The sequence below is a fragment of the Granulosicoccus sp. 3-233 genome (assembly GCF_052681095.1).
The window spans coordinates 64,086-294,771 of sequence record NZ_JBQYLE010000001.1 but is presented as its reverse complement, the minus strand read 5'-3'; the positions used below and the strand labels follow the sequence as shown (position 1 = coordinate 294,771).

Genomic DNA, 230,686 nt, shown 5'->3' with positions numbered 1-230,686 from the left:
GCTCACTGGGTGATCGTCTCGTTCAGGCCATGCAGGCAGGCCTGGCGGCCGGTGGCGAGGCAGGACCGATCCATTCCGCCGGGCTGTTGATCGTCGCCGAACAGGATTGGCCTTACGCCGAACTGCGCTGTGACTGGACCGAGGACTGCCCGATAGCCGCCATCGCAACTGCTTGGGAAGTGTACAAGCCGCAGGCCGATGACTATGTCACTCGCGCACTGGATCCGACGGCGGCACCGTCCTATGGCGTACCTGGAGACGAATAACGCTTGTAGTCGACTGGCGGACATCGGCCTGCATTCATCAAGCTGCTCCAGAGGTTTGCCGCGCCGGCTTGCCGGACACCCCGATAACCGTGAACACCGTCAGCACGCTGGCCAGTGCCACCAACCAGAAAACACCATTGGCGGCACCCTGATCCAGAAGAAACCCGAACAGCAGCGGTGCAATGATGCCGCCCAGATTGAAGCCGGTCGAGACGAAGCCGAACACCGTGCCAGCCTGCCCTGCCGGTGTGAGCGAACGTATCAGCATGTCGCGTGAAGGAGCGATGGCTCCACTGGCGAATCCGCACAGGGCAAACAGGATGCCGCTGAGCAGGATTCCCGGTGTCGTCCAGGCCAGAAGTGCAATCCCTGCCCCGATGCCGAGCAGACAGGCCACGATGGTCTTCTGCAAATCGCCCTGTCCATCGGCGATGCGCCCACCCACCAGCACACCCAGTGGTGAAGCAAACAGCCAGGCGGATATCAGCGTTCCCGCCAGGGTCAGACTGAATCCCTGCTGTTCATGCAAGGCCGTGACGCCAAAGCCCGTCACCCCTCGACCGATCAGCGTCAGGCCGATGAAAAAGGCCACCGACATCAGGATCGGACGGGACAGCAGCAATTGACGACGGGTCATCACAGCGTCAGCCGGGTTTGCGACAGGTGTACCTGTCGCCGATTCCGTCACTTCGCGTTCTGCCGGAGCCGACTCTCGCATCGTTGCCACTCCTGCGTTTCCAGAACTCAGCCAGTCACGTCGCAAGTACAAGGCTGCTGCCACACCAACGCCAAGCAGGCCGCAGATGAACAGCGCCTGTTGCCAACCAAACACTGAAGCCAGCAGCAGCACGGTCAATGGCGCCAAAGCCTCACCCAGATGACCTGAAGCCGTGTGATAGGAAAATGCGCGTCCCATCCTCTCGGGACGCGCTACCTCGTTCAGGATGGCGTAATCGGCCGGGTGGTACACCGCGTTTCCCAGCCCGGCAACAGCCATGAAAAGAACGAAGGCCCCATACACCGGCCATACCCCCAACAGGGAGAAAGCCAGTCCCTCCAAAGTCAGTCCGGCGATAAGTACCCAGCCGGCCCCCAGGCGATCTACCAGAATCCCCATCGGCGCCTGGGCCAGCCCTGTCATTAGGCTGAACATGGTGATGCCGAACCCCAGCTGGGTGTAGCTCGTCTGCATGGCATCGGCTATCACCGGCAGCAAAGGCGGTAGCAGCAGCATGTAGAAATGACTGAAGAAGTGAGCAACACAGATCAGTCCAATGGCCCAGCGAGCCGTGCGCTGCATGGGGAAATCCGAAGAGGAAACTGCCAAGGCGCACTCCCGATGCTGGCTGACTCACAGCGGCTGCAAACATATATTGCATCTTGTCAGTTTTTCAGCGTGAGCGCCAGCACGGCAGCCGACGAAAGCCTCAGCCGCTATCGGTACACCATGCCTCATCGACCCTGTGACAGGGGTCAGGCTGACAAAGAACAGTCCCTTGTCGACAACTCGAACCCACTGATGCACCTGTCGTTGCCAAGCTGCCGTCAGAGGCCCGTCTCCAGCAAACTACCGTGCCAACAAGTGAGCAACTAACCTGTCGAGCAAGAAAAGTGAGCGGATCAGGCCCCCGGATACTTGACTTGCTGGCATTCCTCGAAGTGTTTTATGCACATCACCCTCTCATGCGCCAACCAGAGAGTCATGTCATTGACGAATTCCCTTTCACATTTCCAAGTCTTTGTTTTATAACACTATTTTTGTTGATCAAAAAATGTGCAATTTGACACAGCCGTTACTTTCTGCGGGATGCAGCGCTCTATTCAAGCGTCATCCACACACTTATCCACACATTTTGTGGATAAGCGTGGATGGATCACGATACCGTTTCAAAATCGATCCCTTCGAGGGGGGTCGACCGGTAGGTAGTGAATGATTCAGCGACACACCGGGTCGCCAATCTGCACACGGACCGAATCCAGCCCCAACAAGGCACCATCGGCCCCCATCGCAATGACCTCGTACTGAACCAGGTCACCATCGGCTGTCGATGCGTCGTACCAGGACGTACCGCTGGTGGTATCGATGAACTCGCCGTTCTTGCGGATCTCGTATGAACGCACCTCTCCGCTGGTATTGCGATCCCAGAAAAGTTCGACGTCATACCAGTACACCTCGGCGCGGAGTCCCTCCGGTGATGCTGAGCGCTCGTCAACGGGCAGATAGGATCCCGGACCATCCGGCGCGTCGGACGTGTTTCCCGGGCGCAGCGCGTTGGAGAAGTCACCGGTTTGGCCAAAGGCATGAACTGCACGCAGTGTGTACACCGGAGATTCAACGGCGGTGGCCGTTCTGTCCATGTAAGAGCCCATGTTGTCGGTGGTGTCCAGCAGCACCTCATCCCGGAACACCTGCGTATCGTAATTGCGGCGGTAATCATGGATGCTGACACCGCTGACATCGAAGAACAGCTCCGTGCCGGTGGCACTGCCATAGAAGTTCGCAGCCGACAACGTCAGAACAGGCATCGACAATTCACCGTTGATCGTATCGAGCAGGACTTGTCGTGTCTCGTCCTGGCTGCCCAGGACGAGCTCCAGACGACCGGCAGTCGTATAGCCGTACAGACGACTGCCATCGGCGTGAACGTCCGCATAGGTCTGGGGCAGGCGCGTCACCGCCAGTGGTGCCGGATTCCGATCACGACCGACATAGAGTCGCCCGACACAGTCCAGCTCGCCCGCATCAGTCAGTGCACAGGCAACGTTGTCATCCCTTTGCTGCATGGGTATCACCTTGCGATACGGACCATTGCGAAATTGCGCGACTACCAGATTACCGACATTGGCCGACCAGCAATCGGCCGTGCCATCTTCGCGCACAGCGCAATCGATACTGTCACTGCTTTCGAACTGCGTGAATGGGGAGTCGGTGCGTGCCGCATAGGGCACCAGTGTGCTGTGGAAATAGCCCCAGCAGAACAAGTCCTCGGTTCCCTTGATGCCACAGCTACTGTAGTAACTGATGGTCGACACATCCGCGAACTCATCGATATCGGCAGGCACATCCGCCTGACCGTGCACATTCTGGCCCCAGCACTTCGCCGTGCCTTCGCTGTCAACCGCACAGCTGTGGTAAGAACCGACACTGAGCTTCACCACAGGTGCGTCGAATCCGGGCGGGTAGATCTGATCTTCATGGGTATCCAGGCCCCAGCATTGCACATCGCCGCTGTCCGTGATGCCACAGGCATGTCGAAAGCCGAGACCGATCTCGGTGAAGATCGCCTCAGGTGGCTGCAGTGTCGGATTGGTAGGATCGCTGGCGGATGTACAGCTGACACTGCCCGAGTCGGACAGGCCGCAGAAACGATCACCCAGTACCGTGATCTGCTTGTAATCGGCTTGTGCGAGAAGCGGCAATGACAATACAACAGTCAGGAGTGCGGAGATTCGTCTCATGTGGGTTCCACCAGCTTGAACGGGGAAAACAAGCCTATTACAAAGTCGTTAGCAGTTCTGGTAGAAATACCTGCAAGATTCGAAACCGCCTTCCTACATCGCCGAATACCCCCCATCAACCGGATACACCGCACCGGTGATGAAGCTGGCCTCCGCCGACACCAGCCAGGCAACCAGCGCACCCACTTCGGCTGTCTGACCCCAGCGGCGCATCGGTGTTCGTCCGAGTATCGGGGCATTGCGCTCCGGATCGGCGCGCAGGGCACCGGTCATTTCGGTTTCGATCCAGCCCGGAGCGACCGCGTTCACGCGGATACCATCATCGGCCCATCTTCCCGCCAGCGATTTCGTGAGCTGCGCCACCCCACCCTTTGACGCCGAATAGGCGGGCACCAGAGGTCCGCCGAAATAACTGAGCATGGACGCCGTGTTGACGATCGCGCCACCATTGCGTGCCAGCAGGGCTTGTGCGGCCAGACAGCAGCGCATCGTCCCCGTCAGATTGATATCGATCACGCGTTCGAACGTCTCGATCTCGTATTCCGCTTCACGAGCCAGTATACCGGCGCAATTGACCAGGGCATCAAGGCTTTCCAGCCCCTTGAAGAATTCGGTCACGGCCGCGTTGTCGCGTACATCCAGTGTCTGTGCAGAGCCTGTGCCGTCGGCATGGTCACGACGATACGCCTCCACCTCGGCGTCATCCACACCGGTGGCAATGACAGACCAGCCCTTGTCAGCCAATGCCGCGGAGACACCTTCACCGATGCCGCGGGTTCCGCCAATCACAACAACCTTTTTCATAGGGAATTTTCCTCACGATTCACAAGAAGTGATTTGTTGATACAACTCCGAAATACCCCTCAATTCGTGCAATCGATCAGGGTCTTGATGTCGCAGGCAACAGGGGCAACCATGTCGTCGAACACCGTATGGGCGCCACTCAGTGGGACGGTGCGAGTAATCAGCAATGCCAGTTGCCCGGCAAGTTCGGACGCCAGAGGAATACTGCGGCGGAACTGCTCCCGGGTGTAAACACGAGAGCCGACTATCCGCAGCTCCTTGAAGGCCACATCCAGTAACGGCAGCGGGCTCATGCCCTTGTGCAACGACGCCAGGCAGATCGTGCCGCCTGGCCGGGTCGCCGCCAGAGCATCCACGACAGCAGGGGCCACCCCTGCACATTCGAAGGTCACATCAACCCCATCACCGGCGGTATCCCGGCTGACCCGCTCTGCCACATTCTCCTCACTTGCGTCCAGCGGGATGAACCCCAGGGCTTCCGCCAACTGCAGGCGCGCCGGATTGATATCCGACACACAGACCTGCGCCGCGCCGGCATGGCGGGCAACCGTTGCCGTGAGCAAGCCGATAGGACCGGCGCCGAGCACCAGCACGCTATCACCTACCCGCAATGCGGACTGCTCGACGGCACGCACGGCGACTGCCAGAGGCTCGATCAGAGTCGCCGTCTTGTCATCCAGATTGTCCGGCACTGCAAACAGCAGGTTCTCGTCAACCGCCAACTGCTCTGCCATGCCGCCATCACCATCGATACCGATCAGGCGCAGTTGCGTACAGATATGCGGACTGCCGGTTCGGCAAGGGTGACAGCTTCCACAGGAAAACAGCGGGTAGGCGACGACACGAGTACCCGTGGCGAAGCGCGTCGACGTCCCGTCAACCTGGCCGATGAATTCATGCCCCAGGACCAGTGGCGCCGCTGCCCGTGGATGCGTGCCCGACCAGATGCCGATATCCGTGCCACAAACGCCGCAATAGCGCAGGCTGAGCATCGCCTGACCCTCGGCCGCGGTGGGCGATGCAATGTCACGTATAGCGATCTGTCGGGGAGCGGTATAAACCAGTGCCTTCATGCCTTGCTCGACCTACTCATCGAATGAACTGATCGACGAAATCGCCCCCGAGACCGACCTCCTCGTAGTGATTGCGGCATATCTCTATCTTGGTGAAGACATCCTCGAATCCCATGGTCTTGCCCCAGGGATCCACGTACAACATGACACCGTTGACCTGAAAGAAGGTGATCATCTCCGTCACATCGTCTGGCACCACCAGCGTATGCGTCTCACCAGGAGGCTCGTAGACATACCCTCCCTCCTCGGCTACCCAGTCATGCTCCAGATAATGCCAGCGCCCCTTCAACACCCAGCCATGAACCGGCTGAGGATGACGATGACGCGACAGCACACCGGATTTGCGTACGCGCAGCAGATTCATCCAGTACCCCTGCGAGACATTCAGGCACAGCGGTCGGAACGAGACGTTCTCGGCTTGAGGCACCCAGACCCGCTCATCGGTGGGAATACCGTCGGGCACGACAATTTCCTGCGCAGCATTGGGGGGGAATGGCAATTGATAGGGAACGCGATCGTTCTTGCCGTTCTCGGTCTTGTCCTGCTCAACGGGCATGTTCTTTCTCCGTGCCGGGTTATTCGAAAAATCCTGCCTCACCGCACGACCTTCATGGAGGTCGCTGCGCCTCACGAGCATCAGGTTCGCAAAACAAGTATACCGTATACTGTATGCCAGTTCCTACCTCTCATCACAGACTACTTCATGAATGTTCTCGTTTCCAGCCAGAAGCGTCCCAAATCCCTGACCGATCACGTGACGGATGAAATTCGTCGCTGGGTGATTACCGGAAAGCTGGCGTTTGGCGAAAAGCTCTCGGAAGGCAAGATTGCCAAGGCGCTGGATGTCAGCCGCACCCCGGTGCGTGAAGCCATCAATCGGTTGGAAACCGAAAGGCTATTGACGGTCGAACCGCAACGCGGCAGTTTTGTCTTCTCCATCGAGAAGAGCGATCTGGCCAAGCTCTGCGATGCAAGAATCTGCATGGAGGCCTACGCTCTGGAAGCGGGCATTGCGGAGAATCCCGAGCAATTGCACCACAGCCTCACGACCTGCCTCGCAGAAATGAGCTTTGCTCGAGAGGCCGTTGACGACGCCCTCTATCTGGATCTGGACGCAGATTTTCACCAGCGTATTGTCCGTTCGGCGAACAACCCCTTCATCACCGATGCCTATCAGACCATCGCACCCCGTATGGCCGCCTTGCGACATCGCCTGGGTCAGCACCCCGACCACATGGCCAAATCCTATCGGGAACATCAGAGCTTGTGCGCAGCGGTAGGCAACAGGGATCTGACGGGTGCCTTGAAAATCCTTGCCGCCCATATCGACAGGAAGGAAGGCAATTACTGGCGCATTCTGGCCACTGATGTACCTTGAGTCGCGATGCCCTGAAGCCTCAACGCATACCAAGCCTGTATTCCGTCGGCTTCATGCCGGTGTGTTTGCGGAAACTGCGGTTGAAGTGCGACAGCGAGCCAAACCCACTTTCCATGGCAACAGTCAGGATGCTTCCTTCGTCTTCCAGCAGCAGTGCCTGTGCATAGGACAAACGCAGTAGCTGCACATACTGGTTCAGCGTGACCCCGGTGGATTTCCTGAACAGGCTCATCAGATATTTGGGATGCAGGCTGGCGTTGTCGGCGATGGTGTTGGCGTCGATGTTTTCCCGGAAGTGCTCGGCGATGAAGCCCAGTATCTGCCGGATCTTGTCGAAGCTCTTCTGATCAGGCGTTTCCAGTGCGGTATCCCGTTCAGTGCCCAGATCGACCAATTCATAAGACTCCAGCGCAATGCGTTCTATGCGCAACAACAGCTCTTCGGTGGCGTGGCGCTTGCGCTCGGCATCGTCCGAACGGAAATAGCGGCACATGCGTGCAAATGCGCAGCGATCCTCCTCGGCACGCTCGGTAGCAATCAATGCTGCTCCGTGCATGAGCTTTTCGCGAATCTCGTCGGACAGGCGCAGCCGGAAGAACTGCACGAGCGGCAGGTGGATGGCCTCCATTCGGGTGCCTTCCTCGAAATCGGCAAGACGATGCGGCAAGCCACCCCAGAACAGCGCAATGTCGCCAGGGCCGATCCGGAACTCGCGCCCACACATCTCGTAGCTTGTCGCACCGGTCTCCACGTAGTTGATTTCTATCTGCGCGTGCCAGTGCGAAATCGGCATGACACCGGGCTCGCCACGCCCCAGAACGATGTCATTGGGCAGGGCTTCTACCGTGCTGTCACGCGGATTCCAGATGTTTTTTTCCGAAATCTTACTATCGGATGAAGTTGGCTGTCCCATGGGCAAGACGATTCTCCTGATGCTGCAATACTAACAGTCATGACAAACGTTCCAAAGTCTCAAGGCTGATCAGGAGAGAAAGACATGCGACATATAACAGTTTGTGCATCATTGGTGCTGCTTGCCTCAACCGGTATCGCCCGGGCAGAAACCGAGGTCAAGGTCTGGTCCTGGGGGAGCGCCGCACCCGCACTGGAGGCGACTCTGGAAGGGTTCAACGCCCTGCATCCGGACATCAAGGTGACGGTGGACAAGCTGGGCTATTCCGATGTCAAGAGCCGGGTCCTGGCAGCCTGCGCAGCCGGCGGTACCGGGCTGCCGGATCTGTTCCAGTTCCAGAACACCGAGATGGAATTGATCACTGCACAGTTTCCGGATTGTGCAGCCGATCTGGTACCGCTGGGCTTTGATGCGGACCAGCAAGCCGCTTTCCCGGAATTCAAGATGTTTGCCCTGCGTCAGGGAGATCGCGTCGTGGGCATGCCCTGGGACTCCGGCCCCGTGGTGATGTTCTATCGCCGGGACTTCTATGAAAAGGCGGGCGTGGATGTGGCCAGCATAGAGACCTGGGACGATTTTCAGGAAGCCGGCAAGGCAGTGCAGGCAGCCAACCCCGGCGTGACCATGATCAATGACAACCTCAACGGTGGTGCCGAATTCGTGCGCATGATCGGTGAGGAGCAGGGTTGCGGCTATTTCTCGTCGGACGGTGAATCCATTACCGTGTCGCAGCCCGGCTGTGTCGCCGCACTGGAAGTGGTCAAGTCACTCAACGACCAGAAGCTGATGACGGCCGCCGATTTCAACGGAAAGCTGCAGAACAACGGCGCCGGTGTCGTGGCAACCCAGATGAGCGGAGCCTGGTTCGAGGGGCCAGTGCGCAACAACGCACCGGAAGACCAACACGGCAAGTGGGGCATCATGGCCATGCCCAGCGTTACGGCAGGCGGCTCGCGGGCCGCCAATTTCGGTGGTTCGTTGCTGGCAATCAACAACAACAGCCGCGTCAAGGAAGCCGCCTTCGCCTACCTGAGTTATGCACTGGGCTCCAACGAAGGCCAGATCACCATGCTGCGCGAACAGGGCCTGGTGCCCTCGCTGGTCTCGGCGCTGGATGATCCCTATGTGTCCGAACCGAGCGAGTTCTGGGGTGGCCAGAAGATCTGGGAGCTGGTTCTGGGGCGACTGGAAAAGATCGCGCCGATCAATGGGACGGAATACTTCAGCGATGCCGATCAGGTCGTCATCGCGAACCAGACGGCCTATCTGGCCGGTGGCTTTGACAGCGCGCAGGCTGCCATGGACGACGCGGCAAAGCAGATCAGCTTTGCCACCGGTCTGCCCATCGCCGAGTGATTCCGACCAGCCGCGAATCTGACGGCGGGGCCGAGTCCCCGCCACTTCAACAGCCTTCCTGACAGGACCCCATCCAATGCGCCAGCGCACGCAAACTGCCTATGGGTTTTTGAGTCCTTATCTGCTGATATTCGCCATCTTCTGGCTCTGGCCCATTATCCACTCCTTCTACCTGTCGTTTCTATCGACGCGGCGTCAGCCCTGGAGCTTCAACCCCGGCATGACCTGGGGGCGACTCACGCAGGATCCGGCTTTCTACAACGCATTGTGGAACACGCTGAAGATTCTCGCCATTCAGGTGCCGGTCATGCTGACACTGGCCACCTTGCTGGCGGTACTGCTCAATTCGACGCTGCTGCGGGCACGTGGCCTGATCCGCTTTGCCTTTTTCGCGCCCGTGGTGATCGGAGAGGCCGCCTATGCGGCTGTGTTCCGGCTGATGTTCAACGATGAATTCGGGATCGTGAACAAGACGCTGGAGGGTATCGGACTGGACGCCGTCAGCTGGTTTTCCAACCCCACTGCGGCCATGTCACTGATCATCATTGCCGTGACATGGCGCTGGGTCGGCTACAACGCCATCATCATCCTCTCAGGCTTGCAATCCATTCCTCAGGATGTCTATGAAGCTGCAACCCTGGATCGGGTAAGTCCTCACCAGCAGTTTCTGTATATCACGCTCCCCCTGCTCAAACCGGTCATTGTCTTCTGTCTGGTGCTGTCGGTCATTGGCTCCATGCAGCTGTTTGCCGAACCCTATCTGATAACCAATCTCGGGGGGCCCGGCGGGGCAACCGAGACCCTGGGTCTGTATCTCTACAAGCAGGCCTTCCTGAATCTGAACTTCGGCTATGCCTCGGCCATCGCCTACACGATTGCCGCACTGGCTGTATCGATTTCCATACTGAACCTGTGGCTGGGGAGAGAACGTTCATGAAGTCAAGATCAAGAACAGTACTGCTGCGCAGCCTGGCCCTGCATGCGGTCATCGTGCCGTTGGCTCTGTTGTGGCTGTTGCCCATCTGGATGATGGTCGTCTTTGCTTCCATGGAGGACAGCGCCATATTCAGTGCCGAAGTTCAGCTGTGGCCCGGCGACAGATTCATCGAGAACTTCCATGAATTGCAGGCAGAGCTGGATTTCGTGCGCACGATCGTGGTGTCCGTGGTGGTAGCCGTGATCTACACGGCCGCCTCAGTGGTGCTGACCTCCATGGCTGGCTGGGCACTGGCACGTTACCGCTTTCATGGGCGCGGGCTTGTCGTATCGATCATTCTGGGAACGATGACACTACCCTACTTCGTGGTGGTCATCCCGCAGTTCATCATGGTGGCGCGGGACTTCGGACTCTCGAACACCTGGATAGCGCTGATCGTGCCGCCGTTGTTCAATTCGCTGGGCGTGCTGTTCATGCGACAGGCCTTCACGATGATGCCCGCCGATCTGTTCGACGCGGCACGTATCGATGGCGTCAGCGAATGGCAGATCTTCCGGCATGTCGCGCTGCCACTGGCGCGGCCCATGCTCGCCGCATTGTCGATCATTCTCTTTCTGCATTCGTGGAACAACTATCTCTGGCCGCTGCTGATTTCCAATGATCGATCGATGATGACAGCGCCCGTGGCGCTTGGATCGCTGTTCGGGCTGCTCGATGTCAGCTGGGGTGGTGTCATGGTTGGCTCGGTCTTGCTGACCGCTCCCATGCTGGTGGTTTTCATTTTCATGCAACGTTTCTTCATGGCCGGCATTACCGCTGGCGCCGTGAAGTAGGAGTTCGACATGGGTTCAGTTTCTCTGGAAGGTGTCAGCAAGTCCTTTGGCGCCATAAAGGTCATTCACGGTGCTGATCTGGACGTTCAGGACGGCGAATTCGTGGTCTTTGTCGGCCCGTCCGGCTGCGGTAAATCCACCTTGCTGCGGATGATCGCCGGACTGGAATCGATCAGCCATGGCTCCCTGAGGATTGGCGATCGCCTCGTCACCGATGTCGAGCCCGGAGATCGGGGGATCTCCATGGTCTTTCAATCCTATGCACTCTACCCGCACATGGACGTGACCGAAAACCTCTCATTCGGCTTGCGCATGAATGGCAACAAGGCAGCCGACACCTCGGAGCGCGTCAGGGGCGCGGCGAGCGTACTGCAACTTGATTCCCTGTTGGCTCGTCTCCCCAAACAGCTATCCGGCGGACAGCGACAACGGGTCGCCATCGGCCGCTCCATTGTGCGTAAGCCACAGGTCTTCCTGTTTGACGAACCCTTGTCGAACCTGGATGCCGAGCTGCGTGTGCAGATGCGGGTGGAAATCGCCCGCCTGCACCACGAGCTGGGTGCAACCATGATCTATGTCACCCACGACCAGACCGAGGCCATGACCCTGGCTGATCGGATCGTCGTTCTGCGTGCCGGCCATATCGAGCAGGTCGGCACCCCTCTGGCGCTCTACACGGACCCGGACAATCGGTTCGTGGCCGGTTTCATCGGCTCACCCCGAATGAATTTCCTGACCGGTGAGGCACGAGGCCATGTCGATGGACGGCAGGCGGTCGTGCTATCGGGGCAAGGCGATGCCCTGGTCGAGGTTGCACTGTCGCAACCGCTGCCCAGTGGCACGCCGGTATCGCTCGGACTGCGACCCGAACATGCCCAGGTGGGGTCACCCGGCCCTGGCACTTTCACCACCACGATCGACGTGGTCGAGTATCTGGGGGCGACCAGCTATCTCTATAGCGGCACCACCACGAAGGAACCATTGATTGTCGCGCGACAGGGCGTACACACCGATCGCGCAGGCGATCAGGTCGTCGTCGGCGTGCCGCCCGACAAGGCAATCCTGTTTGCGGCCGATGGCACACGACTGCGCTGAGCAACTCCACTTCACACAGACAAAAGACCGAGCAATCATGACTTTCGAACGAGAGGCACGGCAGACCCTTGGCGTCTGCTACTACCCCGAGCACTGGCCTGAGTCGCGCTGGCCCATCGATGCACAGATGATGGCTGCCGCCGGCATCGAGTATGTTCGCATTGCCGAGTTCGCCTGGTCTCTGCTGGAACCGCGGCCCGGCGTGCATGACTGGGGCTGGCTGGACCGGGCAATCGACGAGCTTGCAGCCATGCAACTGAAAGTCGTCCTGTGTACGCCAACGGCGACACCACCCAAGTGGCTGGTTGACCAGATGCCCGACATGCTGCCGGTGGATGCCCAGGGACAGGTGCGCGGTTTCGGCTCGCGCCGACACTATTGCTTCAGCCACGAAGGCTACCGACGCGAATGCGCTCGAATAACCGACGCCATGGCACGTCGCTATGGGGATCACCCGGCCGTTGCGGCCTGGCAGACAGACAACGAATACGGCTGTCATCGCACCACGCTGAGCTACTCCGATGCGGCTCTCTCAGGCTTTCGCCGATGGCTTGCGGATCGCTATCAGGAGATCGGCAATCTGAACCGGGCCTGGGGCAATGTCTTCTGGTCGATGATCTACGACAGTTTCGAACAGATCGAATTTCCTGCCGCTGCCGTCACCCAGACCAATCCGTCACACCAGCTGGATTTTCGCCGCTATGCATCCGAGCAGGTGGCCAGCTTCAACAAGTTGCAGACCGATATCATTCGCCAGCACTCACCCGGCCGCCCGATCAGTCACAATTTCATGGGCAAGTTCTTCGAGTTCGATCATTACGCGGTCAGTCAGGAACTCGATATCGCCGCATGGGATGCCTATCCACTGGGTTTTCTGGATCGGGAAATTGGCGATGAGGCCTTGATGAAGCGCTATATGGGAATCGGTCATCCGGATTTCGACCCCTTTCACCACGACCTGTACCGCTCTTGTGGTGAGCTTCGCAATGGTCAGGACAAGGGTCGCTGGTGGGTCATGGAGCAACAACCCCCTGGCCCACTGAATTGGGGAGCATACAACCCGGCCCCCCTGCCCGGTGCCGGAAGACTGTGGGTCTGGGAAGCTTTCGCAGCCGGCGCAGAGGTGGTCAGCTTCTTCCGCTGGCGTCAGCCATCCTTTGCGCAGGAGCAGATGCACGAGGGCCTGCTGTTGCCCGACGGGGAAGCGAATGATGGTTACCGGCTGTGCTGTGAGATAAACGAGGAACTGCAGCAACTGCTGCCGGAGCCGGGATCCAGTCGCGCCGAGGTGGCCTTGATCTTCGACTACGACAGTCAGTGGATGATGGAGATCCAGCCCACTGCCGCAGATGCATCGCATTTCGACAGCGTGTTGCAAGCCTATGCAGCACTGCGGCGAGCCGGCATCAGCGTGGATATCGTCCCGCCAACCGAGAACGCCATTGCCGGGCGAAAGCTGGTGGTAATGCCGATGTTGACTCATATCACGCCCGAATTTGCCGAAAATCTGGCAGCCAGTGAAGCCGTGGTACTGGCAGGGCCGTGGACAGGCGCCAAATCCGAGAACCTCGGAATCTCCGAAGGTCTGCCACCGGGTGCACTTCGGCAGCTGATCGATATCCGCATCCGCCGGGTTGAAACGCGCCCTGCCTTCGCGCCGTTCAACCTTGCAGAAGGCGGCACGCTTGCCGGTTGGCTGGAAACGGTGGTGGCGGGTGACAAGGTCGAGGTGATGGAAACACTGGAAAACGGCCAGGCCACCGCTCTGCGATCAGGCAGGACCATCTACCTTGCCGGCCGCTATGAGAACGCGGCGCTCGATCGCGTCACGCGGCAGGCACTGGAGCTGGCAGGCCTGCCATGGCTTGACCTGCCGCCGGACATTCGTGTTCGAGACAATGGCAACCGGCGCTATCTGTTCAACTACGGGCGTGACACACAAGACCTGAGTGCACTCTTTCCCGGTGCGCAGGTGGACATGGGCTCCTTGCAACTGGAATCCTGCGGCGTTGCCTGCATCCGACAGCCTGTTCAGCCTGCGACACAGCAACGGGTACCTGCCAGCCGTCAAGTCACCACCTGAGGGCCTTTCTTGCGGTACATTGCCTTCCCGGCTGACGAAATCAGCCGATAATCGATCTACGCAATCGGAAGGCTTGCCCCCATGACATTCACCATCTGGCTGTCACTGTTCACCGTCTGCCTGCTGGGGGCCATGTCCCCCGGCCCCAGTTTGGCCATCGTTGCCAGACACGCCCTGGCGGGTGGGCGCAGCAACGGCTTGGCAACCGCCTGGGCGCATGCCTTCGGCATCGGCATCTATGCCTTCATCACCTTGATCGGGCTGGCGGTGCTGTTGCAGCAAAGCCCCCTGCTGTTCAGGTACATCAGTCTGGCAGGAGCCGCCTACCTGGCTTATCTGGGCTTCAACGCACTGCGCTCGAAGGGTGGCATTGCCGCCAAGCTGGAAGCCGGCGAGCACACGGCCGTGTCGCAATCGGCTCGCGAAGGCTTTCTGATCTCCATCTTGAGCCCCAAGATCGCCCTGTTCTTCATCGCCCTGTTCAGCCAGTTCGTGGCGCTGGGCAATGATCTCGGCAATCAGATGGTGATCGTGGCCACGCCATTTCTGGTGGATGGACTGTGGTACACCTTCATTACCCTGGTGCTGTCCCACTCCCTGGTGGTTGAACGCATCCGCTCGAAGGCCGTGCTGATCGATCGCCTCTCGGGGATCGTGCTGATTCTGCTGGCCATTCGTGTCGCCATGATGGCCTGAGCGGCGCGGTGGCCAGCCAGTGCGTCAGGGCTGCCCGCAACAGCGCGAATCACCTTCGCTCCTTCGGCATCGCCGAATCTGCCTTCGAACAGGGCAATTATACCATCGCGCTGCGAAGGCCGATAGGCGGCAAACCGCCAGTCAGATCTCAATACACATCCTTCTGATAGCGCTTGTCATCCCGCAGTGCTTCCAGATAGGCCTCGGCGTCTTCTGCCGACTGGCCACCGTGAGTCTGCACCACAGACAACAGGGCCTGATGCACGTCCTTGGCCATGTGGTTGCCATCACCGCAGATGTACAGATGCGCACCCTTCTGCAGCCATTCGTACAACTCGGCACCGTTCTCGACGATGCGGTCCTGTACATAGACCTTCTCGGCCTGATCGCGACTGAAGGCAACGCTCAACTTGCTCAGCAGACCGGACTTCAGATAGGACTGCAGTTCCACCTGGTACAGGAAATCCTGGGTGAAATGCGGATTGCCGAAGAACAACCAGCTGTTGCCTTCGACACCATCGGCCTCGCGATCCTGCAGAAAGGAGCGGAATGGTGCGATACCGGTGCCCGGTCCGATCATGATCACCGGCGCCTCGGGATTCTCCGGCAGTCGGAAGCTGTCATTGTGCTCGATGTACACGCGTACCTTGTCACCTTCCTCGACGCGGCGTCCGAGAAAACCGGAGCAGCCACCCAGGTGCGCGTTGTCGTGTGTGTCGAATTCAACTACCGCCACCGTCAGATGCACTTCCTCTTCAACCTCTTTCTGGCTGGAAGCAATGGAGTACAGACGCGGCTGTTGCTTGCGCAGGCTATCGATCAGTGCCTGGGCCGTGATGTCGCCGGGGTTCTGCCGGATGACGTCATAGATCTGCCTGTCCTCCAGATACTCCCGCAGCGCCGCCTTGTCACCGGCGATCTCCACCAGGCCTGCATTGCCAGTGGCCGCAGCGAATTTCTCGACAAACCCCGGGTAGGACTGCGTCAGCTCGAAATCCTCTATCAGCGCCTGGCGAACCGGCTTGTCTTCATCACCTACTCGCACAGCCTCGTCGGCTGAAATCTTCAGCAGTGCCAGCACTTCATCAACAGCCAGACTGTCATTGAGGAAATACACACCGAGAGAATCACCCGCTCGATACTGCAAGCCGGAACCTTCCAGCGAGATCTCGACGTGTCGAACATCCTTGAGTGAATCCCGACCGGTGATTTTCTGTACTTCACCGATTTCTGCGACAAACGGATTCTTCTTGTTGAAAATGGACGTCACGGGCTGAGCCGCGTCACCAAACCCCGCCAGACCGGTCATCGCCGGACTGGCCGCACCGTTGACCGCCTTCAACGCGGGCTCGAAGAGATCAACCGCGCCATCCACCCAGGCAGCCGCCGCGTCATCGTAATCCACATCCAGCAACGCACGCTCGGTGATCACGGAGGCGCCCAGAGCACTCAGGCGCTCTTCGAAATCGGAAGCGGTCTTGCAGAAAAACTCATAGCTGCTGTCACCCAGGCCGATCACGGCTACCTGCACACCTTCGAGCTTCGGCGCCTTCTTCGAACCCAGAAACTTGTACAGCTTCTCGGCCTGTTCCGGTGGTTCGCCCTCACCATAGGTGGAGACGACAATGGTCAGAAACTTCTCGTTCTTCAACTGTGTCGGCTTGTAGTCCGCCATGTTGACCAACTTGACATCCAGCCCGCGAGCCTCGGCCTTGGCAGCCATGTCCGCAGCGATTCCCTTGGCATTACCTGTCTGGGAACCGTAGAGAATGGTCAGCGGAGAGGCATCGACCGCCACCGTCTCCTGCAGGGCAATCGGCGTAGCGGCATTGGCAGCCGCCGCCATATAGCCACTGATCCAGGCCTGTTGCACAGGCGTCAGACCACCCATGAGGTCCTTGACCTGATTGATCTGGTTGGGTGTCAATGGACTAAGCCCTTGGGGAATGTCAGACAGGATCATCGGGAGTTACCAGTCGGGTTCTGTTTGTTGAATACTGAAACGTGTTCTTGTGTATCTGAAAGGCTCAGGCGTGAAAGTCGGTGACAGACACCTTGACTTCCTTCACCACGCCCTGGCGAATGACGAAATCACCAAAGCCTTCATCGTCGTGACGCTCTGTTGCCCAGCGACCGATCAGGGAATCCAGCTCGCTCAGGATGACCTCTTCACCGATGTTCTCGCGGTAGAGTTTGGGAATGCGTGTGCCCACACGATTGCCTCCCAGATACAGGTTGTACTTGCCCGGGCCCTTGCCGACCAGACCGGCTTCCGCCAGCATGGCGCGGCCACAGCCGTTCGGGCAACCGACCACGCGCAGGATGATGTGGTCATCAACCAGACCGTGCTTTTCCAGCAGAACTTCCACCTTTTCTACCAGGCTTGGCAGATAGCGTTCGGATTCAGCCATGGCCAGCGGGCAGGTTGGCAAGGCCACACAGGCCATGGAATTGAGCTTCTGGGCCGAGGTGCCATCATCCAGCAGACCATGCGCTCGGGCAATTTTCTCGATCTCGTCCTTCTGCTCTGCAGGCACACCGGCGATGATCAGGTTCTGATTGGCCGTGATGCGAAAATCGCCCTTGTGTATCTCGGCAATCTTGCGCAGGCCAGTTTTCAGCGGACGATCCGGGTAATCCAGAATGCGGCCATTCATGACGAAAAGCGTCAGGTGCTGCTTGCCATCGATACCTTCGACCCAGCCGAAACGATCGCCACGCGAGGTGAACTCATACGGGCGGCTGTCCTCGAATTTCACGCCGGCACGACGCTCTACCTCGGCCTTGAACACATCAGTGCCCACGCGATCCAGCGTGTACTTGGTCTTGGCGTTCTTGCGGTTGGAGCGATTGCCCCAGTCGCGTTGCACGCTCACGACATGCTCGGCTACCGCGAGCGTATGCTCCAGCGGTATGAAACCGAAGTCATCGGCCTTTCGCGGATAGGTGGCTGTTTCACCATGCGTCATCGCCAGTCCGCCGCCGACCAGCACATTGAAGCCGACCAGTTTGCCATCTTCGGCAATGGCAACGAAGTTCAGATCGTTGGCATGCACATCCACCTCGTTGTTGGGTGGCACTGTCACGGTAGTCTTGAATTTGCGCGGCAGGTAGGTAGACCCCAGAATCGGCTCCTCGGTGGTCTTCTCCTTCTTGCCATCGAGCCAGATCTCCATATAGGCCTTCGTTCTGGGCAGCAGATGTTCGCTGATCTTCTTCGCCCACTCGTAGGCTTCCTGATGCAGCTCGGATTCGACCGGATTGGTGCTGCACAGCACATTTCGATTGACATCACCAGCTGTCGCGATGGAGTCGATACCGGTCGCGTTCAGCACCTGGTGCATGGTCTTGATGTTCGGTTTGAGCACACCGTGGAACTGGAAAGTCTGGCGAGTCGTCAGGCGGATGGAACCGTACAGTGTCTTCTCTGCCGCGAACTGATCGATGACCAGCCATTGCTCCGGCTTGATGATGCCGCCGGGCAATCTGGCTCGCAGCATGACATTGTGCAGTGGCTCGAGCTTCTGTTGGCTACGCTCTGCGCGGATATCGCGATCATCCTGCTGATACATGCCGTGAAAACGAATCAGCTGAAAGTTGTCCGCCGTGAAGCCTCCCGTGATGGGATCCTGCAGGTCTTCGGCAATGGTGCCACGCAGGAAATTGCTCTCCCTCTTCAGGCGCTCATTGTCCGACAGTGGAAGAGATTCCAGCTCCGGCGTGTTTTCGACTTTGTCCAGCATGGCTTGCGTGCTACGTATCTCAGGTGTATTCGATTCAGGCAAGGGCGGCGGCCTTGACAGCCACCGCCCCGCGTCTGTCGATCAGCTTGGCGCTTTGGTCTTGCGCAGGTAAGGGAATACGGTTTCGAATTCGCCGAACTTCGCTGTTGCATCTTCATTGCTGACAGCTGGCGGAATGATCACGTCCTGACCGACTTCCCAGTTGGCAGGCGTGGCAACACCCTTGGTTGACATCTGCAGGCCATCCAGGGCGCGCAGTATCTCGGCGAAGTTGCGGCCGACTGTCATCGGGTAGGTCATGGACAGCTTCAACTGCTTGTCGGGACCGATGATGAAAACCGAACGAACCGTCGCGCTGTCAGCCGGCGTTCGACCGTCTGGCAGATAGGCTTCTGCCGGCAACATGTCGAACTGCTTGGAGACCTCCAGGCCTTCATCGGCGATGATCGGGAAGCCCGCCTTGGCACCACCATAGGACTCGATGTCGTTCTTCCACTTCTTGTGATCTTCAACGCCGTCCACGGATACACCAAGAACCTTGGTGTTGCGCTTGGCCCACTCATCGGCCAACTGTGCGACAGCACTGAATTCGGTGGTGCAAACCGGCGTGAAATCCTTGGGATGACTGAACAGGATTGCCCAGCTGTCACCGATCCAGTCGTGGAAGGTAATCGTTCCCTGGTCGGTCTCGGCTGTGAAATTCGGGACTGTGTCGTTGATACGAAGAGACATGTGATTTTCCTGATGTTTGTTCTGTGATTGGGTAACGTGTACTTCCGAACGAATTGGCAAGGAGATGATTGAAGCATCTGCCCGTGAAGGCTATCTGCGCTGCTCACCTCATGTCCCTCGTCCGTGATTGGCTACACACCTGAAGGATACATTGCCGGACAGTCGCCCGAACCTCGATACCCATGCCGAAACTCGTGTTTCCGCCCTGTATCGGGGCACTCACCGTTACCTTATCGCCCAAGTTGAGGGCATCCTACAGGGCGCGCAAGGCGAAGGTTTAGAACTATTTGTTATCAGGTTATTCCGTTATCGACACAGGCCTCAACCACCACCTGCCCCTGATCGGAGACACGGTTCATCACGGCTGGCACCGGCCTTTTAGGCCGCGCCGCTGGCGATTTGTGTCTGAAACCGTGCCCCGTGTCGAATCCTGAAGAGAGGGCAAAGCCACAGCACCACGAAAAACGGGAATCTGGCGCGAAAAATGGTGATCCGAGACGGTTCCAGCCGGGAATGGCCGTTCAGAAGTATAATCTCCCCTCCTCGTATCCCTCGAAGACAAGTTCATGAGCCTTTATCTCGAATACATAAACGAAATTGACGATCGAAAAGGTCAAGGGTTGCATCCCAAGCCTATCGATAGTGGCGAATTGCTGGCCGAGATAGTGGCTCAGATCAAGGATCCGACGCATGAGCACCGATCCGACTCCCTGAACTTCTTCATCTACAACACCTTGCCGGGCACCACCAGCGCCGCAGCGGTGAAGGCAGCGTTCATCAAGGAAATCATTCTGGGCGAAGCCGTCGTCGAGGAAATTTCAACGGAATTCGCCTTTGAACTGCTGTCACACATGAAAGGCGGTCCCTCTGTCGAGGTACTGCTGGATCTGGCCCTGGGTGATGATGCAACCATCGCCAAACAGGCCATGGAAGTCCTGAAGACCCAGTTCTTCCTGTACGAAGCCGATACCGAGCGCCTGGCAACTGCCTTCAAACAGGGCAATGCGATCGCCAAGGAGCTTCTGGAAAGCTACGCCGCCGCAGAATTCTTCACCAAACTGCCCGAGGTCGACGAAGAAATCGACGTGGTGACCTATATCGCCGCAGAAGGCGATATCTCCACCGATCTGCTCTCCCCCGGCAATCAGGCGCATTCCCGCTCGGACCGCGAGCTGCACGGCAAGTGCATGATCTCGGAAACGGCTCAAACCGAGATCCAGGCCCTGCAGAAGGCGCATCCTGGCAAGCGTGTGATGCTGATTGCCGAAAAAGGCACGATGGGCGTTGGCTCTTCGAGGATGTCAGGCGTCAACAATGTAGCGCTGTGGACCGGCAAGCCTGCCAGCCCCTATGTCCCGTTTGTCAATTACGCCCCGATTGTCGCTGGCACCAACGGCATTTCACCCATCTTTCTGACCACGGTCGGTGTTACCGGCGGAATCGGCCTTGACCTGAAGAACTGGGTCAAGAAGCTCGACGCCGATGGCAAGCCGGTTCTGGATGACAACGGCGATCCGGTTCTCGAGCAGGTGTACTCGGTTGACACGGGCAAGGTGCTCACCATCAACACGAAAACACAGAAACTCTACGATGCCGATGGCAAGGAGCTGGTCGATATCGCCTCGGCACTGACACCACAGAAGATGGAGTTCATCAAGGCCGGCGGATCCTACGCCATCGTCTTCGGCAAGAAGCTGCAGAGCTTTGCCGCAGAAACGCTCGGCACAGAGCCCGTGCCGGTCTTTGCTCCCTCCAGAGAAGTGACGGTTGACGGTCAGGGCCTGACTGCCGTGGAAAAGATCTTCAACAACAACGCGTTGGGCGTCAAGGACGGTGTCGTCCTGCACGCCGGCTCCGATGCGCGCGTCAAGGTCAACATCGTCGGTTCCCAGGACACCACCGGTCTGATGACCGCCCAGGAGCTGGAATCGATGGCCGCAACCGTCATTTCTCCGACGGTGGACGGTGCCTACCAGTCCGGCTGTCACACGGCTTCGGTCTGGGACAAGAAGGCACAGGCCAATATTCCCAAACTCATGAGCTTCATGAACGGCTTCGGGCTGATCACGGCACGAGACCCCAAAGGCGCCTATCACGCCATGACAGACGTCATCCACAAGGTACTGAACGACATCACCGTGGATGAGTGGGCCATCATCATCGGTGGTGATTCCCACACTCGCATGTCCAAGGGCGTAGCCTTTGGTGCGGACTCCGGTACCGTGGCGCTGGCGCTGGCAACCGGTGAAGCCACCATGCCCATCCCCGAATCCGTCAAGGTCACCTTCAAGGGGAATCTGAAGGATTACATGGATTTCCGCGACGTCGTGCATGCCACCCAGTTGCAGATGTTGAAGACATTCGGTGACAACGTCTTCCAGGGCAGAGTCATCGAGGTGCATATCGGTACACTGCTGGCCGACCAGGCCTTCACGTTTACCGACTGGACGGCAGAAATGAAAGCCAAGGCCTCCATCTGCATCTCACAGGACGACACGCTGATCGAGTCTCTGGAGATTGCCAAGAGCCGTATCCAGATCATGATCAAGAAAGGCATGGACAACGATGGCCAGGTTCTGCAGGGACTGGTTGACCGGGCTGACCGGAGAATCGCCGAGATTCGATCCGGTGACAAACCGGCCTTGCGACCGGACGACAATGCCAGCTACTTTGCCGAACTGGTGGTCGATCTGGATCAGATCGTTGAACCCATGATTGCCGACCCGGACGTGAACAATGAGGACATCTCCAAGCGCTACACGCATGATGTCATCCGTGCACTTTCCCACTACGAGGGAGACAAGGCCGTTGACCTCGGCTTCGTCGGATCATGCATGGTGCACAAGGGTGATCTCAAGATCATTTCCAGGGTACTCAGGAACTGGGAAGAGAAGAACGGCCCCATCGAGTTCAAGGCCCCCCTCATTGTTGCCGCCCCGACCTACAACATCATCGATGAACTGAAGTCCGAAGGTGACTGGGATGTTTTGCAGAAGTATTCCGGTTTCGAATTCGATGACAACGCCCCGAAGCAGTCTGCCCGGACCGAATACGAGAACATGATGTATCTCGAGCGCCCCGGCTGCAATCTGTGCATGGGCAACCAGGAAAAGGCAGCCAAGGGCGATACGGTACTGGCCACCTCCACTCGACTGTTCCAGGGTCGAGTCGTGGAAGATTCCGAACGCAAGAAGGGTGAATCTCTGCTGGCTTCCACACCCGTGGTGGTACTCGCCGCCATTCTGGGCCGCACGCCCAGCATCGACGAGTACAAGGTGGCGGTCGATGGCATCAGCCTGACAAAATTCGCCCCCCCTCTTGAAGCCTTGAACACGGCTCAATCCACAGTCACGTTCATGCCACGTCACTGAAGGCAGCGGCATCCGGAGCGATGCACCGGATGCCGGTCTGACCAGACCACGCAGGCTGCGTCCACCCTCCTCGTCTCGTGACGGAGGGCGGGCGTAGCCTGTTTCGTTTCTGCCCTGCCCCTTGCAAACGGCGGCCCAGTTGCCGCTCACGCTCAACAGTAACCCATCACGAATCGAATGTTATTGATAATCATTCTCGTTTGATTACAATAGCCTCAGCAGATTGATGGACACTGGCATGAACAAGACACGAATCCTCGTTTCGACATCGAACAACCCCTGGTTCAACCTCGCTGTCGAGGAAGTCATCTTCGAGAAAATGGACCCGCGTCAACGGGTGCTGTTCATCTGGCGCAATGGCGATACCGTTGTCATCGGCCGTGCGCAGAACCCCTGGCGGGAATGCAATGTAACCCGGATGGAGGAAGACAATGTCAGGCTCGCCCGCAGACGAACCGGGGGCGGAGCTGTATTTCAGGACATGGGCAATACCAATTTCACCTTCATGGCCGGAAAGCCTGAATATGACAAGACGGAATCGACGCACATTGTTCTGGAAGCCCTGAAACATCTGGACATCACTGCGGTGGCCAACGGCCGGAACGATCTGGTTGTGCAGGAAGGTGATTTGCCGAGAAAATTCTCGGGATCGGCCTATCGGGAAACGCAGGACAGGGGATTTCATCATGGCACCCTGCTGCTGCACGCCGACCTGAATCGGCTCGCCGGTTATCTGACCCCCAGCCCGAAGAAACTGGCTGCAAAAGGCATCTCCTCGGTCAGGTCAAGAGTGACCAACCTGGATCAGATCCGCCAGGGCATCAACCACGATCTTGTCAGCGGCGCCTTGATTGAATCCTACCTCGATCATTTCAACGTCGACGTGGATGTCGAGTACCTGTCACCGTACGATCATTGCGATCTGCCGGGACTGGATGAGACCTTCGGACGCTACAGCAGCTGGGAATGGAATTTCGGCAAGACCCCGGAATTCACCCATTTGCTGGATGAGCGTTTCAACTGGGGTGGGGTTGAAGTCTTTCTCAATGTGACAAAAGGTCGCATCCAGGATGCCAGACTGTATACCGACAGCCTGGACCCTTCTCCATTCGAACAACTGGCAGAAAACATCAAGGGCTCGGGATACAACCAGACTGAGCTGGGTGCACACCTGGAGCTACTGATTGCCAACGATCACGCCAACGAGAATCCGCTGAAGGAATTTCGTTCATGGTTCATGGGAGCGATAGCCTGAGAGCGGTGATCGAGTCTTCACGACAGGCGGCCTTGTCGAACCATCAGGTATCCGCCTCCGGATCAGCGGACTCTGATGCACTGGCAAATGCCGCTATCAGATCCTGCCGTGAAAAGGGTTTCTGCAACATGATGACACCCTCATCCAGCCTGCCCTGATGAATGATGGCGTTCTCGGTGTAACCCGACATGTAGATGACTGTCGCCGCCGGATAGAATTTCTGCAAGCCTGACACCACCTCCGGACCCTTCATGCCATGGGGAAGGATGACATCGCACAGAATCAGATCGATGAGCGCAATACCTCGTGCCATGTCGAGCACCTCATGGCCCTCCGATGCACTGTGCACGATGGCGCCCATCTGCTCCAGCTGCATCGTGATGGTCTTGCGCAGATCTTCATTGTCCTCCACCAGAAATACCTGCAGGCCATTGAACCGCGCGGTTGACGGTCCTGCATAACTGGCACGAACCACTTCCTGCCGAGCATGGATGCGTGGCAGATAGAGTTTCACCGTGGTACCACGATCGACTTCCGAATAGATCTTCAGATGCCCGGCTGATTGCTTGACAAAACCGAACGCCATCGGCAAACCGAGTCCCGTGCCCTTGCCAACGTCCTTGGTGGAAAAGAATGGTTCCAGTGCCTGAGAGATCATCGACGCACTCATGCCGCAGCCCGTGTCCGTGATGGCGATACACACGTACTGCCCCGGTTGAACTTCCTCATGTCGCTCCGCATAGTCTCTATCCAACCTTGCATTTCCGACCTCGATGGTGAGCTTCCCGCCATCGGGCATGGCATCACGCGCGTTGATCACCAGATTGAGTACGGCCGCTTCCAGCTGGGTCTTGTCCACCTCTGTCAACCACAACCCACCGTCAGCGATCACCTCCAGATCCACGCTCTCCCCTACCGAGGTACGCAGCAGTGACAGCGAATCACGCAGCATCCGCGACAGATCCAGGATTTCGGGACGTAGCGGCTGTTTTCGGGCAAACGCCAGCAGTTGGTGGGTCAACTCGGCACCGAGCTCCACGGCGTGTTGAGATGTGGCGACATACTGCCGGGCAGACGCATCGTCCATGAGCTCATCGAGCAATTCCAGATTTCCGGCAATGACTGCCAGAATATTGTTGAAATCATGAGCAACCCCGCCGGTCAGATTGCCAATGGCCTTCACCTTCTGCGCATGCACCAACGTGGCCTGCAAGCGGCTGAGCTCCGTGACATCCTGAGCAACAGTACGCACCACGAAGGACGGCCCCTCTTCGACGGGAGATACTTCGAACAGCTGTCTGATGTACCGATACTCGCCCGCGTCACTGGAAATCCTGAAAACACCTTCGGTCGCATTGCCCTGCTGCAGCTGCCTTCGAATCTCCACCCCCTGTTCGACATCTTCCGCATGCAGGCGCTTGCGAAGAATGTCGTCCCTGATGGAAAGTTGCAGCATCTCGTCGACCGTCAGATCGAAAATGCCCGCGAAGTTCTCGTCACATTCGATGATCTGGCCGGAGTCGAACTCGAAAGAGGCGTAGCCGATACCGGCGATGCGCGCGGCACTGAGCAGGCGTTTCTCCTTGGATTCGATGATGCTGTCGGCTTCCAGAATATGGTCCCGCATGCCATGAATCGAACTCACCAGACGGTCCAGCTCGTTCTCTTCACCCGCATCGGACGACTTGCCTCGTCCCAGATCGATCCTGAAGTCGTGCCAGTCACCTTCCCACTTGTCCAGACCCTTGCAGATCCTCAGCACCGGATCGATCAAGCGGGTATACAACAAGTGCTGGATGATGATGGTGGTTGCAATAACCGCCAGTGTCGCTACGACAAGGGCCTGCAGTACGTGCACACGGACGGTCTGCCAGACACCCTCGCGGCTCATCTCCAGCGTGAGCGTACCCAATTGCTGAATCGAATCAGCCTCCCTGTGCAACAAGGTGCGGGAATGGCGATAGACAGAATCATCATCTGCAGTCCGCTCACCCACCTGAAGATCGAATCTCGGACTGCTTGCCGTAATCTGCGCGGCGGTCACTGCGCCAAGACTCACATACCGGTCAAGCAGTACCTCGATGGTTTCATGGTCGGTTTGCCACAACAATTCCTCGAACAGAACCGCACTGCCTTCGGCAAGATCGTTTATCCGCCGCTCCAGCTGAGCATTACCTGTTTCATGGGTGAATATGGCAACGAGCGCAACCGCGACCAGAACCAGGGAAAAGATCGGCAGTATCAGGCTCTTGTTGAGTGTCGAGCGAATGGTCATGTCAGCGTGGTTTCCCCGGATTCAACGCTATCGCCTGATACCGTGCTCGGCCAGTATCGAATCCAGGCTGCCATCGGCTTTCATGTCCAGAAGACTTGCCTCGATGATCGGCAGCAGGCGGGCATGTCGCTTGTTCAGGTGCAGATACACATCGATCGACACATGAAATTCTGACACTTTCAGGTTCATCAGCCCGATCTCATTGGCGAGATACCTGCCCGGATAGGTTGCATAGAAGACCACATCAACCCTGTCATGCAACAACATGCTCATCAGCACACCTGGATTGCGCGCCAGTTCCACGCGCTGATGTTCACTGAAATACTTCTCTGCGGGCTTCCAGCCTCTGATATGAGCCAGTCGATAATCGAAGAAATCCTCAACCGATGAAAGCCGAATGTCGTTCCGGGTATACAGGCCCGCCAGCTCGACCGGCAGGATCGATTCGCTCATGGACAGCAAGCGGGGAAATTCGGCACCCGCGCTTCGAACAGGCGATATCGCGGCATCCAGATTGCCCGAATCCGCCTCACCGAATACCCGTGCTGCCGGTATTGTCACCAGTTCGTGGTGAATTCCGGCACGCGCAAACAACTCTCTCAGTACTGGATCCAGATAACCGCTGTAAGGCTCCCTGCCTGGAGGTGGACTACGCGCGATGGCTATTCTCAAGGCAGGCTGTGAGGAATCGACTGCTGCACCTTCCTGCGAGACTGACTCGGTGGAAAGACACACCAGCAGGGCCATCGCGCAAACGCGAAGACACCCGCCCAGCCATGTGCAATGCCTGATCATGAATCACGAGCCTCACCTGTCCACTGCAAGTTTCTGATCGAGTGCTGCCTGCCCGCCACGGCAGAGATCAGTACATGGAGACGTATGTTATCAGGCATGATAGTAAAGCTGACCGTTACAGTGCTACGCAGCAGTATATCGTTCGAATATTCGACCCGGTGAATTGGCTCCACACCGCCTCATCGCCTGTCGCGCAACGCAGCTTATCGGCGAGACCGTCGCAAGTTGCGCATCAGTACTCAGCCATCAGCACTACACTCTGCCATGGCACTGGTGAAGGCCGTCAGCAGATCTCGACGTGAAAACGGCTTCTGCAGCATGATGACGCCCTCATCCAGCCTCCCCTGATGAATGATGGCATTTTCGGTATAACCCGACATGTAGACTACTGCAGCCTCTGGGTAGATCTCCTGCAAGCCTGACACGACATCCGGCCCCTTCATGCCATTGGGCAGAATGACATCGCAGAGAATGAGGTCGATACAAGGTATTCCAAGCGCCATCGCGAACACCGTGTCGCCATCCGGCGCACCATGTACGACGGCCCCCATCTGCTGCAACTGCGTCGTGAAGGTCTCGCGAAGCTCTGTGCTGTCTTCCACCAGGAACACCTGCAAACCCTCCAGGCTCGCAGCCGAGCGTCCCACCAGTGTTGAACGCGCTGCCTCCTGAGACCCGTTCATGCGTGGTAGATAAAGCTTTACCGTTGTGCCGCGACCAGGCTCGGAATAGATCTTCAGATGCCCGCCAGACTGCTTTGCAAACCCGAAAGCCATCGGCAACCCAAGGCCGGTCCCCCTGCCAACATCCTTGGTCGTGAAGAAGGGCTCCAGTGCCTGGCTGATCGTGGCCTCACTCATGCCAACACCGGTATCACTGATGGCAATGCAGACATATTGTCCCGGCTCAACCTCTTCATGCAGATCAGCGTAATGCCTGTCCAGTCTTGCATTTCCAGCCTCGATGGTCAGCTTGCCCCCGTCTGGCATGGCATCACGTGCATTGATGATCAGATTGAGGATTGCTGCTTCCAGCTGCGTCGGATCGACCTCGGCACGCCATAGCCCGCCATCTGTCACGAAGTCCAGATCCACGCTTTCACCCACCGAGGTGCGCAAGAGCGGCAGAGATTTTCGAATCATTCTTGCAATATCCAGCACCTCGGGACGCAGTGGTTGCTTGCGGGCGAACGCCAGCAGTTGCTGGGTCAACTCGGCACCCAGATTTACAGCGTGTTGCGAGGTGTGCAGATAATCGATAGCCAGCGGGTCATCCACGATGTCTTCCAGCAGTTCCAGATTACCGGATATCACTGCCAGGATATTGTTGAAGTCATGTGCCACCCCGCCCGTCAGATTGCCGATTGCCTTGACTTTCTGCGCCTGGATCAGTGTGGCCTGCAAGTGATGCAGCTCGGTCACATCCTGAGCCACGGTCAGGATTCGCGTTGCCTGCCCCTCCCCGTTGGGAGAAATACTGAACAATTGCCTGACATATCGGTACTCACCGGCAGCTGTGGCGACTCTGAACACACCTTCGGCAGCGAGGCCTTGTCGAAGTTGCTGACGGATAGCCTCTGCCTGTTCGATATCATCAGGATGAACACGTTTGCCCACGATATCCTGCCTGATATTGAAGCGCAGCATGTCATCCACCGTCTGGCCAACGATACTGGCGAATATCTCATCGCATTCGACAATATTCTCGGTCTCGAGCTCGAACGTGGCATAGCCGATACCGGCAATCCGCGCCGCACTGAGCAAGCGACCCTCTTTCGACTCGATGACACGATCGGCCGTCAGAATCTGATCGCGCATGCCGTGAATCGCATCCACCAGACGGTCCAGCTCATCCTGTTGGTGCTTCCCGGGACTCTCTCCTCGGCCCAGATCAATCCGGAAATCCCGCCAGTCCCCAAACCAGCTGTCCAGACCATTGGCGATGGCCAGCACAGGTTCTACCAGCCCCCTGTTCAGAAGGTGCTGAATGATGAATGTCGTCGCCAATGCCGCCAGGATAGCCACAAGCAGGGTTACCGCGACGCTGAATTTCACCAGATCCCAGACACCATCGCGACTCGTTTCCAGTGTCAACCGGCCAATCTGTCGAACCGAATCGCCTGAGCGGTGCAGCAACTCGCGCGAGACCAGATAGCCATCCGGCCCCGTCTGCTCGCTGCCTGCCCAGATTTCTTCCGGGAGCCCCGCATCGATATGCGCTGACGTGATGGCTCCCAACAGGACGTACTCGTCGAGCAGAACCTGGAGCGTGTCGTAGTCCATCTGCCAGAGCAGATCCTCGAAGAGGACGGCACTGCTCTCGGACAATGTCTGAATGCGCCGTTCCAGCTGGGCGTTTCCCGCAAGATAAGTGGCGACCCCCACGACAACCACCGCTATCGCTACCAACGACAGTATCGGCAGCAGCAGACTCCGGTTCAGAGTGGATCGGATGCTCAAATCATTGTGCTCGTGCAGGCGGCAACTGGTGCTCGGTTTCGTAGCCGCGCAGTATCGTGGCCATCGTGCCATCCTCCTTCATCGCCACCAGCTCTTCCTGCAGACGCAATACCAGCTCCGCATGACGTTTGTTGAAGTGCAGATACAGATGTCGATCCAGATGAAATTCCGACACCTTCAGGCCCTGCAAACCGATTTCACTGGCGATATAGCGGCCCGGTGCGGACGGGAAGTACACCACATCCACACGATCATTGGCCAGCATCTGCATCAACAATCGAGGCGTGCGCAGCCGGGTCACATGAGGATGATCCCTGAACAATTCCTCCGGCTTGCTCCACCCTTGCAGAAAACCCAGGCGATAATCGAAGAAATCCTCAACCGATCTGATGGAGATTTCCTCTCGCGTGTAGAGTCCTGCAATATTCGTCGGCAACAGCGATTCGGGCAATGGCAGCAGATCGGGAAAATCTTCCCTCATGTCGGGAAACGGCGCGACGACCGCATCAATCACCCCCGAATCGGCGTCCGCAACGCCCCGAGGTGGTGGCGATATCACCAGTTCGAACGCGATACCACTCCGCGCGAACAGGGTGACCAGAATCCGGTCAAGGTAACCATCGCCGGCGGGCGTCATCACCGGCGGAATTCTGGAGGCTGAAACGCGTATCGACGGCGGTTCAGATTCTGTCAGCGGTTCCTGCTGCGCCCAGCAGACAACGGAAACACACGTGAGAGCCAGCAAGGCGAGCACACGGGTAAATCCAGAAGGCATGGGCACCATTTGCAACATATTTCCGGGGCTTCCAAGACAAACATCCGTTCGAGCACCGCACCTGCCTGTGAAGACAGTTCCACGCGATCATGGTAGTGGGTATCCGGTGATGATGTAAAGCGCGTCGGGGTGGCCAGGAAAGACTGGCCAGCCGTCACTCAACCGGCCCGGGTCACCCCTCAGGGAGAGCAGATTCGATGAATAACGCCGGAAGGCTTTACAGCAAAGGTGTCAACGAACATCATCGGGAGCCTTGAGGCATACGACCGATGCTGGATCAGGCCAAGGCCTGAAAATGTTCGGAATGTGCTGGAAAGAAAAAATGTGGTGGAGCTACGCGGGATCGAACCGCGGACCTCTTGCATGCCATGCAAGCGCTCTCCCAGCTGAGCTATAGCCCCTCAACGGAAGCGCAAAGTTTACGGCTTCTTTCGAGGGTCGTCAAGCATCATGCGCAAAAAAAATCGCATGACGATGCAGAGAAATCATCACGAGCAGATTGACACGCCATCACAAGCAGCCACACTACCGCCACTCATCCCCGTCCCCCTTGTCCGGGAGCCCTTGACAGTCACCATGCACCGATTCCTCACTCCCCTGCTGCTGCGCACCGGCGTGGCTCTCGCCCTGCTGTTCAGTGCCGTTGCCGTGGTCCAGGCTGCCGGCAATACTCCCGCAGCCCCTGCCAACCTGCAAGGCAGTATCACGGACGGCACCGCCTCCCTGAGCTGGGATGTCCCCGACGACGATGACGGTGTCGAGGGCTACAACATCTACATCAACAACGCCTACAGCAACACGGTCCGCACCAATCGCTTCTCCACCGTGGTGCTGCCCGATACCCTGTACTCCTTCAAGGTGGTGGCCTTCGATGCCGAGCCTCGCCGCTTCTCCGCCGCCTCCGAGGCTCTGACCCTGCCGGAATCCCTGGTACCCGATGACCTGACCATTCCGCCGTCCATTCCCACCGGGCTGACCGGTAGCGTTGACGACAGCAGCGTATCCTTGAGCTGGCAGCCTTCCACGGATGACGAAGCCGTGCTGGGCTACAACGTCTACCGGGACAACCAGTATCTGACCACCGTACGCAGTCCGCAGTACACGGGCAATAACGCTGCCGGCGAGTCGCACTCCTGGTATGTGGTCGCCATCGACATCCGTACCAATTTCTCCCCTCGTTCCGAACGCATCATCCTGCCTGATCCCGGTCCGGTCGATACCACCCTGCCACCGAGTGCCCCCACAGGGCTGAATGGTGAGGTCAGTGCCGGCGATTCCGGCGACAACGTGACCGTCACCTGGCAGGCCTCCACCGATGACCAGGCCGTGGCCGGTTACAACATCTATCGCAACCGCCAGTACATCGGAACACGATTCGGTACCACCTACACCGGTCAAGTCGAGGCCGGCAGCAGCAACCGCTTCTCGGTTGTGGCCTTCGATTTCGATGGCAATTTCTCCACCGCCTCCGAGTCACTGACACTGCCCCAGGGCAGTGAGGAAACCAACCCCGGCACACCGCCTTCCGTGCCGACAGGCCTCACGGGCGACACCACGACCGCGAACGGTCAGACGCAGGTGCAGTTGAGCTGGACCCCGTCCACCAGCAGCGTCAAGGTGGCCGGATACAACATCTACCGCAACAATGAATACCGTACCTCGGTCTTCAGCAACAGCTACAGCGATACCGTTGCTGCCGGTACCGCCTTTTCCTACAACGTCGTGGCCTTCGACTCCTTCGGCAACTTCTCGGCAAAATCAGCCCCGCTGAACCTGCTTGGCGATGCCAATCAACCGCCCTTCTTCAGCGATCTGGACGATCAGTACCTGAGCGTTGGCGAGGATTGGGAGCTGGTACTGCGCCCGGTCGATATCGATGGTGGTGCGGCGGGCATCCTGATCAGCAGCCCGCCGGAAGGTGTGCAGTTTGTCGACAACCGCAATGGCAGTCGCTCCCTGAAGTGGCGACCCACGGTCGATGACATCGGCAGCCACGACATCACCATCACCGCCTTCGATCTGCAGGACACCGACCTGCGCACCAGCCAGAGCATCCGGCTGATTGTCTCGGGCGATGAACCGCCCACGGCAGCGCCCTTCTCACTGAGTATCGCCCCGGCTGCCCATGAACTGGTCGAAGGCAGCGACACGGGTGTCAGCGTACCGCTCACTCTCAACCGTGACCCAGGCTTCGAGCAGGCCATCGATCTGAGTGTCAGCGCTGCCAGTGCCGCAGACGAGGCGGGAATCTCGACAGCCTTCGCACCGGAGACCCTGCCCATGGGTGAGACACAAAGCGCCCTGACCCTGAAGCTCGCCGTCGATACGCTACCCATCAGCGCCCAGCAGCGACGCTTCACGATCACCGCCAGTGATGGGCAGCACAGCGTCAGTGCCAGTGTCACGGTGTCCGTCAGACCCGTTGCCCGCGATGATGTCTATCTGATCATCGGTCAGAGCAATGCCGTGGGCTTCAGTGAAGAGGGGGCCAGGCAATCGGCTGCCGGCGGTCTGGACGAACCGAATCTGCGTATCCGTCAGGCCAATGTGCGCAGCAACGACAGCAAGCTCTATCCGGACAGTGCCAGTTACACGGATATCACCGCGGATTTTCACACCCCCGCTTTCGTCACGGCTCTGGACCCACTGCATGAATCGGTGGACCCCGACACTCTGTCCAAGGAAGGTACGCGTATCGGCATGTACCTGAGCTTTGCAAAGACGGCCCTGCCAGATACCTCGCGCAACATCATCCTGGTCCCTGCCGCCTGGGCCGGATCGGGATTCTGCAACACGGAATCACCTGCCGCCCACTGGAACGCGCAGCCCACGGACCAGCCGGAGCTGGGCAATACCCTGCTGTTCGACCGGGCACTGGCACGAATCAATGCAACGCTGGAGGCCAGTGGCGGTATTCTGCGCGGCATTCTCTGGCATCAGGGAGAAACCGATGCCAGGGAGGAATGTGCTCCCTTCTACGAGGAGAATCTCGGCAATCTGATCGCCGAGTTGCGAACCCGTATCGTAGCGGATGCACGCGGCGAGTCCGCACGTGGCCCGCAGGCCAATATCCCCTTCGTGCTGGGCACGATGTCACAAGGCAGTGATGAACGTGGTGATCTGTCGAAGTTCACGCCGGGCAAGCTGACGGTGAATGCCGTACATCGAAACATTGCAAGCCTGGTGCCACACAGCGAGGTCGTACTCAATGATGATCTTGTCCCCGCCAACGGCTATCCTTGTGGCGAAAGCTCTTGTGTTCACTTCGGGGCGAGCGCGCTTCGCGAGATGGGCGCACGCACCCACGACGCGCTGATTCGCGCAGCAGGTAACTGAAGGCATGTTCATACCGATGGGCACCGTGGTAGCGGTCTGCATGATCATCACCCTGGCATTCAGCAACCGGATTCCGGGGCTGAGTCTCAACCGGGTGACTCCGCCCACCGTTCTGCGCATCATTGGCGTGGTCACCGGGGCGGCCGGCTTGTGGAATGTGCTCTGGTATGGCCTGCGTCACCCGACCGAGTTCTGGGGACTGATGGCGCTGGGCTCGGGTCTGCTCATGACCCTGCTCAGCGCCCTGCTGGTTCTGCCTGCAGCGCATCAGCCAGCCTTGCTGAACCGCCTGCGACCTTATGCATTGATCGGTCTGCTGGGCTTCGCCATTACCTATGTCGTGGGCATCTACAGACTGTAGGTTCTCCGAGCCAGCCAGCATCGAGCCACAGAACCCTTCAATCGTGGCTCAGCTGCCGATGTAACGCGTCAGCTCATCGATGGTCTGCTCCTGTGCGGCGATGGTCGCCTTGACCAGGTCGCCGATGGATACGATGCCGATGAGTTGTCCCTGACCCATGACCGGCAGATGCCGTACACGATGTTCGGTCATCAGAGACATGCAATCGTCCACCGACTGATTCGGTTCAACCGGAAACATCTCGGTGGACATGACATCCCGCACCGGGGTATCCACCGACTGTCGCCCTTCCAGTATCACATTGCGTGCATAGTGTCGCTCGGTGAAGATTCCCAGCAGATTGCTGCCCTGTGTGATCAGTATGGCGCCGATGTTGCGCTCCGCCATGACACGAAGTGCGTCCAGCACGGTGGCTTCCGGTTCAATGGTGACCAGACCGCCCCTGGCCTTTGTCAGAATCTGCCCGACTGTGTGCATGATGTTCTCTCCTTGGTGGTTCATCAGGCCGCGGCAGTGAGCGCTGTAGCAGCCATACCCTAAACCTACCCACTTTGATGAGCGAATACCATCGAAATTGCGTCAGACAGAGTGACACTTGTGCCCGAATCCACATCAATGACAGTTCGACGAAGACGAAGTGCAGGCCACGACCGGCTCGCAGACACGACTCTCGCCGCCTGCAAGGGGTAACACGGTTGCGCTCTGCAGCACCCGGGACCGACGACCGGCCTGCAACAGCCGGCGCACCCCTGTGTGACCATTGACCAGGGTGATACCCAACAGCACCAGCACGGCGCCTGCGAGGAAATACGCATCCACGGACTCGTTCAGCAGCCAGATGCCGAACACCACCCCGAACAAGGGTGTCAGGAAGGTGAACACACCCAGTTGCGATGCCAGGTAGCGGCGCAGCAGCCAGAACCAGGTCAGAAAACTGGCAAACGAGACGATCAGCGACTGAAAGGCAAGGTTTCCCAACGCCAACGGTGTGAAGTCGAACTGCATCTGACCAAGAAACAGGGCCGTGCTCAGCAATACCACACAGGCCACCAGCAGCTGATACAGCAACGTATGCGTGGCCGGTGCCGCAGCCAGCGTGCTGGTGCGAATGGTCACGGTCGTCGCTCCCCAGGCAGCACCGGCCAGCAGCCCCAGAAAATCTCCCCACAACATGTTAGCGGCAGCCGCTGTCGATGTACCACCGCCCAGAAAGGCCACCACGATGCCGCAGAAGGCCAGCGCGACGCCCACCCACTGCAGTCGCTGCAGGCGTTCCTCCGGCAGCCTGCGGTGCAGACCGAGAGCCGCAAAGATGGGAGCCGAGTACAGAAACACGGCCATGTGAGAGGCACTGGTGTGTCGCAGGCCTTCGGCCACCAGCACGTATTCCAGCGAAAACAGCAGACCCACAGCAATGCCGGGTTTCCAGCGACCATCGCGCAACGACAATCGGGTACCACGCCACAGAATCAGCATCGATACCAGGCCGGCAGCGATCCCCGAGCGCAAGGCAATCTGCAGGGTCGGTGACACGTCGTCCGCAGAAGCCTTGAGTCCGACCTGCTGCATTCCCCAGATCATGCAGACGACGATCATGATGCCCATGGCTCGTTGATCAAGTATCTTGTGGCTGGACATATCGATTCTCCTGACGCTGGATGGCGGGTACAGGAAAAGTGTAGAGTGGCGAGTAATATTGATATAGCGCGTTTACGACAATCGACACGTCTGCCCCGACAGCCTGCACCGTCGTCGTCGCAGCTCACCGAACAGGATGCCCCACCATGGCTGGCCGTCATCGACCACAGATTCAGGTAGCCCCCTTCGGAGATGCCCTACCCACTCCCATCCACTTCCGCTCTGCTGCCGTGCCGGCGGATGCGACCTACCCGAACCACCAGCATTCATGGGGCGAATTCGTCTATTCGTTTCACGGTGTCATGGAACTCAAGCTGGCAGGCCAGCATTTCCTGGCGCCGCCCGATCACGGGGTGTGGCTACCACCCGATACCGAACATACCGGACTCAACCGCAAGGCGGCCCTGCATGGCTCCCTCTATCTGGATGCCGCGCTCTGTCCAGCGATGCCCGGCAAGGCCTGCGCCCTGACCGTCAGTCCGCTGATGCGTGAACTGTTGCTGAAGCTGCAACTCAATGAAGCCGCGCAGCGCAGCCATGACGAGACCCACCAGCGGCTGCTGCGGGTACTGGTTGATGAGCTGGAAGCCGCGCCCTGCGAAGGCAGCTATCTGCCCGGTTCGGATGATCCCGCACTCTCCGTGGTGCTGCGGATTCTGCAAGACAACCCGGGTGACAACCGCACACTGGCTGAACTGGCACAGGCGACCCACAGCACTGAACGCACACTGCTTCGCCGCTGCCAGCGTGATCTGGGCATCTCCTTTGCCGAATGGCGTCAACGTCTGCGCGTGGTGAATTCCCTGCCTCGTCTGAACGCAGGCGAGAAAGTCGAATCGATTGCTCTGGACCTGGGCTATGGCAGTTCGTCGGCCTTCATCGCCATGTTCCGTCGCCTGATGGGGGTCACCCCTGCCGAATTCGGCAGAGGCATCACACCCGACTGATACCTTCGCAGTCCGGCGCAGTGGTCAAGGGCATCGGATCGAGGCTAATAACCATTGCGCCGTTCACGCAACTCGGCAAAAACCGCCACTTCATCGGCATCCACCAGGCCCAGTGACTGGCGCAGAGCTGCATCATCGGTACGCAGGAAAGGGTTGGTCTCGAGTTCCATCTGCAGGGTAGTGGGCACGGTTGCCTCCTGCCGGTCACGCAGGCGGCTCACTTCCCGGGCGCGTTCCTGCAGGGCCTGGTTATCCGGATTGACATCCAGCGCAAACCGTGCATTGGTGGCGGTGTACTCGTGGGCACAGTACACGAGGGTCTCCGGCGGCAGCACCTTGAGCTTGTTGATACTGTTCAGCATCATCGCCGCGTCACCTTCGAACAGGCGGCCACACCCCATGGAGAACAGCGTATCACCGGTAAACACCAGGGCATCCTCCGGGAAGTGGAAATTGATCATGTCGGTGGTATGACCCGGCGTATGGATAGCCCGCACACGGCGTCCGGCGAAGTCGAATTCGCTACCGTCACCGACAGATTCGTCAATTCCGGCAATCGGCGACGACAGTGGCTCGGGGCCGTAAACCCGACAGCCAGTGGCGGACTTGATCGCCGCCAGTCCTGCCGTATGATCACCATGATGATGAGTGATCAGCAGATGACTCAGTGTCCAGCCATTCTGCGTCAGGGCATCGAGAGCCGCCTGCGCGTCTCCCGCGTCGATGCAGGCCGTCTGCCCGCTATCGGCATCGTGAACCAGCACGCCATAGTTGTCATGACCGTAGGGGAACTGAAAACACTGCAGTTTACTCACGAGACATTCTCCTTGGGTAGAGGACCATAACTGGCCACACTCAGGGCCAGCACTTCATCATAAACGCCCGGACAGGCCGTCACGACCCTGCCGCCCTTGTCCAGCATGTGCTGCATGTCGAAGGGCTCGATCCGGCCACCGGCCTCCTCGATGAACAGCATGGACGCCAGACAATCCCAGGCATTCATGTGCGGCTCGACATAGCCGATGAGACGACCGGCCGCGACATAGGCCAGATCCAGTGCTCCGGAACCTCCACGCCGGAACAGACCCTGACGTTCCAGCAGACCGGCCAGCAGGTCCAGTGTCAGTTTTGCAGGCACCCGGGTGCTGTGCCCCACACCCAGCGTGCCGGCATTCAGCCCGCTGGCCGAATGAACCTTCAGCCGCTTGCCATTGAGCCAGGCTCCCTGACCACGCAGGGCGCTGTAGGTTTCCCGACTGACCGGATCGCAGATGACCGAGCACACGGTCTGTCCATCGCGCACGCAGGCCAGCACGACACACCAACCGGGTGTGCCATTGACGAAATTGGTGGTGCCATCGATCGGATCGATGACCCAGGTGAAACCCGAGCTGCCCGTGACATCTCCATGCTCTTCACCCACGATGGAGTCATCCGGCCAGTGCTCACCGAGCGCCGCACGTATCAGCGTTTCCACCGACTTGTCGGCGTTGGACACCCAGTCCTGTAGCCCCTTGATCTCGATATCCAGATTATCGCGATCCTGAAACAGCTCGAGTGCTGCCTGCGCAGCGTTTGCCACTATGCGGCGGGCAAATTCCAGTCGTGCGTCGATAGCTTCCATGTTCCCTGTCTGTCGTTGTTCCGTGAAGAGTGACGATCATGCCGAGAACATGATCCCATGAGTCTGCAGACCGGATCAGCCCGCTGCCTGGCAACCGGCGGCATCGGGTGTACCCGAGACATACCGCAAGACCTCGACCACCTGCTCTGGCGTCTGCGCCCAGCCCATGGCCGCAGCGTCCACCTCCTTCAGAGGATGTATGATGTCGGCATCGTGCAGTGTGATGTACGGTTTCCCCAGAGCCGCACAGTAGCCGGCATCGAAGGCGGCGTTCCACTGCTTGTATTGACTGCCGAAGCGAATCACCGCCACATCGCATTGCTGTATCTGGGTGCGCGTGCGGATGCTGTTCACCTTGGACGACTGGTGATCGCGCCAGAAACCGGCCTCGGCCTGCCCCAGAACATCGCCTGCAGCATCGCTGGCTTCATGGTTGGTCACCGGCGAATGAAAGCTCAGCGGCAGTCCTGCCGCTTCCGACGCCTGCATGATACGCTCGCGCCAATCGGTATGGATTTCGCCAGACAGATACACTGACCAGATCTTCTTCATGTCGAGACTCCCGCTGTATTTGCTGAATGCAGATGCAATGTTATCCCGACCATATTGCACCAAGTCTTCAAATCATGCTGTCCAACCTGCAGAATTTCCTGTCACTGTCCGGCTCCGAAGTGGTCATCAGCCTGCTGGTCGTGCTGCTGGCCGGGATGGTCAGAGGCTTTGCCGGCTTCGGCATGTCGGCCCTGATCATGGCCGGACTGGCCCTGATCATTCCGCCGGTGACACTGATTCCGGTGTGTTTCATGATGGAAACCGTGGCCAGCTTCATGATGTTTCGGGGTGGGTTTCGCATGGCCGATCGCAAGGTGGTATGGGGGTTGGTCATCGGTACGGTCGTCGGCACTCCCATCGGCCTGATGGCGACCAAGGCCGTCTCGCCAGACATCTCCCGCACCATCGCTCTGGTACTGATTCTGGTGCTGGCCCTGCTGCAGCTACTGCGTAGTCCGCCGGCCATTCTGGCAACGCGCAAGGGCTTGTATGGCGCCGGCCTGACAGCCGGTATCGCCTCGGGACTTGCCAGCGTCGGCGGTATGGTCGTGGCGCTCTATGTGCTCGCCCAGCAGGCACCGGCCGCCCGCATGCGCGCCTCACTGGTCATGTATCTGGCCCTGGCCATGATGGCAACCGGTGTGTGGTTGTATCTCTCCGGCATGCTGAACATGCTGGTGCTGCAGCGCTCTCTGGTGTTCGCACCGGTTGTGATACTCGGTGTTCTGTTGGGTACCCTGTTGTTCAGGCCTTCCCTGGAACAGTTCTACAAGCGTTTCTGCCTCGCCCTGCTGATGACGGTTGCGATGAGCGGCCTGATCCGTCTGGCGGTAAGCTGAGCGACGCCTTGAAGCTCTGCGCGTCAGCTCAGCCAGATCAACAGTCCGTCGGATACCAGCTTCAGCGACACCAGAAACAGCACGATCTGCACGCCCAGAAAGAACCACTTCTCCGACAGTCGCTGCACGAAGGACTTGCCGGCGACCGTCCCGATGGCCGCGATCGGCACCAGCGCAGCGGACAACCACAGGGTCGACCCCGAGTAGGGATGTAGCGCTGAATACGGAACCACCTTGGCCAGATTGATGCAGGCAAACAGAATGGTGGTGGTGCCGGCAAATACCATCTTTGGCAGTTGTTGCGGCAGCATGAATATCTGATAAGGCGGCGCTCCGGCATGCGACACGAAACTGGTGAAACCCGACAGGGTTCCCCAGAACAGTCCGCGTGGCAACTCCACCGGCCGGGCCACGATCGTGTCTGCACGTCGCATCCAGCGAGACAGACAGAACGACACGCCCAGCACACCGATGAGGAAAGAGACCACCTGATCAGACACATGAGCAGCTGTTGCCCAGCCGACCAGGACACCGGCAATTCCGGCCGGTATCAGTATCTTCAGATTGTCCGCGCTGTACTCGCGACGATAGAGCCAGACACCGACCACATCCGACAGGATGTAGATCGGCAGCAGCAGCACCGCTGCCAGCACGGGCGATATCAGCAGTGACAGTATCGGTACAGCCAGCATGCCGATCCCCGGCAGGCCGCCTTTCGACATGCCCACCAACAGGGAGGCCAGACACAGAAGCCACAACAGAGGCTCCGCCAGAGACAGGGATGCAAGAGTAGGCATGGCCGGATTCTGCCACAATGCACCCAATCACCGCATGGCAGACAAGAACATGGGTTTACTGGTTGACGGACAATGGCAGGACAAGTGGTACGACACCGACAGTACCGGCGGTCGCTTCGAACGCAGTGAGGCGGTATTCAGGCACTGGATTACCGCAGATGGCGAAGCCGGCCCTTCCGGTGACAGTGGCTTTCGGGCCGAGGCCGGGCGATATCATCTGTATGCCAGCTACGCCTGCCCCTGGGCTCACCGGGTGCTCATCTATCGGGCGCTGAAGGGTCTGGAGTCGATGATCGATGTCTCCTTCGTACACTGGTTCATGGGTGATCGCGGCTGGAGCTTCAAGCCTGATGAGCAGAACATCGTCGCTGATCGCCTGATGAACAAGGAGTACCTGTACGAAATCTATCAGCAGGCCGATCCGCAATTCACGGGGCGTGTCACCGTGCCACTGATCTGGGACAAGCAGCAACAGACCATCGTCTCGAACGAGTCCTCGGAAATCATCCGCATGCTCAACAGCGCTTTCGATGAACTGGGTGCCGATGAGGGAGACTACTATCCTGAAGCACACCGGGAAGAGATCGATGCACTCAATGCGCGTATCTACGAGACGCTGAACAACGGTGTCTATCGCAGCGGCTTCGCCACCTCGCAGGCAGCCTACGACGAGGCTGTGGTACCGCTGTTCGACACGCTCGACTGGCTGGAATGCCGACTGTCCCGGCAACGCTTCCTCTGTGGTGATGCGCCACTCGAAGCCGACTGGCGACTCCTGCCCACCCTGTTGCGTTTCGATCTGGTCTACAACGGACACTTCAAATGCAATCTGCGGCGGCTGGTGGACTACCCGCATCTGTGGGCCTACACGCGCGATCTGTATCAATGGCCGGGCATCCGCGACACCTGCAACTTCACCCATGCCAAGCGCCACTACCTGGAGAGTCACGAGACAATCAACCCGCATCGCATCGTTCCGCTCGGTCCTGCGATAGACTTTGATGAACCCCATGGTCGCGAACAACTGACAGACTGAATCCCATGAAAGAACTGCAAGGCAAGACAGCACTGATCACCGGTGCCAGCCGTGGCATCGGTGCTGCCGCCGCCCGGCACATGGCCGGACTGGGCATGCAGGTGGTACTGGCCGCCCGCACCCGGAAGGACTGTGAATCCATCGCCGAGGACATTCGCCAATCCGGTGCGCAGGCGCTGGCCGTGGAATGCGATGTGGCCAGCTACGCCTCGGTGGAGACGGCAGTGTCCAGCGCTGTCGAGGCCTTCGGCGCCGTCGATGTCCTGGTCAACAATGCCGGCATCATCGACCCCATTGCGCGACTCGGCGAATCCGACCCGGATGGCTGGGACCAGGTCGTCGACGTCAATCTCAAGGGGGTGTATCACGGTGTGCGATGCGTATTGCCGGGCATGGAACAGCGCGGTAGCGGCGTCATCATCAACATCAGCTCCGGTGCTGCCGTCAACGCCATCGAAGGCTGGAGTCACTACTGCGCAACCAAGGCGGGCGTCCTGGCCCTGACGCGTTGCATACACAAGGAATACGCGGAACACGGCATCCGTTGCATCGGCCTGAGCCCCGGCACCGTGGCCACGGACATGCAGCGTGCCATCAAGGCCTCCGGCATCAACCCGGTGAGTCAGATGGACTTCAGCGATCACATCCCGCCGGAATGGCCGGCCCGGGCCATCGCCTGGCTGTGTACCAACGCTGCTGCCGAGTGGTCAGGCAGCGACTTCTCCATCAAGACCGAGGAAGGCAGAAAACTGGTCGGCCTGATCTAGCGACCAACGGCGTGGCTGGACTCAGGCTGACTGCTCGCGACACACAGCGATGGCCTGCTCCAGTCGCGCCAATACATCATCTCTGGCTATCAGCGCCAGCGTGTCATTCATGGACGGTGACTGAGTGCCGCCGGTTACTGCAAGGCGCAAAGGCTGGCCCAGCTTGCCAAAGCCGATTCCCAGGGCCTCGACAGCGGCTTCCATGGCTGCCTGGATGCTCCCGGCGTCCCAACTCTCCAGCGCGGCGAAGCGACTGGCCGCGTCCTGCAGCACATCGGCCGCTGCCGGCTTGAACTGTTTGGCTTTCGCCTTTTCATCGTAACTCGCTGGCGCTTCGTAGAAGTAGCGCGCCGACTCGGCCATCTGTACCAGGGTACTGGCACGGTCACGCAGCAGATCGGCCACGGCTGACAGTGGCGCTCCGGCCGCGGTATCGATATTCAGCGATGCCATGTAGGGCTGCAGGGCTGCTCCCAGATAGTCGGCATCGGCCTTCTGCAGATACTGCTGATTGACCCAGTCCAGCTTCTTGACGTCGAATACCGAGCCGGATCGGTTGACCGCTTCGAGGCTGAACAGATCGCGCATTTCGTCAGCGGTGAACAGTTCCTGATCCTGATGAGACCATCCCAGGCGCACCAGATAGTTCAGCAACGCTTCCGGCAGGTAACCGTCGGCCTGGTACTGCATGACGCTGACCGCTCCGTGGCGTTTGGACATGCGCTTGCCGTCTTCACCCAGAATCATCGGCAGGTGTGCATACACCGGCCGGGCCGCACCCAGCGCTTCGAGTATGTTGATCTGCCGAGGTGTGTTGTTCACATGATCATCACCACGAATGACATGGGTGATTTCCATGTCCATGTCGTCGACCACGACCGTCAGATTGTAGGTGGGTGTACCGTCGGATCGCATGATGACCAGATCATCCAGCTCGCGGTTATCGATGACGATCTGCCCTTTCACCGCATCATCGATCGTGACCTTGCCATCGAGCGGGTTGCGAAATCGCACCACTGGCTTGACACCCTCGGGGGGCGTTTCTGTCCGGTCACGCCAGAATCCGTTGTAGCGCGGCTTTTCCTTTCTGGCGGTTGCCTCTTCACGCATGGCATCCAGCTCTTCCGGCGTGCAATAGCAATGATAGGCATGGCCACTGTCCATCAACTGCCGGATCACTTCCCGATAGCGATCGAATCGCTGAGTCTGGTAGAACGGCCCCTCATCGTGCTCCAGTCCCAGCCAGCTCATGCCGTCGAGAATGGCCTGCACCGATTCCTCGGATGAACGCTCCCGATCGGTATCCTCGATGCGCAGAATGAAGTCGCCACCGTGTTTGCGGGCGAACAGATAGCTGAACAGCGCGGTCCGGGCGCCACCAATATGCAGGTAACCAGTCGGACTTGGTGCAAATCGGGTGCGGACCTTCATGAGACGTTTCACAGCGGGTAAATGAGAGGTGCGTAGTCTAACAAAGCACCACGGTAATAATTCCCCTTCATTAGTGGTATTGGGCACACATGGTCATGGCCGCCGTGAGCGCTATACTGATCGCCTGTTAAAGGTTGTAACATTCAGATGCCCATTCGCTTCCCAGACCTGCACCCTCCGGCCGCGCCTGCCGGCCGAACCCGCTCCAGGGACACCCTGACGTCCGCCACGCGCGACGCTGGTGACGGCGATCGATCATCGCGAAGCCGTACTTCCCGCCCACCAAGCGCAGCAGGTAAACCCTCGGCCGGACCCGTCAGCGAAACCGCCGGCCGCCAGAGTGGCACATCGTCTCCGTCCATGGAACCCCGCTGGTACTCCTGTGCGCTGAGTGAACTGGGTCATGTGCGCAAGATCAACGAGGACGCCTTTCTGGACGCACAGGAAGAAGCCCTGTGGGTGGTGGCCGATGGCATGGGGGGCCATAGTCGCGGAGATCGCGCCAGTCAGGCCATCATCGAGGCCATGCACACCTTCAAGTCGAAGGATAATGCACTGGAAAGCGTCGATGACCTGCTCGAACGGCTGAACCATGCCAACGATGTCTGCCGCAATGCTGCCCAGGGGCAAGTCATGGGCAGCACCGTTGCGGCCTTGCACATCAACGGCGACAACGCCTATGTACTGTGGGCCGGCGACAGCCGGATCTATCGATACCGACAGGGCAAGTTCCTGCAGTTGACCGATGATCACAGCCTGGTGCAGGAACTGCACCGGCTGGGAGAACTGACGGCCGATGAAGCGGAAAATCACCCCTCATCGAATGTCATCACTCGTGCCATCGGAGTTGCCGACGATATCGATATTCAGGTACGCCAGCTGGATGTGCAAGCCGGTGACCGTTTTCTGCTGTGCAGCGATGGCCTGTTCAAGGATGTCAAACCTGCAGAAGTCGAAGCAAATCTGGCCCTGCCATCGCCCCGACAGGCACTCGATGAACTGGTCAGACTGGCCTTGCGCCGTGGCGGAACCGACAATGTCACGGCCATCGTCGTGCAGATGGCCAGCAGTGGCGCTAGCGAAAGCTCTCACGGATGACGTAAAGAAAGGTACTGTCCACCTGAACGGGATTGACCACAATCCGTGACATCAGCGGCGCGCTACCGGCAAAATCGTTGCCCAGTTCGGCGCGTACGTCAGCTGGAAAGCTGAACGAGCCGGTATCCGGGGTGACACAGGTCACGGTAACCCCGTCCTCCAGAAAGAATCCACCGGCCGTACTGGAGAATATGCGGATCATTGCACCCGGATCGTCCGAGGCATCCCAGGTGAACGTTGTCGAGCCGGAGATGCCATCGCCACCACCGAACTCGGCATTCTCCAGTGTCGTGATGTCGGGCACTGCGGCACCGGCGAACGCCGGAATCTCGCTGCTGCCCGGCACATCGACCTGCAGACCCGCTGGCACCGAGCCAGCCATCAGCATGGTCATATCAGGCAGATCGTAGAACAGGAAACCTGCCGCTGGTTGCTCCTCCAGAGTGGCATAGGTGCCATCCGGGCTTGTCAACACAATGGCCGAACCGGCACTGACACCACTCTTGCCGATTCCCGGGACTGTGGGAACAAAGGCTGCGCTGATCTCCTCGAAATCGATCACGCCGTCATCCTGCACCTGACACATCGCTGTATCACCGGAGAGCATGGTTCTCATGAAGTCTTCCGAGACGCCACTGGACAAGCGATGGAAACTGCCGACCAGATCGGACGCCTGGCCGGCATCATCAGCGACCGTGACGGCTCCGTAGTGCGTGATATCCCCTGCTGGCGCCATGACCACATCGGAAACCGTCGGCGGCCCACCATTGTCACCCGGAGCCGCCGAGTCGTTGGAATCACCACCACTGGAGCAGGCAGCCAATGTTGTCAGTGACAGCAGTATCGCGGTACGTCTGGTTGTAAGCATCATGTCCATCCTGTTGAAACCGAAAGGCGCCTAACGCGACTCATGAGAAAGAAGATCCGGATGGTGCCTGCCTCCTGCAGGCCCATCCGGGCAAGACGGCAGCCGTCAGGAGCCTGTTACCGGCGTTGTCAGGTAAGGAAAGGCATTGTCGAACTGACCGGCATTCTGCGGCGCACCATCGGTGAAGGCAGCATTACCCACCGGTGCATCCTCCGGCATGCACAAGCCAAGATTGTCACCACTGTCGCCAGCGGTACCACTGCTGTCCAGATCCACGGCGATGGGATGACACAGAGCGCCCATCATCACGCGCAGTGCGATGTCGGTGACATCATCCCCCGGTCGACGACCATTGGGAAAGCCCGCCAGATCACCACCGGCCACACCGAGGTTGACCTGCGCATCCTTTGCCGTGGGCGGTATTGCCGTATTGAGCCTGATCATCTCCGAGGGTGTGACAGTGGACAACTGGTTCACATCCGGAAAGCCGGTCAGAAACGCCGTGACCAGATCGGTTCTGGGCAGATTGGACGGAGCGATGTTCGAGCTGGCACCCACCGCATCGCGAAACAGGATATCCAGAATCGCCGGCAGTGTGGGTGAGGTCACATAGGTGGCAAACTGCGCATCATCCATGGGCTCACTGACATTGAACCGGTCCTTGTCCGGCAAACCGATAACCACTTCGTTGACCAGAGGATTGCTCAGCCTGGAGAGCTGACGATACTCGCCACTGTACTCGATGGGCCGACGGTAAGTCGGGTCAAGGCTGATTGTCTGGGTGCTGCGAACGCTGGCCGTTGTCCAGCCGCCGATGACACCATTGCCACTACCGGTCAGGCAATCCTTGTGGATCTCCAAAGCCAGAGTAGTAATATTCTTGTTGGCCAGATCGTTACGCGCGGGATCGTCCGGCAATGCCGAGACCAGCGGCACGAAATTCACCAGATCGAAGATTTCTGCCAAAGCAACAGAGAAGCTCTCCTTGCGCTGACCGACGAACACGCGAGCGTCCTGCGCACCGGCCGGACACTGCTCGAACTGCACGTCATAGTACACTTCGCCAGTGTTGCTCAGACTGCGTACATAGTTGTCATAACCTTCCGGAAACGTCTTGTTACCCACGTTGTCGTAGGGTTTGGAAAACAGCCGCAAGCCGGAATCGGGACGCACTGCCCAAGCAGGTGATGCCGACCGCCGATCGCCTTCGACCATGCCAACGAAATAGGTCTCGTTGACATTGAGGACCGACTGGTTGTCTCGAGCGCCCAGCTGGCCGATGTTCTTCAGCGATACCGGCACGGTGTCATTGCCGATCTGCAGTGCAAAACCCTGATCGCCATTCGCCAGACCGTTGTCGAAATCGAACAGGAATGTGATGTCTTCCTGAGCATCCCCATCATTGTCCACATGAATCTCGTAAATGGCATCCGGATTCATTGAAAAATAGTTGGGCCCGCCATAGACATCCTGTAGAGGCTGGTAATTCGCGATCAATGTCACAAAGTCTTCGCGCCCCGGCTCATAGCTGGAGAACATGTAGAAGTCGGTCGCGTCCACCTTCGGACGTGATTTGATGAAGGGGGCTTCTGCGTGTGACGAGGCCACGGCATGGCCTGCCAGCACCGTGCCGACAGCGGCAGTCAGTGTCAGAACACGGGATAATCCGGATCGAGCTTTCATTGTCAAACTCCTGTTGCAGTGGGACAGGCGGTAGAAACCGTACCGGCATCTTTGCCGCTGAATGTCGTGAACGGCATTGAACAAGTCGTCTCGAACCGCTCGATACAACTCCGCCCTCACTGACAGATACGCAGGGAGCCCGTCAAAAAGATGCAGCATTGGAAACTTTTTTTCTCATGCTCCTGAAGACAGACGCCGGTTATTCTTCTTTGTGACGAGAATCACCTGCACGTCTCGCCCCTCTCCCGAGCCGCGGCAGGGAGCGGTGTAATCATTACCCATGCCTGTTAACCTGAGAACTGCGCAGCTCACTTGATCTACAGAAGAGCAGCATGTACAAATTACAATCGTGCTCCGCGCACGCAGGCCCGGGAGGGATCATGCCATTCAGTCTGAAACAATCTGTACAGGGCTGCCTCTTTTCATGACATCACTGCGTAGATATCACTATGACCCACGGCACCTCTACAGTCGACGAGCCCCGATCACCACGCACCGCCGGTATCGATGCGGCTGATCAACGTCTGGACGGCCTGATCAGCGCCTGCGCCGACGGCATCGAGAGTGCATTCGAACAACTCTACAAGGCGACGTCCAGCCAGCTGTACGGGGTACTGCTTCGCATTCTGAAAACCGAGGCGCTGGCCGAAGAAGCCCTGCAGGATACCTATATCAAGGTCTGGAACAATGCCGATCGGTACCGTAATGACAAGAGTGCACCGCGCACCTGGCTGGTCAGCATCGCACGCAATCATGCCATCGATGTGCTGCGCAAGCGTAGCAGCCGCGAAGACGTCGAACTGAATCTGGACAAGGCCCACCTGGAAGTCATGCCGGATCGGGCGCAGGCATTCGATCAACAGCACGAGTCATCCCAGCTTCTGGACTTGTGCCTGGAGCGACTCTCCGAACCGGCACGTGAGTGTGTGGTTCGTGCCTATTGCGAGGGGTTTTCCCAGGAGGAATTGAGTGAACGTCTGCAACGACCCATCGGCACGGTCAAGAGCTGGATTCGCCGCAGTCTTGTTTCATTGAAGGAGTGTCTTGATGGCCACGCCTGACGAGCAATGGTGGGAAGCACAGGCAGGCGAGTATGTACTCGGCTCTCTGCGAGGCACCGAAAGGGATGTATTCGAGAAGATTCTGGCGGCCGATGAAGAGACCAGAGCCAGAGTGCGATGGTGGCAGCATCAGCTTGCCGCTCTGGACTCCCGGGTGGCTCCGGTCACCCCACCGCCTCATCTGCTTCCCCTGATCATGAGCCGAATCGGGACCGAGAAACACGCCCCCGGAGATACCGAACAGGAAGAACTGACAGAACAGCTCACTACCGATGCTGTTCGCCAGGATACGTCCGACAACGTCGTGTCCTGGCGCCGACGACCTTCACGTCGCAGCAATACTTTGTGGAAAACCATCGCAGGACTTGCCACGGCAGCCTCGATTGCCATGGCAGCCCTGCTGCTGCAGAGCACGACACACGATGAGACAGTTGCACCGGGCCCCGAGCTGAACATGATCAGTATCGTGCAGGATGACTCACAGGAATCCCTGTGGATTCTCTCAACCCGGGATGGCAGCAATCAGTTGCAGGTAGTCGCCCTGGCACCACCACCACTGGAGGCAGATCGCTCGTTCGAACTGTGGATGGTCAAACCCGATGACGGCGGCGTCAGCTCGGTCGGTCTGTTACCGACCAACGAAGGCGAATCACTGCTGTTGACTCTGCCACTCGGTACCGCCGAGGCCCAGCAGTTCGCCGTCAGTCTGGAACCCAGCGGCGGCTCACCGGAAGCCGGGCCTACCGGGCCAGTTCTGTTCAGCGGTGCCATTCGAACCATTTCAGGTACGCGCCTCTGATGCGATCAGACCGGCAGACATCAATCCTCGGTGCCGCAGTCGCGGCGCTGTGGCTTTTCTTCCACACGCTGCCGGCGATGGCGCATGAGTACTGGCTGGAACCGGTGGGCCAGCGCTGGTCTGCCGGCGAGCAGTTGCAGGCAGACGTGCGCAATGGCGAGGAGTTCGTGGGGGCACCGCTACCCTTCGATCCCGCTGGTCTCTCCCGCGCCGGCCTGATTTCAGACAGCAACAGACAGGCACTGACGGGCCGCCTTGGCGATTATCCGGCGTTCCAGATGTCGCTGAAAGAGCCGGGACTTAACCTGCTGCTGCTGGAGACCACGCAGCGTGAACTGCGCTATGCCGACTTCGAAGACTTCGAGACATTTCTGAACTACCACGGGCTGCAAGGCATCGTGGCTCGTCATCAGGCCAGGGGGCTGCCCCGGGAGAACATCGTCGAGCACTACTATCGATACTGCAAGGCCTTGATCGATGTTTCCGATCCAACAGGCCAGGCATCCGACTCGACTGACAACGCAACCCCGACCCGAACAGCACCAGCCTTGGCCCCCCAGGACCAGCGGCTGGAACTGATTGCCGAGCGTAATCCGATGCAAGCAGACAGCGTACGCCTGCAATTGTGGTTCGAAGGGCGGGTGCAAGCGGGGCGTCAGGTCGAGATGCTGTATCGCAGCTCCGATCAGAGCGTCACACGTACCGTGGCCGATACAAACGACGAAGGCCACGTCGAATTCACCCTGAGCGCCACGGGCGACTATCTGTTCAACAGTGTCAAGCTCGTGGAACCCGCTGACACCTCTGCCCACTGGGAGTCCCACTGGGCTTCCCTGTTCTTCCGAAAAAACTGAATCCCCCACGCATGACTTTCAAACCGTCCCTGACTGGTCGGCTGCTGCTATTGGCAGTGCTGCTCTCCAGTATCGCCAGTCTGCAAGCCCACGAATTGCGTCCCGCTGTTGCCGATATCAGTCAGTCGGATGCGACGGTACAGATTGCCATTCGCGCCAACCTGGAAGCGCTGATCAGCGAGATCGGACCCGAGCATGATGATTCGGACGATGCACCGCAGGCCGAGCGCTACCAGCAATTGCGTGACATGCCTCCGGCAGCTCTGGAACGAGAAACCCGACAATACCTGCCCACGCTGTTGCAGTCGATAAATCTGTCTTCATCCACGGACCCGGAATCGACACTGCCACTGGACATGGCTTCCGTAACCATTCCGCCGGTGGGAGACGTGCGCCTGCCACGCGATTCCGTGCTGATTCTGCAAGCGCCCCTGGAAGAATCCATGGAGACCATCGATTGGCAGTGGGATGCGCGTTACGGACCGATCATCCTGCGGGCCGATGCGGTCACGGATGTGCCCGATGCGAGCGCATTCAGCCAGTACTTGCAGCCCGGCGAACGCAGCGACCCGATATCCATCGAGGCAGGAGTGTCTCAGACTGGCGGCAGCGGCTTTCTGGATTACATCGTCATCGGATTCGAGCACATCATTCCGAAGGGACTGGATCACATCCTGTTCGTCATCGGGCTGTTTCTGCTGGCACCGAAACTCAGGCCGATCGTCTGGCAAGTGAGCATGTTCACCATTGCCCACACGGTGACGCTGGCACTGGGCATTACCGGGATCATCACCTTGCCAGCCAGTATCGTCGAACCCCTGATTGCCCTGTCCATCACCGCGGTCTGCGCCGAGAACCTGTTCGCCGGTCGATCCGGCCAGGCCCGCCTGTCCTCGACTCGTCTTGTCATGGTTTTCGCCTTCGGCCTGCTGCACGGTCTGGGTTTTGCCGGTGTCCTGAGCGACATCGGACTGTCAAGCGGTCACTTTGCCAGCTCCTTGCTGGCCTTCAATATCGGGGTCGAGCTGGGTCAGCTCAGCGTTGTACTGTTGTGCTTTGCTCTGGTGGGCTGGCGCTTCGGCAAGCGCCCCTGGTACCGACAGCGAATCACCCTGCCGGCGTCCCTGATCATCGGCGCAATCGGTCTCTACTGGTTCCTGCAACGCGTTCAGATCATCGGATGACTTTGACGATAACCATCGGCCACGACGGCCGATGGACGATTGCCTAGCGCAACCAGATCTCGATCAGGCCTTCTGACGGCACGGGCTGGTAGTCGGCAAAATCGCGTACCGCCACATCATCGAATACCAGCCCCAGTGCATCACCCACCGCCTGTCCGGCCTGACGATCGGCCGAATGGTAGTAACGCACCTGGTTGCGATCGGGCACGGCATCGACCAGACGCCGCTCCACCTGCGAAACACCCAGCGCCTGCAGCAGGGAACTCAGCTGACCGGCAAGATGATCTGCAGGCTCCAGCGCATGCACGACAACTCTCACAGTACCGATGTCCTGCATCTTTCCCAGCAGATCCTGCTCGGGTGTCACCGATTCACGAACAATTTCTCCAGCCTGATCACGCCGCTCTTCGCCGGTATCTGCAGCGATGGCAGGCATCAACGGGACCGTTATCAGCATGGCTCCGACAGCGAGAGCACTTCCCACACAGCGTGATACGAAGCTCTTCCGATTTTCCGTACTGCCTTGTGCAGGACAGCCGGATCCACGAATATCGAACGATGCCATTTTCCTTCCTCCCATCAATCAACCCATGGTGAACAAACGCCAGGCAGAGTCTGCAGGACCCTGCCCGGCTGTTCGAGAACTGACGCAATCAACCCTCTAGCGTGCCAGAACAACCGACTCGGGCTTCAGCACAGCCACTGACTCGTCAGCCGCTACATCCATCTCGCCCTCCAGAGACAGCACATCGCGATAGATCAGCACCTGATCATTGGACTTCTCTGCAATGTAGGCATGCGCACCATCAAACGCCAGGTCGACCGGATTTCCCAGTGCCGTTGCCGCGCCGGCAATCATCGCCCTGGGGGTGATCTCACCGGAAGCGGTGGACGCATCATCGATGACATACAGTGCACCATCGCTGGCACTGGCAGCATCGCCGACATCGGTCACGATCAGTGTATCGCTATCGAGATCGTGCACGATACCGTGGATGTTGCTGACAGCACCTGCAGCGGCTGCTCGAATGCTGCGTGTCGGTACGGCACTGGCTCCCATGGCGAAGAAGTCATCATAAACCAGCACATCACCAGCGGTACCGGCCGCGTACAGTCGGTCGTTTTGCGGATCATAATCGGTATCCCAGATTGCGGCACTGCCTGTATCCATGACCGTGAACAGCGGCATGGCGTTGCTGCCAGCTGATGTAGACAACACCACCAGACTGGCGGCAACCGAATCGTTGCCGATATCCGAGACGATCAAGGCTCCCTGTTCACCGGCAATCTCGACGCCCTTGGGGCTGGTCAGCCCGGCGCTTGCACCGCCCAGCAGGCGATCTCTTGTCATGGTATCCACGGCTGTCCCCTCACGGCTGTCAAGCCTGTCGATGACCAGTAAACCGCGATCGGAGACCGAAGAGCCGTCAGTGGTATCGAATACGGCATAGCCGTTTCCGGCAGCATCAAGCTGGATGCTCTCCAGCGTACGAAACATTTCCTGACCGGGATCTCCGGACACCATGCCCGCCATGACAGACTGTTCGCCTTGTGCAGCGTCAAGCGGCAGATCCAGTACCCGAATACTGCCAACCGATGAATTGTCCACAGCCTCGCCACCTTGCTGCATGACGGTCGGATTCTGGCTTACCAGCAACCTCGAGACAGCACTGTCCGCGGTCAGATCCGATGCATCCACGACCCCGTCATCGTCGCCAAACTGCACCAGAGATTCCGGTTTGGTAAACGCACGCATGTAATCAGGCGCGACATCCCCCGCCCGTGTCGCCACGTCATTGAACACCAGAATGGCGTCATTGGACTTCTCGGCAACGATGGCCGAACCCTCAACCAGCAATACATCCACCGGGTTGCCCAGCAGGGTCGCCGGCCCTTCGATGGCATCGACGCTCTGCTCTCCGTTCAGCTCACCATCGTCTGCAAAGACATACAGCGCACCATCGGTCGCTGAATCGGCACTACCCACATCCGAGACGAGCACCATACCGTCTTCAACCGCGACACCATGAAAATTGACAGAGCGTTGCATGCCGTCGGCATCGACCACGCTGACCATCCGATCAATGATATCTGCCCCGAGACTGACCTGTGAATCTCCCTCCGCCGGCATCAGCAATCCCAGCTCGGCGACTGCATCGACGATTCCCAGCGTGCCGTCCGTCATGGCCAGATAGAGACGATCGGCCTGCGCATCGTAGGTACTGTCCCAGCAGCTGGCTGGCAGATCCACCTGTGCCACGGGCGACGCCTGCTCGCCGGCCGATGTGGAATACAACTTCAGGTCAGCGGCCTGATCACTGACATCACAGGAGGCCAGCAGCCCCATGCCTGACAGTGTTGCCAATCCCTTGCCGGGGCTGTTGCCGACAAGCCGATCAAGCGCTCCGAATTCATCCATGTCCGTACGGTCGACGGCACGATTGAAGGCACGCATGCCCACGCTGCCTTCTGCATCGGAGTTCTGGTACAAGGTGCCGTCAGCGCCGATCGTCAGCCCCTGATTGGCTCCAGTGGCAAGGGTGCTTCGCTCAGTGGCAATATCCGGTGCGAGAATCGACACACTGCCCGGACCCTGCCCGTCATTCATGGCGACGGCGAAGCGCCCCTCGGGGATGACGGGATCCGACCCGCCCATGTCATTCGAATCATCGTCGTCACTGCAGGCACCGAGTGTCATCGCCGCCAGAGCCATGGCCACCACCAGGCGCCGCCGCGGAAATCGGTTGCCCTCATCAGTCCCGAGCTGTGGCGCCGGACTGGTACTGCCGGCCGATATTGAACTGCGTTTGCTGCACATCATGATCGCACTCTCCATTGAAGGCCTTTTCAGGCCGGATACCAACAGCAACGTACGAGAGGGCAGAAAAGATGCAGCGACCGGAAAATACCTTGAATTCCGGTAAAAATGACAGATACGTCCCCGAGCACAGGGAAAGATGCTACGGACCAAAACGCAGACAGCCCGGAAGTTGCCTTCCGGGGCGTCTGCTCATTCAGTCCTGCCAGCGTTGTCGATCAGTGCACGACAGCCACATTGGGTTTGGCCTCACGGTTGCTGAAGACCAGCTCACCGCCCTCTGCATCGATGAACACCGTATCGCCCGGCATGAAATCTCCCGAGAGAATGGACTGTGCCAGCGGGTTTTCCACCCGTTGCTGGATCTCGCGACGCAATGGCCTTGCCCCGTAAACCGGATCGAATCCCGCCGCACCGATCATGTCCAGCGCAGCATCGGTGATCACCAGCTCCAGCTGACGATCTGCCAGGCGACGCGCCAGGTGCTGTACCTGGAACCCGGCAATCATGCGGATGTTCTCACTGGACAACGGTTTGAAGACCACGGTCTCATCCACCCGGTTGATGAACTCGGGACGGAAATGCTGTCCGACGATTTCCATCACGGCTGCCTTCATCTCGGCATAATTGTCGCCGCCCGCCAGCTCCTGGATGATCTGACTGCCCAGGTTGGACGTCATGACGATGACCGTATTGCGAAAATCCACCGTCCGCCCCTGACCATCGGTCAGGCGACCATCATCAAGCACCTGCAACAGGATATTGAACACGTCACCGTGCGCTTTCTCCACTTCGTCGAGCAGGATGACCGAATACGGCTTGCGACGTACGGCTTCGGTCAGATAGCCACCCTCTTCATAGCCGACATACCCGGGAGGCGCACCGATCAATCGCGCCACGGAATGTTTCTCCATGAACTCCGACATGTCGATACGCACCATGGCGTCATCGGCATCGAACATGAAGTCGGCCAGCGCCTTGGTCAGTTCCGTCTTGCCCACACCGGTTGGTCCGAGAAACAGGAAGGAACCGATGGGACGACCCGGATCCGACAAGCCCGCCCGTGAGCGCCGGATGGCATCGGATACCGCTTCCACCGCTTCCAGCTGACCCACCACGCGCTTGCCCAGCTCGGCTTCCATACGCAGCAGCTTGTCCTTCTCGCCTTCCATCATCTTGCTGACCGGGATACCGGTCCACTTGGCTACCACCTCGGCAATCTCGTCGGCCGTGACATTGGTTCGCAGCAGGGTCATTTCCTGATCGTCGGTACTCTCGATGGCCTCTGCCAACGATTTCTCGAGAGCCGGTATCTGCCCATACTGCAATTCCGACATGCGTGCCAGATCGCCAGCGCGCCTTGCGGTTTCCAGCTCCAGCCGCACACGCTCCAGCTCTTCCTTGATGCCTGCGGCATTCTGTACGGTTGCTTTCTCGGAATTCCAGATCTCTTCCAGATCGGCAAATTCCTTCTCCAGTGCATCGACATCCTCGTCCAGAGTCGCCAGACGCTGTACTGATGCATCATCGGTCTCCTTGACCAGTGCCTCACGCTCGATCTTCATCTGGATGATGCGGCGTTCGAGTCGATCCAGCTCTTCCGGCTTGGAATCGATTTCCATGCGGATATGCGAAGCTGCCTCGTCAATCAGATCGATGGCCTTGTCCGGCAGCTGGCGATCACTGATATAGCGATGCGACAGCGTGGCTGCGGCCACGATGGCAGGATCGGTGATATCCACCCCATGATGCACTTCGTAGCGCTCCTTCAGGCCACGCAGAATGGCGATGGTGTCTTCCACCGATGGCTCATCGACGATGATTTTCTGGAAGCGTCGCTCCAGCGCTGCATCCTTTTCGATGTACTGACGATACTCATCCAGTGTGGTCGCGCCGATGCAATGCAGTTCGCCGCGGGCCAGCGCAGGCTTGAGCATGTTCCCGGCATCCATCGAGCCCTCGGCCTTGCCGGCACCCACCATGGTGTGGATCTCGTCGATGAACAGGATCACCTGACCTTCCTGCTTGGCCAGATCACTCAATACCGCCTTCAGGCGTTCTTCGAATTCACCACGGAACTTGGCACCGGCAATGAGAGCGCCCATGTCCAGCGACAGCACACGCTTGTTGCGAATGCCATCCGGTACCTGACCATCGACGATGCGCTGCGCCAGACCTTCCACCAGAGCAGTCTTGCCCACACCCGGTTCACCAATGATGACCGGGTTGTTCTTGGTACGACGCTGCAGCACCTGGATGGCACGACGGATCTCATCATCACGACCGATCACGGGGTCAATCTTGCCTTGCTCGGCACGCTCGGTCAGGTCGATGGTGTACTTCTCCAGCGCCTTGCGATTGTCCTCGGCATTCGGATCGTTGACCGGCCCGCCCTGCACGTCTTCTATGGTTTTCTGGATCGCGCTCAGGTTTGCACCGTGGCCAAGCATGACCTCGGCCAGTGAGTTCTTCTTGTCTTCCAGCGCCGCCAGCACGAAGACTTCGGAAGAGATGTACTGATCTCCCCGCTTCTGTGCCGCCTTGTCTGTCAGATTGAGCAGTCGTCCCAGTTCATTGGACACATGCAGCTGCCCGCTGCCCCCTTCCACCTTGGCCAGACGATCAAGCGCCTGATCCAGACCGACGCGCAGACCGTTCACGTTGACGCCGGATTGTGCAAGCAATGGACTGACGCCACTTCCATCCTGATCAAGCATGGCCACCATCAGATGGGCCGGCTCGATGAATTGATGATCGCGACCCAGAGCCAATGACTGTGCGTCTTGCAATGCCAGCTGAAACTTGCTGGTCAGTTTGTCCATTCTCATCAGATTTACCTCATGGCAATCGTTTCATTCAGATGGCCTTAAGGTGGTGCTGCCGTGATTCAATTCAACATCTTTTGTAGGGTTATCATGAGAAAGATCAAACAGTCTCAGCTCCGCGATGCGTCCATCCAGGCCATCGTGGCCAGTCGTCCACTGCGCAGTCCATCGCGTCGATGCGAATGAAACCACTGCGGCTGACTGACGGTGCAATAGTCGCCGCCGGTCACCACCACGGAGCGACAGGCCTGCAACTCGGTGCGTGCCAGCGCGTAGATATCCGCCCAGAATCTGACACCCGAGGCTGCGGCAGGGTCTGTCCGACCTGGCAGGAATGACTCACCGTGGGCCGCCTTGCGATCAATGAAGGCCTGACGCACCTCCTCCCCGATCTCGAAGGCATCGGGACCGATGGCCGGTCCGAGCCAGGCATGCAGTTCGACAGCGGGGCTGAACCTTGCCAGGGCATTTTCCAGAATACCCGCCGCCAGGCCGCGCCAGCCGGCATGCACCACGGCCAGCTGACTTCCCTGTGCATCGCTGATCACGACCGGCAGGCAGTCGGCGGTCAGCACCGCCAGCACCACGTTCGGCTGATCGGTCCAGGAGCCGTCTGCACAGAATGCCTGTTCCGTCGATGGCGCACTGGTGGAAACAGGCTCCTTCTCGGAACCGATGGCCAGAACCTTCTCGCTGTGCGTCTGATGCAGCCAGCACGGTTCTCCGGGAAGCGCAAAGGATTCCACCACACGCCGACGATTCTCCTCTACGGCCGGCAGTTCGTCTCCGACATGCAGGCCCAGATTCAGCGAATCATACGGTGCCTGGCTGACACCGCCCAGCCGGGTCGTCGCGAACGCCGTAACCCGGGAAGACACCTGCCACTGCGGAGTCAGCCCGGTTATCACGCCAAAGCCGCGACCGGAGGCCAGATCGTGCCTCATATCAGCCTCACCTTCCTCCGTCCTGCCTTCGAACCCGGAATCAACCATTGTTTCTGTCACTCTCTGCGCGTAGCGCTGCATCGGCGATATCGCGCAATTCGGCACATAAATGCAGCATGTCCTGCGGCATCGGGGCATCAAAGCTCATTTCTTCCTCGTTACCCGGATTGATCAGCGTCAGACGGGTAGCATGCAGGGCCTGGCGCTTGAAGCCTGCCACGGCCGGCACTTCGGCCACCTGTCGCGGCAGGACGGCCAGACGCCTGCCGTAGGCCGGGTCGCCGATCAGCGCATGGCCGATATGGGTCATGTGAACCCTTATCTGATGAGTACGTCCGGTTTCGAGCTTGACCATGACGCGGGCACAGCCCAGATAGCGCTCCACACATTCGAAATGGGTAACCGCGGGTTTGCCGCCGTCGGTCACCGCCATGCGCTTGCGATCTCGCGGGTGACGACCGATTGGCGCATCGATTGTCCCGTTGATGGGTACCGCACCCACCACTACTGCGGTGTAGGTGCGCCCCATCTCGCGGGCCTGCAGCTGCCTCACCAGATGCGTATGGGCCTCCAGGGTGCGCGCCACGACACACAGACCGGAGGTTTCCTTGTCGAGTCGATGCACGATGCCCGCACGCGGCACGCCGGCCTGAGCGGCGCTGTAGTGCAGCAGCCCATTGAGCAAGGTACCACGGCGATTGCCGGGGGCCGGATGCATGACCAGCCCGGCAGGCTTGTTGATGACCAGTATGTGTTCATCCTCGTGAACGATATCCAGATCCATCGGTTCGGGCACGAAGCTGGACATGCCGTCGCCATCCGCCTCGGAGAGCATGTCCGCCAGCAGATCAGGCGGCAATTGCAGACTCAGCAGCTCGCCACCGAGTACCTTGTCACGCGTTCGCCGTTGCTCGCCATCCACCGTCAGGTAACCATCGGCAATCCAGCTCTGCAGCCGGCTGCGTGAATAGGTGTCGAATACCATGGCAGCCACGGCATCCAGCCGCTTGCCGGCCCACTCCGAACTGACCCGGATCGTGTCGGATTCCTCGGTGCTGGAGGATGGGGAAGGTTTGTCAGTCTGACCGGTAATGTGAATTCTCCTGGAGCAGAGCGCACACAGGCGCTGTCATTCGCTGTCGACCGGGGAACCTTGGCAGCGTGAAGGTACACAAACTGCAAATCCGCCCGGTCGCAGCTACGCTATACTTTACCGATGATACTCAAGTTCTCACGCTTCGCCGCTCTCGCCGTACTCGGATTGTGCCTTTCGGGCTCGATTCTGAGCGGCTGTGCCAGCCAATCAGCCCCGCTCGCCCAGGCAGGCAGTGCCGAAGAGCTTTATCGAATGGCCAAGCGCTCACTGAATCAGGGCGATTTTCTGACAGCCATCGGCACCTTCGAGGTTCTAGGCGCCCGCTACCCCTTCGGCAGCTACACACAACAGGCTCAGCTGGACATCGCCTACGCCTACCTGAAACAGGATGAATTCGACAATGCGATCAATGCCGCCGATCGCTTCATCAAGCTCTACCCGCGTAACGAGAACATCGATTACGCCTATTACATCAAAGGTGTCAGCCACTTCTCCAGAGGCGGCTCCACCATGGAACGCATCTTTCCCAGAGACATGTCGAAGGTCAATCAGCAATGGTTGCGCGCGGCCTTTGCCGATTTCGATACCCTGGTCAGGCGCTTCCCCGAAAGCCGCTATGCCGAGGATTCCCTGGCCCGCATGGCCTATCTGAAAGACGAAATGGCCCGACACGAACTGAACACCGCGCAGTTCTATTACCAGCGCGGTGCCATGGTCGCCGTCGTCAACCGCATCAGCTATCTGCTGGAGCACTATGACGGTTCCCGCCACATACCCAATTCACTGGCACTGATGGCCGCCGCTTACGAGGCCATGGGTCAGACCGATCTGCAGCAGGATACGCTCAGGGTGCTGGCTGCCACCGCACCTGAACATCCTGCTCTGGATAAGGGTTGATCCACTGGTGCTGGGCAAGCAACTCCGCTGGCAATGGCACCTTCCGATATTCGCTGACTTACCGTAATACCCCGTCGCCAAACCGGCGTTTCTGACGAACAGGCCCGCAAACACACTCACGAGGCCGTGGCTGGCAAAACCGAGTGGTCTGGAACTTGCGTTTGACGCTTCCAGAATGATTGAACATATCCCCTCATCGTGAGTGCCCGTACAACGGCGGAAGGCTATTCCTCCGCCAAGTCAACGGTACACGTGCCCGACTGGCAAGTACTCAACCTCTTCAACCAGTATCGCTTTCTGCTGCTGCTGGCATCCGGCAGTGTGTATTACCTGTCAGAGGATCAACTCACCCTTGGTACTCGCAACGGTCCGCTGTTCGAGGTAGCGCATCTGGGCTATCTGGTCACGACGCTGAGCTTTGCCCTGTTGATTCGCCTCCGACGACCGGCAGTCGAAACCCAGTTCTACCTGCAGAACTACATGGATATCCTGCTGGTTTGTGTACTGATGTACGCCAGCGGCGGCATACAGAGTGGCCTGGGCCCCTTGCTGTTGATCAATCTGGCCCTGTTCAGCCAGGTATCCACCGCACGTCACGCTCTGCTGTTTGCCGCCATTGGCAGCATCGTGGTCATCGTCGAGGAATTGCTGTCCAATGTGCTGATCGGGAAACAGGCCGCCAATTTCGAGGCCACCGCAGTGCTGGGCTCCCTGCTGTTCGCCATCGCCTGGGTCATGACGGTACCTGTCAGAAAGGCCATGAATCGCCAGTTGGTCAGGTCCTCGCATTCGAGAGTCGTTCTGGATGTCGAAGAGATCTCTCAACTCAATGAGGAAATCATTCGAGAACTGGATTCCGGAGTCGTGGTCATAGACCCATCCGGTCAGGTGCAACTGATCAACGACACGGCGCGCAGCCTGCTTGCCGCAGAGTTCACACCCATGCCCGTGCATCTTCGACAGTTGTGTGTCGAGCTGATGGAAAGCCTGCAGGCCTCTGAACGCTCACCCACCCGTGAAACCCGCCCATTCGACATTGCCAGTACCGGCCAATCGCTATTGCCCAAGTTCATACCACTCTCACGTGGAGGAGTCCTGATCAAGCTGGACGACCACACGCACATCCTGCAACAGTTTCAGCAACTGAAACTGGCCTCTCTGGGACGCATGTCCGCCAGCATTGCCCACGAGATCCGCAATCCACTGGGTGCCATCTCGCATGCCGTTCAGCTGATCGAAGAATCACCGCAACTGGCGGCCAATGATGCGGACCTGTTGCAGATCGCCAAACGGCATACACTGCGCATCAACCGCATCATCGAAGACGTGCTGCAGTTGTCAAACCGGCAACAGGTCCGCAGCAGTGAAGTGAGTGTGGACGAGCAGGTTCAGGATTTCGCGCAGCGCTTCATTGCCGAGAACGAACTGAGCAGCGAGCAGCTGACGGTGGTGACCGAGCCGTGCCGTGCTCTGGTGGACCCCGGACACCTGGATCAGGTGCTGTGGAATCTGTGCACCAACGCCCAACTGCACAATGACTCCCGGAGCATCACCATCAGGATCAGCTGCTGGCAGTCCGATCGAGGCACGACTCTGATCGATGTGATGGACAACGGCTGCGGCATCTCCGACATGGACAAGGAAAACCTGTTCGAGCCCTTCTATTCCACCCACCATGCCGGAACCGGACTGGGCTTATTCATCATCCGCGAGCTTTGCGAGATCAACAAGGCCAGTATCGAATGCGTTCCGGGAGACACTGGCGCACACTTTCGAATCACACTTTCCGCAGCACAGGACATGGCAGCCTGATCATGACCCACACCGCATTGATCATCGATGATGAGGCCGATATACGGGAACTGATTGCCCTGTCTCTCGACCGCATCGGTCTGGACACGCATACCGCAGGCAATCTGGAAGAGGCCGAGAATCTGCTGCATTCCTACCGCTTCGATGTCTGTTTGACCGACATGAAGCTGCCCGATGGCAATGGCGTCGAATTCGTGACTCGGATCCACGAGATTCAGCCCGACTTGCCGGTGGCTGTCATCACGGCGCATGGCAACATGACAGCCGCCGTCGAGGCCATGAAGAACGGTGCCTTTGATTTTGTGTCGAAACCGGTGGACATCCGATTATTGAGAAGTCTGGTGACACAGGCCCTGAAGGTTGCCGAGACTACCGCAAATGCCAGTGCTTCAGTATCCGCTCTTCCACGGCAAACGACCGACCACAAGCAGGAAATCACTCAGCCCAATCAGTCAGCAGACAGTGAGCAGGAAACAGGAAGCCCGGCGGCAACCTCGGACAAGCCCGAGCTGCCTGCCGCTAGACCTGCAGAAAATGCAGAGACCAGTCAGCAGATCGGTCGCGAACGCCTCATCGGTCAGTCCGAACCCATGCAGGCCCTGCGCCGACTGATCGGAAAAGTTGCCAAGACCAATGCTCCTGTCTGGATAACCGGAGAATCGGGAACCGGAAAGGAACTGATTGCCCGTCTGGTCCATGAAAACGGACCTCGAGCAGACTCCCCGTTCATCGCCATCAACTGCGGCGCCATTCCTTCCGAACTGATGGAAAGCGAATTATTCGGGCATCGCAAGGGGAGCTTCACCGGCGCCCACTCGGACCACGATGGTCTGTTCAAGCGCGCCGAAGGAGGCACCCTGTTTCTCGATGAAGTCGCCGAGCTGCCATTGCACATGCAGGTGAAACTGCTGCGCGCCATACAGGAACGCAGCGTTCGCCCCGTGGGAAGCTCCGAGGAAATCAACGTGGATGCACGCATTCTCAGTGCCAGCCACAAGGACCTGGCCCTGGAAGTGGAACAGGGAAATTTTCGACACGACTTGTATTACAGACTGAACGTCATCTGCATCGAATCACCCAGCTTGAGAAAACGACCGGATGATGTCGTATCCATTGCACACCACATTCTCCACTCGATAGCGAAATCCAGCATTCCAGGGTCACCGGCTCGTCTCACGCCTGATGCCGAAAACCTGCTCGCAGCCTATGCATTTCCGGGCAATGTCCGGGAGCTGGAGAATATCCTCGAACGCTCGGTGGCCTTGAGCGATGATGGTGTCATCGATGCCCCGGACCTTGGCATTCAGGTGGCCGGTCACCGGCACGGAAAGACCGGGTCGGCGTTGAACGCGGCACATGTCAGCGGTGGCCGCGGCGAACATGACGAGCGAAAGGCAATACTGGAGATGCTGGAAAGCACTCGCTGGAACCGCAAGGCGGCAGCACGAGAGTTGGGAATGACCTACCGCCAGCTACGCTACCGAATACAGCAGTACGGTATCGACACCGACGACACCGGCACCGGTACCTGAAAAACGAGCAGCAGCACAAGGTATTCGTTTACGACAGCTTGCCAGCGACTGTTCGAGCGGCCGCCCTGTCCCGGCTTTGTCATGGATGTAACACGGTTACTGTCATCTGTTGACAGGAATGTCACTCCATTGTGCCAAACAGTTCAACCCTGACACAGTTCATGTTACTTGCAAGTGACTGTTTCTTCGATATTTATTATCGAGCTGCCACATTCATGGCAAATGGCACAGCCCCTGCACTTAACCATTTGTCCTCAAGGACGATACATCGTTCGTAGGTTCGGCTTGACACCAGCCTATCAATATCAAATCTCTGGAGATAGACCCTAAAATGGTTAAGACACAAAAAGGTTTTACACTGATCGAACTCATGATCGTTATCGCGATCATCGGCATTCTGGCTGCGGTCGCTGTGCCTCAGTACGGTCAGTACACGAAGCGCGCGAAGTTTTCTGAAGTGATCACGGCTACTGCCTCTGCCAAGACTGCAGTTACGTTGTGCTATCAGGAACAGAATGACATCGACCTGTGCGATGGCGGCGTTGCTGGTACAGGTGTACCTGCTGATATCGCAGCAGCACAGGGTGTTATCGCGACTCTGGCAACAGTAGATGGAACCATTACAGCTACTGGAACAGCAGAAGTTGACGGCACTACCTACATACTGACGCCAGTTGGCACTGATGACATGGCTACAAAACCTGCTGGCGGAGAACCTATGGGTTGGCTGGTCAGTGGCTCATGTGTGGATGCAAACCTCTGCAAACCATAATCTAGTCTACGGACCCTCATCAGGAGGAGCCGATGCACAGCCCGGGGCAGTTCGACCGGGCTGTTTCTGATTTCAGACCATTTTGTCGCAAGCCATGAAAACAGGCCAAACCGGATTTACGCTCATCGAGTTAATGGTTGTCATTGCCATTATTGGCGTGCTGGCTGGAATCGCCATACCGCAGTATGGAAACTACACAAAACGCGCGAAATTCTCGGAAGTAATAAGCTTCACTGCCGATCGGAAAAGCGCTGTAAACCTCTGTGCCCAGGAAACCAATTTCCTCACCGGCTGCTCCGGTGACAATGCCAATGGCAGCTACCCCGGAATACCCGACGACGTAACGACAGGCTTGGGCAAATACATTTCGTCCATCATCACCAAGGATGGGGTCATCTCGGTAGTGACCACTGATGAACTTGACGGTGTCGACTACGTTCTCATTCCGTCCAAGACCGATGAAATTGTCTCTTGGAGATCAGAGGGATCTTGTGATGTACTGAAGCTCTGCAAACACAACTGACCATTGCCGCTCTACTCGCAGGACCTCGGATTCGACCTTTGCAGTACAGTACCAGAGGGGTTAACAGGGCAGCGTCACGCGTCAATACGCAACTCGCTCGTCTCTCGAACGCGATCTGTACGCGCAAGCCGCCAGTTCCACTGTGACCCTTTCTCAGACTGGCGATTGCCGTCCCTGCTCCGAATCGCTTAAACGCTAAAGCAGCGTCAAGATTTGCCGATTCACTGTTAAGCATCCTCCCTGCATGGGCGGCGACGAAGCAATACTCAGGAAAGCTTAATGACACCCAACAACACGTTGAACGGCATCGCCAGGCAACTTGTCAGCCAGGGATTGGCGAGCGAGGAATCCGCTCTGGATGCTCTCGCGAAGAGCAAGGAAGGCAAGAAGGCTTTCCTGACAACACTTATCGAACACGGTGAAGTGGATTCGCGTGCCATCGCGCATTACATCGCGGGCGATTTTGGTCTTCCATTGTTTGATCTGCAGGCACTGTCTCCTGAGAGCATCCCCACCGAATACATCAAGGAAGAGCTGATATCCAGCCAGAATGCGGTGCCGATTGCGAAGCGAGGCTCACGTCTCTTCATTGCGATTTCCGACCCTACCAACAATGAACCTCTGGAAAAATACAAGTTTGCCTCCGGACTGAGTGTCGAGGCGATCATTGTCGATGAAGCCGCACTGGCGGACCTGCGCTCCCGAGTGCTGGATCAGAATTCGACGCTCGACGAAGGCCTGGACGACAGCTTCGATCTCGAGGTCGACACTGCCGATGATGCCGATCTGGAGGCCGATGTGTCAGGCGTTGACGAGACACCTGTGGTGCGCTTCGTCAACAAGGTCCTGCTCGATGCCATCAAACGCGGTGCATCGGATATTCACATCGAACCCTATGAGAAGATCTTTCGTATTCGGTTTCGTGTCGACGGTGTTCTGGAAGAAGTCGTGCATCCTCCTTTGGCAATGGCCGGCCGACTGACTGCGCGCATAAAGGTCATGTCGCGCATGGACATTTCCGAAAGGCGCGTGCCTCAGGATGGACGGATCAAGCTCAAGATCTCCAAGACCAAGGCGATCGATTTTCGTGTCAACACCTGCCCTACCCTGTTCGGCGAGAAAACGGTTCTGCGTATTCTTGACCCGAGCAGCGCTCAGCTGGGAATCGATGCACTGGGTTACGAGCCAGAACAGAAGAAACTGTACATGGAGGCACTGGCCAATCCGTACGGAATGATACTGGTTACGGGCCCGACCGGTAGTGGCAAGACCGTGTCACTGTATACCGGGCTGAACATACTGAACGAACCGGGCACCAACATATCAACCGCCGAGGATCCCGCCGAAATCAATCTGGCCGGTATCAATCAGGTCAACGTCAATGCCAAGGCGGGTCTGACGTTTGCCGAAGCATTGAAGTCCTTCCTGCGGCAGGATCCGGATGTGATCATGGTGGGTGAGATTCGTGATCTGGAAACGGCCAGCATCGCGGTCAAGGCGGCACAGACGGGTCACCTTGTGCTGTCCACCCTGCATACCAACGATGCCCCGCAGACGCTGTCACGACTGATCAACATGGGCGTGCCTCCATTCAATATTGCAACCGCAGTATCACTGATCATTGCTCAGCGACTGGGCAGGCGACTTTGCGAGGCCTGCAAGCAGCCTGAAGATGAATTGCCTCGCGATCTGCTGCTGGAAGAAGGCTTCAAGGAGGAGCAGCTGGACGGATTGCAACTCTACAAGGCTGTTGGCTGCAAGAAGTGCAACAAGGGATACAAGGGCCGTGTCGGCATCTACCAGGTCATGAAAATCAGTGAGGATATCGGCAAGATCATCATGGCGGGAGGCAATGCCATCGAGATCGCAGCTCAAGCCAGAAAAGAACGGATTCCCGATCTTCGAGAGTCTGCGTTGATGAAGGTCGCCCAGGGTGTCATGAGCCTTGAGGAAGCGAACCGAGTGACCAAGGACTAGAGCATGGCAAAGTCATCCGTGAAGGCCCCCATCATGTTCGAATGGGAAGGAAAGAACGCTTCCGGCCACAAGCAGAAAGGCATGATTTCCAGCCCCAGCGCTGACCTGGTCAAGGCCAAGCTGCGCCGGCAAGGCATCATTCCCTCGAAGATAAAAAAGAAGCGCAAGGAATTTGGCGGCAAGCAGAAGATCGAAGCAGGCGATATTGCACTCTTCGCTCGACAATTGACTACCATGATGGGTGCCGGTGTGCCCATGGTGCAATCATTCGAGATTGTTGCCAATGGTATGGAAAACAAGTCCATGCGGGACATGGTCAACGGCATCAAGGCGGAAGTCGAATCGGGCAGCAACCTGACCAACGCTCTGCGCAAGTACCCGGAACAATTCGACGAGCTGTTCTGCAGTCTGACGGAAGCTGGTGAACAGTCCGGAACCCTGGAAACCCTGCTTGGCGAAATTGCCACTTACAAGGAAAAATCGGAGTCGCTGAAGAAGAAGATCAAGAAAGCACTGTTCTACCCGGTGGCCGTACTCATCGTTGCTTTCATCGTAACCGCCATTCTGCTGGTATTCGTTGTACCTCAATTCGAGTCCCTGTTTGTTGGCATGGGTGGCGACCTACCGGCGTTTACCAAGATGATCGTCAGCGCATCCGAATTCATGCAGAGCTGGTGGTATGTTCTTTTCGGAGGTGTCGGATTGACCGTCTGGGTATTCATCCAGGCAAAAAAGCGCTCGAAACCCTTTGCAGAAGCCCTCGACAAACTCGCTCTGAAGGCACCGGTCTTCGGTGACATTGTCGTCAAGGCCGCAACCGCCCGTTTCGCTCGAACACTGGCGACAATGTCAAAGGCCGGTGTGCCCCTGGTGGAAGCCATGGAATCGGTGGCAGGTGTAGCTGGTAATTCGGTGTTCGAAAAAGCCATTCACAAGATGAAGGACGAAGCTGCAACCGGGCAGCGACTGACAGCCTCGATCGAAAGCTCCGGCTTGTTCTCGAACATGGTTGTTCAGATGGTATCGATCGGTGAAGAATCAGGCTCCATCGACGACATGCTGGGCAAGGTCGCCGACTATTACGAGGAAGAAGTGGATAACGCGGTGGATGCCATGACATCTCTGATGGAACCGATGATCATGGCCTTTCTCGGTGTGGTCATCGGTGGGTTGGTGGTCGGCATGTACCTGCCGATATTCAAGATGGGTGATGCGTTCTGATCAGTGTCACCTTGCACTGAACCGGTAGCGGGTAATCCCGTTACGCAAGGCATACGCTTTGCGTGACGGCCTCAATCCATCCATAATCCACTCATGTCGATCTTCGAACTGTTCCAATACAATGCCTTTGTCTTCTACGGCGTTGTAGCACTCGTCAGCCTCATGGTTGGCAGTTTCCTGAATGTGGTCATTCACCGTTTGCCCATCATGATGGAGCGTGCCTGGCGCGAAAACATGGCAGAATACGCGACGGCGGAAGCCGAAGCGTCTGCTATATCTGCAGATGATTCCGGGTCCGCGATTACAAGCGCTGCCGAGTCCGAGCCATTCAACCTCGCTGTCCCGCGTTCGCGCTGCCCGGCCTGCGGTTCGGAGATCAAGGCCTGGCAGAATATACCGGTCATCAGCTATCTGCTGCTCGCTGGCAGATGCGGTAACTGCCGCAATCCCATTTCAATTCGTTACCCCATCGTCGAATTCACGACCATGCTGCTATCACTGGTCGTAGCATGGCAGTTCGGACCAACGCCGCAAGCGGTGTTGGGCATTGTCGTGACCTGGTTTTTTGTATCCATGACCATGATCGATATCGATCATCAACTGCTGCCCGATTCGCTGACGCTGCCGCTCATGTGGATAGGCTTGCTCGCGGCTCTGCTGCCGGTCTTTACTGACCTGCAGTCCTCGGTCATTGGCGCAGCCGCCGGTTACATGGTGCTCTGGCTTGTCTATCAACTGTTTCGCATCGTCACTGGCAAGGAAGGCATGGGCTACGGCGATTTCAAGCTTCTGGCCGCAATAGGTGCGCTTCTCGGCTGGCAGGCATTGCCGGTCGTCATACTGCTCTCCTCTCTGGTTGGCGCAGTGGTGGGCCTGGCCTTGATAGCGATAACCGGTAGAGACAAGAACATACCCATTCCCTTCGGCCCCTATCTGGCAGCCGCAGGCTGGATAGCCATGCTCTGGGGAGAGTCATTGAGCCAGTGGTATTACGGTCTGCTTGCTTGACTGTCCTTGGTGTGCTGCCTGATGAATCAGCGTCGATCCGTTTCTGCGCGGTCGTCTCCTGTTCAGTCGTCTAAACAGATATCCGCATTCGCTCGAACCTTCAGGCTGAAATCACTTCAACGCTCGTTCGTCTGAACAGTTTGTGTATTCTCCTGCCGACATACCATCCAACGTTCAGTCGTCTAAACAATCGGCACCTGCTCGCCTCGTATCTGACTCTCCGTCCCGGTTTTCATGGCGGCACTGGCCCAGCCAACATCGTTGCAGGATTCCCGATCGCTCCGACTGACCTCCCGTGTCTCTGCATTTGAGTGGAATTGTTGTACGTGATCCGGAGCTGGACCGTGCATTCCGTCGAGCCCGACGTGCGAATACATTCTGGCCCGCGCAGCGTTCACGCTATCGTACTCGGTTCCATCCGGACCATACAGGCGGTATCGTCTGATCCTGGATACCTTGGCCTGAGCGCGCTGTCGGGAAGCAGCGTCCGCATTTGTCGCATGAGCATGACCACCCAGATCCGCACCATTCGGCCCTATACGTTCCAATCGAAAACCGCCTTCATGCAGTAGACGATGACAGGCACCGCAGACATGAACAGCGTTTTCCATGGTAGAACGGCCGCCATTTTCCCGATGAACGATGTGATGCCCTTCGACATGACGGGTAGATCCGCAACCCGGCATCTGGCAACGTCGATCTCGTGCACGAAGTTCTTTCAACTGACGCCGAGTAAAGGGTGGAGCCTTGCTGGCCGTGGCAAAGGCTTCTCCTGTCTCGTCTCTGACAACAAGCGTGAATCCGGCAATTTCAGCCAAACGCTGGGTAGTGGCGCGTGATACGGGGCCGGCACCGTGCAACCAGGGACGCTCGACAACAGCATTGGCGCGATGATCATCTGTCCGTTGAGATGCGGCGTCTTCCACGCATCCGTCGAGCAACTGATCAAGGTCAACATTGACATGAACGCGGTACCGATCAGCCATTGCTACAGCTTCTCCCGCATGTGCCAACGAACGGCGGCTCATCAGCAAGGCGGCATCGGCCCGGAGTTGCGTTGCCGTTGTTCTGGTCGGCATCTCGGCCGACGTCTTCTGCATACTGCCCGGTAAATCGGTTTTCTGGTGCGCAATATCCGAGGCATCGTTCGGACTCGCATCTTCCCCGCCCTCTCTGATCCAGTCTTCGCAATGCTCGAGTGAACGTCGAAATTCCTCTCCCAGCTCGCGAGGCAGCTCGATGACAATACGCGTGGTATGCACATCAGGCTCACTGATTCTCAATGAACGACGATCGTAGGCTCGCATTGCGGCATGGGAATCGCTGACATCCTGTCCGTGCTGCATGGCAAGCCGCGCGTCCTCATCACGATCGATATCATGGCGAAAACGAAGACAGTATTCGCGGGTTTCCGACACGGACAATGCGAGCGTTGCCAGCGCAAATTCCGCATCGGTTTGTGGTGTGGCCACACGCGTCACTTCACGCAGCTGCGAAAAGGAAATCTGCCCCAGAGTGAACAGGGATTCGAGAATCGGCAGGTCCTGCAGGGCTCGCCCAACTCGCAGTTGTTCCGATGCATTGGTCTTGGCAATTCCCAGATGGACATCCATCCAGACAATCATGCTGCGACAACCATCTTCCTTGTAGCGTTCCGCCTCATCAAACCGGACTTGCAATTTCAGTTGCTCGGCGAGGTTCCTGTCATTGGTACGGGAAAGCGACCTCAGTCGCTTGCCGATGTCCGTGTCGGAATCATCCTGCGGTTCGGACGGCTGACCACTGATCTGCCGAATGCGCTCACGCAGCTGCTCCACTTTCTCCGCTCTGTCCGATGATGCCTGACGAGCTCCTTCTATCAACGCCATGGCCAGACGGATGGCCTCTGCCTGCGTCACTCGTCCTTCCAGCTCTTTGTCGAAAGGCGTTGCCCTGGGGGGATGAGCTTCCGGTTGGCTGGCTGGTTCGCTGAATGCCTGTTCTACTTGCGCCTTGCGGGCTTTACGGGCCTCACCCTGCACCTCACCCTGCGCCTCACCCTGCGCCTCCGGTACCGACCCAGACCACCCTCTCGGCCCTCCTCCCATCACGCCAACACTCGAATCGTATTCCGAGGACTCTTCAGCAATGGCATTGTCATTCCAGAGCCATGACCATCCGGGATTACGCGTCTCTGACAAACCGCCCTCACCTTGCCTGGCGTGATATCGACTATTCATCGTGACTCCTTGTCTGACTGGGCATGTCGATAGTTTACGGTCAGGTATCGGCATCAAGATGTGATTCACACACAAAAACTGTAAATATAATCAGTCATCAGCATTCGTCAACACGGCAACGCAATATCGCCATCTGATCGCCATCAGATCGCCATCAGATCGCCATCAGATCGCCATCTGATCGCCCACTGCCGCCCACTGCCGCCCGCTGCCATCCGACTTCGCTACCCGCAATGCGAAGCAGATGCGTATCCTGATCGTTATCGCCACAAGCGGACTCAGATTCGCTGATCAGCAAACTCCCAAATCAGGTCAAACAGCGCTACCATGAGTGCTCGCAAGCTGATGAAGCCACTTTCCCATGCAACTTGTCGGATTGACTGGCGGCATCGCCAGTGGCAAATCCCTGGTATCCAGTACCTTCGAGCAGTTGGGTATTCCGGTCATCGACGCTGACTTGCTGGCTCGAGAGGTGGTTGAGCCAGGTAGCCGAGGATTGCAGGCTCTGGCGGCGCATTTCGGCCCGGACATCCTGACTTCCGGTGGTGAACTGAACCGCGCTGTGCTCCGTAGTCTCGTGTTTGCCGACGAATCCGAACGGAAGTTCCTTGACGACACGCTGCACCCATTGATCCGCCAACTGTCTGATCAACGCGTGACTGCGTTGTCACAGGAGGCGCATCCCTACATCATCTTTGCAGTGCCATTGCTGCTTGAAACCGGTCAACAGGACCGTTTCGATCGCATCGTTGTGGTGGATGTCCCGGAGTCGGTGCAGATGGCCCGACTGCTGGCACGTGACGGCTCTTCCGAGAAGGAGGCGCGTGCCATTCTGGCTTCGCAGGCAACACGCGAGGACAGGTTGTCCATTGCCGACGATGTCATCAACAATGCTGGCAGTATCGATGACACCCGCAAGCAGGTGTCTGCGCTGCATGAGAAATACATCGCTGCGGATCTGCACCCAGACTGAGAGGCAGCGCTGGCGTCGACTGCAAGGGACGATCCTGCAACGGCCCACGCCCTACGCGAAACGTCCCACGCATAACGCACAACGCCCCACACCGACCAGTACCAACCGCCTATAAGCCCGACCCGCCGATCTACACCTCGGCCAGCAACTGATCCACGATCACCTGATTGGCTTCCGGAAATTCCAGATCAGCCAGGCCCCGCAGTGGCACCCATTCCAGGCGCTGTCCTTCCATCCCTTGCGGAGTACCCTCGAAGGCCAACACGTCCCAGAAATGCAGTCGCACCTGCTTGTCGGGGTAGCTGTGCTCGATCACCACACGTTCCGTACAGCGCGTCGCCGTGATGGCGATCTCCTCGACCAGTTCCCGCACCAAACCGGCCTGCAGAGTCTCACCGGGTTCCAGCTTGCCCCCGGGAAATTCCCAGCGATTGCCCTGATGCTGTTCGGGTTTGCGCAAGGCCAGCAACACCTGGTCACCGGAGTCGTTGAAAATGACGCCGGCAACGACGTCGATAACCTTCATTGACCGAGACTCAGGCGGATGTGCAGGAATCTGACAGAGGCAGGCCGATCAGCCTCACGAGCGATAATCGGCATTGATGCTGACATAGTCGTGAGACAGGTCGCTGGTGTAGATGGTCGCCTGCGCAGACCCTCGAGCCAGGTCGACCGTGACGTCGATCTCCTCACGAGCCATGACAGCCGCCCCTCTCTCTTCCGTATAACCTGCGGCGATACCCGCATTCTCGAAAGCCACGACATCACCGAGTGACACGGTCACTTTCGAGGCATCCAGAGAGTCGACACCGGCCTTGCCGATGGCCGCCAGCAGTCGCCCGACGTTGGCATCGCTGGCGAACATGGCCGTCTTGACCAATGGTGAATTGGCAATGGCGTAACCGACCAGCTTGCACTCCGCAGTATCGCGTCCGCCGGTCACCTTGACCGTGATGAACTTGGTAGCACCTTCGGCATCCCGGATGATGGCCTGTGCCAGATCACTGCAGACTCGGGTCAGGGCGGACATGAACTCGGCCCATTGCGGATGATCGGCATGCAATGCCTCGCCGACACCGGTGGCCACCAGCACACAGGCATCGTTGGTGGATGTATCACTGTCCACCGTTATCGAATTGAAGGACACATCAACCGATTCCCGCAATGCCCGATTCAGGTCGTCCTGACCGATGGTGGCATCGGTGAAGACATAACTCAGCATGGTTGCCATGTTCGGCTGGATCATGCCGGCGCCCTTGGCCATCCCGGTAATCGTCACGTCCTGCCCATTGATGGTGACACTCTGTGAGGTCAGCTTGGGCTGGGTGTCGGTTGTCATGATGCCGCGGGCGGCGTTCTCCCATTGGGGCAAGGCCAGCTCTTCTGCACCTTCAAGCATGGTGGCTGCTCGTGCGATACCGGACCGCATGATGTCATCGGGCAGCAACTGACCGATGACACCCGTCGAGAATGGCAATACCGAGCCGGAATCCACACCCAGGGCTGCAGCCAAGGCCTGGCAGTGCCCATTGGCCATGTCGATCCCGGGCTGCCCGGTGCCGGCATTGGCATTTCCGGAGTTGATCAACAGTGCCCGCACCCGTCCATCGCAGGCTTGCAATTGCTCACGAGCCACCGACACCGGCGCGGCGCAGAAGGCGCTCTGCGTGAACACCGCAGCCGTGACGGCAGTTTCCGTCAGACTGGCCACCACCATATCGGCACTGCCGTTGGATTTGAGACCGGCCACCAGTGTGGCCAACGTGACGCCCCGAACCGGAGTAGCCGGGGCCAGATTCAGATTGACAGGCATGGCTCAGCCCAACTTCCCGTGGCAATTCTTGTACTTCTTGCCTGAACCACAGGGACAGGGCTCGTTGCGGCCGACCTTGGGCATGTCCCGTCTGACCGGCTGACTGGGAGCCGCAACCTCGCCACCGGCGGATTCGGCAGCGGCCTCTCTGGCGGCGGCTGCCGATGCCACGGCGGCATCACCCACTGCGTCCGCATCGCCTGCCAGGGCGCTGGATACTTCCCGGTGCTCATAGCTGACCTGCGTCGACTGCGAAGGGGCCTGGCGAGCAGCGGCCTGAGCCTGCGCCTCTTCCACCTGCTCGGCACTACGCACCTGCACCTTGCTCAGAACCGAGACCACCTGGCTCTTGTACTCGCCCAGCATGGTGGTAAACAGTTCGAAGGCCTCACGCTTGTATTCCTGCTTCGGGTTCTTCTGCGCATAACCCCGCAGACCAACGCTCTGCCGCAGGTAGTCCATACCCGCCAGATGCTCCTTCCAGCTGTCATCGAGCGCCTGCAGGGCAACGTAGCGTTCGAAGTTGCGCAGCCCCTCCGCACCCGCAGTGGCTTCCTTCTGGTCATAGTCTTCCACCAGCGTGCTCATGATGCGAGTGGTGATGTCTTCCTCGGGCAGGTTCGGCTCGGCATCCAGCCAGGCTTGCACATCGATATCCTGATTGGTCATGGTCTTGAGTTCATCACGCAGACCATCCAGATTCCACGCTTCCGCCAGCGATCCCGGTGGCACATAACGCGTGACCAGTTCGGGAATGATCTCCTCTCGAAGCTCATCCACCAGATCCCGCATGTTCTCGGTTTCCATGAGCTCGTTGCGCTGCTCGTAAACCACCTTGCGCTGATCGTTGGCGACGTCATCATATTCGAGCAGGTTCTTGCGCATGTCGAAGTTGTGACCTTCCACCTTGCGCTGTGCATTCTCGATGGCCTTGGTCACCCAGGGATGCTCGATGGCCTCGCCTTCCTCCATGCCCAGCTTCTGCATCAGATTGCTGACCCGTTCGCTGGCAAAGATACGCATCAGGCTGTCTTCCAGCGACAGGTAAAAGCGTGTGGAACCCGGATCCCCCTGACGGCCGGAACGACCACGAAGCTGATTGTCGATGCGGCGGGATTCGTGTCGCTCGGTACCGATGATATGCAGTCCACCGGACTTCAGGACTGCATCATGCCGTTCCTGCCATCCACTCTTGACGGCCACGGCATCCTTGTCACCTTCGGCGGCCGTCAGCATCGCTGCCAGTTCCGCCTCGAGACTGCCACCGAGCACGATATCGGTACCACGACCCGCCATGTTGGTGGCAATGGTGACCGCACCGGGCCGGCCGGCGTTTTCAATGATATTGGCTTCGCGCTCATGCTGCTTGGCGTTGAGCACTTCGTGCTTGATGCCTTTCTGCTTCAACAGACCGGACAGGTATTCAGAGGTCTCGATGGAAGTCGTACCGACCAGCACCGGTTGCTCACGTTTGGCGCAGTCCTCGATATCCTCGATGATGGCATCGTATTTCTCCCGCTGCGTCAGGAACACCAGATCGGCCTTGTCGTCTCGCACCATGGGACGATGGGTAGGGATGACGACCACTTCCAGACCATAGATGGACTGGAATTCGAAGGCTTCGGTGTCTGCCGTTCCGGTCATACCGGCCAGCTTGTTGTACAGACGGAAGTAGTTCTGGAAGGTGATGGATGCCAGCGTCTGATTTTCACGCTGAATGGTGACGCCTTCCTTCGCTTCGATGGCCTGGTGCAAGCCTTCCGACCAGCGTCTTCCAGGCATGGTGCGACCCGTGAATTCGTCCACGATCACGATGTGGTCGTTGTTGACGATGTAGTCGATATCCTTCTGGTAGATGGCATGTGCCCGCAAGGCGGCATTCAGGTGGTGCAGTACCGCAATGTTCGATGGGTCGTAGAGACTGGCGTCTTCCTGCAGAATGCCTTCTTCGATCAGAATCTCTTCGATTCTTTCCATGCCGGATTCGGTCAGGTGGACCTGCTTGCCCTTTTCATCCACCGAATAATCGCCTTCGCTTTCTTCATCGGCAGCCCTGTTCAGCTTGGGGACCACGGCATTGAGCTTGCCATAGAGCTCACTATCGCCATCTGCCGGGCCGGAGATGATCAGCGGTGTACGCGCCTCATCGATCAGGATGGAATCCACTTCATCGATGATGGCGAAGTTCAGGCCGCGCTGTACCCGCTGCTCTGGCGTGTGAGCCATGTTGTCACGCAGGTAATCGAAGCCGAATTCGTTGTTGGTACCGTAGGTGATGTCGCAGGCATAGGCCGCTCGACGATCGTCAGTTGACAGTCCGCCGACGATGACACCAGTCGACAACCCCAGAAAGCCGTACAGTTTTGCCATCCACTCCGAGTCACGTTGGGCCAGGTAATCGTTGACGGTAATGACATGAACCCCTTTGCCGCTCAGTGCATTGAGATAGACGGCAGTGGTCGCGACCAGGGTCTTGCCCTCACCGGTGCGCATCTCGGCAATCTTGTTGTTGTTCAGGACCATGCCGCCGATGAGCTGAACATCGAAATGACGCATGCCCAGTGCCCGCTTTCCCGCCTCTCGGGTGACGGCAAAGGCCTCCGGCAGCAGTTGGTCGAGAGTCTCCCCCTTTTCGAGGCGCTCACGGAACTCGACGGTCTTGGCGGCCAGCTCTTCATCGGACAGAGACTGCAGGCCAGGCTCCAGATCGTTGATTGCCGCCACGTTCTTGCTCAGACGTTTGACGGTGCGATCATTACTGCTGCCGACGAGTTTCTTGACCAGATTAGCTAACATGAATACCGACCTTAGATGGCAGCGCTAGGCTGCAGTTGCGCACCGCAATGGCTGTGGGTGCTCTAATACGTGCCATGCCTCCCGTGGCATGAACTCTTATTATTACATTTAACCTGTGCTGCTCGTCAGCTTCATCGAATGTAAAGCTGTGGGTCAAGCGACCGACCGTTGCGCCTGACTTCGACGTGCAGATGCGTTCCGGTGGAACGCCCGGTAGAGCCCATGGTGGCGATGGTCTGGCCCTTGCTCACGCGCGCACCCAATGGCACCAGATTGGCGTGGTTATGCGCATAGCGTGTCCGATACCCGCCCGGATGCTCCAGTTCCACCAGATTGCCATAACCTCCGTTCTTGCCCGAATACGTCACGATACCGTCCGCCAGTGCCATGATGCGACTACCTGGCTTGCCCCCCAGGTCCAGCCCCTGATGCAGCTGACGTCGTCCCGTGAACGGATTGACACGATAGCCGTAGCGCGAGCTGACATGCGCTTCGACCACTGGTAAACCGGATACCCTGAAATCATGCGCCAGGCGTCGCTCGCGATACACGCTTTCCAACCTGGCAGCCTGTTCGGAAATATGGACGAGGTTCCGTTTTACAAGCGGCAATGAAGCTTCCAGCGACGATATCGCCGAGCTCGATTGCCTGTGTCCGGCAAGCGGTCGCAGCGAATCGCGCCGGAATCCGGAAGTTTCGGACTCGTTCTGGCGGGAGTCCTCGTCGATGAAGAACTCCGATGCTTCTGCCGGTTCGAACTCGTCACTCGATTCCTGCTGCAGCGGCTTGAAGTCCATGTCCAGATCGAACTCGCCATCCTCCAGCTGCGCAACATCGGCAAGCCGCAGGAAGAGCACTCGCAGATTGACGATTTCCGCCTGCAGTCTGCCCAGCTCGGCGGCCAGCAACGATTGAGACCGCGCTGCAGCCATGGCCTCTCCGGTTTCGGCAGCGGCCAGCTGCGGCAGGTCACTTTCCGCATGCACGTCGCTGACCGACCACGGCTGCTGCATCGCCAGGGCGTATCCCAACGCGCCACTGCCGGCGACCAGACACAGCAGCATCAGAGTTGGAGCAATGCTCGAGCCGTGTTTTAATCTCCACAGCGCGAACCTGGCCAGCCTCAGACGCAATGCCATCGGCAGAAGCCTGATTCTTCTGCGCTCAGAGAATGTTTTCATGAAATCATTGCACAACCTGATCAACAAGACGACGCGTGCTGCCATGCAGCAGGACAGTCAGATGAAACAGGTGATTTCACGGATTGTGCCATCCACCTCCATGGCCCATATCAATTTCTGCAGGCTGGAAGCTGGACGACTGCGCATCACCGTGGATAATGCGAGCTGGATCGCAAAACTGCGATTCAGTGAGCGCCAGATTGTTGGCGCGCTGCGTGAGGCCAGAATGGACGTGGTCACACTCAGCTTTCACGTCGCCCCGGCTGAAACGCCGGTCAGCTGCGCCACGCCGCCAGCCATGGATCGCAGTTCCAACAAGGCAGCTCTTGCCCTGCTGGCGCTGGCTGAGAGCACGGCTCGGGCGCACAACGAAGAGGCAGGCATTGCTGATCCTCCGCCCCTTCCCGACGCTGGCGATCAACCGTCGACCGCGGGAGACAATGCGGAGAGTGACGACACGGTGAAGGATGGCGGCAATACGGCGCAGCCCGATGCTCGGACAACACACTCGGTGGTGCGTCCGGCGGATGACAGCCTGCGCCAGGAATTGCTGAAACTGGCTGCCAGACTCAGGGAAGAACCCTGACGGAACGCCCGGAAGTTCTGTCCTGAAACGCTATCTTGACTAGCCGACAGCTTCAGACGGCTGTACGTAGGAGATGGGCGACACTTCGGTGTTCTTGCCTTCGAACACGACTTCTTCCCAGCTCTGCGGCTGATTCAGGAGCTCTCGCACCAGCAGGTTGTTCAATGCATGACCCGACTTGTAACCATCGAAGGAGCCGATGATGCTGCGTCCCAGCAGATACAGGTCGCCAATGGCGTCGAGAATCTTGTGACGAACGAATTCGTTCTTGTAGCGCAGGCCGTCTTCATTGAGCACGCGATAATCGTCGATGACGATAGCATTGTCCATGCTGCCCCCGAGTACCAGATCACGCTTGCGCAGTTCCTCGATATCGCGCATGAAACCGAAGGTACGAGCACGACTGATTTCCTTCACGAATGACGTGGTGGAGAAGTCCACCTCGGCAGTACGGCTGTCACTCTCGAACACCGGATGATCGAAATCGATGGTGAACTTCACCTTGAAACCATTGAAGGGCTCGAAGCGTGCCCACTTGTCATCCACTCGAACTTCAACAGGCTTCTTGATGCGAATGAAACGCTTGGGCGCGCCCTGCTCGAGAATACCGGCTGATTGCACCAGAAACACGAATGGAGCTGCACTGCCATCCATGATGGGAATCTCGTCGGCACTGACATCGACATGGCAATTGTCAACTCCCAGACCGGCCAAGGCCGCCATCAGGTGTTCGATGGTGGACACACGAATGCCGTCACTGTTGTACAAGGAGGTGGCGAGTTCGGTGCTCTTGACGCCCAGGGCGTCGTTGCGAATGACAGCAGCCGGGCTCAGATCGGTACGACGAAATACAATGCCTGCATTGATGGGGGCCGGACTCAGAGTCAGGTAGATTTTCTTGCCCGTGTGCAGGCCTACGCCAGTTGCACGAATCGAATTCTTTAACGTTCTTTGTCGTATCACGATGTAATCCTGCTGCAACCGGGAAAGCTTGCCTATCTTGTATATAGCACCTCTGGCCAGTTTTTCAGGGCCAATGGATACATCAGGACAATGACAAACAGTTTACCGGTACAACCGCTACGCCGGCTTCCAGGAATCAGGAGCCCGGCTTGGTAGCGTCCGCTGTGGAGTCAAGTTTAATCCACTCCGGGAAGTACCCTTGTGGGGTACTCCCCAGAACCTCGGGAATGTTACTGGATAATACGACTGCCTGCTCAAACCTTGACCAGGTGTAATGCTGTACTAATCTGCCTGACGACGCAAAAATGCCGGAATATCAAGGTATTCCACGTCATGACCGCCGTTCGCAGGACCTGTTCCCTGAGCGCCGCGAGGATTCTTGCGAATCACGGTTGGTTTGTCATATCCGGCATAGGCCGCCTGGGCAGCGCTACCCTGATGGTTGGCATTCCCACCTTGTGAGTAGGCTGCCGCTGCACCACCAGCTGCAGCACGAGGCTGTTGCACAGAGCGTAACTGTTGTGCCTGAGCCTGATGACCCAGTCCGGTGGCCACAACCGTGACTCGCAGCTCGCCTTCGAGCGACTCGTCAATGGCAGTACCCACAACCACGGTTGCATCATCGGCAGCGAAGGAGCGAACCACATTGCCCACTTCCTCGAACTCACCGATGGCCATGTCCAGACCGCAAGTGATGTTGACCAGGATGCCGCGAGCACCTGCCAGATCGATGTCTTCGAGCAGCGGGCTGGAGATGGCCATCTCGGCCGCTTCAGTCGCACGCTCATCGCCACGGCCGACGCCGGAGCCCATCATCGCCAGACCCATTTCGCTCATGACCGTACGCACGTCGGCAAAATCGACGTTGATCAGGCCGGGGTTGGTGATCAGTTCGGCAATACCCTGCACCGCGCCTCGCAGAACGTCATTGGCAGCACGGAAGGCGTCCAGCAGGCTGATGTTCTTGCCCAGAACGGACAACAGCTTTTCGTTGGGAATGGTAATCAGAGAATCGACGTGGCCTCGCAGCTCTTCGATACCGGCTTCCGCCGTACGCATGCGCTTGTTGCCTTCGAAGGGAAACGGCTTGGTGACAACAGCTACTGTCAGTACGCCCATTTCGCGAGCAATCTGCGCAACCACGGGAATGGCTCCGGTGCCGGTTCCGCCGCCCATGCCAGCGGTGATGAACAGCATGTCGGTCCCTTCGATCAGGTCCTGGATGCGATCACGATCTTCCATCGCGGCCTGACGTCCGATCTCGGGGTTGGCGCCGGCGCCCAGGCCCTTGGTGATGCTCTGACCGATATGCAGGACAGTCTGTGCATGCATGCCCTTGAGTGCCTGTGCATCGGTATTGGCGCAGATGAAGTCCACACCTTCAATACCGGACTGCACCATGTGCTGAACCGCGTTGCTGCCGCCTCCACCGACACCGACGAGCTTGATTACGGGGGAGTCATTGATTGAGTCAACAAGTTCAAACATCTTTAATTCTCCTAATCTTAGTTATATGAGTCGTACGTTCTCTATCGCGATCGGAATCTTGCGTTCCGTTTCGCTCCCGGGGTCTGCAAATGAACTACTGAACTTCGAACTGCAAGAAACTGCCTCTAGAAATTTCGCCGAATCCAACCCAGCAACTGCTTGATCAAGCCTTCTTTAGCAGTGGCAGGTTCAACCGGTTTGCTGCGTGGCGCCTTGCGGCTGCGCTGCCCGTAGAGCAGCAAACCCACGCCTGTGGCATGAATCGGGTTCCGAGTGATATCGGTCAGACCTTCGACATGCTGCGGCACTCCCAACCTCACTGGCATGTGGAAAATCTCCTCAGCCAGTTCCACAACGCCTTCCATCTTCGACGTACCACCGGTCAGAACCACTCCGGCGGCACAGGCATCTTCAAATCCGCTGCGTCTCAGTTCGCTCTGAACCAGACCCAGCAGCTCTTCGTAACGCGGCTCGACCACTTCGGCCAGCGTCTGTCGGGCCAGGCGGCGCGCATTGCGATCGCCAACACCCGGCACCTCGATCATGTCGTCCGGACTGGCCAGCTGGCGCAGTGCACAGGCGTACTTGACCTTGATTTCCTCGGCGAACTGCGTGGGTGTACGAAACGCCACTGCGATGTCATTGGTCACCTGATCACCTGCCACCGGAATGACTGCGGTGTGACGGATGGCGCCTTCGGTGAAAATGGCGATATCGGTCGTGCCACCACCCATGTCGACCAGCAGCACGCCCAGATCGCGCTCATCATCCGTGAGTACGGCATGGCTGGAGGCCAGTTGCTCGAGAATGATGTCCTCGACTTCCAGATCGCAGCGCTGGATGCACTTGGCGATGTTCTGCGAGGCGCTGATCGAACCGGTCACCAGATGCACCTTGGCTTCCAGTCGAACACCTGACATGCCGACGGGTTGATGGATACCGTCCTGGTTGTCGATGATGAACTCCTGGGGCAGGACATGCAGTACTCGCTGGTCAGCCGGAATGGCTACCGCCTTGGCCGCGTCCACGACACGCTCGACATCGTCCTGCTGCACCTCGGAGTTCTTGATGGCCACGATGCCGTGGGAATTGAGGCTCTTGATGTGCGAGCCGGCAATCCCCGCGAAGACGGACTGGATCTTGACCCCTGCCATGCGCTCGGCTTCCTCGACGGCCTTGCTGATCGCATTGACGGTGCTTTCGATGTTGATGACGACGCCCTTCTTCATTCCCTGCGACGGGTGAGACCCGAGGGCAATGAGTTCGACATTGCCGTCATCGTCTATCTCGGCGACCAGTGCGACTATCTTCGACGTGCCTATGTCCAGGCCGACGATCATCTGCTTGTCTGCTGTTGGATCCATTACGATATCTTGCTCATTGCAAAGCCCCTTGTGACGGGCGAGTCGGCTTTCCGTTCACATCGCTGCGCAGGTCCGCGACGATGCCTCCAAGGGCAAAACCATTGCTGTAACGCATGTCGAAGGTTGCCGATGACACATCCGTCTGCCGTTCGATCTTCGCCTTCATTCTTTCGTAAACGTCCACGAAACGCTGCATCCTGAGCGCCTGCTCTTCATAGCCAAGACGCACAGTGACGTGGTTGGACAGTACCAGGGTCCTGGATCCGCGCTCGTCCTCTTCCAGCTCCCTCAATGACAGACCGAACGCTGCCAGACTGGCTTCATAGCTGCGATAGGCATCCAGCAGCTCACTGTGCCTGCCATCGACACCGCGAATCTGTGGCAGGTCCTCGAACACTTCACGCCATTGATGGTATCGCGGGTTGTCCAGTTGCAGTTGTGGAGGTGCAAACAATTCAAGACGCTTGCTGAGCAGCTGATCATCGTTCCAGCGCGCACCGGGCTCATGCTCTTCCACATGCACTTCGATGCGACCCGGCCAGACGCGTCTTACCCGGGCGTGCGCAACCCAGGGCAGTTGCTCCACCGAGTGTCGAACATCGTCGATGTCCAGCCCATAGAAGCCCTTGTCGATGTACTGACCCACGGCGTCCTTCAACTTGTCTCGATCAACGTAATCCACGGTGCCCAGTATATCGACATTACTGACAGGAAATTGCTTTGGATCCTGCGCCAAGCCTACAACGCCAACTCCGACCCCAAGCAGGATCGCAAGACCCAGCGCACTGATTGTCCAGCGCATTCGGGGAGACTGGCGCAGCTGCGCCTTCGGCAGCACGGGGCCATTGCCCAGCAATTGTGCTACCGGCGCACTCATGCAGCCAACTCCTCGGTGCTCAGTGTGTCCGCGAGGATATGCAGACACAGCGAGGGAAAGTCCAGACCGGCTTCACGAGCGGCAATCGGTACCAGTGAATGACTGGTCATTCCGGGGGCCGTGTTGCATTCGATGAAGTTCGGCTGCCCTTCGGCATCGAGCATGAAATCGACTCGTCCCCAACCGCGACAATCCAGTGCGGAAAAAGCGGTAAGCGCCATCTCCTGAATGGCCGCTACCACGTCTGCCGGCAGATCGACCGGGCATTCATACACCGTGTCGTCAGCCAGGTATTTCGCCTTGTAGTCGTAGAACTCATCGGCGCCCTTCATGCTGACCAGCGGCAATGCCACACCACCGATGATGCCGGCAGTGACTTCGATACCGGTCATGCGCTGTTCGATGAGAACGGGGCCATAGCGCCGCGCCGCCTTGAATGCCTCGGCCAGCTGCTCAGCCTTGTTCACCATGCTGACGCCGATGCTGGAACCCTCATTGGTCGGTTTGACCACGAGCGGATAGCCGATGACGCTGGCCGCCTGCTCGGCTTGCTCGAGTGAAAAGACTTCCTGCGCCGCCGGTGTCACCACCCCTTTCAGCGAAACCAGCCCCTTGGCACGCCACTTGTCCATGCACAGGGCGGAAGCCAGAACACCGCTGCCGGTATAGGGAATGCCGGCCAGCTCCAGCGACCCCTGGACGATGCCGTCTTCTCCGCCTCTGCCATGCAGGATCAGGAAGGCGCGATCGAAGCGACCGTCATTCAATACGGCAGCTATGTCCCTGCCGGCATCCACGGCATGGGCATCGACGCCGGCTGATGTCAGCGAATCGAACACTTGCTGACCACTCATCAGGGAGACTTCGCGCTCCGCCGACCAACCGCCCATGACCACGGCAACCTTGCCGAACTGCTCTGGCCTGATGGTCAGTTTCTGCAGGATGTGCTCAACCACGAGTTGTTCCCTCCTGGCCGGCACCGGCATCGACAGCGAAATACTCGGGCAGAGTCTGCGCAAGCGCACCGACATTGCCGGCTCCCAGGGTCAGGACAATGTCACCGTCACGGATGATTCGCTCCAGAGCGACCGGGGCATCATTGATGTTCTCGATGAAGATCGGCTCGACCGCACCGCGGTTGCGAATGGCTCGTGCCAGAGCTCGGCCATCGGCACCATTGATATGTTCCTCACCCGCCGCATAGACTTCGCTGAGCAGCAGAACATCGGTCAGCGACAGGGCTTCGGCAAAGTCCTCGAACAGATCGCGGGTGCGGGTGAAACGGTGCGGCTGGAAGATCACCACCATGCGCCGATCCGGCCAGCCACCCCGAATGGCCTTGAGTGTGGCTGCCACTTCTGTCGGATGATGACCGTAGTCATCCAGCAGCTCGGCAGTGCCTCCGGCAAAATGCAACTGACCGTGTGACTGGGCGCGTCGCCCTACGCCCGCAAAACGAGACAGCGCACGCTTGCTCGACTTCACCGGCACACCGAGTTCGAGCGCCACGGTGATGGCAGCCAGGGCATTCAGTACATTGTGCCTGCCCGGCATGTTCAATGCGATGTCGCGAATCTCGCTACTGACGTCGCCACCATCATCGATGCGTACATCGAAGTACATGCGCAAGCCTTCCTGCCGCACATTGGTCGCCCGCACATCGGCTGACTCATCGAAACCATAGGTGCGTACCGGCCGACCGATGCGCGGCAGTACATCCCGGATGTGCTCATCATCGATGCAGAGTATGGCCAGGCCGTAGAACGGCAGATGCATCAGGAAGTCGACGAAGGTCTGCTTGAGCTTCTCGAAGTCACCGCCATAGGTCGTCAGATGATCGGCGTCGATATTCGTCACGATGGACATTACCGGCTGCAGATACAGGAAGGAAGCGTCACTTTCGTCAGCTTCGGCCACCAGCCATTCGGACTGGCCCAGATAGGCATTGGTGGATGAGCTGTTGAGTCGCCCACCGATGACATAGGTAGGATCCATGCCACCTTCGGTCAGCAGGCTGGCTACCAGGCTGGTGGTGGTGGTCTTGCCATGGGTGCCGGCCACGGCAATACCCTGCTGGAACCGCATCAGTTCCGCCAGCATCTCTGCGCGGCGAACCACGGGAATGCGCATTTCGCGCGCCCTGAGCAGCTCCGGGTTGTCTTCCGGTACGGCCGTAGAAATGACCACGACATCGGCATCCTCGACATGCTCTGCGGCATGCCCCTGCATGACCTGCACCCCCAGACCCCGCAATCGCTGCGTCAGCGCATTGCTACCCAGGTCCGACCCGCTGACGCGAAACCCCAGGTGGTGCATGACTTCGGCAATACCGCCCATGCCCACGCCGCCGATACCGATGAAGTGCATGGCACGAACGCGACGCATCTGACTTTTCACGATTGGCGCGATATCAACGACCATCAGCCTGCCACCTCCAGTAGCGCATCGGCGACCACTTCGGCGGCCTTGGGTACGAAACAGCGTCGTGCCGCATCACTCATTGCCTGCAGACGTGAGCGATCGGCGGCCAGCTGAGTCAGCTCGCTTGCCAGTGTGTCTGCCGTGAGTGATGTCTGTGGCATCAGCACCGCTGCACCATGACTCGCCAGATGCTCGGCATTGCGGGTCTGGTGATCATCCACGGCATGCGGAAAGGGCACCAGAATGCTGGGCATGCCCAGCGCCCCCAGTTCGGTTACCGTCATGGCCCCACTGCGACAGATCACGATGTCCGCATCACGATAGGCTGCCGCCATGTCATCGATGAACTCGGTCACCTCGATGTGGGCTGCACTGTTGCCAGCCGTCACTGCCTGATAGCCGTCCCGCACCAGATCGCCATCGATCACACCGGACTGATGGACGACCTTCACCGGCGTGGCCAGGCTTGCAATGGCCGCCGGGACGGTCTCGTTGAGTGCCCGGGCACCGCGGCTGCCACCCACCACCAGAATCCGCAATGGGCGGCTGCTGTCACTTTCGGTGTGATGTGGCATGTCAGCCAGCCGGGCGATATCTGCCCGCACCGGATTGCCGACGACCTGCAAGGCCTGTCGCTCGTCGAAAGCACCGGGAAAGGCTGCGAAAACCCGTCGAGCCCGCCCGCTGAGCCAGCGATTGGTCATGCCGGCGACCGCGTTCTGTTCGTGCAGCACCAGAGGGGTCCTCATCAACAGCGCGGCGATACCAACCGGGCCGGAGACGAAGCCGCCCATGCCCAGAACCGCACGCGGCTTGAGAGAATGGACCAGTCGCAGACTCTGCGCACAGGAGCGCAGCAGTTTCAGCGGCCCGATCAAGGTCTGCAGCAGATTCTTGCCGCGCAGCCCCGCCACGGAAATCCAGCGAATATCGATGCCGGCAGCAGGCACCAGACGGGCTTCAAGCCCTTCGCGGGTGCCCAGCCAGATGACCGGAACATCGCGTTGCCGCAGCACTTCGGCCACGGCCAGCGCCGGGATGACATGCCCACCGGTACCACCTGCCGCCACCAGAACCGGACGGTTCATGAGCCACCTCCGCCGGGAAGTTTCTGACGGGCGCGCAAGCTCAGATTCGCCTCATCGCGCAGTTCCTTCTCGACACGCAGCAGCAGGCTGAAGGTAATGACGAATACCACGGCACTACTGCCGCCGTAGCTCATCAATGGCAAGGTGATGCCCTTGGTGGGCAACAGGCCCAGATTCACTCCGATGTTGATGAACGACTGCAGTCCTATCCAGGAACCGATCCCCATGGCGAGGAATCCGGCAAAACGGTTGCCCTGCCGATCGGCAATCCTTGCCAGACGGAAACTGCGCCAGACGATGAAGCTGTAGAGCAGTATCAAGGCCACGGCACCGATCAGCCCGAGCTCTTCGCTCAGCACTGCAAACAGGAAATCGGTGTGGGGTTCCGGCAGGTAGTCGAGCTTCTGTATGCTGTTGCCGAAGCCGACGCCGGTCAGACCGCCGGTACCGATGGCTATCAGGGCCTGGCTCAACTGGTAGCCATTGCCGTAGACCATGTCGGGGGCAAAGGGCTCGGTGAAGCTCATGAGGCGAGCCATGCGATAGGGGGTGCTCAGGATGAGTGCGGAGCCCACCACACCCAGCACGGCCACGATGGCCAGAAACTGGCTGAAGCGCACACCGGCCACCAGAATCATGATGATGGAGGTCGCCACGATGACCACGGCAGCCCCGAAATCCGGTTCCCACAGCAGCAGCCCGCCTGCCAGGCAGATCAGCAGCAAGGGCCTGAAGAAGCCACCGAAGGTGGTCTGCACCAGATAGCCGCGACGCACGAGGTAGCCGGCCAGATAGACAATCACGAACAGCTTGACCGTTTCGGACACCTGAACAGTGAACAGGCCCAGATCGATCCAGCGCCTGGCACCGTTGACCGATTTGCCGATACCGGGCACCAGTACCAGCACCAGAAAGAACAGCGATACGATGATCATGTGCGGACCATACCTTTCCCATACCGACAGTGGCAGACGGAAGGTGATCAGGGCAGCCATGCAGCCTGCGGCGAGAAAGAACAGCTGGCGCATCACGAAATAGAACGGTGTGCCATAGGTCTTTTCGGCGATGGACATGGAAGCCGAGGCGATCATCAGGGCACCGAACATGGCCAGCGTCAGGATCGCGATCAGCAATGCATGATCGGCCAGCCGGAAACCACTGCCTTGTGACGGAGCCTGTCTCATGGGCCCACCAGTCAGGGTACGACCTGTCGCAACATTGGAAATCAGTGCGCTCATGCCGCCAGCACCTCTTCGACTGCGGCGGCAAACTGCACGCCTCGATCCTCGAAGTTGCGGAACATGTCGAAACTGGAGCAGGCCGGCGACAACAGGACGGCATCACCCGCCTGTGCCTGCTGCCGGCACAGCTTGACCGCCTCCAGCATACTGTCGGCGTCGAGAATGGTGGTCGTCCCTTCGAGTTGATGGGCGATGCGATCGCGGTCGCGACCGATCAGCACCAGTGCTCTGACATGCTCTTCGATGACAGCCCGCAATGGCGTGAAATCCGCATCTTTCGAGATACCGCCGGCAATCAGTATCACCGGTCCGGGCATCGCGCGAATGGCCTTGATGCAGGCATCCACATTGGTCCCCTTGGAGTCGTTGTACCAGCGGATACCCTCGTCTTCCCCGACAAACTGGGTGCGATGTGGCAGCCCGGCAAATCCCGTCAGGCCACTGCTCAGGGCGGTAAAGGGAATGGCCAGCGGTTCGATCAGTGCCAGCACGGCCAGTGCATTGGCGGCATTGTGATCGCCGGGCACGGACAATTCCGACTGCGGCAGCAAGGCGTAATGATCATCGCACAGCCAGATGGTCTCGTTCCTGAGGGTGCGATGCCAGCGGGCGGTATCGCTGTTCGCGCCGCCCATGTCCAGCGTGAAGTAATCACAGGACATCTCGGAAGCGTCAGGCCAGGTTCGCTGGTCATCCAGATTGGCCACGCAATGATCGGCCCCCTGGTAGATCGTGCGCTTGACAGCCGCGTAGTGATCGATGTCCGTATAGCGATCCATGTGATCATCACTGATGTTGAGTACAGCGGCTGCCAGAGGCTTCAGCGACCGGGTGGACTCCAGCTGATAGCTCGACAGTTCCAGAATGATGACATCCGGTTGCTCATTGAGACTGTCCAGAGCGGGCTGCCCGATATTGCCGCAGGCCATTGCATTGATGCCGGCACTCTGCAGTACATGAGCAATCCAGGACACCACACTGCTCTTGCCATTGGACCCTGTCACGGCAATGACCGGCACTTCGACCGCACCGGCAAACAGCTCGATATCACCAATGACATCGATGCCTGCCGCCAGCGCTGCGGACACCGCCGGATTCGCGCGAGGCACCCCGGGGCTGAGAACCAGAAGCTCATAGGTACTGAACAGGGACAGATCGAAGGTGGTATGCACCTCACAACCGAGGCTGACGGCCAGAGTCTGTGCCACCTCTTCCCCGCACTCATCGGCCACATCGAAGCCGATTCCCCGAGCACTGAGGAAGCGGGCAACCGATGCGCCGGTCACGCCATAGCCGACGATCAGCACGCGCTTGTCTTGTAGTTCGCGCGGATCCATCAGCGTATCTTCAGGGTGGACAGACCCACCAGTACAAGAATGACGGTAATGATCCAGAAGCGCACGATGATGCGTGGCTCGGGCCAGCCCTGGAGCTCGAAATGATGGTGAATCGGTGCCATGCGGAAGATGCGCTTGCCTCTGAGCTTGAAGGAGGCAACTTGCAGGATGACCGAGACCGCTTCCAGCACGAATATTCCGCCCATGATGAACAGCACCAGCTCCTGTCGCACCATGATGGCCACAGCCCCCAGGGATGCACCGATGCTCAGTGCTCCGACATCTCCCATGAAGACCTGGGCCGGATAGGTGTTGAACCACAGAAATCCAAGACCGGCCCCAACCATGGCACTGCAGAAGACGGTCAGCTCGCCCGCTCCCTTGATATTGGGTATGCCGAGGTAGCCGGCAAAGATGGCATGTCCGGCCAGGTAGGCAATCAGGCCGAGACCGGCGGCAACCATCACGGACGGCAGGATCGCCAGCCCATCCAGACCGTCGGTCAGGTTCACGGCATTGCTGCTGCCCACGATGACCAGGAAGGTGAATGGAATGAACATCCAGCCCAGATAGACGGCAGCATCCTTGAAGAACGGCACGATCAGTTCCAGCTCGGCACGCTCGCCGGCGGTGACATACAGCACGACGACGGCAGCACCGGCGACCAGTGTCTGCCAGACCAGTTTTTCGCGCGCCGTCAGACCGACAGAGTTGGACAACACCACCTTGCGGTAGTCATCAACCCAGCCGATGGCACCGAAGCCGATGGTGACGAACAGGATGATCCAGACCTGACGCACGCTCAGGTCCGACCACAACAGGGTGCTCAGGGACACGGCCAGGATGATCATGGCACCACCCATGGTGGGTGTTCCCGCCTTGACCAGGTGCGACTGTGGCCCATCGTTGCGTACCGACTGCCCGATCTTCGCGGCGGTCAGCCAGCGAATCAGTCCTGGTCCCACCAGCAGACAGATGACCAGTGCCGTCAATGCCGCAAAGATGGCCCGCAGCGTGATGTACTGCAGCACACCAAAGCCGGGATCCAGCTCCGTCAGCCATTGTCCGATCAGCAGCATCATGAGGATGGCTCCTCGGCCACACCGCTGACCCGCGCGCCAGCAGCGGTCGGCATCAGAGCCTTGATGACGCGCTCCATGCGAGCACTGCGAGACCCCTTGACCAGTACCGTCGTGTCCGCCCCCAGGCGCTCGCTCAGATCGCTGATCAAGGCCTCCTGGTCAGCGAAATGTCCGCCTGCAGGCGCCTCGTCGCCGGCGAAGGCCTTCCAGGTAGCCGACGACAGGGGACCGGTGGCCCACAGGCCGTCGATACCACTTTCCCGGGCATAGGCACCGAGCTGGGTGTGCAAGGCTTCAGCGTTCGCGCCCAGCTCGGCCATGTCGCCCATCACCAGGTAGCGGGTGCCGTCATAGCGCGCCAGCACATCCACGGCCTGACGGGCTGAGTCAGGGTTGGCGTTGTAGCTGTCATCGATCAGTTTGGCCCCACGCAGTCCCGGCTTCTTCTCCAGCCTGCCGGGAACCGGGCGAACGTTTTCGAGTCCTCGCAGAATGTTCTCGGGCTGCACGTCAAGGCACTGTACCGCAGCAACGGCGGCCAGCGCATTGAGCCGATTATGGTCACCACTGAGCTGGAAATTCGGCTTGAGGATCTGCCCCATCGTCCTGATCGCCAGTCCGGGTTCGGCTACCGCCTGAACATCAGCGCTCCGTGCAAGGCCGAATTCGCGCACATGGCAATGCGAGGCAGCCTGACGCATCACATCGGCAAAGGCATCATCGGCATTGATGATGGCATAGCCTTCGGGTTTGAGCCCACCGAAGATCTCCGACTTCGCCGCAGCAATCCCCTCCACGCTGCCAAAGCCTTCCAGATGGGCTTCACCGATCTTGGTGATCAGCGCCACATCGGGTTCGGCAATACGCACGAGATGAGCGATCTCGCCGGCATGATTGGCCCCCATTTCGATGACCGCATAGTCGTGCTCTGCACGCATCTCGAGCAGCGTCAGTGGTACGCCGATATCGTTGTTCAGGTTGCCTCGCGTGGCCAGCACCGGACCCAGCTGTCGCAGAATGGTGGCAATGATTTCCTTGACCGTGGTCTTGCCGTTGCTGCCGGTAACGGCAATCAGCGGTGTTTCGAAGCCGCGCACCCAATAGCGCGCCAGTCGACCAAGCGCGTCGCGAGTATCGGCAACGCGCAGCTGTGGCACCGTGGTGTCGAGGTCTTCGTGCACCAGAACGGCAACCGCTCCGGCCTCCACCGCCGCCTCGACAAACTCATGACCATTGAAACGATCACCCTGAATGGCCACATACAGGTCGCCGGGCTTCAGCGTGCGCGTGTCGATGCTGACGCCGCTGAAGTCATCGGCAACAGCAGTGCCGCTGGCTGGCGCTACCAGTCTTGCCTGCAGAGGTGCCAGGCACTCCTTGATTTCCAGACGGAAACTCACGATGCCTGCTCCAGCGCGGCCAGCGCTTCAACACGATCACTGAATGAATGACGGGTGGTACCGATGATCTGGTAATCCTCGTGGCCCTTGCCGGCGATCAGTACCAGGTCGTCACTCGCGGCATGCGCGATGGCGTAGGCTATGGCCTGTGCCCTGTCGGCGATCACCTGTACGGCCTCCGGCTGGCGAAAGCCCTGCAGGGCATCGGCGATGATGTCTTCGGAACGCTCGGTTCGAGGATTGTCATCGGTCAGCACGACATGATCGGCCGCTTCGGCGGCGGCGGCCATCGGCGCCCGCTTGCCGGGATCGCGATCGCCACCGCAGCCGAAGACAACCCACAAGCTGCCGCGGCAGTGCACTCTGACCGCATCGATGGCCACGGCAAGCGCCTGCGGCGTGTGCGAGAAATCGATGACAACCGTCGGCTGATTATCGTGGCCGAGACGCTCCATGCGGCCGCAAACCGGAGTCACGGAGGCCAGTGCGTGACGCGCCTGATTGGCAGCGACACCGCAGGCACGCAGACAGCCGTAGCAGGCCAGCAGATTGTCGACATTGAAGCGCCCCAGCAAGGAGGTATCGACATCACCGACAGCATCGCCTTCGGCCAGTGAGAAATGCAGACCACTGTCGCTGGCCCGGATGTTCGTTGCGCGGATGATGCAGGCTCTGCCGGCAGACTCGGAAACTTCCGTCGAGGCGTCGCCATGAAATGCGAACTGTGCGAGTCCTTCGCCCTGCGTCAGCAATTCCCGGCCCAATGAGTCACGACCATTGACCACCATCGCCTCCAGCCCGGGCCAACTGAACAGACGTGCCTTGGCCGCTCGATAAGCCTCGAGGCTCTGGTGATAATCCAGATGATCACGCCCGAAGTTGGTCAGCACGGCCACATCCAGCGCCAGCCCATCGAGGCGCCCCTCGGCCAGGCCGTGAGATGAGGCTTCCAGGGCAACCGCCCGGGCCCCCTGATCCCTCATGACAGCCAGCATGCGATGCAGACTCACTGCGTCAGGTGTCGTCAGTTCGGTCGACTGCAGTTGCTCTCCCAGCCCCCACCCCAGAGTGCCGATATATCCGCAAGGCTGATCGATGGCCGTGAGAGCCTGCGCAATGAAGCGGCACACCGACGTCTTGCCATCGGTGCCCGTGACGGCGATGAGCTTCAGGGCACGATCCGGCTGTCTGTAGAAGCGCGACGCCAGACGCACGTAATGGCTGTCCAGGTCCTCGATGGCGACCAGCGGCACCTGCTCTGCACGCAGACTATCGACTGTGGAGGCATGCGCTGACATGACATCCCGGGAACACAGCACAGCAACGGCACCGGCGGCAACGGCCGCTTCGGCGAAACACATGCCATGGGTGGTGCCTCCGGCCAGGGCCAGATACAGATCACCGGACTGGACAAGACGGCTGTCCTGACTGAGACCCTGCAGTTGCAATTTCGGCAAGCTCTCGCAGGTGTAGTCGGTCAACAGTGAATCCAGCGTCCATATCGGGGAAGTGGCCATCATCAGGAGCGACCACCATTGTCGATCTGCTGAGGAATGAACTGAACGGATACCTGGTCGCGCGAGCCGTCGATATCATCCGGCTCGACCCCTTCAAGACGCAAGCCGTGCGACATGACTTCCGCGAATACCGGCGCGGCCACGGCGCCCCCGAAATGTTTGCCATTCTTCGGATCATGCACAACCACCACGGCGGCAAGCTGAGGATTCGTCGCCGGCGCAAAGCCTGCGAAAACCGACACATAGCGGTCTTCGGCATAGCCGCCGGATTGTGATCTGTGTGACGTACCAGTCTTGCCGGCCACACGATAGCCGGGAATCCTGGCCTGCTTGCCGGAGCCTTCGATGACAACCGATTCCAGCATGCGCTTCACATCGTGGGCGATATCTTCATCGATGACTGAATGGCCGGCCGGCACAGTGTCCGAATCCTGAGCCAGGAAGGACACAGGCATCATCACACCGTCATTGGCCAGTGCTGCATAGGCATGGACCAACTGCAAGGCTGACACCGAGATGCCATAGCCATACGACACACTGGCCTGCTCGATGTGGTGCCACACGGCCGGCGGATTGAAGTAGCCATCGACCTCGCCCGGAAACTCGCTACCGGGCGGTCGGCCGAAACCGAAGGAGTCGAACACCGACCACATCTGCTCGGCTTCCAGCTGGCGAGCCACCTTGCTGATACCCACATTGCTGGACTTGGTGACGATACCGGTCAGGTCCAGCCAGCCGTGATCCTTGCCATCGTCACTGATGACGTACTTGCCGATGCTGTAGTAGCCCGGTGAGGTGTAGACGATATCCTCGGGCTTGAACTTCCCGGAATCCAGCGCCGCAGCAATGGTGAAAGGCTTCATGGTCGAACCCGGTTCGAACACATCGGTCAGTGAGCGGTTGCGCTGACGCCCGCCAACACGATCTGCCACGTCGTTGGGGTTGTAGGTGGGATAGTTCACCATGGCCATGACTTCACCGGTCTTCACATCCATGATCACGATGGAACCCGATTCGGCTGCATTTTCACTGACCGCTTCCTGCAGTGCGCGGTTGGCAAAGTACTGCAACTGCCGATCGATGCTCAGTCGCAGATCCTTGCCGGGAACAGCCGGATCGATGACATTCATGCCGGCGATTTCACGCCCCTTGCGATCCTTCAGGATTCGGCGCAGTCCGGGTTTGCCGGAAAGCCAGCTGTCGTAGGCCAGCTCCAGACCTTCACGTCCGGTTTCATCGATGCCGGTAAAACCCACGACATGGGATGCAGCTCCGGCGCTGGGATAGTAGCGACGGTACTCGGATTGAACGCCGAGACTCTTCAGATCCAGCGCCATCACCCGGTCGACCAGTTCGGGAGCAACCTGTCGCTTGATGTAGGCAAACACCCGACCCTGGCTGGCAGCCCTGGCCATGCGCTGCTCCAGCTTGTCGGGATTCTCACCCAGCAGCGAGGCGGCCTGACGAAGCTTTGCCGGTTGCGCAGACAACTCGGCCGGATTGCCGAACAGCGACGGAATCGGCGCACTGATGGCCAGTGGATCACCGTGTCGGTCCAGCAGATCACCGCGACTGGCGGGAATGGCCACCGTACGGATCTGCCGCTGCTGACCTTCGTTGCGATAGAACTTGTCATTGATGATCTGCACCTGCACCGCGCGGCCAATCAGCGCCAGTGCCAGACAGGCGAAACCGAACAGCACCAGACCTCGACGTCTTGACCAGTCCGAGGCGGGTGATTCCTGTATGTCTGTGTATTGTCTGCTCATGGTCAGCGCACGATCATGACCGTACCGTCCAGAGCCGGATAGGTCATGTCCAGTCGATCGCGAGCGGCTCGTTCAACTCGCCCGTGTTCCGAAAAGGTGCTCTCCTCGATCTGCAGCTGACTCCATTGCACGTCGAGAGCGTCGATGATCTTCTGGCTCTGGCTGACCTGCATGTAGGCGCGCGTACTCAGATATTTCGAATACAGCACCATCATGGCCGAGCAGAAGCACAGCGCCGTGAGCAATACCAGTGTCAGTGCCATTCGGTTCATGCCACACGCTCCGCCACCCGCAGGACTGCGCTGCGCGCCCGCGGGTTGTCTGCCAGTTCATCCTTGCCGGCCTTGATGGCCTTGCCGACCAGCTTCCAGGGGTGCGTATCAACCGCCGGTTGTGGCAGATGCCGCGGTATGCGTGCATCCGGTACCGGGCTGCGCAGAGCCCGCTTGACCAGCCGATCTTCCAGCGAGTGGAAACTGATGACCGCCAGACGACCACCGATCCTGAGTACGTCAACAGCCGTGCTCAAGGCCTGCGATACGGCATCCAGCTCGCCATTGATACGAATGCGGATCGCCTGAAAACTGCGCGTCGCCGGATGATGATGCCTTTCCCAGCGCGGATGAGCAGCCTTCACGATCTCCGCCAGCTGCCCCGTGCGAAGAATGGGCTCGACAGCACGCGCGGCAATGATCGCACCGGCTATGCGCCGTGCGTATCGCTCTTCTCCGTACTCTCTCAGCACCTGCACCAGCTCACCCTCGTCTACGCCTGCCAGCCACTGCGCGGCTGACACTCCACTTGTCGGATCCATGCGCATGTCAAGTTCCCCGTCGCGTGAAAAGCCGAAACCACGCTCTGCCACATCCAGCTGCGGCGATGACACACCCAGGTCCATCAGCAACCCGTCCACTTCCCCCAACCAACCCTGCTTCTGCAGCACGTCCCGCATGTCAGCGAAGTTGGCCTGACAGATCGAGAACCTCGACTCGCCGGCAAACCGCTCATGCGCATCTGCAACGGCTTCCGGATCCCGATCCAGAGCCAGCAACTGACCGGCTTCTCCGAGCCGTGACAGCAGGTACCCACTGTGACCACCACGCCCATAAGTGGCGTCCACATACTTGCCTTGTGCGATCGGCGCCAGAAAATCGACGGCCTCGTGCATCAGCACGGGGACGTGACTTGCCACTGCCTTGTTGTCGCTGGCAACCATCAGAAGGAGATATTCAGCAGTTCAGCCGGCGCGTCGGCGGAATTCGGATCAGATTCTTCCTGCTTCCATTTTTCACACTCGTGCTCCCAAGCCTGCTCATCCCACAACTCGAATTTGTTGCCCTGACCAATCAGGAAAGCCTTGCGACCTATTCCCGCGTATTCCCTGAGCTCGGCCGGGAGCAACATCCGCCCCGTGGCATCCAGTTCCAGCTCGGTTGCATAACCGATGAACAGTCTCTGGACTTTTCGCGCTTCCGCCGAATGATTCGGCAGTTCCATGAGCTTGCGCTCGATTTCCTCGTATATGGCCATCGGGTAAATCAGGAGACAGGCTGCGGAGCGGTTGTCCACCGTGACGACCAGATCACTGATGGCGTTCTTTTCCAGATTGTCCCGGTGGTTCTTGGGCATTGCGAGGCGTCCCTTGGCGTCAACACTCAATTTTGTTATGCCCCGAAATCGCATGTTGTGTTGCCAAAAAACCCACTTTTCACCACCAAATGGCACTGGGCCCCACTATACGACCCCTGCACTGCACGGTCAATGAAAAACAGGCGCTAAGTCCATGTTTTTACTTGCAAAGCGGTATATTTATGTTACGCGAAAGGCATATAGCAATATCAATGACTTACAAGTGTTTCACAGAATTGAGGTGAGAAGAAGGGAGAATTGGTCCACATTTACTCGCACCCCTAGACGAACGTTGCAGAAAGTTTGCAATTGCCTGTCTGCCGCCACGAGCACAGCTCCAAACTCCCGTTGATCGCACGCTGCAGAGCCGAAAAACCTGCCCTTGACGACCAACGCTATCCACGAAACGGCAAGGACCAGAGAGCCGGTTCAGCGTCACCTGACACGTTTCCAAAATCGGAATCGCGTCACAAATCACCCGAACAAAACCCTGTTTCATTTCGATTCAGGAATCAGCCATACCGCCGTACTGACGGATACGGAACCAAGAAAACTGGCGAGAATGGACTGTGAAGGAAATAGAATTAGAGAACGTCAAGCGATGGATCACGACGAGCAATAACAAGGTGTCCCACCCGGTCTCGATCAACACGACCTGCCCGGGATGTCACATGAACGTTGCATTCGCCACCCGGCGCCGACACTTCGATGCGCAGCGCGACACACTGGCATTTTCGTCGGAATGTCCCTCCTGCAATCTGGTCACGCATTTCTGGATGACTCACATGAGCTCCCTGACCGATGGCAATGTGGAGGATGAACCCGCCTCCCTGTACATGCTGCCGACCTCGGAATCTCGCCTGAACCTGTCTGCCATCAGCGAGTTGCTGCCGGACAATGCCCTGCAGTACTGCGCCTCGACTCAGGATGTCTTCCAATCCGGGAATCACACGGCCACCCGGGTCATGGTCAAGTCGACCCTGGACTCGATATTCACCAGCTTTCTGCCCAAGGGCAACAGCCACTCCAGCCTGTTCAAGACCGTGCAGGACTCACTGCCTGCCGTGGGGCTGGACGAACCACTGATGAAGCTGGCAGCATCACTGAGAAAGGGAGAGCCTCTGGATCGGCTGCTCGCCAACTCCGACCCGGCCTCGCCGGAGACCGCTGAAGCCCTGATGAAACTGGTGGAGAAGCTGGTCCACTACCTGTACGTCATCCCCAGAGAGTTCCAGGAGCTGGACCAGCAACTGACCGAACTGAGCCAGCAACTGCCGGCATCCAGCGAGGCTGCCGGGGAGGATGTCGACCAAAGTGACAGCGAGGGCGCGACGGCGGAGACAGATCCCGACCAGCCGGAGGTGCAGGCCGGCGAACAGCAGCACGCGGCCTAGGGGCGCTGCAGGCGACTGCCAGCAAGCGCAGCCAATGAGGCATGATTCGTCAGAAAAAGGAGTTGGCCATAAGCCGGGTTCTGTCGAGGATCATCATTCATCTAGACGTCATGTCACCATGACGCTCAAGCGACCTACCCGGGAACAGCGCGGACCACGCCAACGTTCCCCTATTTGGTCTTGCTCCAGACGGGGTTTACCATGCCGTCGAATGTTGCCACCGACGCGGTGCGCTCTTACCGCACCCTTTCACCCTTACCGGTAACCAGCATGCCTTGCGGCAGTCTCGTTACTTAGGCGGTTTGCTCTCTGCTGCACTTTCCGTAGGCTCACGCCCCCCAGGGATTACCTGGCGCCTTGTCCTGTGGAGCCCGGACTTTCCTCCATCATCCGACCTGCTTGCGCAGACGTCTGACAGCGATGACCTGGCCAACTCCAGCGCGGATGGTATCACCGTCCCTGCAGCTTGAGGGCGCGATCGTAGGCTTGTTTCTTGGTAATGGCACACAACTCTGCAGCACACTTGGCCGCAGTCTTTACCGGCAGATGTGGCAACAGCACTGACAACGTCTTGTCCAGATCAACAGCCAGGGCCTGAGAGCCTTGCGCAGCACCATCCTCAGTCTGCCCGGCGACGACCAGAACGAATTCGCCGCGCTGCTGGTTGGCATCGTGCTCGACACGTTCCAGTACCTGCGACAAACTGCCGTGAATCAGCGTCTCGAAGCGCTTGGTCAGCTCCCGCCCAAGAGTCGCCAGCCGCTGCTCGCCGAACTGGGCGACCATGTCACGCAAACTGTCCACGATGCGGTGCGGGGACTCATAGATGACCAGCGTATGCGGCACCGCTTGCAATGCCTGCAACCAGCTCTGCCGGGCAGCACTGCGAGCAGGCGGGAAACCGACAAACTGAAAGCGGTCGGTAGGCAGGCCGGAGACGCTGAGTGCGGCGGTCACGGCACAGGCGCCCGGTATCGGCGATACCCGAATACCTGCCGCCTGACAGGCTCTGACCAGCTTGAAACCCGGATCACTGATCAACGGCGTACCGGCATCGGTGATCAGTGCCGCGGACGCCCCGGCTGTCAGATGCTCGATGACCGTGGCAGATCGAGCCTCTTCATTATGTTCATGCAGCGTCCAGACGCGGGTTTCGATGCCATGATGGCGCAGCAGGGGTAAACTATGCCGAGTATCTTCCGCGTAAATCCGATCCACCTGCTGCAAGATCCGGATCGCGCGGGCCGACATATCGTCACGATGCCCGATGGGCGTTGCCACAATGTAAAGAGTACTCTCCGACGACATGATTGACCTGACAAGCCTGCGACACCCTGTGCGAAGCCGTGTCCGACTGACGCTGGTGCTGTTGTTGACCAGCGCTCTGGCCGGCATTCTGACCGGCTGCGTCACCCCTGCCGGAGCACCGCTGGCTGACAGCCCGATGAATGCGAGAATAACAGACCCTGCCGCACGGCGGCAGCTGCAACTGGGACAACCGGTTGCCGCCGCCGACATCTACAGCAAACGGGCCGCCCGTAGCCGCAATGCCGAGCAACAGCAGGACTACCTGCTGCTGGCGGCCGAAATCCTGTTCGATCGCAATCTGGGCACCGAAGGCGCGTTGCGACTGGCCCAGGTACCGACCGATCTGGCGACGGCCGAACTGATGCAGCGGCGCGACATACTCGTTGCCAAGAATCACGTCTTCAATGGCGAAGCCGAAGCGGCGCTGGCAGCATTGCCGGACCCTGAGTTCATGGATAGCCCCTTCCAGCGGGCTCGCCTGTACGAAACACGCGCCCAGGCCTACAACCTGCTGGACGATCCGGACAACGAATTGATAGCCAGAATCGAGCTGGAAAACCAGATAGACAATCCAGACATCATCCAGCGAGGTCATGAGCAGATCTGGCAGCTTCTCACCGCTCAGCCGCAGGACACATTGCGCAGCATGACCACCAACGTGCGGGGCGATGTCTATCAGGGCTGGATCGAACTGGCCCTGATGCATGCCTCCGCCGGCGCCGATACCGGAAAACAACGCGACGGCGTCGAGCTGTGGCAGGAACGTTTCCCCGTTCATCCCGCCAACCCCGAATTCGTGAACGCCCTGTTCATACCCAACGGCTTCGACATGCAGACCGATGGCCAGCCGGTCTCGCAGGTGGCGGTATTGCTGCCTCTGTCAGGCAGCAATACCGCGACGGTCGCCGCTGCCATTCGCGATGGCATCGTCGCCGCCTACGAGCAGTCCGGCCAATCCAGGCCGACTCCGATACTGCGTTTCTACGATGTCGGTGACAACACCGGTTATGTTCGCACCGCCTACGACAATGCGATCAAGGACGGCGCTGATGCTGTTATCGGACCACTACGCAAGGAGGCAGTGGCGGCCATCGTGTCGCAACGCGAAGTGCCGGTTCCGACCATCACACTCAATACCGTGGAATCCTCGGGTCTGCGCGGGAACACCAGCAACATCATCCAGTTCGGACTGGCACCGGAAGACGAGGCCCGGGCAGCGGCCTCTCGAGCCATCGGCCTGGGCCTGAAAAATGCCATCGTGCTGCAGACCGGTGACTCACGCGGCGATCGTGAAACCCGCGCCTTTCAGGATGCCATGTTCCTGTATGGCGGCGACGTCGTGCATGTCGCCGTGCTGCCGGACGACAGCTACGACTACTCGACACAGATCAGGGAGGCACTGTCCATCGACAAGAGTGACAACCGCTTCCGCCAGCTCAGCAGCACCATAGGAGAAAAACTGTTCTTCGAGCCCTCCATCCGCAACGATGTCGATGTCGTCTTTCTTGCGATCACCTCCGAACAGGCTCGTTCCGTGCGACCGCAGCTGGACTTTTTCCACGCCCGCGACATCACCCGGCTGGGCACCTCTCGCGTAGCCTCCCTGAGTGATGACCAGAAGAACAATCAGGATCTGAACTCCATCTTCTATCCGGATGCCCCCTGGGTTCTGAGAGAATCCATGCAACAGGACCCCTTGTACCAGAGCATTCAGCAGAACTTCCCGTCTGCCGATGGAGCCTATGCCAAACTCTATGCATTGGGCGCGGACGCCTGGACACTGGTTTCGAACCTTGACAGCCTGACGCGCGGTGAGCGCCTGCAGGGCTACACAGGGGCACTGGAACTCAGCCCGGAAGGCCATATCCGGCGTTATCTGGACTGGGCCCAGTACATGGACGGCATCAGCACACCGGTGGAGAGCGTCGACGCACCGCCACTGCCATCCATTCGGGCTGGCAGCATCAGGAACTGATCGAGACCTGCCATCGCTGGCAGGAAGCCGCAGACACAGCCGGGACAACAGACAGGACTGACGGGGCTGGACGCCCCATCCGTTCAAGCGGACTTACAAGGCAGGGAGGCCTTGCAATGCAGACACGGGATCAGGGAAACATTGCCGAGAATCTGGCACGCTCATGGCTGCAACACCATGGCTATCGATTCATCGAGGCGAATTATCATCGGCGGGTCGGCGAAATCGACCTGATCATGCAGCATCCGGACGAACGTACCGTCGTGTTCGTGGAAGTGCGATTCCGATCCCGGCAGCAATTCGGTGGCGCTCTGGAGAGCGTCGATTTTCGCAAGCAGAGAAAGCTGCGGCGAACCGCCAATGCCTGGTTGCAGCAACATGCCGACGACATGACGCCAGCCCGAATAGACGTACTGGCACTATCCCCTGCCGATGAAAACACGCCCTTGCAGCAGTGCTGGCATTCTCATCAGGTGCTCTGGGTCATCAATGCCGTAGAAGAATGATCCTGCCATCCAGCTTGGCCGAGCAGCACCGCGTGACACTCAGAAGCTGGAGGCGGCTTTCCTTGACTTCGTCGTCTTGCCAGACTTTTTCGACTTGCCCGGCCGCTCGCGCAAAGGTGGAACCCGCTTCAGGACGTCATCGCGCAACAGATGCAGCAAACCGGCGGTGTACATGATCTGGTTGCGATTCACCGAGGCAGAATCGAACTCGCTGACACCCGACAACTTGCGCCGCAGCTTGAGCATGGATTGCTCCAGATAACCCACCGAGGTGCCCAGGGAATAGGCGATATCCTCTGTCGACAAACCGGAAGCCAGACCCAGCACATACCCCAACTGCTTGGTGTTGAATGTATCGAGAAGCGGTTTCGAGAAGGTGCTGGAAAAATCCGGTGTGGTCATTACCCGGTTGTGAAACAAAGTGGTCCGAGTCTCGAGTGCCGGCAAGGCAGCCTGCTTGAGCGCTTCGAACCCACTGCTTTCGCGACTGACGATGGACGCCGCAGCCACACCGCGCTCATCCGACATCAGAGGAATGGTCAGACCGTGTCTGAGACCGTAACTGCGGGCCACTTCCATGATCTCGCGACTGACAGCATTACGCAGGATATAGTCGCTGGCTATCTCACCGTCCCAGTCGAGCGTCTGCCGAGTCCCTTCCTGCAAGGCCACGATGAGTGGGTCGTACTTGAAGAATTGTGCTTGCTGGTAGTGATCCAGGAACGCCGACTCATAGCCACTGGATACGATATAGACCGGATTGATCTGGAATTCGGTCTGGATGATGGCCTGCGGAATGATGCTGTACAGAACGCCATCAAAACCCAGGCGAACGACTTCCTGTTGATAGATATCAAAGGCCGTCTCGAAGGAATCTGCCTTGAGCAAGGCCTCAACGTAATCGTGCAGACTGGCTTGCATGAGAATCATCCTGATGGTCGCAAGTTGTGCCCCGGCACATCAGAACCGCAATGAGATCATTGCCAACCCTGTCTGCCGAACTAACGAAAAATCATATCACCTGTGAACATGAATACCATGTAACACGCACGGTTTTGAGACTTTCTTCTCAGAGGCAGAATAGTTCCTCTCCAGCGTTTCGCCAGATTCCGATCCTACTTGACGATCTTCAGACTCGGCCTTTTGGCCTCCGCCGGTGGCTTGGGCGCCGTGTCAATGTCCGGCTTGCCGGGACCGTCGGGATTCGGGTCTGGTGGCGTTGTATCATCCTGTTCTCCAAACATCATGCCCTGTCCGTTTTCGCGCGCGTAGATGGCCAATACACTGACTACAGGCACATGGACATCCATGGCAGTGCCACTGAAGCGGGCGTTGAAGGTCACCGCCTCATTGCCGAGCACAAGACTGTGGGTGGCTTCGGGACTGATGTTGAGAATGATGCGACCATTCTCGACAAAGGCGCGGGGCACTTCCACCATCTCCAGGGAAGTATCCACCAGCATGTAGGGTGTGAATCCGTTATCCACAATCCACTCGTACAGAGCGCGGATAAGGTACGGTCGGCTGGACGTCATGAGTGCTCCATTTCGCGTTCTACAACGCTCAAACTGGCCTGAAAACCCGGGCGCGCAAACATGCGCCTGGCATACTGCATGACCGGTGCAGCTGCTTCAGGCAATACGATGCCATAAGCCGGAAGACGCCACAACAGCGGCGCCAGCGTTGCATCCAGTATCGAATATTCTTCACTGAAAAAATACGGCATGGCAGCGAACACGTCGCTGGCAGCCACCAGAGACTCTGCCAGCATGGCTGCCGCCTCGTCTGGATTTTTGTCCTGCCGAACGGCATCCGGCCGTAAAGAGTACCAGTCTACGCCAATGCGGTACAAGGCAAGACGGGTTCTGGCCCGGGAAACCGGATCGACCGGCATCATCGGCGGATGCGGATAACGCTCGTCCAGGTAGTCGATGATGACCCGGGCATCGTACAGCAGCAGCTCACGATCGATGAGTGTCGGCAGATGGCCCGATGGATTCAATCGGGAAAATTCCTCATCGGGCTTGCCGGGATCGAGATGTCGTACATCGGTAACGAGATCCTTTTCCGCCAGAACCAGCCTGACCCGATGACTGTGAATACTCGATGCATCCGAATACAACACCATGGCGGAATGTCGGTTAGCGCTCGCAGTCAATGGAAATCCTCTTCGTGAACACGATGGGCCATCCAGCGATGGCCCATGCGTATCGGATCACAATGCCAGTGCAGCATTGCCATCGCTGTCAACGCCTTACCGCAATGGCTATACGACGTCTTTCCAGTACTCTTTCTTGAGAATGTAGGCTATGCCGAGCAACAGGAACAGGAACAACATGACGTACATGCCAACACGGTGGCGAGTTTCCTTGATCGGGTCACTCATGTAGGCCATGAAGTTCGTGATATCGGCAATCAGATCATCATACTCATCCGGTGACATGGAGCCTTCCTGAGCAAGCTCAAGCCCGGTGATGGGCCGTGCACCATGGACTTCTTCGCCATAGACAGGTGTCTGCAGACCTTGCAGGTCCCACAGCACATGAGGCATGGCAGTACCCGGATACACCAGGTTGTTGACGCCAGTGGTGGCAATTCCCGGGTCCACGTAGTACGACTTCAGGTAGGTGTAGATCCAGTCCACGCCACGAGAACGAGCAGTCAGCGCCAGGTTCGGCGGTGCAACACCGAACGCCTGCTTGCCGTATTCGCTGGTCATGTTGTTGACCATCAAGGAACCCACCTTCGTGCGCTCACCGGCCTCATCGGTAGTGAAGATCAGATTCTCCATGACGTCTTCTTCGGACAGTCCGGCATCCTGCGCAAACCGGCTGTAACGCTGGTAGTCAGCCGTGTGGCAGCCCATGCAGTAGTTCACGAATGCCTGGGCACCGCGCTGCAGAGACTTGTCATTGCTCTGGTCGATCCGGGGTGATTCGAGTTGCACCCCCACCGATGCCGCCCGTGACTGGCCCACATACAGCAGCGAACCGGCAGCCAGAACCGCAGCCGTGGTCAGAACCAGCAGACGCTGGTATTTGCCGGTTTGCAAATCTGTTCTGCTGAGCACCTTCACACGTCCTCTTTTCGTCTGTAAACGAGCGGCTTCCAACTGCGCCTGCCGCCTTGTCTGTTGCTGCGAACCGTTGTGTCCGATCACGATGTAACCCTCTCAGGTACCGGCTTGTTCTTCTCGTTTCGACTGATGAAGAACAGGGCGATGAAATAACCAAAGTAGATCAAGGCACAGATACGAGCAATCAGGGTACCTACCGGTGTAGGCGTCTGCATGCCCATGTAACCGAGAATGACGAACGCAGTGGCAAAGGTGAACAGCAGGACCTTGTAGGTCGTGGAGCGGTAGCGAATCGACTTGACCGGGTTGCGATCGATCCAGGGCAACAGGAACAGCACGAAGATGGCGCCGCCCATGGCAATGACACCACCGAGCTTGTCGGGTACGGCCCGCAGGATGGCGTAGAACGGCGTGAAGTACCAGACCGGTGCGATGTGCTCAGGGGTCTTCAATGGGTCTGCCGGTACGAAGTTGGCGTGTTCGAGGAAGTAGCCGCCCATCTCCGGGGCAAAGAACACGATGGCAAAGAACACGATCAGAAAGACCACGGCACCCAGAAAATCCTTGACGGTGTAATACGGGTGGAAAGGAATGCCGTCTTTCGGAATGCCTTCTGCGTTCTTGTTCTTCTTGATCTCGACACCGTCGGGATTGTTCGAGCCCACTTCGTGCAGTGCCATGATATGCGCGGCCACCAGGAAGACCAGCACCAGGGGCACGGCGATGACGTGCAGGGCGAAGAAGCGGTTCAGCGTGGCATCGGACACGATGTAATCACCCTTGAGCCAGATGGTCAGTGCATCACCGATGCCAAAGGGAATGGCGCCGAACAGGGAAATGATGACCTGTGCGCCCCAGTAACTCATCTGTCCCCATGGCAGCAGATAGCCCATGAAGGCCTCGGCCATCAGAGCGACATAGATCAGCATGCCGAACACCCACAGCAGTTCCCGCGGTTTCTTGTAGGAGCCGTACAGCAAGGCCCGGAACATGTGCAGGTAGATCACCACGAAGAACATGGACGCGCCGGTGGAGTGCATGTAGCGGATCAGCCAGCCGAAGTTGACATCACGCATGATGTATTCGACCGAGGTGAATGCCAGATTGCCATCCGGCTTGTAGTTCATGGTCAGGAAGATACCGGTCACGATCTGGATGATCAGCACCAGCAGCGCCAGAGAACCGAAGTAGTACCAGAAATTGAAATTCTTCGGGGCGTAGTACTTGGTGATGTGCTCTTCGAGCATCTTGGTGAGCGGAAATCGCTCATCGATCCAGCCCAGTACACCGCCGCCCTGCTTGTCGAGGTTCGCACTCATGCCGCTACTCCTGAATCTTCACCCACGATGATCGTGTTGTCATCGACAAACCTGTACGGAGGAATTTCAAGATTGGTTGGCGCCGGTACACCCTTGTAGACACGACCCGCCATGTCGAACTTGGAACCATGACAGGGACAGAAGAAACCGCCGTCCCAGTCGGCGCCCAGATCGGCTGGTGCGATCTCGGGGCGATAGCTGGGCGAGCAGCCCAGATGTGTGCAGATACCGATGACGACCAGGGTTTCCGGGCGGATGGAACGCGCGGCGTTCTGTGCATAGGCAGGCTGCTGTTCGACCTCCGAGGCCGGATCCGACAGTCTTTCGGTGTCCGCTTCCAGATGCTTCAGCGTTTCTTCGGTGCGGCTGACAATCCAGACCGGCTTGCCGCGCCACTCTACCGTCACCAGTTGCCCCGGAACCAGCTTGCTGATGTCAGCCTGAACCGGCGCACCCGCCGCCTTGGCTCTGGCACTCGGCGACATTGACCCAATCAGCGGTACGGCCAGAGCAACGGCACCCAGTCCACCAACGGCAGACGCACATTGCACCAACAGGCGCCGACGCTTCGGATCAGCCACATGCTCGGCGACAGACGAGTCCACAGCGGCCGGATTACTAGTAGAAGAGCCATCCGCCGTCACGTGCGTGGCAGAGCTCTTCCGGTCATTCGCACTCATGCGATATCTCCAGGTAAATCGAATTCGTGGCAGTCTGCAACGCCCGGGCAGCATGCAGCTGAAAGTGAACTTTTTCGCGGTCCGCGCAACAACAACCCTGGCAAGGAGCATTTTGCGGGCCACTGACAACCCCTGATTTTATCACAAGGATATGATTGTGCTGGCGGTATACGAGCGCTGAGCGTACCAAGTTGAGTCCGGGAAGACAAAGCCCTCGGCAACAGCTGCTTCCAGACGCAGCAAGGCGGCCTCTTTGCCGCTAACATACCGTCCGTGAAAGCAAACAATCTGCCAGTAAACCGCCTGCCCGACCGGAGTGATCTCCGTTGAGGGGCAAGGCTCAGTTCTTTCTGCTCTGCGCCGTCCTTGGCGTCGTCATCGGCTGGTGGTGGACCACTGGCAGACCCTGGCCGGATATCGATCTGCCGGTCGTTGTCACCGAATCCGGGCAGTACCCCGACGAGGTGAGCAAGGTCGGGGACAGCATTCCCGGCTCCGGCCCGACGAGCGGCAATGCCGTGGCGACCGACGACTCCAGTATTCCCGGCAACGCTGCAACCCCCTACAACGGCATGCCCAGCACGGGTGTGGTCAGCTATCACGACGGCATCATGAAGGTGGCCCCCTCGGTGGTGAGCCTGTATGCCACGTCCTCCAGCGACGATGCGACGACAGGTACTCGCAATCCCATCAGTCAGGGATCGGGGGTCATTGTCAATGCCGACGGCGTGGTGCTGACCAATCTTCACCTGGTCGAGGGGCACGATCGGATCAGCGTCGTGCTCAGTGATGGACGCAATTATCCGGCGCTGCTGATTGGCAGCGATCGCGAAACCGACTTGGCTGTGGTACGCGTCGCTGCCAGCAATCTGCCCTATGTGCCTCTGGATGATGCCCCGCCCCTGCGGGTCGGCGATGTGGTGCTTGCCATCGGCAATCCTTTCGGCGTGGGTCAGACCGTTACACAGGGTATCGTCAGCGCCACTCACCGCCGCGTGGCTGGCGGCAGCGTCTGGCAACACTTCGTACAGATCGATGCCGCCATCAACCCGGGCAATTCCGGCGGCGCACTGATCAACCCCTATGGTCAGCTGGTCGGTGTCAATACGGCGGTATTCAGGGGAGATACCGGAGCGGTCGGTATCGGCTTCTCGATTCCGGCCGACCTGCTCGCCCAGGTGGTACCGCAAATCATCGAACACGGGTCGGTCGCACGCGGCTGGCTGGGCGTCGCTGTCGAAGAGCTGAGCCTGTTCCCGAAACTGGCCCGTGATATCGGTCCGGGCGCCATGATCAAGCAGGTACTGCCAGACAGCCCGGCCAGTCGTGGCGGACTGCAGGACATGGATATCGTTACCGCCATCAACGGGCAGCCGGTATTCAACGCCACTCAATTGCTGCTTGCCATATCGATAGAGCCGCCAGGCACACCGGTCTCGCTGACGATCCTGCGAGGTGAGTTCATCAGCAGCACCATGGACCCCGCTCAGACAACCGAATTCGAGACCCGGGAACTGACGCTGGAGCTCGGCATCCGACCCGAGGATCCGAGCGCGGTCATCAAGCCACGTTGAACCCGCCATCCGAACAGACACAGCAACAGCCAGACAGTGAGGCTGCCACCGCCGGCATTGGCAGCCCCCTGCCCGGGGTTGTTCGCTGACACCTCGGCGCCCTCCGGGACCGAGGCCAGATCGACGGCCGGGTTCGACACGTTCAGATGCGCCTGGCTGACACCACCTGCCGGCGACACGGTGGCCGTATTGTCGGCGTCCTGCAGCTCCAGCACACCCAGCGGCAGCAACTGCCCCGTCACGGGTGCATCGCTGCCGTGGAAATCATCACTGACGGCAAGACTCAGGCTCCGCGACTCCTGGGGAAGAAGCCCGCTGATGTGGCACATGGCACTCGTTGGTGTCTGCACCTGACAACCGGCAGGCCACAGCAACTGATCCGGCGCACTGGTCTCGATGATCAGTTGCGCGTCCAGCGTCAGACCAGTGTCGGGATTGCGGATTTCGAACAACAGACTGCTGCCCGCCGAGCTTGCTGCCAGCTGCAGATCAACACTGTTCAACAGGCAATTGCGCGTACGTGACTGCAGCACATCGCTGCGACTGCAGCTGGAGAACTCGGCATCGGTCCGTTCCGAGATGTTGGGCCACATCAGAGACCGGGCATTGTCATCGCACGCCGTGTCCGTATCGTGCAGCGCACCCAGCGAATGACCCAGCTCATGGCTCAGCAGCACATCGCCGAATGTACTGGGAGTGGTCACCCCCACATCATAGCCGTCCAGCCGGCAGGCGGTACCGATCCAGGCCAATCCCAGCGTCACATCGGTCTTCGGGTTGCCGGTGAACAGATAGGTCAGCGCACTGTCCTCGAACAGCGTCTTGTACTGCAGTCGGTAGTCACGAAAGGAGCGCAATATGCTCTCGAGGGTCACCGCCCCCAGATCCAGCGGATCCGCCTCCGCAGTCAGTGTCATGGCTTCGTCAAGCGACAGTGCCAGACCCAGTTCGCGATAGACCCCATCGGCCACATTGAGGTTGTTGAGCGCATTCGACATGCCCCGTCCACCGTAGTAGCGGTCGTACTGGCTATCCACCACGATCGATACGGGTACGGCACGCATGTCAGTCTGGATGCTGCGGGATCTGCTGCCCAGATTCGCCAGCCCCTGGGCCGGAGGCGCATGCAGGGCATCCAGCCCCTGCAGTGATTCTGCCAGATCGGAATGCAGCCCCGGTTCGGGTTCGCGCTTGCGCGACCTTGGCTGGTAATAGTCGAGCGTACCGATCAGATTGCCTGGCTGCAGCCGATACTGGCGCCCGCCCATGTTGACGACCCCGCTGATGGAGTCCTGCTCCAGCACCACCCGAACCCAGCTGCCTTCAACGCCCTCGACAGTGCCATCGAAGACTCCGATGGACGGCGGCAGATCACTGGTCAGATGGCTGTCGAGCCATTGTGTCTCGCGTGTCAAGGGACTGGGCAACAGCAGCAACTGCAAGTCCATCCCCTCGACACTGACGGCGATTCGCAGCTTGCCATCATCCTGTTCCTGCCGCACATCCACTCGACTGGCACTGGCCAGACGCTGCTCGACAATGGCCAGACGTCGGTCCGCTCGATCGAACCAGTAACGCGACAGAACACTGCCTCGCGGCCAGCGAAAGTCCAGAGGCAGATCCAGCGCCGTGTGTCTGGCACGCAGCTCCAGCAATCGATCACGCGCCAGCTGTGTCTCCCCCAGTTGCTCCAGGGCGATGGCATCCAGATAATGGGCCGAGTCCGAATAGGCCGACTCGGGAAAGCGCGCCTCGAGTGTCTGCAGGGCGATGCGCGCTGCCTGAAAATCGTAGCGATCCATGATCTGCAGATAGGCCGTGACATACAGGGCATCATCGGTCAGTGTCCCGGCCGGATCGGCCGAGGCGATCACGTTCAGAGCCTGCAGTGCGGCCACGATGTCGCCGGATTCACGCAGTGTCAGGGCGCGCAGGAACACCGGCAGTGATTGTCCGGCATCGGCCGATTCCTGCAGGACAGCGATTCGCGTCTGCACGGCGGCCATCTGCTCGAAACCCGGGAAGCGCCGTTGCAGCTGACGCAAACCGGCCAGTGCTGCCGGGTATTGCTCCTGTTCGATCTGCTGCAGGGCTCTCGAATAGGCACTTTGTGCCGCCATCTCCATGACCGACATTGGTTCGGCCGCCTGCACCGGCAGGGCCAATGGGCACACGACGAGCCACAGCAGCCCCCGGGCGCGCCAGCCGGCGCAGCCCTGCGCAATTTGGCGCAATGTATCGAATATGCTCACGCTGCAGACTCTCTAGCGCGGCTGCTGTCCGGCTTGCTCACGCCCCATGGAGTCGTCGTTGCCGGCGGCATTCGCCTCATCGAAATAGCTCAGAACATCCCGACACTCACGCATCGCCTTGCGCAACTGCACATCCTCGGGAACCGGCTGATTCTCCAGTGTATCCAGCACCCGGGTCAGTGCGCGCGCCTCGCTGATCTTGCCCTGCACCTGCTCCAGCGCCCGATTGAGCGCTTCGCTCAGTTCACTGAATTCGCGGGAATCGTTGCTGCGCAGGCGGACATTCAGGTTGCCATCACCAATCTCGTTCAGCGCGCGGCGAATGGCCAGTATCGGATTGCCAAGCCTGCGCATGATGTAGACCGCAATGGCGCCGGTGACCAGGCCATTGATCAGCAACATGATCAGAACCCATTTGCCCAGCACGCTACCCAGATCGGGAACCGACTCCGACAACAGGCCCATGTCCTCGGAAGCGAACAGCAAGGGCGCATTTCCGGCCACCAGATTGCCGAGAAAGGTATGGTAGAAGATCCCCAGCAGCAGCGTCGACTGGACGATGAAGAACACCGTCAACAGCAACACTCTGCGAATCTGACGCATCTGGAAGTTCTTGTCGCGAATCAGCGACATCGGAAACCGTGCGTCAGAAGAACGCGCCATGACTAACCCCTGTAATGCTCGGTGTGTCGAGTGATACAGGGCAAATCGGCTTGCCAGAATCTTTCTTGACAGTGCAGGACCGGGCTGCGGCTCTTTCGAGCATCCCGCCCGCCGGGACTGTGGAGGGCTTAACAGAACCGGTCAGCGCTCACGGCACTGACCGGCTGATCCTGATCAGCCCTGGCGGCGAGCTCGCACCGCTTCGGCCAGTTGCTCCAGCAACGGCTGGGTGTCATCCCAGGACAGGCAGGCATCGGTCACGCTCTGGCCACGGACCAGCGGTTTGCTGCTGGGGTTCTGACTGCCTTCCACCAGATTGCTTTCGATCATCACACCCATGATGCGCTGATCGCCATCGCTGACCTGAGCGCAGATATCCCGACAGACATAGCGCTGGCGCCGGTGCATCTTGCGCGAGTTGGCATGACTGCAGTCGATCATGACGCGCTCCGGCAGACCGGCCTTGGCCAGCAGCGCACTGGCATCATCGACACTGGCCGCATCGTAGTTGGTGTGCGACTTGCCACCACGCAGAATCAGATGGCAGTCGTTGTTGCCGGAAGTCTGCACGATCGCCGAATTGCCTTCCTTGGTGACGGACAGGAAATTGTGTGCACCACGGGCAGCGCCAATGGCATCCACGGCAATCTGCACACTGCCAGCCGTGCCGTTCTTGAACCCGACAGGACAGGACAGACCGGACGCCAGTTCGCGATGCCCCTGGCTTTCCGTGGTGCGTGCGCCGATCGCACCCCAGCCGACGAAGTCCGCGATGTACTGCGGGCTGATCAGATCCAGGTATTCGACGCCGGCCGGCAGGCCCTTGTCGTTGATATCGGACAGCAGGCGGCGGGCGATTTCCAGACCTTCATTGATCTGGAAGGTGTTGTCCATGGTGGGGTCATTGATCAGGCCTTTCCAGCCAACGGTGGTTCGGGGCTTCTCGAAATACACTCGCATGACGATGCACAGGTCCTCGCTGAGCGATTTCTTCACGGCAGAGAGCTTTTCCGCATATTCCAGCGCGGCATCCGGATCGTGAATGGAACAGGGGCCAACCACCACGACCATGCGATCGTCACGCCCTTCCAGAATGTCGTGCACATCGTTGCGGCAGCGGGTGACCGTATCGGCAGCCACATCGCTGACCGGCACCAGTTGCAACAACTCCTGCGGTGCGCGCAGCTGGCGCATGCCGGTAATGCGAAGATCGTCGGTATTTGTACTCATGAGGGGATTACCACCTGAATTGGATACAGCCTTGCCACCCCAGATGTGGCAAGGGCAATGAATGGACTAGCCTGTGACCGGCTCTACCGCACTGGATATGCGTTCGATTATCTCACTGATACGGGCATGGCGTATTTTCATGGACGCCCGGTTGACGATCAGTCGGGAACTGATGTCGCTGATATGCTCCAGTGGCACCAGGCCATTGGCGCGCAGGGTCGAACCGGTGTCCACGACATCCACGATCAGTTCGCTCAGACCAACCAGCGGCGCCAGCTCCATGGAACCGTACAGCTTGATGATCTCCACCTGACGGCCCTTGCTGGCAAAATGCCGGCGAGCACATTCGGTGAACTTGGTGGCTACCCGGAAACGCCGGCTGGAATCCAGATCGGTGTCGGGAAAGCCGGCCACCATGAGCTTGCAGCGGGCAATCCGCAGATCGAGAGGCTCCAGCACACCTTCGGCACCGTGCTCCATCAACACATCCTTGCCGACCACCCCCAGATCCGCACCGCCATGCTGGACATAGGTGGGCACATCGCTGGCACGCACGATCAGGAATTCGACATCCGGCTCACTGCTGGGCAATATCAGCTTGCGCGACTTTTCCGGATCTTCCGACGGGCGGATGCCGGCCGCCTCGAACAGCGGCAGGGTTTCATCGAATATGCGCCCCTTTGACAGGGCAATTCGCAGGCGTCTGCCAGTATCTAGTGTCATTTGTCTGGTACTCGCCGGATTTCGGCACCCAGCTGGTGAAATTTCTCTTCGATGCGCTCGTATCCGCGATCGATATGATAGACGCGGCGCACGGTGGTCTCTCCATCGGCCATCAGCGCCGCCAGGATGAGACTGGCTGAGGCCCGCAGGTCGGTGGCCATGACCGGTGCACCGGTGAGGCGTTCCACGCCGCGAATGGTCACCGAGTTGCCATCGATGGTCATGTCCGCGCCCATGCGCTGCAGCTCGTTGATGTGCATGAAGCGATTCTCGAACACGGTTTCGGTGATCCTTGCCGTGCCTTCGGCCAGCGCATTCAGGACACAGAACTGCGCCTGCATGTCAGTCGGAAAATCCGGATAGGGCGCGGTGGTGATGCTCACGGAGCGTGGCCGCTGACCATGCATGTCCAGTTCGATCCAGTCTTCACCGGTCGTGATGTCGGCGCCGCATTCGCTCAGCTTGTCCAGTACTGCGGTCAGGATGCCGGGCACGGTATTGCGTACGCGAATCTTGCCACGGGTGACGGCAGCCCCTACCAGAAAGGTGCCGGTTTCGATGCGATCGGGCACCACGCTGTATTCGCAGCCCTGCAACTCGTCAACCCCTTCGATGGTGATGGTGCTGGTACCGGCCCCACTGATCTTCGCCCCCATGGCAATGAGGTAGTTGGCCAGATCGACCACCTCCGGTTCGCGGGCTGCGTTTTCCAGCACCGTGGTGCCACGCGCCAGCGTTGCCGCCATCAGCAGATTTTCGGTACCGGTGACCGTGACCATGTCGAATGCGATCCGTGCGCCTTGCAGTCGACCGGCACGCGCACGAATGTAGCCGCCATCGATCGAGATCTCGGCGCCCAGCGCCCGCAGACCCTCGATATGCAGATTGACCGGTCGAGCCCCGATGGCACAACCACCCGGCAGTGACACTTCCGCCTGACCATAGCGCGCCACCAGCGGTCCGAGCACCAGAATGGACGCTCGCATGGTGCGCACCAGCTCGTAGGCTGCCGTGTAGTCGTTGATGGAAGTCGGGTCGACATCGACCCGCATGTTGTCACCCATGGTGATCTGACAGCCCATGCGTGCCAGCAACGACATGGTGGTGGTGACGTCGTTCAGATGTGGCACATTGCTCAGGCTGGAGGTACTGCTGCCCAGCAGAGTAGCCGCCAGTATCGGCAGCACCGCATTCTTGGCGCCGGAAATACGCACTTCGCCCGATAATGGCGGGCTGCTTTCTATCAGTAATTTGTCCATCAATCTTGCCGGTGCAGGGAGGAAACTTGCCTGCACGAAGACAGGGCTGTTCGACAGCCTGCCCCGGAAGACACCGTCGGCAGACTACAGACCCGAAATTATATCAGGCCCACGTTGCCGGATTGACCCGGAGTCGGGACAAAGGGTGTACCGATACTGATCAATCATGACCTTTGATGGTGGCAAGACAAGGTTCGCGCAGCACTCGGGGCTCAAACCTGCTGGCGCAGGGACTCCATCCCTTCCTGCGACTGAAAGCGTGCCAGCGTATCCTCCAGAGATACCGCCAGAGCGCGCAACTGCTGAGCCGCCGAGTTGATTTCCATGGCCGACGTCTGATCGGCTCTGGACTGATCCGACACATTGACGATCACATCGCTGATCTCCACATTCCCCAACGTGGCCTCCTGGATCTTGTGACTGATCTCGCGCGTGGCCGACGTCTGCTCCTCTACCGAGGTCGCAATGTCGCCTTGGGTTTCGCTGATCTGCCTGACTATCACACTGATGCCGCCAATCGCTTCGACAGCCTGACCGGCATCAGCCTGAATCGAGGCGATGCGCTGCTCGATTTCCTCCGTGGCCTTGGCCGTCTCCTTGGCCAGCTCCTTGACCTCGGTGGCCACCACGGCAAACCCCTTGCCGGCCTCGCCGGCGCGGGCAGCTTCGATCGTGGCATTGAGTGCCAGCAGATTCGTCTGTTCGGCAATCGAGGTGATGACCTTGATCACACTGCCGATTCCGGCTGATGAATCAGCCAGCTGGCGCATGCTGCCGTCGGTGTTTTCTGCCAGCTGCACCGCCCGGGACGCCACGGTGGCCGCATCGCTGGCGTGCGCCGCGATCTGCCGAATGGACGCACTGACCTGCTCGGTCGCCGACGCGACCGACTCCATCGAAGAGCTGACTTGCAGCGTGACTTCACTGGCACTGCTGACCTGCATGGCGTTCTCACCGGCATTCGCCATGATCGACTCACTCAGGGACGTCAGCATGCCGGAGGCGCAACTGAGCTCATGGACATTGCGATTGATATCGAGAAAGCTGGAGTTCAGGTCATCGAACAGGTGCTTGATCGCCCTGGCGATACGCGCCAGATCATCATCGACGGGACCGATGTCGATCTCCCCGGTGAAGTCGCCCTGTGCCGCGCGATCGACCGCTGCCAGCAGATGCTCGATGCGACCTCGCAACTGGCTTGCCTGCCGGCCTTCTTCCTCGGCACGCTGGTTGTCCGCTTCCAGCTGCCTGAGCTTCTCGGCCTGTGCCTCGAGCTCGGCCTGGCGAAGCCGCTCTTTCTGCACCGCAGCTTCCCTTTCTGCAAGGCGCTGCCCTTCCTGCAATTGTGCGGCAGCCAGCGCGTCTCTCCTGAAGATGTTCACGGCCGAGGCGATCGAGCCGATTTCGTCCCGTCGGGCCAGACCGGCGATGTTGACCGAGGTATCCCCCGCGGCAAGCCTGAGCATCTGCCCGGTGATGATGCGCAAGGGCTTCACCACACTGGCGGCATTGACACGCCACAGTACCAGCAGCAACACCATCAGGGTGAACGCTGCGAGCAGCGACTGCTTGATCAGCACGGCTTGAATATCGGCGGCAATCCCCCTGAAATCCCAGACCAGCATCAGGGTGCCAACGCGATCATGGTTCCTGCCCATCGTGACCGGCACTGCCACCTGGTAGAAGCTGTTGTCCAGCTCGTTCTCCATCGTGTTCGAGGCCAGGGCATGCCTCTCGAACTCTGCAGACAGCGGAACCGCCCCGGGGCTGCCCGTCGCCGCTACGCTTCGTTCATTGGCAAGGTCGGAAACCTGCCCGTCACCGGACAGGGAGTCGTACCAGGTGCCGCCCAGGGAATCCAGCACGCGGACACGCATCAGGACCTCCCTGTCAGAGGCTGTGGACAACGATGCCAGCAGATTCTCCAGGACCGCAACCTTGTCCCAGCGCAGTGCCCCTGCAATCTGCCCGCTCAGCAAGCGGCTGATGGTGTCATGACTGGCCATCGCGCTCTGCAGACTGTGAGCGTGATTGCTGCGTGCGGAAAACCCCAGAACCAGTGCAAAGCCCAGAATGCTGCACACAGCCGTGGTGATCAGCAGAAAGCGACTGACCGAGCTGCGAGCCCTGCGCAGGGAGATCTGTTCAGGCGCCTCGGCATCGGCAGGCTCTGTCATGTCCATATTCATGGTGTCTGCATTACTCATTACTGCCCCGATCGGATAGTGCCCCATGGTCGTCAGGGACTTGCATCGCTAGCTGCCCTGCAACAACAACAGACCTTCGGCATCGATACCTACGGTAACGGCACCGATCACGTTTCCTGTGGCCGGATCGACCACAGGCAGGCTGACCTGGGTCTGGTAGCGCTGTGACGATTCATCCAGATCCACCTCATCAATGAAGATCGCCTCGGGTCCGACCAGAAAGGTCTTGCGCCACTTGTCCTCATCGCCCTGCCAGTAGTCCGATGTCAGGTTACTCAGCCCGACATTCAGTCCCAGCTTGTCCATCACGAGTATCTCGGTCACCAGCCCATTGGTCCGCCGCTCTATCCGCCGCAGATGCATCGACAGGGAGTTGCCAAGGACTTCATCTATCAGCGGACCGCCTCGCGCTGACTGCTTGCTCCACAACTTGTCCAGCGCATCCACGCGTTGCTGGTCCAGATCGGCGTGCCGCAGATTCTGAGCGAGAACAGACTCGATGATGATCCGCTCAGTCAGCCAGTGGCGGACATGATCGTCGACGTAACGGCGGGCAGCAGCATCGATTTCCGGGTCGAACCGTGCCTGAAGTGGTGACAGGCTACTGACCACGCCCAGAAAGACCGCAAGGGCGGTACGTCTAACACGGGTAGGGATCATGCGAATTTCCTGCGCTTGCCGGTGACAGACGGACAATCGATGAAACGAGTGGCCGCAACCGCATATCGGCAGGAAGTCGAACTGACTTGATGTCAGTGTGACCTGCCCCGATGGGCAGGCCGAGCGGGATCGCTTACAGCGATCTCAGATAAAATCGTCTACCTGACACACCTTTGCCAGTTGACGAATGCCGTCGGGCACATCGGTGAAACTCACCTGATGACCCTGCTGGCGGGCAATCGCCCTGAGTTCTATCAGCAGCGCCAGGGCAGCGCTGTTGCACCGGCCCACCTGCGAAAAATCCAGTTGCAGCTGCGCATTGGATGCAACGAGCTCTCCCAGATTGTCCAGCGCCTGTGAGGCGGTGGTGAAATCGAGCACACCGGTGATCAGACAGCGTTCGCCGGTCTGCTCGATTGCAAACGAGTCACTCATGAGCTGGCATTTCGCTCCTTGAGCGTGGCCAGCAGTCCATCGATGCCGCCCTTGTCGATCTCGTTGGTAAAGGCCGTCCGGTAGCTGGTCACCAGGCTGATGGCATTGACTTCGATATCGTAGATGGTCCAGCCGTTCTTTTCCCGCAACTTGTAGATCACCGGCACATCGCTACCGCCAGACTGGCTGAAGGTAGAGCGTACCACGGCCCGATCTTCCCTCTCTTCCGGGCGGAAGGGCTCGAAAGTGATGGTTTCTCCACTGTATTCGGTCAGCGCACCGGTATAGGTGTTGAGCAACAGTGTCTTGAATTCCTTGACCAGTTCGGTCTGCTGTGCGGCATCCGCCCGCCGCCAGAACTTGCCGACAGCCAGCTTCGTCATGGTATCGAAATCCAGATGAGGCACGATCAGCTCGTCCACCTTGGCTTGCAGGTAGTCGGGATCGGCCTTCATCCTGTCGCCGTCGTTCTTGAGCACATCCAGCATCGCAGTAATGGCATTGACAACCATTTTCTGGGCCGGGTGATCGGCAGCCTGAGCCTGGGTGATGCCACCGGCAACTGTCAGTGCAATTGCTGCCAGAAAAATCCTGATTCTTTTGATCATGCCTTGCGTCTTCCCTTGTCTGTGTAGTGCGAATGCCGGCCGGTCGAGTACCTGGAAGAATGATGACACCCGGGTAACAGGACCACGGGGCCTAGCTTCCTCCTGAACGACTGAACAGTACCTGACCAATGAGCCTTTCCAGCACGATTGCGGATTGCGTGAGTGTAATCTCGTCGGAATCCTGCAACATGTCTATCTCGGCTCCCGGATCCAATCCGATGTACTGCTCACCCAGCAGACCTGCGGTGTAGATGCTGGCTGTGGTATCAGTCGGAAAGGTATCGCTGAAGGTCTCGTCGATGCTCAGAGTCACACTGGCCTCAAAGGTTTCAGGGTCGTAGCTGATCGCTTCCACCTCGCCCACCTTTACGCCACTGGCGGCCACGGAGGCCCGGGGCTTGAGCCCGCCCACGTTCTCGAACTTCGCCACCAGGGTGTAACCCTCACTGCTGGTCAGGCTGGTCAGGTTACTCACCTTCATGGCCAGTATGAACATGGCACCGAAAAACAGGAGCATGAACACTCCTACCAGCACTTCGATTGCACGTGAATTCATTGGAGATCTCTTGATATTTGACTAGAACATGACCGCTGTGAGCAGGAAGTCCAGACCCAGTATGGCCAGGGACGAATACACCACCGTGCGGGTGGTGGCACTGCTCACACCTTCGGACGTGGGGATGCAATCCGCCCCTTCGAAGATGGCAATCCAGGAAACGACAAATCCGAACACCAGCCCCTTGACCAGTCCGTTGCCGACGTCGCTGTAGAAACTGGTGGCATTCTGCATCTGGGACCAGTAGGCGCTCGCATCCACACCGAGCACCTCGACGCCAATCAGGTGACCACCGATGACTCCGACAGCGCTGAACATGGCCGCCAGCATGGGCAAGGCCAGAAAACCCGCCAGAAATCGTGGCGCAAACACCCGCTTGTAGGGGTCCACCGCCATCATTTCGAGACCGGACAGCTGTTCGGTGGCTTTCATCAGACCGATTTCGGCGGTCATCGCCGATCCTGCCCGACCGGCAAACAGCAAGCCCGTGACCACGGGACCCAGCTCTCGAACCAGCGTCAGCGCCACCAGGGTGCCGACACGATTTTCCTGACCGAAGTCGATCAGTGTGTTGTAGGCCTGCAGTGCCAGCACCATGCCGACGAACAGTCCCGAGACCAGCACGATGGACAGCGTCATGACACCGGAGGCATGAAGCTGCCTGACCAGCAGAGAGGGTCGCGTGAACAGAGAGCCCAGTGCTCCCAGCATGTTGAGCAGGAACAGCGTGGCGCGCCCGAGGCGCTCCACCATGTTGATCCAGGTGCGCCCGAAGCGTTGCAGGAAATCGATCATCGGGACACCTCGGCTTGCGAGCCGGCACCGGGCTTGCCCATCAGATCGGTCTCATAATCGGGTGCGGCCACCTGAAACGGCACCGGGCCATCCGGCTGACCTTGCAGGAACTGCTGTACCCAGTCGGATTCGGACGACTCCAGCTGCTCCGGCGAGCCGGCCTCGACCACAACCCCTTCGGAAATGATGACGGCATAGTCCGAGATGGACAGCGCCTCCTTCAGATCGTGCGATACCATCAGACTGGTCAGTCCCAAGGCTTCGTTGACGGTCTTTATCAGTTCCAGCAAGACCCCCATGGAAATGGGGTCCTGCCCGGTAAAGGGTTCGTCATACATGATCATCATGGGGTCGAACACCAGAGCTCTGGCCAGCGCAGCACGCCTCGCCATTCCTCCTGACAGTTCCGAGGGTGACAGATCCCGCGCACCGCGCAGACCCACGGCATGCAGCCGCATCAGCACCAGGTGAGAGATCAGCGACTCGGGCAGATCGGTATGTTCGCGTAGCGGGTAGGCCACATTTTCGAATACGCTCAGATCGGTCAGCAGAGCACCTGACTGGAACAGCATGCCCAGCCGTTTGCGCAACTCGTACAATTCGGCGCGCCGCAGCTTGCCCACGTGCTGCCCATCGACGTGAATGCTGCCCTGCGAAGGCTTCAGCTGGCCGCCGATCATCTTCAGCAGGGTTGTCTTGCCGGTGCCACTGGGACCGATGATGGTCGTTACCTTGCCGCGCGGAATGTCGATATCCAGTCCCCGGAAGATCGGCTTGCTACCTCTGGAAAAGTGCAAGTCGCGGATCTGGACCAGCGTGGTTCCATCATCTGACATCTTTTCGGGGGAACTCATCGGAAATCGGATCGGTCAGATTGTAACAGTTTGCTTGACATACTCAGGTCTGCTTCTTGAATTGCAAGATTGGTCAAACGGTTAGTTCTCGAAACACTGAACGCGCCGCTTTTCGATCGAAATCTCAGCGTCGGCTACAATACCGTGGTCACGCCCTTCCCATCTCTTGATACTCTGACACTTCAGCAATGCCGACAATCATCCGCCCTCTTGTGACCCTGCTGGCCATGCTGACCCTCTCCGCTTGCGCCAGCAATCCGCCAACCGGACCGGTGTACGACCCCTACGAAGACATCAACCGCAAGATCTATCGCTTCAACACGACCCTGGACAACGCCATACTCAAGCCGGTGGCCAGAGGCTACAGATATGTAGTGCCTGACCCGGTTGAAGTGGGTATCGGCAACTTCTTCAGTAACCTTGACGACATCACGGTCATCGCCAATGACCTGCTGCAGGGCAAGTTCCGTCAGGCCGGCAGCGATACCGGCCGGTTTCTGTACAACTCCACCGCCGGTGTACTGGGCATCATGGATTTTGCCACCCCGGCGGGCATGGTGAAGCACAATGAATCGTTCGGACAGACCTTTGGCGTCTGGGGCCTGGGTGAAGGCCCGTTCGTGATGCTGCCGCTGCTTGGCCCCAACAACGCCCGCTCCAGCGCCGGCCTGGTCTCCGAGTTCTACACCACCGACATACAGCGTCATGTCGTCGATGACAACGCCACCAGCTACAGTCTGACGGCACTGGAAGTCGTTGCCCTGCGGGCTCGCCTGCTGTCGGCCGGCAATCTGCTTGACACGGCCGCGCTGGACCCCTACCTGTTGTTGCGTGATTTCTGGGTGCAACAACATCGCACGGCCACCTGGGATGGCAAGCGTGAGGTGCGAATCGGCACCGCCGACGATGGCCTTGACGATCTGGATGAACTGGACGAGCTGGACCAACTGGATGCGCTGGACAACGCCGACGAACTGGACGAACTCGATGAACTGGATCGCCTCGATGCGCTGGACAACGCCGACGAACTGGACGAACTCGATGAACTGGATCGCCTCGATGCGCTGGACAAGGCTGACGAGGCTACCGACGCCGGGTCGCTGACCGACTGAACGATGGCCGCGCAAGACTCAGCGCCGCCCCGGCGCCCCGACCCCGCATCCCTGCTCGATCTCGGCCGCTCGGTCATCCGCATCGAGGCGCAGGCCGTGGCGCGGCTCGAAGAACGCCTCGATGATCGCTTCGTGCAGGCCTGCGAGTTGCTGATTGCCTGTCGCGGACGGATCGTGGTCTGCGGCATCGGAAAATCGGGACATATCGGGGCCAAACTGGCTGCCACATTCGCCAGCACCGGCAGCCCTGCCTTCTTCGTGCACGCCGCCGAGGCCAGCCATGGCGATCTGGGCATGCTGCGTGACGACGATGTGCTCGTGGCGCTGTCCTATTCCGGCAGCTCCAGCGAGTTGCTGACACTGATTCCCGGCATTCGCCAGATGGGCGTGCCCCTGATCAGCCTCTGCGGCGAACCGGAGTCCCCCCTGGCCAGGGCCTCGACCGTCGTTCTGGACACCCGCGTCGAACGCGAAGCCTGTCCTCTGGGGCTGGCCCCCACGGCCAGCACCACCGCAGCCCTGGCCTTCGGCGACGCGCTGGCCATCGCCCTGCTGGGAGAACGAGGCTTTACCGAACAGGACTTCGCCCGCTCACACCCGGGCGGGCGTCTGGGCAGGCGTCTGCTGTTGCGGGTCAGCGATGTCATGGTGGGCAGGGATGTCAGTCCAAGCATCCGGCAAGGCGAAACACTGATGACGGCACTGATGGAAATCAGCTCCAGAGGACTGGGCATGGTCACCGTTCTCGACGAGCTCGATCGGCTTTGCGGCATCTTCACCGATGGTGATCTGCGACGCGCACTCGAGCGCGGCGTGGACATTCACAGCGCGAGCATCGGTACGGTCATGACTGCCGACCCGGCCACCATCAGCGACACATCACTGGCAGTCGACGCCGTGGCGCTGATGCAGAGGCTGCGTATCACCTCGTTGCCGGTGGTCGATGGGCGACGACTGCAGGGTGTCGTGACCATGCATGCCTTGCTGGCCGCAGGAGTTGTCTGAGCCGATGCTTGCACGTCTACTGTCCCGATACTGGCTGTTGCTGCCTTTGCTGATCATCGTCGTCGTTGTGGTCGATCATGTCGAGGAACCGGAAATCTTCGTCGTGGAAGAGACCATCGACATGCGCGAGACGCGATCGGACTACTACATGGCCGATTTCCAGTCGCGTAAATACGATGCCAACGGTCAGATCGAGTACACGGTAAGAGGCGACACCCTGGCGCACTATCCCCATGATGATCGCTCCGAAATCACCTCACCACGGGTCGAATTGCACCGGGAAGGCGCGCAGTGGCAGATCGAATCGGACAGTGGCCTGTTCGATACCGATCCTGACCTGTTCACCCTGCAAGGCAATGTCATCGTCAAACGACAGGCAGAGACTGCAGACCCGCTGACGATTCGTACCAGCACCCTGACGGTTGCCACCGAATCCAATGAAGTGAGCACCGAGGCAAGAATCGAGATCAGTGCTCCCACCTGGCGACTGCAGGCCAATGGCCTGAAATCCGCCATTGATCAGGGTAAGCTCACCCTGCTTTCCGACGTCATCGGACGCTACGAGGTACCGGGCCCGTGAACACTGACAATCAATCCGACAAGCGCCGCCAGTCGGGCAAGCACTGGCAGCAGGCAGTGGCCATGTGCCTGCTGTTGGGCACGCTGTGGCAGGCGACACCGAGTCTTGCGCGCGAATCCGACCTGGAACAGCCCATCGATGTGCGCGCCGACAAGTCCGAGTTCGATGAGAAGGCCGGCACACAGATTCTCACCGGTAATGTCGAGATCAGCCAGGGCACCATGCGCATTGCCGCCGACCGGATTGCCATAGAACTGAAAAACAACGCATTGAGTGCCATCACCGGCACCGGCTCGCCGATCCGTTTCGAGCAACAGAACGAGGCTGGTGAGCTGATGAGCGGCGAGGCGCAGAAGATTACCTATGATGCGCTGGCAGGCACGCTGATTCTCGAAGGCACGGCCACTCTGAGCCAACCGCGTCAGGAACTGGTCAGTGAACGCATCACCTTCAATGCCAGAACCCAGAAAGTCAGTGCCGAAGGCGGCCCCAGTGAAGGCCGTGTGAGCATCCAGATCCAACCACCCACAGGCGCTGATCAGTGACCCGGCAAGACGCGCTCGACAAGCCTCCCGCCCTCCGGACCCTCGAAGCCAGAGACCTGCACAAGGCCTACAAGAAACGCCGCATTCTCGAGGGCGTCTCCCTGTCCGTGAACAGTGGCGATGTGGTCGGTCTGCTGGGCCCCAACGGCGCGGGCAAGACCACCTGCTTCTACATGGTGGTGGGCCTGGTCAGACCTGACCAGGGACAGATCATGCTCGATGGCGAGGACATCACGCGTTTTCCGATGCATGCCCGGGCCCGCAAGGGTGTCGGTTATCTGCCGCAGGAAGCCTCCGTGTTCCGGCAACTGACCGTCTCGCAGAACATCATGGCCATTCTGGAAACCCGTCCGGAGCTGAACCGTGAAACCCGCCATGACCGGCTCGAAGCCCTGCTCGAGGAACTGCAGATATCGCATATCAGGGACAGCCTCGGCATCAGCCTTTCCGGTGGTGAACGACGCCGCGTCGAAATAGCCCGGGCCCTGTCTGCCGACCCCGGTTTCATTCTGCTCGATGAACCGTTTGCCGGTGTTGATCCCATTTCCATTCTCGACATCCAGCGCATCATCACCCACCTGAAGGAACGCAATATCGGCGTGCTGATCACGGATCACAATGTGCGCGAAACACTGGGCATCTGCGATCGAGCGTACATTCTCAGCCACGGCAAGCTGATCGCCGAAGGCACGCCGGACACCGTGCTGGCAAACCGGGAAGTGCGATCGGTGTATCTGGGTGACAACTTCCAGATCTGAGCGCGATTGGCTTCACAACACCGCAGCCGGTTGTCATGACTCATGCCGCTTTTCCATCAGTTGAGGTGGTGCGCCGCCGCTATCTACCTGTAATAACAGCAGAATACGTCTTGAAAATGAAACATTACCAATTTGTCATTTAAGTTTTCCCTGCCGGTATCGCAACCGGCGGGAAAATTGCGTTAATTGCTATCCAGCTGGTAGTTTTTCACTACAGACACCTTTTACCGGACGCGTATTCGATGAAACAGTCACTGCAAATAAAGATGGGCCAGTCCCTGGCCATGACTCCTCAATTGCAGCAGGCAATCAAACTGTTACAACTGTCCACGCTCGAACTGCAGACGGAAATCCAGACGGCTCTGGAAAGCAATCCCATGCTGGAGATGCAGGAAGACGAAGGCTCCGAACCCCGTGAAGCGGATCTCGCCAATGAATCACGCGAGACACGCGAAGCCAACCGTGAGGCGGAAACCGCGGCCGCCGAACAGAAGCAGGCTGCCGGTGAAACCGAGCTGGTGGGCGAGAACATGCAGAGCTCCGATGATGTTCTGCCAGAAGACCTTCCGGTGGACAGCGCCTGGGATGATATCTACGATTCCGCGGTGCCTTCCAGCAGTGGCACGTCCGGCAGCGATGGTGAATCCCGCGATTTCACCGAGTTTCACAACGCCGGCGTGGCCAGCATTCAGGATCATCTGAACGAACAGATACGCTTCGCCCCGCTGTCCGAACGGGATCAGGAAATTGCCGAAACCATCATCGATGCCGTGGACAACAACGGTTACCTGATCGATGACGTCGAGGTCCTGCTCGACGGTCTGAACCGCGACATCACCGATGTCGACCAAATGTATGTACTCGACGAATTCGAGACCGTACTGCATCTGGTTCAGCACCTGGACCCACCCGGCTGTGCGGCTCGTGACGCCAGCGAATGCATGGGCATCCAGCTCAGCCAGCTACCCGTATCCGAGCTGCGCACCCTCGCCATGGGCATCGTCAAGGATCACCTCGACCTGCTCGCCGCCCACGATTTCGCCCGTCTGCGTCGTCTGTTCAAGATCAACGACGACGTGCTGCAGGAAGCCATCACACTGATCCGCAGTCTGAACCCGCGCCCGGGTCGGCAGCTGGTGAATGATCATGACCAGTACATCGTGCCGGATGTGTTCGTGAAGAAGATCAAGGGCGTCTGGCGCGTCGAGCTGAACCCCGACATCGCTCCCCGGCTGGGCATCAATGCCCTGTATGCCGGCATGGTCAAACGTGCCGACAAGAGCGAAGACAACAACTTCATGCGCAACCATCTGCAGGAGGCTCGCTGGTTCATCAAGAGCCTGCAGAGCCGCAACGAAACCCTGTTACGCGTCGCCACGGCCATCGTCGAACGCCAGCGCAGCTTTCTGGAATATGGCGATGAAGCCATGAAGCCGCTGGTGCTGCGCGACATCGCCGAGCAACTGAGCCTGCACGAATCCACCATCTCGCGAGTCACCACGCACAAGTACATCCATACCCCGCGCGGCATTTTCGAGTTCAAGTACTTCTTCTCCAGCCATGTATCCACAGCCAATGGCGGTGAATGCTCGGCCACGGCCATTCGCGCCATGATCAAGAAATTCATAGCCGCCGAGGATTGCACGAAGCCACTTTCCGACAGCAAGATAGCCAGTACGTTAGTCGAGGAAGGAATACAGGTTGCGCGACGCACCGTTGCCAAGTATCGTGAATCCATGGCCATTCCGCCATCGAACTAACGCAAGCGATTGAACTGAAACGATTTATGCAGAAAAAGCACACCCTGACATGGCCTCAAGCCCTCTGCGAAGAAACATTCGCAACAGAGCGTGGCCAGCTATTGGGTCTGCCCCCCATCGACCATAGAACAGATATGGGACGCGCAATGTGTCCCTACTTGCCGCGAGGTCCTTCGCGGACCCTCGCTCTTCATCGTTGAACCTTTTGTTGAACATCAGGAGATGCCCATGAACTTAACCGTAACCGGTCACCACGTCGACGTTACCGCTTCGATGCGAAACTATGTGACTGACAAGATGGAACGCCTCCAGAGACACTCCGACAACGTTTTCGGAGTCCACGTGATTCTTACCGTGGAAGAAAAATCACGCCAGAAGGCCGAGGCAACCATCAAGGTTTCCGGTACGCAGCTGTATGCAGACACCACCGAGCCCGACATGTACGCGGCCATCGATCTGCTGACAGACAAACTGGATCGTCAACTGATCCGGCACAAGGAAAAGCTCAAGGCGCACCGCCGCACAGGCGACCCTGTTCCCGAATAGTGGCCTGACACTTTTAATCCTGACAGCGAGAGCGCACAATAGCGCTTTCGCAGCCCTCGAAGACTCTGTCCGACATCATCGGCAGGGTCTTCGAGCATTGAAAGTGTGGCCAAATCTTCTACACCCATGGATTTATCCGATCTGCTCGATCCCGAGCGCATACGCTGTCATTGCAGCATTCAGAGCAAGAAACGCACATTGCAGACGCTGGCCGAACTGCTGGGCGAGTCTCTCCGGGCAAGAAATGCCACAGACGATGTCAATGACGACGACGCCGAAGGCGGCGAGGAAAAGAGCAGCCCCCGCAAGGTCAGGAAGTCACGCAAACAGAGCGACAAGGCCGCGGAGTCGGCGGATACCCTCAGCGACATGCAGATACTGGACGCGCTGATCAGCCGCGAACGACTGGGCAGTACCGGACTGGGACACGGTGTCGGCCTGCCCCACAGCCGTCTGGCCAGTATCGAGGAGCCCATTGCGGCCTTCGTGACGCTGGAAAAAGGCGTCGACTACGAATCGGTCGATGGTCAACCCGTCGATCTCGTGTTCGGTCTGCTGGTTCCCGAACATTGCAATGATGAACACCTGCAGATCCTGGCGCAGATGGCGCGACGTTTCAGTGACGCCGAACTGCGTGACACGCTGCGCGGTTTCGACGATCCAGACGCACTCTACGAACACCTGACGTCCCTGCAGCCCGTCTCCACCTGATGTCTTACCGGCAGCTGACCGTTGGCGAGGCGGTACAGGCACTGAACAAGGATCTGGATCTGACCTGGACCGCCGGACATGCCGCCCATTCGCGCATGCTGACGCGTGACGCCGGCCCGGTAGACCGCCCTCGCCTGCTCGGCCCACTCAATTTCAACAGCCCCAACCGTATCCAGTTGCTGGGCGCTGCCGAAGTCCGCCTGTTCAGCGAGGCCTCGGTGCTCGACGCCAGCCGTTTCGAGTATTCCCTGCCCAACACCTGCGACGTGATCGTGGTCTCCAACTCGCTGCAGGCGCCCGAAAGCATCATCGAACTGGCTGAACGCGAGAACATCGCCCTGCTGAGCTCGGCGGCAGACTACAGCCAGTTGCACAGCCGCATGCGCTTTCTGCTGACTCAACTGCTGGCCGAACGCGAGATCATTCACGGGGTGATGATGGATGTGCATGGTACCGGGGTACTGATCACCGGGGATGCCAGTGTCGGCAAGAGCGAACTGGCTCTGGAGCTGATCAGTCGAGGTCACATCCTGGTGGCGGACGACGCCCCGGAGTTCACCCGCATAGCGCCCGGGACGCTCGAATGCCAGTGCCCGCCCCTGCTGCAGGATTTTCTGGAAGTACGCGGTCTCGGTGTGCTCAACATCGCCCTGATGTACGGGGATGCACATACGCGCTCGCGCAAGATCCTGCGCTGTATCGTGCACCTGAAGCCGGTCAGTGGCGAGGATTTCAACAAGGATCTGGCGGCCATTGCCGGTGATCGCATCAGCGAGCCGTCCGGCACTCGCGTCGTCCTGGGCGTCAAGGTACCCAAACGCACGATACCGGTAGCTCCCGGACGCAACATGGCCGTGCTGGTCGAAGCCGCGATACGCGACCAGATATTGCGCGCCGGCGGTTACAGCGCCTCCAGGGATCTGGTCAGCAAACAGGAACGAGCGCTGGCAATCGCCGCCCATCAGAGCAAGCGCCGTCCCAGCCCACGCCCCAAGTCGGGCACCGACGTCAGTACCGATACGGAGAACTGAACCATGACACGCCTGACCATAGTCACTGGTCTGTCAGGATCCGGCAAGAGTGTGGCTCTGCACACCCTGGAAGACGAAGGCTTCTACTGCATCGACAATCTGCCCTCCTACCTGCTGTCCGAATTCATCGACAAACTGCTGGCCAGCGGCTCGCAGCTGTATGCCAAGCTGGCCATCGGCATCGACATGCGCAGCGAACGCGCCTCGGCAGACAATCTGCTGAGACTGTTGACCGAGCTGCGGGCCCGCAAGGACATGCAGGTCGAGGTGCTGTTTCTGGACACCGACCGCACCCGCCTGGTGACGCGCTTTTCCGAAACCCGCCGCAAGCATCCACTCAGCAGTCAGGACCTGCCGCTGATCAGTGCCATCGACGAAGAGGCGCGCCTGCTGGATCCGGTCAAGGCCGACGCCGAACTGGTCGTGGATACCTCTGCACTGAACCTGCATGAACTGCGCGACATCATCCGCACCTATGTGCTGGGCAAGACCCAGGTCGGTCTTGCACTGATCTTCCAGTCTTTCGGCTTCAAGCACGGCACCCCGGCCAGCACCGACTTCATGTTCGACGTACGCTGCCTGCCCAATCCGCACTGGGAGCCGGAACTGCGACGATTCACCGGACGCGAGAAACCGATCATCCGCTTCCTGCAGGACCAGCCGGACGTCGAAGCCATGTTCGAGCACATCCGGGATTTTCTGCAACGCTGGCTGCCGCTGTTCGAAGCAGAGAATCGCGCCTATCTGACCGTCTCGGTAGGTTGTACCGGCGGTCGCCATCGGTCGGTCTATCTGATCGATCGACTTGCCGACCATTTCGCCGAGGCGCGCGACAACGTCTCCAGACGACATCGAGAACTATGATCCAGCAAGAACTCGAAATCATCAACAAACTGGGCCTGCACGCACGCGCAGCAGCCAAGCTTGTCAAGCTCTCGTCATCCTTTGCTGCCAGTATCGATATCGAGAAGGATGGCCAGCGTGTCAACAGCAAGAGCATCATGGGCGTCATGATGCTGGCTGCCAGCATGGGCTCGAAGGTCACCGTGTCCGCCGACGGGGAAGACGAGGAAGATGCACTGGCCGCCGTTGTCGATCTGATCAACCGCCGGTTCGACGAAGAGGAGTAGCCATGAGTCTGATGTTCAGCGGCATTGGCGTCTCCCGCGGTATTGCCATCGGCAACGCCTATCTGCTGCGACGCAATCAGATCGATGTCACTTCTCGCACGCTGCTGAAGAAAGGCATTCCGGCAGAAGTGCGGCGCTTCAAGCGCGCTGTCAAGGACGCGCGGGCGCAACTGCTCATGGCCCGCGACAATATCCCCAAGGATGCGCCGAGCGATGTCAGCTCGTTCATCGAAACCCACATTCTGATGCTCGATGACGCCGTGCTGTCACAGCGCCCCGTGGAAATCATCAAGGGCGAGATGATCAACGCCGAGGCCGCCCTGCAACAGCAGCGCGAGGAGCTGATCAAGGCATTCGGCTCGATGGATGACAGCTACCTGGCCACTCGCATCGACGATGTCAATCACGTCATCGATTCGGTGCTGCGCGCCCTGGACGATGGCGCCGAGAATGTGGTCGCCTCCGAACAATGGAAAGGCCAGATCATCGTGGCCGACGACCTGACACCGGCCGATACCGTCAGCATGCAGCACCACGGCGTGGCAGGATTCGTCACCGAGACCGGTGGCCAGTTGTCGCATACCGCCATCCTGGCCCGAAGTCTGGGCATTCCCGCCATCGTTGGTGTCAGCAATATCCGCCGGTATATCAAGCCGGGTGAAGTGATCACCCTGGATGGTCGCCTGGGCATGGTACTGGCCGAACCCACCGAGGAGATGCTGAGCGACTTCAGGCGCCAGCAGAAGGAAACCCGACTGCGCCAGCGCGAGCTGGCCAAGCTCATCGATACCGAAGCCGTGACGGCCGATGGCGTCCAGCTCAAGCTGATGGCCAATATCGAGATCGAAGAGGATCTGAAGGCACTGAAACGGGTCAGCGCCAAGGGCGTCGGCCTCTACCGTACCGAATTCCTGTACATGAACCGTGAGACGGTGCCGACCGAGCAGGAGCATTTCAAGGTCTACACCAAGGTGCTGCGCGCACTCAAGGGCGAGACTCTGACCATCCGCACCGCCGACCTCGGTGCAGACAAGCAGGTGGATGGGCAGATGGCCAGCCGGACGCGGCCGCAGGCGCACAATCCGGCCATGGGTCTGCGAGGCATCCGTCTGTGCCTGAGTGACACCTCGTTGTTCCTGCCGCAGTTGCGCGCCATTCTGCGAGCCTCTGCGCGCGGTCCCATCCACATGCTGCTGCCCATGCTGACGAATGTGGCCGAGGTTGCCCAGTGCCTGGAAATGGTCAGTCAGGTGAAGCAATCACTGCGCGACGAGAACATCGAGTTCGACGAGAACATGCTGGTCGGCGGCATGATCGAGGTACCGGCAGCGGCCATAGCTGCCGAACAATTTGCCCGCCAGCTGGACTTCCTGTCAATCGGTACCAATGACCTGATCCAGTACACGCTGGCCATCGACCGTATCGATGACCAGGTGGACTACCTGTACGATCCCATGCACCCGGCGGTCTTGTCGCTGATCAAGAACACCATCGATGCGGGTCAGAAGGCGGGCATTCCGGTTGCCATGTGCGGCGAAATGGCGGGAGATGCCCGCTATGTGCGCCTGTTGCTGGGATTGGGACTGACCGAATTCAGCATGCCACCAAACCTGATTCTGGAAACCAAGAAGAATCTCATCACCTGCCGGCGGGCAACGCTGAAGAAACAGGTCAGCACGCTGCTGGCAGCCCGCAGCAGCGAAGAGATGCTCGCCCAGCTCGACAAGATAAACGCCTCCGCCCCCAGCAACTGAGCATGACGTATTCTTGCTCCCCAGACACCATCCGGACCCGATCGGACAGGACAGCCACTGATGGAACCTGAAGTCGAACAGCAGCAGCAGTCCAGCACGCTGGCTGAAAACATCAGCGAAGGCTCCGTCTCGGCCGCTCGCAAGATCATGCTGGCCATGCACCCGGCCGAGATCGCCGATGCCCTGGAATCACTGCCACCGGTACGTCGTCGCCTGCTGTGGGATGTCATCGATCCCGAGCTGGAAGGTGAAATCCTCATGGAAGTGGGCGATGAGGTTCGCGAGAGCCTGGTTCGCGACATGGACATGGACGAGCTGGTGGCGGCGACCGAGCAGCTGGATCTTGACGATCTGGCCGACTTTGTCCAGTCGCTGCCCGAACAGCTCACCTCCGAGATGCTGGCCGGCATGGGCCGTCAGGATCGTGAGCGCCTCGACCAGGTACTGGCCTACCCGGAGGACAGCGCCGGCGGCCTGATGAACCTGGACGTGATCACGGTGCGCGGTGATGTGACCCTGGATGTGGTGCTGCGCTATCTGCGGCGTCGTGGGTCCATGCCGCGCCAGACAGACCGACTCTGGGTGACCGACCGCTATGGCCGTTACCTGGGTGAGCTGTCACTGCGACTGTTGCTGACCAACAGCAGTGACACCCTGGTCAGCGATATCTCGCTGCGCAAGATCGAACCCCTGCACGTACTGACCACCCAGCGTGAAGTCGCCCGGGTGTTCGAGGATTTCGATCTGGTCTCGGCACCGGTGGTGGATGACAACAACCGACTCATCGGTCGTGTCACGATCGATGACGTGGTTGACGTCATTCGTGAAGAGGCCGAGCAGACCGTACTGAGCATGGCAGGTCTGAATCAGGAAGACGATATCTTCGCGCCGATCTTTCGCAGTACCCGCAAGCGCGCGCTGTGGCTGGGCGTGAACCTGCTGACGGCACTGCTGGCCTCCTGGGTCATCGCCCAGTTCGAAGGCACCCTGGAGCGCATCGTCACCCTGGCGGTGTTGATGAGTGTGGTGCCGAGCATGGGCGGTATCGCCGGCAGCCAGACGCTGACCCTGGTCATTCGCGGCCAGGCGCTCAACCAGATCAACAAGAGCAATCTGCGAGACCTGCTGACGCGCGAGGTCGCCATCGGCCTGCTCAACGGGGTGTTGTGGGCACTGATCATTGCCGGACTGGTGTGGCTGTGGTTCGGCGACCGGCAGATCGGCATGATCATCGGTGCCGCACTGGTCGTGAACCTGGTAACGGCAGCCTATGCCGGGGCCATGCTGCCGATGCTGATGCGCCGGCTCGGTATCGACCCGGCGCTGGCCGGTGGTGTTGCCCTGACCACGGTCACCGACGTGGTCGGACTGGTGGCCTTTCTGGGGCTGGCGACGCTGATACTGTAGGCTCGGGCATCTGGCGCATTCGAGCGCCAATCACCCTTGATCATGCGGCGGGCGACAGGACTGGCCCTATGCATCGAGAATCTTCCGCTGCAAGCCCGCCTGCCCTGTCGGCCTGAGCGCCCTCAGTGATCGCGAACCACCGACACATGACGTCGGGTACCAACCCAGGACACCCGGGCCAGCTTCTCTGTCTGGACGAAGGCGTACTCACAGGACTCGCGAACCTTTTCCAGGGTTTCCGGGGAGTCGATCTCGAAGCCCTGGAACATGAAACTGGTATCCGTCCAGGGGCGATCCAGTTCGTTGACGTACATGCCGATTTGCAGCTGCGAGCGGTGGACCCAGCGGGACTCCTTGACGATACGAGTGAAGGCGCGATGAGTGGCTCGGCCGGCTGAAGTCTGATTCGAATGTCTCATGTTCTGCTCCCGTGTCAGGCTGTTGCCCGATCTCGTTGTGGGGATACCGTTGTCGTACCGGTGTTGGCAGGAAAGATAATCTGCCGGAAGCCTCTCCGCCACTGTCTTGACAAGAGTTCGTGTGGCGTTTCACGCTTCCGCCTGCGTTGTTCCATGCACTGTGATGCAGCCAACAGACGAGAGCGTTGAGCGCCATTTCATTGGCGCAATCGATCCGTGAATCGACGGTTTCGCGAGCTGCGCGTAACCTGCAACAGCTGGCATTCCGTCAGCAGCAGGTTAGCTGACGGTATTCCGTCAATGCCCATGAATCACTGGCATGAATTGAACTATATTGCATATTTTGACGGTGTCATGCGGGTTCCCGGGAGTTGTCCACAGCTTGTCAACCGCTTTGTCCCCAAAATTCGCCGCTCAACCACAAGATGTAGTGGCGTGAATCCCGGGCAACCCCAGATATAGTGGTTTTCGACGTTGACCGGGCTGCACAGCGGCGATACACTGCGCCGCCCCCGCACTGATGTATCCGGCAACGTGCTGCCGACAGATTGACAGCGGGCATTACAAGCACTACATGTTGCGTATGGACACGCTTCAGCACACTATATATTGTGTGACACAGGGAATCCGAGTGACTACAGATTACATTGCCTGAGCCCCGCACAAGCACGGGCCTGGCACCGACAAGGAGATTCCGAACGCCCATGAGCACAGTTGACGTCCTGGCAATGAAAGACACCCCTGCAAAGCCGGCCCTGGCTCGTTTGCCGCTGCAGGAAACTTCCGTGGATATCTGGGACAAGAAATACCGTCTCAAGACCAAGGAAGGCCAGAATGTCGACGAAACCGTCATCGACACCTTCAAGCGCGTGGCACGCGCGCTGGCCGATGTCGAAACCTCCGAGGAAAACCGCAAGCACTGGTACGGCGAGTTCCTGTGGGCGCTGGAGCAGGGAGCCATTCCGGCGGGCCGCATCACTTCCAACGCCGGCGCTCTGGCCCACAAGCCGGCGACCTCCACCATCAATTGCACGGTCAGCGGCACCATCGTCGACTCCATGGACGACATCCTCGGCAAGGTGCATGAAGCGGGTCTGACACTCAAGGCCGGGTGTGGCATCGGCTACGACTTCTCGACACTGCGACCTCGCGGCGCCTATGTCTCCGGTGCCGGTGCCTACACCTCCGGTCCGCTGTCCTTCATGGATATCTTCGACAAGATGTGCTTTACCGTGTCCTCTGCCGGTGGTCGCCGTGGTGCACAGATGGGCACCTTCGATGTACGCCACCCCGACGTACTCGAATTCATCAAGGCCAAACGCGAAGATGCTCGCCTGCGGCAGTTCAATCTGTCGTTGCTGATCACCGAGGATTTCATTCAGGCCGTCAAGGCCGACGAGCCCTGGCAGCTGGCCTTCCCCATCCGCCAGAAGGAACTGGACGATGGCGATATCCAGCTCGATGATCCCGATCAGATCGTGTGGCGTGACTGGCCCTCGCATGAGGATGTGGTCGCCAACGAAGAAGGCCTGGTGGCCTGCCGTATCTACAAGACCATGCCGGCCCGTCGTCTGTGGGACCTCATCATGGCCTCCACCTACGATTTTGCCGAGCCCGGTTTCATCCTGATCGACAAGGTCAACGAGATGAACAACAACTGGTTCGACGAATCCATCCGCGCCACCAACCCCTGCGGCGAGCAGCCCCTGCCACCCTACGGTGCCTGCCTGCTCGGATCGATCAACCTGACGCGATTCGTGCTCGACCCCTTCACCGACAAGGCTCGCTTCGACTGGGAACGCTACAATCGTACCGTCGAGATCTTCACCCGCATGCTCGACAATGTCGTCGAGATCAACGGCCTGCCACTGGAACAGCAACGCCGCGAGATCCAGCGCAAGCGTCGCCACGGCATGGGCTATCTGGGGCTGGGCTCCTGCATGACATTGATGGGCATGAAGTACGGCAGCCCGGAATCACTGGCGTTCACCGAAAAGGTGACTCGAGAACTGGCTGTCACCGGCTGGCGCACGGCACTGGAGCTGTCCAGGGAAAAGGGTCCGGCTCCGATCATGGACGAGCTCTTTACCGTCACTGGCGAGATGCTGCGCAAGCGTCCCGAAATGAAGGATGATGGCTATGCAGTGGGCGACCAGCTGCCGGGGCGCATTCTGCATGCCCGCTACAGCCGCTACATGCAACGCATTGCCGAGGTTGATCCGCAACTGGTCGAGGCACTGGCCGATCACGGCGCACGCTTCACGCATCACAGCTCCATAGCCCCCACCGGCACCATCTCCCTGTCACTGGCCAACAATGCCAGTAATGGCATCGAGCCCAGTTTTGCCCACCACTATGCGCGCAACGTGATCCGTGAAGGCCGCAAGAGCAAGGAGAAGGTCGATGTCTTCTCGTTCGAGTTGCTGGCCTATCAGGCACTGGTCAATGACAAGGCCATGCCGTACAGCGACGAGGCCGAGGCACAACTGCCCGACTATTTCATGTCGGCCGATGACATCACACCGAAGGATCACGTCTCGGTGCAGGCCGCCTCACAGCGCTGGATCGATTCGTCCATTTCCAAGACCGCCAATGTACCCACCGATTTCCCGTTCGACGATTTCAAGGACATCTACATGTACGCCTACGATCAGGGTCTGAAGGGATGTACCACCTTCCGTTTCAACCCCGAGAACTTCCAGGGCGTGCTGGTCAAGGAGAACGATCTGGAGAATACCGAATACCAGTTCACCCTCGAAGACGGTTCTGTCGTGACAGCCAAGGGCAACGAGCAGATCGAATATGACGGGGAAATGCACACCGCCGCCAACCTGTACGATGCCTTGAAAGAAGGCTATTACGGCAAGTTCTAAAGGAATCGACCTGAATGAAGATCAACAAGAAAATCGTCGGCTATGCGGTTGCCAAGCCAGCCGACAGCGGTGAGAAAACTGTACAGGACACAAAGTCCGCCGAGGCATCAAAGACGGATGGGCATCTGGCCGATGTCATCCAGATGCACGAAACCCTTGCCCGCCCACAGAAGCTGATCGGCTCGACGTACAAGCTGAAGACACCCGAACACGTGTCGGCGCATGCCATGTACATCACGATCAACGACATCGTGCTCAATGAAGGTACCGAGCACGAGATGCGGCGTCCGTTCGAAGTGTTCATCAACTCGAAGAACCTCGAACACTACCAGTGGATCGTCGCCCTGACATTGATCATGTCTGCCGTCTTCCGCAAGGGTGGCGATATCACCTTTCTGGTGGAAGAGCTGCGTTCGGTCTTCGATCCGCGTGGTGGCTACTGGAACAAGGGCAAGTACATGCCGTCCATCATCGCCGAGATAGGTGAGGTGATCGAACATCACCTGATCGATATCGGCATGCTCAAGAGCAACGAGCCCGATGAAGTTCAGGCAAGACTGATCGAGGAGAAGAAAGCCGAATTGCGGGCAGAACAGCAGAGCACTGCCGATTCAGCCAACGATTCTGCCGAGGAGCCCTGGATGGCCAATGCCACGCTGTGCAGCAAATGCAACAACAAGGCGGTCGTCCTGCGTGACGGTTGTCAGACTTGCATGAACTGTGGAGATTCCAAGTGCGGCTAGATCTTGAGGTACAATAGCCGCCTCTTTTCGCGAGTCAGAGAACGCTGGCAACAGCTTTCAAGACCCGTTTTCCCGACGAATGCGAAGATACCCATGTCAACAATCAAATGCAGAAGTTGCCAGTCGCCGATGATCCTCGATCGCTGCGAATCCAGTGAACATGCGATCACTTGCTGGCACCAGTGTCCGGTCTGCAAACAGGTGCGTATGACCAGCGATCCGAAAGTCGGAAAAGCCTCGCTGTCCATGTCGACCCGCAAGGATGATGACAGCGGATACTCCGCCGAGCCGGACATGTTCCAGCCCGAGTCCAACCATGGCTTTGCCGCTTACCTGATGACATGAGTGAACTACAACTTTCCGCCAAGCTTGTCGGTGACATCCAGAACCTGCTGCAGGAACACGATCCGGCTGCAGGCGACCCGGGTGTCACCTCTCAGTACCTGTGCGCGGTAGTCGGTTTTCTGCTGGGTCAGCAGGACATGCCGGCCGGACAGAAGGATGAAGTGCTGGATCAGCTGGCCGCGTTCATGAAACACGTATCGGATGATGTCGAGAGCCAGAAACAACGGGCTGCGGCACCTCCTCCTCCTCCCACACAAGAAGCCTTCGGCATCTGGAAACCTTCAAAATGACTCAAGCAACAGCACGCCATATCCTCGTTGACAGCGAAGAGAAGTGCCAGACCCTGATTGACGACATCAAGGGCGGCGCCGATTTCGCGGCAGTCGCCAGAGAACACTCAAGCTGCCCTTCCAAGCGTGACGGTGGCAACCTGGGCACTTTCGGCAAGGGCCAGATGGTTCCCGAATTCGAAACAGCCTGCTTCGAAGGCGAAGTCGGTGAAGTACAGGGCCCCATCAAGACGCAGTTCGGCTTCCACGCCGTCGAAGTCACTGCTCGCAGCTAGATCGCCGTTCGCCGTGTGGCAACCAGAGCCGGTTGCCGCACGGCCCGAGTACCGCCTGCCCCCGGTGTCGTCTCCCGGGCTGTGCCACCGATACCGGCCCACATCCGCCCCGCAGTGCCCCGCTATCCAGCGAATAGCCCCCCGGCTTCTAACCGTAACCAAACACGCTACACGACAGACGAATTCGTCGATCTCTCGCGTTTCTGCTATTTTACGTGACGCGGGTCTAAGTTTTCTCCCTTGTAAGGTGAAACCTTCCGCTCCTGTTACAGGGATTTACGCGCAGTAAAGAGGCAAGGCAGCACTCGCGCAGAATGGGACAGACACTCGTGTCACTTATGAGCGTGAGGGCAGATCGACCATCCGATGAGTTCATTGACCCAAGCTGACGGATTGCCGGGAGATTGGAAGACAGCGTGGCCATGGTCGGATGAGGGCATCATCGGCCCGGCCGTTCGCGTCTCCACGGACATGATCTCGTGGGCCATCAATGCCATGCCCCAACTGCTGCGCGAGTCTCCCTGGTTGAGCGGTGCCTGCGTGCTGACGCTCATCCTGACCGCAGAGGCCATCCGCCGATACCGAGCCCGCAGCCCTCAGGCTCGTCAACAGCTGGTCCAGAACACGCTGGACGCCCTGCCCGACGCCGTTGCCCTGTTCAACGCCGACGGTCGGCTGACGGCCGTCAACCGCAAGCTCTCCGGACTGATGCCCCTGGGCATCGAACCGGCACAGTTTCCCGACATCGGCACCACCGAACTCTATGCACAGATTTCTCCCGACAACGAAGCGGTGGCGCGCGCCCATCAGCGAGCCCTGGATTCCGCTCCCGGTCTCGACTCCACCCTGACCTTCGAACTGCCCAGTTACGGTCGACGCTCACTCCTGATCCGAGAGCGCAATACCAGTGACGGCGGCAAGAGCATTTCCGTGTATGGCTCCAACCATCTGATCAACCAGCGCCTTGAGGACCCACTGACCTGTCTGGCCAACCGGACTCGCCTGGTACACGAGCTGAGCAGGCTTTGCAGCCGTACACGCAGCCAGTTGTCGCTGATCATCGTCGACCTGCGCAGTTTTCGGCAGATCAATGATACCTATGGCCGCTGCGCCGGCGACGAACTGCTCAGGCAGACGGCCTGCTGTCTGCAACAGGCAATGCCGGCAGATGCCCTGATTGCCCGTACCGCAGGTGATGAATTCGCGATTCTGCTGGAGGCCGATCACGATCATGGAACCATCGAAGCCACGCTGGCCGAATTGCTGCAGACCCTGCGCAGCGGCTTGAATGTCAACGCCATGAACGTCCCGGTCAGAGCCAGCATCGGCATCGCCTACGCCCCCGAGCATGGCAATACCGTGTCGACACTGCTCAAGTCCGCCGACAGTGCCTGCGCCCATGCCAAGTACCTGAAAGGCAATTCCATCGTGGTCTACAACTCGGCGCAACAGCAGCAGGCAAAGCGTCGCCATCAGCTGGAAATCGGCTTGCAGCAGGCCATCGAACGCGATGAACTCGCCTTGCAATATCAGCCGCAGATCGATATTCGCAGCAAGATGACCTGCGGCATGGAAGCCCTGCTGCGCTGGCACAGCAGTGAATTCGGTCGCGTACCTCCCGACGACTTCATTCCGGTGGCCGAGGAGACCGGCATCATCCATCGGCTCGGAGAATGGGTGCTGAACCGTGCCGTGGCCGACTATCAACGACTTTCCCATTACGGCATGTCCCCCTCCATGCTGTCGGTGAATCTGTCACGCAAACAGTTCGAGGGCAGCCATATCGTGCCGCAGATCGATCGACTGCTGAGCCAGACCGGCTTCGACCCCGACAGACTCTGTCTGGAGATCACCGAAACCGCTCTGGCCCGAGACACACAGCGCCTGCAACGGCAATTGCTGGAACTCACCTCGATGGGTGTCCACCTTGCCATTGACGATTTCGGTGTCGGCTATTCCTCCTTGCTGGAGTTGCGCGATTATCCCATCAGTGAAGTCAAGATCGATCGCGCGTTCGTCGCCAATATCGCCAGCGATGCCCACAGCCAGGACATCGTCGCGGCCATCGTCGACATCTCGCGCAGTATCGGTGCCGAGGTTGTCGCGGAAGGCATCGAGAACCAGCAGCAGTTCGACATGGTGGATCAGCTCGGTTGTGACAGGGCACAAGGCTACTTCCTGTGCGAACCGATGGCGGCAACCACCTTTCCGGATGTCGTGCTTGGCCACTAGGCGTGTCGCCGACAGCCCACCGACTCAATCATCCGGCCACTGCATCTCCAGCTGTACCGGCCTTTCCTCACCAGCGGCAATCAGGCCACTGAAAGCCACCCCGAGCAAGCGCACTCCCGTATGCCGCGCAGGCCTGGACCCGCTGTCGGAGTTACGTCCGTGCGCCTGCGCCGCCCCGCGATCCGAGGTCTGTCGCAGACTCAAGGCTCGATCCAGCAGGAATGGCAGAGCCCGCAAGGAAGAGGCCGCATCGAGCACCCCCTGTGACAGGGAATGGGCACGTGTATAGGTGGAGAAATCGGCAAACCGCACCTTGACCGTGATGGTCCGACCTGCCAGCTCTCTCTCCTGCATCTGAACGTGCAATTCCTCGCACAGCCCACCGAGAATCTCCAGCATGCCTGCCCTGTCATGCAGATTGTCGGCAAAGGTTCTCTCCGAACCGATGGACTTGCGGGTACGACTGACCCTGACCGGCCGATGATCGATACCGCGCGCCACCCGGTAGAAATAGCTGCTGCTCTTGCCGAATTCGCGTGCCAGTTCCTCTTCACTCCACTGCCGCAGATCGGCCCCGGTCAGGATCCCGAGGTCGTGCATGCGAGCCTCGGTGACCTTGCCGACACCGTGAAAGCGGCCAACCTCGAGGCTGGCAACAAAGCTCTCACCCTGCTCCGGCAGAATGCAGAACAGACCATCCGGCTTGCGGTAATCCGATGCAATCTTGGCCAGGAACTTGTTGTAGCTGACGCCTGCGGAGGCCACCAGACCGGTCCTCTCCCGAATCAGGGCCTTGATCTCGCGCGCCAGGCGATAGGCAGAGCCACCGAACAGGGTGTTGTTCGTCACGTCCAGATAGGCTTCATCCAGAGACAGAGGCTCGATCACCTCGGTGAACTCGCGAAATATCGCCTGAATCTGTTGCGATACCTGCTTGTAGGCCTGAAAACGCGGCTTGACGAACACGGCATCCGGGCAGCGCCGCCCGGCCTCGGCGCTGGGCATGGCCGAGTGCACCCCGAACACGCGTGCCTCGTAACTGCAGGCAGCCACCACGCCACGACCATTGGGACGCCCTCCGACAATCACCGGCAACCCGCGCAAGGCCGGATCATCGCGCTGTTCGACCGACGCGTAGAAGGCATCCATGTCGACATGGATGATCTTGCGCAATGCGGGAGCGTCAGCGTTCGCCCCCGCTGCACCGTTCTCCACGCTGCCATCGGCTGACATTCCGCTACCCGTCTTTTTACCCGTCGAATTGGACGACATGGTCATGTCATGTGCGTAATTGCTTTAGAATCGGACCTGTGGAAAGACTCGATCCCCTTGCCGGCTGCGTGGCAATACAGCAGAGGCGGCAGCAGGGAAATTTCCGAGTTCAACAATCTGCTGTGTCTTGCAGCCTTTACAACACGGAGCTGAATTGTGTCGAGCACTATCGGAGTCGAACTGAAAGGTGGAATGTACACCTTCATGTCGCTCAAGCTCCACACCAATGACATGGCAGTCATTGATGAAAAGCTCGCTGACAAGGTGCTGCAGGCCCCCGGTTTTTTCAAGGATACGCCCGTCGTCATCGACCTCAGTGTACTTGAAGAACAGGCGGTGAGCATCGACGGCAAGGCACTGCTGGAGTGCGTTCGCCGTCACAAACTGGTCCCCATTGTCGCCAGCATCGGTGATCGCGCTTCCGAACTGGCCAGGTCGATCTCGCTACCGCTGATCGAAAGCGGTGCACGCCGTAGCGCCCTGGCCCCGCAAGAGTCTTCACAAAGCGCTGATTCCGCTGGCGAAGAAGCGCCAAGTAACACTCAGAACCCCGTTCCGGATGTGGACTTGTCCGTATCGCGGGAGGTAGAGTATGTGGTCAAAGCTCCCCTGCTGATAGACAAGCCGGTCAGATCCGGACAGCAGATTTATGCCAGAGACACTGACCTGATCGTCATGGGTCAGGTAGGTCCGGGGGCCGAGATCATTGCAGACAACAATATCCATATCTATGGCCCGCTGAGAGGCAGGGCCTTGTGCGGAGTGTCAGGGAACGCATCGACACGAATTTTCTGTCAATCGCTGGAAGCGGAACTGGTATCGGTCGCGGGCAACTATCGCATGCTCGAGACCATTCCGGAAGAATTGCGCGGCAAACCTGCGCAGATATGGCTCGATAAAGACAGGCTCACGATAGAGCCGCTCTAATGCAGACATTTTTGGGAGTTGGAGCTTGACCAAGACAATCGTCGTAACTTCAGGCAAGGGTGGGGTCGGCAAGACCACAACCAGTGCATCCATAGCCACGGGCCTGGCCAAACGTGGTTTCAAGACCGTCGTCATCGATTTCGATGTCGGCCTGCGTAATCTCGACCTCGTCATGGGCTGCGAGCGACGCGTCGTCTATGACCTCGTGAACCTGGTCAACCAGGAGGCCAGCCTCCATCAGACCCTGATCAAGGACAAGCGCATCGAGAATCTCTACATTCTCCCTGCGTCGCAAACGCGCGACAAGGATGCCCTGACCATCGAAGGCATCGCGCGCGTCATGCACAAGCTCAAGAAGAGTGACTTCGACTACATCATCTGCGACTCCCCGGCCGGTATCGAGAAAGGCGCCAAGATGGCCCTGTATTTTGCCGATGAAGCCATCGTCACCACCAACCCGGAAGTCTCCTCCGTCCGGGACTCCGATCGCATCCTGGGTATCCTGCAGAGCGAATCCAAGCGTTCCAAGATGAACGAGGAGCCGGTCAAGGAGCACCTGCTGATCACACGCTACAACCCAACCCGAGTCAAGGACGGGCAAATGCTCAGCGTCGACGACATCGTTGATCTGCTGGCCATTCCCTTGCTCGGCATCATCCCTGAATCCCCGTCTGTGCTGGATTGTTCGAACGCAGGGAAGCCCGTCATCCTCGACGACGAGAGCGAAGCCGGACAGGCTTATTCCGATGCCATCGATCGGCTGCTCGGCGAGGCCAAGCCACATCGCTTCATGGAAGCCCCGAAGAAAGGGTTTCTCGCGCGCTTATTCGGGTAGATTGACATGGGAATCTTCAGTTTTTTCAAGACCGGCAAAGAGGACCAGTCGGCCAGGGTGGCCAAAGACCGCCTGCAGGTTCTGATTGCTCACGAACGCACCGGACGCAATGGCCCTGACTACCTGCCCATGCTGAAGCAGGATATTCTGGACGTCATCAAGAAATACGTGGCAGTCGGTGATGACGCATTATCGGTACAGCTGGAATCACAGGACAATTGTGACGTGCTCGAGCTGAACATCACCTTGCCGGAAGATTCGGCATCGGATGAAGAACCTTCCGAGAGTGCCAGACGTCGTGCCATGGAACGTCGCCAGGAAGCCAACGCAACCTGAGTTCGAGAATACGCCTGATGGCCGTCGCGAACTGCGCGACACCATCAGGCCTGTAGTGCAGACGGACTCGGGCGCCGGGCCGCCTGGGAATTCGTTCACGGTCTTCTTCCCGGGGACTGCGGGTTTTCCTGCTCCCCCGATGAAACCGACCACCACGGGGCCACGCATGTGCTGGCCGGTACTCGGATGATTGCATGACGATGAAATACGTGGTGATCGGTGGTTCCTGGGGCTCACTGGACCCCATCATTGAAATCGTGTCGTCGCTGCATCCTGCCATTGACGCAGCGTTTCTGATTGTGCGTCATATCTCGCCGAACGCCCCTTCCCTGCTTCCGGGAATTCTGCAGTCTCACTCGGCTCTTCCGGTCGTTGATGCCGAAGACGGGGCGAAAATCCTGGCCGGCACCATTCATATCGCTCCAGCAGGCATGACCACCGAAGTCATGCGCGACTCGCAAGGCATCAACCGTTTTCGTCTTGGCCCTATCGAACCCGGCCAGAAGCCCACCCCCAGTATCAACGACTCCCTGAATTCCGGCGCGCAGCTTTTCGATCAGGATTGCATTGCCGTGATCCTCAGTGGCTACCTCGATGATGGTACCGAGGGCGCCCAGACCCTCGCCTCTCATCATGGCTTCACCATTGTTCAATCGCCGAGTGATGCCGACGCGGACTCGATGCCCTGGAACGTGATTCATCGTGACTCGCCTGACTTCATCCTGCGCGCTGGCCAGATCGGAGATATTCTCGGAGAACTCTGCAGAAGCCCTGTGTCGGGTGATTTTGCACGCGTTCTGCAAACCGGCTGAATCACTCGACCTGCCTGCGTGTGGTCGCCGGATCCGCTGCTTGCCTGCGGTCTCGGCAGCAGTACTTGCTCACGAGATCGGCTCACGACGGTAGAACAAGCCCGACCAGGACCCGTGACGATCCGTTGCAATTCGGAAAGTCGACCTGCTGTTTTAGCCGCACTGATTAGCCGGAACCTTGCTGAAATCGCATTATTCGTCATTTGCTGACGACTTGCTGACGCGGTGGCAACAATCATTGTTGCAAAAAAACCACGCAATGAAATTTCTCGGTTATTCTTCGCATTCTTGCTGGTCAAGTGTTGTTTCTGTTCTACACTAACAGTCAAGCGGCGCCACTGCTTCTGTCACTGCCTTGCAAAAACGCAAACTGTTGTTGCATTATTCAGACACGCTGACTAAAGTTGCTTCGCTGAAACATTAAACGTATTTCGTTGTACTTAGCTCACAGCAAATATCTGATTGGAGAAAACATATGAAATTCACTAAGACAGCTGTCGCGGTAGCAATCGCAGGTATTGCTGCAGCTCCCATGATTGCTTCCGCTGACACCACTCTGTCCGGTGTTGTTGAAATCGCTCTGCAAGGCACTGACATCGACGACGATGATCTGGAAATCGGCACTGGCGACGTCCTGTTCGGTATCACTTCCGAGCACGAAATGGACAGCGGCCTGACTGGCTACGGTAGCTTGCGCGTCGATCTGGACCGCCTGTCGAACCAGGGCAGCGTTTTCGTTGAAAATGGCCCGGGCGAAGATGACGACCTGAACATCGGTAGCGTTGGTACTGCTGATGCTGTTTACGTCGGTATCAAGGGTGGATTCGGTGACTTCCGAATGGGTGAAATCCCATTGGCTGTCGAGTATGGCCAGGTTGCCAACGACATCTATGACGTCGGTTCTGAAATCAGCGGCGGCATGAGCTACACCGGCACATTCGGTCCAGTCGGTCTGGTTGCCAACTTCTCACCAGAAGGAAACCAGGATGCACTCGGCCTGGGCGCAAAATTCGGCATCGGCGGATTCAGCATCGGCCTGGGTGGTGAGCAACGTGGCGAAGACGACCTCGTCAACGGTGCAGTCGGCGTATCCTTCGCCTTCGCTGGTGCGTCCATCGCAGCTCACTTCTGGAGCCAGGAAGTTGCTGAAACAGCCGGTACTGGTGATCTGGAATCAGCCTCTGTCAAGATCGGTTACGGTTTCGGTGGCGTCAGCGCTGCTCTGACTGTCTCTACTCTGGAAGACGACGGTGCTACTGACCAGAATGCTGTTCGACTCGACCTGGGCTACGCTCTGGGCGGCGGCACTCAGCTGAGCTCACGTATCACTCAGTTCAACGATGACAACGACGCCGATGCAGAATTCCTCGAGTATCGCGTCATGCTGGCTAAATCTTTCTAAGATTACCCACGCAGAAGTAAAAAAGCCCTTCTCTTGAAGGGCTTTTTTTTGCCTGCAATTCGGTAAGTCAGCTCAGGAAGGCTCAGCCAGCTGAAGCAAGCTTCAACGAAAGACAGTCAGTGAATTCACCACGAATCTGACACCTGGCACCTGCCCGGCCACGCGCTCGGCCTCATAGACAGTGGCTTCATCAGTCACGTAGCCTGACAACTTGACGCTGTCCTCGCTGACGCTGGTCACCATGATATTGCTGACAGCCGTTTGAGGCGCTCTCTTCAACGCCTGCTTGACCCGGACTGACAACTCGGCGTTGTCATCCACCGTCGTTACGATATCTTCCGTAATCAGTGGTCGTCCATCAAAACCACAGCTTCCCAGCACCAGTGCACAGCCCACCATCACGGCTGATACCTGCAACTTCACACATTTTCTCAAGATTTTCTCCAACGGAAAGGGTCAGACCGGGAGCGGTCTGCGCAGATTTTCAGATACCAAAACTCTATCCGAGCGCATTCTACCGCATGCACTCATTGCCTCCCGTCACTTCCGAGACCAGGCAATACGGACGCTCTAGTCGAGCTTCAGGTCCAGCAACTGCAATTCGCTGTACAGGAAGTCGATATCCCGTGGCTCTACGCTCTGGCTCAGGAAATGCCGCTCGACCGGCAGGAGCTCACAAATCGTATCTGCCGGTGGCGTCCTGATCAAGCGGCTGTCTGCGGCCAGCACCGATGGCGTATCCGGCAGCAGACTGTTGGCCAGCAGCGGCGCGCAGTCGGTGAACAGATCGGCATCGCTGGTGTACAGCAGGTCATACCACTGCACGTCCTCACCCTTGGATTTGATGGACAGGAACAGCAGGGCCTCACGACCATCAATCTCCAGAAAGATCGGCGTCACCGGCATGATCTGCATGTCATCCAGTATCTGCCGTTGAACAGCCGTGGCCCGTTCACGAATGCCGTCGATATCCCGTGTCAACACCAGTGCCGAGGAAGCCGCCCCCGATCTGTGCCAGTGATACCGCCGGTCATCCAGCACCTGATAGCCCAGGGCTTTCACGATACCGATGGGCTTGCTGGAATTGGTGAAGATGGTATAGGTCAGCGAAGTATCTTCCATGGTCGCCAGCAGCATGCCCTTGCCCAGCCCCCTGCCGCGCAAGGATTTGTCCAGGTACCAGGAACTCATGCTGGCAAAGCGCTCCTTGCGAAATCCTCGTTGCTCATCACCGATCATGCGCTCGCTGTAGATAAGCCCGGTATAACCGAGAATCCGTCCATCGGACTCCACCACCACACCGTAATCCGGCTTGTCCTCCAGCCATGGATAGCTCATCAGCCGGCGCCAGCGCTCGACCGGAAACTTCGAATTCATCTTGCTGTGCAGCAGCGTGCAGATGGCGTCGACATCGGCCGGTCCTGCTGCGCGAATGACTGTGCTCATGCCTTCTCCGCAAACAATTCGCTCGGCATCACCCAGACTGCCCCCGGGTGAGCCTTGATCGTGGTAGCCAGCCTTTCACTGAATACCCAGCCGGCTTCATCCAGATCGCGATGATGCGTCACGAATCCGGTTGGTTCATCACTGTCCACCACAGCCAGGCGGCGCTGCCGCAGGTGCTCGACCAGACTTGTCAGTGTCTTTTGCTCACCGGCGAACCGGGCACCGGATTTCCAGCGTATGGGGTCGCAGTGACCGTTGATACTCAGCAGTCCCGGCACCAGTTCGCGGGCCGTTCTGGCACCCTCGGTAGAGAGGGCGCGATAGCCACGCGCCGCCAGGGCTGCATGCAATTCAGGGGCGACATGGTTCCATGGTGGCACCAGCACGGGCAGGAAGGTCTCGCCGAATACGGTTTCCAGAATCCGACGCCCCGCATCCAGATCCGCCAGCACCGCCTGCTCGCCACGGTGCATGCCCAGTTCCCAGGCACCCAAGCCTCTGCCCCGAGGCGCATGATTGATGTGGGCATATCCATGCTGTGCCACCCGGACGAAGGGCTTGTCTTCCGCCAGCGCCTCGACCAGCGAGGCCTGCAGAGGCTCCGGGATCACGGCAAGCAGCAGACCCGTATCGCGGCACAGGCTCATCAGGCGATCGAGCAAGGGTCCTGCGGCAACGGCGTCGTCATCCCGCCACCACAAGGTTGCGCAGCGGCCGCTTCGCTGCCAGGCATGGAGTTCCTCATCGAGCAATAACCAGGGGTCCTGCGGGGAGTCAGTCGTCACGATCTTGTCCGAGTGTCGGGAGGAAACGGAAACTAGCTGGCGCGGCTCAATTGCTCGCCCAGTTCACTGAGGATGTTTGACAGTGTATTCGGACAACTGCTCATGAGTTTCTGGAAACTCTCCTTGGATATCAGCAGAGCTTCCACGGTAATGCTGGCAGTGACCGTGACTTGCCTGGGCCGATCGCAGAACAGGGCCAATTCGCCAATCATGGAATTCGCGGCGATGGTACCGATGGTTTCCCGCTGACCGTCCACCTCGTGGTGAATGGTTACCGCGCCGGATAGCAGGATGCAGGCGCTCGATGCCTTATCCCCCTGCTGGAACAGATCCTGCCCCGACTGGTAGATCATGCGACTGGATGTAAAGGCCAGCAGTCTGAGCGCCTCCGGCCGGATCGCAGAGAACATCGGGATACGGCGCAGAACAGTCAGTTCGTCGTTCAGAGTCATTGCACATCCACCGTCTACCATTCTGACAGTCTCGACAGCCCGATCAAAGCATCTGTTCGAGCAGACTATCAGGCGAGAACTCAAAAGTCTCCAGCATTCGATCCTCCACGATGCCCTTGTCACGGAATGTGATGCAACGATCAAAATACCGCGCGTTGGCTTGCGACGCCAGCACCCAGACTATACCGGCACCCTCTGTCATTCTTGACAGATAATACAAGGTGTTGCGAAGAATCTGCTCCTGCTGAGCCTGGTCCACACCCGTGATGGGACGGTTGAAGATGTAATAATCCGAACGCCGCAGCAAGGCTCTGGCAAAATTGAACTTCTGCCGCTGGGCGGTGCTCAGACGGCGGCCGGCGGACCCTACATCGAAGGCGAGCCCGAGCCTGAATATGCGCTCGTACAGCGCCGGCTGTCTCAGCAGCAGCCGTTCGATGATGCCACGTACCTGGCGCTCGGCATCCTTGAAACGGTGATCGACCTTGCCGAACACGATATTGTCGATCAGATTGGCAGGCTTCAGGTACTGCTCCGGGTCATAGACATCGATCAGCACCTTGAGACTCTCCGGTGCCGTGTCGAGCAGCATTTTCCGGGTTTCAATGACCTTGTCCATCAATGCCTCGTCCAGCAGGCCGAAGCGGTAACGCGGTTCCGAATACTGGAAGGCCAGCTCGATCCAGGCATAGCGATCCTCCTCGCTGATGCGGGAAAACTCCGTGTGCCGGGTCCGCTGGTACAGGGCTCTGTATTTCGGGATATCGGCAGGCTCCATGATGTCCAGCCGATCGAAGAAGGGATGGTCCTCGGCCAGTCCACCGAACAGCTCGCGGGCGGATTCGGCAATGGACATCCCCATGTCGAACAGCAGACGATCAAGCCCCGTCAGCGCCATCGTGTAGCGCAGGAAATCCGTTCCAGCCTGCGACCGTTGATCGTCGGGTGCCTCTACCAGAATGCCGAACACCAGATTGTCCTGCAGTTCTGCCTGCGAATTGTAGCTGTCGATGTCGAACGGAATGATCAGATCCGTCAGTTCGGTCGATTCGAGTTCGTCACGAACCTGCTTGCGCAGAGCCACCACCTGCTCGGTCAGATCCTCACACAAGTGCGCATCGAGCGTGGTATGCAGCGCGAAGTCGAAGACATCATCGATCAGCCGTGTCACGGTCAGCACCTGTTTGAGTGCCCCCAGCATGCCCCCGCTCTCGGTGTACCCGTTCACCAGATCGACGTCGATCCAGTTGCTCTTCAGGTCGAAATCCGGGTTACCGGTGCGCATGGCCTCCTGTTGTTCCCAGAGACGCTGCAAGGATTCCCTGGCGTTGTATTCCACTTCATCGAGCGGACCATGCTTGAGTCCGTACAACAGGTTTTCTTCCAGCGTGCCGGCAAAATAGTAGGTATCCGTCGAAATGTAGGTGATTCTGCGCCCCGTGACCGATTCGGGCAGGGTGGACAGATTCTCCTTGCCGGCCATGATCTTGCCACGGGCCGGCTTCACCACGCCACCGAACGCCTCTGCCAGCACATTTGCCCCACTGTAGGCATCGCCAACGACCGCAATACGCTGACCGCCCTCCACGCTCACCGAGACACTGTCCAGTGTCACGGCGCCCCCCTCGTCCTCGATGACCAGATTGACCGCACTCAATGGCTTGTCCAGCGTTGTCATCGTCGCCGCACCACCCCGCTCGAGCGCCTGTACCTCCGGCGGCAGCATCTGCTCGGCATCGAACTGTTCGACGATCTGCTCGTACTTGACCTGCACGTCCTGCCTGGCCATGTCCCAGTCGATCAGTTCCTTGAGCGGGCCCGGCAGTTCCTTGTAGGCTGCGATCACCGCCACCAGCTGGCCGACATCCAGGCGACCGGTGATCGCCAGATAGCCACCGATCAGATAGAACAGGAACGGTGTCAGCTGGGCCAGAAAGTTGTTGAGAAACTTGACCTTGAACTTGCGCTGGTAGATCTCGTAACGAATCCTGAACAACACGCCCAGACGCGATGCCACATCGGCCCGTTCGTAGTTGGAGGTATCGTTGGTGTGAATGGTGTCGATACCCTCGACGATTTCCGTGACACGACCTGCCAGCTGCCGCGCCCTGATCTGCCGCTCCCTGCCCAGTACCAGCAGTCGCCTGCGCAGGCGCGGGATGACCAGCATCTGAATCGATGCCATGAACAGCGCCACACCGCCAAGCCAGAAGTGCTGAACGAAGATGAACGCCAGTGCCGTCAGCGCCTGCCCCCCCAGCAAGACTGGCTGCACGAAGGCCTCGGCCGTGAATCCGCCCAGCGGTTCGACCTCATCCTTGATCATGCTGGAGATCTCACCGCCCTTGATGCGTTTGAACTCGACCGGCAGAAAACGCAGAACACGATCGATCAGATCGAATCGCACCCGCCTGAGCAGACGCTCACCGAGCAGTCCCTTGTAGGTGTTGATGTAGTACTTGAACACACCGTTGATGATGACCAGCGACAGGAAGCCCAGACTCAGCACCAGCAAGGCATCCACACGATCCAGCTGCAGACCGGCGAAGAACGGATTGGCAAGGAAGGTTTGCGTGTCGTTGACCGATTCGAAGCCACTGCCCTGAATCGGCCCGTTGATGATCATCTTCGGCAGATCGAACGCCAGGTAATACGGGATCATGGATACCATGACGACACACAGGATCCAGATCTGCTGGCGCGATGTGTGAGTCCAGATATAGCGGGTAAAGCTGTGTTCCATGAATACGTGTGATGACCGCCTGCGAAAGAACCGGTACGCGAGCCTAGGCCTGCCGCGCCCCCGTCGTGATCAGACTCTGCACGATCTCTGCCGTTTGCGCCGCTCCCCGGGTATCAAGTCCGGGGCGAGCAGCTGCAGCGGCATCGTCGCCTGACAGAACCTGCCGGATCAGGGCCGCAAGCGTGGCGCTCGAGAGCTGATCCTCGGCCAGCACCTCGGCCAGACCCAGTTCCTGCAGTCGTGCCGCTCTGTCAGCCTGTTCGGTTTCCCCACCCACACTGTAGGGAACGAGAATGGCGCGACAGCCTGCCTGCAGGATGTCGCCCATCGTATTGTAGCCGGCCTGCGACACCGAGACCCGGGCATTGCGCAACAGACCTGGAAAATCTGCACGAAAACGTTCCAGCAGCACGTTGTCCGGCAGTTCACGGGCCATGGACGCATAGTGAGCCTGTTGCAGATTCGGCCCGCCGATGATGCACCAGCTGAGTTCCGAGGGCAGTTCCCCGGCCGCCTGCAACGCCGCTTTTACAAGTCGGTCCCCAACGGCTCCGCCACCGGCAGATACCACGATATCGACCTGCAGAGGGGATGGCTCTGCCAGCGGCGCGCACACCAGTCCGGTGTAGCTGATCCTGTCGGCGATGGTTGCAGCGCAGGAGAAGCTCTCATCCAGTGTCGCGAACTGCGGGTCGCCATGTACCAGCACGCCGTCGAAATGCCGTGTGATCAAAGACGCTGTCTCTTCATCGCGCCCGGGCTTGGTCCGTCGTTGCAGAATATCGCGTACGGATGTCAGCAGAACCGGCCTGTTCTGACGCGACTCGATCGCCTCGATCAGTGGCAGCAGTTCGAAGCGCAGCTGTCGCCTGCCGAACGGGAAGGCTTCGAGAATCACGCAATCCGGTTCGATATCGTGGAACATCTGCAGCAGCAATGCCGATCGCCGCTGCCGGTAGGCATCGTCGAGCACCTGGCCATCGGCATCGACCAGCTCCCCGAAATTCTTCGTGCCCACGGCCATCGCCGGCAGCTCGAGTCGACGCACGCCCACCGGACTGAAGCCCTTGACCGGCAGCCCGCCACTGACCAGCGTGACGTCCATGCCGCGTCCTGCCAGCGCCTCGGCAATTCTGCCGGCTCGCATCAGATGTCCGATACCCAGCAGGTGCTGGACATGGAACAGGATGCGCGAGGCCCGCGGCCGCCTGCTCACGCCTGCGGCTGCCACTGTTCCTCGAACAGGCCAACCAGCTGCCTGATGCTGACGTGGTAATCCAGCGTACTCCTGACCTTCTGCTGCGCCGCCGAACCGAGGCGATCCCGCAGCTGCGGACTCGACAGTGCGCGGTTCAGCGCGGCGCTCAACGCCTGCACATCCTCGGACTCGACCAGCAGCGCATTCTCGTCATCGGCAAACAGTTCGGGAATCGCCGACACCCGGGTAGTCACACAGGGCAGGCCCTGACTGGCCGCCTCCACCAGCACATTGGGCAGGCCATCCCGATCACCGTCATCCGTCACCCGGCAGGCCAGTGCGAACAGATCGCTGGACTGGTAGTTGAGCAGGACCTCCTTCTGCGCGATCGCCCCCAGCCAGCGGATACGCGATTCAATGCCCAGCTCACGTGCCAGAGCCTGCAGGCTGGCGCGCTCGGTACCGTCACCGATATGCACGAAACGCCAGTGCAGAGTCTGCGGCAACTCAGCCAGCGCCCGCAGCAGCGTGTCATAGCCCTTCTTGCCCACTGCCCGCCCTACGCTGAGGATGATCACCGGATCGTCCGGGGACGAGCCATCCCGACTGGCCGGCTGACGTACCGTTGCCGGAAAACGATCCAGATCGATACCGTGGTAACTCAGATGCACGGAGGCGGGACGTGGAGACAGGGATTGCAGATGGCGATGTCCGACGGCGGTACAGGTCACCGCCCAGCGTGCACTGGCAAGCTTGCGGGACAATTCCCGATCCGACGATGTCCAGATATCCTTGGCATGGGCCGAGACGCTCCACGGCAGCTCCAGCAGACGAGCCGCATAGGCGGCCACCGACGCAGGGGTGTGGATGAAATGCGCGTGCACCCAATGGGCATCCGCCGGCCATTCCGCAGCCAGCACCAGTGCCTGAGCAAAGCGCCGGACGCGATTGCGGCTGCGATCGTGCAACAGGTCACCAAGAAAGTCCCGTAGCGTGGTGCGGAATCCGGGCAGTCGCATGGCCCGCCACAGGCTGCGCAGCACCCGACCCGGTTCATCATGCAGATACTCCGGCAGGTAGTTGACCGGCGCTGTTATCTCATCGTGCACCGCGTGCCGCTCAGGGTCCGTCGGGTGCCGCAGGGATACCAGCTGCAAGGCAATACCGGCCTGTTCCAGACCGAGAAGTTCCTGCGCGATGAAGGTTTCCGACAAGCGGGGGTAGCCCTTGAGCACCACCACCAGCCGCGACGAACTGTGATTGTTCATGCCTTGCTTTTCTGACTGATCCTGTTTGCGTGACGATTCTGCAGCAGGTCCCCGACAATCTGCGAAATACTGCCCAGACCGTCCATCTTGATGGCGGAGGTCCGTTGCGAAGGACGCAGCCGATCCGGCAGCGCCCGCAGTGCCGCTGCCATCTTCATCGGATCATTGGATTCCTCGGGCAGCAGCATGTCGACCATGCCCAGTTCGGCCGCGCGCTGTGTGCGAATCAGCTGCTCCTCACGTGGTACGGTTCGCGGCACGATCAGTGCCGGCTTGTCGAAGGACAGGATCTCGCAGAAGGTGTTGTAGCCACCCATCGACACCACGGCCTTGGCACTGAAGATCAGCTCTTCCATGCGTGAATCGAAATTGATGATCTCCAGATTGTCCAGGCGGTTGCCACGTTCGACGAATTCATCCCGCTCCTTGCCCGGCATGTAGGGGCCCAGCACCACCAGCGTCTTGTAACTCAGGGTCTCGTCCTGTTCGTAGGCGGCCAGCACATCCCGGATCAGGGTCACGCCATCACCACCGCCTCCGGTGGTGACCAGAATGTAGTCACCCTCCTGCTTGTTGGTCGACAGCTCGGCATGCAGTGCCTGACGTTTCAGGAAACCGACGAAGCGCATGCGATCGCGCATCCGCTGCGGTATGTCCATTCCGACCATCGGATCGTGGAAGTTCTCCGGGCCATACACCCAGATCTGATCGTAGAAGGCGTCTATCTTGCTGACCAGCCCCTTGCGTTCCCATTCCGCCGCCAGCAGATGGGGCGCATCCATGACGTCGCGCATGCCGAGTATCAACTGCGTATCGCGGGACTTCAGATAGGCCAGAGTCTCGCTGACCTCGCCCTGCAGTCCCATGGGTTCCTTGTCCACCAGAAAGATGTCCGGCTGGAAGGTTTCCGCGGCATGGCGGATGATCGATTCGCGCATACGGATGGTATCGCCAAGATCGATATGCTGATCCATCGAGGTGTACTCGCCATTGCGCAGCTTGATGACGCTGGGAATCTTGACGAAGTCCACGCGTGCCCGGAAATCGAAGGCACCGGCAATCGCCGACCCGGAGATGATCAAAACGCTCAGCCCACTGAAATTCTCCACCAGCGAATGGGCGATGGTTCGACAGCGACGCAGGTGTCCCAGCCCGAAAGTATCGTGGCTGTACATGAGTATGCGGGCACCCTCAGGGAAACTCACCGTGTCAGACCTCCCGGGCAGGTGAACCCGATGCCGGAATCCTGCGATTCAGATGTTTTCATCACGAGTCCCTGCGCTGGCTCACTTGTAGGGGTCGGCTGCATCACGCAGCCCGTCACCGAGGAAATTGAAGGCAAGAATCACCAGAATCACGGGCAATACCGGAAAAAGCAACCAGGGATACAGGGCGATGATGTTGATGCTGCGCGCCTCGGTCAACAGAATCCCCCAACTGGTGATCGGTGGTCGCAGTCCGATCCCCAGAAAGCTCAGAGCCGTTTCACCGAGAATCATTCCCGGAATGGTCAAGGTGGCACTGGCTATCAGGTGTGACATGAATCCGGGGATCAGGTGCCGTCCGATGATTCGGGTGCTGCTGGCGCCCAGCAGCTGGGCGGCCACCACATAGTCTTCTTCACGCAAGGACAGCAGCTTCGAGCGTACCGCCCGAGCCAGGCCAGTCCAGTCCAGCAGACCCAGTATCACCGTGATGCCGACATAGACCAGAATCGGGCTCCAGGTCAGCGGGATGATGGTCGCCAGCGCCATCCACAGCGGAATGCTGGGAATCGACTGCAGCACCTCGGTGATGCGCTGCACCAGCATGTCGAACACACCGCCACGATAACCGGCGATGCCACCGATGATGATACCCAGGATGAAACTCATCATGACCCCGAAGATGCCGATGGTCAGGGAGATCCTGGCCCCGTAGATGGTGCGCGACAGCACGTCGCGACCCAGGCGGTCGGTCCCCAGCAGAAACAGTTGTCCTCCCTCGGGCGGGCAGATCAGATGCAGGTCGGCTTCGAACAGGTTCCAGAAACGATACGAGTCGCCATGACAGAAGAACTGCAGCTCCTGCACATCGTCCTTGTTGTCGGAGTAGTTGCGCCGCAGGGTGGTCATGTCCAGCTCCATCACCTGCCCGTAGGTGTAGGGCCTGACCAGTTCGCCATCACGGAAGAAATGCACGGAGGCTGGCGGTGCGTAGATGAACTCGGTGTTGCGCGTATGCAGATTGTAGGGTGCCAGGAATTCACTGATCAGGATGGACAGATAGATCAGCACCAGAAAGATGCCGGAAAACAGGGCGACACGATGCTGGCGGAAATACCACCACATCAGTCTCAGCTGGGAAGCGTGTGCCGCCGGGCCACCATGGTCCCTGTCCTGTTCAACGGCATTGGGATCATAGGGCGCATCGGACACATAATGCGCCAGTGGGGCCCCCGGTTCGGTCAGGGGGGACTTGCTCAGCGGTGTGTTCGGCGGCTTCATCGGTGGCGCCCCGCCCCGAAGCGGATGCGTGGATCCAGCAGGGCCAGTGCAATATCCGACACCAGCACGCCCACCACCGTCAGAAAGGCCAGAAACATCAGAAAGGAGCCAGCCAGGTACATGTCCTGACTCTGCAGCGCCTTGATCAGCATCGGCCCCGTGGTCTCCAGTGACAGCACGATGGCCGTCACTTCCGCACCGGAAATGACGGCTGGCAGAATCGAGCCGATATCCGAGATGAAGAAGTTCAGTGCCATGCGCAGAGGGTATTTCGTCAACACCTTGACCGGGTGCAAGCCCTTGGAGCGCGCTGTCACCACATACTGCTTCTTCAGTTCGTCCAGCAGATTGGCTCGCAGTCGGCGGATCATGGCCGCGGTTCCGGCGGTGCCGATGATCAGTACCGGAATCCACAGATGTTCGAGAATGGAGAAAAACTTGTCCCAGGACATCGGCTGGTTCAGATAAGCCTGATCCATCAGATGACCGATGGAGGTACCGAACCAGATATTGGCCAGATACATCATGACCAGTGCCAGAATGAAGTTCGGCACTGCGATCCCGATCATGCCCATGAAGGTCAGACCATAGTCACCCCAGCTGTATTGATGAGTGGCGGAATACAGACCGATGGGAAAGGCAATCAGCCAGGTGAAGGTGATGGTCACCACCGACACGAGAATCGTCAGCCACAGACGATCACCCACCACCTCGCTGACCGGCAGGCGATATTCGAAGGAGTAACCGAAGTCACCGACCAGCATGCCTCCCACCCAGTGGAAGTAGCGCACGATCATCGGTTCGTCGAAACCATAGCGTTCCTTGAGCAACTCGATCTCGGCCAGATCCGCTGCCTCCCCCATCGCACGCAGCTCCGAGACATAGCTCTCGAAGTAATCCCCTGGCGGCAGCTCGATGATGGTGAACACCAGCGCCGAGATCAGCAGCAGGGTCGGGATCATGGTGATGATCCGCCAGAGTATGTAGCGCAGCATGCCTAGATCTCCTTGTCCAGCCAGAAGGTATCGGGCATGTAGGCACCGAAGTAACTGGTCGGCTGGAACCCGAAGAGTCCTTTCTCAGGCAGATTGTGCAGACGTGCCGAGCGGACCACAGGCTGCAGGGTGCCGTTGATGGTACCGATGGTGAAGACCTGATCGGCGTGGATCGCCAGCATGCGCTCCCAGATGCGGCGCCGATCCTCCTGGCGCCTGGAGAGCATCCATTCGTCACGCAGATTGCTCAGCAGCTGTACATGGAAGAGATCGGACGGTTTGCCCTGGGAGTGGCCGGACATGTAGTGCAGGCCCCAGAGCGGCCATTGCAGCTGATCATCACTGCTGGGTGCCAGTTCTTCAGGCGACATGTCCGGTGCCGGCAGTCCGTTGTCCAGCCCCTGCCAGACCGACATCATGACCTCCCCTCCGCGAATGCGGCTGCGGAAGATGTCGCGCTGCGAGGTGCGTACGAACAATGCAATGCCGATCTCGCGGAAGTGATCCCGTATCAGCTCCAGCACATCGGTCTCCAGGGTGCTTTCACCGGAGGACTCGACCGTGATATTGGCCAGTCGCCCATCCGGCAACAGCCGCATGCCATTGGCATGACGCTTGTCCATGCCGAGGATATCCAGCAGACGATTCGCATGCTCGGGTTCATGGCTGGCCCAGGCATTGGCATATTCAGGCTTGTACAAGGGGCTTTCGGGCAGCACGGTGTTGGCACTTTCATTCGCCAGCCCGTAGTAGATCACCTGATTGATCTCACGCCGGTTGATGGCAAGCGACAGGGCCCGGCGCATGCGCACATCCTGGAACAGCTTGCGCCAGCCGCGGTCCTTGCAGTTGAGATTGGGGAACAGCACGACACTGGATCCCCGGGTACGCTTCCACAGCGATACCTTGATGGGAAAGCGTTGTTCCGCCTCCTTGATCAGGGTGTAATCCGGCAGGTCCACGGCCGAGGCCTGCAGATCGCTTTCTCCGGTCGCAGCCTTGGCGGCGATGATATCGGACGTACTGACATTCAGGACCATGCGATCGATATACGGAAGTTGCCTACCGAATTCATCGACCCGATGAAAATAGGGGTTGCGTTCGAACACGAACTGCTCGGCCGGCGGCCGGGTTCTGGGACGCCAGGGCTCCAGTGTCGGCAGATCCGGGTTCTCCGGGCGATTCTGCCGCGACATCTTGCGGTGCAGACCCACCCAGTCATCCACCCGGTACTGCTCCACCAGCGCCGCCAGCTTCTCCGGTGTCTGGTATCGCGCATGGAACTGGCGCATGTACGAGGACGGCAGCGCCAGCGTCAACGGTATCGGCGATGCCAGATTGGGCAGGAACTGCGGCATGGGCAGGTCCCAGGTATAGCGCACGGTGAGCGGATCCAGCACTTCGAAACGGGCCACATTGCCATTGACCTTGAGACTGACAGGCGGGCCGCCCCGCAGATACTCCTCGTTGAGAATGACATCGTGCCAGTAGTAGTTGAAATCCTCGGCCGTGAAATCGCTGCCATCGGACCATTTGTGCCCTTCGCGCAGATGGAAGGTGAAGCGCCGCCCGTCCTCGACCGTGAAGGACTCCAGAATATCCGGCACCATGTCCAGTTGCAGGTTGTAGCCGACCAGCCTTGAATACCCGTTGATGGGAACATAGCGAATGTCCCGCTGGCCGCCGATCAGCATGCGCAGACTGCCACCATGCTGACCCGGCTCGCGCCCCATGGCGCCCAGATCGATGACACGCGGGTTGCGTGGCAGGCGCTCAGACAATGCCGGCAACTTGCCGGCTGCAACCCGCCTGGCCAACAGCTCGGATTCCAGCGAAACCGCTTGTTCACCGCTTGCCGCCGGCAGACGCGTCGGCAGCGCCGCGGTAGCCAGCAGACCCAGAAGACGTCGCCGAGTGATCATGCTTGCAGCTCCCTGAAGTCTGCAGACGCATTGGCCAGGACGTAATGCTCCTCACCCACATCGACGGCGGTCAGAGGTTCGCCACCGATATCGTTTCGAAAGGCTGCCGGCCAGGCATGCTGCGAAATGGAACCGGTCTCCTCGACACTGTCGAAATCCAGTGGTCGATCCAGATCGGGAAACGGCACGGCGTTCATCAGTGAACGAGTGTACGGATGAATCGGCGACTGCATGATGATTTCCCGCGGAGCCATCTCGACGATCTTGCCCGCCCACATGACGGCCACCCGATCCGCCATGTAATCGATGACCGCCAGATTGTGCGAGATGAACAGATAGGTCAGTCCCATGTCCTGCTGCAGATCCTTCAGCAGGTTCAGAATCTGCGCCTGCACCGACACGTCCAGCGCCGAGACCGGCTCATCGCAGATGATGAAACTGGGTGCTACCGCCAGTGATCGGGAAATGCCGATACGCTGTCGCTGGCCACCGGAAAAACTGTGTGGATAACGCTGCAGGGCATTCTTGCCAAGCCCCACCGCGTCAAGCAGTGAGCTGGTGGCCACATTGCGTTGTTCACGGGTGCCACGCTTGTGGATCTCGAAGGGTTCCCGAAGAATATTGCCTATCGTCATGCGTGGTGACAGCGAGGATATGGGGTCCTGAAAGACCATCTGCATCTTCGCCCGCAAGCGCTGCAGTTCCTCTCCGGTGGCTGCCAGCACATCCACCGGACCATCACCATCATTGAAGATGACACTGCCGGTATCGGGTGAGACGGCATGCATCAGGATCTTGCTGAGTGTGGTCTTGCCGCAACCGCTCTCGCCCACCAGACCCAGACACTCGCCACGACGAATATCGAAACTGACGCCGTCGACGGCCGGCACCGCCTTGCTCTCACCTCCCACCTGCCAGTCCTGCTTCTTGGTGAAGTAGGTCTTGCTGAGATCCCTGACCGACAGAATGACATCCGGTGCCGCACTCTCATCGCGTGGAGGTGCAGCCAGCTTGTCCAGCAGATGCTCGACGTGTGTGTCGATATCACGCAGAGGCTGCAGACGCACCTCCCGCGGCATGTCGAAGGTGGGGATCGCGGACATCAGACCTTTGAGATAGGGATGACCCGGTGAGCGAAAGATCGCGTCAACCGGTCCTGCTTCCATGATTTCCCCACGATAGATGACCGATACTTCATCGGCCATGTTGGCGACCACGCCCAGATCATGGGTGATCAGCAGAATGGCCATATGCAATCGCGATTGCAATTCACGCAGCAGCTTCAGGATCTGCGCCTGGATGGTGACATCCAGGGCGGTGGTTGGCTCGTCGGCAATCAGCAGCGCCGGTTCGCAGATCAGCGCCATGGCAATCATGGTGCGCTGGCGCATGCCCCCGGAGAGCTCGAAGGAATACATGTCGAAGACCTTGCCCGGATTGGAAAAGCCGACCAGGCCCAGCATGTCTTCGCACCGTTCACGCTGCTCCTTCGGCGACAGGTTGGTATGAATGTGAAGCACTTCGCAAATCTGGTTGCCCACCGTGTGCAGCGGCGAGAACGAGGTCATCGGTTCCTGAAAGATCATGCTGATGCGATTGCCACGCAGGGCACGGATCCGTCGCCCGTCACGTGGCAGTTCGAGTATGTCCCGGGGCGTAGCCGGTGAATGAGGGTCAGTGAACAGGACCTTGCCGGTGACGTTCGCCATTTCGGGCTCGAGTCCCATGATCACCTGGCTGATGATCGATTTGCCGGAGCCCGATTCGCCCACCAGAGCTGTGACCTTGCCGGGCAGGATGCGCAGACTGGCCCCCTTGACTGCCTCGACACTACCGCCCAGCAGTGGAATGGACACGTGCAGATCTTCGATACGCAGCAAATCCGTGCCGGTGTTCGGCTGGTCCGACATAGTGTTACTGGCCTTTCATCAAAAGGGAACATCCGATCCGAGCCAGCTTGCCGGGCCACGGTACCTTACTGCCTGCACAGACAGATCCTGCCACAGTCGTCATGTCCATGCACCATGGCCTTCATGCGGGCTTGCGGTTACCCTGCGCTGATCGGCCTCGCCTGCCACGGGGTCAGGACTGACCATGGACTGTCTGCATTGGTACATGTCTATCACGATAACCCATATCCGGCTCATAAATGTTGCTGTCACTCAACTCAACGGCGAGCAGCCGGCAAGATTGAATGACAAACCACCGAGCGCCGTTCTTGTACGCCTTCGACACTCGGACTCGACCATAGCTTCATCGAGGGGATGCAAGACTGCGCCACGGTCCGCCGCGGGCACCTTCGGGCCGGCGCGCTGTCCCACGTGTATGCTCCGACCTTCAGTCAGTGTAGCGAGAACTCATGTCAAGCAGGCGTCAATTGAAGGAAGCTCTGAAAGCCGCAGCGAGCCTGCGTGTCGCCGGGGAACTGCAGGCAGCCCGGGAAGCACTGGCGCAACTGCAGTCCGATCCGGATATTCGTGAACTGGGACAGATGACCTCTCTGGGCCTGCCACGCACACTGGTATCGGCGCAGCTGAAGCTTGCCAAGGCTGAACGCGATATCGTGCGTCGTGTCGGCTATCAGTATCATCTGGTCCCCGAAACCGGCACGCTGGAGCGCTACACGCAGTTCGACAGCGACGAGCGTCGCCGGTTCTGCCAGGCACAGAGCGAGGCCGTACCGCGCTGCATTCATCAGATCTGGATCGGCGATCAGGCACCACCGCTGGCAACCGAGGCCTGGCGCGCGCATGCACGGCAACAGGGTTATGACTACAGGCTGTGGCGGGAAGACGATCTGCAGCACATCGGCCTTGAGCAGCTGCCGTTGTATCGGCATCTGGTCGAACTCGGCAACCTGCCGGGTGCAGTGGATGTAGCCCGTTATTTTCTGCTGCAACAGCGCGGTGGCATCTATCTCGACTGTGACTGGTACCCGGCCCGCAACGACCTCGGCTTCCATGATCTGTCACCGATGACAGGTCTGGCAGCACTGGCCGAGGACATTCCCAGAAACACCGGCAAGGGCGGTGTACTGTTGTCCAATGCCGTATTGCTGTCCCCGCCCGGACATCCGGTATTCAGCCGTCTGCTGAGCGTGCTCGATGAGGTGGTCGCCGAGATGCCCGGCGCCCCCGTCTGGTGGACCACCGGCCCTCTGATCTTCACGCTGATGGCACGCGGGGGGCCCGTGACACTGGCCGATGCCGGGCTGGTTGCCGGTTCCCTGCCGCAAGACACGGCCATTGACGAGGTTCAGCGCTGGTGCCGCGAGTCACAGGCCAGGGACGGTGGCCTGTTGCTGGCCTGGAAATCCTGGATCTGGGAACTCGGCTGAGAGCAGATGACTGGCAGCTGTCCACTGCACGATGGGGTGCCGCGAGGTCAGTTCGAACAACTGTTCGAGAAAGTGCCAGGCCGGCGGCTCATGCACCAGATGGTGGGTCAACAGCCCGGTGATGTCGCAACCGGCAAGCAGGCGGGCCGTCAGTTCGGCAAACAGTTCATCCGCGTCTCGGGTGCTGCGAGCCTGCGTGCGTGCGGCGGCCTCATCAGCGGCGACGCGGCGCCCGTCGCGCTCTTCCTGAGGCTTTGCACGACTGCCTTTCCAGTCGATGATATCCACATGGGTATTGAGCATCGGCATCGACTCGAAACGGATATCGGCGAAGGTGGATACCGCCCGAAAACCGATCGACGACAGCCTGGGTATCAGTGAGGCCGCTATCCGGTTCCAGGGCGGCACCAGCAATGGCAGGCATTGCGCCCCGTGCCATTGCTGCAGATGCTGCAGGCCACGCTGCAATTCCGCGCAGGTCTGCTCCAGGGGGCGTTGCCTGCCCAGTTCCTGTTTCTTCTCGGTGGCAGCGGCATGATTCATATGAGCCCAGCCATGTACCGCAACCTCCACCGTTGGCAAGGGCTGCAGGCGCTGCGCCAGCGCTGCCCCGGAGAAGGCGGGTATGACGGCCAGGGTCAGCGGAATACCCTGCGCCTGCGTCATGTTCAACAGGCGATCGAGTGCCTCACCGGGCTGCACGGCATCATCATCGCGCAGCCACAGGCGTACCGGTCTGCCGCTGTCCTGACGCCATTGCAGGGCATCATTCAACGCCTGGCAGGCCGCGCGACTCACTCGTCCCTCTGCCAGACCGTTCACAGCCGGAGCGGAAGGCCGGATCGTAGCCGAACCCTCTCTGTCAGCATCGCATCCTTCACTCACAGGGCGTGGTACTCCGGTTCGTGCATCGCTCATGATCTTGCGTCCGCTTGATGGTCATCCCACAGATGACCTTGCAACAGGGTCTGCAGGGTTCTGACAGCCGCCTGAGTGCTGTGTTCACGCTGCACACGCTCGGTTGCCGCGACGGCCATGCGCTGTTGCAGGGCCGTATCCGACAGCAGCCTCCCGATCGCCGCTGCGTAGGCCGTAGCGTCGGCCGGAGGCGTCAGAACGCCACCCTGCCGATCGCACACCACTTCCGGCACACCGGCAGTCCGATAGGCAACCACCGGCAGACCTGCCGCCTGAGCCTCCAGATACGCCAGTCCATAGGCCTCACCGCAGCCGGGCCATACATACAGACCGCAGCGGGCAAACAGCTGCGCAATGGCGGCCGGTTCCAACTGACCGTGCCAGTGAATGCGCGTGTCCGGTATGGCGCTGAACAGCTGGCGGACATCGGCCTGCAGGGGTCCGTCGCCGACAATGGACAGCTGCCACGGCAGATGCAGCAGGCTCTGCAGTGCCGAGGCCAGATGCTGATAGCTGTGCAGCTTGTCACCGCCGCGCATCATGGCAACTGCAACCAGATGATGCGGATCATGCCCGTTGAGCTCTGTGGTGAATGCTTGTGTATCGATGAAGGGCTGCAGGTCCGCCAGTCGAGCCTTCGGGGCTGCCGCCTGCAGGCCCAGCCTGTCTCTGCGGGTGAAACACAGATTGACCGCGGCCAGCTCGATGGCCTCCCGCACCCGCTCCTGCATGTCTGCCCAGAGACCTTCGTTGCGCCGTGCCGACAGACTGGCCTCGGCCGTGACGTAGGGCACATCAAAGGCCTGGCACAGAACCGGTCCGATGAGATCCGGCGACTTGTAATAGGGGTGGTAACAGAACCAGGCATCCGGCGCACCGTGTTCCTGCCACTGCCGCGTCAACCGCTGCACTTCCCGCTCACACGACTGTTGCAGCGCCTGCAATGCTGCCTGGTCATGCGCATCTCGCAGGAAAGCGCGCTGTTCCGAGGCCACGTCCACTTCACACGCTGCCTGTTCAAGCAGTCCGATCAGTTGTCGCGCCATCAATCGATCGCCGGACGGCACGGGGTGCCCGGCTGGCTTCAGCGGTGCATAAAAGGCAATCTTCTTCATGCGGCTTTGCGGCTGGGTTTCCTGAAGGGCGGCGTTGAAAAGTGGGATTGAGAAACGGGGTTGACTGGCGGGATTGAGCGGCGGATTGGAGAGACCAGTGGAACGGCACCGGTCCCGGTATCCATACTACCGAAGGAATGCCGTACACTGCGATGTCGTGCAATACCGTCGATGCTGCAACCCTGCCACGATACCGGCATGCCTCCTGTCCGACCTGCCCCGCCCGATATCCCCATGAACAGTTCCGAGCAGATGGCCATTGCTGTCATCGCCGATGCCCACTGTCACGATATGGACAGTGATTACGGTCTCAAGAGCCGCGCGCTGGCGGGACGGTCCGCTACGCTGAGAAGCTGGCACGATTCACGCCGCTCCTCACGGGTCTTCAATGAAAGCAAGTCTGCCCTGATCACGGCGCTGGAAGACATCCGGCAACGCGGAATCCGGCATGTGATCTTGCTGGGCGACTACACCGATGATGGCCAGGCCGAGGCCAACCGACGCTTGCGCAGCCTGCTGCTTGCCTATCGGCAGGAACATGGCATGGCCTTCTACGCCATACCGGGAAATCATGATTGCTACGGCCCCCATGGCAAGCATCAGTCCACCCGCTTCGTCAGAACACCGGCAGAGACGGTACTGGTCAGCAGCGATCCGGCGATCGCAGCCACGGAAGCCGATGCCGTTCTGACACCGGCCATGTATTGTCAGGGCACACCCGAAGCCTTGGAGACCATGGCTGACTTCGCTCTGTTTCCGCGCGATGAGCATCTGCACTGGGAAACGCCGTTCGGCGCCCGTGGCGAGGTGGAAGCGCGGCAGTACACGGCCTGGTCCGCTGATGGCCAGGTGCAACGCCAGCTGATCGACGCCTCCTACCTGATCGAACCCGTCCCCGGCTTGTGGCTGTTGATGATCGATGCCAATGTCTTCGAACCACGCAACGGTCAACGGGACGTCACCCGAAAGAAGGCCTTTCACGACAGCAGCGATGCCGGCTGGAATGCCGTATTGCGCAACCGCCCGCATCTGCTGCCCTGGATCAAGGATGTCTGCCAGCGCGCCGCGGCACAGGACAAGCAGTTGCTGGGATTCTCGCATTATCCCCTGATGGACCCCTTCGACGATCACAGTGACCTGGAAGGGCGCTTGTTCGGGCAGACCGACATGCGCCGACGTCGCCCGTCTGCCGATGTTGCCAGCGCACTGCTCGACGCGGGGCTGCAGTTGCATTTCGGCGGGCATCTGCATGTCAATGGCCATCGCAGCCTGCAGCGTGAAGATCGGCATCTGACTGATGTGGCGGTGCCCTCGAGTGCAAGCTTTCCGGCAGCCTATCAGGTCATCCATACCGGTCCGGACTCCCTGCTACTGGAAACCGTGCCGCTGAACGACATGCCGTTGAACCCGGATCTGCTCGATTATTATCGCGCTGAATGCCGGGCCACGGGGATGGCGCCGGACCGGGCCCTGTCGGCAAGCCGTTACGGTGAGTTTCTGCATCAACGGATGAGCTGCCGGGTCGTGGCGCATTATCTGCCGAAGCACTGGCCAACCGAGCTGGCTGAGGCGGTGCAGACCAGCCATGCCGCAGAGCTAGCCACTTTTCTGCTGGCACAGCGACACGCATCCCGACCATTGCATTACGGCACACTGACGACAGTGCAATCGACGGCGGCACAGGAGGCCTTGCAGCGCCTGTGCGAACAGCAAGGACTGGCCCTGACAGAGCTGCAGGACTGCCGGCTTCTTGATCTGATCAGCGACTGGTACTGCCTGCGTCAGGCGGGCTACCAGGCTTGCAGTTTCTTCCGGATCGAGCATCTGCAAATCTACCGCTTTCTGATCGACCGGTTTGCCGACCTCGGCGCTGCGGGTCGCACGACACAGGCTGACTTCCTGCAGGTGTTTCTTGGTGGTCTGGGGCAGTTTCTGGCGCGTTCGATTCCCGGTCAGCCGACAACCATCACACTGGACTACCGGCAACCGCGCCAGCGATTTTCCCTGTGAATAACCGCTGCGCGGTATTCAGGTAGCCGGATTCACTGCGCGAAATCGACTGCGTGAGATTTGCTGCGTGAGATTCAGCGTAATTGACGATTGACGATCAGGCTACTGCTCGTTCTCCCTTGCCTTGCCACCCAGGCAGGGCGGTGAGTCCGGCACCTGTCCACCTCTGGCATCCCATTCCTCCGGCGTATGCGTATGCATGCTCAGCGCATGAATGCCGTTCTGCAGCTGTTCGGCCAGCAACTTGTTGACCATCCGGTGCCTGGCCACCAGATTGCGCCCGTCGAACTCCCGGCTGACGATCACCAGCTTGAAATGACTTTCCGAGCCCGGTGGTACATTGTGCATATGGCTTTCGTTCAGAATATCGAGCCTGACGGGGGCGAGGGCCTCCACCAGGATGTCGTTGATCTTGTCAGCCGTGCTCATGGTCTGAATTCCCCTCGGAAAGCTCGCCATCATAGCTGCAATGACAGATCATGGGGGCAACCATGCCCGGGACCTCAGACACCCGAGGCCGCCGGAACCGGCAGCAGCTTGCTGCTCAGACGCTGGGGTCTGCCATTGAGCTGGTGTTCATAGATGGCCGCATAGGCCAGCACCGCCCGCACATAACGTCGGGTTTCGGTAAACGGAATCGTGTCTATCCAGATATCCGCATCCATGCTGCCCTCCTGCAGCCATTGGCCTACCCGGCTCGGTCCCGCGTTGTAGCTGGCGGTTGCCAGTACCTGATGATCATTGAACCGATCCATGACATGGCGCAGATAGAAGGTACCGAACTCGATGTTGGTGCCCGACTCGGTCAGATCGCCTCGCCAGTTCTTCTTGCCCTGCAAACCTGCCACGTAACGCGCCGTTCGCGGCATCAGCTGCATCAGTCCGATCGCACCGGCACTGGAGCGCACATCCCGGATATAGGCGCTTTCGCGTCGCATCACCCCGAAGATCCAGGCAGGGTCTATTGCATTGTCCATCGATGCCCTGGCCACTTCACTGCGATACAGCAACGGAAACCGCAGCGATATGGCTCGCCGATGATTGCTGAGACCGGCTGCGTAGATGGCTCGGTCATGCAGTCCCCACCGGCTGCCCAGCACGGCAGCTGCTGCCAGCTCGGACTCGCTGCGACCACGCACCCAGTTGTTCCATTCGCGACGACTCTCCGATGTCAGCCCTACATGATGGAATTCTCGTGCACGGACCAGAGCCGACTCATCAGCCAGTTGACGAAGCAGATCTGCGTCAGGCACGATCGGCTCATCACGGATTGAATAGTCCAGCTGCAGGCGATCGGCAGCCAGAAATCCATGATAGGACTGCAAGCCGGCCAGCTCGCTGTAGATTGTCCGGGCGTCCGATTCACGCCCCGTCTGCTCCAGCGCCCTCGCCTGCCAGTAGGCCCAGTGATCCTCTTCCTGTTCCTCGAGCGGCAGTTGTGCAATGCTGTTGATCACCGCCTGCCAGTCTTCCGCCAGCAGAGCCGTGCGAATCCGCCATTCCTGCAATTCCAGGTCGTCGGCGCGTGCGGTGAAGGTTTGCAACCACTGATGCGCTTCAGGCATGCGCCGATAGGCGGCGCGCATGGCCAGTGCCCGACTTGTATCGTAATGGCGATCGGCACTGAACCCGAAGCGCTCGCGAATGCGCAGCCATTGCCCGATGGCCGCTCGGGTATCCTTGCGCGACCAGTCCAGCAACAGATCGGCGATGATGCGCCGATTCAGCTGTGTGTCTCGGTCAAGCTTGCCGCTGAGCAGGAACGACTGGGGTGATTCGGCCGCATCGATCCAGCCTCTGACCAGATTGCGATCCCGACTCCCCAGGTACTGGAGCATGGCTTCGGCATACTCCGGCTTGTTGGATTCCATCGATTGATAGATGCGTTCCCAGATGGCCGGCACCGGCGGCGTATGCCGCGCCTCGATGTCCCTGAGGATCGACTTGCACGGTTCCCGGTGTGTACGCGGCTGGACCCACAGCTCGATGATTCGCTCGTCAAAGCCATCGAGTTGCCCGGTTTCGCGCAGCGCCTTGAGGGTCTCACAGTTCATCGTGCTTGCCAGGCGAGACTTGCCCAGGGCAAGGAAGGTCTTCCACTGCTCGGTGTCTGCAAAACGCTTCTGCAGAACCCGTGTCAGACGACGAGTCAGCGAGCTGTCACCGGTGCGTTGCTCGAAGTCATTGAGCTGATCGATCTCGGTACCACCGGGAACCACCTCGCGCCACTGCCGCTGCAGTTGTTCGTAGTCCAGATAGCTGGCCAGCGGATAATCCGCCAGAGCGACCCGCAGGGCATCGAAACGTGCCTGATTGCCACTGGCCAGGGCGTCCAGTGCGTCGTTGAACTGCAGACGCCGTTGCACCCGGGCTTCGTCATCGCCGGCTGCCTCGGTGTCCGAGCTGGCGCCGGCACCGGATTCGATGACAGGCGCGCTGGAGGATGGCGCCGCATGGACCACGGCTGCCCACGGTGCCGCGGCAACAGACAGCAACAGCGCACTGCGGACCAGCGGCCAGCCTCTTGCGTGTCGTTTGTGTTTCAACATCATCACCCACACCCTGAAACGCTTGTGCCAGTCATTCGCGACAGGCACGGCTGAAGAAAGTTTAGAATCACTCATTGAACCCGAAGCAGTACCCAGGCAAAGCCATGCAAGCGATCGACACACTCAACTCTGGCGACATTTCCGCTTCACCCTCCGGGGAACCCTACATTAACCTGTCAGGCTACCGATTCATACAGCTTGATTACCTACCCGTCCTGCAGGCAGATCTGCATCAGGCACTGGCCGAAACCGGCGTGCTGGGCACCATTCTGCTCGCGGACGAGGGCATCAATGTCGCTCTTGCAGGAACCCGTCCAGAATGTGATGCGGCGCGTGCCGTGCTTGATGCCGATGAACGATTTCGTGACCTGTGGCTCAAGGAAAGCACCTCTGAGCTGAGACCCTTCTCCAAGCTCAAGGTTCGCATCCGGCACGAAATCATTGCCTTCGATGGCGCCGAGGCGCGCACGCGACAGCTGCAACGTCCCGAAGCCCCGGCTCTGCCACCGGAAACCGTGGCGCAATGGCTTGACGAGGAACGTGACTTCACCCTGCTGGACACGCGCAATGTCTACGAAGTCGAATCCGGCACCTTCGAACAGGCGGAACACCTGGACATCGCCCATTTTCGTGACTATCAGCGCGCCGTCACCCAGGCACTGGAAGACGGCAGCCTGGACCCCAGCAAGCCCATCGTGACCTTCTGCACGGGTGGCATACGCTGTGAAAAGGCGGCACCATGGATGATCGAACAGGGTTTCAGCGAGGTCTACCAGATCGAAGGAGGCATTCTCAACTACTTCGAACGCACGGGAGGCAAGCACTGGAACGGTGACTGCTTTGTCTTCGACGATCGTGTGGAGGTGGACAGGCAATTGCAGCCCACCGGTGCCACCTGGTGTACCAGCTGCCAGCTCACCATCCAGCCGGGACAGCACTGTGTCTGCCAGAGCCCCGTGCAGTCAGAAGCCTGAGTCGGCAGACTCCCTTCAGTCTTCCAGTACGGCCATCGAAATGGTGTAGCTCTTGCCCTGCTTCAGCTTCTTGTAGTTGCCGAAGTTCTCCTTGAAGGAGCGCTTGATGAAGTCACGCAAGCCATTGATGGTCACGACCACGATGCGCGCACCGGGCTTCATGTGACGACGTGCATCGTCGAACAGGATCTGGAAGAATTCGTTTCCGACCTTGGCCGGCAGATTGGACACCACCAGACTCAGCTTGAGCTCCTCCGGCACATGACTGAAGCCGTTGCTCAGATAGGCCTGAGCGTTCGACAGACCATTGCGCCTGGCATTCGCCTGGGTGTATTCCACGGCAAGGAAGTCCTTGTCGACCAGGTGCACGGCACCCTGCGGTGATCGCTGGGCAATCGACAGGCCCAGGGGACCGTAGCCACAGCCCATGTCAAGGGTTACATCGTCGTCCAGAACCTCGAGATGATCGAGCAGCAGCAAGCTGCCTTCATCGATGGCTCGTGGGGAAAACAGCCCCCAGGTAGTATGAAAACACAAGGGCTGGCCTGCCAGCTCTGTGTTGATGACGAGATCTTTTCTCAGGTGATCGATAGACATCGCAGCAGTATGGCACCATGGGACCAGTTTTCGTGCATTCCGGCGTGTATTTCGCTACCCTGATGCCTGCTAGCAGAAGCCACGAGGAGCATTGCATGCGGTTGATCTTGTTGGGCGGGCCGGGAGCCGGGAAAGGCACTCAGGCCAGCTATCTCACTGAACGATATGGAATTCCACAGATTTCCACGGGCGACATGCTCCGGGCGGCGGTCAAGGCGCAAACTCCGCTGGGCATCGAAGCCAAGAAGGTCATGGATGCCGGCGATCTGGTGTCCGATGACATCATCATCGGACTGGTCAAGGAACGCATCACGCAATCCGACTGCGAAAAGGGTTTTCTGTTCGACGGCTTTCCGCGAACCCTGGCGCAAGCCGATGCCTTGAAAGAGGCCAACATCGATCTGGACGCCGTGGTCGAGATCGATGTCGATGGCGACGAAATCATCAAGCGCATGGGTGGACGGCGTATTCATGAAGCCTCTGGCAGAAGCTATCACGTCATCTACAACCCGCCGAAGGTCGCCGAACAGGACGATGTCACCGGTGAGCCGCTGATTCAGCGTGAGGATGACAAGGAAGAGACCGTCCGCTACCGACTCAGCGTTTACGAAGAGCAGACGGCACCGCTGAAGAGCTATTACCGCGACTGGGCCGACACCGGTGATGACGCGGCTCCGGCCTATGTGCACATTCCGGGCATTGGCAGCGTGGACGATATCAAGCAGCGCATCTTCGATGCGCTGGATGAGGCGACAGCCCCGGCCTGATCCGGCGCGTCACCCTGGCAGGAATCGAACGGGACCCCTTGAGGGTCCCTTTTTCGTCATGACAGTGCACGCCTGGCGGCCTGCAGCGTCTGCTCCGGCTGTTCGCTCATCACCATGTGACCGCAATCGGCCAGCACGACCAGTTCACCACCCAGTTGCTCCACCAGATTGCGGCTCATCTTCATCGGGGTCATGCGATCCTCGGCACCGGCAATCAATGTCGCCTTGCCCTGACCGAAGGCCGCCGCCGCCGCATCCAGGCCTTGATAGGCGTTGCAGGCAGACAGGTCCGCATGCAGCACACCCGGCGCACAGCCCTCCAGCATCGCCATCGCCGTATTCTGCACACTGATGCCGGCCACGGGATTGTGCCCGAGTTGCGACTTCAGACAATGGCCGTAGATGGTGATCATGTCCACCGCTGTCTGCTCATTCGCTGCTGCCGCATCCAGTAACGGCTGCGCGACCGGCATCGGAAAGCCGGAACCGAACAGCAGCAATTGCTCCACACGCTGCGGCTGCTGCCCAGCGGCCTCGGTCGCGATGAGGGCCCCCATGCTGTGACCTCCCAGTATCACCGGTTCTGCCGGCAGAGCGTGGTTGGCCTGCAACTCGTCCAGCAACTGCCAGATGAAGTCAGCCTGCGATTCGATGCTGGTCAGAGCCTCGCCTCCCGAGGCACCATGGGCGGGAAGATCGGCGCACACCAGATTGAAGCCGTGCCGGGCCAGATAGCGGGCCAGCAGCACCCAGACCGTGCGATTCATGCCCGCACCGTGTTGCAGCAGCAGTGTGCGGCGTCCCGCTTCCCAGGCTACACCGCCCTGACCGACAAAGACATCGGCATCATTCATCCGGATCTTCATGCGGCACCTCCTTCCCGAACAGACGGTGTCACTGTGGCGGCAGCTCGCGCGGCACGGCGCAGCGCCTGCGACAGATCGGCCAGCAGATCATCGATGTTCTCCAGACCGACGGAGAGCCTGACCAGCCCCGGTGATATGCCGGCAGCCTGCAGATCCGCATCGTCCATGCGCGAGTGCGTCGTACTGGCCGGGTGAATGACCAGGGATTTGGCATCACCGACATTGGCCAGGTGCGAAAACAGTTGCAGGGCTTCGATGAAGGCCGAGCCGGCAGCTCGCCCGCCGCTCAGTTCGAAGCTGAAGACCGCTCCGGCACCACGCGGCAACAGCCTCTGCGCCAGCGCATGATCCGGGTGACTGGCCACGGCCGGATGGTGCACCACCGACACGGCCTCGTGCTCCGACAGGAACTGCACGATGGACGAGGTATTGGCCACGTGTCGCTCCATGCGCATCGACAGCGTCTCCAGTCCCTGCAGCAGATGAAAGGCATTGCCGGGCGACAGACTGGCACCGAAGTCGCGCAGCCCTTCCTTGCGGGCCCGCATGATGTAGGCATAGGGGCCGAACTCCTCCACGAAGTTCATCCCATGAAATCCGTCATAGGCTTCGGTGAGCTCCGGGAATCGTCCCGAGGCTTCCCAGTCGAAGCGTCCGCCATCGACCAGCACCCCGCCCACGGCAATGCCGTGGCCACCCATGAACTTGGTCAGCGAGTGCATGACGATATCTGCCCCCAGACGCAATACCTGCATCAGGCAGGGGGTGGTCAGGGTAGCGTCGATCATCAGCGGCAAACCGGCCTCATGGGCAATGGCCGCCACTCGGGGAATATCCAGCACCTCACAGCGAGGGTTGGCCACGGTTTCGGCAAACAGTACCCGCGTCTCCGGACGAATGGCCGCAGCAAAGGCCTCCGGGTCCTGCGGATCGACGAAGGTGGTTTCGATACCGAAACGCGGCAGCGTGTAACTGAGCAGATTGTGAGTACCGCCATAGAGCGAACGTGATGCCACGATATGCCCGCCGGCACCGGTGATGGTGGTCAGTCCCAGATGAATCGCCGCCATGCCACTGGCGGTACAGACCGCCCCGACACCGCCTTCGAGCGCGGCGACCCGCTCTTCCAGCACCGCCACGGTCGGATTGGAAATCCGCGAATACACGTGACCGGCACGCGCCACATCGAACAGGGACGAGGCCTTGTCACTGTCATCGAAGACAAACGAGGTGCTCTGGTAGATGGGCGTTGCCCGCGCACCGGTTTCGCGGTCCGGCTGCTGCCCGGCGTGCAGCGCCAGGGTGTCAAAGCCAGGAAACTTGGGTCCACTCATGTGTCAATCCCGAAAAATTGCTGTGTCGTGAATGATGACATGTCGAGGCCTCCTGTCGGGCATTTCTGCGGCAGGCGTCGTGCGAGCCCCGCCGCCGACTCACTGCCGACTCACTGCCGACTCACTGCCGACCGGCCGCATGTCCGATCGGTCCCGCCTGCACCGCGCCATCGTCCATGACGCAGCGGCGATCGTTCAGGTGATCCCGAATTCCTCGGCGCGCGCACGCTTGATGACATCGTAGTGTTCCGCCAGCAGGTCGCTCTTGCTGACGATGCCGAGCAGTTCAGGTTGTCTGGGGTTACTGCGATCGATCACCGGCACGAACTCCTGCTCCTGTTCGGCCATGCTCTGTACCGCTGTCACGATATTGGTCATGGCCGTGATCGCATAATCGGCACTCAGCGCACCGTCGATGGCCTTCGAATCGAGCCCCTGCTCGATGGCATGCGAGATCAGCAGCGACAGATTGGTGCTGCCCTTGAAGCAGCCCTCCTCGTCCACGAAGATGGCAATACGCTGGCGTTCCTGCCCCATGCGCGACTCCAGCTCACCGGTGGTGATGTCGATCGGCACGCTCAGAAAGCCGGTACGCACCAGGTCTTCCACCCGGTGTGTCATCAGCAGACTGATATCCCGACCACTGGACAGATTGATATTGCGTCGTGCCAGTTGCCAGCGGAAGAACGAGCCATGTGTGCCGGTCTGCATGACCGTGCTGGCAAAGGCCGCAGCGGTCATGACACCCAGCGTGACACCGTAATCCCGCGTCAGTTCGAACACGATCAGCACCGTGGAGATCGGCGCACCCAGCAATGCCGAGCCCATCGCGGCCATGCCGATGGTGGCATAGACCCCCTGTTCGCTCAACGGCAGTCCGGTAAAACCCAGCAGTACCCAGAACAGCCCGCCGAGCATGCTGCCCATGAACACCGCCGGTCCGAACACCCCACCCGGAAATCCGCTGCTGAAGGCCAGGCACACCACGACGAACTTCGCCAGCAGCAACCACGCGATCACCGGATTGGTCAGGACGCCACTCAGTGCGAGAAAGGTGCCCTCGAAACCGATTCCCAGAATGAGTGGCATCGGCAGGGCAATGACGCCGATGACCACGCCGGCCAGAGCCGGTTGACACCAGCGCGGCAGACCCGACCATTTCCAGCCCTGTTCGATCTGTCCGGTCATGCTCAGCATGGCCTTGGCCAGCAGCGCGCCGAGAATGCCCAGCAGCGCGAACAGCGGCAACTCCCAGGTAGAGATCACGGAATGGGCTGGTACCGGAAACTGGACCTGATGACCGATGAACTGCTCCCGCACCAGCATCGCGGCCATGGCTGCAATCACGATTGGCGCAAACACACGCAGGGTGAAGTAGCCGACGATCACTTCCAGGGCGAAGATGACGGCGGCAATCGGCGTGCTGAAGGACACCGCCACCGCCGCCGCCGCACCACAGCCCAACAAGGCCAGAGACTGCTTGTGCGGCAGACCCAGTCGCTCCGCCAGCCAGGCGCTGATGGAGGCCCCGATGTGTACCGCCGGTCCTTCTCGCCCCAGCGGCGCACCGATACCCAGCGACAGAGCCGCCGCCAGACCCGCACCGACGCCGGAACGCACTGGCATGCGAGCACTGTTCAGCGCACAGGCTTCCATCACATCGGCAATGCCGTGGTAACGACGCCCCGGCAGAAACTGCATCAGAACGCCCAGCACCAGTCCGCCCAGGCCCATGACCAGCAGGACCTGCCAGGCGGGTCGCGCCGCCACGATCTGCGCATAGCGTATCTCGGAGGCATCGCCATAACCGACCCACTGGAAAAACAGGATCAGCTGGATGAGCAGCAGCGTCGCCAGGCCCACCATCGCGCCAGTCAGTGCGGCCACCAGAAAGAACACCAGACGCTGTCTCAGTCCGGCTTCCAGATGAGCGCCGATGCGAATCAGGAGGACAGTCCCATGGTGCGTCCGGCAAAACGACGTCGCAGTGGCGTCAGGGTATCCAGCCCCAGCAATGCTGCCGAGCGCAGATGAGCCGGCAAGGATGCCCTGCCCCGGAAACTGCGTGCCAGCGTATCGGTGAAGCGTACCACCTGCTGTTGATCGGCCTGCCGGGCAGCCACGAAAGCCGAGAGCAGGCGCGCGTCACCGGGATCGGCATCACGCTGTTGTGACAGCAGTTGTACCAGACACTCGACATCGCGCATGGCCAGGTTGAACCCCTGCCCACCCACCGGATGCAACAGACGCATGGCATTGCCCAGCAGCAAGGCGCGCGGCGCGCTCTGCGCTGTCGCCTCGATTCGCAGCAGTGGCAACACCAGCCGCGGCCCGACTGCGGCAAAGCGCCCCAGACGGTAGCCGAAGCGATCCTGCAGACGAGCCAGATACTCGGCGTCATCCAGCGAGCTCATCTCTGCCTGCTGTCCGCTGTCGATACAGTCCACCACATTCATGTAGGGCCCGGTGCGTGGCAACAGCGCCAGCGGCCCACTGTCGGTGAAACGCTCATGCGCCACATCCTCATGACCGTCGACCAGCTGCAGCATGCTCAATACCGCCGCCTGCTGGTAATCGACCTGCCGAGTCGTGATGCCGACGGACTCGCGAACCACCGAACTCACGCCATCGGCGGCGATCAGCAGGCGGGCCGACAGCGTCTCGCCACCGTCGAGTCGGACCTCGACAGACTCCTCCTGCTGACGCACGGCCACGACACGGGCTGCACGGCGATGATCGACCGTCGACTCGGCCATCAGCGGTTGCAGGGAATCGACCAGATGCTGGTTGTTGAGCACATGCCCCAGCGCCTCGACGCCCATCTCCTCAGCCTGCAGTCGGGTGGTGCCGAAGTAGCCTCTGTGCGTGACAACCACCTGCCGGATGGGCGCGGCATCATCAGCCAGGACAGACCAGAGCCCATGCCGGGCGAACCAGCGCTGCGTACCGAGACTCACGGCGGTGCAACGCTGCTGCAGATGCCGCAGGCTGGTATCGGCAGGCACAGGCGAGGCTGCGGCCGGGCCCTGGGCATCCAGCAGGACCACCTGCCAACCCTGCGCCGCCAGCACCTGCGCCAGCGGCAGACCGACCAGGCCGGCTCCGACGATGACGATATCCGCCATGGCGTCGTGTCCGGACATCAGTGCTCGCCGCGCATGAAGGACTCGATGTCCTCGACGCTCTTGACCACATCGGCGGTGATCACCTCATGGCCGTCACGCGTCACCACGATATCGTCTTCGATGCGAATACCGATGTTGCGGTACTCCTTCGGTATGCGTCGATCAGTGCCAAGATACAAGCCTGGCTCCACGGTAAGCACCATCCCCGGTTCCAGCGCACGCCAGTCGCCATTGATCTTGTATTCGCCAACATCATGCACATCGATGCCCAGCCAGTGGCCGGTGCGGTGCATGTAGTATGGCTTGTAGGCCTCCTGCTTGATCAGGCTCGGCAACTTGCCCTTGAGCACACCGATATCACGCAGCCCGCGAGTCAGCACCTTGACCGCGGCTTCATGCGGCTCGTTCCAGTGATTGCCTGGCTGCACCGCCTCGATGGCCGCCAGCTGTGCTTCCAGCACGATGTTGTAGACGGTCTTCTGCGCGTCGCTGAAGCGACCGTTGACCGGGAAGGTGCGAGTGATGTCACCGGCATAGCCGGCCAGCTCGGCACCGGAGTCGATCAGGACCAGTTCCCCGTCCTGCAGGACATCCTGATTTTCCGTGTAATGCAGAATGCAACCGTTCTCCCCACCGCCGACAATCGGCAGAAAGGAATGCTCGGCACCGTGTGAACGGTACTCGGCGATCAGCTCGGCTTCCAGTTCGTACTCATGCATGCCGGGTCGGGCCGAGCGCATCGCGCGGGCATGACCGGCGGCGCTGAGCCTGGCAGCCTGGCGCATCAGCGACAGTTCGGTACGGCTCTTGATGACGCGCATCTCATCGACATGGAAATCCAGTGAGATGAAGGAATCCGGATCGCCACCTTCGCGCCGCCGACTGGAGCGCGCCTTGTTCAGCCAGCCGAGCAGCTGCGCATCGAAGGCCAGATCCTTGCCCAGGGTATGAAACACCGATTGCTTGTTCTCCAGCAGACCGGGCAGGATATCGTCGATATCACCGATGGGAAATGCATCATCGGCCCCCAGCACCTCGGGGGCATCCTCCACCCCCAGACGACGCCCGTTCCAGGTCTCCTTTTCCGGATCGCGCTCGCGGCAGAACATCAGATACTGTCCGGCACGCCGATTGGGAATCAGCACCATGAGGGCCTCCGGCTCGTCAAAGCCACTGAGGTACAGCATGTTGCTGTCGGCGCGATACGGGTACTCGGTATCCCGACTGCGAATACTGGCACGCGCTGCCGGAATCACGGCAATGGAGTTCTCCCCCATGGTGCGCATCAATGCGCGACGTCGGCGCTTGAGTTCTGCGTCCAGGCTCTTGCTGAATCGCTGTGTGCGGCGGCTGCCTTTGCTCATGAGGGTTTCTGCTGGGTGACAGGGGTGATGGGACGAAGCTCTTCGAGCACCAGCAATACACCGACGCGGACGTACTCCAGCAACTCGGTATAGACCGCTTCATCGGCGCTGCCATCGTCCACGTCGACGGCGTCTATTTCCTGAAAATCGGCAATGATCTCGCGACTGTCTTCGGGCAAGGGTTTCTGTCCGCGCTGACCCAGGGCGATACCCACGCCATAGGTGAAGCCGCCACAGAAGTCGGCCAGGGCACGGGTACGCAGCTCGACCGGCACGTCGTCGTCAGGCACGACCGGGGAAAATTCGAGATCACTGTCGTTGAGCGAGCCCAGTGTCTGCGCAAACCATTCGTCCAGGGTCTTCAGTTCGGCGGCCCTGGAGGCAACCGAATCCGGCGACAGGGACGCGGCATCCAGCAGTTCGGTGAACCAGCGCGTCTTGGCCGCAGCGCTGGGCATGGAGCACAGCAGACCGCAACACAGTCCATGTATCTCGGCCAGTGGCAAGGGTAGATCGAGTCGCTCGATGGCGGTCGATAGCGTCTGATTGGAGAGCGTCACGGATAAACGAGGTCATTGCCAGCGGGACAGCACCCAAGTATACAATGCCATCAACCCAACCAGACGAGGCCGTCGCATGAGTCGTCCAGCACTAGAAGAGCAGTTCGAGCTACTCGAGACTCGGCTGCAGGCCCTGATTGCGTTATGCACTCGCTTGCGTCAGGAAAATCAGGTCCTGCACCAGCAGCAGGAGTCCCTGGTCGAGGAAAGGGCTCGACTGATCGACAAGAACGAAACCGCGCGCAACAAGGTGGAACAGATGATCGTGCGCCTGAAATCACTGGAGGTCAGCCAATGAGCAACAAACCGATCGAGCGCAAGCAGGAATCCGGTGGCAATCGGCCGGCACGCTTGCGCATTCTGGACAAGGAAGTGCAGATTTCCTGCAAACCCGGTGAAGAGGATGATCTGCTGCAGGCAGCCGCCTACATCGATCGATCCATGCGGGATCTGCGCAAGCGCAATACCACATCCAGCATCGAGAAGATTGCCATTGTCACGGCCATCAACACCGCCAACGCCCTGCTCAAGTCACGCTCGCTGGAGAGTGCCAGCCCACAATCCGACGACCGGGACAGCGACATTGCCGAGCGATTGTCGGAACTGAACCGCAAACTGGAAGCGCTGCTGGATGAAAATGTCGCAAATTCGACAAACCCTGCAGAGTAACCAGTGTTTCACGTTCAATGACGCGCGATCATGATAGTCTGTGAGTCGTATCTTCTGCGGTGCTCGTTATCTGGTTGGGTATATCCCTTGAGCCTAATTTCTCACCCCGGGGACGATCTGGTCGCTGTTGTTGTGCATGTCCGTTACGGCGGAAAGCCTGATACGGTTCCAGTTGTCCCCACCTGAACCGCCTGGTTCAAGGTAGCACACCAGAAACGGCACTCGTGGTTGATACTTCATGACTTCTTCCGACAGCAATCGAGCGGATAACGGCAAGCTTGCCGTGACAGACTCCCGCCAATCAACGGCCACTGCCGACAACACCGCGCCAGCCAGCCCGGATTCCCGGCCTCGACAGGCCTCGTGCCCCGATCTCCGACAAACGCTGCGTGCACGACGTGACGGTCTGTCGGCCACCACCGTGGCGGAGAATTCCCGACTCATCGCCCGGCAGGTGTTGCCCCTGCTGCACGGTGTCAGGCACATCGCCGGCTATCTGGCCTTCGGCAATGAGGTGAACGTCGAGCCGCTGCTGGCAAGGTGCCGCGCGGCACAGAGCCTGACCTTCGTGCCATTGATCCAGCCCGATCACACCCTGCTGTTCTCGCCGCTGGACGAGAACACGGCCATCGTGCAGAACCGCTACGGCATTCGGGAACCGGAGTACACTGCCGAGGATTGCATCTACCCGTCGACGCTCGATGCCGTGCTGGTGCCCCTGCTCGGATTCGATCCGCAATGCCACCGCATGGGGATGGGTGGTGGGTACTACGATCGCTCGTTTACCCATCGGCGACAGGCCGATGCCACCCGACTGCCGACACAGGGCAGCAGTCCCTTGCTGATCGGCGTGGCCCACCAGCTGCAATGTGTGGACAGCCTCACTCCGGCATGGTGGGATGTCCCACTGGATGTCGTGGTGACGGAAACCCGAATCTACCGCAGAAACAGCGAATAGGCTTCGTTATCGGTTTCCTCGTGACCGGTGAAACCCAGCTTTGCAATGAACTCGTCCAGCTTGGCCTCATCGCCCTCGGGTACCGACATGCCAACCAGCACCCGTCCATAGGCAGCGCCGTGATTGCGATAATGAAACAGGGTGATGTTCCAGCTCTGCCCCATGGCAGACAGGAACCTGAGCAGCGCACCGGGTCGTTCGGGAAAGGCAAAGCGGTACAGTCGTTCCGACGGAACTCTGGCAGGACCTCCGATCATGTGTCGCAGATGCAGCTTGGCGGTATCGTTATGCGACATGTCCAGTACCGGATAGCCCTTGTCGGTCAGGCCCTGCACCAGGGCATCGCGCTCATCGGAACCACCGGGCAATTCCACGCCGGCAAACACATGGGCCGTGCCTGAGTCCGCGTAGCGGTAGTTGAATTCGGTAATGGCGCGCTTGCCCAGGGCCTGACAGAATGCCAGGAAGCTGCCCGGTCGCTCCGGAATGGTTACCGCCAGTAGCGCTTCCCGGCTCTCACCGACTTCGACCCGTTCAGCCACATGACGCAGCCGGTCAAAATTGATATTGGCACCACTGGTCACGGCGATCAGCGTCTGGCCGCTCACCTTGCGCTCCTTCACATAGCGCTTCATGCCGGCCACCGCCAGCGCACCGGCGGGCTCCGTCAAGGTGCGGGTTTCATTGAAGATGTCCTTGATGGCCGCGGACATCTCATCGACGCTGACCAGTATGACTTCATCCAGATACTGGCGGCAGACCTCGAAGCAATGCGCCCCGACCTGCTTGACGGCCACCCCGTCGGCAAACAGTCCGACCTGAGGCAGAACCACCCGCTGATCGGCCTTGAGTGAATCGTGCATGGATGCAGCGTCGATCGGTTCCACCCCGACAATTCTCACCTCGGGTCGCAGGTATTTCAGATAGACACTGATACCGGCAGCCAGGCCACCACCGCCGACAGGTACGAATACCACGTCCATCGGCTCCGGATGCTGCCGGCAGAGCTCCACCCCGACCGTTCCCTGACCGGCGATGGTATCGGGATCGTCGAAGGGATGGATGAACGGGAAGCCACGCTCCTCACCCAGCGCCAGGGCGTGGGCCAGAGCTGTATCAAAGTCATCGCCGTGCAGAATGGCCTCGGCACCGAAGGCGCGCACCGCTTCGACCTTGATACCCGGTGTGGTCTGCGGCATGACGATGACCGCCTGTATGCCGAGCTCACGCGCAGCCAGGGCAACACCCTGCGCATGGTTACCGGCCGAGGCGGCAACGACGCCCGACACCGGATTCTCCTGCAACAGCTTGTAGATGCGATTGAATGCCCCCCGACACTTGAACGAGAAGACCTGCTGCTCATCCTCACGCTTGAGCAATACCGTATTGCTCAAGCGGCGCGACAGCAATGGTGCGGCATGCAGACGGGATTCGATGGACACATCATAGACACGGGCAGAGAGAATGCGTTTGATATACTCGGCTTGTAACTGGCTCATCAATCGCCTGTGCCCGGCTGGTGTCGTATGGAATCCGCCAATGTACTCGGTTTCCCATCGATGAACCAGCAAACCGCCCCATTCCATACACTTATACCTCAGGTTCGACAATCCATCGTGCATCCCGGAAAACAGGCAGCGGCCATGGCCGCACTCGACCACGTCCAGAACGACAGCCTGCTGGGCGTCGGTACCGGCTCCACCGTCAACGTCTTCATCGATGCGCTGGCTGCCGCGGGCACCCGCATCAAGGGCGCAGTCGCCAGCTCTGTCGCGACCGCGGAACGACTCACGTCTCACGGCATCGACGTACTCGATCTGAATCTGGCCGGTCAGCTGGAGCTCTACATCGATGGCGCGGACGAATCCGATCCGCAATTGCGCCTGATCAAGGGCGGTGGTGGCGCCCTTACCCGGGAAAAGATCATTGCCTCTGCCAGCCGCGAATTCATCTGCATCGTCGATCAGAGCAAGCAGGTCGAGGTGCTTGGCGAGTTCCCGCTGCCGGTGGAAGTCATTCCCATGGCCCGCAGTTTCGTGGCCCGCGAGATCGTGCGCCTGGGTGCCGACCCCGAGTACCGTGAAGGCGCAGCGACCGACAATGGCAACATCATCCTCGACTGCCACGGCTTCTCGATCACCGACCCGGTTGCTCTGGAGGCCGCCATCAATGCGATTCCGGGCGTCGTCACCAATGGTCTGTTTGCCGCCAGAGGAGCGGATCTGCTGCTGGTAGGTCACGACAATGGCGATGTGACAACGCACCAGGCGGCAGGCGCAGACTGAACGGCGCTTTCACCCTGCCGGACTAAGCCTCGTTGCCGCTGTCCGGCTCTTCCTCTTCCAGCGGCAACTCGAGAGTGATGCGTGTGCCTTGCGGCAGGTTGCTGGCCGCCACCTTGCCGCCGTGCAGTGACACGACCCGCGCCACCAGCGCCAGTCCCAGGCCGATTCCCTTGAACTGGCCTGCGGTCTTCGCATCACGCCTGAAGCGGGTAAACAGCTGCCCCAGCATTGCCGGGTCGATGCCCACGCCCTGGTCATCGATCGTCAGCACTGCCCGATCTTCCCGGCGAAGCAGACGAACGGTGATGATCGTACCTTCGGGGGAGTACTTGATGGCATTGCTCAGAATGTTGCAGATTGCCCGCTCCAGCGAGGCCGCATCACCATTCACCCACAGATCGTCATCTTCCGAATCGGCATCCAGTTCGATCTGCTTGCTCAGGGCCTGAGGCTGCATCTGGTCGAGTGAATTGTCCAGAACCCCATTCATGTACACCGCGGTGAACTTCACCTCGGACAGACTGTCGGCTCGCGCTACGTGCAGCAGGTCATCCATCATCGACAGAGACGTCTTGATATTCTGCTCGACCCGCGGATCCCCGTTCTGTTCCAGCAGATACAGGGCCGAGATCAGCGGGGATCGAAGATCATGTGACAGGTAATCCACCATCTCTGCACGCGCCCGTTCAGCGGTACGGATATCGGTGACGTCCAGCACGCTGGCGCAGATCAAGCGATCGGCCAGACGTTCTCCGACCGCACTGAAGTTGACCACCAGCTCGCGCTCCCCGACGCTGTAGATCACCTGCCAGGATTGACTCTCCAGCACCAGCTGATCGAAATGACTGCGACCATCGGCGCTCTGCAGCTTGCGGCCGATGCAATCGAGAAAGTCGATGAATTCGCCGCGTTCGCCAAAACTCGGCACCATGCGATACAGCAGGGGGTTGGCGCGAATGCATTCGCCCGCGGCATTCCACACCGCAAACCCCATCGGGCTGCCATCGAGTATGGTGTCGGAAAAGACCTTGACGTTGCGCAGCCACTCCAGCTGCTCACTGAGCTTCAGGGTATTGGTCTGCAATTTCTCGATCGAGCCGCTGAGTTTGCCTGCCTCACCGCGGGAACGCACACGCGCCAGATTGTTCACATACTGGGTAATGGCACGGCTGTAGTCCGTGTTGCTGAACACGATTTCGATATGCAGTGGCACCTTGCCCGGGTACTGCCGCGCATGCACGCCGCGCCGCAGTCGCCAGTTGGTCTCACCGCCGGTGACACGCTGCACCGGCAATCCTTCGCCACCGCTGAAGAGCTCGCCACCCGAGCTGAAGCGCCAGCCCTGTATCGGCAGATGTCGCTGTGCCGCCCGAAAGAAGGCAGCCAGCAGTTCATTGCTCTGCGCATCCCGTTGCGGCATGTGCGGTTCCAGCTTGGACTGTTCCCGCTCCAGGTAGCGATTGACATAGTCCAGGCGATGCCAGCTCCACAGCAGGTAGCTGCCCAACAGCGGCAAGGCGGCCGGCAACGGCGCATACCAGAGCCGGAAGTATCGGTACAGCACGAAACTGCAGATGACCGGCACACAGGCACCGACAATGGCGGACACCAGCACCCAGCGCGGTGGCGCCCGCGAGTACAGCAGCAGCATCAGGGGCATCAGTATCACGGCCACCAGAATGTTGGCGTACGAGCCGATGCTGATGACCAGACTCTGGTCGCGCAGTGCCGAGAACACATTGGCATGGATTTCAACGCCGGGGACCGGCTGATCGAGCGCCGAGACCGGGGTCGGCACCACATCGCCCAGACCGGTGGTGGTCAGACCGACGAACACGATCTTGCCCTGCAGTCGATCCGCGGACACCTCACCGTTGATGATGTCCACCGCCGAAAGCCGCTTGAAGGCTCCATTGGGCCCGTAGAAGGGTATCAGGACTTCGTGATCCTCGACCCACAGCCCCTGCGTCTTGTCCCGATGGATGCGACGCCCGGGCAGTGGCTCGGGCAGCTGCCCCTCGACCGCCTCCAGCGCAGCCAGAGACAGGGCCGGCCAGTGCGGCTGGATGAATCCGGATTTCAGATACATACGCCGCACGATGCCGTCATCATCGATCGGTAGAAAGATATGCCCCAGATGATCCACGTGACGTGTGATCGAGGATATCGGCAGGGACTCGATGGCCGCCGAACCCCGGCCACCTTCGGTCAATACCGGCAGGATCGGCACGGGCAGATTCCCGATCGCATCGACCAGCCGGCGGTCATCGGCCGAATCGACCGATCGTTCCACATACAGCAGATCGAGCACAACCGCCCTGGCTCCCTGCAGCTGCTCAAGCAGCTGGGCCTGCAGCTCGCGTGGCCATGGCCAGCGACCCAACTCTGACAGACTGCGAGGGTCGATCCCCGCGATGATGACATCTTCCGGTACCACTCGCTGATGGGCACGCACCCAGGCGTCATGCAGCAGACGATCCACCTTGCGAGTGGCGTCACTCCACTGCAGCAGCCATACCGAGGCCAGCAGGGTACACAGAAACAGCAACAGGCCCCTGACCGTAATGCGGCGCTGCCTTGCCAGGGCGACGCCCTTCATGTGTCAGTCCGCATGATCGGGATCAGCGCAATCAGGTGCTGCCGGTGTGCTCCTCGAGACGGTAGCCATGCTGATAGATGGAGGTCAGCTTCCAGCGTTCCGACGCCAGCAGCTTCAGTTTCTTGCGCAGGCGGCTGGCGTGCGTATCGACGGTACGCGTGTTGAGTTCGGCCGAGGTACCCCAGACTGACGTCAGCAGATGCTGACGCGACAGGACACGTCCTCGGTTGCGAAACATGAACAGGGCCAGTTCGTACTCCTTTTCCGTCAGCTTGATCACCTCATCGTTGAGGCGCACCTGGCGATTGGCGGTATCGAACACATAGGGTGGGCACTCCAGAATCTCCACCTCTGGCTGGGCACGCCGCGCCAGCGCATACAGCCGTGCCAGCAGCTCGTGCTGACGCACCGGCTTGGCCAGATAATCGTCGGCACCGGCACGCAACGCCGTCACGATGTCTTCCTCGGCCTGCCTGGCGGTGGCAAAGATGACCGGAATATCACTGGTGAGGGTCTTGCGGATCCAGTGCAGCACTTCAAGCCCGGAACTGCCGGTCTGCAATGTCCAGTCGAGCACGACCACGTCGTAGGTGGACTTTCGGAACGCGCGCTGGAACTCTTCTGCGGTATTGAACACGCCGCAATAATATCCCTTGCTTTCTATCCACCCGCTGACACGGGCGGCCTGCTCGAGGTTGTCCTCCAGGAGGGCAATCCTCAAGTTCTGCCTGTCACTCATGACGATTCTCGACCTTTCGATAATGCGAATTTTCGCCTAATGCGCAAACAAGTGCAAACCGGCACAAGACGAAACGATAGCGGGAGCATACTCGGGTTGCCGCCACTTGAGAACGGACGGGCGACTCGAGAACGGGGCAAAGGGGTGGAATTCAGACCTGATTCCCGACAATTTGCGGTCAATCGGGCTGTTTGCGGGCCCTGATCGTCCCGAGCAGTACCGGCTTCCGGTTCATGCCTGATTGAGCGCTTCGGGATTGAAGAAATGCCGCCCGCCGTCGATTTCATCGACCCGACGCGCCAGGCGTGCCACCTCGGCAGGGTCATCGGCCAGATTGATCTCGGCCGTATTCACGATCAGCAGCGGGGTTTCCGTATAGCCATGAAAGAACCGTTCGTAAAGCGCGCTGAGCTGCTGCAGATAATGACTGTCGATGCGCTGTTCGTGACTGATGCCGCGACGCTCGATGCGTTCGATCAGTCGTTCCAGTGGTGCCTGCAGGTAGATGACCAGATCCGGACGGGGTACACCGGCTACCTGCTGGTCGTACAGATGAGAGTACATCCACCACTCGGTGTGATCCAGGGTCAGCTCGGCGAACAGCGGGTCCTTGTCGAGCATGAAATCGGCAACGATCGGCTGTGAGGGTTTGAGAACGGCGGGATTGCGCAGAATCTCCAGTCTGGAGACCAGAAAGTGCACCTGGGCGTGAAAGGCATGCCCTCTCGGATCCTTGTAGAAAGGCTTGAGATAGGGGTTGTCAGCGCCGGCATCAGACAGGAAACTGGCCTTGAATTTCTGCGCCAGCTGCCGGGCAAGCGTGGATTTGCCCACGCCAATGGGTCCTTCTATGGCGATATACTGATATTTCATATAGTGGATTGTAGCGCCAGAAGACCGTTTCTGCCAACCCTGACACGCTGGATGACACCTGTCGGATCCTGCAGCAATACCCGGCTGCTGCGTTCAGGGAGTAATCAGTGGCCCGCCGGGCAGACGCTGAATGCCCAGACGCTGGCACTGTTGCTGCCATTGCCTGATCGTTCTTCCCTGGCCCAGCTCGCCAGGCACCACCAGGTTCTCGTCCAGCTCAGCCAGTGGCCACAGCACGAAGGATCGGTCGACCAGCCCCGGGTGCGGTACCACCAGATCCGGTTCGCTGATGAGCTGCGCGCCAGACAGGAGGATGTCCAGATCCAGTGGTCGTTCACCCCAGCGCCGGCCGCCTGTCTGCCTGCCATGCTCCTGCTCGATGGCCTGCAACCGTCCCATCAGGCCACGAACCGTGCCGGTATGGTCAAAGCGGCAGACGGCGTTCAGGTAATCCGGCTGATCCTGTGGTCCCATGGGAGCCGTTTCATACAGGGATGAGCAGACCAGTTCCGACACCTCGGGCAGATTGGCAATATCCTGCAGGGCGCGTCGCAAATGCCCCTCACGATCCCCCAGATTACTGCCCAGCGCCACATGAACTCGCTCCGACGAGTGGTCCTGCGTCACGCTCAATCTGCCGCCGGCGGCCCTGAAGAGCCCTTGTCCGCGGCTGGCGGCTTGCGGCGTCTGCGCCGGCGTCGCTTGCGTGGCGGCTTGGCCGCAGAGGCCTGCGCCTCGCGGCGTGGCCCCGACTCACCCGGCCCTTCATCATCATCGTCACCCGCATCATTTGCCGAACCGGCACCGCTCTTGCCACGCTTGTCAGGCCAGATGTCATTGACGACCGGTCGTCCGGCGGCGGCCTCGATACGCTGCTCTTCATCCAGCGTCTGCACCCGTGTCCACCATTTGGCGCTGGCCTGCAAGCGATCGTCGATGGTGGCCCGCAGGCACAGGAAATCATAGGCTGCACGAAAGCGCCGATCTTCCATCAAGCGCAAGGCGCGCCCGCCCTTGAGTCGTTCCAGGCGCGGCTGCATCTGCCAGATTTCCTTCATCGGACCCGAGAATCGACGCGGGATGGAGATGACACGCAGTTGGGTGGACAGGACGGAATCGGAAGCGGCAATGAGTGCATCGTTGACCGGCATGCCGGCCTTGCAGTCAGTGCGCGCCTGTTCCTCGATATCCGGCCACAGCATGAAAGCCAGTAGATAGGCCGGGGTGATCGGCTTGCCCTGTGCTACCCGGCGGTCGGTATTGCTCAGCGCGGCATCCAGCATGCTGACCAGCTTTTCATCCCCATCCTTGAGCCGTCTGTCCAGCAAGGGGAACAGGTAGCGCAGCAGATCCTGTTCGCGAACCGCATGAAAGCTGCGCAGTGCGTACCCGCCCTGGAACAGTTTCAGCACTTCTTCGAACAGGCGGGGCGGCGGCGTTGATTTCAGCTCATTGCGGACCTGCTGCATGGCTGCCAGTGTGGTCTTGTCAATGGAGAATTCCAGCTTGGCGGCCAGTCGTACCGCCCGCAGAACCCGCACCGGATCCTCTTCACAGCGCGTTACCGGGTCGCCGATCAACCGAAATACCCCGGCCTTCAGATCCGCCAGACCGCCAACGTAATCCACCACCGAGCCATCGGCAATGTTGTAGTACAGCGCGTTGACCGAGAAATCGCGTCGATAGGCGTCTTCCTCGATCGACCCGAAGACATTGTCCCGCACGATACGCCCTGCCTTGCCGATCTCGCCACCCTCCCCCTTGTTGTGAGCGGCACGAAAGGTTGCAACCTCGATGATTTCCCGGCCATAGACCACATGCACCAGCCGAAATCGCCGACCGATGATGCGCGAATTGCGGAACAAGGCGCGAATCGTCTCCGGACTGGCATCGGTAGCCACATCGAAGTCCTTGGGTTTCAGACCCACCAGGGCGTCACGCACCCCTCCACCCACCAGATAGGCCGAATGACCAGCCTCGTGCAGCTTGTCCAGCACCTTCAGCGCCGATCGACCGATCTGTTTGCGAGTGACGGAATGTTCGCCAGCAGGCACGATCAGCGGTCCACCGGTCCGTTTGCCTGCGGCCTTGCGCTTGCGTTTTCGCGGTGGTTTGCCAGTGTTCGACGCGGCGGTGTCACGCCCTTCCGCCGAAGAGCCTGCCGGTGTATCGGGGCTGGGCTCGGATGCGCCGAGCATCTGCCGAGTCTTGTTCAGTGCCGAGCGTGATAGCCCGGTCAGTCGTTTAAGCAATCGAATCTCCATCTGCGTCGCCACCCGCGTCTTCTTCGGATGTATCATTCCGGTTCTGGAACCGAATTATCTGACGCCGTTGTTTCTTGGATGGCCGACCTTCTCCGGCCAATCCTGCGTGCGCCATTCGATCACTCCTCAGGCGTTCGCCGAGGTCTCGTCTGGCTTGTTGGCTTTCAGCCGTTTCTTCGTAAAGGGCTTGCGCTTCGGCGGCTGGCCGCCGCTGATCATTCAATGCCAATACCGTCACGACAAACTCGTAGGGTATCTTCTCGATCTGGATCACGTCGCCAATCTGCACCTGCCGGGACGCCTTGATGCGCTGACCACCGATGCGGATGCGATTGCGGGAAATTGCCTCACTGGCCAGACTACGCGTCTTGAAAAAGCGCGCAGCCCATAACCACTTATCTATTCGTACCCGATCTACCATTGAACAAAGGCTAATCCCATGCAGTGCTACATCTATCGCAGCTCGATCAAGGAAGGATTGTACGTGTATCTCGCCAAAGAAGATGGACTCGAGACACTACCGGAGCCCGTACTCAAACAACTGGGCACTCCCGAATTCTCCATGACACTGGACTTGCACCCCGACCGCAAGCTGGGTCAGGAAGATGCGCGCGTGGTTCTGGACAACCTGGAGTCGCGCGGTTTCCACGTGCAGATGCCGCGGGATATCGAACAGATCCTGCATTCCATTGCTCAGACAGAACAGCAGAAGTATCGGCCTGACGAGGACTGACACAGCACAGACAGGGCACTGCTACCCGGCAATCTTCCCTGAAAGGAATCATCCCGTCAGATGATCGGCTTTCCATACCTTATCAGATTACTGCTGCGTGAACCCAAGGTGAACTCAGGGTGAACCCGGGGCCACGCAGCAGTGGACCAGCATCAATCCAGAATCGCGGTCTGCAGTGGGCCGGGCTGAGAAGAAAAGTAGGCCGCCAGGTCAGCAATATCCTCGTCCGAGAGAGCAGTGGCAAAACCGGCCATGATGGCATTGTCACGTGAGCCATCACGGTAGCTCTTCAGGGCATGCTCCAGATAGCTGGCGTACTGGCCAGCCAGAATCGGATAGCTGGCGATCTCGCCAATGCCCTGCGCACCGTGACAGGCCGCACAGGTGGCAGACTTTTCGGCCCCGGCTTCAGCATCGCCGCCGGCCTGAACCGCACCGACCGACAGGCCGATGGTCAACAGAACGGCAGCAGTTCCGCGTACGAGCGAAGCAGACCGGGAGATCAAACCCATAGTGTTGTGGCGCATGGTCATTGTCTATTTGGCTCCCCGGGCAGAGAACCAGGCAGCGATATCTTCGATATCCTGATCTGTCAGCAAGTTGGCATTGGCCTGCATGGTGGGATGCGAACGTGTCTGATCACGATAGGCGTGCAGGGCGGCAACCAGGTACTCACGGTTCTGACCCGCGATGCGAGGTACGTGATACGTGGGGTAGGTATTGATGTAATGCTTGACGCCGTGACACCCCAGGCAGGTATAGGCCTTTTCGCCACCAGCTGCCACATCGCCACCAGCTGCCACATCGCCGTCAGCCAGGGCCATACCGGGGACCATGGCACCGGCCACCAGGCTCAACAGCACGGCTCGGCACAGACGAGCACTCCGCTCGAGAGTCTGTCGGCTTCTGGCGTAGAACGCGAAGGCTCCGGACGGATGCTTGGTCAAGGATTGACCGCTGCTCGCCCCGGCGGCTGTGTCACACGTGGATTTCATTGATCAACTCGCACCAAGTTCTTGAATAGTGAGTGGGTGGCTCTTCCATGGAAAAACCCCAGACTGCCAATTCTAGCGGCAGATGCGCATAGCGCCAACCGCCGATTGCGTTAATTTTCGCCGTCGCTGGTCTTTGCTGCGCTTCCGAGCGCCCCGGCAACCGCCAGACACTCGCCATGACACCTCTGCGATTTCCAGGGTTACTTGCTGCACAGGGCCATCATGCACACAGGGTTATCGGCCGTTCGACAGATCGCCAGCACCCTCACCGCTTGCAAGAATCGGACAGACCGCACAATCACGATCTGTCCGGATCACGCTATCAGGCTTTCAGCGCCAGGAACATCTCGTTCATGCGCTTGACGAAGCCTGCGCTGTCTTCCAGCTGCGCACCATCGGCCAGCAGCGCCTGATCGAGCAGCAGATGCGCCCAGTCCTTGAAGCGATCATCATCCTGCTCCTTGTCCATCAGATCGAGGATCGGATGGGTCGGGTTCACTTCCAGCACCGGCTTGCTGCTGGGCAGCTCATGCCCGGCCTGCTTGAGCAGTTGCTGCATGTGCAGCGCCATGTCGTGCTGTCCCATGACCACACAGGCGGGAGAGGACGTCAGTCGTGTGGATGCCCGCACATCACTGGTGTTGTCGGACAGAACCGTCTTGATGCGTTCGATGGTCGGAGCAACCGCTTCTGCCTTCTTCTCCTTCTCGGCCTTGTCCTCGTCAGACTCCTTCTCGACGCCCTCGATGGCAGACAGATCCAGATCGCCCTTGGCGATGGAGACGAAGGACTTGCCATCGTATTCGTTGAGATAGGACATCATCCACTCGTCTACCCGGTCGTGCATCAGCAGCACTTCGATCCCCTTGTCGCGGAAGATCTCCAGGTGCGGACTGTTCTTCGCTGCCTGATAACTGTCTGCCGTGATGTAGTACAGCTTGTCCTGACCGACCTTCATGCGGGAAATGTAGTCATCCAGACTGGTCAGCTCACCGGCCTTGTCGTGATGACTGGTATCGAAGCGGTACAGCTTGGCCACCTGCTCCTTGTTGGCGAAGTCCTCGCCCGGCGCCTCTTTCAGACAGGCCCCGAACTCATCCCAGAAACCGGCGTAATCCTCAGGCTGCTTCTCGGCCATCTTCTCCAGCATGCCCAGCACGCGCTTGATGGAAGCGCTGCGGATCGCATCGATGATCTTGTTGTCCTGCAGAATTTCGCGTGACACATTCAGCGGCAGGTCATTGCTGTCCACCAGACCGCGCACGAAACGCAGGTAGCGTGGCATCAGCTTCTCGGCTTCATCCATGATGAAGACACGCTGCACGAACAGCTTGATACCGTTACGCTGGTGGTTGCCGTCGTAAAGATCGAACGGTGCCTTCTTCGGGATGTACAGCAAGGACGTGTATTCCTGACTACCCTCGACCCGGTTATGCGACCAGGTCAACGGGTTTTCGTAGTCGTTGCAGACCTGCTTGTAGAAGTCCTGGTATTCCTCTTCCTTGATACTCGACTTCGGGCGTGTCCAGAGCGCAGAAGCGTCATTGACCTGCTCCAGCTCAGCCTGCTGCGGCTCTTCAGCTGGCGCATCCTCTCCTTCGGCAGGCTCGGGGGCTGGTGGTACGTCACCCAGCATCATGATCGGGAAGGTGATGTGGTCGGAGTACTTCTTGATGACACCGCGCAGGCGGTAGGCATTGAGGAATTCCTTCGCATCCTCCTTGAGCGTCAGGGTGATCTCGGTACCCCGGGACGCTTTTTCGACCGACGCCAGCGTGTAGCCACCACTGGCTTCGCTTTGCCACAGCACGGCCGCGTCAGCAGCATCTCCAGCCTTGCGAGTCACCAGTTGCACCGAATCTGCCACGACAAAGGCCGAATAGAAGCCCACACCGAACTGACCGATGAGCTTGGCATCGGTTTTCTGGTCACCGGTGAGTGATTCCAGGAACTGTTTGGTTCCGGACTTGGCAATGGTGCCGATATTGGCAATGACCTCATCGCGATTCATGCCGATGCCGTTGTCGCTGACGGTGACGGTGCCGGCGTCCTCGTCAACACTGACGATGATGCGCAGATCGGGATCGCTTTCCAGCAGATCGGAATTTTCGATGGATTCGAAACGCAGCTTGTCACAGGCATCAGAGCTGTTGGAAATCAGCTCGCGCAGGAATATTTCCTTGTTGCTGTACAGCGAATGGATCATCAGCTGCAACAGCTGATTGACCTCGGCCTGGAAGACCATCTTCTCGCCATCGACTGGCGTCTGGCCTTCGGCCGCATTGCTGTTGGCTGAGGCTTCGGTGTTGTCACTCATTCGGCAAATCTCCGGGTAATCTCAGGCGTTGAGTAGTTGAAGTGTCGACAAGATCGGGGCTTGGTCGGCATAAATCAAGCCGCCACACCGCCTGAAGGGGCCGTCATCCAGCCGTGCTCCATGTTATCCGACGCCCGGGACGGCCGGTAGCCGCAAACAGCGATCCTGCTTGTCGATCAGGAATGCGCTGAGTTGCAATACTGTACAGACGGACATGCAAAAGGCTGCCATGCGGCAGCCTTGCTTCGCCCCGCAGACATCGTTCGATGCCGGGGACAAACCCCTTGCAACTGCTCCTCCAGCTGGAGAAGCAGCCGACAGGAAAAACCGTGAGTTACAGCTTTTCCTTGATTCTGGCAGCGCGACCAGTCAGTCCACGCAGGTAGTACAGCTTGGCACGGCGAACATCACCACGACGCTTGACTTCAATGTCGGCAACCAGTGGGCTGTAAGTCTGGAATACACGCTCCACACCTTCACCGTGAGACACCTTGCGAACCGTGAAAGCCGAATGCAGGCCACGGTTACGCTTGGCGATACAGACACCTTCGAACGCCTGCAGACGCTCGCGGTCGCCTTCCTTGACGCGAACCTGTACAACAACCGTGTCACCGGCGGCGAACGCAGGCACGTCCTTGCCCATTTGCTCGGCATTGATTTCGTCGATGATCTTGCTCATTACTCTTGCTCTTCGATAGTAGCCGCCGGTGTCATTGTGCAGACGGCCCGAGGCTGGTTAGAAATGACTTGTCTTCCTTCGTCAGATCGGCACTTTCGAGCAGATCCGGACGTCGGTCCCTTGTTCTCGCCAGAGACTGCTGACGACGCCAGCGGGCTATGGCCTTGTGATCACCCGACAACAACACGCCTGGCACCTTCTGGTCGTCGAAAACCTCGGGCCGCGTGTAGTGCGGACAATCCAGCAATCCGTCGACGCCAAAGGAATCCTCCTCGGCCGACAACGGGTCACCCAACACACCCGGCTCCAGTCGCGTTACCGCATCGATAAGCGCCAGAGCCGCAAATTCTCCACCACTGAGCACGAAATCACCCAGTGACACTTCCTCATCCACCCAACGAGTGATCACTCGCTCGTCGATTCCCTCATACCTTCCGGCCACCAGCATCAGGCTGCCGTGCGCCTGAAAACGCCGAGCCATGGCCTGATCGAACGGCCGGCCCTGCGGCGACAGATAGACCACCGGAGCATCCGGCATCACCCCCTTGCAGGACGTGATTGCCGCGCTCAACGGCGCCGGCGTCATGACCATGCCGGGACCACCGCCAAACGGCCGGTCATCCACCGTGCGGTGCCTGTCCGTCGCAAAATCTCTCGGGTTGACCAGCGTCAACTCGAGTTGCCCCTGCGAGCGTGCACGCCCTATCACACCATGCTCGAGCGCACCATCCACCAGTTCGGGAAACAGCGTAACGACGCCAACCTGCACGTCAGAAATCCGGATCCCAGTCGATCGTGATGATTCTGTCTTTCGAATTCACTTCCGTGATGACATCCGGCACCAGCCATGGCACCAGCACTTCACTGGATCCTTCCGTTTCCTCGCGCTCATCCGAGATCACGACAACATCGTTGGCTCCGGTCTCGAACAGACGCTCGACCGGACCGATCTGCACACCCTCTACCGTCCGCACCTGCATGCCGATCAGATCGGCCCAGTAATACTCACCTTCGGCGGGTTCCGGCAGGGCTGCGCGACTGACAGCGATGGTGGCCCCGATCAGCGCATGCGCACCTTCGGGGGTATCCACGCCTTCCAGCTGGGCAATGATGGTCTTGCCCTGTGGCCTTCCCTGCAGCATGCGGACTTGCGTCCAGTTGCCGCGCTGCTCCAGCCACCAGGACTTGTAGGTCACGATGTTATCGCGCGGATTGGTATCGGAATGCACCTTGACCCAACCCTTCAGACCATAAACCCCGGTGATATGCCCCAACAGGACACGATCAGCCGGCACAACGGAGGAACTCACCACAACAGGCAAACGGGAATCAGGCCGCGGCAGAGCTCACTTTGCGGTGATCCTTGACGATCTTGGCAACGCGATCGCTCATCTGAGCGCCAACGCCGATCCAGTAATCCACGCGTTCCATGTTCAATTGAAGTTCAGTAGCGTCGCCACGAGCTACCGGGTTGTAGTAACCCAGACGTTCGATGTAGCGACCGTCGCGACGTGCACGGCTGTCCGTGGCAACAACGTGGTAGAACGGCTGCTTCTTAGCACCGCCGCGAGACAGGCGAATAGTGACCATGAGCCTAAAGTTTTCCAGATAATGTTATGACAAGGCCACACGCAATAGTGCCGCCGGAAGGTAACTCCCAATGATACGCAATTTTCTATCCCGCGCCAACACCCCACCCAAAAAATTTTCCCCCTCGGGTCGGACCATCGCAAGTTCCTGATAGTAGGTATGTTTCGACATTTCACCAGCCCGAATCAACCCTTGAAAGGCGTGAAACAGTACCGATTTCATGCCCTTTGGCGTTTCAAATCACCCGTGAATGTGTATCAGCTCACATTCGTCAGTACGCCAGTGAGCTCGACAGCCAGCGCTCTGACACTGGAAGCGGCTCCTCGCGGCGCGCCACATAGTTCTCCACCTGATCCTTCGTCAACTTGCCCAACCCGAAATAGCGACTCTCGGGATGGGCGAAATAGAACCCGCTGACGGACGAGGCCGGCAACATCGCCAGACTCTCGGTAATACTGATTCCGGCATTGCCCAGTGGATCGATCATGCGCCAGATGACCTCTTTCTGCCGGTGATCCGGGTTGGCCGGATACCCGGGCGCCGGCCGAATGCCTCGATAGCGTTCCTTGATCAGCTCTTCATTGCCCAGCGATTCACTGGTGTCATACCCCCACAGCCGGGTACGCACATCACGATGCAGATACTCGGCGAAGGCCTCGGCCAGACGGTCGGCGATGGCCTTGGCCATGATGCTGCGGTAGACATCGTTCTGCCTGTCGTATTCAGCAACGAGCTCATCCAGACCCAACCCGGCCGTCACGGCGAACATGCCGATGTAATCCTCGACGCCCAGATCGGACGGTGCCACGAAATCGGACAGCGACAGATTGTTCCGGCCATCCGGGTAACGACGCTGCTGGCGCAGACAGTGAATGATCTCCACCGGCTCCTGGCTCGATTCATCGGCATACACCGCTATGTCATCGACATTCACGCTATTGGCCGGGAACAGCCCGACGACGCCCTTCGCACTCACCCTGCCCGAGCTGATGAATTCGGCCAGCATCACCTGCGCATCGTCAAACAGCTTCCTCGCTTCCTCGCCGACAGTAGGGTCCTTGAGAATGCGCGGGTATTTGCCTCGCAGCTCCCAGGTATGGAAAAACGGCGTCCAGTCGATGTATTCGGCCAGGGTCTCCAGTGAAACATCATCGATGACCGTCACACCAGGCGTTGCCGGCACGGTGATCGGCGCCTGCTGCCAGTCGATCTGCAGACCATTGCTACGCGCCTCTTCCAGGCTCATCAGATCCAGGCGACTGCTCTTGTCGGCAAAACGCTTGCGAAACCGTTCGTAGTCCTCTTCCAGTTCTTCTTCAAAACGCGGTCGCTGCTCTTCACTGAGCAGCGAGCTGGCCACCTGAACACAGCGCGATGCATCCATGACGTGCACCACCGGCTGGGAATAACGCTCACTGATCTTCACCGCCGTGTGCATTCTGGACGTGGTCGCACCACCGATCAGCAGTGGCAGCTCGAACGATTCACGTTGCAACTCCTCGGCAACGTGCACCATTTCCTCCAGCGACGGCGTGATGAGACCGGACAGACCGATCAGATCCACCTTGTGCGCCCTGGCCTCTTCCAGAATACGGCTGGAGGACACCATGACGCCAAGGTCAATCACTTCATAACCATTGCATTGCAACACCACACCCACGATATTCTTGCCGATGTCATGTACATCACCCTTGACGGTCGCCATGAGCACCTTGCCGGCACTGCGCTGACCGCCCGCCTCCTGCTCCATGTAAGGCAGCAGATGGGCCACGGCCTTCTTCATGACACGCGCGCTCTTGACGACCTGAGGCAGGAACATCTTGCCCGCACCGAACAGATCCCCCACGCGATTCATGCCATCCATCAACGGCCCTTCGATGACATCCAGTGGCTTGTCCAGCGCCAGCCGTGCCAACTCGACATCCTCTTCTATGAAAGCGTCCAGCCCCTTGACCAGCGCATGTTCGATACGCTCGGTCAGCGGCAGCTCACGCCAGGCATCCGTCTGCTTTTCGGCCTGCTGATTGTCACCGCGGTACTTCTCGGCAATGTCCAGCAAACGGTCGGTAGCATCATCACGTCTGGCCAGCACGGCATCACTGACGGCCTCCACCAGCTCATCCGGCAACTCTTCGAGAACGGCCAGCTGACCGGCGTTCACGATACCCATACTCATGCCGGCCTGAATGGCGTGATACAGGAATACTGCATGTATGGCTTCACGCACGACATTGTTGCCGCGGAATGAAAACGAGACATTGGAAACCCCACCGCTGATCTGCACCTCGGGCATGTTCTGGCGAATCTGTCGCACTGCCTCGATGAACGCGATGCCATACTCGTTGTGTTCGTCTATGCCGGTTGCAATGGCGAAGATATTGGGATCGAAGATGATGTCACAGGGGTCGAAATCCAGCTCCTTGCGCAGCAGATCGTAAGCGCGCTGACAAATACCGACCTTGCGCTCGATGGTATCGGCCTGCCCATCTTCGTCGAATGCCATGATGACAACGGCTGCACCGTATCTCTGCGCCAGCCTGGCCTGACGAAGGAACTCTTCTTCGCCTTCCTTCATGCTGATGGAATTGATGACGCACTTTCCCTGCAAACACTGCAAGCCTGCCTCGATGACCGACCACTTGGACGAATCGATCATGACAGGGACGCGGGAAATATCGGGTTCCGAGGCGATGAGGTGCATGAACCGCTGCATGACAGCCTTGGAATCGAGCAGACCCTCATCCATGTTCACGTCGATGATCTGTGCACCGTCATCAACCTGCTGACGCGCCACGTCCAGTGCTTCTTCGTACTCACCCGATTTGATAAGGCGCAGAAACTTGGCGGAGCCAGTGACATTGGTTCGTTCACCCACATTGACGAACAGGCTCTCTGCGGTAATATTGAAGGCCTCCAGCCCTGACAGCCGACAAGCCGGATTCACTTCGGGCACTTTCCTGGGACTTGCATTATCAAGAATGGCGCTGAATGCGGCGATGTGCTCAGGCGTGGTACCGCAGCATCCACCGATCATGTTGACATAGCCGGCCTTGACCCACTTGCCGACCTCTTCTGCCATCTGCGCCGGGGACTCGTCATAACCGCCGAAGGCGTTGGGCAGGCCAGCGTTGGGATGCACGCTGACATGCGTATCGGCAATTCGGGAAAGCTCCTGCACATGCTCACGCAATTGCGCCGGGCCCAGCGCGCAGTTCAGGCCGATGAATAGCGGCTTGGCATGTCGAACCGAATTCCAGAAGGCCTCGACCGTCTGGCCGGACAATGTGCGGCCAGAAGCATCCGTGATGGTACCGGACAGAGCAATGGGGATTCGCTCACCTCGGTCATCGAAGGCGCGATTGACGGCGAAAATGGCCGCCTTGGCATTCAGGGTATCGAAGATGGTTTCGATGAGAATGTAATCCACACCGCCATCCATCAGTGCGTTGGTGGCTTCGTAGTAGCACTTGTCAAGATCGGAAAAGCTGACGTTGCGATAGCCCGGATCTTCCACCTTTGGCGATAGCGAGGCAGTGCGATTCGTCGGGCCGAGGACACCGGCAACGAACCGGGGCTTCTGCGGATCCCGGGCGGTTGCGGCATCCGCGCAGGATCTTGCCAGTCGAGCACTCTCCAGGTTCAGCTCATGCACCAGCTCCTGCATGTTGTAGTCAGCCATGGAGATCGAATTGGCATTGAAGGTATTGGTTTCAATGACATCGGCACCCGCATTCAGAAAAGCATCATGAATGTCGGCGATGATATGAGGCTGCGTCAGCGTCAACAGGTCGTTGTTGCCCTTCAGGTCGATTTCCCATGTGCTGAAGCGCTCACCACGAAAATCACTCTCGGTCAGAGTGTGGCCCTGAATCATCGTTCCCATGGCGCCATCAAGCAACAGAACGCGCTCGGACAGGATGGCCCGGAGGGCCGACACCTTGTTGTTTTGCTCAGGCTTTTCCATTGACACCGCAGATACCCGTGAGATTGACATGACTCATTATAAACATAAGGAAATCTTTATATCTTTATTTCTGTGTGAATGACCGGATCGACACTGCCAGATTGCGAATTTCCCCTGAAAAACATCGCATCAAGCTCGAATTCAAGCGCTTGATAGCGAGTATTTTATTTGAATTCAACAACTTACCCGGGTCGGACCTCAATCCTCCTCACCTGGCGCCCTCTTGAACGGCTGATTTCATCTGTCAAAATGTCGCTACAACGGGGAATTTCGCACGTTTCTTGAGAGTATTGCATTGAAAAACAACGACTTGCCATGGTCCGACCCGGAGGGGGCGGGGCTGGAGGTGGTTTATCGGCGGGCCTTGTATCGGGTTGATGCGGAGGAACCGTTCGTGTTGCGGGTGGGGTGCCATTCGGCGGCGTTGCAGGGGCTGTATCAGACCTTCGATTGCCGAAGTGCCGCATTCTTGACGGCCGCAAACCCGGGAGGTGTCAAAGTTTCAGACACGCTCAATATTCGTGCCGAAGAGCAACTGGCCAGAGAGCTTTCTGAACTTTCATTACCTGTTACATCGGGAATCGGTCTGGATGCCGACGAAGCCTCGGACTGGCCCGGGGAACGCAGCTTCCTGGTGCTTGGAATAACGCGAGACATGGCGGTCAGACTGGGGACACAGCATGGTCAGCTTGCCATTGTCTGGTGCCCCGAGACAGCCATTCCCGAACTGCTGATGCTCGACCAGCCACCCGGCAAAAAACAGCCCCCGACAAAACAGTAACCTTACGGTTTTTCGAGAGACTTCGATGGGTTTCAGGCGTGCATGCGCATGTTCACTGGCCTGCATAAGAATCCGGAATTAAGGTTCATGCCAATTTTGATACTAAAGTAGGAGTTTTGTGAAATACCTCTGAAAGACACACGTTTCAGGCACGAATTCTGCGAAACAGTCCGTAACATTTTTCGATCTTGCGCACCTGGATCGGGAAAACCGGAAATCGTTGTAAACAGGAATCAAATGCCATGGGAATACGCGCAAAGCTCGTTCTCTGTCTGTTGGCAGTATTGCTCCCGCTCGTGGCAGTCAGCCTTTTCTCCATCAATCTGCTGGACAAGCAACTGGTCGAGCGCACCGAATCCTCTCTGTCCAATACACAACGTCTTGAAGCCGCCCGTATCAATGAAGTGCTGGCGAGCTACGCGCAGGATGCCAGAAACCTGGCCTCGGGCCCTCACGTCAGTCAGTTCGTGGCCGCCTGCAATGCGTATCGACAAGCCATTCTGAACAATGCAGACCTCGCAGAATTGCGAACCTTGCTGGCAACACCTGTCGGAGGTATCGACGGATACGCCATCGTTGATCGCAAGAGTGCATGGCCATTGCAGCAGATGACACTGGCCCTGCAGAGGCAGGCAGGTATCGTGGGCTCCAATGTGGTGGAACTGAAAGTCGTGGACGCGGCCGGTGACACGCTCGGTGAAACCATGGGCTTTACCTGGAAACCAGCCATGCAGGGACTGCTGGAGCGTTCCATCGCAACGGTGAAGACAACCTTCGGTGACGCTTTCGTCAATCAGGATGGGCATCACCGTCTGGGCATGATAGCCCCCATCATCAGTGACAGCGGAGAGGTGGTCGGCGCCTTGCTGCTGGAAGCACGCCTGCATCCGATCACCGACCTGGTGGCCAAGCATGAAGGCGTCGGTCGCAGCAGCGAGGCTCATATCGCCCAGCCTACCGCCGATGGCAGCGCGCAGATGATCACCTCCATGCGTTTCGATCGCAAGTCGGCGTTCAACAAGGTCATTCCGGAGTCACTCGATCTGCCGATCAATCAGGCCCTGAACTCGCCGCGCAGTCGCATTCTTCATCACAGGGACTATCGCGGCGTGGACTCTGTCCTGTCGATCCAGACCATCCCGGCAACTGGATGGGGCCTGGTTGTCAAGGTGGATGCCAGTGAAGCCTACGAGCCCGTTCTGGAACTGCGACGCGTGCTGATCATCACCATGATCTCCAGTGTGCTCTTCGTGCTGGTCTGCTACATGTTCTGCTTCGTCCCCATTGCCAACCGTCTGCAACGCACGGCATCGGCCGCACGCAAGATCATGAACGGGGATCTCACCACGCGCATCACCGACAGCAACCAGGATGAAGTGGGCCATCTGGCCAGAACCATCGACACCCTGGCCCGCGATCTGGAAGCCGATCAGACGATGCGTGAATCGGTGGAAGCGCGGCTGCGCCATCAGGCACTGCATGACGAACTGACAGGCTTGCTCAATCGCAAGTACGCCAACTCGGTCATCCGACAACTCGACAGGGATGCGGGCGGCCATCACTCGGTAATGTTCATCGATCTCAATGGCTTCAAGGACGTCAACGATCTCTACGGACATGCGGCAGGTGACGAGGTTCTGGTTGTCGTTGCAGAGAGACTGAGCAAGCAGATCGCCAGTACCGAGGGCATCACCCTCGCCCGCTGGGGCGGTGATGAATTCGTTGTGATACTGCCCCGCTGTGATGAAGAGACGGCAACCGATATCGCGCTGAAGCTGCATAACGCCTTCGATGAGGCGATCACCACCTCCGCCGGTATGCACTACATCAGTTGCAGTATCGGACTGGCGACCTCCAGCGAGACCAAATCGCTGGATGAAGTACTGCTGGAAGCCGACATTCTGATGTATGAACAGAAGAAGCGACAGAAGAAGCCACGCAGCAAGGGCAGCATGGCCCTGAGAACGGTCGAACGCGCGCTGCATGAAGACCGGGTTGAAGTCTGGTTCCAGCCGATTGTCAGCCTCCACCAACCGGGCCACTACGAGATGTCCGGGGCCGAAGCACTGGTCCGCATACGCTCACGCGATGGTGGAATCATTCTTCCGGAAGAGTTCCTGAACGATGTGGATAACAACGAACTGGGTCGCGACCTTGATCGGCGGATACTGTGCCGTGCATTGACCTCCCTCGCCCGATGGCGAGCAGCTGGCGTGGTTGGCAAGGATTTCCGATTGTCGCTCAACATGACAACTCGATCGCTCAATGACCCTGCCTTCAGTGCCATTCTGGACAACCAGATGCAGACGTCATCGGTCAATGCACGGAATATCGTTATCGAAATGCCTCACGACACACAGGTTGACCCTCTGCTGGTGTCACACTTGCGCATGCTGGGAATCACCATTGCCCTGGACAAGATCGGTGCGGATGCCGCCAGTCTGGGACGCACCAGCCGCCTGCAGCCGGATGTCGTGAAAATAGACCGCCAGTGGCTCGGAGATGCCATCGTCGCCCCACACATGGTCTCGATCTGCCAAGAGCTTGGCCTGGAACTGATCGTCGAAGGTATAGAAACCCGCGAGCAGATGGCCGAGTTGCATGAACTGGGCGTTTCCCGCTTTCAGGGCTACCTGTTCGACATGCCGCAGCGACCGGTTGACTTCATCAGCCGCTGGGGAGAATCCTCACTCGAAGGACTGGGGGTTCGCCTCAACAGGAATGTAGCGCTAAGGCTCGCCGGTTGAGACCGGAGCCGTACCACGACGCCAGCTCTCATAGTAGTAGCGGGCGTCAACTGACGGCGTATAGCCCAGCTGATACCTGAAGCGCGTGCCAGGGATGGCATAATCAGGCACCAGGAACTCTATCCGCAAATCGTCTCCCTCACCGCGGGTCTGGCCTCGGAATACCGGATCGACACCGCTGGACAACTGTGTCGAGATGCCGCCGATACGCACGATGAAACGCTCCGGCAGCGCAACCACGCTCCCATCAGCATCAGCATCAGCATCAGCATCAGCATCAGCATCAGCATTCACCAGTTTCGCCGATATCCGGATTTGCCGGGTGGCGGCATCACGCTGTATGACGATGTCCTTGTACACCGGGTAGTCCGCCGCATCCACTTCATCATGCAACTCTGCCATCTGCTGCCGCCAGGTGGCGTTGACCGTGTCCAGATCGCAGCCGATGGCACGCATCGTATCCCGCCAGAAGATGGCCGCCGGCAGATCACGTACGGCCTCTTCGCGCCCGGTTGCACGAAGAAAATCCCCCAGTGACGACAGGCCACAGGTCGTGACCATGGCTCGAGTCCACAGATCGCCCAGACTGTAATGCAACTCTTCATCATGCTGGCTGGCAAAACCGGCAGCGTCGATCAGATCATCGAAGCGAATCGACTGGCGTTTCCAGGAGACACTGGCCAACTCCCAGTTGCTGCGCCGGCGTTCCACTTCCGGCACGATGGCAAAGGAGGTGTACTGCGCCATGCCTTCAATGAAGAATTTGGCCGCGGAATAATTCTCGGCCAGTGAGCGATCGGACTCGGTCGCCTGCAATACATGGGTGGTTTCGTGACTGAGCACGCGTCGCTGCGACACATCTTCCCGGAACGCATCCAGATCCATCTGGATCTTCTTCCACTTGGCCAGGCCGGCGGCGTGCTCACTGCTGGCAGACAGATCCACCCGGATGTTCGGCAGCACGTCCACCCCCAGAATCTCCCCCAGGGCCTCCAGGTCGGTCTCGGCGTGCTCGACGATATACTGCACCACCGGTTCACGCCGCGCATGATAGACAAAGCGATAATGATCGGTGGCCGTCACGGCCAGATCATCACTGGGTGCTGTGCCGGTATCCACGCCGATGCGATAGATCATCACCAGGCCCAGCACGATGAACCCTGTCACAGTGAAGAATCCGTTGGCAATCCTCATGCCACGCGAAGAGCGTTTTCCGCCACCGGTAGCCGATTCCGCGTGGCTCCACAGACGATAGGCCAGCAGCAACACCAGCAAGGCAATTCCGGTATGCAGCAACAGACCCCGCGAATTGACGATCAATTCGGAGCCGTGATACTGATTGGACAGCAGAGCAAAGATGCTCCAGTTACCGGAGCTGCCCAAAGCACTCTCGGCCCACATGAGGCCAATGAGGTAAAGACTGTAGAGAACCAGCCCCAGGGTGCGGAACCATGACAGCAGTATGCCGTGGGCCAGCACGATGAACATGAACAGGCAATCGCGCCACAGCAGCGTGAACCAGACCTGCTCGTAGAAGCGTCCACCAATGGATTCGGGATTGCTCGCCAGCAGCACACGGTCAAGCCCATAGCTCAGCAGGTTGATGGCACACAGCAGCATCCACGCGGCCAGTACCTTGGCGGTGAACACCGCGGCCCGGGATACCGGCAAGGCACGCAGAAAATCGATGGTTGCTTCGTCATGCTCTCTCGGCAAGAGACTGTAGGCAGTCACCAGAGACAGCAGCACCAGGAAAACGGCAACACCGGCATTGCTGCTGTATTCACAATAGCCTTCGCACCAGCTGCCGAAGGTCTGTTCATCGATACGTTCGGTCAGGAACTGCATGCCATAGCCCAGCACCAGCACCGCCAGCCATAACCAGGCGATGGGCCTCAGCTGTCGCAACTCCTTGGCTATCAGGCTGATCATGGAATGCTCATCCGTTCGGCGTGCAGACGCAGCGGCTGATGGAAGACCGGGCCGTCGTAATCCAGCGCGATATAGACGCGGTCACCGGGTGAATAGAGGCTGTTGAGCACATGCACCGCCTCACCTGTCCGGCACGGTGCCACGTCCTCGTAATCATCACTGACTTCGATTTCGGTATCGAACGGACCGACGTAATCATGTTTCAGGATGCACTCTCCTTCGGCCGAGTCGATATCCTGCAACAGGCCAAGCGATGTCTCGCGTGGTTCATACCAGGCTTCGAGTTCCTGCACGCCCTCCTGCGTGGTGCGGCTCAGCAGGCGCCCCTGCAAGGCGGGTATGCTCGCCAGCATCGACTGCACGGCAGGATCCTCCGCCTGCTCGTGTATCCAGTCCATCCATTGCTGATAGAAAGATGCCAGCGACATGTCCAGCGCCGACTCCACGCGCTGCTGCGCATCGATTCTTCGATCCTGAAGGGTCCCGAAGAGATTGTCGGTTACCGGCGCCACCAGAAATTCGCTGGCCAGTGCCAGAACGGTTTCGCGGCCGCGGGTTTCCTCCAGAAAGTCCATGGCCGACCAGGCCAGGCTTTCCGCGCCCGGGTAGGCAAAGCGGTCGGCAGTCAATTGCCAGCGTTCGATCAGGCGATGAGCCTGCGGCTCGATATCCAGCACCCACAGAGCCCGCGCCAGCAGTTCGCTGCGGTGTTCGGCTCGCAGCTCGGACACACCCTGCTCGACCCACCAGCGCGTGAACCCGTCGAGCACCCAGTGATAGGGTTCGAACATGGCACGGCCGGATGTCTGCGCACTCATGACACCATGCAGGATCACGGTATCGAGAATGGCATCATCATAACTGTCGTGAGGCAGCCAATTGGCCGTGATGAAAACGCCATCGGCCGTGGCATAGTCGATCTCGTGCGGCTCTCGCTCCGGATCGAGCACCAGTTTCACATCCGGCAAGGCCATCAGACCCAAAGATGCCTGCAACTTCGTCATCGAATCACTGATACGCTCGGCCATTGCCTGCGCGGCTGGCTGATACTGATCCTCCAGATACAGGACCGATACGGCCGGGTCCTGCACGCGTACCACGTAATCGCTGGAAAAGGCCACCGGAGGTCGTGTCTGCTGCTCCAGCAAGGTGGACCAGACCGTCAGGCCGGAAGCCGCCAGAACGCCCAATGCCACATAATCCCGACGGGTCATCGGTTTGGCCAGACGTTCGACCAGCGAACCTTCGCCGATGCGGCTGAGCGCGAAACCCGCCAGAGTGAACACACCGGCGTACAACAAGGTGCCACGCATCGCCTGCCACGGAATCAGATCGCGCTCGAAGACGAAAAGTTGGTCATCCATCAAGGCAAAGGGGGCAAATCTGTCCGGGTCGATCCCCGGGTACCAGGCGACCAGCGCCACCAGGGCGGCACTGACCAGATACAGGGCAATGCGCAAATGCCCACACAGCGAAAAGCAGAAGACCACACTCCAGTACAAGGTGGTCATCACCAGTGTCTTGATCAGGATCAGCACCAGGTAATCCGTGGTGAGATCATCCGTCACGCCTGCCTGCTGCGCTGCCAGCACCACCATCAGAACCGCCAGCACGGACAGGTAGGCCAGACCTGTCAGATACTTGAGCAGCAACGGCAGATTGCGCCCCATGGGCAGAGCTTCGACAAACTGCCGGGTACCACTGAGGTATTCACGCACGATGAGCCGGTTACCGGTAATCAGGGCAATCAGCGGCAGGAAACTCAGCAAGGCGATACGCACGATCTCGAACGGACTCATGCTGTATGGCGCCTGGCGATTCCAGGCCAGCATCAGCAGGGTCATGGCCAGTGTGCCGGCGGTGAGAAACACTGCGGCCAGCCGGTGCTCTCGAATATCCTTGCCCAATAATGAACTGACAACCATGAGATGACTACGCGCTGGCGACGACGGCAATGAACACGTCTTCCAGTGACATGGACTCGTGCCGCCAGCCCTGGTCCAGCACGATCTCGTGCGATGCCAGAACCTCTTCCGAGAACTGCAGGGTGATCACCCAGCGCCCCTGCCGCTCACCTTCCTTGAGAATGCGCAGGTGCTGCCTGGCGAATTCCCCGGGCAAGGAACCGGGCACGTAGTCGCTCATGGCGATGGACCAGGTGCCGATGCTGTTGCGCAGCGGGTCCAGTTCGCCATCATAGATGGTGCGTCCGGATTCGACGATGCCGATACGATCGGCCACCGCTTCGATCTCGTCGATGAGGTGTGTGGAAAAAAAGGTGGTTGCACCATCCTGAATCGCCTGATCGCGCACCAGATCGAGAAATTCGCGTCGTGCCACCGGATCCATGCCTGCCGTCGGTTCGTCCAGTATCAGCAGCTCGGGCCGGGTCGACAGGGCCAGAGTCAGAGCCAGCTTGGCTTTCATGCCGCCGGAGAAGGTACCGAGCCGACGCTTGGGTGGCAGGTCGAAGTCCGCCAGCAACTGTTGAAAACGTCTTTCGTCCCAGCGCGGATAGAAACCTCTCACGAAACGCGACAATACCCGCGGTGTCATCCAGGGATACATGTTCTGGTCCTGCGCCACATAGCCGATACGTTGGCGGATACCGATGACATCGGAATGCAATGCGCGACCAAACACCTCGATCCGGCCCGCATCACTGCGCATGATCCCCATCAGTATGCGAATGGCAGTCGATTTTCCGGCACCATTGCGTCCCAGAAAGCCGAACACCTCGCCCGGATGGACAGCCAGCGACAGGCCATCCAGCACCTGCAGGGAACCAAAGGACTTGCGCACATCCTGAAGGCTCAGAATGTTGGCCCTCTTGCGACTCGGGTCGATTGACACGTCAGGCTCGCCAGCCAGGTCCATCATCATGAAAGTCTTCGTTATCGGATAATCGCTATAGTACGGCAAACTGCGCAGGGTCGGCCGTCATGCCCTTCAGCCGTCCACCAGGGTGCACGCCAGCGCACAGTACCGGGCAGCCCGCCCCTGCTCTCGACTCAGGATGTCACTTTGCGGATGATGTAGCCACCGGAGCGATCATCCAGCTCCAGTGTCAGATAGCCGCGCGCCTGTGCCTCTTCGAGCATCTTGCCAAAGGACTCGAAGCCATAATAGCTTTCGTTGAAGCCGGGCCGGCGCCGCTTCAGGGTCTGTTTGACCATGGACCCCCACAGCTTGTCATTGCCATCGCGATCCGCACTTAGATCGGCCGCCGTCTCCAGCAACAATTCCAGCCCTTCCTGGATCAGTTCTTCACTGGTCTCATCGGCAACATAGCCGTCATCGTCACCAACCTCGAGCGACTCGACCGTTTCGGCAGGTTCCACCGTCTTGGCAGCCTTGCCGCGCTTGCGCTTGCTGCTACCGGCCGTGTCCGATGCCGCTTCCGCGCCCTTGCCCGATTTGCCGTCGCTCTCCTGGCCTGTCGCCGCAGCCGGCGACTCGGCCTCGGTCTGTGCCGTGACGTCCTCCGTCACCTTCTCGCTGCTGCGACTGGCTGCACGCTTTTTCGTGCGCTTGCGGCCGGGACGCTTGCGCTCCAGCTCGCGTACCAGATCATCGTAGTAGATGAATTCATCGCAGTTGTTGATCAACAGGTCGGAGGTGGAATTCTTGACGCCGACGCCAATGACCGTCTTGGCATTTTCGCGCAACTTGCTCACCAGCGGCGAGAAATCCGAGTCGCCACTGATGATGACGAAGGTGTCCACATGCGCCTTGGTGTAGCACAGGTCCAGCGCATCAACCACCATGCGAATATCAGCCGAGTTCTTGCCCGACTGGCGCACATGGGGAATATCGATCAGCTCGAAGGAGGCTTCGTGCATCGGTACCTTGAAGTCCTTGTAGCGCTCCCAGTCACAGTAGGCTTTCTTCACAACGATACTGCCCTTGACGAGCAGCTTTTCGAGGATATGACTGATGTCGAATTTCTGGTACTTGGCGTCCCTGACACCCAATGCAATATTTTCAAAATCGCAGAACAATGCGAGACTGTTGTTGTCGTCTGACGAACCTGCCATATACTCTCAATCCCGAGATTTCAGTCGTGCCGAGAAGCTCATGATACCTGAGAGGAGTCAGCTCCCCCGGTATCGTCGTCCAGAGCCGTGTTACCCGGCGGCCGCCACCCCTCTTCGGAGCGATCATGCCGGACTCGGGACTTGCCCATCATGGCCTTCTCCAGACTGCTCTGAATCTCCCTGGCCAGACGTACATACTCGCTGTTCTGTACCAGCGGCACATCGGGGTCATAGACCTCTGCCAGACGACGTATGCCCTTGAGTTCCTCAGTGGCGAACAGGGTGGCAGCCCGTTCGGACTCGGCCGGATGCATGCCCAGTGCCTCCAGCGCATAGCGCCCTGCGCGCAGGCCGCTGTCGAAGGTCTCTCTGACAATGTCATTGGCACCCAGTTGATACAACTTGTAGACATGTCGTCGATCATAGGCTCTGGCAATGATATGCAAGTCCGGCCTTTCACGACGAACGTAGTCGATCAGGGTCAGCGAGTCTTTCTGACTGTCCAGAGCCACAACCAGCAACTCTGCCTCGTGCAGCCCGGCCGCGTGCAGAAGATCGGGTCTGGATGCATCACCGTAGAAGCTCTGCACACCGAATATGCGCATGTTCTCCACCATTTCCGCATGCAGATCCAGCACCACCGTCTTGTGTCCATTGGACAGCATCAGGCGGTTGATGACCTGACCGAAGCGGCCATGTCCGGCAATGATGACCGTCCCCTTCTCGGTGATCTCGTCGCTGTCGCGCGACTGACTGCGAACCATGCGCGGCTGTATCACGCGTTCGAAGAAGATGAACAGTCCTGGCGTCAGCATCATCGACAAGGCCACCACCAGCAACAGGATCTTGGACAGCTCCACTGGCAAGGCTGCCGATTGCAGACAGAATGAAATCAGCACGAAACCGAATTCACCGGCCTGCGCCAGTCCCAGAAACAACAGCCAGCGATCACTTCCCCTGATGCCGAACAGCAAGGCCAGGACGTACAACACCGCCGCCTTGATGGCCATGATGCCCAGGGTCACCCCTACCACCACACCCAGGTTCTGCGACAGCACCGTGAAATCCACACCGGCACCCACCGTGACGAAGAACAGCCCCAGCAGCAAGCCCTTGAACGGTTCGATATCGCTTTCCAGCTCGTGACGGTATTCGCTGGTAGCCAGCACCACCCCGGCCAGAAAAGTACCCAGTGCCGGCGACAGGCCCACCACATCCATCAACAGGGCAATGGCGATCACCAGCAGCAGGGCCACGGCCGTGAACATCTCACGCAACTGCGAACGGGCGATGTAACGAAACACCGGTCTTGACAGGTAGTACCCCCCCACGACCACCAGAGCCACCGCACCGATCGTCAGCAAGGCCATCTGCCAGGCCTCCAGGTGACTCAGCAGCTCGGCGGCACCACCCTCTTCCCCATGTCCGCTCTCGCCACCGGACAAGCCGGGTACCGCCAGCAGCGGAATGATGGCCAGCATGGGAATGACGGCTATATCCTGGAACAGCAACACCGAAAAGCTCGACTTGCCACCCTCGGACTTCATCAGGGATTTCTCATTGAGCGTCTGCAACACGATTGCCGTTGAGGACAGGGAAAACACCATGCCCACGGCCAGGGCAATTCGCCAGTCCAGACCGAACAGCCAGGCAGCAAGACTGATCAGTGACACGGTCAGCAGCACCTGCAATCCACCCAGACCCAGCAGCTTGTGCCGCATCCCCCACAAGGAGCGTGGCTCCAGCTCCAGACCGACGATGAACAGCATCATCACCACGCCGAACTCGGCGAAGTGCTGCACGTCGGTGGTCTCGCTGCCGACCAGCCCCGCCACCGGACCAATGACGATACCGGCAATCAGATAACCCAGCACTGACCCCAGGCCAAGACGCTTGGCCAGCGGTACGGCAATGACCGACGCCATGAGATAGATGAAGGCACCCAGCAGGAGATTATCCACGGGCATCACCCTGTCTGCCGTTGCTGTCATTCAGCATCGGCACATCCGGATGATCCAGCAACTCCTGCGACATGGCGCGCTCGATATCCAGCTGTTCATCCCGCAGTCCCTCCAGCACCTGCCGGTAACGGACAACATGCTGTCGGGCTCGTTCGTCATGACTGGCTTGCAGCGATGAGAACAGCATCAGGGGCGGCAGATAACGCATGCGACACAACTGCGCCGTCTGCTCCAGCGGACTCAGCAGGGTACGCATCGGGAAATGATTGCGCCCCTCTTTCGCGTAGTCATGCTCGGCGGCCCCGGCAGTGGCTGCCACCAGAAACAGCTTGCCAGCCAGTCGACAGCCATCACTGCCGTAGGCGAAGCCATGTTCGAGCACCAGGTCCTGCCACTCCTTGAGCAGAGCCGGGGTTGAGTACCAGTAGATCGGAAACTGGAAAACGATGACATCGTGCTCCAGCAGACGCTGCTGTTCGGCGTCGATGTCGATCTTGAACCGGGGATAGAGAGCGTAAAGATCAACCAGAGTCACGCCTGACAGGGACGCCGCCATGGCCGACATCATGCGGTTGACATGTGACTGGCTCGGGTTCGGATGTGCCGACAATATCAGGATACGCTTCAAGTGATTCTCGCTCCGCAGCCCGGCCCTACAGACAGGCTTCGAGCAGGGCCCGGGTGTTGACGGCATTCATGATGACAGGATTACCGCCCGTGCTCGGATCCGCCAGCGCTGAGGCGGTCAAGGCATCCAGATCGGGATCGACCACGCCCAGGTCCGTCAGATTGCCCGGTATGCCGAACAGACGATTGAGCTCGCCCACACGTGCATGGAATCCTTCGAAGCCGCCGTGAATGCCCAGATAATCGGCAGCCCTGTTCAGTCTGGACTCGACCGCATTGCGATTGAACATCAGTACCGGCTGCATGACAACGGCATTGGTGGTGCCATGGTGTGTGTTGTAGACAGCACCGATCGGATGGGATAATGCATGTATGGCACCAAGCCCTTTCTGAAAGGCTGTTGCCCCCATGGCCGCGGCGCTCATCATGTGTGCTCGAGCCTCGATATCGCTACCATCCTCGTAGGCTCTTGGCAGATATTCGTTCACCAGACGCAGGCCTTCCAGCGCAATGCCCTGACTCAAGGGGTGGTAGTGCGGTGAGCAATACGCTTCCAGACAGTGCGCAAAGGCATCCATACCGGTACCCGCCGTAATCGCGGGCGGCATGCCGATGGTCAGTTCCGGATCGCAGATGACCACGGCCGGCAGGATCTTCGGATGGAAGATGATCTTCTTTTCGTGCGTATCGGCATTGGTCAGTACCGAGGCACGACCGACTTCCGAACCGGTACCCGCCGTGGTCGGCACCGCGACGACAGGGTCGATACCCGCCGGATCGGCACGCGTCCACCAGTCGTCGATATCCTCGAAATCCCATACGGGTCGCGTCTGACCGGACATGAAAGCCAGCGCCTTGCCCAGATCCAGCGCCGAACCACCGCCAAAGGCGACCACACCGTCATGACCCCCCTCGCGATAGACTAGCAGGCCGGCCTCCACATTCTGCCCGGTGGGGTTCATGTCCACGTCCGAGAACAGTGCCCGACCCAGACCAGCGGCCTCCAGCAGATCCAGAGTGCTTCTGGTGATCGGCAGGTCTCGCAGTCCGCGGTCCGTGACCAGCAGGGGTTTGCTGATACCCGCTGCCTTGCAGGCATCGGCGATCTCGCTGATACGCCCGGCACCAAAGCGGATGGGGGTGGGATAATTCCAGTTACCGGTGAGTTGCATAGGGCTAGCTGTGTCTGTTTCCAGTAGGAATGAACAATCCGTTCAGGACTGCTTGTTGAAGTGTCGGCAATCGATTCGCGCAGCGCCTCGGGCAGCCTGCGTGCACAGCGATGCGGTCAATCCGACATCACTGACATTCATCAGGCGCATGATTTCAGCGTCGATCGATACCTTCATGAGCGTTCAAAACCCCGACGGATTTCGTAATCGGTCACGATGCGATCGAACTCTTCCTGCTCCCAACGGGCCGCACGAACATAATGATCCACCACATCGTCGCCCATCGCGGCTCGCAGCATGGCAGACCCATCCAGTGCCGCGGTGGCGTCACGCAGATTGCCGGGAATCTCGGCGGTGTCGGAATCCTCATAGGCATCCCCCCTGAACTCGGGTGCCAGGCTCAGCGACTGCTCGATGCCTGCAATGCCGGCCGCAATCTGCGACGCCATGGCCAGATAGGGATTCATGTCAGACCCGCCGATCCGGCACTCTACCCGCACATTCTCGGAATCGGGCGCGACGATGCGATACCCCGCGGTGCGATTGTCGATGGACCAGATGATGCGGGTGGGGGCAAAGGTGCCGCGCGCAAAGCGCTTGTAGGAATTGATGTAGGGCGCCAGAAACACTGTGGTCTCCGCCGCATGGGCCAGCAAGCCGGCCAGATAGTGCTGCATGACACTCGACATGCCATGCGCGGCGGACGCATCGAAAAATGCCGGTTTGCCGTCAGCCGTTCGCAGCGACTGGTGGATATGACTGGAGGAACCCACCAGGTTTTCGTGCGGCTTGGCCACGAAACTGACGCTGTGCCCGGTGTTCCAGGCAATCTCCTTGGTGGCATGCTTGGCCAGACTGTGCACATCGGCCATGTCCAGCGCATCCGAATAGCGGATGTTCAATTCAGCCTGCCCTGCCTCGGCCTCCCCCTTGGTGCACTCCACCGGCACACCGGCAGCATAGAGCTGGTTGCGCAGTGGCCGCATGAAACCTTCTTCACGCGCCGTCTGCAGTATATGGTAGTCCTCGTTGTACGCACTGATGGGAGTCAGATCACGATACTGCTGATCGCGCGCCTGCTCGTAGGTCTCGCGATAGACAAAGAATTCCAGTTCGGTCGCCGCGGTGCAGCTCAGGCCCAGGGCCGCCAGACGCTCGACCTGTCGCTTCAGCACGGCGCGCGGGGAATGCGTTACTTCGGCATGAGTGTGGTGATCCAGCACATCGCACAGCACCATGGCAGCTCCTTCGGCCCAGGGTGTGATACGCAGGGTGCTCATGTCCGGCTTCATGACATAGTCACCGTAGCCGGATGACCAACTGGTGGAGGCATAGCCGTCAGGGGTGGCCATCTCGAAATCGGTTGCCAGCAGGTAATTGCAGCAATGGGTTTCCTCGTGCGCGGTGTCAAGAAAATTGCTGACATGAAAACGCTTGCCCAGCAAGCGCCCCTGCATGTCCACCATGACAGCCACGACCGTATCGATGCTGCCGTCTTGTGCTGCGCTCCTGAGCGCGTCGAGTGTCAGATTTCCGGGCATGTGCTTACCGTTGCAAGTGGGAGACAATGCTGCGGGATCGGCAGCGGACAAGCGGTGAATACTGTGCTGCCGCGCCGCTGTCTGTCAAGTCGACGGCAGCGCCCCCAGGGAAACGCGCTCTCCTACATCGGCCGCGACAGGTAGAACTCATCGTCGAACAGCATCACCGCTCGCGGACAGTACACCACCAGAATGGTGATGATCATGCCCTCCAGCGTTGCCTCACCACCGGCCAGCAACAGACGCAGGCCGGTCTGTTCGGAGAACAGCTGATCCAGTGCGAGTTCACCAGCCAGCAATGCTGGCAAGAACACGGCGGCACACTGCTGCACGGCGTACACGATGAACAGGCCGAAAAAACCACAACCGAGCAGAAACACAAAGGGATTGGCCGGTAGAAATCGCCGTGTGAGATTGACGATCACCAGCATCAGCCAGATCGGCAGCAAGGCATCGATCAACAGAATCAGCCCCATATCGGCCCAGCTCTGTGTAATCAGCAACAACAGGGTCATTGACAGCAGTGCCCGACTATAGCCCACCGTCAACGCCAGAAACGCAGCGCCGGAGTACTTCAGACTGATGCCTTCCGGCATGTCACTCGACAGCAGCAGAATGCCGAAAACCAGTGTGGTCAGGCCCACCCAGAGCAGCACATCCTCGAGTGCGGCCTTGTCCAGAGCCGAGCGGCGACAGGCATCCAGCAGAAATGGCAGCAACACCAGCAGACAGACGATCTGCAGCATGTTCACGACAAGCGCGAGAAACGCCGGAAGCGACGACTACCGGTTGGCCGGACCACCGCCCGGTCGCCCCCTGGGCGTTTCGGTAATGGCCAGATACCAGGTCAGGCAGCAGGTGATGGAGAACATGACCCAGAACACGAGAAAGGCCAGCGTATAGGCCGCAGCCCGGTTGTCGGCCAGATGCACACTGACCCACTCGATCTGGATCGGATCGATCACGGAAAACAGCAAGCCCACCGTCATGGCAGCGCCCACGAAGGCCGGCCACACGACTTGCATCAGACATCGCACAAACAGGTTGCGTCCCGGGTCTGATGCGGGACTGCCTGACGCCAGCGGTATATCGGTGGACACCTTTGATTCCAGCATGTTCAGTGCGCTCCAGATGGTCAGAACTACCGCGCCAAGTCCACTAGTCTACTTGAACTCGGTCGTGTTAAACACCTCATCCGGTGCTCTGTAGGTGATGGACAAAGCCACTTCGCTGTGCAGGTCCTCGAGACTGCTCACCAGCCGCCACGGCGCCTGATCGGCGGGCTGCAGATGAATGCGGAACTTGCCGAATTCGGGTAATTCGGCGCCGGTGGCGAGGTAGCGATTGCCGCCGATGGATTGCAGGACGGTTTCGCCATCCAGTTCTGCCCGAGTCACATGCACCCACTGCATGACCAGTGCCTGGGGCCAATGGAAAACCGCTTCCAGACCCTCGGCCTGCTGATGCAGCTCCGGAGGCAAGGTCGGCATGAGCCGATCGACATCGATGATCAAACCTTCATCGGCGCTGCGCAGCGTTGCGTTCAGCCCCAGCAAGGTCGCCGTGCGATCACGCTCGATCCGCAGATTGATGCCCTTGCCCTCCTTGTAATAGTCATCCACGACCAGCGAGTTGTTCGCACTCAGTGCCAGATACAGCATCATGGCTCCCAATGCGACCGACACGAAAGGAATGCTGATCAGAAACCAGGGCCAACCGTAACGGTACCAGGGCTTGGTCTGGCGATCGTTTTCGTCAATTGAAGCGTTGATGGCAATTCCCATGGTTGGCTTTCACTATTCCAGTGGTTCAGGCAGAAAGAAGGAGGTTCTGGCACTTTCGTGAATCGATGAATCATCCACGGCCTCGACAGTGACCGTGATCGGATTGCTGCCCGAGTCTCCGGCATCCGGTTCGGCACGCACGCGCAGGGCGATGGTCCTCGTTGAAGCCGCGGCCATCTCGATGGTCTCGTCCGTATCGATGGCCAGCGTAGGCAGACCACTGACCGACAGCCGGAAGGTGCGCTCCCTTTCGGCACTGTTGATCACGTTCAGACGATAGACATTCTCGATCACGCCGTTCTTGACCTCGCGCGACAGTGCTCCACGATCACGCATCACGTCCAGCTTGACGGGCATGCGAGTGGTGATGTGCGCAATCAAGACACCGATGATCGTCCACAGGATGACCGTGTAGATGAGTATGCGCGGACGAAAGACACGCTTCAGCAGCTGCGCACGCGTCCAGCCGTTCTGCATGCCATTGAGCGTATCGTACCGTATCAGCCCCTTCGGACTGCCTACCTTCTCCATGACCTGATCGCAGGCATCGATACACGCAGCACAGCCGATACACTCATACTGTTGTCCATCGCGGATGTCGATACCGGTCGGGCAGACCTGCACGCACAGACTGCAATCAACGCAGTCACCCTGCCCCTCCGCACCCTTCTTTCTCGAACGTGACCCGCGGGGTTCACCGCGTGCCGGCTCATAGGTGATGACCAGCGTGTCGTTGTCGAACATGACCCCCTGAAATCGCGCATAGGGGCACATGTACTTGCAGACCTGTTCGCGCAGAAAACCGGCATTGCCATAAGTGGCAAAACCGTAGAACACGATCCAGAACATCTGCCATGGCCCCAGTGACAGACTGAGAAACTGACCGAGCATCTCCCGAATGGGCGTGAAATAGCCGACGAAGGTAATGCCCGTCCACAGGGCAAAGGCGATCCAGGCGGCATGCTTGGCAGCCTTCAGGCGAAACTTGCGGGCAGACATCGGCGCCTTGTCCAGCTTCATGCGCCGCGAACGATCACCCTCGATTTTGCGCTCGATCCACATGAAGATCTCGGTGTAGACCGTCTGCGGACAGGCAAATCCGCACCACAGACGCCCGGCTACGGCCGTGAACAGGAACAGCGACATGGCCGAGATGATGAGCAGCGTCGTGAGATAGATGAAATCCTGCGGGTACAGGATCAGTCCGAATATATGAAACTTGCGTGCACCGAGATCGAACAAGACCGCCTGACGATCATTCCAGGACAACCAGGGCAAGCCGTAGAACAGCACCTGCGTGAACCAGACAAGCGCCCAGCGCCACCGGGCAAATACCCCCGTGACTGATCGCATGTAGACCTTGCGGCGTACTTCCAGCAGCATCTGTTCCTGCTGCTTGCCACCTGGAGCTGTAGTCGTGGACATGTGCGTGACCGTCAGTTGAGGTGTGACGGCGACACTCGGGTCACCGTCATCCTGTCAGCCGCAAGCGGCTAGTTGGCTGATGCCGTCTTCTCCGGCGAGTTGGACAGACTCCAGATATAGGCTGCGACCACATGGGCCTTGCCTTCACCCAGCAGTTCTCCGAATGCCGGCATGCGGTTGTTGAAGCCATTGCTGATGGCGTACTCGACAGACGACAGCGAACCACCATACAGCCAGATATCATCCGTCAGATTGGGGGCACCCACGGCCGGATTGCCCTTGCCGTCCATGCCATGACAGGCGCCACAGACGGCAAACCTCGGTTTGGCCTTCTCGGCCAGCGCCGCGTCGTGCCGGCTATCGGACAGCGACAGCACGTAATTGGCCATGGCAGTGACGTCTTCGGGTGTATTGCCGATGGCGGCCATCATGGGCGGCATCACGGCATTGCGACCATTGAGCACCGTATTCTTGATGTGTTCCGGGGTACCCGCACCCAACCAGTCGTTGTCGGCCAGGTTGGGAAAGGAACGACTGCCCCTGGCATCCGAACCATGACACTGGCTGCAGTAGGTCAGAAACAGACGCTCCCCCATGGCGACCGCATCAGGATTGGCGGCCACGGCAGGGATATCCTGAGCCAGATACTCGGCAAACAATGGCGCCGTCACCTCGTCCATGCTTGCCACTTCTTCCTCGTACTGACCGGCAGCCGACCAGTTCAGCACGCCATCGAAGGAGCCCAGACCGGGATACAGGATCAGATAGCCTGCCGAGAAGATGCACGTGATGTAGAACAGATACAACCACCAGCGCGGCAAAGGATTGTTCAGCTCTGCCAGATCACCATCCCAGACATGCCCGGTCGTTTCCACCTCACCGTTTACCGGTGGTGGCAGTTTTGCCCGCGACGTCAGAAAGGCCAACAGAAAACAGGCAACAATGGAAACGATCGTGATGATGCTTACATAGTGACTCCAGAAGCCACTCAGGAAATCAGCCATGCGACGCCTCCTTATCTGATGCTGTATTGCCCGCTGACTGGCTGGCAGATGGTTTATCGGTATTCATGTTCTCGTTGGCAGCCTGCCACTGGGCAACCGTCTTTTCCTGCATGTCATCATCGGCGAACGGCAGATTGGCCGCTTCGTCGAATCGCTTCTTCTGACGCCCGCTGTAGGCCCAGAGCACAATCAGCAGAAAGACAACGAAACTGACGACAGTGACAATGACTCTCATGTCCGTGATACCCATTACTGCACTCCTCGTCCCGCAGTACCCAATATCTGCAGATAGGCGATCAGGGCATCCAGCTCGTTCTTGCCTTCCAGCTCTGCAGGCGCCGCATCGATCTGCTCCTGACTGTAGGGATGTCCCAGCATGCGCAACACTTCCATCTTCTTCGTGATACCCGAGGGCTTGAGTGCCGTCTTCTCCAGCCATGGGTAGGCAGGCATGACGGATTCAGGCACCAGATCACGTGGATTGTTCATGTGGACCCTGTGCCATTCGTCGGTATAGCGACCACCCACTCGATGCAAGTCCGGTCCGGTGCGCTTGCTACCCCACTGGAACGGTCGATCATAGACAAACTCGCCGGCGACGGAATAAGGTCCGTAGCGTTCGGTTTCCGCGCGAAACGGGCGAATCATCTGCGAGTGGCAGTTATAGCAACCTTCTCTGACATAGATATCCCTTCCCGTCAGTTGCATGGCATCGTAGGGTTCAAGTCCGGCAACCGCTTCGGTGGTGGACTTCTGGTAGAACAATGGAACGATCTCCACCAGGCCACCGACGGAGATGACCAGGACGATCAGGATCACCATCAGGCCGATGTTCTTCTCGACCAGTTCGTGTGTCACTTTCATGTTTCAGTCTCGTCTTTGCCGGGTTCAGGACTGGGCGACGGTGGCGGCCGCAGGGGCTGCACCGTGTCCATGTCCGGATTGAGTAACGGGAATTGCCGCAACCGCGTTCTTGCCCTGGCGAATGGTCATGATCATGTTGTAGAGCATCAACAACATGCCGCTCAGGTACAGCAGACCACCGAAGAAACGCATCATGAAGTACGGATGAGTTGCCTTGACCGCTTCGATGAAGGCATAGACCAGCGTTCCGTCAGGGTTGGTGGCACGCCACATCAGCCCCTGCATGACACCGGCGATCCACATGGCGGCGATATACAGAACGATACCCAGGGTTGCAATCCAGAAGTGGATCTCGATGAGCCTGACGCTGTACATGCGGGTTCGACCGAACAGACGCGGAATCAGGTAGTAGATGGAGCCCATGGTGATCATGCCAACCCAACCCAGCGCACCGGAATGCACGTGCCCGATGGTCCAGTCCGTATAGTGAGACAGCGCATTGACTGTCTTGATCGCCATCATCGGACCTTCGAAGGTCGACATGCCGTAGAACGACAGGGAAACGATCAGGAATTTCAGGATCGGATCGGTACGCAGTTTGTGCCAGGCACCCGAGAGCGTCATGATGCCGTTGATCATGCCACCCCAGCTGGGCGCCAGCAGAATCAGCGAAAACACCATGCCAACCGATTGTGTCCAGTCAGGCAGCGCGGTGTAATGCAAGTGATGCGGACCGGCCCACATATAGGTGAAGATCAATGCCCAGAAATGCACGATGGACAAGCGATAGGAGTAGATCGGACGTCCCGCCTGCTTCGGGATGAAGTAGTACATCATTCCCAGAAAGCCCGCTGTCAGGAAGAAGCCTACAGCGTTATGGCCGTACCACCACTGCACCATGGCATCCTGCACACCGGCATAAGCGGAGTAGGACTTGCCCATGGTGACAGGTACCGCGGCACTGTTGACGATGTGCAGAACCGCAACCGCAAGAATGTAGCCGCCATAGAACCAGTTGGCGACATAGATATGCGGGGTCTTGCGCTTGACGATGGTGCCAAAGAACACCAGGGCGAATGCGACCCAGACCAGCGCGATCAGGACATCGATGGGCCATTCGAGCTCCGCGTATTCCTTCGACTGGGTGATTCCCAGTGGCAAGGTGATTGCTGCCAGAACGATGACTGCCTGCCAACCCCAGAACGTGAACGGAACCAGCCAGCCCCCCCAGAGTCGTGCCTGGCAGGTGCGCTGTACCACATAGTAACCCGTGGCAAACAGGGCGCTGCCGCCAAAGGCGAAGATGACCGCATTGGTATGCAGTGGCCGCAAGCGTCCGAAACTGATCCATGGCACGCCGCCATTGAGCTCCGGCCAGGTCAATTGCGCGGCGATGATGACGCCAACCAGCATGCCGACAACACCCCAGACCACGGTCATGACCGCAAACTGGCGCACCACTTTATAGTTGTAGGTGTCCTTGCTTTCTACCTGCAAGTCCTCCCGCTCAGAGTCGACCAGTGCCGCCGCCTCGTTCATGGTAGTACTCATCTAATCGCAACCCTCAGCGTGAATTCGATCCCCTGTTCTCATCCTGACCCTGTGCTGGTTCGGGCAGATGCCTGTCAGCACGATTGCCGTGTCAGAGTGAAAATCGGGAGGCATGGCAAATGCCAACGACATGATGGTACGTGGCTGCCTGTCACGAGCACTTGATCTACATCAACGACAGTGTCCACTCGCGCTCGGCAGGTGCCGGATTTCCGTCACAACACCTGTGACCTGCGTCTGCCAAGCTGACTCTCGGCTGCGTCAGTGTGACACGACCTGCGTCGATCGATGACTCACAGCGCTGAGCCGTTGCCTGTATTCGGCGATTCTTCAGCCTGTGCAAGCGTGTCCCTGTCATCGCTGGCCGTCGCTGAATCTGCGTCCTTGGCATTTGCCACTGTGTCCTCGGTCGATGTTTCGGCATCCGGCCGATCATCGTCCAGCAGTATGCTCCAGGCCGGCCCCTGGTCATCATCGAACTGGCCGTCGTGATTCATCCAGAAAAACACGGCAACCGCCACGCCGACTGCTAGGATGGATAAAGGTATCAGCAGGAATAGCGATTCCACAGGCGGATTCTCGGTGAAGGATTGGTATCCGCAGACAGCGTTCTGCCACGAGTCCAGAGCCGCTGGGCATTGGCCACCACCAGCAGTGAGCTACCGGCCATGCCGATGGCAGCAGCCCAGGGCGGCACCAGCCCCAGCGCTGCCAAGGGGATGGCCGTCAGATTGTACAGTGCCGCCCACCACAGGTTCTGACGCACGATACGCAAGGTCTGCACGGATTTGTCCAACAATTCCTCGAGCCCCTCCAGGCCCGGCAACAGGGAGATTACATCGGCGGCCGTACGCGCCAACGCTGTCGCATCACCGGCGGCCAGCGAGACATCGGCGCTGGCCAGCACCGGCGCATCGTTGATGCCATCACCGACCATCAACACGGTTGCACCCGTCGCCTGCAAGTCGGCGACGGCCGCTTGCTTGTCTGCGGGCGTCATGCCTGCAGAATACCGTTCGATACCCAGTGTTCTTGCCGCCTGGCGTACCGCAGGCAATCGATCACCCGATAACAGATGCACCGTCAAGCCCTTCTGCTGCAACCGTGTCACCAGAGCCGGCGCTTCGATGCGCAGCGCGTCCGTGATCAGAAAGCGCGCCAAAATGCGGATCTCTGCCACGTTCTCAGTGGCTTTCTCCGTGTCGTTACCTGTGGCGTTACTTGTAGCGTTACCCGTGTCATTCGCCGTGGTTTTCTCCGTGGTTTTTTCCGCGCCGTTATCCCGAGCGCACTTCGAAGCACTCTCCGTAGCCTTCTCTGCAAGCTGTTCCGCAACGCTCACCAGCTCCGTAGCGCTGTCTTCAACAGGATGCTCACCGTCTTCGACGGGTCGCAGAACCAGGTACACCTCGCTGGCAGCCTGCGCCTCTGTACCATCCTGCCCCTGCCACTGCTGCATATCGTGCGGGGACAGGCCACACCATCTGGCCGACCCCAGGTACAGTCCCATGCGGGTTGCGTCATCAGTTTCCAGCACGGCCGCCACACCATGACCCGCGCTGTGCAACAGGCGAGTAGCCACCAGACCGCACCGCTGCAACTCGGTCAGGGCATCCAATTGTTCTTGTTGCTCCGGTTGCTCCAGCCATTTTCCCTGCGCTTCCAGCCGTGCCTGTCGCAAGGCATGAGCATGCGGATGCGTGGAGCCCTGCTCCAGAGCAGCAGCCAGTTGCAGCACCCGCAGTCGCGCCTCGCCATCAGCCACCTGAACGTCACTGACAACCGGCTTGCCCGTGGTCAGAGTGCCAGTCTTGTCAAATACCACGTCGCTGACCTGCGACAGTGCTTCAATCGCATGCCCACGGGTAATCAGCAAACGCCGCCGTAACAGATCACCCGTGGCCGCAGCCATCGCTGCGGGCGTGGCCAGCGACAGGGCGCAGGGACAGGACACCACCAGCACCGCAATGGCAGTGGTGGCCGCCCGTGACGCATCCAGTTGCATCCATATCAGCCAGACCAGGGTTGCAAACAACAACAGCACACTGATGAAGATCGTGGCGATGCGGTCCGTGAGTGTGACCGTTGGCGGCTTTTCACTGGCCCCGCGATCGATAAGCCGATCGATGACGGACAGGGTACTGGCTGCCTGGCGTCGCAACACCCTGAAGCTGATCGGCACTCCGGTCAGCAAGGCGCCACCCGGAACCACGTCTCCCGGCCCGACCACGATGGGTACCGATTCACCGGTTACCAGCGCATTGTTGACCGAGCTCTGCCCCGCATGCACCACTGCATCCACCGGCACCCGCTCGCCATTGTCGACCAGAATCAGGTCATCCACTTCCAGCCGCAGCGCCGGCACCACTTCCAGCGCTTCCCCGACATATCGCTGGGCGGTCTCAGGCGCTGCCAGGCTGATATCATCTACCGCTCGCATGGCACGTCGCCGCGCTGCCCATTCCAGATAGCGCGCTCCGAGCAGCAGGAACACGAACATGGCCACCGAGTCGAAATAGATCTCGCCTCTGCCTGTCACGGTAGCCCAGACACTGGCCAGAAAGGCGGCCACGATGCCGATGGTCACCGGTACATCCATGCCCGGTTGACGGCGCAACAGATCGCGCCAGGCCCCCTTCAGAAAAGGGGTGGCGCTATAGAGCATTACCGGTGTGGTCAGCACCAGACTCGCCCAGCGCAACAGTTGCTCATGAGCCGGATCGATATCGCCATCGCCACTGAGATAGGCGGGTAAGGCATACATCATGACCTGCATGGTGGCAATACCGGCGACGAAGAGTCGCTGCAGAAACACACGCGATTCGCGTTTCAGGGCCAACTCTCGTTCGCGTGCATCGAATGGCACGCCCTGATAACCCATCTGCGCCAGTCGCAGCAGAATATCCGACAGCTTCAGTTTCTTGGCATCGAAGCGCACCGTGGCCCGAGCACTGGAGAAATTGACACTGGCACGACTGACACCAGGCAGGCCACCAACGGCGCGCTCCAGTACCCAGACACAGGCACCACAGCGAAGACCTTCCACAGACAGGTTCAGGTCGACCAGGTCAGGCGCTCCGCCAACCTGTGTCTCATCGACCGCATCGACAGGTTGCAGGTAGCGCTCGCTGATCTCGGGTTCGTCAAACACGGACAACTCGTCCAGACGAGCGGACAGATCATCGGGTATGACGCCGAACAGGGCAGGTTCGCTGCGAAACCGATAGTAGTCTCCGAGGTCGGCATCCACGATGGCCTGCATCACCGCCTGGCAACCGGCACAGCAGACATCGTGGCTCGCATCATCGAAGTCGACCTGCCAGCGTTCGGGCTCGAGCACCTGCTCGGTGCAGTGATAGCATCTCATTCAACTAATCTCGCGCAAGGCAATCATCAGGCACCATGACCGGCGCCGTGCATCATGCTCAAGTGAAGCAGCCCCATGACACCCAGCACGATGATCAGGCTGCCGGCCAGCACTCTCACCCATCGACGACGACTGGCCCTTGCCAGCCATTGCCCCGAGAGCCCCAGCAACATGAGATTCGGCAGGGTACCGAGGCCAAACACCAGCATCAGTAGCGCGCCGCGTTGCCAACTACCCGCCACCAGCGCAGCGCTGAGAACGGCGTAGACCATGCCACAGGGCACCATTCCCCACAGAGACCCGGCCATGACGGAATTGAGGAAGCCCGCTCCACGCAGGCGCGAGGTGGCAGCCGGCCGGATGTGCTGCCAGACATGGCTGCCCAGAGATTCCACCGCCATGCCGATTCGCTTGACTCCCGATACATACAGCCCCATCAGAATCACCAGTACACTACTGAACAGATAGGCTGTCTGTTGTATGGGCAGCATGGACTGCATGAGCCAGGCAACCGAACCGATGCCGCCTGCCAGCGCTCCCAGCGTGGTGTAGGTCATGATTCGTCCCAGGTTGTAGGCGGCTACCGCCTGAATGGCGCTCCCTCCATGGGAAGCAGCCAGGCTGGCGGAGGCCAGACCCTCGGTTGGCACACCACTGCCTGCGCCCACGCTGACAACCTTCACCGGAATGCCCGGAGATCGCCCCAGAGGCTTCTGCTGCATCATGCCCAGCGCACCGACGATACCGCCACACATGCCGGCGCAATGCACGCCACCGAGCAGTCCGGTCAGGAAAACCGCCAGCAGCGATAGATCGGAAAACACCATGTAGATTACCTCGCGCCGGTCACGCCCGACGCGCTACGCTCGATGGCAGACCTGGCTGACGTCCATTGCAGCCGTGTCTGTTGCCAGTCAGATATCCAGCACCCGCTGGATGATGCTCTTCGCAACGAACCCCAGCATGCCGAATCCCAATACGAAGAACAGCACGATGGTGCCCACCTTGCCAGCTCGGGAGTCACGCGCCAGCTTCCAGACGATGAACAGCATGTAGAGCATGAAGCCCCCGATACCGAAGGTCATCCCGAAGGTGGAAATCTGCTGCTCTGTGAATCCGAACATTCAGCTGACGCCCTCCCCGGCAACAAGATCGCGGTACGCATGCCAGGTGGCATGCCCGACGAGCGGCGCCGTGATCAGCAAAGGCAGAAAACCGGCTGCCAGACTCAAGCCGATGATGACAACGACGAGCAGGGCCCAGACGTATAGCGTCCTCGGGTTGGCGATGACGCTGCGCACGCTGCTGAAGATGGCCATCAGGGTATCGCTCTTGCGATCCAGCATCATCGGCGCGGCGACCACGCCAATGGCGAAGACAATGGACGCGAAGATGAACCCGACACCACCCCACAACAACAGGAACTGGGGATTGTTCAACGAGAAGATCTGACCGAGCACTCCCTGCACGGTGGGAAAACTCGTGGTGGACGACAGTGCGAACAGGATCAGCGACACACGAGCCCAGACAATCATGGCGAACGTCAGAATAATGGCGAAAAATGCCAGACTGCTCAAGTTGCGTGTCCAGCACGTCAGCGATTGCCACAGACTGGCCGTACCGTTCTGTTCCCGCTGTCGCGACAAGTCGTAAAGTCCTGTACACAGAAACGGCCCCATCAGGAAAAATCCCCCGATGAGCCCCATGGTCAGCTGCCATTTGGTAGCGTAGACCCAGACGATGGCATATCCCATCAGAACGAACACCAGTCCGTAGAAACACCCCAGGAACCGGGTAGCGACCAGATCGGCCCACCCACGCTTCAGCCATTCCAGCGGCGCATCGGCGCTCAGCTGATGGATGGCAGGCATGGGAGGTGGCAATTCTTCAGCCACACTCGCGGGCTCACTGGCAATCTGCCCGGGCCCCTTGTCTACACTATTTGTCATGACAACTCCATGGTTCTGCATTCAACTATGCACAACTGCTCAGCCGCTACCATAATCGAAGCATTGCCATGGCACGTTGATCTTCATCAATCCACCGTATACTCAGCCTATGAAAGGATATGCCCGAATTGCCGCCGCCGTGCCCGCTGCCGCGGTCGCTGACATCAATGCAAACCGTGAACGGACACTGGCGCTGTGGCGCGAGGCCGATCTGGCCTGTGCCAATGTCGTCGTGTTCCCGGAGTTGGGACTGAGCGGCTACAGCATTCGCGACCTGTGCATGAACACGGCCCTGCTCGATGCCTGCGAACAGTCGCTGGCGCAACTCATCGAATCGGGCAGTTCACTCAAGCCCGTTGCCATCGTCGGCATCCCCCTGCGTTTCAATCACGGACTGTACAACTGCGCCGCCCTGATTCATAACGGTACCCTGCTCGGCGTGGTGCCCAAGGCCTATCTGCCAAATTACCGCGAGTTCGAGGAAGCCCGCTGGTTTCGGCCCGGCTTCGATCTGCCGGAAGGCGCCACGATCACCATTGGCAAGTACAAGGCTCCCTTAGGGCTCGATCTGCTGTTCAAGGGCTCCCTGCCCGATCTGAGCGTGGGCGTGGAAATCTGCGAAGACCTCTGGGTACAGAACGCTCCCAGCAGCTATCAGGTATCCGCTGGCGCCACCATCATCTGCAATCTGTCGGCCTCCAACTTCACCATCGGCAAGGCCGAGCTTCGGCGCCTGCTGGCGCGTTCGGCATCCGATCGCGGCAAGTGCGCCTACGTCTACGTCGCCGCCGGACCCGGTGAATCATCCACCGATGTTGCCTTCGACGCCGATGCCTTCATCTGTGAAAACGGCAACATGCTGGCCGAATCGCATCGCTTTCAGCGCACGGGACAGCTGATCGTGCAGGATATCGATCTGGAGTTGCTGGCCTACGAACGCCGCTCCACCACCACCTTCGGTGACTGCGCTCGCGAGAACCAGATGCCGGTGCGCACCATCAGATTCGAAGCCGAAGAAGTCGCCGGCATGGTTCGCCAGGTCACCCGGACACCTTTCCTGCCTCGCGATCCAGCCACTCTGGCCAACCGCTGCTGGGAAATGTTCGAGATCCAGAGCAATGCCCTGGCCACGCGCATGGCTGCCATCGGCAAGCCGAAACTGGTACTGGGCGTCTCCGGCGGCCTGGACTCCACTCACGCTGCCCTGGTTGCCGCCGCCGCCCTGGACCTTCGCGGACAACCACGTACCGACCTTCGGTGCATCACCCTGCCCGGCTTCGGCACCAGTGACGGTACACGCGACAACGCTGAAGCGCTGGCCCACGCCCTGGGCGCCAGCTTCAGCCAGGTGAGCATCTCGGATGCAAGCCGCACGGTACTGGAGGCCATCGGTCACCCGGCATCTGATGGGGTCGACAATGTCGAGCAACTGATCGACAAACTGCGCAGCCATCCGGAGATGGGTGATGTCACGCTGGAGAATGTCCAGGCTCGCCTGCGCACCTTGTTGTTGATGACACTGGCCAATCAGCAAGGCGGCCTGGTTGTCGGCACTGGCGATCTGTCCGAAAAGGCACTCGGTTGGTCCACCTACGCCGGCGACCATATTGCCATGTACGATGTGAATGCCGGGGTACCCAAGACACTGATCCAGTTCGTGATCCGCTGGGTTGCCAACGAACGAGCCAGCAACTGGAGCGATAGCGAGAGCCTGCGCGAAACCCTGTTTGCCATTCTCGACACCCCGATTTCCCCGGAGCTGTTGCCGGCCGGTGCCAATGGCGAGATCTCGCAGCTCACCGAGGAGAAGATCGGCCCTTACGAATTGCACGACTTCTTTCTGTACCATCTGGTTCGCCATGGCGCACGCCCGGGACGCATTCTGGACCTGGCACGCGTTGCATTCAACGAGTCACAGTACGATGATGACACCCTGAAGAAATGGCTGACCGTCTTCGTTCAGCGCTTCTTCACACACCAGTTCAAGCGTTCCTGCACGGCCGATGGCCCCAAAGTGGGCAACGTCGCACTCTCTCCCCGCGGCGACTGGCGCATGCCTTCGGATGCCAAGCCCGACACCTGGCTGGCGGACATCACTGCCTGGCACCCGAGCGCGACCACCGTCAAGGATTCGGGTGGCCGACCCTTGTATTGATGAGAGCCTCTGTATTGACTTGCATGCCTTATGATGGCGTGCATACTTTGTGATGGTATGCATGCCTCGTGACGACGTGTACACGCTGTATTGATGTGCACGCCTTGTATTGACCAGCATCACATTTGTTGGTCAGCATGCCCTGTAATGACAGGAATCCCTTTTGTTGATCAGTGTCTGCCCTGCCCTTGTGGCAGGGCAGCAGCACGACTGCCCTGTCATCCCTTCAGCTCATCTTTCCAGCTCATCAATCCTGCTCATCGGCAGTGCACGACCGAGTGCGGGGCAGAAGCACGTTTATTCCAGCGGTTCCTGCGTCACCACATTCAGACGATTCGCCCCTGGCATTTACGCATTGTTTGCATCTTTCGCGACCATACTCCTTCCTTCGAAAACGATCGGAAGGAATTCATAGCATGAAACTCGCATTCTCCAGGCGATGCCTCGGCGCAGGCCTGGGTCTTGTCATGGCAGCCAGCATCGCACCCGCCATGGTTACTGCGCAGTCCGGGCCATCCGACAATGAGCAACAACGACCTGGACGCGGCGGACCACCACCGCAGGAAGCATTCGATGCCTGCGCATCACTGACCGTCGATGATTCCTGCTCGGTTCAGACACCGAACGGGACTCTCGAGGGCACTTGCCAGCAAGCCCCACGCAACGAACAGTTGTTGTGCGTACCTGCTCGTTGATGCTGAAAAACGACCAATCGAGCGTGTGATCCTGTGATCACACGTCAGCAGAGTTCGATGGTCAGCAGAACCACGGATCGTTGCACTCCCGACAGGGCATGCTCACGTTCGCGGTCGAGAAAAACCAGTTGTCCCGACCGCAGAGTCTGTGAGCCTTCCGGCGTTCTGACGATGATCTCCCCTTCCAGACAATGAATCACGACCTCGCCTTCCACGCTGCAGTAACCTGACTGATGCATGTCTGCGCCTGCTTCAATGACCAGACGGGCCAACTCGATACCACTGCCTTTCACGATTGCCTTGGACTTTTCCGTCTTCAGATCATCCGCCCAGGTTTCCAGATCGACAAGCTCCAACGGTGATGCATGATGAGTTGCCATAGAAGATGCTCCAATGTCCCTGACAGGTCATTGTAGGCTTTAATCAATGACCTGCCCGGTGGATGTCATGATGCCCACCCTGCAATGCCCATCCTGCAATGCGCGCTCTGCGATATCGGGCTATCTCCCCCCGGTAGCAGACGGAACCGCACTGCCATACTGCCCGGGTTAGCCTGAGACATCATGCTCGTCTCGTGTGACCGCCACGCGTTGCGTTGTAGAGGGACCGTGCTGCATCTTCTGTCAGAGGAAGCCTCGCGGCTCGCTCGACGTCTGCCCGAGTCACACCAATATCCTGTAACAGAGTGTCATCGAGCGCGAGCAAGTGGGCAAATGCATCGCGACTTTCACGTTGATCACGCTTGCGATCGACCCAGCGTCGAAATCGCTGGAGATGGCGTCGCAGCACCACTGGCGGCGAAGAGTTCGGTACCGGGACGGCATTCTGCAAGCTTGACGTCTGCCGCGATCCTGCATCGGACGGGAGGTTGGCGCGGGGATTGGCGCGTCCGTCGGTGCGTCCGTCGGTGCGCACCTTGACGCGGACACCAGCGATATCACCAAATTGCTCGGAACAGATAGTGGCCATGAGACTCCTCCAGATCAGTCGGGTTCTGCGGTTGCAGACCTTGAATGACAATTTGCGGCAAACCCATCTATTCATCAAACGAATAGTTCTGATAGTATCTTTCATGTTTTCTGACAGATAGGGTACTACCATGAGTTCACCCGCTCCCGCCTCCCTGCCATTACTGGAACTGGACACCCTCAGAACGTTGGTGGCCATAGCCGAAACCGGCAACTTCTCGGCGGCTGCGGAGGTGGTCTACCGCACACCCTCCGCCGTCTCCATGCAGGTCAAGAAAGCCGAAACCCTGTTGGGGCGCCCCTTGTTCAAGCGCGATTCCCGCTCTGTCGTGGCAACGCCGGATGGCGAGAGGCTGGTGCAGCACGGCAAACGCATGCTGGCGCTGAACCGGGAAGTGATGGCCACTTTCATCTCGCCTGACGTGGTCGGCGTAGTGCGGCTTGGTGCTCCCGATGACATGATCGAACACATCCTGCCTGATCTGCTGTGTCGCTTCGCGCATACACACAGCGGCATTACAGTCGATGTGGTGATAGACAGCTCCACCAGATTGCGACAGAAAGTACACAGTGGCGAGCTGGATCTTGCCATGGTGACCTGTTCACCGGAGGTAAAACCGGCGACTGACATGGAAATCCTGTTCGAAGAGCCGCTGACCTGGGCGGGGATGCGGCATGGCATTGCCCACGAGCAGAATCCACTGCCGATTTCCGTATGGGAAGAAGGTTGCTCCTGGCGTAATGCCGGGCTGAAGAGCCTGAGCGATTGCAATCGCGAATACCGCATCGCCTTGATGAGCGCCCACATCTCAGGGCAACGTGCGGCCATCCTTGCCGACCTGGCCATTGCCCCCATTCCCGTATCCGCCTGCGTCAATGGCATCGTGCCACTCGGTGCCCAACAGGGTTTGCCGGCACTGGGTAACTATGCCCTGGGCATGATCCTGTCAGAGCAGATATCAAGGCCTGCAGAGGCCGCCGCTGACCACCTGCGCGCCTGTTTTGCCGCGCAGAAGGTGCTCGCGTCAAGTGCCTAGAGCGTCCGGTGTCCTGTGTCCTGTGTCCTGTGTCCTGTGTCCTGTGTCCTGTGTCCTGTGTCCTGTGTCCTGTGTCCTGTGTCCTGTGTCCTGTTGT

General features: G+C 59.2%; 204 protein-coding genes, 1 tRNA gene and 2 other RNA genes (1 of these 207 running past the window's edge). 74 read left to right on the top strand and 133 right to left on the bottom strand.

All coding sequences use genetic code 11. The features are described 5' to 3' along the window. Nucleotides 1–266 carry the 3' portion of a DUF1028 domain-containing protein gene (locus ACUNV4_RS01320; protein ID WP_430876676.1) on the top strand. It extends 409 nt beyond the left edge of the window, so the window shows 266 of its 675 coding nt (coding positions 410–675); its start codon lies beyond the left edge, outside the window; it ends in the stop codon at nucleotides 264–266. Between the two features lie 37 nt (nucleotides 267–303). Here the strand turns inward: ACUNV4_RS01320 and ACUNV4_RS01315 are convergent, their stop codons facing one another. The 5 genes from ACUNV4_RS01315 to ACUNV4_RS01295 all read right to left on the bottom strand — a co-directional run bounded on the left by ACUNV4_RS01315 (nucleotide 304) and on the right by ACUNV4_RS01295 (nucleotide 6,158). After that, nucleotides 304–1,593 (bottom strand): MFS transporter, encoded by a 1,290-nt coding sequence (locus ACUNV4_RS01315; RefSeq protein WP_430876675.1) that lies wholly within the window; start codon nucleotides 1,591–1,593, stop codon nucleotides 304–306. 608 nt (nucleotides 1,594–2,201) lie between these two features. After that, the gene (locus ACUNV4_RS01310) at nucleotides 2,202–3,725 is read right to left on the bottom strand and encodes an RCC1 domain-containing protein (RefSeq protein ID WP_430876674.1); all 1,524 of its coding nucleotides are present in this window, start codon (nucleotides 3,723–3,725) and stop codon (nucleotides 2,202–2,204) included. A 93-nt stretch (nucleotides 3,726–3,818) separates the two neighbouring features. Then, nucleotides 3,819–4,529, bottom strand: coding sequence for an SDR family NAD(P)-dependent oxidoreductase (locus ACUNV4_RS01305; RefSeq protein WP_430876673.1), 711 nt, complete (start codon nucleotides 4,527–4,529; stop codon nucleotides 3,819–3,821). A gap of 59 nt (nucleotides 4,530–4,588) precedes the next feature. Next, on the bottom strand, nucleotides 4,589–5,602 hold the full coding sequence (locus ACUNV4_RS01300; protein WP_430876672.1) for a zinc-dependent alcohol dehydrogenase: 1,014 nt from the start codon (nucleotides 5,600–5,602) through the stop codon (nucleotides 4,589–4,591). A 16-nt stretch (nucleotides 5,603–5,618) separates the two neighbouring features. Continuing rightward, nucleotides 5,619–6,158, bottom strand: a complete 540-nt coding sequence (locus ACUNV4_RS01295; protein ID WP_430876671.1) for a 2,4'-dihydroxyacetophenone dioxygenase family protein — start codon at nucleotides 6,156–6,158, stop codon at nucleotides 5,619–5,621. 147 nt (nucleotides 6,159–6,305) lie between these two features. On the opposite strand from ACUNV4_RS01295, the gene ACUNV4_RS01290 reads away from it, so the two are divergent. Continuing rightward, nucleotides 6,306–6,980: a GntR family transcriptional regulator gene (locus ACUNV4_RS01290; protein WP_430876670.1), complete on the top strand. Its 675-nt coding sequence runs from the start codon at nucleotides 6,306–6,308 to the stop codon at nucleotides 6,978–6,980. A 19-nt stretch (nucleotides 6,981–6,999) separates the two neighbouring features. Here ACUNV4_RS01290 and ACUNV4_RS01285 read toward each other — a convergent pair whose 3' ends face one another. Continuing rightward, nucleotides 7,000–7,893, bottom strand: a complete 894-nt coding sequence (locus ACUNV4_RS01285; RefSeq protein WP_430876669.1) for a helix-turn-helix domain-containing protein — start codon at nucleotides 7,891–7,893, stop codon at nucleotides 7,000–7,002. Between the two features lie 84 nt (nucleotides 7,894–7,977). On the opposite strand from ACUNV4_RS01285, the gene ACUNV4_RS01280 reads away from it, so the two are divergent. From ACUNV4_RS01280 to ACUNV4_RS01255, 6 genes are all read left to right on the top strand, one after another. Next, a complete protein-coding gene (locus ACUNV4_RS01280) occupies nucleotides 7,978–9,249 on the top strand; it encodes an extracellular solute-binding protein (RefSeq protein ID WP_430876668.1) in 1,272 nt (423 codons plus the stop codon). A gap of 76 nt (nucleotides 9,250–9,325) precedes the next feature. After that, nucleotides 9,326–10,186 (top strand): carbohydrate ABC transporter permease, encoded by an 861-nt coding sequence (locus ACUNV4_RS01275; RefSeq protein WP_430876667.1) that lies wholly within the window; start codon nucleotides 9,326–9,328, stop codon nucleotides 10,184–10,186. After that, nucleotides 10,183–11,019, top strand: a complete 837-nt coding sequence (locus ACUNV4_RS01270; RefSeq protein WP_430876666.1) for a carbohydrate ABC transporter permease — start codon at nucleotides 10,183–10,185, stop codon at nucleotides 11,017–11,019. The genes ACUNV4_RS01275 and ACUNV4_RS01270 overlap by 4 nt, the downstream gene beginning before the upstream one ends. 9 nt (nucleotides 11,020–11,028) lie before the next feature. Beyond that, on the top strand, nucleotides 11,029–12,114 hold the full coding sequence (locus ACUNV4_RS01265; protein WP_430876665.1) for an ABC transporter ATP-binding protein: 1,086 nt from the start codon (nucleotides 11,029–11,031) through the stop codon (nucleotides 12,112–12,114). A 37-nt stretch (nucleotides 12,115–12,151) separates the two neighbouring features. Next, nucleotides 12,152–14,197: a beta-galactosidase gene (locus ACUNV4_RS01260; RefSeq protein WP_430876664.1), complete on the top strand. Its 2,046-nt coding sequence runs from the start codon at nucleotides 12,152–12,154 to the stop codon at nucleotides 14,195–14,197. Nucleotides 14,198–14,278: 81 nt separating this feature from the next. After that, nucleotides 14,279–14,893, top strand: coding sequence for a LysE family translocator (locus ACUNV4_RS01255; RefSeq protein WP_430876663.1), 615 nt, complete (start codon nucleotides 14,279–14,281; stop codon nucleotides 14,891–14,893). Nucleotides 14,894–15,041: 148 nt separating this feature from the next. On the opposite strand, the gene ACUNV4_RS01250 is transcribed toward ACUNV4_RS01255, so the two are convergent. The 3 genes from ACUNV4_RS01250 to ACUNV4_RS01240 form a co-directional block, all read right to left on the bottom strand. Continuing rightward, nucleotides 15,042–16,856, bottom strand: coding sequence for an assimilatory sulfite reductase (NADPH) flavoprotein subunit (locus ACUNV4_RS01250; RefSeq protein ID WP_430876662.1), 1,815 nt, complete (start codon nucleotides 16,854–16,856; stop codon nucleotides 15,042–15,044). A gap of 64 nt (nucleotides 16,857–16,920) precedes the next feature. Continuing rightward, the gene (gene cysI, locus ACUNV4_RS01245) at nucleotides 16,921–18,636 is read right to left on the bottom strand and encodes an assimilatory sulfite reductase (NADPH) hemoprotein subunit (RefSeq protein ID WP_430876661.1); all 1,716 of its coding nucleotides are present in this window, start codon (nucleotides 18,634–18,636) and stop codon (nucleotides 16,921–16,923) included. A gap of 81 nt (nucleotides 18,637–18,717) precedes the next feature. Then, nucleotides 18,718–19,368 (bottom strand): peroxiredoxin, encoded by a 651-nt coding sequence (locus ACUNV4_RS01240; protein ID WP_430876660.1) that lies wholly within the window; start codon nucleotides 19,366–19,368, stop codon nucleotides 18,718–18,720. Nucleotides 19,369–19,934: 566 nt separating this feature from the next. Here ACUNV4_RS01240 and ACUNV4_RS01235 point away from each other — a divergent pair. Together ACUNV4_RS01235 and ACUNV4_RS01230 are read left to right on the top strand one after the other, a co-directional pair. After that, nucleotides 19,935–22,739 (top strand): bifunctional aconitate hydratase 2/2-methylisocitrate dehydratase, encoded by a 2,805-nt coding sequence (locus ACUNV4_RS01235; RefSeq protein ID WP_430876659.1) that lies wholly within the window; start codon nucleotides 19,935–19,937, stop codon nucleotides 22,737–22,739. A gap of 238 nt (nucleotides 22,740–22,977) precedes the next feature. Then, nucleotides 22,978–23,994: a lipoate--protein ligase gene (locus ACUNV4_RS01230; RefSeq protein WP_430876658.1), complete on the top strand. Its 1,017-nt coding sequence runs from the start codon at nucleotides 22,978–22,980 to the stop codon at nucleotides 23,992–23,994. Nucleotides 23,995–24,037: 43 nt separating this feature from the next. On the opposite strand, the gene ACUNV4_RS01225 is transcribed toward ACUNV4_RS01230, so the two are convergent. The 5 genes from ACUNV4_RS01225 to ACUNV4_RS01205 all read right to left on the bottom strand — a co-directional run bounded on the left by ACUNV4_RS01225 (nucleotide 24,038) and on the right by ACUNV4_RS01205 (nucleotide 30,699). Next, nucleotides 24,038–26,269, bottom strand: a complete 2,232-nt coding sequence (locus tag ACUNV4_RS01225; protein ID WP_430876657.1) for an ATP-binding protein — start codon at nucleotides 26,267–26,269, stop codon at nucleotides 24,038–24,040. A gap of 27 nt (nucleotides 26,270–26,296) precedes the next feature. Then, nucleotides 26,297–26,941: a substrate-binding periplasmic protein gene (locus tag ACUNV4_RS01220; protein WP_430876656.1), complete on the bottom strand. Its 645-nt coding sequence runs from the start codon at nucleotides 26,939–26,941 to the stop codon at nucleotides 26,297–26,299. 362 nt (nucleotides 26,942–27,303) lie between these two features. Next, nucleotides 27,304–29,523 (bottom strand): ATP-binding protein, encoded by a 2,220-nt coding sequence (locus ACUNV4_RS01215; protein WP_430876655.1) that lies wholly within the window; start codon nucleotides 29,521–29,523, stop codon nucleotides 27,304–27,306. Between the two features lies 1 nt (nucleotide 29,524). Beyond that, nucleotides 29,525–30,163, bottom strand: coding sequence for a substrate-binding periplasmic protein (locus ACUNV4_RS01210; RefSeq protein ID WP_430876654.1), 639 nt, complete (start codon nucleotides 30,161–30,163; stop codon nucleotides 29,525–29,527). A 460-nt stretch (nucleotides 30,164–30,623) separates the two neighbouring features. Beyond that, a tRNA-Ala gene (locus ACUNV4_RS01205) sits at nucleotides 30,624–30,699 on the bottom strand. A 67-nt stretch (nucleotides 30,700–30,766) separates the two neighbouring features. On the opposite strand from ACUNV4_RS01205, the gene ACUNV4_RS01200 reads away from it, so the two are divergent. Together ACUNV4_RS01200 and ACUNV4_RS01195 are read left to right on the top strand one after the other, a co-directional pair. Next, complete coding sequence (locus ACUNV4_RS01200; RefSeq protein WP_430876653.1) at nucleotides 30,767–33,634, top strand: sialate O-acetylesterase; 2,868 nt, start codon at nucleotides 30,767–30,769, stop codon at nucleotides 33,632–33,634. Between the two features lie 4 nt (nucleotides 33,635–33,638). Beyond that, nucleotides 33,639–33,995 carry a hypothetical protein gene (locus tag ACUNV4_RS01195; RefSeq protein ID WP_430876652.1) on the top strand — a complete coding sequence of 119 codons (357 nt, stop codon included), beginning with the start codon at nucleotides 33,639–33,641 and terminating at the stop codon, nucleotides 33,993–33,995. A gap of 48 nt (nucleotides 33,996–34,043) precedes the next feature. Here ACUNV4_RS01195 and ACUNV4_RS01190 read toward each other — a convergent pair whose 3' ends face one another. Both ACUNV4_RS01190 and ACUNV4_RS01185 read right to left on the bottom strand, forming a co-directional pair. Beyond that, on the bottom strand, nucleotides 34,044–34,472 hold the full coding sequence (locus ACUNV4_RS01190; RefSeq protein WP_430876651.1) for a CBS domain-containing protein: 429 nt from the start codon (nucleotides 34,470–34,472) through the stop codon (nucleotides 34,044–34,046). 135 nt (nucleotides 34,473–34,607) lie between these two features. Continuing rightward, a complete protein-coding gene (locus ACUNV4_RS01185) occupies nucleotides 34,608–35,633 on the bottom strand; it encodes a DMT family transporter (RefSeq protein ID WP_430876650.1) in 1,026 nt (341 codons plus the stop codon). A gap of 146 nt (nucleotides 35,634–35,779) precedes the next feature. Here ACUNV4_RS01185 and ACUNV4_RS01180 point away from each other — a divergent pair, with 146 nt between their 5' ends. Then, nucleotides 35,780–36,580: an AraC family transcriptional regulator gene (locus tag ACUNV4_RS01180; RefSeq protein ID WP_430876649.1), complete on the top strand. Its 801-nt coding sequence runs from the start codon at nucleotides 35,780–35,782 to the stop codon at nucleotides 36,578–36,580. A 44-nt stretch (nucleotides 36,581–36,624) separates the two neighbouring features. Here ACUNV4_RS01180 and gloB read toward each other — a convergent pair whose 3' ends face one another. From gloB to ACUNV4_RS01165, 3 genes are all read right to left on the bottom strand, one after another. Next, nucleotides 36,625–37,395 (bottom strand): hydroxyacylglutathione hydrolase, encoded by a 771-nt coding sequence (gene gloB / locus ACUNV4_RS01175; RefSeq protein WP_430876648.1) that lies wholly within the window; start codon nucleotides 37,393–37,395, stop codon nucleotides 36,625–36,627. Next, the gene (locus ACUNV4_RS01170) at nucleotides 37,392–38,204 is read right to left on the bottom strand and encodes an inositol monophosphatase family protein (protein WP_430876647.1); all 813 of its coding nucleotides are present in this window, start codon (nucleotides 38,202–38,204) and stop codon (nucleotides 37,392–37,394) included. The genes gloB and ACUNV4_RS01170 overlap by 4 nt, the downstream gene beginning before the upstream one ends. Before the next feature lie 75 nt (nucleotides 38,205–38,279). Beyond that, nucleotides 38,280–38,756 carry a YtoQ family protein gene (locus ACUNV4_RS01165; RefSeq protein ID WP_430876646.1) on the bottom strand — a complete coding sequence of 159 codons (477 nt, stop codon included), beginning with the start codon at nucleotides 38,754–38,756 and terminating at the stop codon, nucleotides 38,280–38,282. A gap of 74 nt (nucleotides 38,757–38,830) precedes the next feature. Between ACUNV4_RS01165 and ACUNV4_RS01160 the strand changes: the two genes are divergently transcribed. Next, nucleotides 38,831–39,595 carry a TSUP family transporter gene (locus ACUNV4_RS01160; protein ID WP_430876645.1) on the top strand — a complete coding sequence of 255 codons (765 nt, stop codon included), beginning with the start codon at nucleotides 38,831–38,833 and terminating at the stop codon, nucleotides 39,593–39,595. A gap of 23 nt (nucleotides 39,596–39,618) precedes the next feature. On the opposite strand, the gene ACUNV4_RS01155 is transcribed toward ACUNV4_RS01160, so the two are convergent. Further along, nucleotides 39,619–40,392, bottom strand: a complete 774-nt coding sequence (locus ACUNV4_RS01155) for a sulfite exporter TauE/SafE family protein (RefSeq protein WP_430876644.1) — start codon at nucleotides 40,390–40,392, stop codon at nucleotides 39,619–39,621. A gap of 49 nt (nucleotides 40,393–40,441) precedes the next feature. Here ACUNV4_RS01155 and ACUNV4_RS01150 point away from each other — a divergent pair, with 49 nt between their 5' ends. Together ACUNV4_RS01150 and ACUNV4_RS01145 are read left to right on the top strand one after the other, a co-directional pair. Continuing rightward, nucleotides 40,442–41,428 (top strand): glutathione S-transferase family protein, encoded by a 987-nt coding sequence (locus ACUNV4_RS01150; protein WP_430877398.1) that lies wholly within the window; start codon nucleotides 40,442–40,444, stop codon nucleotides 41,426–41,428. 5 nt (nucleotides 41,429–41,433) lie between these two features. Continuing rightward, nucleotides 41,434–42,195, top strand: coding sequence for an SDR family oxidoreductase (locus tag ACUNV4_RS01145; protein WP_430876643.1), 762 nt, complete (start codon nucleotides 41,434–41,436; stop codon nucleotides 42,193–42,195). A gap of 21 nt (nucleotides 42,196–42,216) precedes the next feature. Here the strand turns inward: ACUNV4_RS01145 and gltX are convergent, their stop codons facing one another. Continuing rightward, nucleotides 42,217–43,626, bottom strand: a complete 1,410-nt coding sequence (gltX, locus tag ACUNV4_RS01140) for a glutamate--tRNA ligase (protein WP_430876642.1) — start codon at nucleotides 43,624–43,626, stop codon at nucleotides 42,217–42,219. Between the two features lie 147 nt (nucleotides 43,627–43,773). On the opposite strand from gltX, the gene ACUNV4_RS01135 reads away from it, so the two are divergent. Further along, entirely contained in the window at nucleotides 43,774–44,724 is a 951-nt protein-coding gene (locus ACUNV4_RS01135) for a PP2C family protein-serine/threonine phosphatase (protein ID WP_430876641.1), read from the top strand. Here the strand turns inward: ACUNV4_RS01135 and ACUNV4_RS01130 are convergent. After that, on the bottom strand, nucleotides 44,702–45,592 hold the full coding sequence (locus ACUNV4_RS01130) for a hypothetical protein (RefSeq protein ID WP_430876640.1): 891 nt from the start codon (nucleotides 45,590–45,592) through the stop codon (nucleotides 44,702–44,704). The two genes, ACUNV4_RS01135 and ACUNV4_RS01130, sit on opposite strands and share 23 nt — an antisense overlap. 105 nt (nucleotides 45,593–45,697) lie before the next feature. Then, nucleotides 45,698–47,275, bottom strand: a complete 1,578-nt coding sequence (locus ACUNV4_RS01125) for a DUF4331 domain-containing protein (RefSeq protein ID WP_430876639.1) — start codon at nucleotides 47,273–47,275, stop codon at nucleotides 45,698–45,700. 449 nt (nucleotides 47,276–47,724) lie between these two features. Here ACUNV4_RS01125 and ACUNV4_RS01120 point away from each other — a divergent pair, with 449 nt between their 5' ends. From ACUNV4_RS01120 to ACUNV4_RS01105, 4 genes are read left to right on the top strand one after another with little or no spacing between them, the layout of a single operon-like run. Next, nucleotides 47,725–48,336 (top strand): sigma-70 family RNA polymerase sigma factor, encoded by a 612-nt coding sequence (locus ACUNV4_RS01120; RefSeq protein WP_430876638.1) that lies wholly within the window; start codon nucleotides 47,725–47,727, stop codon nucleotides 48,334–48,336. Next, the gene (locus tag ACUNV4_RS01115; protein ID WP_430876637.1) at nucleotides 48,323–49,135 is read left to right on the top strand and encodes an anti-sigma factor; all 813 of its coding nucleotides are present in this window, start codon (nucleotides 48,323–48,325) and stop codon (nucleotides 49,133–49,135) included. Before ACUNV4_RS01120 ends, ACUNV4_RS01115 begins: the two co-directional genes overlap by 14 nt. Further along, nucleotides 49,135–49,989, top strand: a complete 855-nt coding sequence (locus tag ACUNV4_RS01110) for a DUF4198 domain-containing protein (protein WP_430876636.1) — start codon at nucleotides 49,135–49,137, stop codon at nucleotides 49,987–49,989. Before ACUNV4_RS01115 ends, ACUNV4_RS01110 begins: the two co-directional genes overlap by 1 nt. Nucleotides 49,990–50,000: 11 nt before the next feature. Next, on the top strand, nucleotides 50,001–51,173 hold the full coding sequence (locus ACUNV4_RS01105; protein ID WP_430876635.1) for a HupE/UreJ family protein: 1,173 nt from the start codon (nucleotides 50,001–50,003) through the stop codon (nucleotides 51,171–51,173). A gap of 43 nt (nucleotides 51,174–51,216) precedes the next feature. Here ACUNV4_RS01105 and ACUNV4_RS01100 read toward each other — a convergent pair whose 3' ends face one another. The 5 genes from ACUNV4_RS01100 to ACUNV4_RS01080 form a co-directional block, all read right to left on the bottom strand. Then, nucleotides 51,217–51,738, bottom strand: coding sequence for a hypothetical protein (locus ACUNV4_RS01100; RefSeq protein ID WP_430876634.1), 522 nt, complete (start codon nucleotides 51,736–51,738; stop codon nucleotides 51,217–51,219). Between the two features lie 96 nt (nucleotides 51,739–51,834). Continuing rightward, on the bottom strand, nucleotides 51,835–53,994 hold the full coding sequence (locus ACUNV4_RS01095; RefSeq protein WP_430876633.1) for a hypothetical protein: 2,160 nt from the start codon (nucleotides 53,992–53,994) through the stop codon (nucleotides 51,835–51,837). Nucleotides 53,995–54,209: 215 nt separating this feature from the next. Next, nucleotides 54,210–56,813 carry an ATP-dependent chaperone ClpB gene (gene clpB / locus ACUNV4_RS01090; RefSeq protein WP_430877397.1) on the bottom strand — a complete coding sequence of 868 codons (2,604 nt, stop codon included), beginning with the start codon at nucleotides 56,811–56,813 and terminating at the stop codon, nucleotides 54,210–54,212. Nucleotides 56,814–56,926: 113 nt separating this feature from the next. Then, nucleotides 56,927–57,760, bottom strand: a complete 834-nt coding sequence (gene pgeF / locus ACUNV4_RS01085) for a peptidoglycan editing factor PgeF (RefSeq protein ID WP_430876632.1) — start codon at nucleotides 57,758–57,760, stop codon at nucleotides 56,927–56,929. Nucleotides 57,761–57,800: 40 nt separating this feature from the next. Further along, nucleotides 57,801–58,745, bottom strand: a complete 945-nt coding sequence (locus ACUNV4_RS01080) for an RluA family pseudouridine synthase (RefSeq protein WP_430876631.1) — start codon at nucleotides 58,743–58,745, stop codon at nucleotides 57,801–57,803. A gap of 231 nt (nucleotides 58,746–58,976) precedes the next feature. Between ACUNV4_RS01080 and ACUNV4_RS01075 the strand changes: the two genes are divergently transcribed. The 8 genes from ACUNV4_RS01075 to ACUNV4_RS01040 all read left to right on the top strand — a co-directional run bounded on the left by ACUNV4_RS01075 (nucleotide 58,977) and on the right by ACUNV4_RS01040 (nucleotide 68,598). Continuing rightward, nucleotides 58,977–59,753 carry an outer membrane protein assembly factor BamD gene (locus tag ACUNV4_RS01075; RefSeq protein WP_430876630.1) on the top strand — a complete coding sequence of 259 codons (777 nt, stop codon included), beginning with the start codon at nucleotides 58,977–58,979 and terminating at the stop codon, nucleotides 59,751–59,753. A 198-nt stretch (nucleotides 59,754–59,951) separates the two neighbouring features. After that, nucleotides 59,952–61,565: a sensor histidine kinase gene (locus ACUNV4_RS01070; RefSeq protein WP_430876629.1), complete on the top strand. Its 1,614-nt coding sequence runs from the start codon at nucleotides 59,952–59,954 to the stop codon at nucleotides 61,563–61,565. 2 nt (nucleotides 61,566–61,567) lie between these two features. Then, nucleotides 61,568–63,097, top strand: a complete 1,530-nt coding sequence (locus ACUNV4_RS01065) for a sigma-54-dependent transcriptional regulator (protein ID WP_430876628.1) — start codon at nucleotides 61,568–61,570, stop codon at nucleotides 63,095–63,097. Nucleotides 63,098–63,428: 331 nt separating this feature from the next. Then, nucleotides 63,429–63,869, top strand: coding sequence for a pilin (locus ACUNV4_RS01060; RefSeq protein ID WP_430876627.1), 441 nt, complete (start codon nucleotides 63,429–63,431; stop codon nucleotides 63,867–63,869). Nucleotides 63,870–63,963: 94 nt separating this feature from the next. After that, nucleotides 63,964–64,392, top strand: a complete 429-nt coding sequence (locus ACUNV4_RS01055) for a pilin (RefSeq protein WP_430876626.1) — start codon at nucleotides 63,964–63,966, stop codon at nucleotides 64,390–64,392. A gap of 279 nt (nucleotides 64,393–64,671) precedes the next feature. Continuing rightward, a complete protein-coding gene (gene pilB / locus ACUNV4_RS01050) occupies nucleotides 64,672–66,369 on the top strand; it encodes a type IV-A pilus assembly ATPase PilB (RefSeq protein WP_430876625.1) in 1,698 nt (565 codons plus the stop codon). A gap of 3 nt (nucleotides 66,370–66,372) precedes the next feature. Beyond that, nucleotides 66,373–67,590, top strand: a complete 1,218-nt coding sequence (locus ACUNV4_RS01045) for a type II secretion system F family protein (protein ID WP_430876624.1) — start codon at nucleotides 66,373–66,375, stop codon at nucleotides 67,588–67,590. A 93-nt stretch (nucleotides 67,591–67,683) separates the two neighbouring features. After that, the gene (locus ACUNV4_RS01040) at nucleotides 67,684–68,598 is read left to right on the top strand and encodes a prepilin peptidase (RefSeq protein WP_430876623.1); all 915 of its coding nucleotides are present in this window, start codon (nucleotides 67,684–67,686) and stop codon (nucleotides 68,596–68,598) included. Nucleotides 68,599–68,780: 182 nt separating this feature from the next. Here ACUNV4_RS01040 and ACUNV4_RS01035 read toward each other — a convergent pair whose 3' ends face one another. Beyond that, entirely contained in the window at nucleotides 68,781–70,817 is a 2,037-nt protein-coding gene (locus ACUNV4_RS01035) for an HNH endonuclease signature motif containing protein (RefSeq protein WP_430876622.1), read from the bottom strand. Between the two features lie 361 nt (nucleotides 70,818–71,178). Between ACUNV4_RS01035 and coaE the strand changes: the two genes are divergently transcribed. Beyond that, on the top strand, nucleotides 71,179–71,790 hold the full coding sequence (gene coaE / locus ACUNV4_RS01030) for a dephospho-CoA kinase (RefSeq protein ID WP_430876621.1): 612 nt from the start codon (nucleotides 71,179–71,181) through the stop codon (nucleotides 71,788–71,790). Between the two features lie 130 nt (nucleotides 71,791–71,920). On the opposite strand, the gene mutT is transcribed toward coaE, so the two are convergent. The 4 genes from mutT to ACUNV4_RS01010 all read right to left on the bottom strand — a co-directional run bounded on the left by mutT (nucleotide 71,921) and on the right by ACUNV4_RS01010 (nucleotide 77,580). Continuing rightward, nucleotides 71,921–72,316, bottom strand: a complete 396-nt coding sequence (gene mutT / locus ACUNV4_RS01025) for an 8-oxo-dGTP diphosphatase MutT (RefSeq protein WP_430876620.1) — start codon at nucleotides 72,314–72,316, stop codon at nucleotides 71,921–71,923. A gap of 54 nt (nucleotides 72,317–72,370) precedes the next feature. Next, the gene (gene argJ, locus ACUNV4_RS01020; protein WP_430876619.1) at nucleotides 72,371–73,603 is read right to left on the bottom strand and encodes a bifunctional glutamate N-acetyltransferase/amino-acid acetyltransferase ArgJ; all 1,233 of its coding nucleotides are present in this window, start codon (nucleotides 73,601–73,603) and stop codon (nucleotides 72,371–72,373) included. Between the two features lie 3 nt (nucleotides 73,604–73,606). Further along, on the bottom strand, nucleotides 73,607–76,399 hold the full coding sequence (secA, locus tag ACUNV4_RS01015; protein WP_430876618.1) for a preprotein translocase subunit SecA: 2,793 nt from the start codon (nucleotides 76,397–76,399) through the stop codon (nucleotides 73,607–73,609). A gap of 131 nt (nucleotides 76,400–76,530) precedes the next feature. After that, on the bottom strand, nucleotides 76,531–77,580 hold the full coding sequence (locus ACUNV4_RS01010) for a M23 family metallopeptidase (protein WP_430876617.1): 1,050 nt from the start codon (nucleotides 77,578–77,580) through the stop codon (nucleotides 76,531–76,533). Between ACUNV4_RS01010 and ACUNV4_RS01005 the strand changes: the two genes are divergently transcribed. Further along, entirely contained in the window at nucleotides 77,579–78,166 is a 588-nt protein-coding gene (locus ACUNV4_RS01005; protein ID WP_430876616.1) for a DciA family protein, read from the top strand. The genes ACUNV4_RS01010 and ACUNV4_RS01005 overlap by 2 nt on opposite strands. A 39-nt stretch (nucleotides 78,167–78,205) precedes the next feature. On the opposite strand, the gene lpxC is transcribed toward ACUNV4_RS01005, so the two are convergent. From lpxC to mraZ, 16 genes are all read right to left on the bottom strand, one after another. Further along, nucleotides 78,206–79,129: a UDP-3-O-acyl-N-acetylglucosamine deacetylase gene (gene lpxC / locus ACUNV4_RS01000; RefSeq protein ID WP_430876615.1), complete on the bottom strand. Its 924-nt coding sequence runs from the start codon at nucleotides 79,127–79,129 to the stop codon at nucleotides 78,206–78,208. A gap of 282 nt (nucleotides 79,130–79,411) precedes the next feature. After that, nucleotides 79,412–80,617, bottom strand: coding sequence for a cell division protein FtsZ (gene ftsZ, locus ACUNV4_RS00995; RefSeq protein WP_430876614.1), 1,206 nt, complete (start codon nucleotides 80,615–80,617; stop codon nucleotides 79,412–79,414). Nucleotides 80,618–80,742: 125 nt separating this feature from the next. Then, nucleotides 80,743–81,981, bottom strand: a complete 1,239-nt coding sequence (gene ftsA, locus ACUNV4_RS00990; RefSeq protein ID WP_430876613.1) for a cell division protein FtsA — start codon at nucleotides 81,979–81,981, stop codon at nucleotides 80,743–80,745. Between the two features lie 13 nt (nucleotides 81,982–81,994). Then, a complete protein-coding gene (locus ACUNV4_RS00985) occupies nucleotides 81,995–82,858 on the bottom strand; it encodes a cell division protein FtsQ/DivIB (protein ID WP_430876612.1) in 864 nt (287 codons plus the stop codon). Then, nucleotides 82,855–83,814 (bottom strand): D-alanine--D-alanine ligase, encoded by a 960-nt coding sequence (locus ACUNV4_RS00980; protein WP_430876611.1) that lies wholly within the window; start codon nucleotides 83,812–83,814, stop codon nucleotides 82,855–82,857. The genes ACUNV4_RS00985 and ACUNV4_RS00980 overlap by 4 nt, the downstream gene beginning before the upstream one ends. Beyond that, nucleotides 83,807–85,279 (bottom strand): UDP-N-acetylmuramate--L-alanine ligase, encoded by a 1,473-nt coding sequence (gene murC / locus ACUNV4_RS00975; RefSeq protein ID WP_430876610.1) that lies wholly within the window; start codon nucleotides 85,277–85,279, stop codon nucleotides 83,807–83,809. Before murC ends, ACUNV4_RS00980 begins: the two co-directional genes overlap by 8 nt. Next, on the bottom strand, nucleotides 85,279–86,367 hold the full coding sequence (gene murG, locus ACUNV4_RS00970) for an undecaprenyldiphospho-muramoylpentapeptide beta-N-acetylglucosaminyltransferase (RefSeq protein WP_430876609.1): 1,089 nt from the start codon (nucleotides 86,365–86,367) through the stop codon (nucleotides 85,279–85,281). Before murG ends, murC begins: the two co-directional genes overlap by 1 nt. Beyond that, on the bottom strand, nucleotides 86,364–87,605 hold the full coding sequence (gene ftsW, locus ACUNV4_RS00965) for a putative lipid II flippase FtsW (RefSeq protein WP_430876608.1): 1,242 nt from the start codon (nucleotides 87,603–87,605) through the stop codon (nucleotides 86,364–86,366). The genes murG and ftsW overlap by 4 nt, the downstream gene beginning before the upstream one ends. Next, complete coding sequence (murD, locus tag ACUNV4_RS00960) at nucleotides 87,602–88,945, bottom strand: UDP-N-acetylmuramoyl-L-alanine--D-glutamate ligase (protein ID WP_430876607.1); 1,344 nt, start codon at nucleotides 88,943–88,945, stop codon at nucleotides 87,602–87,604. Before murD ends, ftsW begins: the two co-directional genes overlap by 4 nt. After that, on the bottom strand, nucleotides 88,945–90,027 hold the full coding sequence (mraY, locus tag ACUNV4_RS00955; RefSeq protein ID WP_430876606.1) for a phospho-N-acetylmuramoyl-pentapeptide-transferase: 1,083 nt from the start codon (nucleotides 90,025–90,027) through the stop codon (nucleotides 88,945–88,947). Before mraY ends, murD begins: the two co-directional genes overlap by 1 nt. Further along, on the bottom strand, nucleotides 90,024–91,427 hold the full coding sequence (locus tag ACUNV4_RS00950) for a UDP-N-acetylmuramoyl-tripeptide--D-alanyl-D-alanine ligase (RefSeq protein ID WP_430876605.1): 1,404 nt from the start codon (nucleotides 91,425–91,427) through the stop codon (nucleotides 90,024–90,026). Before ACUNV4_RS00950 ends, mraY begins: the two co-directional genes overlap by 4 nt. Beyond that, complete coding sequence (locus ACUNV4_RS00945) at nucleotides 91,424–92,947, bottom strand: UDP-N-acetylmuramoyl-L-alanyl-D-glutamate--2,6-diaminopimelate ligase (protein WP_430876604.1); 1,524 nt, start codon at nucleotides 92,945–92,947, stop codon at nucleotides 91,424–91,426. The genes ACUNV4_RS00950 and ACUNV4_RS00945 overlap by 4 nt, the downstream gene beginning before the upstream one ends. Then, nucleotides 92,947–94,713, bottom strand: a complete 1,767-nt coding sequence (locus ACUNV4_RS00940) for a peptidoglycan D,D-transpeptidase FtsI family protein (protein ID WP_430876603.1) — start codon at nucleotides 94,711–94,713, stop codon at nucleotides 92,947–92,949. The genes ACUNV4_RS00945 and ACUNV4_RS00940 overlap by 1 nt, the downstream gene beginning before the upstream one ends. 2 nt (nucleotides 94,714–94,715) lie before the next feature. Next, a complete protein-coding gene (gene ftsL, locus ACUNV4_RS00935) occupies nucleotides 94,716–94,985 on the bottom strand; it encodes a cell division protein FtsL (RefSeq protein ID WP_430876602.1) in 270 nt (89 codons plus the stop codon). Next, a complete protein-coding gene (rsmH, locus tag ACUNV4_RS00930) occupies nucleotides 94,982–95,929 on the bottom strand; it encodes a 16S rRNA (cytosine(1402)-N(4))-methyltransferase RsmH (protein ID WP_430876601.1) in 948 nt (315 codons plus the stop codon). The genes ftsL and rsmH overlap by 4 nt, the downstream gene beginning before the upstream one ends. Further along, nucleotides 95,929–96,396, bottom strand: a complete 468-nt coding sequence (mraZ, locus tag ACUNV4_RS00925) for a division/cell wall cluster transcriptional repressor MraZ (protein ID WP_430876600.1) — start codon at nucleotides 96,394–96,396, stop codon at nucleotides 95,929–95,931. Before mraZ ends, rsmH begins: the two co-directional genes overlap by 1 nt. A 617-nt stretch (nucleotides 96,397–97,013) precedes the next feature. On the opposite strand from mraZ, the gene ACUNV4_RS00920 reads away from it, so the two are divergent. Further along, on the top strand, nucleotides 97,014–97,736 hold the full coding sequence (locus tag ACUNV4_RS00920) for a hypothetical protein (protein ID WP_430876599.1): 723 nt from the start codon (nucleotides 97,014–97,016) through the stop codon (nucleotides 97,734–97,736). 54 nt (nucleotides 97,737–97,790) lie between these two features. On the opposite strand, the gene rnpB is transcribed toward ACUNV4_RS00920, so the two are convergent. Next, nucleotides 97,791–98,173: RNase P RNA component class A (rnpB, locus tag ACUNV4_RS00915), an RNA gene on the bottom strand. Between the two features lie 13 nt (nucleotides 98,174–98,186). Then, nucleotides 98,187–99,044, bottom strand: coding sequence for a 16S rRNA (cytidine(1402)-2'-O)-methyltransferase (gene rsmI / locus ACUNV4_RS00910; protein ID WP_430876598.1), 858 nt, complete (start codon nucleotides 99,042–99,044; stop codon nucleotides 98,187–98,189). Here rsmI and ACUNV4_RS00905 point away from each other — a divergent pair. Beyond that, on the top strand, nucleotides 99,043–101,019 hold the full coding sequence (locus ACUNV4_RS00905) for a penicillin-binding protein activator (protein WP_430876597.1): 1,977 nt from the start codon (nucleotides 99,043–99,045) through the stop codon (nucleotides 101,017–101,019). The genes rsmI and ACUNV4_RS00905 overlap by 2 nt on opposite strands. 116 nt (nucleotides 101,020–101,135) lie before the next feature. After that, the gene (locus ACUNV4_RS00900) at nucleotides 101,136–101,525 is read left to right on the top strand and encodes a YraN family protein (RefSeq protein ID WP_430876596.1); all 390 of its coding nucleotides are present in this window, start codon (nucleotides 101,136–101,138) and stop codon (nucleotides 101,523–101,525) included. Nucleotides 101,526–101,564: 39 nt separating this feature from the next. On the opposite strand, the gene ACUNV4_RS00895 is transcribed toward ACUNV4_RS00900, so the two are convergent. The 6 genes from ACUNV4_RS00895 to petA form a co-directional block, all read right to left on the bottom strand. Beyond that, nucleotides 101,565–102,446, bottom strand: a complete 882-nt coding sequence (locus ACUNV4_RS00895) for an autoinducer binding domain-containing protein (RefSeq protein ID WP_430876595.1) — start codon at nucleotides 102,444–102,446, stop codon at nucleotides 101,565–101,567. A 194-nt stretch (nucleotides 102,447–102,640) separates the two neighbouring features. Beyond that, on the bottom strand, nucleotides 102,641–103,060 hold the full coding sequence (locus tag ACUNV4_RS00890; protein ID WP_430876594.1) for a ClpXP protease specificity-enhancing factor: 420 nt from the start codon (nucleotides 103,058–103,060) through the stop codon (nucleotides 102,641–102,643). After that, on the bottom strand, nucleotides 103,057–103,653 hold the full coding sequence (locus ACUNV4_RS00885) for a glutathione S-transferase N-terminal domain-containing protein (RefSeq protein WP_430877396.1): 597 nt from the start codon (nucleotides 103,651–103,653) through the stop codon (nucleotides 103,057–103,059). The genes ACUNV4_RS00890 and ACUNV4_RS00885 overlap by 4 nt, the downstream gene beginning before the upstream one ends. 138 nt (nucleotides 103,654–103,791) lie before the next feature. Then, nucleotides 103,792–104,685, bottom strand: a complete 894-nt coding sequence (locus ACUNV4_RS00880) for a cytochrome c1 (protein WP_430876593.1) — start codon at nucleotides 104,683–104,685, stop codon at nucleotides 103,792–103,794. Continuing rightward, nucleotides 104,682–105,920: a cytochrome b gene (locus ACUNV4_RS00875; protein ID WP_430876592.1), complete on the bottom strand. Its 1,239-nt coding sequence runs from the start codon at nucleotides 105,918–105,920 to the stop codon at nucleotides 104,682–104,684. The genes ACUNV4_RS00880 and ACUNV4_RS00875 overlap by 4 nt, the downstream gene beginning before the upstream one ends. Then, nucleotides 105,917–106,600, bottom strand: a complete 684-nt coding sequence (gene petA / locus ACUNV4_RS00870) for a ubiquinol-cytochrome c reductase iron-sulfur subunit (protein ID WP_430876591.1) — start codon at nucleotides 106,598–106,600, stop codon at nucleotides 105,917–105,919. The genes ACUNV4_RS00875 and petA overlap by 4 nt, the downstream gene beginning before the upstream one ends. A gap of 326 nt (nucleotides 106,601–106,926) precedes the next feature. On the opposite strand from petA, the gene ACUNV4_RS00865 reads away from it, so the two are divergent. Next, nucleotides 106,927–108,174 (top strand): S1C family serine protease, encoded by a 1,248-nt coding sequence (locus tag ACUNV4_RS00865; protein WP_430876590.1) that lies wholly within the window; start codon nucleotides 106,927–106,929, stop codon nucleotides 108,172–108,174. On the opposite strand, the gene ACUNV4_RS00860 is transcribed toward ACUNV4_RS00865, so the two are convergent. The 12 genes from ACUNV4_RS00860 to ACUNV4_RS00805 form a co-directional block, all read right to left on the bottom strand. Further along, a complete protein-coding gene (locus ACUNV4_RS00860) occupies nucleotides 108,087–110,426 on the bottom strand; it encodes a M12 family metallo-peptidase (RefSeq protein ID WP_430876589.1) in 2,340 nt (779 codons plus the stop codon). The genes ACUNV4_RS00865 and ACUNV4_RS00860 overlap by 88 nt on opposite strands. Before the next feature lie 12 nt (nucleotides 110,427–110,438). Then, nucleotides 110,439–111,089, bottom strand: coding sequence for a HAMP domain-containing protein (locus tag ACUNV4_RS00855; RefSeq protein ID WP_430876588.1), 651 nt, complete (start codon nucleotides 111,087–111,089; stop codon nucleotides 110,439–110,441). Between the two features lie 174 nt (nucleotides 111,090–111,263). Further along, nucleotides 111,264–112,319, bottom strand: a complete 1,056-nt coding sequence (locus ACUNV4_RS00850; RefSeq protein WP_430876587.1) for a 3-deoxy-7-phosphoheptulonate synthase — start codon at nucleotides 112,317–112,319, stop codon at nucleotides 111,264–111,266. Nucleotides 112,320–112,385: 66 nt separating this feature from the next. Further along, nucleotides 112,386–113,042, bottom strand: a complete 657-nt coding sequence (gene hisG, locus ACUNV4_RS00845) for an ATP phosphoribosyltransferase (RefSeq protein WP_430876586.1) — start codon at nucleotides 113,040–113,042, stop codon at nucleotides 112,386–112,388. Continuing rightward, nucleotides 113,039–114,301 carry a UDP-N-acetylglucosamine 1-carboxyvinyltransferase gene (murA, locus tag ACUNV4_RS00840; RefSeq protein ID WP_430876585.1) on the bottom strand — a complete coding sequence of 421 codons (1,263 nt, stop codon included), beginning with the start codon at nucleotides 114,299–114,301 and terminating at the stop codon, nucleotides 113,039–113,041. Before murA ends, hisG begins: the two co-directional genes overlap by 4 nt. 212 nt (nucleotides 114,302–114,513) lie before the next feature. Further along, entirely contained in the window at nucleotides 114,514–116,508 is a 1,995-nt protein-coding gene (locus tag ACUNV4_RS00835) for a methyl-accepting chemotaxis protein (protein ID WP_430876584.1), read from the bottom strand. Between the two features lie 48 nt (nucleotides 116,509–116,556). Next, nucleotides 116,557–117,168, bottom strand: a complete 612-nt coding sequence (locus ACUNV4_RS00830) for a hypothetical protein (RefSeq protein WP_430876583.1) — start codon at nucleotides 117,166–117,168, stop codon at nucleotides 116,557–116,559. Nucleotides 117,169–117,312: 144 nt separating this feature from the next. Then, nucleotides 117,313–117,603 carry an STAS domain-containing protein gene (locus tag ACUNV4_RS00825; RefSeq protein WP_430876582.1) on the bottom strand — a complete coding sequence of 97 codons (291 nt, stop codon included), beginning with the start codon at nucleotides 117,601–117,603 and terminating at the stop codon, nucleotides 117,313–117,315. Then, on the bottom strand, nucleotides 117,600–118,211 hold the full coding sequence (locus tag ACUNV4_RS00820) for an MlaC/ttg2D family ABC transporter substrate-binding protein (protein WP_430876581.1): 612 nt from the start codon (nucleotides 118,209–118,211) through the stop codon (nucleotides 117,600–117,602). The genes ACUNV4_RS00825 and ACUNV4_RS00820 overlap by 4 nt, the downstream gene beginning before the upstream one ends. Before the next feature lie 91 nt (nucleotides 118,212–118,302). Next, nucleotides 118,303–118,767: an outer membrane lipid asymmetry maintenance protein MlaD gene (mlaD, locus tag ACUNV4_RS00815; RefSeq protein WP_430876580.1), complete on the bottom strand. Its 465-nt coding sequence runs from the start codon at nucleotides 118,765–118,767 to the stop codon at nucleotides 118,303–118,305. Between the two features lie 21 nt (nucleotides 118,768–118,788). After that, on the bottom strand, nucleotides 118,789–119,562 hold the full coding sequence (gene mlaE / locus ACUNV4_RS00810; protein WP_430876579.1) for a lipid asymmetry maintenance ABC transporter permease subunit MlaE: 774 nt from the start codon (nucleotides 119,560–119,562) through the stop codon (nucleotides 118,789–118,791). After that, the gene (locus ACUNV4_RS00805) at nucleotides 119,559–120,416 is read right to left on the bottom strand and encodes an ABC transporter ATP-binding protein (RefSeq protein WP_430876578.1); all 858 of its coding nucleotides are present in this window, start codon (nucleotides 120,414–120,416) and stop codon (nucleotides 119,559–119,561) included. The genes mlaE and ACUNV4_RS00805 overlap by 4 nt, the downstream gene beginning before the upstream one ends. 188 nt (nucleotides 120,417–120,604) lie before the next feature. Between ACUNV4_RS00805 and ACUNV4_RS00800 the strand changes: the two genes are divergently transcribed. From ACUNV4_RS00800 to mgtE, 13 genes are all read left to right on the top strand, one after another. Further along, nucleotides 120,605–121,528, top strand: a complete 924-nt coding sequence (locus ACUNV4_RS00800) for an MlaA family lipoprotein (protein ID WP_430876577.1) — start codon at nucleotides 120,605–120,607, stop codon at nucleotides 121,526–121,528. A gap of 3 nt (nucleotides 121,529–121,531) precedes the next feature. Continuing rightward, nucleotides 121,532–122,533 (top strand): KpsF/GutQ family sugar-phosphate isomerase, encoded by a 1,002-nt coding sequence (locus tag ACUNV4_RS00795; RefSeq protein WP_430876576.1) that lies wholly within the window; start codon nucleotides 121,532–121,534, stop codon nucleotides 122,531–122,533. A 4-nt stretch (nucleotides 122,534–122,537) separates the two neighbouring features. Beyond that, the gene (lptC, locus tag ACUNV4_RS00790; RefSeq protein ID WP_430876575.1) at nucleotides 122,538–123,113 is read left to right on the top strand and encodes an LPS export ABC transporter periplasmic protein LptC; all 576 of its coding nucleotides are present in this window, start codon (nucleotides 122,538–122,540) and stop codon (nucleotides 123,111–123,113) included. After that, on the top strand, nucleotides 123,110–123,658 hold the full coding sequence (lptA, locus tag ACUNV4_RS00785; protein ID WP_430876574.1) for a lipopolysaccharide transport periplasmic protein LptA: 549 nt from the start codon (nucleotides 123,110–123,112) through the stop codon (nucleotides 123,656–123,658). The genes lptC and lptA overlap by 4 nt, the downstream gene beginning before the upstream one ends. After that, nucleotides 123,655–124,416, top strand: a complete 762-nt coding sequence (lptB, locus tag ACUNV4_RS00780; RefSeq protein WP_430876573.1) for an LPS export ABC transporter ATP-binding protein — start codon at nucleotides 123,655–123,657, stop codon at nucleotides 124,414–124,416. The genes lptA and lptB overlap by 4 nt, the downstream gene beginning before the upstream one ends. A 242-nt stretch (nucleotides 124,417–124,658) precedes the next feature. Further along, nucleotides 124,659–126,176 carry an RNA polymerase factor sigma-54 gene (locus ACUNV4_RS00775; protein WP_430876572.1) on the top strand — a complete coding sequence of 506 codons (1,518 nt, stop codon included), beginning with the start codon at nucleotides 124,659–124,661 and terminating at the stop codon, nucleotides 126,174–126,176. A gap of 228 nt (nucleotides 126,177–126,404) precedes the next feature. Then, a complete protein-coding gene (hpf, locus tag ACUNV4_RS00770; protein WP_430876571.1) occupies nucleotides 126,405–126,722 on the top strand; it encodes a ribosome hibernation-promoting factor, HPF/YfiA family in 318 nt (105 codons plus the stop codon). A gap of 126 nt (nucleotides 126,723–126,848) precedes the next feature. Beyond that, nucleotides 126,849–127,433 carry a PTS sugar transporter subunit IIA gene (locus tag ACUNV4_RS00765; protein ID WP_430876570.1) on the top strand — a complete coding sequence of 195 codons (585 nt, stop codon included), beginning with the start codon at nucleotides 126,849–126,851 and terminating at the stop codon, nucleotides 127,431–127,433. Next, nucleotides 127,433–128,464 (top strand): HPr(Ser) kinase/phosphatase, encoded by a 1,032-nt coding sequence (hprK, locus tag ACUNV4_RS00760; RefSeq protein WP_430876569.1) that lies wholly within the window; start codon nucleotides 127,433–127,435, stop codon nucleotides 128,462–128,464. Before ACUNV4_RS00765 ends, hprK begins: the two co-directional genes overlap by 1 nt. A 3-nt stretch (nucleotides 128,465–128,467) precedes the next feature. Continuing rightward, nucleotides 128,468–129,328 (top strand): RNase adapter RapZ, encoded by an 861-nt coding sequence (rapZ, locus tag ACUNV4_RS00755; RefSeq protein ID WP_430876568.1) that lies wholly within the window; start codon nucleotides 128,468–128,470, stop codon nucleotides 129,326–129,328. Next, nucleotides 129,325–129,594 carry an HPr family phosphocarrier protein gene (locus ACUNV4_RS00750; protein WP_430876567.1) on the top strand — a complete coding sequence of 90 codons (270 nt, stop codon included), beginning with the start codon at nucleotides 129,325–129,327 and terminating at the stop codon, nucleotides 129,592–129,594. The genes rapZ and ACUNV4_RS00750 overlap by 4 nt, the downstream gene beginning before the upstream one ends. Before the next feature lie 2 nt (nucleotides 129,595–129,596). Next, complete coding sequence (gene ptsP / locus ACUNV4_RS00745; RefSeq protein ID WP_430876566.1) at nucleotides 129,597–131,348, top strand: phosphoenolpyruvate--protein phosphotransferase; 1,752 nt, start codon at nucleotides 129,597–129,599, stop codon at nucleotides 131,346–131,348. Nucleotides 131,349–131,408: 60 nt separating this feature from the next. Next, entirely contained in the window at nucleotides 131,409–132,755 is a 1,347-nt protein-coding gene (mgtE, locus tag ACUNV4_RS00740; RefSeq protein ID WP_430876565.1) for a magnesium transporter, read from the top strand. Between the two features lie 122 nt (nucleotides 132,756–132,877). On the opposite strand, the gene ACUNV4_RS00735 is transcribed toward mgtE, so the two are convergent. After that, a complete protein-coding gene (locus tag ACUNV4_RS00735; protein WP_430876564.1) occupies nucleotides 132,878–133,174 on the bottom strand; it encodes a DUF3391 domain-containing protein in 297 nt (98 codons plus the stop codon). A gap of 704 nt (nucleotides 133,175–133,878) precedes the next feature. Between ACUNV4_RS00735 and ACUNV4_RS00730 the strand changes: the two genes are divergently transcribed. The 6 genes from ACUNV4_RS00730 to ACUNV4_RS00705 all read left to right on the top strand — a co-directional run bounded on the left by ACUNV4_RS00730 (nucleotide 133,879) and on the right by ACUNV4_RS00705 (nucleotide 139,932). Then, nucleotides 133,879–136,047 (top strand): adenosylcobalamin-dependent ribonucleoside-diphosphate reductase, encoded by a 2,169-nt coding sequence (locus tag ACUNV4_RS00730; RefSeq protein WP_430876563.1) that lies wholly within the window; start codon nucleotides 133,879–133,881, stop codon nucleotides 136,045–136,047. Between the two features lie 14 nt (nucleotides 136,048–136,061). Then, the gene (locus tag ACUNV4_RS00725) at nucleotides 136,062–136,790 is read left to right on the top strand and encodes a TSCPD domain-containing protein (RefSeq protein WP_430876562.1); all 729 of its coding nucleotides are present in this window, start codon (nucleotides 136,062–136,064) and stop codon (nucleotides 136,788–136,790) included. A 93-nt stretch (nucleotides 136,791–136,883) separates the two neighbouring features. Further along, nucleotides 136,884–137,135 (top strand): hypothetical protein, encoded by a 252-nt coding sequence (locus ACUNV4_RS00720; protein ID WP_430876561.1) that lies wholly within the window; start codon nucleotides 136,884–136,886, stop codon nucleotides 137,133–137,135. Then, entirely contained in the window at nucleotides 137,132–137,425 is a 294-nt protein-coding gene (locus tag ACUNV4_RS00715; RefSeq protein ID WP_430876560.1) for a hypothetical protein, read from the top strand. The genes ACUNV4_RS00720 and ACUNV4_RS00715 overlap by 4 nt, the downstream gene beginning before the upstream one ends. Beyond that, nucleotides 137,422–137,700 carry a peptidylprolyl isomerase gene (locus tag ACUNV4_RS00710; protein ID WP_430876559.1) on the top strand — a complete coding sequence of 93 codons (279 nt, stop codon included), beginning with the start codon at nucleotides 137,422–137,424 and terminating at the stop codon, nucleotides 137,698–137,700. The genes ACUNV4_RS00715 and ACUNV4_RS00710 overlap by 4 nt, the downstream gene beginning before the upstream one ends. Nucleotides 137,701–138,066: 366 nt before the next feature. Then, a complete protein-coding gene (locus ACUNV4_RS00705; RefSeq protein ID WP_430876558.1) occupies nucleotides 138,067–139,932 on the top strand; it encodes a putative bifunctional diguanylate cyclase/phosphodiesterase in 1,866 nt (621 codons plus the stop codon). A gap of 24 nt (nucleotides 139,933–139,956) precedes the next feature. On the opposite strand, the gene dinB is transcribed toward ACUNV4_RS00705, so the two are convergent. Further along, nucleotides 139,957–141,204, bottom strand: a complete 1,248-nt coding sequence (gene dinB, locus ACUNV4_RS00700) for a DNA polymerase IV (protein WP_430876557.1) — start codon at nucleotides 141,202–141,204, stop codon at nucleotides 139,957–139,959. Nucleotides 141,205–141,360: 156 nt separating this feature from the next. Between dinB and minC the strand changes: the two genes are divergently transcribed. The 5 genes from minC (at nucleotide 141,361) to ACUNV4_RS00675 (ending at nucleotide 145,516) form a co-directional block, all read left to right on the top strand. Next, entirely contained in the window at nucleotides 141,361–142,131 is a 771-nt protein-coding gene (gene minC / locus ACUNV4_RS00695; RefSeq protein WP_430876556.1) for a septum site-determining protein MinC, read from the top strand. A 25-nt stretch (nucleotides 142,132–142,156) separates the two neighbouring features. Further along, nucleotides 142,157–142,966, top strand: a complete 810-nt coding sequence (gene minD, locus ACUNV4_RS00690; protein ID WP_430876555.1) for a septum site-determining protein MinD — start codon at nucleotides 142,157–142,159, stop codon at nucleotides 142,964–142,966. A 6-nt stretch (nucleotides 142,967–142,972) separates the two neighbouring features. Then, on the top strand, nucleotides 142,973–143,302 hold the full coding sequence (minE, locus tag ACUNV4_RS00685) for a cell division topological specificity factor MinE (protein ID WP_430876554.1): 330 nt from the start codon (nucleotides 142,973–142,975) through the stop codon (nucleotides 143,300–143,302). A gap of 194 nt (nucleotides 143,303–143,496) precedes the next feature. Continuing rightward, nucleotides 143,497–144,114 (top strand): chemotaxis protein CheB, encoded by a 618-nt coding sequence (locus ACUNV4_RS00680; protein WP_430876553.1) that lies wholly within the window; start codon nucleotides 143,497–143,499, stop codon nucleotides 144,112–144,114. A 475-nt stretch (nucleotides 144,115–144,589) separates the two neighbouring features. After that, entirely contained in the window at nucleotides 144,590–145,516 is a 927-nt protein-coding gene (locus ACUNV4_RS00675) for a porin (RefSeq protein WP_430876552.1), read from the top strand. 102 nt (nucleotides 145,517–145,618) lie between these two features. Here the strand turns inward: ACUNV4_RS00675 and ACUNV4_RS00670 are convergent, their stop codons facing one another. The 12 genes from ACUNV4_RS00670 to ACUNV4_RS00615 form a co-directional block, all read right to left on the bottom strand. Continuing rightward, nucleotides 145,619–145,951, bottom strand: a complete 333-nt coding sequence (locus ACUNV4_RS00670) for a BON domain-containing protein (protein ID WP_430876551.1) — start codon at nucleotides 145,949–145,951, stop codon at nucleotides 145,619–145,621. Nucleotides 145,952–146,086: 135 nt separating this feature from the next. After that, a complete protein-coding gene (locus ACUNV4_RS00665; RefSeq protein WP_430876550.1) occupies nucleotides 146,087–146,962 on the bottom strand; it encodes a GNAT family N-acetyltransferase in 876 nt (291 codons plus the stop codon). Then, nucleotides 146,959–147,747 (bottom strand): polysaccharide deacetylase family protein, encoded by a 789-nt coding sequence (locus ACUNV4_RS00660; protein ID WP_430876549.1) that lies wholly within the window; start codon nucleotides 147,745–147,747, stop codon nucleotides 146,959–146,961. The genes ACUNV4_RS00665 and ACUNV4_RS00660 overlap by 4 nt, the downstream gene beginning before the upstream one ends. A gap of 32 nt (nucleotides 147,748–147,779) precedes the next feature. After that, a complete protein-coding gene (locus tag ACUNV4_RS00655) occupies nucleotides 147,780–148,199 on the bottom strand; it encodes a cyclic nucleotide-binding domain-containing protein (RefSeq protein WP_430876548.1) in 420 nt (139 codons plus the stop codon). Nucleotides 148,200–148,242: 43 nt separating this feature from the next. Further along, nucleotides 148,243–150,942 carry an ABC transporter transmembrane domain-containing protein gene (locus ACUNV4_RS00650; RefSeq protein WP_430876547.1) on the bottom strand — a complete coding sequence of 900 codons (2,700 nt, stop codon included), beginning with the start codon at nucleotides 150,940–150,942 and terminating at the stop codon, nucleotides 148,243–148,245. Between the two features lie 43 nt (nucleotides 150,943–150,985). Then, a complete protein-coding gene (locus ACUNV4_RS00645; protein WP_430876546.1) occupies nucleotides 150,986–152,158 on the bottom strand; it encodes a glycosyltransferase family protein in 1,173 nt (390 codons plus the stop codon). After that, on the bottom strand, nucleotides 152,155–153,408 hold the full coding sequence (locus ACUNV4_RS00640) for a glycosyltransferase family 4 protein (RefSeq protein WP_430876545.1): 1,254 nt from the start codon (nucleotides 153,406–153,408) through the stop codon (nucleotides 152,155–152,157). The genes ACUNV4_RS00645 and ACUNV4_RS00640 overlap by 4 nt, the downstream gene beginning before the upstream one ends. Further along, nucleotides 153,405–154,613 carry a glycosyltransferase family protein gene (locus tag ACUNV4_RS00635; RefSeq protein ID WP_430876544.1) on the bottom strand — a complete coding sequence of 403 codons (1,209 nt, stop codon included), beginning with the start codon at nucleotides 154,611–154,613 and terminating at the stop codon, nucleotides 153,405–153,407. Before ACUNV4_RS00635 ends, ACUNV4_RS00640 begins: the two co-directional genes overlap by 4 nt. Nucleotides 154,614–154,694: 81 nt before the next feature. Beyond that, nucleotides 154,695–155,894: an ABC transporter permease gene (locus ACUNV4_RS00630; protein WP_430876543.1), complete on the bottom strand. Its 1,200-nt coding sequence runs from the start codon at nucleotides 155,892–155,894 to the stop codon at nucleotides 154,695–154,697. Beyond that, on the bottom strand, nucleotides 155,891–156,889 hold the full coding sequence (locus ACUNV4_RS00625) for an ABC transporter permease (RefSeq protein ID WP_430876542.1): 999 nt from the start codon (nucleotides 156,887–156,889) through the stop codon (nucleotides 155,891–155,893). The genes ACUNV4_RS00630 and ACUNV4_RS00625 overlap by 4 nt, the downstream gene beginning before the upstream one ends. Nucleotides 156,890–156,891: 2 nt before the next feature. Beyond that, nucleotides 156,892–158,811 (bottom strand): ABC transporter substrate-binding protein, encoded by a 1,920-nt coding sequence (locus ACUNV4_RS00620; protein WP_430876541.1) that lies wholly within the window; start codon nucleotides 158,809–158,811, stop codon nucleotides 156,892–156,894. Beyond that, nucleotides 158,808–160,721, bottom strand: coding sequence for a dipeptide ABC transporter ATP-binding protein (locus ACUNV4_RS00615; protein ID WP_430876540.1), 1,914 nt, complete (start codon nucleotides 160,719–160,721; stop codon nucleotides 158,808–158,810). The genes ACUNV4_RS00620 and ACUNV4_RS00615 overlap by 4 nt, the downstream gene beginning before the upstream one ends. 449 nt (nucleotides 160,722–161,170) lie before the next feature. Between ACUNV4_RS00615 and ACUNV4_RS00610 the strand changes: the two genes are divergently transcribed. Beyond that, nucleotides 161,171–162,148 (top strand): glycosyltransferase family 32 protein, encoded by a 978-nt coding sequence (locus ACUNV4_RS00610; protein WP_430876539.1) that lies wholly within the window; start codon nucleotides 161,171–161,173, stop codon nucleotides 162,146–162,148. Here the strand turns inward: ACUNV4_RS00610 and ACUNV4_RS00605 are convergent. Next, nucleotides 162,086–163,066, bottom strand: a complete 981-nt coding sequence (locus ACUNV4_RS00605; RefSeq protein WP_430876538.1) for a polysaccharide deacetylase family protein — start codon at nucleotides 163,064–163,066, stop codon at nucleotides 162,086–162,088. The genes ACUNV4_RS00610 and ACUNV4_RS00605 overlap by 63 nt on opposite strands. After that, nucleotides 163,063–164,181: a glycosyltransferase family 4 protein gene (locus tag ACUNV4_RS00600; RefSeq protein ID WP_430876537.1), complete on the bottom strand. Its 1,119-nt coding sequence runs from the start codon at nucleotides 164,179–164,181 to the stop codon at nucleotides 163,063–163,065. Before ACUNV4_RS00600 ends, ACUNV4_RS00605 begins: the two co-directional genes overlap by 4 nt. Before the next feature lie 234 nt (nucleotides 164,182–164,415). Here ACUNV4_RS00600 and ACUNV4_RS00595 point away from each other — a divergent pair, with 234 nt between their 5' ends. Continuing rightward, nucleotides 164,416–166,191, top strand: a complete 1,776-nt coding sequence (locus ACUNV4_RS00595) for a metallophosphoesterase family protein (RefSeq protein WP_430876536.1) — start codon at nucleotides 164,416–164,418, stop codon at nucleotides 166,189–166,191. Nucleotides 166,192–166,293: 102 nt separating this feature from the next. Here the strand turns inward: ACUNV4_RS00595 and ACUNV4_RS00590 are convergent, their stop codons facing one another. Beyond that, entirely contained in the window at nucleotides 166,294–166,620 is a 327-nt protein-coding gene (locus tag ACUNV4_RS00590) for a BolA family protein (protein WP_430876535.1), read from the bottom strand. Between the two features lie 74 nt (nucleotides 166,621–166,694). After that, entirely contained in the window at nucleotides 166,695–168,737 is a 2,043-nt protein-coding gene (locus ACUNV4_RS00585; protein ID WP_430876534.1) for a transglycosylase SLT domain-containing protein, read from the bottom strand. Nucleotides 168,738–168,844: 107 nt separating this feature from the next. Between ACUNV4_RS00585 and trhO the strand changes: the two genes are divergently transcribed. Next, the gene (gene trhO / locus ACUNV4_RS00580; RefSeq protein ID WP_430876533.1) at nucleotides 168,845–169,714 is read left to right on the top strand and encodes an oxygen-dependent tRNA uridine(34) hydroxylase TrhO; all 870 of its coding nucleotides are present in this window, start codon (nucleotides 168,845–168,847) and stop codon (nucleotides 169,712–169,714) included. Nucleotides 169,715–169,729: 15 nt separating this feature from the next. Here trhO and ACUNV4_RS00575 read toward each other — a convergent pair whose 3' ends face one another. Next, entirely contained in the window at nucleotides 169,730–170,311 is a 582-nt protein-coding gene (locus ACUNV4_RS00575; RefSeq protein WP_430876532.1) for a class I SAM-dependent methyltransferase, read from the bottom strand. Between the two features lie 95 nt (nucleotides 170,312–170,406). Here ACUNV4_RS00575 and adk point away from each other — a divergent pair, with 95 nt between their 5' ends. After that, nucleotides 170,407–171,078: an adenylate kinase gene (adk, locus tag ACUNV4_RS00570; protein WP_430876531.1), complete on the top strand. Its 672-nt coding sequence runs from the start codon at nucleotides 170,407–170,409 to the stop codon at nucleotides 171,076–171,078. Between the two features lie 56 nt (nucleotides 171,079–171,134). Here the strand turns inward: adk and ACUNV4_RS00565 are convergent, their stop codons facing one another. The 6 genes from ACUNV4_RS00565 to ACUNV4_RS00540 all read right to left on the bottom strand — a co-directional run bounded on the left by ACUNV4_RS00565 (nucleotide 171,135) and on the right by ACUNV4_RS00540 (nucleotide 178,327). Next, nucleotides 171,135–171,944, bottom strand: a complete 810-nt coding sequence (locus ACUNV4_RS00565) for an alpha/beta fold hydrolase (protein ID WP_430876530.1) — start codon at nucleotides 171,942–171,944, stop codon at nucleotides 171,135–171,137. Then, a complete protein-coding gene (locus tag ACUNV4_RS00560) occupies nucleotides 171,941–173,278 on the bottom strand; it encodes an O-acetylhomoserine aminocarboxypropyltransferase (RefSeq protein WP_430876529.1) in 1,338 nt (445 codons plus the stop codon). The genes ACUNV4_RS00565 and ACUNV4_RS00560 overlap by 4 nt, the downstream gene beginning before the upstream one ends. A gap of 195 nt (nucleotides 173,279–173,473) precedes the next feature. Beyond that, the gene (locus ACUNV4_RS00555) at nucleotides 173,474–175,165 is read right to left on the bottom strand and encodes a chloride channel protein (protein WP_430876528.1); all 1,692 of its coding nucleotides are present in this window, start codon (nucleotides 175,163–175,165) and stop codon (nucleotides 173,474–173,476) included. Nucleotides 175,166–175,221: 56 nt separating this feature from the next. Next, nucleotides 175,222–176,421 carry an FAD-dependent oxidoreductase gene (locus ACUNV4_RS00550; RefSeq protein WP_430876527.1) on the bottom strand — a complete coding sequence of 400 codons (1,200 nt, stop codon included), beginning with the start codon at nucleotides 176,419–176,421 and terminating at the stop codon, nucleotides 175,222–175,224. Continuing rightward, entirely contained in the window at nucleotides 176,421–177,767 is a 1,347-nt protein-coding gene (pepP, locus tag ACUNV4_RS00545) for a Xaa-Pro aminopeptidase (protein WP_430876526.1), read from the bottom strand. The genes ACUNV4_RS00550 and pepP overlap by 1 nt, the downstream gene beginning before the upstream one ends. Beyond that, a complete protein-coding gene (locus ACUNV4_RS00540) occupies nucleotides 177,764–178,327 on the bottom strand; it encodes a UPF0149 family protein (protein WP_430876525.1) in 564 nt (187 codons plus the stop codon). Before ACUNV4_RS00540 ends, pepP begins: the two co-directional genes overlap by 4 nt. A 76-nt stretch (nucleotides 178,328–178,403) precedes the next feature. On the opposite strand from ACUNV4_RS00540, the gene ACUNV4_RS00535 reads away from it, so the two are divergent. The 4 genes from ACUNV4_RS00535 (at nucleotide 178,404) to ACUNV4_RS00520 (ending at nucleotide 179,954) form a co-directional block, all read left to right on the top strand. Continuing rightward, nucleotides 178,404–178,625 (top strand): TIGR02449 family protein, encoded by a 222-nt coding sequence (locus ACUNV4_RS00535; RefSeq protein WP_430876524.1) that lies wholly within the window; start codon nucleotides 178,404–178,406, stop codon nucleotides 178,623–178,625. Then, entirely contained in the window at nucleotides 178,622–178,996 is a 375-nt protein-coding gene (locus ACUNV4_RS00530; protein WP_430876523.1) for a cell division protein ZapA, read from the top strand. Before ACUNV4_RS00535 ends, ACUNV4_RS00530 begins: the two co-directional genes overlap by 4 nt. Before the next feature lie 48 nt (nucleotides 178,997–179,044). Continuing rightward, a non-coding RNA gene (gene ssrS / locus ACUNV4_RS00525) (6S RNA) lies at nucleotides 179,045–179,231 on the top strand. Nucleotides 179,232–179,234: 3 nt separating this feature from the next. Next, complete coding sequence (locus tag ACUNV4_RS00520) at nucleotides 179,235–179,954, top strand: 5-formyltetrahydrofolate cyclo-ligase (RefSeq protein WP_430876522.1); 720 nt, start codon at nucleotides 179,235–179,237, stop codon at nucleotides 179,952–179,954. On the opposite strand, the gene ilvA is transcribed toward ACUNV4_RS00520, so the two are convergent. Beyond that, nucleotides 179,933–181,453 (bottom strand): threonine ammonia-lyase, biosynthetic, encoded by a 1,521-nt coding sequence (gene ilvA / locus ACUNV4_RS00515; RefSeq protein WP_430876521.1) that lies wholly within the window; start codon nucleotides 181,451–181,453, stop codon nucleotides 179,933–179,935. The genes ACUNV4_RS00520 and ilvA overlap by 22 nt on opposite strands. A gap of 114 nt (nucleotides 181,454–181,567) precedes the next feature. On the opposite strand from ilvA, the gene rpiA reads away from it, so the two are divergent. After that, nucleotides 181,568–182,239 (top strand): ribose-5-phosphate isomerase RpiA, encoded by a 672-nt coding sequence (gene rpiA, locus ACUNV4_RS00510; protein WP_430877395.1) that lies wholly within the window; start codon nucleotides 181,568–181,570, stop codon nucleotides 182,237–182,239. Nucleotides 182,240–182,261: 22 nt separating this feature from the next. Here the strand turns inward: rpiA and ACUNV4_RS00505 are convergent, their stop codons facing one another. From ACUNV4_RS00505 to ACUNV4_RS00480, 6 genes are all read right to left on the bottom strand, one after another. Further along, nucleotides 182,262–184,838 (bottom strand): CHASE2 domain-containing protein, encoded by a 2,577-nt coding sequence (locus tag ACUNV4_RS00505; RefSeq protein ID WP_430876520.1) that lies wholly within the window; start codon nucleotides 184,836–184,838, stop codon nucleotides 182,262–182,264. A 31-nt stretch (nucleotides 184,839–184,869) separates the two neighbouring features. Then, a complete protein-coding gene (locus ACUNV4_RS00500; RefSeq protein WP_430876519.1) occupies nucleotides 184,870–185,577 on the bottom strand; it encodes a response regulator transcription factor in 708 nt (235 codons plus the stop codon). Between the two features lie 231 nt (nucleotides 185,578–185,808). Further along, entirely contained in the window at nucleotides 185,809–186,450 is a 642-nt protein-coding gene (locus ACUNV4_RS00495) for a deoxynucleoside kinase (protein WP_430876518.1), read from the bottom strand. 93 nt (nucleotides 186,451–186,543) lie between these two features. Beyond that, nucleotides 186,544–187,077 (bottom strand): 2-amino-4-hydroxy-6-hydroxymethyldihydropteridine diphosphokinase, encoded by a 534-nt coding sequence (gene folK, locus ACUNV4_RS00490; RefSeq protein ID WP_430876517.1) that lies wholly within the window; start codon nucleotides 187,075–187,077, stop codon nucleotides 186,544–186,546. A 2-nt stretch (nucleotides 187,078–187,079) separates the two neighbouring features. After that, on the bottom strand, nucleotides 187,080–188,648 hold the full coding sequence (gene pcnB / locus ACUNV4_RS00485) for a polynucleotide adenylyltransferase PcnB (protein WP_430877394.1): 1,569 nt from the start codon (nucleotides 188,646–188,648) through the stop codon (nucleotides 187,080–187,082). A 46-nt stretch (nucleotides 188,649–188,694) separates the two neighbouring features. After that, nucleotides 188,695–189,135, bottom strand: coding sequence for an RNA-binding S4 domain-containing protein (locus ACUNV4_RS00480; protein ID WP_430876516.1), 441 nt, complete (start codon nucleotides 189,133–189,135; stop codon nucleotides 188,695–188,697). Between the two features lie 18 nt (nucleotides 189,136–189,153). Between ACUNV4_RS00480 and ACUNV4_RS00475 the strand changes: the two genes are divergently transcribed. Then, complete coding sequence (locus ACUNV4_RS00475) at nucleotides 189,154–189,447, top strand: YcgL domain-containing protein (RefSeq protein WP_430876515.1); 294 nt, start codon at nucleotides 189,154–189,156, stop codon at nucleotides 189,445–189,447. Nucleotides 189,448–189,599: 152 nt separating this feature from the next. Here the strand turns inward: ACUNV4_RS00475 and ACUNV4_RS00470 are convergent, their stop codons facing one another. From ACUNV4_RS00470 to metH, 8 genes are all read right to left on the bottom strand, one after another. After that, a complete protein-coding gene (locus ACUNV4_RS00470) occupies nucleotides 189,600–189,974 on the bottom strand; it encodes a c-type cytochrome (RefSeq protein WP_430876514.1) in 375 nt (124 codons plus the stop codon). A 9-nt stretch (nucleotides 189,975–189,983) separates the two neighbouring features. Further along, on the bottom strand, nucleotides 189,984–190,442 hold the full coding sequence (locus ACUNV4_RS00465; RefSeq protein WP_430876513.1) for a c-type cytochrome: 459 nt from the start codon (nucleotides 190,440–190,442) through the stop codon (nucleotides 189,984–189,986). A 322-nt stretch (nucleotides 190,443–190,764) separates the two neighbouring features. Then, nucleotides 190,765–192,759, bottom strand: coding sequence for a molecular chaperone HtpG (htpG, locus tag ACUNV4_RS00460; protein ID WP_430876512.1), 1,995 nt, complete (start codon nucleotides 192,757–192,759; stop codon nucleotides 190,765–190,767). Nucleotides 192,760–193,093: 334 nt separating this feature from the next. Next, the gene (rplS, locus tag ACUNV4_RS00455; RefSeq protein ID WP_430876511.1) at nucleotides 193,094–193,438 is read right to left on the bottom strand and encodes a 50S ribosomal protein L19; all 345 of its coding nucleotides are present in this window, start codon (nucleotides 193,436–193,438) and stop codon (nucleotides 193,094–193,096) included. A gap of 31 nt (nucleotides 193,439–193,469) precedes the next feature. Further along, nucleotides 193,470–194,207 (bottom strand): tRNA (guanosine(37)-N1)-methyltransferase TrmD, encoded by a 738-nt coding sequence (gene trmD / locus ACUNV4_RS00450; protein ID WP_430876510.1) that lies wholly within the window; start codon nucleotides 194,205–194,207, stop codon nucleotides 193,470–193,472. Nucleotide 194,208: 1 nt separating this feature from the next. Then, on the bottom strand, nucleotides 194,209–194,748 hold the full coding sequence (gene rimM, locus ACUNV4_RS00445; RefSeq protein WP_430876509.1) for a ribosome maturation factor RimM: 540 nt from the start codon (nucleotides 194,746–194,748) through the stop codon (nucleotides 194,209–194,211). A gap of 19 nt (nucleotides 194,749–194,767) precedes the next feature. Further along, nucleotides 194,768–195,028, bottom strand: coding sequence for a 30S ribosomal protein S16 (gene rpsP, locus ACUNV4_RS00440; RefSeq protein WP_430876508.1), 261 nt, complete (start codon nucleotides 195,026–195,028; stop codon nucleotides 194,768–194,770). Between the two features lie 271 nt (nucleotides 195,029–195,299). After that, nucleotides 195,300–198,992, bottom strand: coding sequence for a methionine synthase (gene metH, locus ACUNV4_RS00435; protein ID WP_430876507.1), 3,693 nt, complete (start codon nucleotides 198,990–198,992; stop codon nucleotides 195,300–195,302). A gap of 295 nt (nucleotides 198,993–199,287) precedes the next feature. Here metH and ACUNV4_RS00430 point away from each other — a divergent pair, with 295 nt between their 5' ends. Further along, nucleotides 199,288–199,773, top strand: coding sequence for a DUF3293 domain-containing protein (locus ACUNV4_RS00430; protein ID WP_430876506.1), 486 nt, complete (start codon nucleotides 199,288–199,290; stop codon nucleotides 199,771–199,773). Between the two features lie 242 nt (nucleotides 199,774–200,015). Beyond that, nucleotides 200,016–202,520, top strand: a complete 2,505-nt coding sequence (locus ACUNV4_RS00425; RefSeq protein ID WP_430876505.1) for an EAL domain-containing protein — start codon at nucleotides 200,016–200,018, stop codon at nucleotides 202,518–202,520. Here ACUNV4_RS00425 and ACUNV4_RS00420 read toward each other — a convergent pair. The 22 genes from ACUNV4_RS00420 to ACUNV4_RS00315 all read right to left on the bottom strand — a co-directional run bounded on the left by ACUNV4_RS00420 (nucleotide 202,503) and on the right by ACUNV4_RS00315 (nucleotide 225,734). Further along, the gene (locus ACUNV4_RS00420; protein ID WP_430876504.1) at nucleotides 202,503–204,452 is read right to left on the bottom strand and encodes an ABC transporter permease; all 1,950 of its coding nucleotides are present in this window, start codon (nucleotides 204,450–204,452) and stop codon (nucleotides 202,503–202,505) included. The two genes, ACUNV4_RS00425 and ACUNV4_RS00420, sit on opposite strands and share 18 nt — an antisense overlap. After that, complete coding sequence (locus ACUNV4_RS00415; protein WP_430876503.1) at nucleotides 204,449–206,377, bottom strand: ABC transporter permease; 1,929 nt, start codon at nucleotides 206,375–206,377, stop codon at nucleotides 204,449–204,451. Before ACUNV4_RS00415 ends, ACUNV4_RS00420 begins: the two co-directional genes overlap by 4 nt. Before the next feature lie 7 nt (nucleotides 206,378–206,384). Next, nucleotides 206,385–207,332: an ABC transporter ATP-binding protein gene (locus ACUNV4_RS00410; protein ID WP_430876502.1), complete on the bottom strand. Its 948-nt coding sequence runs from the start codon at nucleotides 207,330–207,332 to the stop codon at nucleotides 206,385–206,387. 131 nt (nucleotides 207,333–207,463) lie between these two features. Beyond that, nucleotides 207,464–208,489 carry an NYN domain-containing protein gene (locus ACUNV4_RS00405; RefSeq protein ID WP_430876501.1) on the bottom strand — a complete coding sequence of 342 codons (1,026 nt, stop codon included), beginning with the start codon at nucleotides 208,487–208,489 and terminating at the stop codon, nucleotides 207,464–207,466. A 38-nt stretch (nucleotides 208,490–208,527) separates the two neighbouring features. Next, complete coding sequence (locus ACUNV4_RS00400; RefSeq protein ID WP_430876500.1) at nucleotides 208,528–210,450, bottom strand: monovalent cation:proton antiporter-2 (CPA2) family protein; 1,923 nt, start codon at nucleotides 210,448–210,450, stop codon at nucleotides 208,528–208,530. Continuing rightward, nucleotides 210,443–211,078, bottom strand: coding sequence for an NAD(P)H-dependent oxidoreductase (locus tag ACUNV4_RS00395; protein ID WP_430876499.1), 636 nt, complete (start codon nucleotides 211,076–211,078; stop codon nucleotides 210,443–210,445). Before ACUNV4_RS00395 ends, ACUNV4_RS00400 begins: the two co-directional genes overlap by 8 nt. Nucleotides 211,079–211,103: 25 nt before the next feature. Next, nucleotides 211,104–212,249: an iron-containing alcohol dehydrogenase gene (locus ACUNV4_RS00390; protein ID WP_430876498.1), complete on the bottom strand. Its 1,146-nt coding sequence runs from the start codon at nucleotides 212,247–212,249 to the stop codon at nucleotides 211,104–211,106. 42 nt (nucleotides 212,250–212,291) lie between these two features. Next, nucleotides 212,292–212,426, bottom strand: a complete 135-nt coding sequence (locus ACUNV4_RS00385) for a hypothetical protein (protein WP_430876497.1) — start codon at nucleotides 212,424–212,426, stop codon at nucleotides 212,292–212,294. After that, complete coding sequence (locus tag ACUNV4_RS00380) at nucleotides 212,423–213,790, bottom strand: glutamine synthetase family protein (protein WP_430876496.1); 1,368 nt, start codon at nucleotides 213,788–213,790, stop codon at nucleotides 212,423–212,425. Before ACUNV4_RS00380 ends, ACUNV4_RS00385 begins: the two co-directional genes overlap by 4 nt. Nucleotides 213,791–213,912: 122 nt before the next feature. After that, complete coding sequence (locus ACUNV4_RS00375) at nucleotides 213,913–214,542, bottom strand: hypothetical protein (protein WP_430876495.1); 630 nt, start codon at nucleotides 214,540–214,542, stop codon at nucleotides 213,913–213,915. Between the two features lie 30 nt (nucleotides 214,543–214,572). Continuing rightward, the gene (locus ACUNV4_RS00370; RefSeq protein ID WP_430876494.1) at nucleotides 214,573–214,905 is read right to left on the bottom strand and encodes a hypothetical protein; all 333 of its coding nucleotides are present in this window, start codon (nucleotides 214,903–214,905) and stop codon (nucleotides 214,573–214,575) included. A 48-nt stretch (nucleotides 214,906–214,953) separates the two neighbouring features. Then, nucleotides 214,954–215,574: a FixH family protein gene (locus ACUNV4_RS00365; RefSeq protein WP_430876493.1), complete on the bottom strand. Its 621-nt coding sequence runs from the start codon at nucleotides 215,572–215,574 to the stop codon at nucleotides 214,954–214,956. Between the two features lie 12 nt (nucleotides 215,575–215,586). Further along, nucleotides 215,587–216,999 (bottom strand): cytochrome c oxidase accessory protein CcoG, encoded by a 1,413-nt coding sequence (ccoG, locus tag ACUNV4_RS00360; RefSeq protein ID WP_430876492.1) that lies wholly within the window; start codon nucleotides 216,997–216,999, stop codon nucleotides 215,587–215,589. A 68-nt stretch (nucleotides 217,000–217,067) separates the two neighbouring features. Then, nucleotides 217,068–218,003 carry a cytochrome-c oxidase, cbb3-type subunit III gene (gene ccoP, locus ACUNV4_RS00355; protein ID WP_430876491.1) on the bottom strand — a complete coding sequence of 312 codons (936 nt, stop codon included), beginning with the start codon at nucleotides 218,001–218,003 and terminating at the stop codon, nucleotides 217,068–217,070. Beyond that, nucleotides 217,996–218,253 carry a cbb3-type cytochrome oxidase subunit 3 gene (locus tag ACUNV4_RS00350; RefSeq protein ID WP_430876490.1) on the bottom strand — a complete coding sequence of 86 codons (258 nt, stop codon included), beginning with the start codon at nucleotides 218,251–218,253 and terminating at the stop codon, nucleotides 217,996–217,998. Before ACUNV4_RS00350 ends, ccoP begins: the two co-directional genes overlap by 8 nt. Continuing rightward, nucleotides 218,253–218,861 (bottom strand): cytochrome-c oxidase, cbb3-type subunit II, encoded by a 609-nt coding sequence (gene ccoO / locus ACUNV4_RS00345; protein WP_430877393.1) that lies wholly within the window; start codon nucleotides 218,859–218,861, stop codon nucleotides 218,253–218,255. Before ccoO ends, ACUNV4_RS00350 begins: the two co-directional genes overlap by 1 nt. A 30-nt stretch (nucleotides 218,862–218,891) precedes the next feature. Continuing rightward, a complete protein-coding gene (ccoN, locus tag ACUNV4_RS00340) occupies nucleotides 218,892–220,406 on the bottom strand; it encodes a cytochrome-c oxidase, cbb3-type subunit I (RefSeq protein ID WP_430877392.1) in 1,515 nt (504 codons plus the stop codon). 305 nt (nucleotides 220,407–220,711) lie between these two features. Then, the gene (gene ccoS, locus ACUNV4_RS00335; RefSeq protein ID WP_430876489.1) at nucleotides 220,712–220,987 is read right to left on the bottom strand and encodes a cbb3-type cytochrome oxidase assembly protein CcoS; all 276 of its coding nucleotides are present in this window, start codon (nucleotides 220,985–220,987) and stop codon (nucleotides 220,712–220,714) included. Next, complete coding sequence (locus tag ACUNV4_RS00330; RefSeq protein ID WP_430876488.1) at nucleotides 220,966–223,785, bottom strand: heavy metal translocating P-type ATPase; 2,820 nt, start codon at nucleotides 223,783–223,785, stop codon at nucleotides 220,966–220,968. Before ACUNV4_RS00330 ends, ccoS begins: the two co-directional genes overlap by 22 nt. Before the next feature lie 26 nt (nucleotides 223,786–223,811). Continuing rightward, nucleotides 223,812–224,612, bottom strand: a complete 801-nt coding sequence (locus ACUNV4_RS00325; protein ID WP_430876487.1) for a sulfite exporter TauE/SafE family protein — start codon at nucleotides 224,610–224,612, stop codon at nucleotides 223,812–223,814. 87 nt (nucleotides 224,613–224,699) lie between these two features. Beyond that, a complete protein-coding gene (locus tag ACUNV4_RS00320) occupies nucleotides 224,700–224,909 on the bottom strand; it encodes a DUF2788 domain-containing protein (protein ID WP_430876486.1) in 210 nt (69 codons plus the stop codon). Then, the gene (locus tag ACUNV4_RS00315) at nucleotides 224,910–225,734 is read right to left on the bottom strand and encodes a DUF2189 domain-containing protein (protein WP_430876485.1); all 825 of its coding nucleotides are present in this window, start codon (nucleotides 225,732–225,734) and stop codon (nucleotides 224,910–224,912) included. It lies immediately after the preceding gene. A 109-nt stretch (nucleotides 225,735–225,843) separates the two neighbouring features. Between ACUNV4_RS00315 and ACUNV4_RS00310 the strand changes: the two genes are divergently transcribed. Together ACUNV4_RS00310 and ACUNV4_RS00305 are read left to right on the top strand one after the other, a co-directional pair. Beyond that, nucleotides 225,844–227,889: an NAD(+) synthase gene (locus ACUNV4_RS00310; RefSeq protein ID WP_430876484.1), complete on the top strand. Its 2,046-nt coding sequence runs from the start codon at nucleotides 225,844–225,846 to the stop codon at nucleotides 227,887–227,889. A 416-nt stretch (nucleotides 227,890–228,305) separates the two neighbouring features. Then, nucleotides 228,306–228,584 (top strand): hypothetical protein, encoded by a 279-nt coding sequence (locus ACUNV4_RS00305; RefSeq protein WP_430876483.1) that lies wholly within the window; start codon nucleotides 228,306–228,308, stop codon nucleotides 228,582–228,584. Nucleotides 228,585–228,628: 44 nt separating this feature from the next. Here the strand turns inward: ACUNV4_RS00305 and ACUNV4_RS00300 are convergent, their stop codons facing one another. Further along, nucleotides 228,629–228,964, bottom strand: coding sequence for a hypothetical protein (locus ACUNV4_RS00300; protein WP_430876482.1), 336 nt, complete (start codon nucleotides 228,962–228,964; stop codon nucleotides 228,629–228,631). A gap of 181 nt (nucleotides 228,965–229,145) precedes the next feature. Continuing rightward, nucleotides 229,146–229,553: a DUF1127 domain-containing protein gene (locus ACUNV4_RS00295; RefSeq protein WP_430876481.1), complete on the bottom strand. Its 408-nt coding sequence runs from the start codon at nucleotides 229,551–229,553 to the stop codon at nucleotides 229,146–229,148. Between the two features lie 130 nt (nucleotides 229,554–229,683). Here ACUNV4_RS00295 and ACUNV4_RS00290 point away from each other — a divergent pair, with 130 nt between their 5' ends. Then, nucleotides 229,684–230,589 (top strand): LysR family transcriptional regulator, encoded by a 906-nt coding sequence (locus ACUNV4_RS00290; RefSeq protein WP_430876480.1) that lies wholly within the window; start codon nucleotides 229,684–229,686, stop codon nucleotides 230,587–230,589. Nucleotides 230,590–230,686 lie beyond the last annotated feature (97 nt).

Excerpts from the sequence above, each read along its gene's own strand:
- coaE (WP_430876621.1), top strand. The coding sequence starts at position 71,179 with ATGCAACTTGTCGGATTGACTGGCGGCATCGCCAGTGGCAAATCCCTG.
- ACUNV4_RS00415 (WP_430876503.1), bottom strand. The coding sequence starts at position 206,377 with ATGGTTGTCAGTTCATTATTGGGCAAGGATATTCGAGAGCACCGGCTG.
- ACUNV4_RS00315 (WP_430876485.1), bottom strand. The coding sequence starts at position 225,734 with ATGACAAATAGTGTAGACAAGGGGCCCGGGCAGATTGCCAGTGAGCCC.
- hisG (WP_430876586.1), bottom strand. The coding sequence starts at position 113,042 with ATGACACTAGATACTGGCAGACGCCTGCGAATTGCCCTGTCAAAGGGG.
- ACUNV4_RS00630 (WP_430876543.1), bottom strand. The coding sequence starts at position 155,894 with ATGAAGCCGCCGAACACACCGCTGAGCAAGTCCCCCCTGACCGAACCG.
- ftsW (WP_430876608.1), bottom strand. The coding sequence starts at position 87,605 with ATGAGCGCACTGATTTCCAATGTTGCGACAGGTCGTACCCTGACTGGT.
- ACUNV4_RS00600 (WP_430876537.1), bottom strand. The coding sequence starts at position 164,181 with ATGAAGAAGATTGCCTTTTATGCACCGCTGAAGCCAGCCGGGCACCCC.
- ACUNV4_RS01275 (WP_430876667.1), top strand. The coding sequence starts at position 9,326 with ATGCGCCAGCGCACGCAAACTGCCTATGGGTTTTTGAGTCCTTATCTG.
- ACUNV4_RS00465 (WP_430876513.1), bottom strand. The coding sequence starts at position 190,442 with ATGAAATCCACGTGTGACACAGCCGCCGGGGCGAGCAGCGGTCAATCC.
- ACUNV4_RS01185 (WP_430876650.1), bottom strand. The coding sequence starts at position 35,633 with ATGTCCAGCCACAAGATACTTGATCAACGAGCCATGGGCATCATGATC.
- ACUNV4_RS00905 (WP_430876597.1), top strand. The coding sequence starts at position 99,043 with ATGATTGACCTGACAAGCCTGCGACACCCTGTGCGAAGCCGTGTCCGA.
- ACUNV4_RS00405 (WP_430876501.1), bottom strand. The coding sequence starts at position 208,489 with ATGGCAGGTTCGTCAGACGACAACAACAGTCTCGCATTGTTCTGCGAT.
- ACUNV4_RS00855 (WP_430876588.1), bottom strand. The coding sequence starts at position 111,089 with ATGGCGCGTTCTTCTGACGCACGGTTTCCGATGTCGCTGATTCGCGAC.
- ACUNV4_RS00370 (WP_430876494.1), bottom strand. The coding sequence starts at position 214,905 with ATGCTGGAATCAAAGGTGTCCACCGATATACCGCTGGCGTCAGGCAGT.
- rsmI (WP_430876598.1), bottom strand. The coding sequence starts at position 99,044 with ATGTCGTCGGAGAGTACTCTTTACATTGTGGCAACGCCCATCGGGCAT.
- dinB (WP_430876557.1), bottom strand. The coding sequence starts at position 141,204 with ATGTCGTCCAATTCGACGGGTAAAAAGACGGGTAGCGGAATGTCAGCC.
- ACUNV4_RS01305 (WP_430876673.1), bottom strand. The coding sequence starts at position 4,529 with ATGAAAAAGGTTGTTGTGATTGGCGGAACCCGCGGCATCGGTGAAGGT.
- metH (WP_430876507.1), bottom strand. The coding sequence starts at position 198,992 with ATGGAAAAGCCTGAGCAAAACAACAAGGTGTCGGCCCTCCGGGCCATC.
- ACUNV4_RS00325 (WP_430876487.1), bottom strand. The coding sequence starts at position 224,612 with ATGGTGTTTTCCGATCTATCGCTGCTGGCGGTTTTCCTGACCGGACTG.
- ACUNV4_RS00805 (WP_430876578.1), bottom strand. The coding sequence starts at position 120,416 with ATGAGTTCCCCCGAAAAGATGTCAGATGATGGAACCACGCTGGTCCAG.
- ACUNV4_RS00420 (WP_430876504.1), bottom strand. The coding sequence starts at position 204,452 with ATGATCAGCCTGATAGCCAAGGAGTTGCGACAGCTGAGGCCCATCGCC.
- ftsZ (WP_430876614.1), bottom strand. The coding sequence starts at position 80,617 with ATGTTTGAACTTGTTGACTCAATCAATGACTCCCCCGTAATCAAGCTC.
- ACUNV4_RS00575 (WP_430876532.1), bottom strand. The coding sequence starts at position 170,311 with ATGTCTATCGATCACCTGAGAAAAGATCTCGTCATCAACACAGAGCTG.
- gltX (WP_430876642.1), bottom strand. The coding sequence starts at position 43,626 with ATGAAGGTCCGCACCCGATTTGCACCAAGTCCGACTGGTTACCTGCAT.
- ftsA (WP_430876613.1), bottom strand. The coding sequence starts at position 81,981 with ATGGATCCAACAGCAGACAAGCAGATGATCGTCGGCCTGGACATAGGC.
- ACUNV4_RS00565 (WP_430876530.1), bottom strand. The coding sequence starts at position 171,944 with ATGAAGATCCGGATGAATGATGCCGATGTCTTTGTCGGTCAGGGCGGT.
- ACUNV4_RS00895 (WP_430876595.1), bottom strand. The coding sequence starts at position 102,446 with ATGCAAGCCAGTCTGCACGATTACGTTGAGGCCTTGCTCAAGGCAGAT.
- ACUNV4_RS00650 (WP_430876547.1), bottom strand. The coding sequence starts at position 150,942 with ATGGAACACAGCTTTACCCGCTATATCTGGACTCACACATCGCGCCAG.
- pcnB (WP_430877394.1), bottom strand. The coding sequence starts at position 188,648 with ATGCTCGGCGCATCCGAGCCCAGCCCCGATACACCGGCAGGCTCTTCG.
- ccoP (WP_430876491.1), bottom strand. The coding sequence starts at position 218,003 with ATGGCTGATTTCCTGAGTGGCTTCTGGAGTCACTATGTAAGCATCATC.
- ACUNV4_RS00875 (WP_430876592.1), bottom strand. The coding sequence starts at position 105,920 with ATGAGTGCGAACCTCGACAAGCAGGGCGGCGGTGTACTGGGCTGGATC.
- ACUNV4_RS00735 (WP_430876564.1), bottom strand. The coding sequence starts at position 133,174 with ATGAGACATTCGAATCAGACTTCAGCCGGCCGAGCCACTCATCGCGCC.
- ACUNV4_RS01230 (WP_430876658.1), top strand. The coding sequence starts at position 22,978 with ATGAACAAGACACGAATCCTCGTTTCGACATCGAACAACCCCTGGTTC.
- ACUNV4_RS01080 (WP_430876631.1), bottom strand. The coding sequence starts at position 58,745 with ATGGTATTCGACACCTATTCACGCAGCCGGCTGCAGAGCTGGATTGCC.
- ACUNV4_RS00305 (WP_430876483.1), top strand. The coding sequence starts at position 228,306 with ATGAAACTCGCATTCTCCAGGCGATGCCTCGGCGCAGGCCTGGGTCTT.
- ACUNV4_RS01045 (WP_430876624.1), top strand. The coding sequence starts at position 66,373 with ATGGCAAAGTCATCCGTGAAGGCCCCCATCATGTTCGAATGGGAAGGA.
- ACUNV4_RS00295 (WP_430876481.1), bottom strand. The coding sequence starts at position 229,553 with ATGGCCACTATCTGTTCCGAGCAATTTGGTGATATCGCTGGTGTCCGC.
- mraY (WP_430876606.1), bottom strand. The coding sequence starts at position 90,027 with ATGATGCTGCTGATCGGACAATGGCTGACGGAGCTGGATCCCGGCTTT.
- ACUNV4_RS01155 (WP_430876644.1), bottom strand. The coding sequence starts at position 40,392 with ATGCCTACTCTTGCATCCCTGTCTCTGGCGGAGCCTCTGTTGTGGCTT.
- ACUNV4_RS01100 (WP_430876634.1), bottom strand. The coding sequence starts at position 51,738 with ATGGCATCGTTCGATATTCGTGGATCCGGCTGTCCTGCACAAGGCAGT.
- ACUNV4_RS00710 (WP_430876559.1), top strand. The coding sequence starts at position 137,422 with ATGACTCAAGCAACAGCACGCCATATCCTCGTTGACAGCGAAGAGAAG.
- mutT (WP_430876620.1), bottom strand. The coding sequence starts at position 72,316 with ATGAAGGTTATCGACGTCGTTGCCGGCGTCATTTTCAACGACTCCGGT.
- ACUNV4_RS00675 (WP_430876552.1), top strand. The coding sequence starts at position 144,590 with ATGAAATTCACTAAGACAGCTGTCGCGGTAGCAATCGCAGGTATTGCT.
- ACUNV4_RS00730 (WP_430876563.1), top strand. The coding sequence starts at position 133,879 with ATGAGCACAGTTGACGTCCTGGCAATGAAAGACACCCCTGCAAAGCCG.
- ACUNV4_RS00985 (WP_430876612.1), bottom strand. The coding sequence starts at position 82,858 with ATGAGTGCGCCGGTAGCACAATTGCTGGGCAATGGCCCCGTGCTGCCG.
- ACUNV4_RS00425 (WP_430876505.1), top strand. The coding sequence starts at position 200,016 with ATGGGAATACGCGCAAAGCTCGTTCTCTGTCTGTTGGCAGTATTGCTC.
- ACUNV4_RS01295 (WP_430876671.1), bottom strand. The coding sequence starts at position 6,158 with ATGCCCGTTGAGCAGGACAAGACCGAGAACGGCAAGAACGATCGCGTT.
- ACUNV4_RS00520 (WP_430876522.1), top strand. The coding sequence starts at position 179,235 with ATGACTTCTTCCGACAGCAATCGAGCGGATAACGGCAAGCTTGCCGTG.
- ACUNV4_RS00800 (WP_430876577.1), top strand. The coding sequence starts at position 120,605 with ATGCCGACAATCATCCGCCCTCTTGTGACCCTGCTGGCCATGCTGACC.
- ACUNV4_RS01285 (WP_430876669.1), bottom strand. The coding sequence starts at position 7,893 with ATGGGACAGCCAACTTCATCCGATAGTAAGATTTCGGAAAAAAACATC.
- ACUNV4_RS01005 (WP_430876616.1), top strand. The coding sequence starts at position 77,579 with ATGAAATCATTGCACAACCTGATCAACAAGACGACGCGTGCTGCCATG.
- ACUNV4_RS00605 (WP_430876538.1), bottom strand. The coding sequence starts at position 163,066 with ATGAGCGATGCACGAACCGGAGTACCACGCCCTGTGAGTGAAGGATGC.
- ACUNV4_RS01150 (WP_430877398.1), top strand. The coding sequence starts at position 40,442 with ATGGGTTTACTGGTTGACGGACAATGGCAGGACAAGTGGTACGACACC.
- ACUNV4_RS00365 (WP_430876493.1), bottom strand. The coding sequence starts at position 215,574 with ATGGGAATTGCCATCAACGCTTCAATTGACGAAAACGATCGCCAGACC.
- ACUNV4_RS00830 (WP_430876583.1), bottom strand. The coding sequence starts at position 117,168 with ATGATCCCTACCCGTGTTAGACGTACCGCCCTTGCGGTCTTTCTGGGC.
- ACUNV4_RS00505 (WP_430876520.1), bottom strand. The coding sequence starts at position 184,838 with ATGAAGGGCGTCGCCCTGGCAAGGCAGCGCCGCATTACGGTCAGGGGC.
- argJ (WP_430876619.1), bottom strand. The coding sequence starts at position 73,603 with ATGCCTGTCAATCTGAATCTGGCCCCGGCTACTCCGGTTCGGGGCGTC.
- ACUNV4_RS01135 (WP_430876641.1), top strand. The coding sequence starts at position 43,774 with ATGCCCATTCGCTTCCCAGACCTGCACCCTCCGGCCGCGCCTGCCGGC.
- ACUNV4_RS01290 (WP_430876670.1), top strand. The coding sequence starts at position 6,306 with ATGAATGTTCTCGTTTCCAGCCAGAAGCGTCCCAAATCCCTGACCGAT.
- ACUNV4_RS00300 (WP_430876482.1), bottom strand. The coding sequence starts at position 228,964 with ATGGCAACTCATCATGCATCACCGTTGGAGCTTGTCGATCTGGAAACC.
- ACUNV4_RS00495 (WP_430876518.1), bottom strand. The coding sequence starts at position 186,450 with ATGAAATATCAGTATATCGCCATAGAAGGACCCATTGGCGTGGGCAAA.
- ACUNV4_RS00640 (WP_430876545.1), bottom strand. The coding sequence starts at position 153,408 with ATGAACAATCACAGTTCGTCGCGGCTGGTGGTGGTGCTCAAGGGCTAC.
- ACUNV4_RS00625 (WP_430876542.1), bottom strand. The coding sequence starts at position 156,889 with ATGCTGCGCTACATACTCTGGCGGATCATCACCATGATCCCGACCCTG.
- ACUNV4_RS01120 (WP_430876638.1), top strand. The coding sequence starts at position 47,725 with ATGACCCACGGCACCTCTACAGTCGACGAGCCCCGATCACCACGCACC.
- ACUNV4_RS00290 (WP_430876480.1), top strand. The coding sequence starts at position 229,684 with ATGAGTTCACCCGCTCCCGCCTCCCTGCCATTACTGGAACTGGACACC.
- murD (WP_430876607.1), bottom strand. The coding sequence starts at position 88,945 with ATGGATCCGCGCGAACTACAAGACAAGCGCGTGCTGATCGTCGGCTAT.
- ACUNV4_RS00795 (WP_430876576.1), top strand. The coding sequence starts at position 121,532 with ATGGCCGCGCAAGACTCAGCGCCGCCCCGGCGCCCCGACCCCGCATCC.
- ACUNV4_RS01235 (WP_430876659.1), top strand. The coding sequence starts at position 19,935 with ATGAGCCTTTATCTCGAATACATAAACGAAATTGACGATCGAAAAGGT.
- pilB (WP_430876625.1), top strand. The coding sequence starts at position 64,672 with ATGACACCCAACAACACGTTGAACGGCATCGCCAGGCAACTTGTCAGC.
- ACUNV4_RS01170 (WP_430876647.1), bottom strand. The coding sequence starts at position 38,204 with ATGGAAGCTATCGACGCACGACTGGAATTTGCCCGCCGCATAGTGGCA.
- ACUNV4_RS00750 (WP_430876567.1), top strand. The coding sequence starts at position 129,325 with ATGATCCAGCAAGAACTCGAAATCATCAACAAACTGGGCCTGCACGCA.
- ACUNV4_RS00530 (WP_430876523.1), top strand. The coding sequence starts at position 178,622 with ATGAGCAACAAACCGATCGAGCGCAAGCAGGAATCCGGTGGCAATCGG.
- ACUNV4_RS00820 (WP_430876581.1), bottom strand. The coding sequence starts at position 118,211 with ATGATCAAAAGAATCAGGATTTTTCTGGCAGCAATTGCACTGACAGTT.
- ACUNV4_RS01125 (WP_430876639.1), bottom strand. The coding sequence starts at position 47,275 with ATGAAAGCTCGATCCGGATTATCCCGTGTTCTGACACTGACTGCCGCT.
- htpG (WP_430876512.1), bottom strand. The coding sequence starts at position 192,759 with ATGAGTGACAACACCGAAGCCTCAGCCAACAGCAATGCGGCCGAAGGC.
- hprK (WP_430876569.1), top strand. The coding sequence starts at position 127,433 with ATGTCTTACCGGCAGCTGACCGTTGGCGAGGCGGTACAGGCACTGAAC.
- ACUNV4_RS01260 (WP_430876664.1), top strand. The coding sequence starts at position 12,152 with ATGACTTTCGAACGAGAGGCACGGCAGACCCTTGGCGTCTGCTACTAC.
- ACUNV4_RS01240 (WP_430876660.1), bottom strand. The coding sequence starts at position 19,368 with ATGTCTCTTCGTATCAACGACACAGTCCCGAATTTCACAGCCGAGACC.
- ACUNV4_RS01130 (WP_430876640.1), bottom strand. The coding sequence starts at position 45,592 with ATGCTTACAACCAGACGTACCGCGATACTGCTGTCACTGACAACATTG.
- ACUNV4_RS00385 (WP_430876497.1), bottom strand. The coding sequence starts at position 212,426 with ATGAAGGTATCGATCGACGCTGAAATCATGCGCCTGATGAATGTCAGT.
- ACUNV4_RS01075 (WP_430876630.1), top strand. The coding sequence starts at position 58,977 with ATGATACTCAAGTTCTCACGCTTCGCCGCTCTCGCCGTACTCGGATTG.
- ACUNV4_RS00715 (WP_430876560.1), top strand. The coding sequence starts at position 137,132 with ATGAGTGAACTACAACTTTCCGCCAAGCTTGTCGGTGACATCCAGAAC.
- ACUNV4_RS00410 (WP_430876502.1), bottom strand. The coding sequence starts at position 207,332 with ATGATGGACCTGGCTGGCGAGCCTGACGTGTCAATCGACCCGAGTCGC.
- mlaE (WP_430876579.1), bottom strand. The coding sequence starts at position 119,562 with ATGATCGATTTCCTGCAACGCTTCGGGCGCACCTGGATCAACATGGTG.
- ACUNV4_RS01255 (WP_430876663.1), top strand. The coding sequence starts at position 14,279 with ATGACATTCACCATCTGGCTGTCACTGTTCACCGTCTGCCTGCTGGGG.
- ACUNV4_RS01165 (WP_430876646.1), bottom strand. The coding sequence starts at position 38,756 with ATGAAGAAGATCTGGTCAGTGTATCTGTCTGGCGAAATCCATACCGAT.
- ACUNV4_RS01200 (WP_430876653.1), top strand. The coding sequence starts at position 30,767 with ATGACGATGCAGAGAAATCATCACGAGCAGATTGACACGCCATCACAA.
- ACUNV4_RS00720 (WP_430876561.1), top strand. The coding sequence starts at position 136,884 with ATGTCAACAATCAAATGCAGAAGTTGCCAGTCGCCGATGATCCTCGAT.
- ACUNV4_RS01060 (WP_430876627.1), top strand. The coding sequence starts at position 63,429 with ATGGTTAAGACACAAAAAGGTTTTACACTGATCGAACTCATGATCGTT.
- pepP (WP_430876526.1), bottom strand. The coding sequence starts at position 177,767 with ATGAGCAAAGGCAGCCGCCGCACACAGCGATTCAGCAAGAGCCTGGAC.
- clpB (WP_430877397.1), bottom strand. The coding sequence starts at position 56,813 with ATGGACAAACTGACCAGCAAGTTTCAGCTGGCATTGCAAGACGCACAG.
- ACUNV4_RS01250 (WP_430876662.1), bottom strand. The coding sequence starts at position 16,856 with ATGATCCTGTCTGACATTCCCCAAGGGCTTAGTCCATTGACACCCAAC.
- ACUNV4_RS00680 (WP_430876553.1), top strand. The coding sequence starts at position 143,497 with ATGACGATGAAATACGTGGTGATCGGTGGTTCCTGGGGCTCACTGGAC.
- rplS (WP_430876511.1), bottom strand. The coding sequence starts at position 193,438 with ATGAGCAAGATCATCGACGAAATCAATGCCGAGCAAATGGGCAAGGAC.
- ACUNV4_RS00655 (WP_430876548.1), bottom strand. The coding sequence starts at position 148,199 with ATGACTCTGAACGACGAACTGACTGTTCTGCGCCGTATCCCGATGTTC.
- ACUNV4_RS00550 (WP_430876527.1), bottom strand. The coding sequence starts at position 176,421 with ATGTCCGGACACGACGCCATGGCGGATATCGTCATCGTCGGAGCCGGC.
- ACUNV4_RS01010 (WP_430876617.1), bottom strand. The coding sequence starts at position 77,580 with ATGAAAACATTCTCTGAGCGCAGAAGAATCAGGCTTCTGCCGATGGCA.
- ACUNV4_RS00775 (WP_430876572.1), top strand. The coding sequence starts at position 124,659 with ATGAAACAGTCACTGCAAATAAAGATGGGCCAGTCCCTGGCCATGACT.
- ACUNV4_RS01190 (WP_430876651.1), bottom strand. The coding sequence starts at position 34,472 with ATGCACACAGTCGGGCAGATTCTGACAAAGGCCAGGGGCGGTCTGGTC.
- murC (WP_430876610.1), bottom strand. The coding sequence starts at position 85,279 with ATGGTCGTTGATATCGCGCCAATCGTGAAAAGTCAGATGCGTCGCGTT.
- ACUNV4_RS00470 (WP_430876514.1), bottom strand. The coding sequence starts at position 189,974 with ATGCGCCACAACACTATGGGTTTGATCTCCCGGTCTGCTTCGCTCGTA.
- ACUNV4_RS00590 (WP_430876535.1), bottom strand. The coding sequence starts at position 166,620 with ATGAGCACGGCTGACAAGATCAACGACATCCTGGTGGAGGCCCTCGCC.
- ACUNV4_RS01270 (WP_430876666.1), top strand. The coding sequence starts at position 10,183 with ATGAAGTCAAGATCAAGAACAGTACTGCTGCGCAGCCTGGCCCTGCAT.
- ACUNV4_RS01055 (WP_430876626.1), top strand. The coding sequence starts at position 63,964 with ATGAAAACAGGCCAAACCGGATTTACGCTCATCGAGTTAATGGTTGTC.
- ACUNV4_RS01145 (WP_430876643.1), top strand. The coding sequence starts at position 41,434 with ATGAAAGAACTGCAAGGCAAGACAGCACTGATCACCGGTGCCAGCCGT.
- ACUNV4_RS01225 (WP_430876657.1), bottom strand. The coding sequence starts at position 26,269 with ATGACCATTCGCTCGACACTCAACAAGAGCCTGATACTGCCGATCTTT.
- mlaD (WP_430876580.1), bottom strand. The coding sequence starts at position 118,767 with ATGAATTCACGTGCAATCGAAGTGCTGGTAGGAGTGTTCATGCTCCTG.
- ACUNV4_RS01180 (WP_430876649.1), top strand. The coding sequence starts at position 35,780 with ATGGCTGGCCGTCATCGACCACAGATTCAGGTAGCCCCCTTCGGAGAT.
- ACUNV4_RS00725 (WP_430876562.1), top strand. The coding sequence starts at position 136,062 with ATGAAGATCAACAAGAAAATCGTCGGCTATGCGGTTGCCAAGCCAGCC.
- ACUNV4_RS00615 (WP_430876540.1), bottom strand. The coding sequence starts at position 160,721 with ATGTCGGACCAGCCGAACACCGGCACGGATTTGCTGCGTATCGAAGAT.
- mgtE (WP_430876565.1), top strand. The coding sequence starts at position 131,409 with ATGGAACCTGAAGTCGAACAGCAGCAGCAGTCCAGCACGCTGGCTGAA.
- pgeF (WP_430876632.1), bottom strand. The coding sequence starts at position 57,760 with ATGAGGCACGATCTGGCCTCCGGTCGCGGCTTTGGCGTGATAACCGGG.
- ACUNV4_RS00835 (WP_430876584.1), bottom strand. The coding sequence starts at position 116,508 with ATGAGTAATGCAGACACCATGAATATGGACATGACAGAGCCTGCCGAT.
- ACUNV4_RS00890 (WP_430876594.1), bottom strand. The coding sequence starts at position 103,060 with ATGACGTCCAGCCGACCGTACCTTATCCGCGCTCTGTACGAGTGGATT.
- rsmH (WP_430876601.1), bottom strand. The coding sequence starts at position 95,929 with ATGGTTGCCAGCGACAACAAGGCAGTGGCAAGTCACGTCCCCGTGCTG.
- ACUNV4_RS01065 (WP_430876628.1), top strand. The coding sequence starts at position 61,568 with ATGACCCACACCGCATTGATCATCGATGATGAGGCCGATATACGGGAA.
- ACUNV4_RS01095 (WP_430876633.1), bottom strand. The coding sequence starts at position 53,994 with ATGATGTGCAGCAAACGCAGTTCAATATCGGCCGGCAGTACCAGTCCG.
- ACUNV4_RS01300 (WP_430876672.1), bottom strand. The coding sequence starts at position 5,602 with ATGAAGGCACTGGTTTATACCGCTCCCCGACAGATCGCTATACGTGAC.
- ACUNV4_RS01160 (WP_430876645.1), top strand. The coding sequence starts at position 38,831 with ATGCTGTCCAACCTGCAGAATTTCCTGTCACTGTCCGGCTCCGAAGTG.
- ACUNV4_RS00850 (WP_430876587.1), bottom strand. The coding sequence starts at position 112,319 with ATGAGTACAAATACCGACGATCTTCGCATTACCGGCATGCGCCAGCTG.
- ACUNV4_RS00610 (WP_430876539.1), top strand. The coding sequence starts at position 161,171 with ATGTCAAGCAGGCGTCAATTGAAGGAAGCTCTGAAAGCCGCAGCGAGC.
- ACUNV4_RS00330 (WP_430876488.1), bottom strand. The coding sequence starts at position 223,785 with ATGAGATGCTATCACTGCACCGAGCAGGTGCTCGAGCCCGAACGCTGG.
- ACUNV4_RS00480 (WP_430876516.1), bottom strand. The coding sequence starts at position 189,135 with ATGGTAGATCGGGTACGAATAGATAAGTGGTTATGGGCTGCGCGCTTT.
- secA (WP_430876618.1), bottom strand. The coding sequence starts at position 76,399 with ATGTTAGCTAATCTGGTCAAGAAACTCGTCGGCAGCAGTAATGATCGC.
- ACUNV4_RS01040 (WP_430876623.1), top strand. The coding sequence starts at position 67,684 with ATGTCGATCTTCGAACTGTTCCAATACAATGCCTTTGTCTTCTACGGC.
- mraZ (WP_430876600.1), bottom strand. The coding sequence starts at position 96,396 with ATGCGATTTCGGGGCATAACAAAATTGAGTGTTGACGCCAAGGGACGC.
- ACUNV4_RS00900 (WP_430876596.1), top strand. The coding sequence starts at position 101,136 with ATGCAGACACGGGATCAGGGAAACATTGCCGAGAATCTGGCACGCTCA.
- ccoG (WP_430876492.1), bottom strand. The coding sequence starts at position 216,999 with ATGTCCACGACTACAGCTCCAGGTGGCAAGCAGCAGGAACAGATGCTG.
- ACUNV4_RS00620 (WP_430876541.1), bottom strand. The coding sequence starts at position 158,811 with ATGATCACTCGGCGACGTCTTCTGGGTCTGCTGGCTACCGCGGCGCTG.
- ACUNV4_RS00320 (WP_430876486.1), bottom strand. The coding sequence starts at position 224,909 with ATGTTCGGATTCACAGAGCAGCAGATTTCCACCTTCGGGATGACCTTC.
- ACUNV4_RS00765 (WP_430876570.1), top strand. The coding sequence starts at position 126,849 with ATGGATTTATCCGATCTGCTCGATCCCGAGCGCATACGCTGTCATTGC.
- ACUNV4_RS00350 (WP_430876490.1), bottom strand. The coding sequence starts at position 218,253 with ATGGGTATCACGGACATGAGAGTCATTGTCACTGTCGTCAGTTTCGTT.
- petA (WP_430876591.1), bottom strand. The coding sequence starts at position 106,600 with ATGAGTGCGAATGACCGGAAGAGCTCTGCCACGCACGTGACGGCGGAT.
- rapZ (WP_430876568.1), top strand. The coding sequence starts at position 128,468 with ATGACACGCCTGACCATAGTCACTGGTCTGTCAGGATCCGGCAAGAGT.
- ACUNV4_RS00535 (WP_430876524.1), top strand. The coding sequence starts at position 178,404 with ATGAGTCGTCCAGCACTAGAAGAGCAGTTCGAGCTACTCGAGACTCGG.
- ACUNV4_RS00940 (WP_430876603.1), bottom strand. The coding sequence starts at position 94,713 with ATGAGCAGACAATACACAGACATACAGGAATCACCCGCCTCGGACTGG.
- ilvA (WP_430876521.1), bottom strand. The coding sequence starts at position 181,453 with ATGAGCCAGTTACAAGCCGAGTATATCAAACGCATTCTCTCTGCCCGT.
- ftsL (WP_430876602.1), bottom strand. The coding sequence starts at position 94,985 with ATGAACCGAATGGCACTGACACTGGTATTGCTCACGGCGCTGTGCTTC.
- trhO (WP_430876533.1), top strand. The coding sequence starts at position 168,845 with ATGCAAGCGATCGACACACTCAACTCTGGCGACATTTCCGCTTCACCC.
- minE (WP_430876554.1), top strand. The coding sequence starts at position 142,973 with ATGGGAATCTTCAGTTTTTTCAAGACCGGCAAAGAGGACCAGTCGGCC.
- hpf (WP_430876571.1), top strand. The coding sequence starts at position 126,405 with ATGAACTTAACCGTAACCGGTCACCACGTCGACGTTACCGCTTCGATG.
- cysI (WP_430876661.1), bottom strand. The coding sequence starts at position 18,636 with ATGCTGGACAAAGTCGAAAACACGCCGGAGCTGGAATCTCTTCCACTG.
- ACUNV4_RS01280 (WP_430876668.1), top strand. The coding sequence starts at position 7,978 with ATGCGACATATAACAGTTTGTGCATCATTGGTGCTGCTTGCCTCAACC.
- ACUNV4_RS01310 (WP_430876674.1), bottom strand. The coding sequence starts at position 3,725 with ATGAGACGAATCTCCGCACTCCTGACTGTTGTATTGTCATTGCCGCTT.
- ACUNV4_RS00595 (WP_430876536.1), top strand. The coding sequence starts at position 164,416 with ATGAACAGTTCCGAGCAGATGGCCATTGCTGTCATCGCCGATGCCCAC.
- rpsP (WP_430876508.1), bottom strand. The coding sequence starts at position 195,028 with ATGGTCACTATTCGCCTGTCTCGCGGCGGTGCTAAGAAGCAGCCGTTC.
- murA (WP_430876585.1), bottom strand. The coding sequence starts at position 114,301 with ATGGACAAATTACTGATAGAAAGCAGCCCGCCATTATCGGGCGAAGTG.
- ACUNV4_RS00500 (WP_430876519.1), bottom strand. The coding sequence starts at position 185,577 with ATGAGTGACAGGCAGAACTTGAGGATTGCCCTCCTGGAGGACAACCTC.
- ACUNV4_RS01115 (WP_430876637.1), top strand. The coding sequence starts at position 48,323 with ATGGCCACGCCTGACGAGCAATGGTGGGAAGCACAGGCAGGCGAGTAT.
- ACUNV4_RS00945 (WP_430876604.1), bottom strand. The coding sequence starts at position 92,947 with ATGATGGCCACTTCCCCGATATGGACGCTGGATTCACTGTTGACCGAC.
- ACUNV4_RS00560 (WP_430876529.1), bottom strand. The coding sequence starts at position 173,278 with ATGAGTGGACCCAAGTTTCCTGGCTTTGACACCCTGGCGCTGCACGCC.
- ACUNV4_RS00310 (WP_430876484.1), top strand. The coding sequence starts at position 225,844 with ATGAAAGGATATGCCCGAATTGCCGCCGCCGTGCCCGCTGCCGCGGTC.
- adk (WP_430876531.1), top strand. The coding sequence starts at position 170,407 with ATGCGGTTGATCTTGTTGGGCGGGCCGGGAGCCGGGAAAGGCACTCAG.
- ACUNV4_RS00665 (WP_430876550.1), bottom strand. The coding sequence starts at position 146,962 with ATGAGCACAGTCATTCGCGCAGCAGGACCGGCCGATGTCGACGCCATC.
- murG (WP_430876609.1), bottom strand. The coding sequence starts at position 86,367 with ATGAACCGTCCGGTTCTGGTGGCGGCAGGTGGTACCGGTGGGCATGTC.
- ACUNV4_RS00705 (WP_430876558.1), top strand. The coding sequence starts at position 138,067 with ATGAGTTCATTGACCCAAGCTGACGGATTGCCGGGAGATTGGAAGACA.
- ACUNV4_RS00390 (WP_430876498.1), bottom strand. The coding sequence starts at position 212,249 with ATGCAACTCACCGGTAACTGGAATTATCCCACCCCCATCCGCTTTGGT.
- lptC (WP_430876575.1), top strand. The coding sequence starts at position 122,538 with ATGCTTGCACGTCTACTGTCCCGATACTGGCTGTTGCTGCCTTTGCTG.
- ACUNV4_RS00380 (WP_430876496.1), bottom strand. The coding sequence starts at position 213,790 with ATGCCCGGAAATCTGACACTCGACGCGCTCAGGAGCGCAGCACAAGAC.
- ACUNV4_RS00475 (WP_430876515.1), top strand. The coding sequence starts at position 189,154 with ATGCAGTGCTACATCTATCGCAGCTCGATCAAGGAAGGATTGTACGTG.
- ccoN (WP_430877392.1), bottom strand. The coding sequence starts at position 220,406 with ATGAACGAGGCGGCGGCACTGGTCGACTCTGAGCGGGAGGACTTGCAG.
- ACUNV4_RS01105 (WP_430876635.1), top strand. The coding sequence starts at position 50,001 with ATGACTTTCAAACCGTCCCTGACTGGTCGGCTGCTGCTATTGGCAGTG.
- ACUNV4_RS01265 (WP_430876665.1), top strand. The coding sequence starts at position 11,029 with ATGGGTTCAGTTTCTCTGGAAGGTGTCAGCAAGTCCTTTGGCGCCATA.
- ACUNV4_RS00920 (WP_430876599.1), top strand. The coding sequence starts at position 97,014 with ATGAACGTTGCATTCGCCACCCGGCGCCGACACTTCGATGCGCAGCGC.
- ACUNV4_RS00825 (WP_430876582.1), bottom strand. The coding sequence starts at position 117,603 with ATGAGTGACTCGTTTGCAATCGAGCAGACCGGCGAACGCTGTCTGATC.
- ptsP (WP_430876566.1), top strand. The coding sequence starts at position 129,597 with ATGAGTCTGATGTTCAGCGGCATTGGCGTCTCCCGCGGTATTGCCATC.
- ACUNV4_RS00885 (WP_430877396.1), bottom strand. The coding sequence starts at position 103,653 with ATGGTGTTGTATTCGGATGCATCGAGTATTCACAGTCATCGGGTCAGG.
- ACUNV4_RS01195 (WP_430876652.1), top strand. The coding sequence starts at position 33,639 with ATGTTCATACCGATGGGCACCGTGGTAGCGGTCTGCATGATCATCACC.
- ACUNV4_RS01110 (WP_430876636.1), top strand. The coding sequence starts at position 49,135 with ATGCGATCAGACCGGCAGACATCAATCCTCGGTGCCGCAGTCGCGGCG.
- ACUNV4_RS01035 (WP_430876622.1), bottom strand. The coding sequence starts at position 70,817 with ATGAATAGTCGATATCACGCCAGGCAAGGTGAGGGCGGTTTGTCAGAG.